The organism is Verrucomicrobiota bacterium JB022 (assembly GCA_030673845.1).
GTDB lineage: Bacteria > Verrucomicrobiota > Verrucomicrobiia > Opitutales > Oceanipulchritudinaceae > WOUP01.
In genome coordinates this window covers 342178-522651 of record JAUTCQ010000017.1, presented here as the reverse complement: position 1 = coordinate 522651, position 180474 = coordinate 342178, and the positions used below count along the sequence as shown (strand labels likewise).

Here is a 180474-nt window from a genome sequence, read left to right as displayed (position 1 = left end):
CAGGAGGTTTTTCCCCTGCCAGGAACGCCGGTAGAGGATGTCCAGCGCCTGGTAAAAGTCGCGGCAGGCCTGCCCGATCAGTTCGATCTCCTTGAGCTGGGCAGGCGTGAGCGGCCAGGCCTCGGGCGAGAGGCGCCAAGTCTTGTCCTCGAACAGGGGTTGCGCCTCAAGCGAGGCCTTAACGGTCTGGTAATCAAGCGTGGCCATGGCAATGTCGGGCTTCATCCATAACGGTTGAAACTTCCAAGGGGAAACCTTTTCCGCGCCGGAGCAAGCCGCAGATGCATTTTCCGGATGTGCCCGCTCCTTAGCCCCCTTCGCCCTCAGGCAGAGCCGTTCCATGATCATCAGCACTTGATTTTTCCCCAGGAATAGCCACCTGTACCCAATAAGCTGTCCACACTGTAGTGAGCACTTCGGTTAACTGTATGATAAGTGTGACTTTCAGGATAATGCCAGTAACGTAATATTCCTCCGTTACGGACATAAACGTCAAACCGATGAACATGCCCAACACTCCAGAGTATTCACTAGAGCCCTTTTTTGAATCGTTGCCCGAGCTGTTGTGTATTGCCGGTTTTGACGGGTATTTTAAAAAAATAAATCCCGCCCTTTGCAAGTTGTTGAAGTACACGGAAGCCGAGCTCTATGCCCGTCCCATCAACACCTTCGTCCACCCCGAGGACCAGGCCCTGACTGAAACCCACCGGCGTAACCTGTACGCGGGCAAGCCCCTGATAAACTATGAAAACCGCTACCTGACCAAGGACGGCGAGACTGTGTGGCTCTCCTGGAACTCGATTCCCCAGCAGGAAGAGGGGCTGGTCTACGCCATTGCCAAAAACATCACTTCCAATAAAGAGCACGAGGTTGCGCGAAACGCGATGCTGGCCGAGATGACCCGAGCGAACGAACGCCTGAAGCAAATGAACTATGCCACCTCACATGATTTACGCTCCCCGGTGGCAAACCTGATCTCGCTCTTCAGCATCCTGGACCACAGCAAAATCACCGACGCTCAGACCCAGGAGTTTATCCAAATGATGACCGAGGCCGCCAACGAGCTGGAGCAGATGCTTAACCGCTACCTGGATCAAATCGAGAAAAGCCAAGCTCAGGACGCTCAGCTCGAAATCCTCTCGATCCATACAACCGTCGAAAAAGTCAAAAAGCCGCTCTTCTACCTGATCGCAGGTTCGCAGGCCCGGATCACGATGGACCTGGAAGCATTCGACACCCTTACTTTCAAACAATCATATCTGGAAGGCATTTTTCTGAACCTGATCACAAACTCGATCAAGTACGCACACCCTGACCGCCCCCCGATGATCAGCATCGAGACCCGCCTGTGCGACGGAAACAAGCAAATCCGCTATACGGACAACGGAATCGGCTTCGACAGCAAATCCCTGAAAGACCGCATCTTCAGGCTACATGAGAAATTCCATAACAACAAAGATGGCAAGGGAATCGGTCTCTACCTGATCGCCTGCCATATGCGTGAGCTCGGCGGCCACATAGAAGTCAGCAGCCAAGTCAATGTTGGCACGACTTTCACGCTGCACTTCGCCCGGGAAAGCGACTAGAGCGTGTGCCGCTCTCCGATCGGCACGCGATCCCGCTGGATTGGGGCAGAAGTCCCAAAGCCTGAGGAATAAAGGGCTGTCTCCCCTCAGTCCTCCATCTTGATATCCTTATTGCGGGAGGTGGGGCAGCCAGCGCGCAGCCAGGCGTGGATGAAGTTGTCGAGGTCGCCGTCCTGGACGGCCTGGATGTTGCCGGTTTCGACGCCGGTGCGCAGATCCTTGACCATCTGGTAGGGCTGGAAGACGTAGGAGCGGATCTGGTTGCCCCAGCCGATTTCGCCTTTTTCGCCGTAGTAGCGTTCCATTTCCGCGCGCTTCTCGTCCTGCTGCTTTTCGTAGAGGCGGCTTTTGAGCACCTTCATGGCCGTCGCGCGGTTCTTGATCTGCGAGCGGTCGTCCTGGCACTGCACGACGATGTTGGTAGGAATGTGCGTGATGCGCACGGCCGATTCCGTCCGGTTGACGTGCTGGCCGCCCTTGCCGCTGGCGCGGTAGACGTCGATGCGCAGGTCTTCTTCCTTGATCGGGATGTCGATGTCGTCCTCGATTTCGGCGATCACGTCGACGGCGGTAAAGGAGGTATGGCGGCGCGCGTTGCTGTCGAACGGGCTGATGCGCACGAGACGGTGGACCCCACGCTCGGCCTTGGCGTAGCCGTAAGCGTTGTCGCCCACGATGCGGATGGTGGCGGAGCTGATCCCGGCTTCTTCACCGTCGATCATGTCTTCGATCGTCACCTGATAGCCGTTGCGCTCGGCCCAGCGGGTATACATGCGCAGGAGCATGCTGGCCCAGTCGCAGCTCTCGGTACCGCCCGCGCCGGCGTTGATACTGAGAATCGCGTTATTGCGGTCGAATTTGCCGCCGAGGAAGCTCTGGATCTCCAGCTCGTCGAGGCGCGCCTTTAGCTTGGCGGTGTTGGTGACGACTTCGCGCTCGAGGTCGGCGTCTTCGCCCATCTCGTCGAGCAACTCCACGGTGGCCTTCAGGTCCTCGACCTGGCTGCGGAATGCGACGAGCGGGTTGATCAGGCCCTTGATGCGCGCACTTTCCTGCACGACCACCTGCGCCTTGTCCTGCTTGTCCCAAAAGTCCGCGGCGGCCATCTGGTTGTCGAGCTCATCCAGGCGGTTCTGCTTGCCGGGTACGTCGACGAACTTCCAGAGGTAGCCGGCGCGCTTGGCAATCTCTTCAACTTGGGTGCGGACTTCAGGTTCCAGGGCCATGGGAAAACGGATACTGTCTCAGGTCTCGCCCAGTTGGTCAAGGCAGACGGGAAGCTGGCGCGGGGGAGAAATGGAGAAGTTGCACCACCGCGCTTGAAAGGCGGCGCCCCTTTTGCCAAATTGCCCGTATGCACACCACCGTCAGCAAATTCCTGCAGGACTTCCCCCGGATGCAGCGGGCTGCGTTGGCGGGAGAGCCTGTAATTGTCCACTCGCCCCAAGGGGATCTGGAGGTCCGGGCACTTGCGTCTGCGCAAACCGAGCCGCTTCCCCGTGGAGAGTCTCTTTTCGGGATGCTCAAAGATGAGATTCTGTGGTCTGCTGACGACATCGACCAACCTACCACCTCCGATGACGAGTGGAAGGGCTCTTTGTGAGGCTCTTGCTCGATACGCATGCGGTAGTCTGGCTGTTGCAAGGGAGATGAGCGACTGGGCAAGCAGGCAGCCCAACTGATTCGCGATGCTGGTAGTGGCGAGATTGCAATCTCGGCGATTACTTTGATCGAACTGGTCCAAATTGCCAAGAAAGGCCGGATTACCCTCTTGGGTCGCGAGTTCCGGGGGCTGCACCGAATCGCGGAGACCTTTGCAATCATCCCGATTGACGCCCATGTCGCGATCGACTCGATCCAGGTGCCGTTACCGCATGCCGATCCGTTTGACCGCATTATCGTCGCTACCGCTCGACGCCACGGCCTCACCCTTCTGACTCGCGACAGTAACATTACCGACAGCGGTTGCGTGGAAACCGTCTGGTAGTGTGCAGGATTACCATTCATCCGGGCAGTTTCACGCCCCAGCCACAAAAAGGACGCTCCATCCGGGCGCAGCGTTGCGGCGTGTGCCAGGCGCGATTAACTTGGCCGCTATGTGTTTCGATGCGCCGGTTGTGCTGGAGACGATCGACCTGTGCCACCGCTATGAACAGCGGGTGGTGCTCGATCATGTTAGCCTGCAGGTGAGGGCGGGCGAGCGCGTGGCCATCATGGGGCCATCGGGCGCGGGCAAGTCTACCCTGCTCAACTGCCTGGGCGGGATCGAGCAGCCGCAGTCGGGCGAGGTGATCGTGGCCGGGCAGTCGCTGCAGGGGCTGGGGGAAGACGGGCGGGCGGCTCTGCGGCGGCAGGACATCGGCAGCATCTTTCAGCTCTTTTACCTCCTGCCGACCTTGAGCGCGTTTGAAAACGTGGAGCTGCCGCTGCTCTTGCTCGGACGGCCCAAGGCGGAACGGCGCGAGCGGGTGCGGGCGTTGCTCGACGAGGTGGGCGTGAGTCATCGTGCCGACGCCATGCCGCGGCAACTGAGCGGCGGCGAGATGCAGCGGGTGGCGATTGCGCGCGCATTGGCCCCCCACCCCAAGGTGCTGCTGGCCGACGAGCCGACCGGCAATCTCGACAGTCAGGCGGGCGAGCGCGTGCTCGACCTGTTGGCGCGCGTGTCCGAGACCCATCAGACGGCGCTCGCCATGGTGACGCACGCGCCCGAAGCCACCCGCATCTGCCACCGCACGCTTTGGCTGCGCGATGGCGTGCTGAGCGAAGAGAATGCGCCCGCCCATGCGTAGCGTTACCTGGCGAACCCTCGCCACGGTGTGGCGGCAGACTGCGGCGCGGCACTGGCGGCAGGAGTGGTGGCAGAGCTTTACGCTCGTCTGCATTCTGGGACTCGGTGTGGCGGCCTTTCTCTCGATCCGACTGGCCAACCGGGCCGCGCTGGCGGGCTTTGGCGGGCTCGACGCCGCCGTCAGCGGCCAGAGCGACTGGACGGTGCAGGCGCCCGCCGGGGCGTTGCCCGAAGACGCCTTGCCGGAGTTGCGCGCGGCGATCGAGGGCCTGCCGGTCGAGCTGGTGCCGTTGCTCGAAGGCTCCGCCATTGATCCGCAATCGCGTCAGGAGCTGCGCCTGCTGGGCACGGACCTGATGGCGGTGCAGAACCTCGGCAGTGCAGACGACGCCGGGCTGGTGGGCGAAACCACGGGCAACTGGTGGGATTTGTTGCGCCACCCGCGCGCGGTGGTAATCGCACCGGGCTTGGCGCAGGCGCATGGGCTGGCGGTGGGAGACACGTTTCCGGTGTTGCTGCAGGGGCGTGCGGTCGAGCTGAAGGTGTTTGGCCTGCTACCGCCCAACCGCTTCGGCGTGGAGGTGCCCGACAACTTGCTGGTGCTCGACCTCCCCCGCCTGCAAACGCTGCTGGAGCGGCCCGACTCGGTCGCGCGGGTGGAGGTGATCGTGACGGCCACCGAGCGACGCGAGCACTGGGTGGAGACCGTGCGGACCCGGCTGGAGCAGCCTGCGGCCGGGCGCTGGGAGGTGCAGGGGCCACGCAGTCAGGAGGTAACGGGGGCCCAAATGACGGCGGCGCTACGCATGAACCTCAACATCCTTTCGCTGATCTCGCTGCTGGTGGGCTTGTTTCTGATCGCGCAAGCCATCGACGCGGCGGTGGTGAGGAGGCGGCGCGAAATCGGCATCCTGCGCAGCCTGGGGCTGACGCCGCGTCACATCCGGCACCTCTGGCGGCTCGACCTCGCCATGCTGGGGCTGGCGGGCAGCCTGCTCGGCATTTTCCTTGGCTGGGGCCTGGCCCAAGTGGCGGTGCGAGCGGTATCGCGCACCGTCAACGCGCTTTATCTACAGACGACCGCCCACAGCGCCGCCCTCACCTTGCCAGACGCGGCCCTCGCGCTGGCGCTGGGCCTCGGCGCGACTTGGCTGGCCGGGCAATTCCCGCTGCGCGACGCCGCCAGCACGCCCCCGGCGCAGGTGATGCGTGGCGGGCGCTTCGGCAACGGGTTTGCGCTCTGGCAGCGTCCGGTCTGGGGCTTTCTGATGGTGGCCGCGGGCGTTGGGACAGCCGCTTTGCCGCCGTATGTGCTGGCCGACCAGACGCGGCTGCCGGTCGGTGGATTTGCGGCGGCGTTTCTCTGGCTGATCGGCGGGACGATCCTTGCGGGCGGGGTACTGCGCCCGCTCGCGGCCCTACTGCTGCGCCTGCCCGTCGACCGCCTGCCGTGGAAGGTGGCGCTGGTGCAACTGCGCGAGGCCACGAGCCGGCACCGGCTGGCGCTCGCGGGGCTGTTCGTGGCGGTGGGCATGGCGGCCTCGATCAGCATCCTCGTGGGCAGCTTTTCGCGCACGATGGAGGAGTGGATCGAGGTGCGCTTCCAGGCCGATCTTTACGTGAGCCTGCCGGGTGATGGCGGCGTGACCCGCGAGGCGCGCATCCCGGAATCGATCTGGCGGCCCATCGCGGCGCGACCGGAAGTAGCGGCCACCAACGCCTTCGACCTGCGCCCGGTGGACCTCGACGGCTCGCGCACCTACCTCGGCGGGGCCCATACGGAGCTGCTGGGCGGCTACGAAAAGGTACTTTGGCTGCGGGAACCCCTGCCCGCTTCGCAGCAACCAACCGGCACCACGGAGGGCTACGCCAACGAGTCGTTTATCCGGCGCTTCGAAGTCGGCGCAGGCGACGTAATCGAGATGCCGACCCCGAGCGGGCCGCAGCAAATCTGGCTGCGCGGCGTGGTGAGCGAATACGGCAACGACCGGGGCTCGGTGGTGGTGCCGCGTGCGACCTTCGAGCAATGGTTTGGCACGGCGCAGGTCTTCAACCTGTCGCTGCACCTGCACGATCCAGCCACGGCAGCGGAGTTCGCCGAAGAGCTGCGCCTCGCGTATCCGGGGCTTGAAATCCGCAGCAATGCTGCCCTGCGCCAGACGGTGCTGCGCGTGTTTCGCCAGACATTTGCCGCCACGGAGGCGCTGCAGATCCTTGGGGTCAGCCTCGCTTTGGTGGGGCTCGCTTTGGGGCTCGTCAGCATCCTGCGCGAAAACCAAGGCACGCTCCGCACCCTGCACGTGCTCGGCGCGAGCCGGCGTCAACTGGCGCTGATCACCGCGCTGGAAGGGGCGGGCCTGACGCTGGGCGGGCTGGTCAGCGGCTTGTTGCTGAGCTTTGCCCTCGGCTGGCTGCTGATGTACGTCATCAACCGGCAATCGTTTGGGTGGACGCTGCTCTACGCCTGGCCGTGGGTGGCGCTACTGCGTTTTTCGCTGCTCGTGCTGGTCGCGGGCGGCGTGATCGGCTATCTGGTGGGCCGCCAAAGCACCCGCCTTGCCCTGGAGGACGAATCGCGATGAAAAAGACGCTGCTGACGCTTTCCCTGCTGGCCGCCGCCGTGCTGCGGGCCGAAATACCGGCCACGACCGACGATGGCTTTGCCGTGCCACAGCCGGGCCATACCTTCTCCTTTCCGCGCGACCACGGGAGCCATCCCGAGTTCAAGATCGAGTGGTGGTATCTCACCGGGCACCTGCGGGCGGGCGACGACTGGCGCTTTGGGTATCAGGCAACGTTTTTCCGCTTTGCGGGTCCGAAGGACGACGCGGCGGGCGAGAGCGATCCGCTCTTCGGCACCGACCAGCTTTTCCTCGCCCAGTTTGCGCTGGCGGACTTGGAGACGGGCACCTTTTACCAACAGTCGCGACTCGACCGGGAGGGCTGGAACGCCAGTGCCGCGACCGAACGCCTCAACGTGCGCCAGGGGCCGTGGCGGCTGGAATGGCCGGAGGGTGCGGAAGCGTTTGAGCTGGTGGCCTCCGCCCCGCCGGATGTGCAGTTTTCCCTGCAACTGGAGCCCGTGAAGCCGTTGATCGTTTTCGGACAGGACGGCACTTCGCGTAAGGGTGCCGACCCGGCAGCGCGGAGCTATTACCTGACATTCACCCGTCTGCAGACCACTGGCACCGTCTCGGTCGGCGGTGAGGAACTTGCGGTGACGGGCCAGAGCTGGATGGACCACGAGATCGCCAGCAAGCAGCTCGGCAACGAACTGGAGGGCTGGGACTGGACCGCAATCCAACTGGACGATGGGCGCGAGGTGAAGGCCTACATCCTGCGCGAAGAAGGCGGCAGCAAGGGCCCGTTCTCGGCGCTGATGTGGATCGACCCGGCGGGCAAAGTGACTTACTACGGGGCGGACGATTTCCAATGGGAGGCCGTGCGCTGGTGGGAGAGCCCGGAGACCGGCAACCGCTACCCGATCGAGGTAAAGATCACCGCCCCCACCCCTTCTGGAGTCGAGCAGGTGCTGCACTTGCGTCCTGCCCTCGATGGTCAGGAGGTGGTGGACATCCGGGGCGACAATACCTACTGGGAAGGCGCCTGCGAAGTCGTGGATGAATCGGACAAGGTCATCGGTCGCGCGTATCTGGAACTAGTCGGCTACGGCACGTCGACGGCGGAGCGGCTGCAGTAGATACGGAGGGCGATTTGTTTTTAGCCGCAGATGAACGTAGATTTACGCGGATAAAGGCAGAAAGATTGGCCTCACGCAAAGACGCAGAGCCACCAAGAGTTTAAAGAAGAGCAGAAACGAGATATACAGGTATTTCTTTGCGCCTTCGCGGCTTAGCGTGAGGCAAAATCCTCGCCCGTTTAAGAATCACTCCTTCTTTACCCGTGAGAATCTGCAGCTAAATAATCTTTCCCTATACGTCGATGACGTCTTCGGATTCGCCGCGACGGCGGTTGTGGCGGAGGCGCTTGACGCCCCGGGTGCCGTCGGGGGCGTGTCCGGGGCCGCGCTGCACGTGCACCTGGATGTGCTTACGCGCCGTAAAAAGGTTCACGACCATCGAAACGATGCCGATGATGATGGCTCCCCAGAGGGCCGACCAGAAGCTGTCGACGTGAAAGCCCGGCACAATGCCGCCGGCGAAGAGCAGCATCACGGCATTGATCAGCCACACGGCAAGGCCGAGGGTGAAGATGACCAGCGGCAGGGTGAAAAAGATCAGCAACGGACGCACGAAGGCGTTGAGCACGGCCAGCACGACGGCAACAAGCGCGAGGGAGCCGAGACCGTCGGCGTGGATGCCATCGACGAGTTGATCTGCCAGCCACGTGCCGAGAAACAGCACGATGAGGCGTAGGAAGAGGCCCTGGGATTCTTTTTGCTCTGCCATCCCCTAATGTTTAACCGCATCGGCGTTGAAGCCAAATTCCCCGATCACTTCGTAGGCATTGTCGCCCGTCTGGCCGGGGCGCGGGATGACCACCTGCAGGCGCAGATCGTGCGGCGGCACGACCACACGCGGGCTGTGCAGGTAGGCCCGGCTTTGCGAGGGCGACATGGCGAGAAAGATCTCGCGGTCGCGCTGATTGAGATAAAAGCCGCGCACCGTCACGGAGTCGACCGGCGGCTGCATCAGGTTACCCTCGTCGTCGAGGAAGTAGAGGCTGAAGGTGTTGTCCTTGAGCGCGAGCAGCATTTGCTGGCCGGGCTTGAGCACCTGCGATTGCAGGGGCATGCGCGCCTCCGCCGGGTCGGCCTGCAAGGGCTCGCCTAGCGTTTGCGCGCACAGGGGCGCGGCGGCACCCAGCAGGCTCAGCATCATCCACATACGCCACCATCCACGACGCTTCATGCGGTCAACCTACCCGACGCCACCACCCGCCACAACCGAAAAAGCACTGCAGCTTCGAGAGAATCAGTCTCATTTTCGCCTTGCCAACCTGAGCCGAAGCCACTCTATATGAGACCGAATCGCATTGATAGCATCCTGCGCGGACCAACTTACTTTTGCCTGAAATCGTCCGCATACGTTGCCCCGGAGCTCTAGGGAAAGCCTGAACCGCTCCGGGGCCTTCGTGTTAGCCACTTTTTGACTGCACCGCTTCGTGAAACTCAAGACCATCTGGAAGATCCACTCCCTCCTGGGCCTGTTCTGCGGCCTCGGCCTGCTCGTGATCGGCCTGACGGGAAGCGTGCTCGTGTTCCACCAGGAGATCGCCAACCTGCTGTGGCCGGAAAAGCGTCTGGTGGCCGAAGTGAAGCCAGCGGAGGAGCGCATCCCGCTGCAGCAACTGGTCCCCCAGGTGGAGGCGGCCTTCCCCGACTTTTTCATCCAAGGCTGGCGACCACGCTACGATTCGGCCACCCGCGACGACGTCTACCTGACCCGACGGGGCACCGACGACTGGTATATCCTCTACCTCGACCCTTACACGGGTGAGACCGCCCCCGCGCCGGTCCTCAGCGACCAAACGCTCCAGGGCTGGCTGGTGAAGCTGCACTACGAGTTTTTCGCGCACCAGTGGGGCATGATCGCAACGGCTCTGCTGGCGCTGGGCTTCATCGGGCTAGGCGTCACGGGGGTCTATATCTACCGGGGCTTCTGGAAGGCCTTCTTTCGCCTGCGCTGGCGCAAAAGTGCCCGTATCTTTTTCTCGGATGTGCACAAGATGGTGGGCATCAGCACGGTGCCGCTCAACCTGATCCTGGGCCTCACCGGCGTGTGGCTCAACTGGGGCCACCTCAGCCATGAGCTTGAGCACCACCACCACGAAGAGGAGCATCTTGTAAATCCTTACGAGGGCGACATGACCGCGCGCCTCGACGAGATGAACGCGAAGGCGCAGGAGCTGATGCCGGGCTATGTCGTCAACTTCATCAACTTCCCGGACAGCGAAGACCCCCAAATCTATTTCTTCGGCACGGTGCCCGAGCGCCACCCCTTCCGCAATGCCTACGGCAGCCACCTGTGGATGAACAACGATACCGGCGAGGTCACTTACCACCTCGATCTGAGCAAGGCGAGTGCGTGGCAGCGGATCGAAAACGCCTTCGAGCCCCTGCATTTCGGCGACTTTGGCGGCCTCTTCAGCAAGGTGATCTGGTGCCTGGCGGGCCTTTCCCCGGCCGTGCTCGCCGGCTCCGGCACGTGGATCTGGTGGCACCGCCGCCGCATGCAGAAGAAGCGCCCGCAGCGCACCCAAATCCTCGCCGAGCCCAAGGCCGCTTCCCAGCAGGCCACCGAACCGGTGACGACGGAAGTGTAACCAGACCTATCGCTTTTCCAAATGAAACAGCCGAGCCCCGCGAGGAGCCCGGCTGTTTGCTGAGGGTATGGGTCGTACAGAGAAAGTCTCTCGCCTTACGCGGCCGGAACGGCGGCGGGATCGGGCCAGAGCCACCACAGGTAGCCCGCGTAGACCGCCAGCAGCAGCGCACCTTCCCAGCGGCGGATGAGGAAACCCGTCCGCATCAGCGGCAGCAGGAGGAGCGTACTGCCCGCCATCACCGCGAGGTCGACCGGCTGCAGACCGGGCCCGCGCAAAGGGATGATCGCGCCCGAGACGCCGACGATGCCGAGCAGGTTGTAGATGTTGGAGCCGACGACATTGCCGATCGCGATGTCGGCCTGCCGCCGCAAGGCCGCCACGACGGAGGTCGCCAGCTCAGGCATACTGGTGCCGGCGGCCACAATCGTCAGGCCGATCACGGCTTCACTCAGGCCAAGGTGGCGCGCAATGGTAACGGATGAGTCGACCAGCAGATGCGAGCCCACCACCAGCACGAGCAGACCGCCGATCAGGTAGGCGATTTCGAGCGGCACGGAGCCTTTTTTCAGCGGCACCTCCATCGCTTCGGTCTGCACGGTGGCAGACTCCTTGCGTGCGAGGTAAATGTTGATGCCGGTATAGGCGACCAGGCCCACGAGGAAGACCCCCGCCTCGAAGCGGGTGATCACGCCATCCCAGAACAGTGGGATGAAGAGGAACGAGGCGGCGAGCATCACCGGCACGTCGAGCTTCATCAGCTGGCGTTGTACCTTCAGCGGCTGGATCACGGCAGCAAGGCCCAGGATGATGCAGATGTTGAAGATATTGGAGCCCACGACGTTGCCGAGGGCGATATCGCCCTGCCCTGCCAACGAGGCCCGCGTGCTGACCAGGAGCTCGGGCATGCTCGTGCCGTAGGCGACGACGGTCAGGCCCACCACCAGCGGCGTCAGCCCCAGACGCACGACCAGGGCAGCGCCGCCGCGCACAAGACCTTCGGCCCCAAACCACAGGAGGGCCAGGGAGGCGATGAGAATCAAAATCGGAACCAGTAGCGTATCCATGGGTTAAGCGGTAAGTAGTCGAAGTCGTGTCAATCAGCTAAAACGGGCGGAGGACAGGCTGCAGCTGCCCTCCGCCGAAAAGAGCGGGCCGTGGCTTACACCGCCTTGCGGGCAAGATTGCGCGCGCGCATCTCGGCCTGCCAGACGGGCAGAGCCTCGGCGGTGAGGTGAGCGGGATTGATCTCAAGCAGCGTTTGGTCGCTCATTGAGCGGTAGAGGGTCGCGAGCGCGGTCGGGCTCGTGTCCCGGGTCGAAACTTTAAAGGCCGCACAAAAGGCCTTGAGCTGATTCAACATGGTAAGAAATGCGTTCGAATTCGTCCATCCGCTGAGGGCACGCGAACCCCTCGTTTTGCCATAGATGCAGGATTCGCGTGCCCCTTTTCGGTTACACACACTTGGCAGGCGCAACGGTTCGTTGAGCGGACGCAACGAAGGCACCGGCCATGACGTTCGGCCCCGCAGGGCGCGAATAAAATGGGCCAGGGACAACCAACGCCATGAAGCGTTGGCCACAGAGGCACATGGCCTCAAGCCCAGCCGTTTTTAGAGCAGTTCCGTCTACAGGCGGAAATGCTTCAGGGACGTTTTACGCAACGCAGGGGGGCGCGGTGGGCGGATGGCTCCCGGCCTGAATCCAGCTCGTACGAACTTGGGCGGGCGCTAGATCAGGTGCCCGAGCCCAAAAGGAAACCACGCGCGGAGGCAACTTTGCCGTATCATCGAGCGCCGTCGAAAGATCCAGCTCTTCCAGCAGGCGCCAAGTGGTCGGCGGCAGGCGGTCCATCGCCGCCGCAGGCAGCAATGCCTCCAAGCCGGAGGAGGTCGAGAAGGCGCTGAATTGCGCGCTTGCATCGCCAGCCCACTGCACATGCGGTCTTTCAGCCTGTGCCAACAAGGTAAAGGCGCCGCAGAAAACCAGGAAAAATAGCAGCAGGTGCTTTATGCCTTATATGCTGCAGAAGCTGCTGCTCCAGTCAATGGGAATGGAACGCGTGACCGTTACTTACCCGCGTACCAATTGCCCTTCAGCCAAATATGGCGACGCAGCTTTTCCAACACGGGCTCCGGCAGATCGGGCAAGTCACTCACGCTCACGTTGGCCTCTGCCTGCGCCACGTTGCGCATCCCCGGGATGACCGTGCTGATGGCGGGGTGCGCGAGGGCAAACTTGAGGGCGGCCTGCGCCATCGTGTAGCCGGTATCGCGCAGGTCTTCGCGCACGCGCTCTACCCGCTCGACGGTCCGCACGAGGCGATCGCCCGCAAAGTAGCGGTTACGAAACTCGCCTTCGCCAAAGCGCGTGCGGCTGGTGAACTTGCCCGTGAGGCTGCCTTCGTCGAAGGCCACCCGGCCCATCACCGCGACGCCGTTCTCCTGCGCCAGCGGCAGCGCCTCGGCCGCCGGCAGCTGCTCAAAGATGTTGTAGACGATCTGAATCACGTCGATCTGGCCGCGCAACATCAGGGTGTTGAGCTGGTCCTGATCGTTGTCGGGCGTAGAGATGCCGAAGGCCCGGATCTTGCCCTCCTGCTTCAGTTGCGCGAGCACCTCCAGCGGGCGCGGGTCGGCATTCCAGCTACGCGACCACACATGCAGCAGCAGCACGTCGAGGCAGTCCGTTTGCAGGTTGCGCAGCCGCTCTTCCACATTTTCGCGCAGGTAGGCTGCCGGGTAGCGGTCGTCGACGCTCTCATAGGGGTGCGGCGGCCAGTTGCCGGGCACGGGCGGCGTCTTCGTGACCAGGTAAGCCTTCTCGCGCCGCCCCTGCAGCGCCTCGGCAATCACGCGCTCGCTCCGGCCATTGCCATAGCGCGCGGCGGTGTCGATCAGGTTAACGCCCGCCTCCAGCGCGCATTGCAGCGCCGCCACCGATTCGCGGTCGTCCTGCGAGCCCCAGGCGTCACCGCCCAACGCCCAACCGCCAAAACCGATCTCCGAAACCTCCCAGCCGAGTTTGCCAAACGCGCGGTATTTCATGCCGATGAGCATAGCACCGCGCGGGTGGCGGATGTCTAGTTTTTAACGGCAGCAGCGGGAGTGCCTTCATCCAAGAGTCCACGCATAGTCAGTTCCTCAACGACATCTATATACGCTTCGTAATCGTCGCTTTGCTTCGGGATGGTCCGGTCTCCGTATTCACGGATGTTCCAATCAAGCCGATATCCCCATTTGTCTTCAATCTCTGGATCTGCTCCCGCATCGAGCAGCAAGCGGACGATCCAAAACTTATCCACCGCAGCCGCCGTCATCATGGGGGTCTGCCCATTCCCGTCCTGATTGTTCAAATTCGCACCAGCTTCGGCGAGCAAGCGCACATTCTCGCGCCTCCCGTGCATGATAGCGTCGTAAATCAGAGTCCTGCCAATAGACCCCGTTTTCTGGTCAGGATTGGCTCCATGCTCCAGAAGCAGGCGCAAGTAGTCGCTGTCCTCTGCAATCGCCGCCACCTCGGTCAGAATAAGACTTCCGTTCTCATCGCGCGCAACCGTGTTGGGGTCCGCGCCATGTTCGAGCAGAAATTGGAAGCCCACCTTGTTTCTTTTGGCCAAGGCCCAAAAGAGCGGGCTCATACCCGCGCGCCCTACTGCATTCACATCAGCACCCTGTTCAAGCAGATCCTGCATCCGCGCTTCGTCCCCTCGCTCTACGGCACGGGCAAAGTCGATCTGGACTTGCTGATCAAAGTACCTGCTGGCCCTCATGCCTTGCAATGCGGCCAATGCACTGGAAGGGCCGGCGCAAGAGAGTTGAAGCCCTGCCAAAGCAGTCGCGAATAAAAGCAGACGGAATTTCATGTGAACCGAAACTTCGTTGCTCATCATGCGACCTGCTCCAAGTGCTGCAACACTCGTTTGGACGATTCGCAGCTCAATCGCCCGCCTACACCCCCTCTGCGTCCCGCCCTTCGGCGAAGCGCTCGTCGTAGTCGGCCATGGAGGCCTGCACGATTTCGAGGGCACGCTTGCGGTCGTAGCGGCCGAGGATGCGCACGGGGTTTTCGTCGGTCGTCGGGTCGAGCTTGTAGGTGCTGAAGTAGTGGTGCAGGCGGTCGACCAGGCGCTCCGGCAGGTCTTCCAACTCGTTGACGTCGCCCCACACGGGGTCCTTTTCCAGCACCGCGACCAGCTTGTCGTCGGCGCGGCCCGAGTCCAACGTGCTAAGCCCGCCGATGATACGCGCCGTCAGGAGCACCTCGGAACGGTTGATCCGGGGTTCGCTGACCACGCAAATGTCGATCGGGTCGCCGTCGGCCTCATCCGTCTCAGGGCACATGGCGGCCACGCGCCGACCCGCCAGCGTCTGCGGCACGATCCCGTAGAGCGCGGGCGGCAGGGAGGAACTCGCCTGCGGGCGATCGACCCGGATGTAACCCGTTCGACGGTCGATCTCGTATTTGATCACATCGAAGGGAGTGATCTCGATATACGCGTGCACCGTGGCGGGCGGCTGCGGCCCTCGGGAGATGCCGTGCCAGGGGTGCGGGCGGTAGGGCGTAAATTTGTAGTCGTGCAGGTCGGCCATGCCTGGGTGCAGCAGTTACGATACCGCCACCTATTTCGCGGTTTTCCCCTCGAACGGTCGGACAATCCGCAAGCTCTCGCCGGTGTCTTCCATTTCAAAAAGGCGGATGCGCTCGGTCTGGCTGTTGGGCTGGTGCAGGGCCATCATCAGTTGGCCGTCGAAGCGGTGAAACAGAAACGCGTGGCCGCCGTCTTCGGCAAAGACGGGCTCGGCCTGTTGACGCCACGGGCCCGCAAGCTTGCCGCTATCGGAGATCGCCAGGCCGACGGTGTAGCCGCCCTCCCCCACGCCCGACCAGAGCATGAACAGCTTGCCCGACTTGGAATGGTGAAACGTCGGGCCGTCCGTGACCCACGCGCCGTAGGGGTCGATCCGCTTGGCCCACGGCCCGTCGTTGCCGAAGAACAGGCGTTGCGGCTCCCCCACGGTGCCCGAAAGGTCGTCCTTGAGACGGATCATCTCCACCGTGCCGTTCACGATCTGCACCCATTCGTGGCAGTAGACCATATAGGGCACGCCGTCTTCGACGAAGAGCGTGCCGTCGAGCGTCATCATGTCGGCGGGCGGCGTCGGCTCGCGCGAAAAAGGCTCGAACGGCCCCAGCGGCGAATCGCCGACCAGCACTTGCGAGCCGCGCCGGACTCGCGGCAGCCACTCGCGCCACTGTTCGCACAGCTCCGTGGAGGTGTTGAAGGTGATGAAGAGGTAGTATTTGCCCTTGTAGGCGTGCATCTCCGGCGCCCAGATCCCGCGCATCGTCGCGCCAGGCCAGAATTCCTCCGGCGTGTCGAAAAGCTTGTGCGGCCCCTCCCACTCCACGAGGTCTTTGCTCGTATAGGCCATCACCACGCCCCGCCGGTGCCCCGCATTGTGGAACATCGACGACACTAGGTAATACGTCTGGCTCTCGGGGTCGGCCAACACGCTGGCGTCGCGCATATGCAGCTCGTCCAGGCGGTAGTTGCGGGGCTTTTCGGCCCGAAGGCTCGACAGGCAGCCACAGACGGCCAGTACAAGCAGGGAAACGAAGAGGCGAAGTTGGGGCATGTTAATACCATCTACGCCAGCTACCACAGGGGCAAGCGACCCGCGCTCCAACAGTCCGATCCGAACCCGTAAATGGCCCTCCGCTTTTCCTTGCACGCCACGCATAGATCGTCTTTAGTGCATGGTTTCCCGATGGCGGAGTGGCGGAATGGCAGACGCATCCGACTCAAAATCGGACGCCGTGAGGCGTGTGGGTTCAAGTCCCACCTCCGCTACCAGTTCCGGGAAAGTTGTAGCAGACAGCATTTTGGCTGTTCTCAATTGGTTGGCATTTCAACCTGACGCCGGAAGGGTCGCAAAGTCCTTTCCTCGTCACCCTGCCGATGTTGGGCAATCGGCTGAAAGGGTATTCACGGCCCTCACTTTGCTGGCAGAAGTCACCTGAAAGCTCACAAAGCGCGCGGGCCACTGGTCGCCACTTCCCGGCGAGGCTGCGAATTCACGTCGTTCCCCATCGGGATCAGGCTGGATGAGCCAAGAGGCGAGTAGCTGAGGCCTTAAGTCAGGCCAAGATGGATGCGATTCAGGCAAGTGGGGCCAGGCAGGATGACTCTTACCCCCTCCTCAAGATTTGGAAGTAGACAACGGCATGCCTGCACTTTAGTCGGTTGGCACATGCAGGAGAGCACGTGGTATTACCTCAATGGGAGCGATAGACAGGGCCCGGTATCAAGCGACGATATGCGCGCGAAAATTCTAGCGGGAGATATTCGCGCCGACACGATGGTCTGGGCAAGCGGGATGGCCGACTGGGCACCGCTGAACCGCAGCGCCCTGGCCGAGTGGCTGCCGGCAGGCAGCAATCCTCCCCCGCCCCCAACGCCAGCGACACCGGAGGAAACGTTCTGGCGCGATGACAAATATCTCGTGGTGCGGCGAGACTTCACGGAATTGCCGCCCCGCTGCATCCGCACCAACGCCGAGCTGCCCCGCGAGGCCATGCGTACCAAGACGTTTTACTACACCTCTCCGTGGGTGCTGCTGACGTTTTTCCTGAGCATCATCGTCTTGATCATCGTCGCACTGGCGACACGCAAGGCCGTCAAGCTGTCGCTCGGGCTTTGCTCAGCCGAACGGAAAAAGCGCCGGCTCTGGTTGCTGGGGGCTTGGATTGGGTTCTTCGCCTGCGCCAGCCTCTTTGTCTACGGGATCGCCACTGAAGATGCCTCACCTGCCGGTGCGTGGGCAATCCTCGTCTCGATGCCTGCGGCGCTGGTTTGCCTGGGGATAGCGTCTCGCTTTTCAGCCGACTTGCATGTGCGTAAAGTCCGCGGCGACTATGCCTGGCTCACGGGAGCCGGAGAGCCATTTCTTGCCAGCTTGCCCGATGCGGGCAGCCGCTTCGAAGAGTATTAAGCGTCTCACCTGCTCCAGACAAAATGCTCCCGCCCACCTCCTACGCCATGAAACGTGCCCTCCTCCTTTTACTCCCCTTCACACCTCCATGGGCTGGAGAGGACCCTATCGACCAACCATCGGAACATCACGGAAAGGTGGAGGTGAAGGCACCGGGGCAGGTTGGCCGAGGATGGCAGGAGGATACTTGAGCACTCCCCCGCCCTCTCGCGCCGGGTGCGGCTAGAGTGCACCCGGGCAAACGATATCAGCAGAGCTTCTTCCTTACGCCACCAGACCGAGGCGCTTGAGGAGGGCCTGCGGGTCGGGGTCGCGGCCCATGAACTGGCGGAAGAGCGATCAGAATTGACGCCTCAACGTCGTATTCGAAAAATGGTCATCTAGCAGGCTCTGGAATATCACCAAGCGTCCTTCCTTTGACTCATTTCAATCTAAATCTTCTGCTATTACATACCGGAAGAGCCTGCAGACCTCACAGGGCAAACGCCAAAGGGAGTGATTGCTTATCAGAACGGAATATAAATCAACGATGAAATCTAATCCTATCTATGGCATGGTTCAACTCACAGAGGACCCAAATACCGGCAAGTTACAAGGATACTACACAAATATAACAATCAATAGCTTCTTGAACGAGGAAGCTACACCTCTTGAATCGGACAACCCCAAGGTCAGGCGCTACGAGAGCCGGTGGGAGGAACGTAAAGACGTATGGGTACATGGAATTCTAACCATTGAAGAAGATCCCCAAAGCAGTGGAAGATATTTGCTTGCATGGACAGTTCAGGGGAAAACATCTCCAGCCCACAGGGGAATAGCGAAAAAAGACGGTAACACCTACTGGGGCGGCTACATTCCCGTAAAAGGATAACGGAACTTCTCCAAGACACCTTAAAGAATAGGGAATGTGGGTGCGCCGTTTGTATGCGGCGCATCCCGTTGGCCTATCTGGTCTCTACGCCACCAGACCGAGGCGCTTGAGCAGGGCTTGGGGGTCGGGGTCGCGGCCCATGAACTGGCGGAAGAGCACGGCGGGGTCTTCGCTGTTGCCCTTGGAGAGCACGTGCTCGCGGAAGGCGCGACCGACGGCGGGGCTCATGAGGCCCTCGGTCTGGAAGCGGGTGAAGGCGTCGGCATCGAGCACTTCGGCCCACTTGTAGCTGTAGTAGCCCGCAGCGTAGCCGGTGGGGCTGCTGAAGAGGTGGCTGAACTGGCGGATGATGTGGGCCGAGCGGGGCTCGGTGGGCACCAGGTAGTCGCGCAACACGTCGTCGAGCTGGGCATCGAGGTCGCCTTCGAGGAAGCGCTCGGCGTGCAGGTGCATCTCGAGGTCCATCTTGCCAAGGCAGAGCTGGCGCATCTGGAATCGGGCGGCGAAGAAGTTGCGGGCGGCCTTGGTCTTGGCAAAGAGCTCGGCAGGGATAGGCTCGCCGGTCTCGTAGTGGCGGGCGAAGAGGTCGAGGCTCTCGCGCTCCCAGCACCAGTTTTCCATGATCTGCGAGGGCAGCTCCACAAAGTCCCAGGCGACGTTGGTGCCGTTGAGGGCCTTGACTTCGACTTCGCCGAGCAGGTGGTGCAAGAGGTGACCGAATTCATGGAAGACCGTCTCCACGTCGCGGTGGGTCAACAGGGCGGGTTTCCCACCGCTGGGGGGCGTGAGGTTGCCCGCCATCAGGCCAAGGTGAGGCGTCCACTTGCCGTCGCCGCGTGGGCGTTCTCCGGTGCGGAGGTGGTTCATCCAGGCGCCGCTGCGCTTGTCTTCGCGCGGGAACCAGTCGGCGTAAAACGAGCCCAGATGCTGGCCGGTCTGCCCGTCGTGCAGGTCGTAAAATTCCACGTCTTCGTGCCACACTTCGGGCTTGTCGACGCCGGTGCGCTCGGTGATGCGCACGCCGAAGACCTTCTCGACCAGGCTGTAGAGCCCTTCGACCACACGCGTGATCGGGAAGTAGGGGCGCAGCTCTTCTTCGTCGAAGTCGTAGCGCTCGCGGCGGAGTTTTTCGGCCCAGTAGGCGCCTTCCCAAGGCTTCACGTGCCGCTTGTCGGTGCCCGTCTGTTCGGCGCGGTAGATCTCCAGCTCGTCGTTTTCCTGATCGAAGGCGGGTTTGGTCTTGCGGTGCAGGTCTTCGACAAATGCGAGGGCGGCTTCGCCCTGGCGGGCCATGCGGCGCTCGAGCACCACATCGGCAAAGTGGGCCTTACCGAGCAGGGCGGCCTTTTCCTGGCGCAGCTTCAGGATGGAGCGGAGAATGGGCGTATTGTCGTGCTCGCCCTCGCTGGCGACGCGCGCGAAAGCTTCATACAGCTCCTGCCGGAGGGCCTCGCTGTCGATGTATTTCATGGCGGGCATGAACGACGGGGCTTGCAGGGTGAAGCGCCATTGCGGGGCCTCTTCGGTGCCGTGGCCCTTGCGCAGTGCGCTTTCGCGGGCGGCTTCCTTGGCCGAGGCGGGCAGCCCGGCGAGCAGGCTTTCGTCGGTCACGATCTTTTCGTAAGCGTTGGTGGAATCGAGATCGTTTTCGCTGAACTTCTGCGTGAGGCTCGAAAGCTCGTTCTCGATCTGCTCCAGGCGCTCCTTCTTTTCGGGGGGCAGCTCGGCCCCGCTCTCGCGAAAGTCGGCCAGCGTCTCGTTGACGTAGCGGCGCTGCACGTCGTTGAGACCAGCGGCGGCCCTGCTCTCGGCATAGGCCTTCAGCGTCTGGTAGAGCGCGTCGTTGAGGGGGATGCGGGCGTAAAAGGCGGTGACGGCCGGCAGCATCGCGTTGTAGGCCTTGCGCAGCTCCGGCGAGTTGCGGACCGAATCGAGGTGGCTGACGAGGCCCCAGGCGTGCGACAGCTGTTCGGTGCCGGCTTCGAGGGCGAGGTAGGTGTTCTCGAAGGTAAGGGTGAGGGGGTCGCGCGCTGCCACATTGTCCACAGCGGCCTGCGCCTGTTTCAGGGCCAGCTCGATATCGGGCTGCACGCGCTCGGGCGTCAGCTGGCTCCAACGGATTTCAAGGCGGTCGTCGAGAAAGGGGTGCTCCATGTTGTCTGTATCTGGGTTGCTGCAAGCTTGCGGCAGGCGGGAACAACCGCAAACGCAAAGGGGTGGAAATTATCGCAAAAACCTCTGGCGAACTCTGGCTGGTGATGACACTTTAGAGTTCGTGGAAAGCTCCCTCGCCATTACGTATCACGAGCACGGCAAGCCGCTCGACGTCCTCCGCCTGGAGGAAATCACGCTGCCGCGCGTCGGTCCGCAAGACGTCAAGGTCAAGTTGTTGAAGGCGGTGATCAACCCCAGCGACTTCGGCATGATCCTTGGTAACTACGGTCGCCTCGCCGAGCTGCCAGCGGTGGCCGGGCGCGAGGGCGTAGGCGAGATCATCGAAGTGGGCAGCGAGGTGACGCACCTGCGCGTGGGAGACCGCGTGCGCTTCCCCGAGGAGTTTGGCGCGTGGCGCACGGCCACCGTCGTGCAGGCCAAGAACCTCTGGAAGGTGCCACAGGATGTGGATGTGAGCCTCGCCGCGATGGCGTGGGTCAACCCGCCCACCTCCTGGCGCATCCTGCGCGACGCGAACATCCACGAGGGCTCCTGGATCGTCCAGAACGCCGCCAACTCGGCCGTGGGCATCTTCACCATCCAGATGGCGAAGTATCTGGGCCTGAAGACCCTCAACGTGGTGCGCCGCGAAGAGCTGATCGAGCCGCTGACCAAAATGGGGGCAGACGTAGTCGTGACCGAAGACAGCGGCTACGAAAAGAACATCAAGGAGCTGACGAACGGCGGGCAAATCTCGCTCGCGCTCAATTCCGTGGGGGGCGAGAGCGCCATCCGCCTGGTCAAGGCCCTTTCGCGCGGCGGCATGCACGTGACGTTTGGCGCCATGACTTTCGAAGATGTGCGCTGGCCCACCCGCTTCCTCATCTTCAACGATATCACGATCAAGGGCTTCTGGCTCGACCGCTGGTATCGCGACAATTCGCCCGAGCGCATCCAGGTGATGTTCGACAACCTGTTCAACCTCATGCGCACGGGCGTCATCTCGGCCCCGATCTCCGCCAGCTACAAGCTGGAAGACTTCAAGCAAGCCCTCGAAGCCAGCACCCAGCCCAAGCTCGGCAAGGTGCTGCTGGAGCCGTAAAAGGCCCCTCCGGTCAGGATTTGTGTGCTGGCGCGCCCAGAAGGCCGCCAGCCAGTTCGAGCGCTTCCTTAAACGGCTCCGCCGATCCCATAGCTTGCGATACGACGAGGCCGCCTTCGAGCAGCATGACGGCTTGCCGGGCACGCGCTGCCGCATCTTCCGGGCTTGAGTCGCCACGCAAAGGGATCTGCGCCACCAGATCGAGCAGCACCTGAAGCAGACTGCGCACTTCGTCCGCAAAAAGCGCCTCACCTCCGTGTGGATACGTGAGGGTATTGAGGAGGCAGGCGGTCTGGCCTTGGCTGTAATACGCGCCGAGAAAGCCTTTCAGCCCGGCGACCTGCTCGGCAATGGGCGCAGCAGCAGGGACGGCCTGCTCAAAGCTCTCCCGCAATTGCGCCTCCGTCACGCGCAGGACTTCCCGCGCCATCTCATCTTTGCCGCCCGGAAAGCGGTGATAGAGGCTGGCTTTCTTCAGGCCCGTGGCGCGCTCCAGCTCGCTGAGCGCAGCGCCTTCGTAGCCGAACTTCCGAAAGGTGGTACGTAGCTCTCGAATCAGCGTTTCCTGGTCTACCGTGTGTTTGCGTCCCATAACAGCAATTTACCGAATGATCGGTAAAGATCACTTGACGTGCAAACATCCTTGGCAATTATTTTATTTACCGATCATTCGGTAAAATATGAATGCGATTCAATACCAGACCAAACAAGTAGACGACGTGGAGGTCTTTTACCGCGAAGCGGGCGACCGTAACACACCCACCCTGCTCCTGCTGCACGGCTTCCCGACCTCCAGCCACATGTACCGGCAGGTGATCCCGCTACTGGCGGAGCACTTTCACGTAGTGGCGCCCGACTTGCCGGGCTTTGGCTACACCAAAGCACCCCCGCGCGGGCAGTTCGCCTACACCTTCGACAACCTCTACCGCACCCTCCACCGCTTTACGGAGGCGCTGCAACTCCAGCGCTACGCGCTCTACGTCTTCGACTACGGCGCGCCGGTGGGCTTCCGCCTGGCGGCCGCTGCACCGGAGAAGATTACGGCGATCATCAGCCAGAACGGCAATGCCTACGAGGAGGGCTTGCTCGGCGCCTGGGACCCCATCCGCGCCTATTGGGAGCAACCGACGCAGGCGAATCGCGACGCATTGCGCGCCTTCCTCACGGCAGAGGCCACGGCCAAATACCAATACTTTTACGGTGTGCCGGAGCATTTGAAGAGCCGGATCAGCCCCGACGCCCTCGCTCACGATCAGGCGATTCTGGACCGCAATCCGGAAATCCAGCTCGACCTCTTCGGCGATTACCAGACCAACGTCGCTCTCTACCCCGAGTGGCAGGCGTATTTCCGCCAGCACCAACCCCCGCTGCTCGCGGTGTGGGGGCAGAACGATGTCTTCTTTGGGCCAGACGGCGCGCGCGGCTATCAACGGGATATCCCGGCAGCCTCGATCAACTTCTTCGACACCGGCCACTTTGCGCTGGAGACCCATAGCGCGGAGATTGCCGACAAGATGATCGAATTCCTGCAGCAGCACCTGCGTTGATCCTTCCCCTGCCCTGAAATTGGCCTCAAGCCAGACCGGCACGAGCCGACTTTCGCAGCAGGACTTTCTTCGTGATTGGTGCACTCAACAGCTCCTCCGCCTATTTCGCCTCGGCCTACCAGCGCGCCGAGGCAGGCGGAGCGAAAGCAGACCCCGGCGACGAAGCGGCCCAAAAGCAAGCCGACGACAAGCAGGCCGCGCAGGAGCAGCGCCAGATCGACCGCGAAGTGGAGCAGTTGAAAAAGCGCGACACGGAGGTGCGCGTGCACGAGCAGGCACACCTCGCTGCCGCCGCAGGCATCTCCGTCAGCGGGCCGAATTACGAGACGACGCAGGGGCCCGACGGCAAGACCTACGTTACCGGAGGCAACGTCCAGATCGACACCTCGCCAGCCGCAACGGCGGAGGGCACGATCGACAAGGCGCGGCGCATCCGTGCGGCCGCCCTCGCCCCAGCCCAACCTTCGGGGGCCGACCTGAGCGTAGCCGCCTCCGCCACTCGGATGGAAGCCGAGGCACGGGCCGAAGTCCGTGCGGCCGAACAGGAGGCGCTCAGCGAAGGCAAGGACGGCAAGCCAACGGACACAAAGGTCAGCGGCGAAGCACCCGGGTTGGAAACGGAACAGAACAGCCGTAGCGGCGTCGCACATACCAAGGAGCCGGCGCACCTCGCCCAATGTCCTGACTGCCAGCGCAAGGCGTTCGGGCTGGAGCCCACTCAGGAAAGTCGCCTGCTGGGCGTCGGATAGGCCATTATCGCTTCCGGTTCCACTGGGGATCGCCAAAATGGGTCTTCCACCGGTCCAAAGCCTGCGGATCGGTCTGGGCAGGCACCGCAGTCGGGAACGGCAGCTCCAGCCGCGAAGCGATCAACTCGATAAAGGAACGCTCGAAGAGGTCCAGCGGTGCACCTTCCGGTAGCGTGATGGAGCCCTGCACGAGCAAGCCGTCGCGGTGACGCTTCATCGCCGCACCCGCCAGCTTTTGCCGCGTCTCGGCGTGCACGACGTCGAAAGGCTCCGCACTCTGGAAACACTGCCCCGCCACCCGGGCCGGCGTGTGGGGTTGCCCTTCGCGGCAAGCGCATGATTGCAGCTCGGCCGGGCAATCGAAGGCCAAGAGGCAGGCAGCCACCGCCTCGTGGACCTGCCGGTAAAGCTCGCCGGCGCGCACTTGATAGAGCGGATGAGCGGGCGGCAGCGCCAGTGCATAGGTAAAATCGGCGCCATGCGGCACCATTCCACCCCCCGTAAGGCGGCGAACGATCGGCAGCGCCTGGTCGGCAAGAAAGGCCGACACCTCGGCCCAACGTTGGCTATAGCCAAACGTGGCCCCCGGCTCCGACCAACCATAACAGCGGATACGCGCCTGGACCGGGTGGGAGTAGTCGTGGAGCAAAATGGCATCGTAGGCCATGTTTTCCACGATGCCTACCCGGCGGAACGGACTGACGTAAAATGCGCTGTTCATCCTGCTATACCATATGGTCTATCCCTCCAATCCCCGTTGTCGCAAGGGTAAAGGCGATTTAATCTGCCCCCATCATCTGTAAATACCCTTACGTGATCGTGCGTTTGGCATGAATCAGAACGCTAGCCTTCCTTTTTGGCAATCCAGCCATGCAATAAGCAATAAACATGCACTTAAGTGGGTTATTTCAGGCAAGATGCCGGGGCACAATCGAGGCGGCATCTCAGGTTGAAACACAGGCTGGGAGCTACGCACCAACCCCTGCATCGACGCCGGATCTCCCTCATATCAAACGCACAAAGTGTAAGGTATAAACGGTTGGGTTTTCCTTTGCATCGGCTAGAAGTAGCCCCCACGCTGGCCAAACTGACTCCCATGCCTCATGCAAAAGCACCTCTTCCTTCTCTCTGTATTGGCCTTACCACTATGGCCTGCTTACTCCCACGCGGAGGTGGTCAAATCGCGTAGCAGCGCTTTTGTCCTCAGCCGCTCCTCGACTTATACCGCCGCAGCCAGCGCCGGCTCCTCCGTCCGCAGCTTCCAGGCCGTCGTCGGCAGCAGCACGGGGACGGGCACGCCCCAACTGGTGCCCATCACCTTCAGTTCCAACCCACTTGCCACCACGGTTTACGATCCCGCGGACCACCACCAGCTGCACAGCTTGAACGCCAATGCGTCGGTGGCGGTAATGGGCAACAAGGTTTACGATTACAACGCCTACACGGGCGACAACCTCTATGACGACGGCTTTTTCCTCGTGCCCGATGTGGACACCGGGGTAGGTTACGACTTGCGCCTGCCTCCCGGGGAAAGCTGGACCTGGAACAGCCGTGTGCGCCTCAACGCGGCCGGCGACCGCCTCTTTGTCCTGCACGATGACGATGCAGATGATGATCTGGAGCTGCATATCGCGCCCGTGCCACGCGATGGGCAACTCACTGATCTCGACCCGGTGACGCAAGTGTCGGACCTCCTGCCGGAAAACCACGACTTCCGCGAGCTGTGGGCGACGCATCGCGAGGGCCAAACCACGCTCTTCTTCTCCTACTCGCTGGAAGATACCGAGGGCGACAACCTGCGCGACCAGCTTCTCGTGTGGACCGAAGGCGACGCCAGCGCCACCTTTTACGACCTCAGCGTCTTGGTCGCCGAAGGCTTGGGGGGCGGCTTGGCGGCGGAAGGCGTATCGGTGGATTTTATCGTCTCCGCCGATGGCTCCACCTTGGTGGGCGACTACTATCTTGCCGGGACCGATCGTCCCAAGCCGTTCTGCTACTCCTTTGCCGAGGGGCTCGCGACGCTGCCCAGCCTGCCTCCCGCCTCGCAGATCTCCGCGATCTACCCCAGCACCGACGGGCAACAGATTGTGCTTTGGGTGCAGTCCAACGGCCTGCCCGACCGGTGGATCCACTGGCAACCTTTTGACGCCGCGACGCCTAACACACACGATCTGCCGTATGCCGACTCCGAAGAAGCGGCCCTCGGGCTGATGGCGCTGCTCGGCGGCGAACCCCAGCCGGGGGGCTTTCTCCGCCTCCGTCAGCCAGCCTCCGACCCGTCTCCCGATACCCTGCGCTACCTCGTCCCCGGCACGGGAGAGCTGCGCACCCTCTACCCCAGCCTGTTCGAGCGCTATAACGTGCCTTGGACGGAAGCGCGCCAGGAGCATACCGATTCAGTCTATCTGACGCCCGACCAGCGCTATCTGGTGGCCGACGTGTTGACCACGCAATGGCCGTGGCGCCTCAAGCTGCACGCTGCGCGCACGGAGGTGTTGGCGGCCTTCCCCACCCTGCCAGCGCAGCAGGCCGATGGCTGGAACAAAAGCCCGTGGCTCGGCTGGTTCTTTGCCGACCGCTTCCCCTGGGTCTGGGCACCCCCGCACGGCTGGCTGTGGAGTGGAGGCAGCGGCCCCAACCACTGGTTCCTCGACTCCGGCCTCGGCTGGATCTACACCGGCGAGACTTTTTACCCGTGGATCTGGCAGGACGAAACAAGCCGCTGGATCTTCAACGACAAGGGCCGCCGCTGGTACTTCGACCCCCAGCGCCTGGCCGGCGAGCAATGGTATCATGTGCCAGCCCGATAGTGGCACCGCCGCCCGCCGAATATAATCCGGCGGGCTTTTTTCAAGGTCACTGAGGCTACTCCACGTTCTGAACCTGCTCCCGGATACGCTCGATCTCGTTCTTGGCCTCGATCACCTGCTTGGTCACGGCGAGGTTGTTGGCCTTGGAGCCGATGGTGTTGAACTCGCGGTGGATCTCCTGGACGATGAACTCGAGCTTGCGGCCGATCACGCCGTCCTTTTCCGCGGAATAAAGCGTCTCGCGGATCTGGTCGAGGTGGGAGTCCAGACGGGTCAGCTCTTCGGTCACGTCGATGCGGTCGGCAAAAATGGCTACTTCCTTCAGCACGCGCTCGTCCTGCAGGTCCAGCTCCAGCCCGGCCTGGCGCAGGCGGTCGAGCAAGGCCTGGCGGTAGTTGGGCAGCGTGTCGGCGCAGACGGTCTGGATCTCGCTCCAGCAGGCACGCAGGCGGTCGACCCGCTCGGCCAGATCTCGCTGCAGGGCCTCACCCTCCGTCGCACGCATGGCGTTGATCGCCTCCAGCGCGCGGTCGAGGGCCTGCATGGCGCAGGGCTCCACCTCGTCGGCCTTGGGCAGGTCGGCATCGACACGGTGCTGCTGCACGAGGCGGAAAAGCGTGTCCACATCCGGCGGCCACTTGGAACCGACCTTGAAGGCGAGCTTGTTCAGCTTTTGCAGCGTGGCCTCAACCGCGTCGGCATCCCAGGCCAGCGCGCCCTGTCCTTCCGCCGCATCGACGGTCAGCACGGTGTGGATCTTGCCCCGCTGCATGCGCTCCCGGATCACGGCGGCCAGCGGACGCTCGAGCGCCTGCCACTCCTTCGGCAGGTTGAACGAAGTCTCCAGGTTCCGCCGGTTGACGGAGCTGAGTTCGATGTTGATCACAAGCCCCTCCCAGGTGGCGGAGCCCCGCCCAAATCCGGTCATCGATTGCATGTGCGCAATGCAGGCGGTTTTGGGCCCCGCTGGCAACGGGAAAGGTGGGGGAGCGTGCTCCAATAAAGATTCGCCGCAGCCAGCCAGAACGTTAAGCTGACGCTCATGAAGTTATCCTTGGTCGCGGTGGTTGGCTTGCTCATGGTTTCGGGCGCTCCTTTGCACGCCGAAGAAACGACACCTGCGGACCTGGAGGCGTTCCTCGCCCCGATCATCGCGATCATTCAGGCCGAAGGGAATGACGAGCTGAGCGCGGAGGAAAAGGCACTGGTGGAGCGGGTCGAAACTCATCGTTATCCACATGTTGCCGCGCACCACCTCATCGCACACGAAGACCCTCAGGTGCAGATCTTCGCGGCCTACGCTATGCTCAGCCTAGACCCGGACCCGTTGTGGGAACCGTGGTTCACGTTACGTGACATTGCGGAGAGAGGTGCCTCGATGAAACCGCTCGGGGCTAGTGTCGCCGCGTTTCTGGAGAGCGAAGATCCCCGAGCCCGCGCCGCGGCTGCCGCGACCATCGGATTCATTGGCTACGATTCGGCAGTTCCAGAACTAAAAGCCTGCCTCACGGAGGAGCATAACTGGTGCCTCGTCTTCGCAGCAGCGGAAGCCTTGGGACGCTTGAACGCACGGTCCGCCCTGCCCGAACTGAAGAGGGTAGCAAAATGCTTTTGGTATCCTCCGGTACGAGAGGCCTCCCGAAATGCCGTGTCTGCAATCGAGGGAGAGGCTAAATACGACGTGGTGGAAATAGGCGGCAGGATGGAATTAATCGTAGCCTTCAATAAACATGAACATGCGTCGCTAAGGTCGGCACATGAACAAGACGAGCAGTCCACGCTTCCGATCACGATCTATACCGAAGAGCCTAGTCAGCTCAGTCCTGACCAACTCAAGACGTTCACCTACAAATTTGAGCGTGTCGGCTCAGGAGCTGAAGGCGAGGAGACTTGGTGGGAAGAGGAACTGCCCGTATGTGGCCTGCAACTCGACGAAGGCTACCTTCTGGGGTACGATGGCGGAGAATGGGGCGGCGGGCTGCTCTACTTCCGCTTTCGACAAGAAAAGGATCCGCAGGTAGTACTGCCCCTGAACATCGGTAGCATCCATCGAATGACAACCGGCGTTGTTGCTATCCAACAGCCTGCGATGGTGCCGCCGAACAGCGTGATCTACAAAATCGAATTTCCGATCGGAAAGCCGCCCACTGCCCAGTATCTACTGACGCTACCGGGCGTGATGCGCAGCTCCCATCTCCTCGCCAACGGCAGCCTATTCGTCGACTGCTTCGGCGGTGCGGTGGTGGTGTCGCCCGAGGGTGAAATAGCGATGGCGACGCCGGAGAATGTGGGGATGCCGCCAGAGTAGAGCCGCCCGGCAATAGACTGGATTTTGCAAATCGCAATAAACAGATTGATGCCCAAAGGGGAGTCGGTTATACGAAATTGTGATGTTTCATTCGCTGAAATCGACTCTGCTTCTTGCACTCCTTCCGCTGGCTTCGCTGTCCGCGTCTGTATCTTTTGAATACAGCTTTCTCGCTAATTCAGACACCGACAATCTCGGCCTGAATGGCTCCACTTTTACCTTCACCATGGTGTCGGTTGGCGACACCTGGGAAACGATCAACGATAGCAACGGGGTCGGCTTTGAGCTGGCCTCCGTTCAGTTGACGATTGCCAATTCGAGCACCCTCGACGGCACCTACAATCTGATCCAGACGCGCCCCACGGGTCAGGTAGATGATAAGGCCACGGGATATCTGCTTGGTGGTGGCTTTCTCTATCTTGGCCTCGGGCGGGACGGCGGGTTTCCGATCTTCGAGGCGGAAGGTGCGGACCTGACCCTTACCAGTAGTTATGCTTTTACCTTCGACACCTATAGCCCATCCGTCGGCGACCCGATCGATGATGAAGCGATCGCAGGCGTGACGCTATTCGTGAACGAGTTCACCGCCACCTCAGGTGGGCTCAGCAATACCCTGGGGAATCTCATCACCACATTGAACGCCACGCCCTACACGCCTCCTGCGGTGCCTGAACCCGCCCACGCAGCGGCCTTGTTCGGCCTCGGTGCCCTCGGTTTCATCGCCTGGCGCCGCCGCCGCGCCTAAGGGGAAGCCACTTTTGCAAAAGTAAAAAGCCACCCCTGCCGAGCAGAGGTGGCTTTTTTTGTCGGTAAAGGATGGGAAACGCCCCTACCCCTTCACCTCGGCCTGCTTGGCGAGGATTTGGGCGATTTGCTGCACGTCCTTGTCGCCGCGGCCGGAGAGGTTGATGACGAGGATTTCGTCGGGGCTCATCTGCGGGGCGCGCTTGAGGGCGTACGCGACAGCGTGGGTGCTTTCGAGAGCGGGCAGGATGCCTTCGCAGCGGCAGAGCAGTTGGAAGGCTTCCATCACCTCGGCGTCGGTCGCGTAGGCAAAGTCGATGCGGCCGAGGTCGCGGTAATAGGCGTGCTCGGGGCCCACTGCCGCGTAGTCGAGGCCGGCGGAGACGCTGTGCGTCAACTCGATCTGGCCATCGTCGTCGCAGAGGAGGAAAGTCTTGCTGCCTTGAAGCACGCCCACGCGACCACCGGAGAAGCGGGCGGCGTGCTTGCCGCGCTCGATGCCGTGGCCACCGGCTTCGACGCCCACGAGGCGCACGTCGGGCTGGTCGAGAAATTCGTAGAACATGCCGATGGCGTTGGAGCCGCCGCCGACGCAAGCGACGACTTCCGCAGGCAAGCGGCCTTCCAGCTCCATGATCTGGCGGCGGGTTTCTTCGCCGATGATCTTGTGGAAGTCGCGCACCATCATGGGGAAAGGGTGTGCGCCGAGGGCCGATCCGAGGATGTAGTGCGTATGGCGCGAGGTGGCCACCCAGTCGCGCATGGCTTCATTGACGGCGTCCTTGAGCGTGCGCTGGCCTGTCTCCACGCCTCGGACTTCCGCGCCGCAGAGGCGCATGCGGAAGACGTTGAGGGCCTGGCGGGCCATGTCGACCGCGCCCATGTAGATGACGCATTCGAGGCCGAATTTGGCGCAAACGGTAGCCGTAGCCACGCCGTGCTGACCGGCTCCGGTTTCCGCAATGATGCGTTTCTTGCCAAGGCGGCGGGCGAGCAGCGCCTGCCCGAGCACGTTGTTGATCTTGTGCGCGCCGGTATGGAGCAGGTCTTCGCGCTTGAGGTAGATCTTGGCCCCGCCGAGGTGCTTGGTCAGCTGCTCGGCGTAATAGAGCGTGGTGGGGCGGCCCGCATACTCCTTGAGGTACCACTGCAGTTCGCGGTTGAACTCGGGATCCGCCTTGGCCTCCAGGTAAGCTTGCTCCAGCTCCTGCAGGCAGGTGAAAAGCGTTTCCGGCACGTATCTACCGCCGTAGACCCCAAAGTGGCCGGAAGCATCCGGCATTGCGGTCTTATCAATCTGCGCCACCGATTCAGAAATCATGGGAAACAAACATCGCCTTTCCGGGGAGCGAAAGCAAGCCGCAACGGCCAACGCTTTACGCCGCACGTGGGCCGGTCGTTAAAACGGTTTGGTGCGCTGGCAGAACTGGAAGGGCACGCCCCAGGGGTCGCGCATCGTGACGACCGTCGAGCCGTCGCTGGTGGTGTCTTCGACCACGAGGGTGGCGCCGGCCTGCAGCACGCGGTCGCGCTCGGCCTGGGCGTTTTCAGCGACAAAGGCGAAGTGGAAGATGAGGTGGTGCTGCGCAGCGTAGTCGGGGTAAGGCGCTGCCGGGTTGCTGTAGACTTCGCAGATGCAGCGGCCCGTGCTGTCGGCCAAAAAGGCGACGTAGGGCGGGCTGTCCTTGCGACGGAGCACCTGGAGGCCGAGGTGCTGGACATACCAGTCGGTAAAGGCACTGGCGTCGGGCACGTTGAGGGCAAAGTGTTCGAACTTCATGAAAGGATCGGGGCAGGTCTAGCAGTGCTTGACCGTGATGATCGTCACGTCGTCGGACTGGCGGTCGGGCCCGGCGAAGTGGACCATGCTGTCGAGGATACCGTCGTTGAGTTCCACGGCCTTCTGGGTCGAATAGCGGCGGATGGTCTCGGTGAGGCGGTGGTTGGAGTATTCCGCGCCGGCATCGTTGGCCATCTCCGTCACGCCATCGGTATAGAGCAGGAAGATGTCGCCTTGGCCAAACGGCACCTTGCGGTCGGAAACGGTGAGCGCAAATATCTCGTTGGGCACCATGCCGATGGCCATGCCTTCGGAGTCGAGCAGCTCGGTCGAAATCTCACCCGAAGCGCTGCGGTGGAGCAGCACGGGCAGCTCGTGACCGGCGCGGCAAAGCGTGATGCTGCTGTCGCCGGTGTCGATCACCGCATAGATGATGGTGACAAACATATCGGCCCGCATTTCCTCGTTCATCACCGCATTCAGCTCCGTCAGCACGCGTGCGGGTGAAGCATATTGGCGGGCGAGGTGGCGGAGGTTGCTCTGGCAGACGGCCATGACGAGCGAGGCGGGGATGCCTTTGCCGGAAACGTCGGCAATGGCCACACCGTAGCGATGGTCGTCGAGCTGGAAGACGTCGTAGAGGTCGCCGCCGACGGTTTGGGCGGGGCGGTAGACGGCTGCGATGTCGAGCAGGGCCGTCTCGGGGTAACGGCGGGGCAGCAGCTTGTCCTGGATTTCCTTGGCGAGGCCGAGGTCCATATCCATGCGGCTTTTCTCGATCTGCATTTCCATCAGGTCGAGGTTATGGACCGCGAGGCCGGCCTGGTCGGCCAATGAGCGGGCGAGCGAAAAGTCCGTCTCGGTAAAGGTGCTGCCGTCGGCCGGGTTGGCGAGGGCGAGGATCGCGAGGGTATTGTCGCGGAAGCAGACGGGCACGACGATGATCGAGTAGATCTGTAGCGAGGGGTCTTCGTACTGGATCACGCGCGGATCTTGCCGGGCGTCGGAGATGAAGACGCCGCTGCCGGTGCGCGCGACCTGGCCGATGAGGCCTTCGCCCACGCGAAACACTTCGGAGCGCATCACCTTCTCGATCTGCTTGGTGCGGCTGCCGGATTTTTCGCGGCTGAGGCTGGCACCGGGGCGCTGGGGTGGGAAGAGGCCTTCCACGGCCACGCCGTGCAGCTCTTCGTCGCGCCGCTCGTAGACGACGGCACAGAGGGCGCCAGTCGATAGGATGCTGGCGTGCATCATGCGCTTGAGCAGCTCTTGCCGCGTCACGCCATGGCCGATGGGTTCAACCATGTTGTGCATGAAGTCGAGCACGATCAGCTTTTCCTGGCTGAGGAACTGTTTGTCCTCATCGAGGCGGGTGATTTCCCGACGGGCGCGCCACCAGAAATAGGCTCCGACCGAGCCACCGGAAACGAGTCCGAGGAAGAAATACCACCAGTTCCACATCCCAACAAATCAGCTTTCGTCGGACCGCCTTCCGCCGAACGTCACTCTGTCTGACTTTTCAGAAAAGCGATCACGTCCTGGAACTTGGCCCGGTTGGATGCGTCGATCTCAACCAGATTCTCATGAGCCTGCAAGATCATTCGCGCGCCCTCGCGTTCGGAGAGCTTTTCGGCTGGCAGGGCCTCGCTCTTGGCATCGCCCGAACCGGAGCCGTCGAGCTCCACCACCTTGATGGTCGGGAGCTTGTGAAGGCCGAGATTGCGGACGAGTTCCCCCACCCGATCGCTCATGCGGGCGAGGGTGATCGTGCCTTGCGGCTTGGCCTGCAACAGCTGGATAGAGGTGCCGGCGAGGATCCCGAGGAAGGTCGAGTCCACGCCGGTGCAGTCCTGAAAATCCAGCAGGTAGCGGCGGCGCCCCTGGTCGATCATCCGCTGAAAGAAGCGCTTCAGCGGGGCCGAGTTGTGCAGCGTAGCCCGTCCAGCGATGCGCACCACCACGGGCTCGTGGTGGGCGTTGACCAAAAAGACGGGGGCTTCGCTGGGCATACTCGGGATAGACGCAGGGGTGGCGAACAGGCGGCTTAGGCCTGCTTGGCGCGCTGGAGGATCTGTCGCAGCACGTAGGTAAGAATGCCGCCGTGGCGGTAGTATTCCACTTCGATGCCGGTATCGAGGCGGGCCTTGAGCTTGGTCTCCTTCACGCTGCCGTCGGCCTTGGTGATCTTGAGGGTCACGAGGGCGCCGGGCTTGATGTCGTCGGAGAGGCCCACGAGGTCGTAGGTCTCGGTGCCGTCGAGGCCGAGGGCCTTGGCATCTTCACCGTTGGTGAACTCCAGCGGGAGCACGCCCATGCCGATGAGGTTGCTGCGGTGGATGCGCTCGAAGCTCTTGGCCACCACGGCCTTGACGCCGAGGAGGTTAGTGCCCTTCGCGGCCCAGTCGCGGCTGGAGCCCATGCCGTAGTCGACGCCGCCGAAGACCATCAGCGGGGTCTTCTCCTTGCGGTAGTCGTTGCAGGCGTCGAAGATGAACTTGATCTCGCCCTCGGGCTGCTTCTTGGTGAAGCCGCCTTCGCGCCCGTCGGCCATCAGGTTCTTGATGCGGACGTTGGCGAAGGTGCCGCGGGTCATCACGCGGTCATTACCGCGACGCGAGCCGTAGCTGTTGAAGTCCTTCTTCTCCACGCCGTTTTCCTTCAGGTAACGGCCAGCGGGGCTGTTCTCGGTGATGCTGCCGGCAGGCGAAATGTGGTCGGTCGTCACGGAGTCGCCGAAGATGCCGAGCGCGCGGGCGCCCTTGATTTCGGTGATCGAGCCGGCTTCCATGCCGAAGCCTTCGAAGAAGGGCGGCAGTTGGATGTAGGTGCTGTCGTCCTTCCACTGATACAGCGCGCCGGTGCTCGACTTGATTTCCTTCCACTCCGGGTTGGCTTCGAGAATGTCGCTGTACTGGTTGACGAACATCGAGGGCTTGAGGCCAGTGGCCAGGGCTTGCTCGACTTCGTCGCGGGAGGGCCAAATGTCCTTCAGGTAGACGGGCTGGCCGTCTTTGCCGGTGCCGAGGGGCTCGGTCGCGAGGTCGATGTCGACGCGGCCGGCGAGGGCGTAGGCGACGACGAGCGGAGGCGACATGAGGAAATTCGACTTGATGGCGCCGTGAATGCGGGCTTCGAAATTACGGTTGCCGGAGAGCACGCTGGCGACGACGAGTTCGCCTTCTTCGATCGCCTTCTCCACCGCAGGGTCGAGCGGGCCGGAGTTGCCGATACAGGTGGTGCAGCCGTAGCCGACGAGGTTGAAGCCCAGCTGGTCGAGGTAGGTCTGCAGGCCGGTCTCGTTGAGGTATTCCGTCACCACGCGGGAACCGGGGGCGAGGGAGGTCTTCACGATCGGGTTGACGTCGAGGCCCTTCTCCACCGCTTTCTTCGCCACCAGGCCCGCGCCGAGCATGACGGAGGGGTTGCTGGTGTTGGTGCAGGAGGTGATGGCGGCGATGACGACGGAGCCGTGGCGCAGCTTGTTGCCTTCGGAAGCCTTGTTGTGGACTTCTTCGGTGGCGGTCGCGGGGCGGTTGGTCACCATCTCGCGCTCGCTCCAGATTTCCTTCGACGGATCTTCGCTGAACTCGTTGATGCCGCCGCTCATGGTCACGCGGTCACCGGCGAAGCCCTTGACTTCGGCTTCGCGGCCCCGCTTGTCGGCGCTGATGCCAAAGCCGCCTTCGGCGACGGGCATGGAGAGCAGTTGCTCGAAGCGGCTCTTGAGGCCGTCCACGTCAATGCGGTCTTGCGGGCGCTTGGGGCCGGAGACGCTGGGGGTGATGCTGCCGAGGTCGAGCTCGATTTCCTTGGTGTAGTCGCACTCGCCCTTGAGCGGCACGCCGTACATGCCCTGCTGGGTAAAGTAGTCGCGCACGAGCTGGATCTGCGCTTCGGAGCGGCCCGTCATGCGCAGGTAGTCGAGCGTCTTGTCGTCGATGGGGAAGAAGCCCATCGTGGCGCCGTATTCCGGGGCCATGTTGGCGATGGTGGCGCGGTCGGCCAGCGTGAGGCTGGCGGCGCCTTCGCCAAAGAATTCCACGAACTTGCCGACGACCTTGTGCTCGCGCAGCAGCTGGGTGATGCGGAGGGTCAAGTCGGTCGCGGTCACGCCCTCGGTCAACGCGCCGCTGAGGTGCACGCCGATGACTTCGGGCGTCTGGAAGGCGATGGGCTGGCCGAGCATGCCGGCTTCGGCCTCGATGCCGCCCACGCCCCAGCCCACGATGCCGAGGCCGTTGATCATGGTGGTGTGCGAGTCGGTGCCGACAAGGGTGTCGGGGTAGAAGACGCCATCTTTCTCGAACACGACCTTGGCGAGGTATTCGAGGTTGACCTGGTGCACGATGCCGATGGCAGGCGGCACGACGGCGAAGGTTTCAAAGGCTTGCTGGCCCCACTTGAGGAACTCGTAGCGCTCGCGGTTACGCTCGAATTCGATTTCGAGGTTTTGGGCGAACGACTTGGCGGTGCCGGAGCGGTCGACCTGCACGGAGTGGTCGACCACGAGGTCGACCGGCACGAGCGGCTCGATCACGGCCGGGTCGCCGCCGATGGCTTTCACCGCGTCGCGCATGGCGGCGAGGTCGACGAGCAGCGGCACGCCGGTAAAGTCTTGCAGCACGATCCGGCTCACGACGAAAGGAATTTCGGCGGAATCGGGCTTGGTGGCATTGTAGGCCGCCAGGCGGCGGACGTCTTCCTCGGTGACGCGCTGGCCGTCGCAGTTACGCAGAACGGACTCGAGCACCACCCGGATACTGACGGGAAGTCGGGAAATCTGGCCGAGACCTTGTTCCTCAAGGGCAGGGAGACTGAAAATCTGCCCATCGCGGAAAGGGCGCGCCGCCTTAAACGGATCGTGAAGCGAACTCATAAACCATTCAACTATGAGTGGGGCCGGGGGTAAATCAAGCCCGACCTACCATCGGATCCAAAAATCCTGAACTAAATATCGTTTAGCGTAAAAATGTTCAAAAATGACCGGCCTAAGCCAGTAATTGGCATTGGCTTGCAAAAAAGCCCGGGCGCACAGGGCAACCCGGGCTTTCATGAAAATAGATCGACCAAAAACCCTACGCCTTGAGCGCGGTCTTGATCTGGTCGAAGGGCGGGAGGACTTTGGGGTCGTCGCTGGAGGAGGCGAACTTGATTACGCCGTCTTTGCCGATGACGAAGGCGGCGCGCTTGGAGACGCCGTGGAAGTCGAGCACGCCGGGGACGAAGGTGTCGTAGATCACGTCGTAAGCCTTGCTGACTTCCTTGTTGAAGTCGGACAGCAGCGGGAAGGTAATGCCGGAGCGTTGGGCAAAGACTTCTTGAGTGAAGGGGCTGTCGACGCTGATGCCGTAGACGGCGGCGTCGAGCTGGTCATACTCGTCGAGGCCGCCGGAAACGGTGCAGAGCTCGTCGGTGCAGACGCTGGTGAAAGCGAAGGGGAAGAAGAGCAGCACGGTCTGCTTCTTGCCGAAATTGTCGGAGAGCTTCACGGCTTGCATGCCGTCGGCCGTCTTGTGCTTGAGCGTGAAGTCGGGGGCTTTGGTGCCAGTAGAGAGAGCCATAAGGCCTTCAGCTTCAAGGATGGGGCAGCAGGTCGCAAGGCGGAAGTTTTGCACGAATCCACCCCATGGCCGCAAAAACTCCTTTCCACTGCTGGGAAGTCCTGTTCAAGTCGTAGCCTTCCATGAAGCCGATTGATATTCTGTGTCAGAACGTGGCAGATCTCCACAGCCGCGAGGAACTGGAAAAGCGCCTGGCCGAAGGCCGCCCGCTGCGCGTGAAGCTGGGCGTCGACCCGACCCGCCCCGACCTGACCTTCGGCCACATGGTCGTGTTCAACAAGCTGCGCCAGTTTCAGGACCTCGGGCACGAGGCCGTGCTCATCATTGGCGACTTCACGACCTTGATCGGCGACCCCTCGGGCCGTTCGTCCACCCGCCCGGTGTTGACGAAGGAGGAGATCACCGAAAACGCGAAGACCTACGTCGATCAGGCTTACCAGATCCTCGACCCCGCCAAGACCACCGTGCGCTTCAACAGCGAGTGGTTTGGCAAGATGGGCTTCGAAGACTGCCTCGGCCTCGCCCGCAAGATGACGGTGGCCCGCATGCTGGAGCGCGACGACTTCCACAAGCGCTTTAACAGCAACACGCCGATCAGCATCATCGAGTTTCTCTACCCGCTCGTACAGGGCTACGACAGCGTGATGGTGAAGTCCGACGTGGAGCTGGGCGGCACCGACCAGCTTTTCAACAACCTCGTGGGCCGCACGCTGCAGCGCGACGCCGGTCAACCGGAGCAGATCGTGATGACCCTGCCCCTGCTCGTCGGCACCGACGGCGTGAAGAAGATGTCCAAGAGCCAGGATAACTACATCGCCTTCAACGACACGTCGAAGGACATGTTTGGCAAGATCATGAGCATCGGCGACGAAGTGATGTGGGACTACTACCGCCTGTTGCTGCTGAAGACACCCGAGGAGATCAAGGAGCTGCAGGCCGGGCACCCGATGGCGGCCAAGAAGCTGCTCGCCAAGACCCTGACCGACAAGATCCACGGCGAGGGCAAGGGCCAGCACGAGCTGGAGCAGTTCGAGAAGGTGTTTTCCCAAAACCAGCGTCCGGACGAGATGCCGGAGTTCCAATGGAGCCAACTGGCCGAGGGCGAATCGCAGACCCTCGTCAACCTGCTCGCCAACTCGGGCCTCTTCGACAGCAAGAAGGAAGCGCGTCGCCTGATCGAGCAAGGCTCGGTGAAGATCGACGACGTGAAGCAGGACCAGCCGATGCTCGAAATCGCCCGCCCCAGCGCCCCCATCGTGCTCCAGGCCGGCAAGCGCAAGTTCTTCCGGGTGCTGGCGTAACGCAGGAAGTGGCACCCCTACTGGGGTGCGCGGTCGTAAATCGCTCTAACGTAATCTGGAGTGCTGCGCTTTGCGCAGATCTGGTTTAGGAGTAGGCGGCCAAAGCGAAGGGCGACATCGCAAGCAACTTACCCGTGCTTGAGCCCTGGGGCCTCCTGTATCCGTTTCTAAGACATCATCCAGATCTGCGCGGAGCGCAGCACTCCATAACGCGTTTGGCGGAAATGAAGGCCATTGGAGGCTGCCTCTGTCTGCTTCCCTGTGATTTCGCATATGGGTGGCGTGCCAGCCTACCTTTTTTGCCCCCCGCGTGACATCTCCCGCAGATTGTTACACCGCGTGCGGTGTGCGGTCTTGCGCCGCAGGTGTGGGTGGGGGTATTGAGTGGGGAGCCTCACGTTTACCGTTGTCTCCCCTCCCCCGCCTCAGTCTGTGAATCGAGAATACCACCGTTGGTTCAGCCCGCACTTGCAGCGGGAGATGGAACTGCTCGTCTTCGGCCATGCCGGGGCCAAAGTGCTGATCTTCCCGACCCGCGGGGGGCGCTTTTACGAGTATGAGCACCTGCGCATGGTCGATGTGCTCAAGGACAAGATCGACGCGGGCATCTTCCAGCTCTACTGCGTCGATTCGATCGATGCGGAGTCGTTTTACTGCTTCTGGGCGCACCCTCGGGGCCGCATCGAGCGTCACCAGCAATACGAGGACTACATCGTAAACGAGGTGATGCCGTTCATGGACCGCAAGAACGCCAACCGTTGCACGATCTCGCACGGTTGCAGCTTTGGCGCCTACCACGCGTGCAACCTCGCCTTCCGCTACCCCTGGAAGTTCCAGAAGCTGCTCGCGCTCAGTGGCCGCTACGACTTGACCCAGCCGGTGGAATACTTCGCCGACCTGCTCGATGGCTATTACGACAACGCGGTGTATTACCACATGCCGAGCCACTACCTGCCCAACCTGACGGACGAAAATTACCTCGCCCCGTTGCGCGCGATGGACATTCACTTTGTGATTGGCGCCGAAGACCCGTTTCTCGACAACAATCGCCGCCTCAGCGACGAGCTCTGGCGCAAGGGCATCGCCAACCACCTCCACGTCTGGGGCGACCGCGCCCACCGCGGCTACTACTGGCGCAAGATGGTGCCGCTCTATTTGTAGGGGGCAGAAGACGGTTCAGCCGCAGATCAGCGCGGATTTACGCGGATGAAGAAAAAAAACCAACGTATTTATTCTCTTTATCTGTGCTGATCCGTGTCCATCCGTGGCCCTTCCCCCTCCCCTAGGCGCAACTCCGTTTGCCGCCAGTATCTTCCACTGGGCTTTGACTCTAGGCCGTAGACGGGCAATGGTTCGCCCTCGTCGCGGAAAGCGCGATGAATTAGCAATATGCGTAAAGTCGCCATCGTCGGAACCGGGATCTCGGGCCTCGCCTGTGCCCATCGCTTGCATCCACAGTGCGAGCTGACGCTCTATGAGCGGGAGGATTACGTCGGCGGGCACACCAATACGGTGACGGTGCGCGAGATCGACCGCGAGGTGCCGATCGACACGGGATTCATGGTCTACAACGAGGTGACGTATCCTCGCCTGACGGCCTTGTTTGAGGAATTGCAGGTGCCGACCCAGGAGGCCGACATGTCGTTTGGCATGAATCACCTGCCTGCCCGGTTGACGTGGTGCAGTCACCAGTTGCAGGGGATCTTCGCCCAAAAGCGCAACGTTGCGCGCCCGCAGTTCTGGCTGATGATCCGCGACTTCTACAAGTTCAACCGCATCATCAACCGGCTGGCGCGACTGGATGCCCTGCCCGACCAGACCTTGGGTGAATTCCTGGAACAGCACTGCTTCAGCGAACCGTTTGCGCGCCTCTACCTGCTGCCGATGTGCGGCGCCATCTGGTCGACCCCGCAGGATCACATCCGCGCCTTCCCCCTGCCCTCGCTCGCCCGCTTTCTCTACAACCACGGCCTGCTCGGGCGCGTAACGCACCACACCTGGCGCACGGTGACGGGTGGCAGCCGGGTCTATCGCGAGCGCTTGATCGAGCCGTTCCGCGAGCGGATCCACACGGCGCTGCCGGCGGTGGAAGTCCAGCGGCGTGCTAGCGGGGCCGTAGTCGTCGATGCGAAAGGTGAAAAGCAGGCCTTTGATTCGGTGATCATCGCCACCCATGCCGATGAGGCTTTGCAGCTGCTGGCCAACCCAACCCGCGACGAACATCAGGTGTTGGGCGCGTTTGCCTACAACCGCAGCCACGTGCAACTCCACACCGATGCCCGCGTGATGCCGGGGCCACGCTCGGCCTGGGCCGCCTGGAACTACCGGGTGGAAGCGGTGGGGCACGACGCCGTCACTGCCTCGACGCACTATTGGATGAATCGGCTGCAAGGGGTGTCCGACCGGCAGCAGTATTTTGTGAGCCTCGATGCACAGCATGTGGTGGATCCTCAAACGGTGCTCTGGGAGAAGGAATACACGCACCCGCGCTTCGACTTGCCCGCGGTGAAGGCGCAAGCACACCTGCCCCGGCTCAATGAAACGGGCCCGATCTACTTTGCTGGGGCCTACTTCCGATATGGCTTCCACGAAGACGGCCTCATGAGCGGCGAAAACGTTGCCCAAGCGTTGAACGCGATGGAAAAAGCCAGTATCGTGGCGTGACTCCCTACTCCTCCCCACCTCTATTGGACATGGCTAGCGAATCTCCCCTCCGCTCGGCCCTGTACGCCTGTCGTGCCTCCCACGACCGCTACGAGCCTCGGCGCTACGGCTTCAAGTCGCGCCTCTTCATGTTTTATCTCGATCTGGACGAGCTGTCGGAGCTTTCCCGGCGCATCCCGATCTTCAGCCGCAACCGCCCCAACGTCTATTCGTTTTACGACCGCGACCACCTCTTCATGGGGCATCGCGACCTCCGGGACAACGTGCGGGCGTTTCTACGGGAGCGCGGCGTCACGGAGACGGTCTGGCGCATCGAGCTGCTGACCAGCGTGCGCGTGTTCGGCTACGTCTTCAACCCGCTCAGCGTCTTTGTCTGCTACGACGAAAGCGACGCGCCGCTCGCGATGATCGCGGAGGTGCACAACACCTTCGGCGAGCTGAAGCCCTACCTGATCACGCGCGAGCAGATGCAGCGCAACGTGTTTACGGATGAGGTGCCGAAGCACTTCTACATCTCCCCGTTCAGCGACCTCGACCACCACCTGTCGCTAAAGCTGCACGTGCCCGGTCAACGTCTCGCCCTGGCGGTGGGTGGGCGCTACGAAGGCCGGTCTCAACCCTTTTTCCACGCCACGCTCACCGGGGCGCGCCAGCCGCTGACGACACAGCGCTTACTGGCCTTCAGCGCCCAGTTCCCCCTCGTCACCGCGCGGGTCATGGGGCTGATCCATTGGCATGCGCTCAAGCTGTGGCTGAAGGGCGTGCCCTTCCGGATGAAGGAAAAGGAGCCGGAGCTGCAACAGGGCATCTACCCAAAATTGGGGCAGAAGGATGCGCCGACGGTGAAATCTTCGTAAAGCTTGTCGAGAAGCCTGATTGAGCCTACAATTTGACCTTGGTATGAGTCGTTTACTGGCAGCACCCTTCTGGTCCATCCTGAAGCAATTCCGGCACGGGCACCTCAAAGTCGTGCTCCCGGATGGCAAGGAGCGTCACTTCGGCCAGCCGCCGCAAGAATGCGCCCCTTACGACGATCCCAAATCGCCGGTCGCGGAGTTGCAGATCCGCGACGACCGCTTTTTCCGCTACATCGTGTGGGGCGGCGAGATCGGCTTTGGCGAGGCCTACATGGCCGGCTTGTGGGACAGCCCCGACGTCACTCACCTGCTGCGCTTCTTCCTCGCCAATATCGACACCGTACCTGGCTTCGGAGACGCCGGGCGCAAGCCGATGCTGTTCAACCTCGCCAAGGGGGCCAACTGGCTGAAGCACCTCGGCCGCCGCAACTCCAGGGAAAACAGCAAGCGCAACATCGAGGAGCATTACGACCTCAGCAACGAATTTTACCACCTTTGGCTCGACGAGACGTGGTCTTACTCCAGCGCCTATTTCCCTCACCCGGAGATGGACCTCGCCGAGGCCCAGCGTGAGAAATACCGCCGCCTGTGCCGCAAGCTGCAGCTCAAGCCTGGGATGAAGGTGTTGGAGATCGGCTGCGGCTGGGGCGGCTTTGCCCTTACGGCGGCGCGCGAATTCGGCTGCCATGTTAAGGGCATCACCATCTCCGAGGCGCAGTTCGAAGTCGCCGTCAAGCGGGTCAACGAAGCGGGCCTCAACGACCGCATCCACCTCGACTTGATCGACTACCGCGACGTGCAGGGGCAGTTCGACGCGATCGTCTCGATCGAAATGCTCGAAGCGGTCGGACACGAATACCTGAAGACGTTTTTCACGCAATGCCACCGCTTGCTAGCCCCGCATGGCGTGCTGGGCCTACAGGTGATCCTCGCGCCCGACAGCCGCTACGAAGAAGGTCGCAAACAGGCCGACTTTATCAAGAAACATGTCTTCCCCGGCGGGCAGTTGCCGAGCCTCACTGCGATGCAGCAGGCCATGCTCTCTTCCGGCGAGCTGTTTTTGCAGCATTTGGAGACGTTTGGGCAGCACTATGCCCGCACCCTGCGCTGCTGGCGCGACCAGTTTGAGCATCGCCTGCACGATGTGAAGGAGTTGGGCTTCGACCAGCCCTTTATCCGCAAGTGGCGCTACTACCTGTGCTACTGCGAGGCCGCCTTTGCCATGCGCAGCATCAACGTCGGCCAGATGGTCTACACGCGGCCCAACAACCCCTATTACTTCACGCCTGAGGAGTTGGACGGGCTGCACGCTGTGCCGGAGCTGCCGCTGGTGACGCACCACCCCGAGGGTTGCTAGAGCAGGCCGCGCAGGTCAACAATGCGCACGCGGGCTGGGTCGACGAAGCCCCCGAAGGTTAGGATGCTGCGGGCACCCCACCCCCATTATGATGCCCTTGCGATCCCTCTCCCTCCTGGGCCTGCTGGCCGCGTTACCCCTTTCGCCCGCCCACGCCGCCGAGCCCTGCTGCGCGCCCGTCGTGCATGTCCACGGCAGCGCCCACTACGTAAAGCCCGATGGCCTGCCTGCGCAGATGCAAGGCCAGCGCTTCATCGCCTCCGTCTCCAACCTCGAGCCGGGCCCTTACCTCGTGGAGGTAGATCTGGCCGAAACCGAATTTCGCGAACCCGGCCAACGCCAGATCCAGGTCGAGATCGCCCGTCAGAAGGTGGCCGAGCATCTCGACCCGTTCGCCGAAGCCGGCTTTGGCCAGATCGTCACCGTGCAGGGCGAAGTCGATCACTTGGGTGACGCCCAACGGGGGCCGCTGGAGGTCCGCTTTACCGGCCGCAAGGGCGAGGCTGTCTTTGCCGAGATCCGCGTCTTCAACGATCAGGGCGAACTGGCCGCACGCCTTACGGCAGAAGACCTCAGCGCCATGGTCGCCACCGCCGACACCCCGCCGGAGATCAAGGGGCCCGTGCTTTTCCGCGACCCATCGCAGCCGAGGGATGCCCGCGTCGACGACCTCATCCGCCGCATGACCTTGAGCGAAAAAGCCGCCCAGCTCGTCAACGGCGCCAACGCGGTCGAACGCCTCGGCGTGCCCGAATACGATTACTGGAACGAGTGCCTGCACGGGGTGGCCCGCGCGGGCGTCGCGACTGTCTTCCCGCAGGCCATCGGCATGGCGGCGACCTGGGACCCCGCCCTGCTCCAGGAGACGGCGGACATCATCGCGACCGAAGCGCGAGCGAAGCACCACGAATCGGCCCGCAACGGCGAACGGGGCCGCTACCACGGGCTCACCTTCTGGACGCCCAACATCAATATCTTCCGCGATCCGCGCTGGGGCCGGGGCCAGGAAACCTACGGCGAAGATCCTTACCTGACGGGCGTGCTTGGCGTCTCCTTTATCCGCGGCCTGCAGGGCGACGACCCGAACTACCTCAAGGTGATGGCCTGCGCCAAACACTTTGCCGTGCACAGCGGGCCGGAGCCGGAGCGCCACTGGTTTGACGCCACCGCGCCGGAGACGGATTTTTACGATACCTACCTGCCGCATTTCGAGATGGCGGTAAAGGAGGGGAGCGTCGGCTCGGTCATGAGCGCCTACAATCGCGTGGATGGCGAATCGGCCACCTCCAGCCATTTCCTGCTCACGGAGATCCTGCGCGACCAGTGGGGCTTCGACGGCCATGTCGTCTCCGACTGCGGCGCCGTTTTCGACATCTGGGCGCGCCACAAGATCGTCGACACCCCGGCAGCCGCCGTCGCCCGCTCGATCCAGGCCGGTTGCGACCTGAATTGTGGCAGCCAGTATTTCTCCATCCCGCAGGCCGTGCAGACCGGCCTGCTGAGCGAAGCCGAGGTCGACCGCGCGCTCCACCGGGTGTTGCTCGCCCGCTTCCAGCTCGGCATGTTCGACCCGCCGGAAGACGTGCCCTACGCAAGCATCCCCTTTGACGTGGTGGACTCGCCGGAACACGCGCAACAGGCACTCGACGTGGCCCGCGAGTCCCTCGTGCTGCTGAGCAACCACAACACCTTGCCGCTCGACCTCGATCGGCTCCAAACGATCGCCGTGATCGGGGCCAACGCCGACTCCGTGCCCATGCTGCTCGGCAACTACAACGGCACGCCCTCCGCCCCCGTAACGATCCTGCAAGGGATCCGCGACGCAGTAGGCGACGACGTGGAGGTGCTGCACGCCACCGGAGCTCCCCTCGTGGCTGGAGCCGAAGACGCCGACGAGCAATTGACCGCACAGCGCGCTGAAGCGGTGCAGATGGCTTCCCGGGCCGACGTCGTGATCTACGTCGGTGGCATCAGCCCCCAACTGGAGGGCGAGGAAATGCGCGTCGATCTGCCAGGCTTCCGCGGCGGCGACCGCACCTCCATCGAGCTGCCCGAGAGCCAGACGGAGCTGCTGCACGCCCTCCATGCCACGGGCAAGCCAGTCGTATTCGTCAACTGCAGCGGCAGCGCCATCGCCCTGCCGTGGGAGGCCGAACACCTCGGTGCGATCCTGCAGGCCTGGTATCCGGGGCAGGCGGGCGGCACCGCAGTCGCCGATGTGCTCTTTGGGCGCTATAACCCCTCGGGGCGACTCCCGGTGACGTTCAACCGCTCCACCGACGACTTGCCGCCCTTCGAGGACTACGCCATGGCCGGGCGCACTTATCGTTACTTCGAGGGTGAGCCGCTCTTTGCCTTTGGCCACGGCCTCAGCTACACGACTTTTGCCTACGGCAAGCCACGGCTCATCCCTGCTTCCGCCCGGCCGGACGGCACCGTACGCCTCAAGGTCGAAGTCCGCAACGAAGGCAAACGCGATGGCGACGAAGTCGTCCAGATCTATGCGCTGGAGACGCCGTCGGCAACGGCCCCTCTCCGCCGCCTGATCGCCTTTGCCCGCGTGCCCCTCAAGGCCGGTGAAAAGCGCACGGTGGAGCTGGAGATCCCGCTGCACCACCTGCGCCTGTGGAATCCGGATACCGACGCCTACGAAGTCGCCCCCGGCAGCTACACCTTGGGCGTCGGCCGCTCCTCCGCCGACATCCGCCAGCAGGTGAAGCTGAAAGTCGCCCAAAGCCGCTAGGCGACTCTGCCTCCAAGCTCAGGCTGGCTGGCCTCGTCCACCCGTGGGATGAAGTGCCAGCGGCGGTTGGCGGCGCAAATGCCGTTGAAGATCGCATAGCGCCAGCGCAGCCGCCACGGGAGCCGCGTGCAGCCCGCCACCACGGAGTTGACCGCATCGAACAGCTTCAGGACGTTGGACGGGTGCATGAAAACGGCGGCTCCGTCGTCGTCGTAAAAGTTTTCGATCAACTGCCGCATCACCTGCACCCGGGCCTTGATCTGGTGGGTGTAGCGAGTCGTCTCAGCGGCCCGCAGCGGGCGCTTGGCTTGCAGCGCGCGGTCGACCAACTGAGCGGCAGCGTAGGCCGATTCGCTGGCCAGGTAGACCCCGGAGGAGAAAATCGGATCGATAAAACAGGCGGCATCGCCCACCAGCAGGTGGCGCGGTCCGCCAAAATCCGTGTGGCTGTAAGAGTAATCGGCCGTCACATGGAGTTCGCTCGTAGCTTCGGCCTGCGCCAGACGTTCGGCCAACTGGGGAGACTGCCGGAGGGCCTGCCAGAAGAAGTCGAGGCGGTCCTGCCCACTGGCCTTCAGGCGCTCGGGCGTGGTCACAACCCCGAGCGACACACGGTCGCCGTCGACCGGGATGAACCACGACCAGCCGTCGGGCAGGCGCGTGATGATGATGTTGCCGCCACGGGCGCCCTCGTCGCGCCGCACGTGGCGTGCGTGGAGGTAGAGCGCGAGCCGCTTGGGGTAAGGTAGCGTGTCGCGCGCCAGCTTCAGGTGATGGCCCAGCACGGCGGTGCGGCCCGAGGCATCGAGCACAAAGGCGGCGCGCAGAGTCTCGCCCGTATCGGTGTTGAGCGTCCAGCCATCGGCGCTTTGGGCGAGCGCGGCAACCTTCGCAGGCTGGCGGATCTCCACGCCCTGCTCGCGCGCATGCTCCAGCAGGAGGTGGTCGAAGCGGGAACGCTCGACCTGATAAGTGTAATCGCGCCCGGGCATCAACCCGCGAGCAAAGACGTTATGGACCGCGCACGAGCCGTTTGCACTGAGGAACTCCGCCCCCTCTTTCTTGACGAAGCCGGCGCGCTCGATCTTGTCCCACACGCCGATGGCGCGCCAGACGGCATTTCCGTTGGGCAGCAGGCTCTCGCCGATCTTGAAGCGCGGAAAGGCGCTGGCTTCGAGCAGGGTGACGCGGTGCCCGCGTTGGGCGAGGGCGGCGGCGGCTACACTGCCGGCCGGCCCCCCGCCGATGATGGCCACATCGGTAGATGCGTTCATGGTGTCTTCTCAACTGGCTTGGGCTCCACCAGAGGGGTCTCGGGCAGGATCTCGCGCCACAATTCGCGCCACACCGGCCAACGGTGGGCACCAGGGGCGCGGTAGACCCGCTCGGGCGGCAGCGATTCGGCAAAAAGGTCGATCGGGCGGCGGAAGCGGTCGTCGGCCCCCACTCCCAGCCATACGGGCGGGCGCTGGTCGGCTTCGCGACGGTAGCTGCCCAGCCAGCCCCAAAGGCGAAACTGGAACTGATCCCACGACGTCTCCTCGGGCGGAGTCCATTGCTCCGGCCCCCCGGCGGCTTCGATCTGGGCAAACAGGCGGGGGTCTTCGCCCAGGTAGGGCGCGAGCAGGATGATGCCGTCCCACGTGCGCCCGTGGTCCACCTCGTACATCAGTGCGCCAAGGCCGCCGAGCGAGATGCCCACCACATAGATGCGCTCGTAGCCCAGCTCGCGAGCGGGGGCCAGCACGTCTTCGCGCAGGCGGTCGCCAATCGTGCGGCGGTAGTAGTAATTGAGGTGGGCATCGACGGCCCAGACGTCGACCGGGGCATTGGCGGCACGCAACTCCTCCAGCAGGCCCTCATCGGCAAATTGCTCCGGGCGATCACCGCGCCCGGGCAGGAAAACGAGCAGGGTCGATTGGCGCTCGTGGGCGGCGAAGGGGTATTCGTGGTGCGGCATGGGCACCTTGGGCTCGCGCAAGAGCAGGCGGCAGCCCGTCAGCGGCACAAAGGCAAGGCTGAGCACCCAACCGACATTCCACCGGCAGTGACTGGCGAGGCGACTCAGGATGCGGCGGCTTCGCGACCGTTGACCGTGCATCCTCGACCAAGAAAAAGAAAACCTTGGCCACGGCGAGGGTGATTTCGTAAGAACGGTCGAAAATCTCGCTATCTATGACTTCAACTTCGCCTATGGCCGGTGACTACGACGTCATCATCTTCGGAGGTGCCCTCTCCGGGGCTGCCACCGGCTTCCTTTTGCGCCGCCACCACCCGGGCCTGCGGGTGCTCATCGTGGAGCGCGCGGAGGCCTTCGACCGCAAGGTAGGCGAGAGCACGGTCGAGCTGAGCAGCTATTACCTAGGCAAAGTCCTCGGCCTGACGCCTCACCTCCTGCAGCATCATCTGGTCAAGCAGGGACTGCGCTTCTGGTTCAGCAACGACCAGTGCCAGAGCTTCGACGATTGCAGCGAAATCGGGCCGGGCTACCACGTGCGCCTACCGGGCTTCCAGATCGACCGCGCCATCCTCGATACCTTCCAACTGGAGCGAGCGGTCGAGGCGGGTTGTGAGCTGTGGCGACCGGCTGAAGTCAAGGACGTGCAACTGAGCCCCGGCGGCCTGCAGCAGGTAACGGTGCAGCGCGGCAACGAGCGCCAGACGGTCAGCGCCCGCTGGGTCGTGGACGCGACCGGCTTTGCCCGTCTGCTCGCCCGCAAGAACAGCTGGGTAGAGCGCAACGAGGCCCACCCCATTTCCTCCATGTGGGCACGGTGGAAAAACGTGACCCATTGGGAAGACCTCGACCTGCTCGACGCCCACCCCTGCTACGCCAAGCGTTGCAAAGGCACGCGGCAGACCGCCACCAACCACCTCCTTGGCGACGGCTGGTGGGCCTGGTGGATCCCCCTGCAGGGCGGCGAAACCAGCATCGGCATCGTCTACGACGAGCGCCTGAGCCAGCCGCCGGAAGGTGCCAACGTGGCCGAGCGCCTGCGTCGCCACCTGGAGCAACACCCGGTGGGCCGAGAGCTCCTGAAAAACGCCGAGCCCGACCTCGACGACGTGCACTACCGCAAGCACTTGCCGTGGCTCTCCCGCGAGGTGTGCGGCGACGGCTTTTGCCTGGTGGGCGACGCGGCGGGCTTCATCGACCCCTTTTACAGCCCCGGCCTCGACTGGATCGCCTTCACCACCATGAACGCGCTCAAGCTGATCGGCCACGAGCGGCAGGGTATGGACGTCGCCGAACTGGCGGCAGAGCGTAACCGCGCGCTACGACTCTCCTACTGGCGCTGGTTCAAGGCGATCTATCAAGACCGCTACTATTACATGGGCGATTTCGAACTGCTGCGGCTGGGCTTCCGCATGGACCTTTCGACCTACTATTTCGGCGTGGCTTCGCAGCCCTTCAAGTATGGCAGCATCAAAGGCTTCGAAAACCCTCCGCTCACCGGGCCGCATACCGAGGTGCCATACGCGACCTTGCGCCGCTTCAACCGCCGAATGGTCGCGATCGGCTGCCAGCGCCGCGCCAACGGCAGCTTTGGTCAGGCCAACAAGGGGCACAACGACGCCTTCCGCAGCTATGAATTTGACCACACACTGCTGCAGCGCATCGGCTGGAACCTGCTGTGGTGGGGTGCGCTGGAGCTGAAGGAAGGCTGGCGCGCTCGCCAGGAGCCCGAACCCGCCGGTATGGTGCCGGGCCTCGCCCCCGCCTGATGGAGCCCGGCCCATTCAGAAAGCTCCCGTCCCCCGTCTGGTGGGCGGCGATCTGGCTGTTGCTGCTCGTGCTGTGCGGGGTGGTGCTGTATCTGGTGCGCGAGCCGGTGCTGGCGTTGGTCGAGACGTGGTTCCAGCGGCCCGACCCGGTCTGGTTTGTCGTGCTGGCGAGCCTCCTGCCCATCGTGGGTTTCCCGATTTCGCTCGTCTACCTGGCGGCGGGTGCGACGTTCCCGTGGTGGATGGGTTGGCTGCTCTGCAGTCTGTCGCTGGCGATCAACCTATCGCTCAGCTGGCTGCTCGGGCGGCTGGTCTTGCGGCGGCCGATCACCGCGCTGATGCAGCATACCGGCTACCGCCTGCCCGACATCTCCACCACCAACCGATTCCGCCTCGCCTTTTTGCTGCGCACGGTACCGGGTATCCCCTTCTGGGCGCAAAATTTCCTGCTCGCGCTGACGGACCTGCCGTTTTTCCACTACTGGCTGATCTCGTGGTCGACCCAGAGCGTGCTGGCTGCCGGGATGTGCTGGCTGGGCCATTTCGGGCGCGAGGCTGCCGGGCCGGTGACGATGGTGGTCGTGATCGCGCTGCTCCTGCTACTGCCGCTGGCCAAACGTTTTTTGACCAAGCCCAAGCCTGCCGGAGCTGCGTCCTGACGGTGGACAAGCTGAGCTAATGCCGTGCCCCACGGGCGGTTTTAGCCTTGCGGCAGCACCGTGGGCGGGCGTAATCAACCCTTTACTCCGTGGAAAATCCTGCTCGTCTCAACAGGATTGCCCCGCCCGTAGAAATTCATTCGCTGTAGAAGATGTCTGATCCATTGAAGCAGGAGCTGAAGGAACTCGTGGTGAACTCCCTCCACCTCGAGGATGTGCAACCCGCCGATATCCCCGACGACGAAAAGCTGTTCGGCGGCGGGCTCGATCTCGACTCCATCGACGCCCTGGAGCTGGTCGTGCAGCTCGAAAAGACCTATGGCATCAAGCTCGGCAGCAGCGAGGAATCGATGAAGGCACTCAGCTCGATCAACGTGCTCGCGGACTACATCCGCACCCATTCGCCCCAAGCCTAAGGCCGCATGGCCCTCCCACCCGTATACGTCCACCGGCACGCCGCGTTGACCGCGTTTGGCGACGCCTCGGCTACCGTGCGGCAGTTGCTCGCGGGCAAGGTGGCCCTGCAGCTGGAGCCCGTGCATGGCAGCGACGGGGGGGATCTCGTGCCTTTGGCCCTACGGGGCAAGACGCTCGACGCCACCCTGCCCCCGCGCTGGTGGAGCGATCTGCTCGTGTTTGGCCAGCCTTTTGCCGGCCAAGGCTGGGGCACGCCGCGCCGCCCCGTGATCCTGACCAGCAGCAACTACAGCGTCGACCAGCTTTACGGGCTGAGCAAGGTGCGGGAGACGGCCGAAACCGGCCAGTGGCAGGACGTATTGCCCCACCGCATTGCCCGCAGCCTGCGCAAGGCCCTCGGCTGGGGCCCCCGCGTCAGCATCCTCTCCCACGCCTGCGTGACCGCCCAGCTCGGCCTCGCCCAAGGGATGCGCTGGCTCCAGCATGGCCTCGCCGACAGCGTGCTCGTATTTTCCTTCGACTACCTGAGCGCATTTGTGGCGGGCGGCTTCCATGCGCTGAAGATCCTCAACGGCCAACTGCCGCAACCCTACGTAGAGCGCGAAGAGGGCTCCATCGGCCTAGGCGACGGCGTGGCGGCGATCGAGCTGCGGCGCGAGGAAAGCCGCTGGAAGCTGAGCGGTGCCAGCCTACACAACGAGATGCATCACTTTACCGCCAACCGCGAAGACGGCGACGGCTTTCGCCAGGTATTGGAGCCCCTGCTGCCGCAGATCGACCCGGCACGCGTCTGGGTAAAGGGCCACGGCACGGGAACCCGCCACGCCGCGCAGCTCGAAGTATCCGCCTTGGCGACCGCGCTGCCGCAAGCCCCGCTGGTGGGCTGGAAGGGCAGCCTTGGGCACACCTTGGGGAGCTGCGGCGCGGTCGAGCTGGCAGTGGCCTTGGCCGCCATCGAGGCCGGGCAGATCCCCGGCACGGTGGGCAGCCACGGGCAAACGATGGGCCCACGGGTTCAGCTTGAGCCTTTTGCAGCCGATAGATACCGTCAGGCCTTGTTGCTCAGCAACGCGTTCGGCGGCGCACACGCCGCCCATCTGCTCGAATATGCAGTATAGCCGCTACATCACGCAGGTTGCGACCCGCGCCCTCGACCCGGCCCAGGAAGACGCCGGGCTGGCTGCGTTGCGCCTGGAGGTGGGCAAGCGGGAGGCGCGCCGCATGAGCGGGCTGGGTATGTTGCTGCACCGCGTGATGGAGGGAATCGACATCGGCCAGCACCCCCGCGTGATCTACACGACGACTTACACCGAGAGCCGCTTCATCGAGCGCTTTCTGGAGAGTTTTCCTCAGCCCAGCCCGATGATGTTCCAGTCGTCGATCCACCCGGGCGGCGTCGAGCAGGTGCTGATCCAGCGGCAGCAGGCCGTGCGCGACTTTATCCCCCTTGCCGGGCAGGAGGGCTTGATCGCCTCCGCGCTCGACCACGCGCTTTTGCCCGACGGCGTGCCCGTGCTCTGGCTGGGAGGCGAGGAACGTGCGACCTGGCTGACCGAGCTGGAGCTGGCAAGCGACCACTCTTTTGCCTACGCCCTTGCCTTGAGCGACAAGCCGGAGGGCGCGCTGGGCGAGATCCGCTGGGAGCGCGAATCGGAAACGACCGACACGCAACTGCTGCTTCACCCGGCCTGGTTCCAAGCGCTCGCCGCGCGGGAATCGGGCGTCTGGAACCTGCCCGAAGGAGGCACCCTGCATCTGCAATGGCACACGCGGTAGCCCACACCCGGCGCAACCCCGGGCCGTCCTGGGGCTACGCCTTCCTCACCCAAGCCGAGCGCCTGCTGCCGCGCCCGGCCCTGGAAGCCTGCCTCGATCTGGGGGCGCAGACGGCGGTGCGCTTCATGGCCGCCCAACGCAACGCCTCCGCCGAATACCTCGCCGCATTATGGGGCCGCCCTGCCACGCGCGACGAGATCGACGCCCACTTCCGCGCCTTTGTCGACAGCCTGATGGCCAAGCTGCGCCTCGGCCGGGGCCTGCGTCCGCACTTCGCGGTGGCCGATGTGCCCGAAAAGGAAGGTTTCCTGCGCCTGTGCCGGACCGACCGCCCTGCCCTCTTCGGCACGATGCACGTGGGCCATTGCGACCTCATGGGCGCGTCATTGAGCGAATTCGGCCGCCAGATCCATATGCTGCGCCTGCGGGTGGGCAACTCGCTGGATACGGACTTGATCGAGCGCCACTTCGGCCAGGACGTCCGCTTTATCTGGGTCAACGAGCCGAGCCAATATTTGTGGGAGCTGAAGCAGACGATGGAGGCCGGGCACACCGTGGCCCTGCAGGCAGATCGCCTCGAATTCGGCTCCAAGCGTGCCGCGTTCGACTTCCTCGGCGCGCGCCGGTGGTTCCCGTTTACGCTCTACTACCTCGCTCACCTCTACCAGCGCCCGGTAGCCTTCGCCTTCGCCGTGCCCCTCGGGCCCGACCGCGTGCAGGTGGTGCCGTCTGCCGTGCTGGAACCGCAGGCGAGCCGCGCCGCAGCCCTGGAAGCCGGTCGCGAGCATTTTCAAAGCGTGTTGCGCCTGCTGGAGTCTATCCTGCGTGGTCACCCCTACATCTGGTTCAACTTCCTGCCGCTCAACGAGCAGGCCGTGGCCACCGCGCCACTCCCCGCCATCGCCACATGAGTGCCGCCGCTCAACCCAGAGCGCCGAAGCTGCTGCAAGCGTGGTGGGCAGCGTGCTACTACCTTTTTCTCGTGCTGTTCGGGCTCACCTCCAGCCTGTTCAACCTCTGGTGCGGGCTGTTGAGGCAGCTGCCGTGGCGCCCCCGCCCGACCACCGTGCGCACCTGGATCCACCTCTTGATGCGCAGCTATGTGGGCCTGCTGGAGCTGACCGGCATCGCGCAGGTGACGTATCAGGGCTTTGAGCGCCTTTCACCGGAGCGGGGGCTGATCCTCGCCGCCAACCACCCGAGCATCCTCGACGCCACGCTCTTCCTCGCCCGCTACCCACACATCGTCTGCCTCTACAAGGCGGCACTCAACCAGAGCCTGCTCCGGCCCGCCGCCGCCGAGCTGGCCGGATACCTGAGCAACGAGGGGGGAGTCGATGCCATCCGCCATGCCGCCGCCCAGCTGCAGGAGGGCGCGTGGCTGCTCGTCTTCCCCGAAGGCACCCGCACCGAGAATGCACCGCTGAACCCGTTGCAGCCCGGCTTTGCCTTTATCGCCCAACGCGCGGCCACTCCCGTGCAGACGGTCCTCGTGCACAGCGACTCCAACGTGCTGAGCAAGCGCTGTCGCTTCCCCCAACTGCCGGAGCTGCCCGCCCGGATCGAGCTGCAGGTGGGCGAGTGTTTCTACCCGCAGGAGGGCGAAACGATCCGCAATTTCACGCGCCGCATTGAGGTATATCTGCGCGCCCAACTGCAGAAAGACCTTGCGAGCCCTGAGCTTACCGCCCGTAATCCCGCCGGTGAAGCCTTCGCGCACGCATCTGGTCCTCATCCCCAGCTATAACACCGGGCGGCGCTTGCCCCAGACGGTGGAGGCGGCGCTGCAGCATTGGAACCCCGTGTGGGTCGTGATCGACGGCAGCACCGACGGCAGCCCGGAGCTGCTCCAGCCGTTGCAGGAGCGATACGGCGAGCGCCTGCACGTGATCGTGCGCCCCATCAACGGTGGCAAGGGCGCAGCCGTGCGTGAAGGGACGCGGCGGGCCGTGGAGGCCGGCTTTACTCACGTGCTGACGATGGATGCCGACGGCCAGCACCCTGCCATTCTGATCCCCGAAATGATGCAGCTTTCGCAGGCCCACCCTGCCGACTTGATCATGGGCAAGCCTGTCTTTGGCAAGGATGTGCCGCTGGCCCGCCTGCTGGGCCGCCAGTTGACGATCTTCTGGACGAGCCTGGAAACGCTTTTCGCCGGGCTGGGCGACACCCTCTTCGGCATGCGCGTCTACCCCGCCAAGCCTTTGCTCAAGGGCTTCGAGCAGGCCACGGGCGGAAAAGGCTACGATTTCGACCCGGAGCTGGCCGTACGCCTTGCGTGGATGGGCTGCCGCCCCCGCCAACAACGGGTGCCCGTCCGCTACTTCACGGAAGAAGAAGGCGGCGTCTCGCATTTTCACTACCTGCGTGATAATGTGCGGCTGACGATTTTACACTTCCGGCTGATCCCGGAATGGCTACTTTTTCGACTGTGGTTCTATCTTCCTCATCGGCTGCGCTGGCGCGGTTCGGCCGCACCTTCGCGTTGACTTGCGCGGTATGCCTCGGCGGCGCCTTGCCGCTGCCGGCGGCTTCGCTCGACCTCGCCGACTTGCCGGGAGACTGGCAGCGGCTACTGACCGGCCTGCGCGAGCAGAGCGGCGAATGCGCAGCTTTCGAGGAGGCGCGCTACCGCCCCTTCAAGCGGCTGCCGTCGAACTTCGCCGGCGAGGCACACTTTGCCCCCGAGCTGGGGCTGACGCTGCACTATACCCAGCCGGTCGACGTCACCTACCGCTTGCACGCCGAAGGGCTCACCCGGATCAATGCCGATGGCGACCGACGGGAGTTCCAGCAGGCGGAGGTGCAGGCCCTCGCCGCCGTAATGCGGCAGGCGCTCGCCTTCGACTGGGCCGCCTTGGCCGAGCAATACACCGCCGACGGCCAACTGGGCGACGGCGACTGGCAACTGGCCCTCTCCCCGCGCTCCGAGGCCGAGAGCGAGGCCCTTGGCTATCGCACGGTGAAGCTTGCCGGCAATGCGCGGGAATTGACGCGGCTGGAGCTGGAGCGCTCCAACCGGGAACGTGTCGTGATCACCTTTACGCCCTGTGAGTAAGCCGCCCGCCCGTCTCCCCGCCCTGTTCGCCCTCCTTGCCTGGTGCGCGCTGGTGGGGGTGTTTCTCGGCACGCGCGACTGGCAGGAAACCATTTCGACCCGCCTGCTCGACCTCTTGCCCGGCGATGAGGGGGGGCCAGACCCGGCGCTGAACGTGGCCCGCGACTGGGCGACCGACCAGCAGGCGCGCACGACCCTCGTCTTGCTGGAGCGTATCGACCAGGCCCCGGTGCGCACCGAGGTGGCGCAGGCTTTCGTGGACCGGCTCCGCGCTTCGGAGCTTTTCGATGCGGCCTACCTCTTGAGCGACGGAAATTTCGTGCGGCCCTTTGCGGCGGAGATGTTTGCCCAGCGCCTGCCCTTTTTGTGGCCGCAATGGCAGGCCGATCATGGCGACGACCCGCGCTCTGCCGCCGAGGCTGCCGTGCGCGAGCTGGACGCGATGCTGGCCTCCCCCGATTCCTTTGCGCTGGAGCGCATCGTGCCCCAAGACCCGCTGCTGCTGATGTATCAGTGGCAGGAGGGTCTACAGACGGCCATGCCCGCCCCTCGCCAAGGCACCACGCTGATCTGGCTCGAAAACGCGGGCGACAACCCCTTGGGCGTCGCCGCCGAACAGGCCCGACAGGCCGCGCTGGAGGAGGCCGCCGCCACGTTGCCCGGAGTCGCCGCCGACTGGCGAGTCCTCGACACGGGCTTCCCCAAGTTTTCCGCCGAGAACGAGCGCCGCATCCGCCGCGAGATCAACTGGCTCAACCTCGCGAGCCTCGGAGGCGTAGTGCTGATCGCCTGGGTTTTTACCCGCCGGCTGCAACTGGTGCTGGAGGTGAGCCTGCTGCTCGGCCTCACGCTGGCCAGCGCCCTCGCCTTCACCATCCTCCTGATGGGCCAGGTCCACGCGCTGACGCTCGTCACCGGCTCGATCCTGGCGGGGTTGGCGATCGACTACACCCTGCATGTGCGGCTCTACCATTATGGGCCCGAGCAAGAGCGTGAGCTGCTTTGGCGTCCACTGCTGATGGGCGCGGCCAGCACTTTGGCTGCGTTCGCCCTGCTCCTCTGGTCGGAGCTGCCGATGCTGCGCCAGCTTGGTTGGTTCATGCTCGGGGGGCTCATCTCGGCGGTGGCCCTGGTGGCGCTGTATCGCCTGGTGGCGCGCCCGATCCGGCAGACTCGCCTGCCTACCCTGCATATTATGGGCGGGGCCTGGCGCTGGGCCGTGCTGGTGCTGCTCGTGCTGCTGCTGGTCCCTGCGATGCGCAACCTGCATTGGGCCCACGACTTGCGAGACCTCCAGTATCCGCTGCCCCAACTGGAGGCGGAACAAACCGAGATCCTCGAAGCCGCCGGGCCGGGCATGGGCTCGCAGCAACTCCTGATCGGCAGCTCCCCGAATGCGCTGATCGAGGCCGTACACGCGATGGCCGCCGAAGGCGCCGAGCCCGCCACGACCGACCACTGGTTCCTCAGCCTGCCCACCGCACAGGACGCACGCGAGGCGCAAGCCTTGGCCGCCGGCGGCTGGGGCGCGACTTTTGCCGAGACGCTGCGGCAAGAGCTGGAAGAGGCGGGCTACGAGGTGGAGGCCTTCGAGCCGTTTTTCTCGGCTTGGGAAGCATACCGGCTGGATGAGCTGCCCCTGGAGGCTTACAACCGCCGCCTGATCGCGCTGGAAGAGCAGATGCAGGGCCCGCTTTCACTTTTGACGCATTTCCAGAGCCGCGATGGCCGCGTGTGGCTGACGCTCAACGGCACCTGGCCCGAAAATGCTCCAGAGGGCACCGAACTGCTGCCGGTGAGCCAGATCGAGCACCTCAACGGGCTGCTGGCGCACTACACCACGCACCTGGGCCGCTACGGCTACATCATGCTAGGCATGATCGCAGTGGTGCTGCTGGCCTTGCAGGGGCCCCGGCGCACGGGCCATCTGCTCCTGCGGCTGTCGCTGGCGATCGGGCTCGGCCTGGGCATGCTGGCCTGGGGAGGCGGCTCGCTCAACCTCTTCCACCTGCTCGCGGTGTTCCTCGGGGTGGGCATCCTGCTCGACTACGGGCTCTTCAGCATTGCGGCTCAACGGCGTCAACAGCCGCTGCCGCCCTCGATCCTGATGTCCGCGGCGACGACGGGGTATTCGTTTGCGGTGCTCAGCTTCAGCCGTATCCCAGCGGCACAGGCTTTGGGCAGCGTGGTTGCATTTTTGGTTTTTGCCGGCCTGCTGGTTGTGCTTCTATTGCATCCTCAGCCTCAAACGCTGCCGACGACCGATGAAGGACATTGACGCGCCCACTACGCTCCACGACGCCTGGAATATCCGCCTGGCCCACGAGGCAGACAAGGTGGCGGTGATCGAAGCCGCCACCGGCCGGACCGTGACGATGCGCGAGCTGGAGAGCCTTAGCTCGAAATGGCTCCGCCAGCTGCCGCCCAGCCGCACCCTGCTCTACCGCCGGGTTTTGCTGGCCTTGCCCAGCAGCGTCGACTGGCTGAGCGCTTTCCTCGCCCTGCAGGCCCTGGGCGCCTGTGCCGTGCTGGTGGATGCCGAAACGCCTCCCGCACGCATCACCCAACTGGCCGACGACTTGAAGGTGGCCGCCGTCATCACCAAGGAGGGCGTAGAGGCACGGGACGATAGCCCCCGCCTGCGCCAGCCTTACGCGCTGATGAAGCTGACCAGCGGCAGCACCGGCCAGCCCAAGCCGCTCGCCTTTTCCTCCGCCCAAATGGTGGCTGATTACCGCCACATCAAGGCTGCGATGGGCCTCACACCGCAGGACCGCCACTACGCGGCCTTGCCGCTGGGCCACTCCTACGCGCTGGGTAATCTCGTGCTGCCCCTGCTCGTCGATGGGGCGACGTTGGTGCTCGCCAGCCAGATCTTCCCGCAGGCAATGCGCGAAGACTTCCGCCGCTTCGAGCCCACGGTGTTCCCGGCCGTGCCCACCATGTTGCGCGCGCTGGGCCAGACGGAGGGCGAACGAGCCGATTTTGCCAGCCTGCGCCTGATCATCACTGCCGGTGCGCCCCTTGCCCCTGCCGATGCCGACGCCTTTCACGCCGTCAGCGGGCTCTGGCCCCACACCTTTTACGGCTCCAGCGAGACGGGCGGCATCACCTACGATGCGGAGGGCGAAGGTACCCGCACCGGCACGCACCTGGGTCAGCCGCTGCCGGGCGTAAAAGTCGGGCTCAACCGGCAAGGGCGCGTGCGCGTAACCAGCCCCGCCGTGGGCTGCTTCACCGGCTCCCGGCAGGTCGACGACACCACCCGCGCCTATACCTTGCCCGACCTCGGCCAATGGGATGACGAGGGCCATTTGCGGCTGCTGGGCCGTGAGGCCGACTGGGTCAAGATCGGTGGACGTCGCGTGAGCACCGTTGCCGTGGCCCGCATCGTGCGCGACCACCCGGGGGTGACGGAAGCCGTCTGCCTCGTGCGCGAAGGGCGCCGCGCCGAGCTGGAGTTGATCCTCGTCTACGAAGGAGGCGCAAGCCCGGAAGACTTGCGCCCCTGGTTGGAAGCTCACTTGCCCCGTTGGCAACGCCCCCGCCGGCTCCACCAGCTCGCCCAGTTCCCCGTCAACGCGCGAGGCAAGGTCGACCGGCAGGCACTGGAGGAGCTGCTGGAGGCGTAGAGGTGCTGTAAAGGCCTGCTCCTTCGCGCTATGATGAGGGGCTACTGCCAACAGATCAGCACTACCCTATCGACTTTTTTTCGGCGGCGACGATCGCATTTCGCCAGCTCGCTGGGGCTTGCTTGATGAAGCAGCCTTCGTAGTGATGGTCAGATCGCCTCCCTTGAGCAGGTCTTCGCGGACCAATGCACACATATAGGCCGAAAAAGACATATCCAGGTCAGCGGCTCTTTTGTAGGCCGCTGCGGCTAGCTCAGGGTCCATAGACACTGCCTTGGGCAGGTTTTTGCGTGGCATCTCTCGCACGCTCAAAAAATACCGGGCGGTTAACAACGGTTAAAAACCAGATTATCATATATTTATAACTGTTATAAATGTAAACTTGACATAATTACACGCAGTTTATAACCGATATAAACACAAGGTGATGATTTGGCTAACAAGCCAATTACATAACATGAAACACGTAATTCAAATGAGCAAACGCGCCACCAGGCGAACGCTTCACCAGCAAAAATGGCCCCTGAAGGGAAAAGGTCCGCGATGACGCTCTTGTTGGCGCTGACACATCAACTGGAGCGCTTTGGCCTTGTCTGGTTCTACGACGGCACAGGGGTGCAGTTTGTAGCGACATGGGCCCATCTGGAGGTGCTTTCGAGAGACACCGAAATCATCTATGCAGGCTCAGGTTGGCAGCTCTCCCTGAGTCCCCCTACCCTTCAACAACTGGCTTTCACGCCGTGCTGGCGCGCTTGTTCAGCGGAATATACGCGAGAGCAATTGCACGTGTATGTAGGCGACCTTCCGCCCGTACCGCCTGCCGATTTCTTCCGCTGAACGCATTAACGATCCATCCTTAGCCTGCCATGTTCGGCCGACCCCGCCAGCCTTTGGTCTGCATCCTGCGTGACTCCCTAAGCTACGCCATCCTCTTCATGGCGACACTTAATCTGTCCGCTTATGCGATCATGGGAACACGATCCACCACCACCGAAGACCTGCAAGGACACTCAGTCTCAGGAAAACTGATGTGGTATACGAATTTCGACGTTACGTTTCAGCCTGTCAGCGACCCTCACAAAGTAAAAGTATCGATTACAGTGAAGCAGGGCGAACAGATCACGACGTTTCCCGCACCTCATACGGAGCACGGCCCCCTGATCGAGGGGCCGATGAGCCTGACTTTTCAACTGCGCGACCACCATGACCATATTCTCCTGACAGGGGTGGACAATAACACCGTAGAGGTAGCCAGACCCTCGACCCAGGTTACATGGACGCTCCTCGTATCCGCAGACAATGTGCAGGAGGAATTTATCTTCAGCGTCGGCCCAACCCTTCCACATTCCCCGGATCAGCCCAGTGCCCAATAGGCCACCTCTTTGCCGGCGATCGTCAAATTATTGAAATGTAGCCGCCATTCCCCACCACCTAAACCCCCGCCAGCACGCCTTCGATCTCGATCAGGAGTTCGGCGCGGCAGACTTCGGCCTGAGTGACGCTGCGCACGGGCCAGATTTGCGGCCAGCGGCGGCCCCAGGCGGCGGTGCCTTCGGGCGAGCGCAGATAGCAGCGGAACGCACGCAGGCCGTCGGGGTCGACGATTTCGCGCCCAAAGCCGGCCGTATGGGCGACCAGCTCCAGATTTTGCGCCGTGATCCAGGCCTGACGCTCGAGATCGTCGAGGAAAAGGGATTCGCTGCCCCGGATGCTGGCCGTGCCGGAGATAAAGAGGCGGCGACCAAAGGGCGTTTGGACCGAAGTGGCGCGAGAAAAACTGGGCGCGCGGGGGCCGTATTGCTCGGGGTAGTGGAAGGCGGGCGTCTGCTCCGGGTTCTCCCAGTAGCGGCAAGGCCATTGCCCCGCGAGGAAGACGACGACCAGTTGATCGCCCGGCACGCCGACGGCGGACGCGGCGGGCATGCGCGCTTCGGCTTCTTCCGCAAAGGCCGCCAGAAACGCCTCCGAGCGCCCCCGGGAAAAGAGCCGGTAGCACTCGATACTCCCGGCAGGGACTTCGTTGATGCGCGGCACCCAGTTCCAGCAACGATAAAGGCTCTGCCCTTGCAGCAGGCCAAAGATGGCCGCGTAGGCTTGCTGCGTGCGCGCCTCCAGATCGGCAGCGGTCACCGGCAGCGTGGCCGCCCCCAGCGTCCAGCCCTCGCCTTGCAACAGGGTATAGCCGGCCACGCGGTGCAGTTGCCGCTCGGGCGGCAAGCCCCAGGCTTCGACCGCCTCCCCTGCGAGGTGCGTCGAAGGCAGGTCGATCATCAGGCTCTGGCCTTGGGCGTGGACGGCAGCGCGCTCCTGCCCCCAACGGAAGGTCAACCCGGCGGTTTCGGGCGTGGTGCCCGGGAAAAAGCAGACAGACCCCGTGGAGCCGGGGTCTGCCGAAAATCCGAAATTGGAGGCGGGCGGCGCCATTAATCCAGATACACGGCGCTCTGGAGGCGGACGCTAAAGTCCTTCTCGAGGTTTTCGATCCAGCCGGTGGGCTGTTGACGGCCCAGCTTTTCGCCCGACTTGTTCACGCGGTAAGAATCGGACAGGATCTCGATCGCGCTGCCATTCCAGGAGATCGTGAGCGTAGAATCGTAGCGCCGGTGGTTGAGGTGGGCCTTCACCGAGTTGTTGGACTGCTCCAAAATGGCCCATCCGCGCTTCACCAGCGACTCGATCACCACCTTCTTGACCTCATCCGACTGGACGCCGCTCGGGATGGAGACCGTGGAGACAAGCGTTGGCTCGGCGCTAAAACTATCGGCGACCGTTGCAGGGGACGCACTGGCAGATTCGGACGACGATGCCGTGCTGCAGCCGGCGAGAGAAAGCGCAGCGATCAACAGGACGAGAGGAAGAGACGTGACGCGAAGGTTCATCGCCTTTCTGAGCTAAGCGGTAAGCAGGATTAGGCAAGTGGAAAACCCGAAGTGGAAAGAAGGCTGGCCCCGGCGGCAGGAACCGCTATGGTGTCTCGAGTTCCCGGAAAACCGTTGACACAGAATAACGAGGGGACAACTAAGACAGACTTGCGCCATGAGTTCTTCGCCCGCCGATAAAGCTGCCGACCGCCTGCGCGGACATCCCCCCGAGACGTTGGCGGCTTACCGCGCCTACCAGGCCTCGCACGACCCCAGCCACCTCGACGAGCTGGTGCTGCGCCTGCTCGTGTTTCTGCTGCCAGAGCAGCCCGCCCAAGGCCCGATGGAGCTGCCCGACTCCACCCGGCTGCGCGAAGATCTGGGCGTGGACTCGATCACCATTGCCGAGCTCGTCTTCATGCTGGAAGACCTTTTCGACCTCACCATCCAGAACGAAGAACTCGTGGGCCTTGAGACGGTAGCCGACCTCCGGCGCTTTATCCGGCAGAAAATCAAAGCAGCCTCCTCGCAGTGACATCCTTTCAGTGGCCGCACCGTCCCGTCATCACGGGGCTCGGGTTCATCAGTAGTATTGGCAACGACGCACCCACGGTGCTGGAGGCCTTGCGCACGCAACGTAGCGGGGTCGAGCGCTTCCAGTTCCTGCCCGAAGACACCGCACCGGTCAAGGTCGTGGGCACGGTCAAGGAGTTCGACCTCTACAGCGATACCTGGACGCTCTGGAAGGTGCCGGAGCGTTTTGCCGTGCGGCGCGAGTTCCTGCGCAGCCTGCCGCCCCACGGGGTCTATGCCGTCTGCGCGCTCAACGAAGCCCTCGCGGATGCCGGCCTGCAGCCGGAAGACCTGGCGGATGACCAGACGGCGCTCTTTGCCGCCTCCGCCGGCTCTCCCTTCCTGATGCATCAGAACCTGAACCTGATGTACCAGACCAAAGGCCGCCGAGGCAACCCGCTCGGCGTCGTCAGCTCCGTTTCCGGCACGCTCAATTTCAACCTCGGGGCCTACTTCGGGTTCCGGGGGTCCAACCTCGGCTTCGTCTCTGCCTGCACCTCGTCGACCCACGCCATCGGTTATGCGATCGACGCCATCCGCATGGGGCGCTCCAAACGCGTCGTGGTAGTCGGCGCGGAAGACTGCACGGCGGACTCGATCCTACCCTTTGCCGCCATGCGCGCACTCTCGCAAAAGCTCGATTCGACGGCCTCCCGCCCATGGGACAAGTCGCGCGACGGCTTTGTCGGCACCGGCGGCGCAGCGGTTGTAATCATCGAAGCGGCAGACGAGGCCCAAGCCCGTGGGGCCAAACCTTATGCCGAGCTGCTGGGCTGGGGCCAAACGGCGGACGGCTACAGCCTGGCTGCCCCGGCCCCGGACGGGCTGCACCTCGCCCGCGCCATGCAACTGGCCCTCGACGACGCGAAGACGAGCTTGGCCGACGTCTCCTGGATCCATGCCCACGCCACCTCCACCCCCACGGGCGACATCGCCGAGGCTAAGGCCATCGAGCGCCTGCTGGCGGATGGCCCACCCTGCCCGCCTGTCGTCAGCACCAAGGGCCTGACGGGGCACGGGCTCTCCATGGCGGGCGCGTTTGAGGTGGGGATGTGCGCGTTGACGATGCGGCACCGCCTGCGCCCGGGCAACGCCCACCTCAACGAGGTCGACCCCGATTGCGCAGCGCTGAACCTGCCCCGCGAACCGGAAGAGGCCGAAAGCCGCGTGATCCTGAAAAACAACTGCGGCTTTGGCGGCAGCAACGTCAGCATCGTGCTCGGCGCTCCCGTTCTATAGTGTGAACGGGTGGTAAATTGCGAACTGCGCTGCTTTGCGGCATCTCGGTAGGATGCGTCTCCTTCGTGCCCTACCCCTTCTGACTTTTGCCTTCGCAGTAGCGTTACCGCTCCATGCCCAACCCTCGATGGGCCATTACGGCCCCACCGCCCAAAACTACGAACTGCCTCAGGTCAAAGGCACCATCTACTACGTCGCGCCCGACGGGCAGGCGAAAGCCGATGGCCGCTCGCTGGAAAAGCCGTCCACGCTGGAGGCCGTCATCGCACGAGTGAAAACAGGTGACGCTATCGTCTTGCGCGGCGGCACTTACCGCACCGGTGGGCTCGTGCTCAACCAGGGCATCACGCTCCAGCCTTACCAAAACGAACGCCCGATTCTGAAGGGCACACAGATCGCCACCGAATGGACGAAGCAGGACAACGGCCTCTGGCGCACCTCGTGGGATCGCCTCTTCCCCGAAAAGGCCCCCGACTGGTGGCGTCGACACCGCCACGGGCAAACCATCCCGCCCTACCTCTTCAATTACGACATGGTCTTCGTCGACGGCCAGCCGCTGAAGGTCGTGGGCTGGGAAGGCGAAGTCGAAACGGGCACCTACAGCATCGACTACGAGACCGGCCACGTCTACATCGGCGTCGACCCGGCCCAGCACACCATCGAGATCACCGCCCACGACAGCGCGCTCGTCCGCACCATGGGCGAGGCCCACGGCAAGCGGTCGGACAAGATCGGGCCAAAGATCCACGGCCTCACCTTCACCCAATACGCCTACCGCGCGTTGGAGATCGAGGGCAGCGAAGGCGAGGGCGTGACGCCGGAGGCCGAGATGGGCAAGGACGTCGTCGGCACCGTCCTCGAAAACGTCACCATCAGCCACTGCTCGCGCGTGGCGGGGTATTTTCGCGGCGACGACCTCGTGATCCGCAACTGCCTGATCACCGACACGGGCTTCGAGGGCCTCTACATCATCAGCTCGGCCGATGCGCTGCTGGAGGGCAACATCGTCACCAGGACCAACGTCGAGGAGTTCCTGGGCGTATTCCCGACTGCGATCAAGATCTTCAACCAGACGCACCGCGTGATCGTCCGCGACAATCTCATCATCGACAACCCGCACAGCAGCGGCGTGTGGTACGACGTGGGCAACCGCGAAGGCCAGTTTTACAACAATTGGGTCGAGGGCACCGACAACGGCTTTTTCTTCGAGATTTCGCAGGGCGCGATCTGTGCGGGCAACGTCTTTATCGACTGCGGCACCGGCATCTACGTGCTCAACAGCGCCGATGTGGAGATCTACCAGAACACGCTGCTCGACAGCTCGATCAAGATCGAACGCACCTCCCGCAGCGCCCTCAACGACCACTTTGGCTGGCACCCCGCCACCGGGCCCGACGTGCCGGAGCGCGACGGCCACATTGTGAAAAACAATCTGATGGTGGGCACCGCAGCATTCGGTAACCCGCTCGTGCAGGTGCTGCAGGAAGCTTCGCTGTGTGGTCAACTGACGGCCCCGCAGCTCCAGACGCTTGCCCACAACGCCTATGTGCAACAGGGCCACACGCAGCCGCTCGTGCGCCTGAGCCCGGCGGAGGGCGATGAATGCACGCTCGACCTGCCGACACTCGACCGCCTGCAGGCCCGCAGCCTCGGCCAGGGCAGCGCCGCATATGTCGACTACTTCGGCCCGCTCTTCCAAAGTGCCCGCCTTCACCGCCTCGCTCCGCTGGCGGAGTTCCCGGGCCTCAACGTGGCCGACCCGCTGCCCGAGCAGGTCGCGGCATGGCTCCCATGGACGCAGGACCATGCCGGCGTGCCGGGTGCGTTCGCCCCGGTGGAGTGAGAGATAGCGCGTTCAGGCTTTTCAACAAACCGGCAAAAGATCATACTGCCCGAATGATCGACCGAAGGGTGCTGCCGGATCCATATCTTCAGAAGACTCTCGATGGGCATGTCTTCAAGCGCTTGCGAAACGAATCGGTTGAGCAAGTGCGTGAGGAATTGGCTGCAGGGGCCTACGACGGAATCGCGTTCAGCCCATATGGGCCAGATTTCCAAACTGTGAACGAAGGTTGGAAAGGAGACATTAACGCTTTCCTTTCCGCTGGCCTTAAGGCGAAGATCGTTCGGATCGCATATGCGGACCGCATGGGCTTTCGCCTGGAAAGCCTGGCCCATGTCGAAGGCATTGAGCAGCTGATGCTGGGCGATTTTTCAGGCAGGTGTACCCTTTCGCTCCCTTTGATAAAGGATATGAGTGTTGGCCTCAGCGACGGCCTTGATTTGGGAGAGCTGCCAAACCTCAAAAACGCCCAGCTTTATCAGCCACGCGCAAAGCACCTCAAGCAGCTGGCGTTGTCTGCTCCCGGCCTGCAGCAACTGGCCATTTTTGACAGCCCCGTAGCAGATATTGCTGAAATTGCGAACCTCACCCGCCTCTCCTCCATCGAACTTGGCTCTCTCAAGAAGCTCAAGCGCATCGCTGCATTGGCCCAGATTGCCGCGCTGAAAGAAATCGTAATCGACACAGCCCGATCTATCAGTGACCTGAACCAGACGTTACACGCCTGCCGAGGGCTGGAAAAGGTCACGCTCGTCAAGACACCGCCCTTGCGCAGTTGGGAGTGGATCGAGACTCAGAACCTGAAATCGTTGATCTGCCTGGAGATGAGCTTCCCGCATTCCAGACACCCTCGGATGGCAGACATTTCCCATGTCGATCTCACCAGAAGCGTCATCAAAGAGATGGTGCGCACATTAGTGGAATAGACGGCTGCCATTTTCTCCGCCGCTGGCCCAATTTGCGCAAAGTCGGCCAGTTGCAGGGCGGGGTGCAAAAGCTGCTGGGGTGGGTTCTGCTCACTCAACAGTAGATGTCCCCCTCCATGAATCGTCGTAACTGGATCAAAATGGCCACCGTCGCGGGGGCCGCCGCGTATGTTTCTCGTCCGCTGCTCGCGCAGGGGACGCCGTCGAAGCCGGACTATCCCCAGAGCTCGCACGGCTTTATCAATCTGGGCTGGAACGAAAACCAGTTTGGCCCGTCGCCCAAGGCCAAGCAGGCCATGATGGACGCCCAGCCCTACGCGGCCGAATACCCCGTGGAGGGGCAGAAGCGCCTGCAGGAAGTGATTGCCCGCCGCGAGCGTGTCGCGCCCGAGCAGGTGATCCTTGGCGCCGGCTCGGCCGATTTGCTCTGCGGCCTCGCCAACAGCCTATGGCAGGAAAAAGGGGACAATATCGTCAGCTCGGAGCCTACCTTTGCCATCCTGACCGGGATGACACGCAAGTTCGGTCTGGAACACATCCAGGTGCCGTGGACAAAGGACTATGGCGTCGACCTCGCAGGTCTCGAAGCCGCCATCACGCCCCAGACGAAGGTCGTCTACATCTGCAATCCCGAGAACCCGACCGCCGTGGCCCTCGATCCGGCCAGGCTGCGCGATTTCTGTAAGCGGGTCTCCAAACGCTGTATGGTGCTGATCGACGAGGCGTATCTCGACTTTGCAGGCAACGCGGACGAGCTGGGCATGACTTCGTGCGTGCGCGACGGGCTCGACGTGGTCGTGCTGCGGACCTTTTCCAAGGCTTACGGGCTGGCGGGGATGCGCGTCGGCTACGCCGTGGGCCCGGCAGAGCGACTGAAGACGATCAGCGACTTTTACATGACCGGGATCGGCCTCGGCTGCAGTTATCTCTCGATCGAAGCCGCCCTGGCCGCGTATCAGGACCGCAAATACATCGACTTTATCCGCGAGCAAAACACCAGCGCCCGCGCCGCCCTCTGCGCCTATCTGGACCAGAAAGGCCTGCGCTACGCCTCATCGTCCGCCAGCTTTGTCTTCATCCCGGTCGACCGCGACGCCAAGCAGCTCTCGGACGCGATCCTCGGCGCCTTCAACGTCCAGATCAGCCCCCGCTTCTACTACGATCAGCACTTCATCCGCATCAGCATGGGCCGGCCCGACCAAATGGAACAGCTCATCAAGGCGCTGGATTACGTGTTGTAGGGGCGGTGGGGAGTTGCGCCCTGCTTCAATAGCACTCGAAGATCATCCAGCAGCGCTCGAAGCGGCGGCGGGCGAGATCGTCCTTGCGGATCCAGAAGAAGAGCTTGCCCACGTCGCCCCACATCATCTGGGTGGCGTCGTCGGAGTCGATCTGCGCGAGCAGGATCCACTTGTCGAGCTCTTCCGCGAGCTGCGGCTGAAGCTCGGCCCCTCGGCGCTGCCAGTCTTCGTGACTGAGGCCCCAGGCCATCTTGACGCAGTGCAGCGCTTGTTGCCCGTCCTGAATTTCCAGCGGGCAGCCCAGTAGCTGGTGCTGAGGTTCGCCGCCGTAAGCCGCTTCCCGGATCGCCAGAAAGGCGTTCTCCGGCGAGCCATGGAGGGCGGGCGGCGCAGCGGGATAGGTGACCCCGGCACGCGCGGCGAGATGCTTGCGGGGGTAAATATATTCCGGGTTGAGGTCGTCCGGCTCTTCGATGGGCAAGACCAGATCGGCTTCGACAAGCTGCACAAACCAGGCCCGCGCTGCGCCGTCGGTCGGTTGGCCACCCCACACGCTGCTGCCGAGGTCGTAATAGAACTGCAGCAGCCCCTTGTCTGGCAGCGCTTCCACCGGGCCATGCTGCGCCTGCAGCTGCGTCAGGTCTACCTGAAGCACGAAGGGCAGCGGCCCCCGGGCCGAACGGGGCCATTCAAACGACTCGCCGCCCATCGGCATCCCGCCGAGGTAGGTCCGCGAATCGCGGGGCCCTGCGCCGAGGAAATACGTAGGCTCAGCCAGCTCACGCAGCCAGCCCTCCAGCTCTTCGACTCGCGCCAAAGGGAGAACCTCCGTCTTTTTTTGACGGTCGCCTTGCCCGAAGATGCGGTCGAACCAGCCCATGACCACCAGAGCATGCAGGCGCAAGCTCTCTTGGCAAGCGCAGGACACACCCCATCCATTAAGTATTTAGGTCGAGCCGCATAAGGCAAACCCCTTGCGACCACAAAAAGCTCCCGGCGGTAACCGGGAGCGGAAGGTGGATCGTAGACTACACCGCGTTTTCGGCCCCGGCGTGTGCCGTCGGCTCCCCTATGGGCACGGAGCGGATCATCTGCGAGTTGGCGCCGCCAGGGGGCACCATCGGGAAAACGTGCTGCATACGGTCGATCGGGGCGTTGATCAGGGCCGGGCCCGGGCGCTTCAGCACATGCTGCAGCGTCTGCGCCGGGTCGGGATCGTCCGCCAGGTCGTAGCCCTTGATGCCAAACGCAGCCGCCATCATCACAAAGTCGGGCGCGCACTGGAAGCGGGAGGCCATCAGGCGCTGACCGTAGAAGAGCGTCTGCTGCTGGTGCACCAGGCCGAGGGTCTGGTTGTTCATCAGCACGATCTTCACGTTCAGGTTTTCTTCCGCCACGACGGCCATTTCCTGATTGTTCATGAGGAAGCTGCCGTCGCCCGTGATGCAGACGACCGTCGCCTCCGGCTCCGCCAGGGCGGCACCGATGGCGGCAGGCAGGCCAAAGCCCATCGTGCCCAGGCCGCCGCTGGTCAGCCACTGGCGCGGGCGCTGGAAGGGGTAGACTTGCGCCGTCCACATCTGGTGCTGGCCCACGTCGGTCGTGACGATCGCGTCCGGAATGGCAGTGGCGACCGCATTGAGCAGGCCGTAGTGGGTGCGCGGGTCTTCCCAGCCGGGGAGGTCGAGCGGGTGCTCGCGGCGCAGCTCGTCGACATGGGCCTTCCAGGTCGGGCGCTCGAGCGTCGGCACATGCTGGTAAATCTCTTCCAGCGAGCGGCGGACGTCGGCTTGAATGGCGAGGGTCGGCTGCTTGATCTTGCCCAGCTCGCTCGGGTCGATGTCGATATGGATGATCTTGGCGTTCGGGCAGAACTGCGCGACCTTACCCGTGGCGCGGTCGTCGAAGCGGGCACCGCAGGCGATCAGCAAGTCGCTCTCTTCCAACGCGAGGTTGGTGAAGGGCGCGGCGTGCATGCCCAGCATCCCGAGGTCGAGATCGTGCCCGCGCGGCATCGCACCGAGGGCCATCAAAGTCGAAACGGTCGGCAACTGCGCACGCTCGGCCAGCTTGAGGGCGATGGCGCTGGCCTCGGCATGGATGATGCCGCCGCCGAGGTAGAGCACCGGGCGCTGCGCCTTGACGATCATGTCGACCGCCTGGGCAATCGCTTCGGCCTCCGGCTCGTGCGGGGCGTCGGCAGTGCCCGGCTCCGGCCATTCGTCGATCTCGATCTGCGCCAGCTGGACATCCTTGGGCACGTCGATCCACACGGGGCCGGGGCGGCCGCTCTGCGCGAGGCGGAAAGCTTCGGGGATGATCGTCAGCAGCTCCTTCACGTCCTTCACCAGGTAATTGTGCTTGGTGATGGGCAGGCTCAGGCCAAAAACGTCGACCTCCTGAAACGCGTCGGTACCGATCAGCGTCTGCGGCACTTGACCGGTAATGCAGACCACCGGGATGGAGTCGAGCTTGGCATCCGCAATCGCGGTGAGGAGGTTGGTCGCGCCGGGGCCGCTGGTGCCAAAGCACACGGCGGGCTGACCGGAAACACGGGCGAGGCCCTGCGCGATGAAGCCCCCACCCTGCTCGTGGCGGGCGAGGATGTGGCGGATGACGGGGCGACGCGCGAGGGCGTCATACATCGGCAGGTTGGCGCCACCGGGGATCCCGGCGATCAGGCGTGTGCCCTGCCGCTCGAGCAGGCGAATAATGAGGTCGGCTCCATTCAGTTTCATGGTGGAAAGTGTCGTTTGAGATGTTGGGCGAGAAATTCGTTTTTTGGGCTCCGGGGCTTCCGGCTCGCGGGGATCTCGTTCAGGCACTTTCGGCCGCCAACAAAAACCCCCGCTGGGTCGATCCGGCGGGGGCTTTCAGGAAATTTTCTTTGGCTTCCTCTTTTACCGCGCACGCTCGACCGGGCTGATACCTACTACAAGTACCAGGACTACGGTTACGAGCGCTACTACAGCGCGATGGGCGAAGGAAATCATGTTCGAGGCTCAGCAGTGGCGGCTTCGGCCGGAAGTGTCAAGCGCGGAAAATGCGTTTCGCGTCTCTGTTGGCACCCAAAGGGTGCTTGTTTCAGGGCTTCCCCACCGGAAGTCGCCTGCTGCATCATCCGCAAGCCTTGGCTTGCCAGCAACTAGCCGGATTTCGAGCGTAGCGAAGACTTCCGGCTTCCGGTTAACGACGAGCTGCACCCTTTGGGTGCCAGACAATTCCCCTTCGTTATCTAAAATTTCTCATTAAGATTCCCCACCCCTGCCGCGTTTACCCTTTGAAGACCGGCGACATCGGCCGGCCAAACCTCTTAATCCCATCGACATGATTTCATTTCTTCGCCCGCTGACCACTTGCGCCCTGCTCTGCCTCGCCCTGCCCGCCGCCGCCCGCGCGGAGGTGACCTACACCGGCACGCCGGAAGAGCTGCGCAACATCCTGCTCGCCGACCAGCAGCACCCCGAGATCAGCTTCAGCTCGACCGCCACCAAGCTGCTCGAAGCCCAACAGGCAGAGGTGCAACTGAAGCTGGAAGTCGAGGAACGCACGCTCAACGACGCGCTCAGCGCCCTGCAGCGGGAAGAGAATCGCATCCGCCAGGCCCTCAAGGCCAAGGGTTTTGCCGACGACGCGATCCACACCCAGAGCTTCACCAGCAACGCCAACCAAGGCTGGTTTTCGGACAAGGTGAAGAGCTACCAGCTCAACAGCCGCGTGAGCGTCACGATCCGCAACAACGCGGAGTTCATCGCTCTCGCCAGCCTCGTCGACGGCTCCAATCGGGTCACCTTCGACGGCATCCAGCCGCAGCGTGAATTTGACCAGACCCTCTGGGCCGATCTGGAAACCCAGGCCTTTGCCGAGCTGAAAGCCCGCGCCGCCAGCTATGGCAACATGAGCGGCATGAAGCTGGAGCTGGTCTCCTTTTCGCTTCAACGCTACACCGATGCACGCGTGACGGACGCAGTAGCCGAGGTATTTGAAACTGAGGTTAACTACCTCTCCCGCAACGTTAAGTCCCTACCCGGCCTCTCTACCGGCGATACCGAGCTGAAGGTGGAGGTGACAGGCCGCTACCGGCTGGTGCCGGCGGGGAATTAAGGGCTACCAGCGCCCGGCGCGGCGCAGGAGCCAGACGCCTACCGCCTGGCAGACGAAATTGGGGAGCCAGACGAGCCATTCCGGGTGCAGGTGCGGGCTCTTGTCGGCCCAGTCCACGATCAACATCCCCAGGTAATAGGCCATCGCCAGAGCGAGCGCGAGGGCGATATTGGCGTGCGTCTCGCGGCGCGCGGCCTTAATGCCCAGCGGGATGCCGATCAAGGCCAGCGAAAGGATGCTGAAGGCCATCGCGACCGAGCGGTTGGCGAGGTAAATGGCCGTCCCGGCCTGGATGCGGGCCTCTTCGGCCACCGTGGGGTCGTCTGCCGTGGCGGCGACCTCCTGTAGCTCACGACGCCGCTCCAACAGTTGGGGGATCGACATTTGCGATAGGCCCACCTGCCCTTCCGGCTCGTCGAAGGCCTGCGACATGGGCAAGCGGAAGCTGGTCGAGGCAATGCTCACGACGGGCTGCAGGCGGCGCAGGTTGTCCGGGTCGTCCTGATCGCGCAGCTCCACGTAGCCGCCCACGATGTCGAGGATCAGCGAGTCGCGCTCGGCCTCGTAGTAGACTTCGGCCGTATCGGCCCGGAGCAGGCGCACCACCCGGCGCTGGTCGTCGAGCTGCCACACCCAGAGCTGCTGAAGCCGCGCGCCGTCCTTGTCGCCGATGTAGATGACGAGGTCCTGGAAATCGTGGATGAACTTGCGGGGCACGATCACGCGTTCGGGGTCTTCGCGCAAGACGTTGCGCAAAAGGTCTTTGTAGACGGCACGCGTAGTCGGGGCCTGCCAGCCGTTGACGTAGATGCCGAGGCCGACGCCGAGCAGCGCAATGACCATCAGCGGCGCAGAAATGTGCCAGAGCGAGAGCCCGGCGGCGCGCATGGCCGTAAGCTCCCGGTTGGCGGAGAGGCGGCCCATGACCAGCAGGATGCCGATCAGCATCCCCAACGGGAGCGAAAGGCTGGCGGCAAAGGGCACGAGCAAAGCAAAGAGCTGCCCCACGAGACCGGGCGAAAGCTGCTCCAGCGGCACCTTGGAGGTGATGTCGCGCACGGCGTTGCTCGTCATCAGCACGAAGACGAAGAGCCCCACCCCGCCGAGGCAGGCCGCACCGACCGATTTGAAAATGTAGCGTTGGAGCAGTCCCATGCTTGGTGGGAATGATTGGAACAGGAGTTAAAAGGAGTGAAAAGGAGTTTTTCAGAGAATGAGGTCGATCCTGATAATCACCGGCCTCAAGATTGCCGCAGGGAGCAGACGATGCAAACGCCGTTTCTTGGGGGCGGTGTGCGCCGCCGATATTCTTTTAACGCCTTTTCACTCCGGTTCAAATTTCTACCCGACCCGCTCGACATGCTCCCGGCTTCGGCGCAAGTTGCGGTATGAAGCCCATCGTATACATCAAACCCGGTTGCCCGTGGTGCGTGGACGCTCTTAACTACTTCAAGCGCAACGGGCTGGAAGTCGAAACCCGCAACGTGCTGGCCGACCGCGAGGCGATGGAGCGCCTGCTCAAGATCAGCGGCAAGAACAAGACGCCGACCCTCGAATACGGCGACTTCGTCTGTGCCGACTTCGCGGTCGATGAGCTGCTCGCCGCGCTCGACGATGCCCCCGAGGTGAAGGAGCAGCTCGGGCTGAGGGACTGAATAATGGCTGGCACCCAAAGGGTGCACTAAAAATACGGCCGCAACCGGAAGTCGTTCGCTGGCGCTCCGACATCCGGCTAGCCGCTTGCACCCTGCGGGTGCAACTCAAGTGTGGCTCACCTGAATAACACAGGGTCACAGCGCAACAGAGCCGAGGCAATGGACAACGCCCTACCGGATTATTTGGGCGGATTGGCATCCGCAGGATGCAAGCGATTAGCCGTGATGTCGCCGCAGGCGACTTCCGGTGACAATTCCAATAATGTGAATGCACCCTTGAGGTGCCAGACAAGCGCCACCCCCTACTTCCAGGCGCTCAGGTCGAGGCCGGTGAGGCGTTCGGTTTTGTCGACTTGCGGGCGGTAGTAGGCGCGCAGCTCGGCGGCAACGTCGCTGGGGCAAGGCGGCATGGGAGTCAGGTTGCGCTGGCTGATCCAGCCTTTGATCTTTCGACCGAGGCTGAGCGGCAAGACCTTCTTCAGCGCGTCCTTCAACGGGTGCGGCGCGCCGAGAAAGTCATTCAGCCCCTGATTTTTGGCCAGCCCGGAGACGTTCATCGTGATGTCGTAGTCGGGCTGGAAGGCGGGATCGACGCCGAGGAATTCGTAACACTGGCGCACCACTGCCGGCAGGTCCTTCAGCATCTCGGTCGTGAAGAGCAGCAGTTGCTCGCGCGGGAAGTATTGGAGGAAGCGCTCGATCTGGTCGCCATAGTGGCCCGTCTCGCGGTAACGCCACAGTTGCTCCCAGTTGGCTCCCGTTCGGGCCGTTTCCTGGGCGAGCGCGGTGCGGAAATCCGCCTCCGGCTCGCGAGCGTCGCGGCGCAGGTGGCTGTAGGCCGAGTAGGCGCGCTTCACCGGGTCGCGCAAGACGGCGATCAGCTTCATGCCGGGGTTGTGCGCATGGATGGCGGCGGGCGCGTGCTCGCTGTAAAGATACAGCACCGACGATTCTCCCAGCTTCTGCCCCGCTTGCGCCCCTCGGAAGTGGGCGGCATACTGGTCGTCGCGGTAGGCGCTGAGGGCATTGGCGGCCCGGTCGTCGCCCGGCCCCTGCCAATTGGGGGCCTTGCCGCCAAGGGCGAAGTAGTTCAACTCCTTCACTTGCGCGAGAAAGAGCGCCGGGTGCTGTTCGAGCATGCTGTCGAGCGTGGTCGTGCCCCCCTTTTGGGTGCCGATGACGAGAAAGTCGATCTTGGGTAGCGACATGAGACGAGGTGTAAGAGCCAGACGACTTCAGCAAACGCCGCCGCCTGCCGCTCGACAAGCCCGAAGGCGGCTAAAATCCGGTAAGAATCCCATTTGCGGGGTTGATCTGCGCCCCTCGTCGCCTCTATTACCGGGCATGGCCGATTTGCGTACCCTGCCACTTCGAGAGTTTCACGTCGCCCACGGCGCCCGCCTGGTGCCCTTCGCCGGTTGGGAAATGCCGGTGCAATACACGGGGATCAAGGCCGAGCACAAGGCCGTGCGCGAAGCCGCCGGGTTGTTTGACGTCAGCCACATGGGCGAGGTGATCGTGCGCGGCAGCCAGGCCCGCGAATACCTCGATCACCTCGTGACCAACCGGATGCCCACCGAGCCGGGCCGGGCCGTCTACGCCATCATGTGCCAGCCCGACGGTGGCGCGATCGACGACTTGATCGTCTACTGCCGCAGCGAGCAGGATTATTTTGTGGTCGTCAACGCCAGCAACCGGGAGCGCGACGTCAAGTGGATGCAGGAGCAGGCCGAGGGCTACGAGGTCGAGGTGACCGACGTGTCCGACGATTACGTGCTGCTGGCCCTGCAAGGCCCCAAAGCGCAGGAGATCCTGCAGGCCGTGACGCCCGCTCAGCTCTCTCAGTTCAAGCGCTTCCGCTTTGAGGTGAGCCAGATTGTGCACGAGACGGCCATCATCGCGCGCACCGGCTACACCGGCGAAGACGGCTTCGAGATCTTTGTGAGCCCCGCCGCGGCCAACAAGGTGGTGGATGCGATCATGACGGCTGGCCAGCCGCACGGGCTGCTGCTGGCGGGCCTCGGTTGCCGCGACAGCCTGCGCCTGGAGGCCGGCTACCCGCTCTACGGCTTTGAGCTGATGGAGTCGATCAACCCGATCGAGGCCGGGCTGGGCTGGACGGTGAAGTGGAACAAGCCGGGCAAGTTCGTCGGCCAGGATGCGCTGGAACTGCACCACCCGGCCCCCACGCGCCGCGTCGTCTACTTCCGCCTCGACGGCCCGCGCATCGCCCGGCACGACACCCCGATCCTCGCCGGCGAGACGCAAGTGGGTCGCGTGCTCTCGGGCACCATGAGCCCCATCCTGAACCAGCCGATCGGCTCCGCCCTGATCGAAGATTACCCGGCCACCGTCGGCCAAGGCGTGAAACTGGAGGTCGACTTGCGGGGCAACCGTGAGCCGCTGGAGGTCGTCAACCCGCCGCTGCACGTGAAAGCGTAGGAATTCCGCAATTTCCCGTTGCCCCCAGGCTTTCTCTTCTTACTTTGCCAGCGTATGAGCGATATCCCCGCCGAGCTGAAATACACCAAGGAACACGAGTGGCTCCAGCTGCTCGATGACGGTACCGCCCGCATCGGCATCACCGATTATGCCCAGCAAAGCCTGGGCGACGTGACTTTCGTCGAACTGCCCAACGTGGGCGACACTTTTGCCAAGGGCGAAACCTTCGGCGTGGTGGAGTCCGTCAAGGCCGCTTCCGACCTCTACATGCCCATCGCGGGCGAAATCGTGGCCGTGAACGAAGATCTGGCCGACGCGCCGGAGCGCCTCAACGACACGCCCTACGAAGACGGCTGGATCATTCAGGTGAAGCTCGAAGACCCGAACGAGGTCGAAGACTTGCTCGACGCAGGCGCTTACGGCGAAATCGCAGGGTAACGCCCCTCAACCGCTCTTTCTGAGGCACTCCGGCATGGGGTGCCTTTTTTGTGCCATCTGCCCGGAAGCCCTCGCGTGGGGGGCCTGAGGGATAGCCGGGAAAGGCTTGCGTTTCCGGCGCTGTGCTCCAGAGTGAGCAGTTTTCGCATCCCAAGCCCACGTTAACCTCGTTCTCTTTTTATGACGCACCTGATTTGGCTGGCCCAAGAAACGGCTCCCGAAGGCGCAAATGCGCCGAGCCCAATGATCATGATCCTTGGGTTCATCTTCCTCTTCCTCGCGATGAATCTCCTCATCGGCGGGCCCCAGCGCAAGCGCCAGAAGCAGATGCAGCAAATGCAGCAAGACCTGAAGGCGGGTGACAAAGTAATCACCACCGGCGGCATCTGCGGCGTCGTGACCAACGTGCGCAAAGACCGCGTGCAGATCAAGACCAGCGGCGCCACCTTCATCGACGTGCTGCGCACCTCCATCCAAGGCCTCGACGAGCCCGAAAAGAAGCCCGAGGACAAGAAGGCGGACGCCAAGAAGGCCGAAGCCAAGAAGTAGGCCGCTTTGGCCTCGCCCCCGCCCCAGCATTCCCGACCCTTTCTTCTCGCCATCATGAACGGAGCCAACGTCTTCCGCCTGATCCTGACCCTCATCGTGCTCGTCTGGGCCGGCCTCGAGCTGACCCCGATGCAGGACACGCCGCTCGACCAATACATGCTGCAGCGGGTGACGGCTGAAGTCGACACCTCCGGCCAGCAGGTGCAGAGCAAAGAGGAAAACCGCCAGGAGCTGGCCGACCTCATCGAGCGCGCCAAGCAACGCGTCGAGGAATACCAGGGCGGCACCTACACCGTCGACAACCCGAACCCCTACCCGTCGTTCTCCGCCGCCATCCGCCGGATTGCCGACGATGAGGGGATCGACCTCGCCCAGTTTTACGCCGATCTGGCCCCGCGCCTGACGAGCAAGAACACCGAGCGCCGCAACGACGCGATCGTGCGCGAGATGATCAACGCCTCGCAGGGCGCGCTCGACCTGGGCCTCGACCTCGCGGGCGGCGTTTCGCTCACCTACTCGGTCGATCCGAACGAGCTTGATCAGGACAACTCAACCGTCCGCGCCGAGCAGATGGCCAACGTGCGCAACATCATCGCCGAACGCGTCGACAGCCTCGGCGTGGCCGAGCCGGTGGTGCGCGTCAAGGGCGACAACCTGATCGAAGTCCAGATGCCGGGCCTCGACACCTCTTCGGCCAGCAACATCAGCAAGACGGCCAAGCTGGAGTTCTTCCTCGTGCACCCCACGATCCGCAACTACCAGCCGGGCATGGAAATCCCGCTGGGCTACAAGGTGTTGCCCTACGAGCAGGAAGACCCCCGCACGGGTGAGCTGATCGAAGAGCCCATCCTCGTGGAGCGCATCCCCGTGATGAAGGGCGACGCCGTGAGCGCCGCCCGCCCCTCGCTCAACGAAAGTGGCTCTTACCTCGTGCAGCTCCAGTTCACGGATGCCGGCCAGGAGCAATTTGCCAACACCACCCAGCGCATGGCGCAGGAGCAGCGCCTGATGGCGATCGTGCTCGACAACGAGATCGTCTCGACCGTCAGCGCCCGGGCTCGTATCGACAGCCCTTCGGCCGTGATCGAGCGTGGTGCCGGTGGCTTCCCCCAAGCCGAGGCCTTCGACCTTTCCAACAGCCTCAGCAATCCCCTTTCGACCGAACTCCGCCAGGAGCAAGTCTACGAAATCGGTGCCTCGCTGGCCGAAGACGCCAAGGTAGCCTCGCTGCGTGCGGGCGCCATCGGTGGTGCGCTGGTGGTGGTCTTCATGATCGCCTACTACGGCATCCCCGGCATCGTCGCGATGGTTACGGTGTGCCTCAACCTCCTGTTTGTGGCCGCCGCCCTCGCCGCGTTCGGTGCCACCATCACCCTCCCGGGCGTGGCCGCGCTGGTGCTGACCATCGGTATGGCGGTCGACGCCAACATCCTGATTTTCGAGCGTATCCGCGAAGAACTCAACGTGGGCAAGAGCGTCGCGCTCGCCTTCCAGGAAGGCTTCTCCAAGTCGGTCTCGACGATTCTGGACGCCAACGTCACCACGTTGATCACCGCGCTGATCCTCTTCCAGCTGGGCGAAGGCCCGGTCAAGGGCTTCGGTGTGACGCTCGCCACCGGTATCGTCTTCACGGTCTTCTGCTCGCTCGTCGTGAGCCGTTGGGTGCTCGACCTGCTGGTAAGCACCAAGATCGTGCAAAAGCCCTTCCGCCTGCAGTTTTTCTCCAACCTCAATTTCCAGTTCCTCAACTACACCAAGCGTGCCGCCATGGCGACCGCCGTGGTGTTGGCCATCGGTGCCGTCTCGCTGGTGATGCACCGCGAATCGATGTGGGGCATCGACTTTACCGGGGGTGACCAGGTCAGCATCGGTTATCAGGGCGACCTGACCGCCGGTATGATCGAAGACTGGGCTCACGAGGCCGGCTTCGAGCAAGCCAACGCCTTCGCGATCAACCCGGTGGGTGCCGAAGTGCAGCAAATGGCGGTGCAGACGGCCCCCGACCAAGGCCGCGCCCTGTTCGACGCCCTGGATGCCGCCCACCCGGAGGTGGACCTCGAGCTGGTCGGCCTCACGCAGATCGCCGGCTCGGTGGGCAACACCGTGATCAAGGGTGCGATCATCGCCATGACGGGCTCCCTGCTGGCCATGCTGCTCTACATCGCGATCCGCTTTGAGTTCGGCTACGCGCTGGGTGCCGTGGTGGCCTCGCTGCACGACATCTTGCTGACGATCGGCATCTACGTGTTCCTCGGCGAATTCCTGGGCCTCGGCAGCGGCCAGTTCAGCGCACCAATGATCGCGGCCATCCTCATGACCATCGGTTACTCGATCAACGACACCATCGTCGTGTTCGACCGTATCCGCGAAGAGCTGGACCTCAACCCCGGCCTCACGCTGCGCCAGGTCGTCACGATCTCGATCAACCGCGTGTTGAACCGCACGGTGTGGACGTCGGTCACGACCTTCTTCGCCGCGTTCATGCTCTTCATCTTCGGCGCCGGGGTGGTGCAAGACTTCTCCCTCATCTTCCTGCTTGGGGTGCTGACCGGTACGTTCTCCTCGATGTTCGTGGCGACCCCGGTCTTCTATGCCTACCACAAGGGCAGCCGCAAGCACGTGGAAGAGAGCAACTTCGTCCCCAACTACGCGTGGCAGGAAGATGGCGCGCGTCCGGAAGAAACCACCGAAGAGCAACCTTCCAAGTCGTAAGATTTACCGCATGCGTTGGACTACACCTCGGCACGACCCAGCCGCCCTGCGCGGTCTGAGCCAGTCCCTTGGGGTGTCCATGCCCACGGCCGCCCTGCTTTGGCAGCGCGGCCTTGTTCATGCCGATTCGGCCCGCTATTTCCTCGACCCGAAGCTCAAGCGGCTCGACGACCCCTTCCGCCTCACCAACCTGCCCGCCGCCGTCGCCCGGATCCGCCAGGCAATCCAGCGGGCCGAGACGGTGCTGATCTTTGGCGATTACGACGTCGACGGCGTCACCTCCACCACCCTGCTGGTTTCGATCCTCCAGCGCTTTGGGCTGAAGCCCTGCTTCGTGGTGCCGCGCCGACTGGAGGAGGGCTACGGCCTGAGTATCGAAGCTCTCCAGCGCGCGATGGAGGAGTGCCACGACAAGCCCGACCTCGTGGTCGCGCTCGACTGCGGCACCAGCAGCCGCCACGAGGTGCGCTGGCTGCGCGAGCAGGACATCGAGGTGATCATCGTCGACCACCACCAGAGCAAGGAAGACCTGCCCGAAGATTGCCTGCTGGTAAACCCGCATGTGCACGACGACCCGGGCGAACCGTGGTGCCAGCTCTGCACCGTCGGCCTCGTCTTCAAGCTCGTGCACGGGCTGCTCAAGCTGCTGCGCGAGGAGAAAGACCCGCTGGCCTACGAGATCGACCTGCGCGAACAGCTCGACCTTGTGGCGCTCGGCACCTTGGCCGACCTCGTGCCGCTGGTGGGCGAAAACCGCATCCTTGCGCACCACGGGCTCAACCTCATCCGCGGCACCCGCCGGGTGGGCCTCGCGGCGCTGATGGAAGTCGGCGGCATGGCCCTCGGCGAAGAAGTGACGCCCTTCGACGTATCCTTCCGCCTCGGGCCGCGCATCAACGCCAGCGGCCGCCTGGCCGACGCGCGCGACCCCATCGAGCTGCTGCTGAGTAACGACTACCACCGTTGCCGCGACACCGCCCGCTCGCTCGACGAGTTCAACCGCCAGCGCCAGGAGATCGAGCGCGCCATTTCCGCCGAAGCCGAAGCCCAGCTGCTCGATCTCGGCTCCGAAGCCGCCGGGCTCGTCGCCTTTCACCCCGAGTGGCACAAAGGCGTCGTGGGCATCGTCGCCAGCCGCCTCGTGCAGCGCTTCCACCGCCCGGTGCTCGTGCTCGGCAGCGATGGCGAAAAGGCTTCCGGCTCGGGCCGCAGTGTGCAGGGCGTCGACCTCGTGCAGGCTCTCCTGCCCTGCGCCGACTTGCTGGAGCGCTGGGGCGGCCACCCGATGGCGGTCGGCCTGACCCTCGAACCGGACCAAGTCCCGGAGCTGCGCGAAGCCTTTCACCGCAGCATCATGGAGCAGACCAAGGGACAACTGCCGGAGCCGGAGCTGGAGATCGCCTGCGAATTGACACCGCAGGACCTCAACGAGTTGCTACTCGACGAGCTGGACCGCCTCGGGCCTTTCGGCCAGGGCAACCCGGAGCCGATCTTTGCCATCCGCCAGGTGCGCCTCAAGGACTTGCGCCAATTTGGCCGTAACCACCTCAGCTTTACGCTCGAACGCTACGCCGGGAATCCCCTCCGCGGCGTTTTCTGGAACAGCGCCGACAACCCTCCGCCCGTCGGCAGCACGCTCGACCTCGCCGCCCGCTTCAACTGGAACCGCTGGCAAGGCCGTCAGTCCCCCCGCCTGACGCTCGTCGACTGGAAGCGGGCAGGATAGTTTCTTGATCCGCGAAAATCCGCGTTTCATCTGCGGCTAAAGTGAAAACCTCCCTCGGCGCAACAAAAGCACGCTTTGTGAGGTTGCAAGGGTAGTAAGGCGAGCGGCCGGAAGCGCACCCCAGGGCTTTTACCCAGTCTGGAACGCCCACCGCAGGCAGTAGCGCGACCCGGTTTTGCTTGGCTGCATCAAAAGTTCAATCTATGCATCATTTGTCGGGTCGCCAGTCGGCTCCACGCCGCCAAAATTGACACCACAACCCTGTGCCTTGCGGCCCCTACGGCAGTGTGCCCTCCGCAATCTGAGCCCCCCACCCCTTTGACCCCCGCCATGAAGATCACGCCCTCCTACCTCGCAGCGCTTCCGCTCGCGTTGGCCACCTCGTGCTTTGCCGCCCTGGATGTGCCTGTCGCGACGCTGGAAGTGTCGAACCCTTCCGACTTCGCCCGCCCGGACGCCCTCGTCACCTACTCGATCGAGGGCCTCGGCATCTCGCCGACCGAAGAGCGTGCGTCCTGGCTTTACGTCTACCGCGACGGCCTGGCCATCCCTTCCCAAGTCATCGACAAGGATGCCGACGGCAAGCTCGACACGCTGATCGCCAACACCAGCTTTGAGCCGGGCGAAAGCGCCACCTTTACCGTCGTGGCCGATGCCGACTTGGCGCGCGCCCAGCCCTTCCCCAAGCGCACGCAGGCCGATCTCTCGATCAAGGTGGGCGGCGAGTGGCAAGGCCGCAAATACGTGGGCGGCAAGTTCCAGAACGTGGCCGAGCTGGTTGCCCCGCCGCAACATACCGACCACTCCTTCTACATCCGCTACGAAGGCCCCGGCCTCGAGTCCGACAAGGTGGGCTACCGCTTCTACCTCGACTGGCGCAACGGCTTCGACATCTTCGGCAAGACAACCGAGACGATGGTGCTCCAGCAGGTGGGCCTCGACGGCTTCGACTCTTACCACGAGTTCACCCCAGAGTGGGGCATGGACATCATGAAGGTGGGCGACGCGCTCGGCATCGGCGGCCCGGCCTACTGGGACGGCGAGAAAATCATCCGCGTGAGCGACACCGAAGGCCTCGCCACCCGCATCGTCGAAAACGGCCCGATCTATTCCGCGATCAACACGCACTACCAGGGCTGGAACGTCGACAACCAGCGCGTCGACCTCTCCACCGTCTCCTCGATGGAAGCCGGCAGCCGCCTCGTGCACATGCAGGCCGACGACGAGGGCAAGCTCGACGGCTTCGCCACCGGTATCATCAAGATGCCCGGCGCCAAGGTCCTCAAGAGCTCGACCGACCGCACCGGCCGCGCCTGGGCCTACTTCGCCACCTGGGGCCAACAAAGCCTGCATGGCGACGACACCCTCGGCCTCGCGATCTTCTTCCGCATCCGCGACGTCAAGGAAGTCAAGGACGGCCCGCTGAACCACGCCGTGATCTTCCGCAAGGCCGACGGCTACGAATACTACTTTGGCTCGGCCTGGCAGCATGAGCCCAACGGCATCACCACCGAGGCGCAGTTTGTCGAATGGCTCGACCAGACGGTAGAATCGCTGGAGCGCCCACTGCGCACGAGCGTCAAGACTTCCGCCGGCCAAGCCGCCAAGGCTGGCGAGCTGACCCCTGAGAAGGCCCTGCACTGGAGCAAGCGCCTCGCCGATTCCGAGATCAAGCGCCTGGGCCGACGCCTCGCCTACCCCAACGGCGGCTGGGGCTACACCACGGGCCTGCTTTCCGACTCGATCTACCAGTTTGGCGAAGCGGTCAACGACCCGCGCTACATGGGCTGGGCTACCGACACCATCTCCTCTTTCATCACCCCGGAGGGCGACATCCACACCTACGACATCGAGGACTACAACGTCGATCAGGTGAACTCCGGCAAGCTGATCCTGCGCCTCGCGGAGAAGACGGGCGAAGAGCGTTACCAGAAGGCCGCCGACCTGCTCTTCAAGCAGCTGGAAAACCACCCCCGCACCAGCGAAGGCGCGTTCTGGCACAAGAAAGTCTACCCCTGGCAGGTGTGGCTCGACGGCGTCTACATGGCTACACCCTTTTACGTGCGCCACATGGTCGAGAGCGGCAACACGGCCGACCTCGACGAAGCGATCCATGAATTTGTGGTGGTCGAAAAGCACCTCAAGGATCCGAAGACGGGCCTCTATTACCACGCGTGGGACGAGAAGCGCCAGCAGCGTTGGGCGAACAAGCAGACCGGCCTCTCCCCCGAGTTCTGGGGTCGCGGCCTCGGCTGGTTCTCGATGGCCCTAGTCGACACGCTCGACTACCTGCCGGAAAACCACGCGGGCCGCGAAGACATCCTGCGCATCCTGCGCAACCTCGCCCCGGCCCTCGTGCGCGTGCAAGACCCGGATACCGGCGTATGGTACCAGATCCTCGACAAGCCCGACGCCACCGGCAACTACCGCGAAGCGACCGCCAGCTCCATGTTTGTCTACACGCTGGCCAAGGCGGCGCGCATGGGCTACATCGACGCTGCGGAATACGACGAGGCCATCCGGCAGGGCTACAAGGGCATTGTCGATGAGTTCATCCGCCTCGACGCCAACGGCACCGTCACCTTGACGAACAACTGCCAGGTCGCCGGCTATGGCCGCATGGAAGACTATGCCTACTACATGACCGAGCAGGTGATCGACAACGACCCGAAGGGCACCGGCCCGTTCATCCTCGCTGGCATCGAAGTGGCCAAATACCTCGAAGGCCAACAGTAATCGCCCCCGTTAGATTCTTTCTTCCCCCTTCCCCGTTACATGGATAGCAAATCCGGTTTATTTCTGCTGGTGGGTGTGATCGCCGGCTTCGTGGCCGCAGGCGGCGCGCTCTACAACATGGCAGGCTTTGGCCAGGAGGCCTCTGCCGCCAACCCCAAGGTGCTGAAGCTCGCCCACACGCTCGACCAGGCTCACCCCGTGCACGTCGCGATGGAGTTCATGGCCGAGAAGGTGGCCGAAAAGTCGCACGGCGCGCTCCAGGTGCAGGTGTTCCCCAACGGGCAGCTTGGCACCGAGCCGGAGTGCATCGCGCAGGTCCAGCGGGGCGCGATCGCGATGGTCAAGACCTCCGCCGCCACGATGGAAGGCTTTGTGCCGGAGATGGCCGTCTTCACCGTGCCCTACCTCTTCCGCACCGAGGAGCATTACTGGAATGTGCTTTACGGAGAAATCGGGGAAGAATTCCTGCAGATGGGTGCCGGGCAAGGCTTGCGCGGCCTCACTTACTACGACTCGGGCGCGCGCAGCTTTTACACCAGCAAGCGCCCAGTCGAAACCCCCGCCGATCTCCGGGGCCTGAAGGTGCGCGTGATGCAGAGCGACGGGGCCATCGCCGCCCTCAACGCGCTCGGCGCATCCCCCACCCCCGTGCCGTGGGGCGACCTCTACACTGCGCTCCAGCAAGGCATGGTCGACGGGGCCGAAAACAACGTGCCCAGCTACTTCACCAGCCGCCACTACGAGGTGGCCCCGCACTTCTCGCTCGACGAGCACATGCGCATCCCCGACTTGCTGCTCGTCAGCGAAAGCATCTGGACGCACCTCAGCGAGCAGGAGCGCAAGTGGCTGCACGATGCCGCCATGGAATCGCTGGAGTTTCAGCGCGAGCTATGGGCCGAGCAGACCGAGGCCAACCTGGAAGAGCTGGAATCGCTGGGCGTAAAGATCTACCGCCCCGACCAATCGGCCTTTGCCGAGGCCGTGCAGCCCTACCACGAGCGCCTGAAGCAGGGCCGCCTGGGCGAATACATGCGCCGCATCTCCGAAGTCGAATAAGCGACGCGCGAGACTCATTTACGACCAAGGCCGGGAGCACAGAATGCGGCCGGCCTTTTTTGTAAAACGATACGCCTCACTGTCAGGCGCTCGTCTCCTCTTACCCTACTCCTCCGTGCTGGTGGCGCCTTGGCCTTCGAGAGCGGCACGGAGCGCGTGCCAGGCGAGGGTAGCGCACTTGATGCGGGCGGGGAACTTGCGCACGCCCGTGAGCGCGGCGATGTCGCCATCGCGGGCAAGGTCGGGCTCGATACCCTTTTCCTTGAGCAGCTGCATCACGCGGTCGATCTCGGCGTAGGCCTCCTGCACGCTGCGGCCGGTCAATGCCTCCGTCATGAGCGAGGCGGACGCCTTGGAGATGGCGCAGCCCTCACCCTGGAAGGTGAGCGCGGCGATGTGGTCGCCTTCGGTCTTGAGGAACACTTCGATCTCGTCGCCGCACATCGGGTTGTTGCCCTCGGCGTGGGCCGTATGATCGTCCAGCACCCGGAAATTGCGGGGGCGCTTGTTGTGCTCGAGGATGATCTCCTGGTAAAGCTCTTCGAGTTCGTACATGGCTGCTAGCGGAAAAATTTGACGATTCGACGAACGCCCCGCACGAGCGCATCGGCCTCTTCCAGCGTGTTGTAAAAGCAGAAGCTGGCGCGAGCGGTGCCGGGCAGGCCAAGGTGCTTCATCAGCGGCTGGGTGCAGTGGTGGCCGGCGCGGATGGCGATGCCCTCCTGGTCGAGGAAGGTCCCGATGTCGTGCGGGTGCACGTCGTCGACCACAAAGGATACGACGCTGGTCTTGTGGCGGGCCTGGCCGATGAGGCGGAGGCCGTCGATCTCGCGCAGGCCCTCTTCCGCCCGCAGGCGCAGCGCCTGTTCGTGGGCGAGCAGGGCCGCGTGGTCGAGCCCGAGGAAGTATTCGAGCGCGGTGGCGAGGCCGATCACCCCCGCGATGTGCGGTGTGCCTGCCTCGAAGCGCTCCGGCGGCTCCTTGAAGGTCGTTTTCTCGAACGACACCTTGAGGATCATGTCGCCCCCGCCTTGGTAAGGCGGCATCTCCTTGAGGTGCTGCCACTTGCCGTAGAGCACGCCGATGCCGGTGGGCCCAAAGGTCTTGTGACCGCTGAAGACAAGGAAGTCCGGGTCGAGCGCGGGCACATCCAGCGGCTGGTGCGGGGTCGCCTGGGCAGCATCGAGCAACACGGGCACCCCGGCCTCGCGCGCGGCGGCGATGATCTCGCGCGCCGGATTGATCGTGCCGAGCGAGTTGGAAGTGTGCACAAACGCCAGCAGCTTCACCGGATGGGCGCGTAACAGCTGGCGCAGCGCGTCGAGATCCAGTTCGCCCTCGGGCGTTACCGGCACGACTTCGATGCGCGCACCCTTTTCCTCCGCCACGAGCTGCCACGGCACGATGTTGGCGTGGTGTTCCATGCCGGTCAGCAAGATCACGTCGCCCTTTTGCAGGCGTGGGCGCAAGTAGCTGTGGGCCACGAGGTTGATGCCCTCCGTCGCGCCGCGCACGAAGGCGCAGCAGCGCGACTCTACCCCCCCAAGGAAGCGGGCCACGACTTCGCGCGCCTCTTCATAATCTTCCGTCGCCCGCTGGCTGAGCGCATGCACACCCCGGTGGATGTTGGCGTTTTCCAGCGCGTAGTAACGCTGCAGGCGGTCGATCACGACCTGGGGCTTTTGGGTCGTAGCGGCATTGTCGAGGTAGACCAGCGGTTGGCCGTTGACCAACTGGTTGAGCAGCGGAAAGTCGGCCCGCCATTGCTGGACTTGCTCATATTGCGACGCAGTCTCGATTCCCATGGTTTAAACTAAGCCGTAGAAAACAGAGCATAGCAAGCGTGAAGGCGGGCCGGAGACGACGGGCTTGCCCCGCGCAGGGCCGTTTGCCATATACGACCGTATGCTGGTTCCAAGGTATTGGGCAGAGGCGCGGGTGCAGCACCGCGACAGTCAAAGGCAGGTCACAATCCGCCGCTTCGGATGGTCGCAAACGAGCGAGGCCGACGCCCAGCAACTGGCCGAAGCCCGTGCGCAGGAGGCCCTACAGCGGGTGCTTGCCGGCGAAGACCTGAAGCGCCGCGAGCGTCTCGATGAGTATGGCACCGAACAGGGCGCGCCCATCCGGGAAGAGATCCTGGAGGAAGTGGGCCGCTGTGTCATCACCCGTAACTCCTACGGCGCCCACTGCCTCAACGTGCCCGACGTGCTTTTTGCCGACGTCGATTTCGTGCTGCCCCGGCCCAAGCCTTCGGGCGTCGGCGTGCTGCTGACCACCGGGATCGCGCTCGTGGCAACCGGCTTTGCCACAGGAAACGCGGGCATCCTCTACGCCGGGATCGGCCTGCTGGTCGCCTCGGCTGTGCGGGGTTTCGTCTCGCACAAAGCCAACCGCCGGGCCGCCGAGCAGCAGCGGGAGCAGGAAGAAAAGCGCACGCTGGCCCGCATTGAGGCCTTCAGCCAAAAGCACCCCGACTGGCACCTCCGGGTCTATCGCACGCCCAACGGCTACCGGCTGATGGCCCTGCACCGCCTCTTCGCGCCCGGGGCGCCAGAGACGCAAGCCGCCTTGAAGGAGCTGCAGGCCGATCTGCGCTTCGTCTTCCTCTGCGCACTGCAGCAGTGCTTCCGCGCCCGCCTCACGGGCAAGCCGTGGCGCATGGATGTCAAAGGCAGGCTGCCGAGCCGCGCCTGGCCTGTAACCGGCAAGGCATGGGAGCGGCGGAAAGCTTGGTGCGCCCAATACGATGCCCGCACCCGCGAGTTCGCCGCCTGCCGCTACCTTGGCAGCTACGGCTCGCGCGAGGCCCATCCGCTGGCCCTCCAGGCGATGGACCTGCACGACGCCCGTTGTCAGGCCTTGAGTGACCTACCGTTGGCGTAATAGGGCTATTCCTCGGGGTAGGCGAAGTAGAAGCGGAAGTAGGTGGGTTGGCTCGGGTTGGCCACCGGCACGGTGTAGTAGGTGTAGCCACCGGAGGTCTCGCCCTTGGTGGGGACAGGCCCGGCTGACCAGTTGACCATGTCGGTGCTGGTTTGTGAGGTGATATCGAGCTCGAAGCGGCTGGCAGGCACGTGAAGCCGCAATGAGCCATCGGCCGCGATCGACGTTTCCAGCGACTCCGTGAGTTGCGCGAAAATGTCGTCCAATGTTTCGCCGTCGACCACATAGGCCTCTTCGCCCCGATTGGTCACGGAAATCTTGGTGGCAGACAGTGCGGCGTAACTGACATCGCTCGTCTCGACCGTGAAGGTGAGGTCGTAAGTCGAATCACCATCGGGGAAGGCATCGTCGATCCCTGTCACGATCAACGTCTGCAGTTGGTTATAGTTGGCCGGGGTAAAGGTAAATTCCTGGGCCGAGAGGGTGCCTTCGGTTGCGTCGAGCCCGGAGACGTGGACCGTTACGTCGGTCGTCGGCTTGCGCTCGAGGACAAACTCGATGGCGACGCTGCCACCCGCCTCCGTCGTGTAGAGGTCGGTCACGTCTTCAAAGAGCAGGCCGGCCATGGTACGCTGCTCGTCGTCGAGGATCGCAATCGGCGTCTCGATCGTGCCGACAAACGCGTCGGAGGTCTCGAAGGCAAGCTGCAGGTGCAACTGGCGCACCGGGTCGGGCGTCTGATTGTCCAACGCCTGCACGGTAACGGGCTTCGGCTCGAAGTCGTTGGCGGCCCAGCTCAGCTTGCCCCCAGCGGCGACAAAGTCGATCCCGGCACGGGCGGTATCCTGCCGCAACACGTAAGACGCCTCGATGGCGCCGTCGGCATCGGGGCGCTCGATCATGAGAGCCTCTGTGCGGCCCTCGCCCACCGTGAGGACGGGCACACTGGCGGCAAGGGGCGGCTCCGGGTCGCTCGTGAAGACCGCGCCATTGTCGCCCGCGATGATCAGGCGTCCGTCTTCGGTCGCCGCCAGGTGATAGAGGAAGGTGCTGGGCATCCGGGTCTCAAACGGGCGCTGGCCCCAGGTGGCCCCATCGTCGTCGCTGATGAGGAGGAAAAACTTGTTGCGGCTCTGCGGGTAAGGCGTGCGGTAATGACCGATGGCGACCCAGCGCGCGCCCACTTCGATGATGTCGCGGATCTCGTAGGCGAGAAAGGGGCCGGGGTTGTCGTAGTCGAAGTTGAACCGCACCTTCCAGGTCGCGCCGTGGTCGTCACTGGTCAGGATCTCGTCGTCGCCCAGCGCGACCACGCGACCGGAAGAGCCCGCAACCAGCTTCTGGATCTCGATCACCTTGGTGGAGGGGTCGCCAGACACGGTATCGAGCCCTTCGAGGCTGCGCAGGTAGGTGCTTTCCGTCCAGGTGGCTCCATTATCGGCACTCAGGTAGAGCGTGGGGTTGAAGCTCGCAAAGGAGTTGCTGGTGACGATCCAGTGCCCCGAACCGGCAAACACAGCCGCGCCCGGAGATTCGCCCCAAGGGAGGCCGACCGTGGTCTCGCTCCAGGTGTTCCCGTCGTCGTCGCTGTAGTAAAATTTGCCATTGCCGGAGATGTCTCGCCCGGTGGCCGGCAACAGGATACGGCCGGAATCGGCGCGGCGCATCAGGTAACCGGAAAAGCCGGTGGCCACATTGACCGCCCGGGTCGACCAGGTGCGCCCGTTGTCGCTACTCACCAGCAGGTTGCCACCCCCGTTCTGGGCGATGAGCAGAGTGCCGTCGCCCAGCCTCACGATCTCGCCATAGCCGTTGAAGCTGGCCAGCACCTCTTGCCAGGAGTCGCCTTGGTCGTAACTGGCCCAGAGGCAACCCCCGCCGCGCGCAAAGAGCACGCTGGCGCTCGCCCCAAGGAAATCCAGATCGGGTAAAGGCTCGAGGTCGAGGATCTTGGACCAGGAGCCGCCGCCGTTGGTCGTCTTCCACACCCGTTCGCTGGACTCGACCCCAAACGCGGTCGCGCCACTGTCGAAAGCCACCGTGCGGCCGCCCGCCGTCATCTCGTTATTAGCCAACGAAAAGCTGGTGCCCGTTTCGGTGACATAGGCCGCGCCGGTGCCCACCGCCGCGATGCTCGACCCAATCTTGGTAAAGCGGCCCCGGTAAGGCTCTTCCGATCCCATCCACACCCGGGAGCCGGCAAAGGGCGCATCGGCCGTAAAGAGGAAGGTCTCATCAAAGATGTTGGTATCGATCAGGCCGCTGTTACCAACGGTTACAAAGGTAGCGCCCTGGGCGATGTAAGTCCCCTCCAATACCTCAATATCGATCAGGCGCAGACGGTAGCGCTTCTCCAGATCCATCAATGATCCTTCGACGGTCACCTGGGCTTCACCCATAATGTAGCCGTTCCAGCCCGCACCATCGGCACTGTCGAGGACAGCGTTGTGGCTCACCGCCACCGCCCGGCCACCCGCCTGCGCGATCTTGCCCACCGGCCCATAACCAAAGTGAGCTTGCACCCATTGAGCGCCGCTCCGCCGGAAAATGGCCCCGCCAATGCTCCAGTAGACAAAGCCGGGGTTATTCGTCCCCGTCGTGGTGCCATAGGCCAGCAGTTCGCCGCCAGGGCCTTGCATCAACCCCGTGATGTCGACGCCGTGATACTCGCGCCCGCTCAACTGGTGCCGCGCAGAGCGGACCGGGAACGCATCCAGCGACCACGTGTTGCCGTTGTCGTTGCTGGTGACGAAATAGGTGCGCACGTAGTAGTCGAAGTAGCCTTCGCTCGACTCCTCCAGCCGACGCATGACGGCGATGAGGCTGCCGCCCGGCACTTGGTAAAGCTCTGAAAAACTGCCCCGGACCGGCACTCCATCGACTTCGATCCGGTCGTAGCGCCAGCTCGCGCCATTGTTGTCGCTGAGCATGAGGCTGCCGTGGTCGTTGATCGCGATGATGCGGCCGGAGGTGGTGACCTCCGCGAGCGAGTAGCGAAGCTGCGGCGTGCTGTCGCCGCGCGTAGTGAGCCAGTTGTCTCCCACTTTGGCCGTCACCTGAGAGAACGTTAGGCCTAGAATCGAGAGAAGGAGTAGAGCAGATCGAGACATAACGCCCATTATGAGAGCTAATAAAACCCCTGTAAAGCATCGGGCCTAAAATGAGGGTATATACATCATATCAACCTCCAGAAAACCCTCGCACTATGCCGACCAAACGGTAGCATCAGACCGTTAAATTACATTTTATTTATGCTGCGTCATTTACCGCTGATCCTCCTGGGGCTGGCCACGGCCTCCCTCACCGCCACCCCTGAATCCGACCGCGCCCTCTTCCAGCGTGTCACCGCCGAGCTCGACCTGGAAGGCCAGGCCCTGCAGTTCCAGAATATCGAAGGCTTTGTGTTGACCGGTGCCGATGTCGCCAACGAGTTGTGGCAGAGCGTGGCCATGCAGCAGAACATCCCCGTGCCGCTCGACTTCCGCTTCATCGCCACGACTTTCGGCGCCGACCGTATGGACGCCTACGGCACTTCGGTGGTGAAAATCGAAGACGGGCTCTACCGGCACCGTAGTTTCCTCCACTGGCAGGGCGAAAATGTGCCGCAATTCCTGCAGATTCTGGGAGCGGAGAATCGTGCATTCGACTCGCTGGAATGGCTGCCCGCCGGGACTGACATCGTCTTCGAAGGTCAACTGGACTACGAACCGCTGTTGCAAGGGGTCTACGCCATCGCCAACCAGATTATGGGTGAAAATGGCCCCGTGCTGCTCGATCTGCAGCTGGATCGCGAGCTGAACGAACAGGGGCTGACGGCGCGAGATGTGCTCAAAGTCCTCCAGTATCCCGTCATCTATGCACTCGATTACGATTTGGAAGCGGAGCCGTGGCAGCTTGCGCCCGACGCACCCGCGATCCCCCGTGCCTACCTCGTCCTCCGCCTGAAAGGCGGGGCAGCAGCGATGGTAAATCTTCTACCTACCTTGGCCAATCAGGCCAGCCAGGTGGAAGAGGCCGATGGCTGGGAGATTTACCACTTTGCCCCGCAGGAAGGAGGCGCGCCGATCAACCCGGCAGTCCTGGTTTCTCAGCAACCGGGCGGCGATGTCCTCTTCTCCAGCGAAGGGCTGGACGGTCTCAAGCACTGGGCACAAGGGCCGCGCCTCAAGGACGACCCTCAGTTCCGCGCCATGTTTGAAGGCGAGGTGCCCGCAGGAGTGTTATTGCGCTACATGAGCCCTGTACATGCAGACATCGCTCAAAATTTGGCGGATCAAATATTTACGCAATTGGCCGCCATGAATCCCAGTACCGCCGCCGGGGCGAACGTGGCCAAAATGTTGTATGCCCCACTCATGCAGTCGTCGGCACATGTCGCCTGGCTGACAGAAGACGGTCTGCTAGGCCGCGGCGTAAATGAGAGTGCCATCAGCCCGCAACTCGGGACGTCGACCCCCATTGTAGCGGGCATGTTCGCGGCCATGGCGATCCCGGCCTTTCAATCGGTTCGGGTATCATCCCAGCAGGGCGCAATCGAAAACAACCTGAAGCAGATCGCGCAAACCGGCCAACGCTACATCATCGAGAACGACGTGGAATCGGTCGACTACCCCACCCTCCTGCGTGAAACCTACCTGCGCGAGATCGCGCCGGTGGCGGGCGAAGACTATTCCGGGCTGATCATCTACGCAGAAGGCGGCGTGCTCGACGTCGTCGGCCCGGGCGGCGAAAGCGTCATCTGGGAGTATTAAAGGTCCAAGAAACCGAACAGGCCCCCTCTGGTGAAAGAGGGAGCCTGCAGGCGAGAGACAGGAGACAGGTGACCGGAATCGAAGAGACTAACTCAAGGCAGATTCGTGGAGCGAAGCGGTGACGGGCACCCGCTTGAGGTAGGGACGGTCGCGCTGGGCGACCTCCTTCTGCTTGGTCTCCACGTAAATTTCGCTGAGGCGGCCATAGGTCTGCTCCACGTTGTTTTGCGTATGGCGTGCGCCCTCCATCACCTCTTGCAGCACTTGCATCAGCTCGCTGGTCGCCTCGTGCAGGGAGGTGCAGGCGCCGGCCGACTCGCGGCTTTGGCTGGCCTGGCCGAGCAACCCGTCAAGCAACTGACGGTTTAGATCGCCCATCGCGTCCATGCGCTCGTCGATCTCGGCCACGGCTTGTTGGGCCTTGCGGGCGAGGCGGCGCACTTCATCGGCCACCACCGCAAACCCGGCCCCGGCTTCCCCGGCCCGGGCGGCCTCGATGGAGGCATTGAGCGCCAGCAGGTTGGTCGAGTCGGCGATGGTGCGGATGGTCGAAAGGATTTCCTCAGCCTGCCCGGAGAGGGTTTGCGCGTTGGCGCGGATGTCTTCGGTCGAGCTTTCGAGGTTGCGCTTGTTGTCGACGAGGTTGCGGCTCATCACGGCCAGCTTTTCGTTCATGCCGTTGGCATGGCTATGGGCGGCGCCGAGGCGTTCGCTCGTCTGACGCGTATCGGCCTCCAGCTGCTGGAGATTCTCCTCCAGGTGGGCTTGCGAGCGCTGCACGATCTGTGCGTTGCGTTCGAGCGCGCTGTCGACGGCGGCAAGGAGGCGGTTGAAGCTGCGGGCAAGGTCGCCCACTTCGGTCCCGATTTCGACGGACACGCGACGCTCGTAGTTACCCGAGCGGGAGATGTCTTCCATCGACGCCGCCAAGTCGAGCAAACTGGAGCTGCTTCCGTGCTCGGCCAGGTTGAGCCCGAGGGCTTCGTCTTCGGGGTCGACCCGCAGCGGCATCACACGGTTCAGGAGGCTGAAGACTACGAAGGCACCGCCGAAGGCCCAGCCAAAGGCCACCAGCGCACCCAGCGCCTGCACGCCGATCATGGCGATGCGGGTCGTATCTTCGGGCAATTCGACCGCAAAGAGGCCAACCGCGAGCGTGCCCCACACGCCGCACATGGCGTGGGCCGGCACCGCGCCCACCACGTCGTCGACGCGCATGGCTTCGAGCAGTTTGCCGCCCAGCTCGAGCAATACCCCGGCCACGATGCCGATGATGATCGCCCCACCCGCCGACACTGCGTCGCAACCGGCCGTGATCCCCACGAGGCCCGCGATGGTGCCATTGGCGAGGCTGACGGCCTGGACTTTCTTGCTCGGGTCGAAAATCGCACTGGTAATACCCGCGAAGAGCGAGCCTGCGCAACCGGCCAGCATGGTGTTCACCGCGATGCTCGCAATGGCGCCCGACACTTCGAGCGTGCTGCCGGCGTTGAAGCCGAACCAGCCAAAGAACAGCAGCAAGACGCCGATGTAGACCAGGATCACGCTGTGCGGCTGGATCTGCCGCGCGTTGCCCTTCTCATCGAAGCGCTCGCGACGCGGGCCGACCACGACAGCAGCGGCGAGGGCCACCCAGCCCCCAATGCTGTGCACGACCGTCGAGCCCGCAAAGTCGTGAAAGCCGCGTGCCTCCAGCCAGCCGCCCGCCGCGTCGCCATAGAAAAGGCTGCCCCAGGCCCAGTGGCCGAAAACTGGGTAGATGATCGCGATGGTGAAACCGGCAATACAAAGGTAGGCCCAGAAGCGCGTGCGCTCGGCAATAGCGCCGCTCACAATGGTGGCGCTGGTGCCGGCAAACATCGTCTGGAAGAAAAAGAACGCGGCCAGCTCGGCATTGCTGCCAAAGTGCGGCATCCAATCCGTCGTGCCGAAGAGGTGGCCGAAGCCTTGGTTGTGGCCAAACATGAGGCCAAAGCCGAAGAGCCAGAAAAGAAGCGCGCCGAGAATGAAGTCGCCCAGGTTTTTCACCGCGACGTTGATCGAGCTTTTCGCGCGCGACATGCCGCTCTCCAGACAAAGAAAGCCCGCCTGCATCAGAAACACCAGCGCGCTGGCGATCATGATCCACGCCAGGTCGAGGTGGTGCTGGACGAGCGAAATCCCCTCGGCCATGTCTTGCGCACTCAAAAGGGAGGGCAGTAGCAGCAGGGCGCCCCCCGTCACCCCTCTCCGCCATCCACGCGGGGCGGAGCAATCATAGATGTGTCTCGCAGTGATCATCGCACCCCTCATAGGGCATACGCCATGCCTCCGGGAGCGACTGAGGAAAATTGCCTAAAGATTACCACCGTTGGTTGGCATCACCGCCTTTTTACATTTGGGGCAGGCAATTTTTGGGCAGATTCCTTCGTGAGGCTCAAGTCGTGCGGCTGCGGGTCGACCTAAGATGGGTCCGAAGTTTGCGGGCCTGTCGAAAAACAGTCTGGGGGCGCGGCCAAGCCTCCGCGTCGCCATAGCGGATCAGCAAAAGCTGTTCGCACACGGCCCTGGAAGCCTCCGGATCGGCCCCCGCAGGCAGGCCCTCCAGGCGCCGCAGCCACATGCCCGCCCGCTTGCGTGCCGGCTCCAGCCCGCCGGGCCGCGCGGCTCGATGCTTCGCCCAAGCCACCCACAGCATACGCAGGCCCAGCCACGCCATCAGGGTGATGAGGATCTGCAAGGCGAGGTGCCCCAGTTTGCCCCAGCTGAGCCCTTCGGCCCACCAGGTGCGCAGCCCTTGCCACCACTCCGCCAAACGCTCGCGCAACGACGGGCCCATCTTTTTAAAGGAGTCGCGCAGCCCTTCGAGCATCGCCTGTTGCTGGTTCTGGTCAAAGCTGACGACGCGGCGGTACCACATCACGCGCAGGCTGTCGATGTAGGCCCCCAGCGTGTCGTCGATCTGGCTCTCGCGCCGCCCCTGGTCCTGCTGCTGGCTCTGCTCACCCAGCAGGCCGCGGCTGGGCGTCGGGTCGGCCCGCACCCACCCCAGCTCGGGATCGAAAAACTCTACCCAGGCATGCGCGTGGCGGTTGCGCACCATGATGTAGTGCTCGTAAGGGTTCCAGTCGCCGCCCGCAAAGCCCGTGACCATGCGGGCGGGGATGCCGGCCTCGCGCGCCAGCAGGATCAGCGCCCCGGCATACAGCTCGCAGTGGCCCGGCAGACCGGCCTCGATCCAGCGGCAGATCCGGTTGTCCGTCCAACCTTCGTCGGGCATGGTCACACTCGTCGAATAGCCCCGATCGCGTTGGAGAAAGGCGGTGGCGTGCGTGATGAAGGTGTTCGGCCCCAGATCTTCGCCCTTTTCAATCTCGGCTACCCAGCGGGCCAAGGCCGCGCGAGCCGCAGCCTCTTGCGGCCCGGCCAGCGTCGTGGCGGGATAGCCCAGGCGGTCCGCCTCCGGGGCCTCTTCCTCCAGTGGCTCCGGGTCCAGCCGCGCAAACCAGTTCAACTCTCGGGTAAAGGCCGGGATGTAGCGGGAGTTGGGGGCTAAGTTTTCCAGCCGGTAAAAGAGCACGTTGTTTTGCGCCTCCTGCAGCCGGATCGTCCGGGCAGGATAGCTGTAGCCGACCGACATCTCACTTTGCAGGCGGAGCTGGCCAAAGGGGCCGGGCAACGGCAGGTAACGGCTCAAGCCACCCTCGAAGTAGAAAGTCCACGTCTGCCCGGTATCGCCTTCGCTACGAAAAGGGCCCTCGCCGGAGAAGCTGTTCAGGTCGCGAAAACGGCTGGTGGCCTGGAGCGAGCGGGAGGCCCGAAAGCCCTCGCCTGTAAACTCGTCGAGCACGAGCATGCGCCAGTAAGGGTTGGACGGCGGGGTATCTCCACCCACATCCACGCGCAAGGCAATCGTCTCGTCGTCGAGCAGGTCGACCACGTCGCCATACTCCACCTCTTCGCTCAACCCCGGCAGCCCCGCCGTCGTGCTGAGCCTGGCAAACGGAAGCTGCTGGCCCAGGTCGAAGCGCGGCAGCGAGATGAAGATCAGCGAAGCAAAGCCCGTCAGCCCGAAGAAGAGCAGCGTGCTGAGACCAAGCAGGCGGGGATGCAGCACCTGCCGCAGGTAGCGCAGCAGCTCCACCCACCGAAAATGCTTCCAGCGATCGGGATCGACCTCCTGCTCGTCCACGTAGTTCTCGGACAGGTTGATCGTAAAGAGCTGGAACAGCGCTACCGGCGTGAAAAGCAGCACCTGGAGCGCGAAACTCAGCTCCATACTCAGCACCCCTGTCGCGATGACTAAAAATAGACAGAGCAGGAGCAGTTGCAGATCTTCCCGCCGCTGGCGCTCCTGCACCGCCCGCAAGATCGTGAGGAAAAGGATCATGCGCACCAGCGGGGCGAGGACGTCGCCTGCCGCCAGCACAAAATCCGTCACGATGATGATGATCAGCACCGGGGTGACGCTCTTCCATGCCCATGCCGGGACCCGTCGCGAGAGCTGGGGCCACAACATGACGCCGCCCACCGCCAGCATCCCAAGCGTCACCCACAGCTCGGCACCCAGCCCGAGGCTGAAGACCCCCGCCATCGCGATCAGGGCCATCAGACCACCCAGCAGCCATTTCAGCTGCTGCAGGTAGCGGAATTCAAGCTTCGCCTGCAGGTTGGCCATGGATATAGGCGCGGACTTGCTCCCCGGCACCGGGGCCGAAAGTCACGCGTGGTTGGTGAGGGTAATCGCGAGGTGCGGGTGGCTCCGTCGGCTCCAGCCGCGAGAGGGCGCTGAGCACCTGCTGAAGCTCGGGCAGGTGCTGCACAGGCTGCGGCGGTTGATCGTTAAGGATCACACCCGCCAGCCGCCCTTGCTGGAAAAGGTCTTCCGCGAGGGTCGCGACAAAGCTGCAATAGCGCTCGAATTGTGGGCCGGGCTCCCACACGCGCGACGAGCTGCCGACCTCCAGCCAATAGCGCGCCTGGCTCTCCTCAGCGGTCTCGCGCACCATCAGGCGCCCCTGCCGCGCGGTAGCCTTCCAGCTCACCTGCCGCAGGGCATCGCCGGGGCGGTAAAGGCGCAGGTTCATCAGCTCTGCACCGCCCCCCGCCCGAGTCTGGCGCTCCCCCACCCGCAGGTGTCGAGAGCTCGCGGCGGGCGTCCAGGAGTAGCGGCACCGAGCGGGCCACACCTCGACCTCTTCGCGCTGCGTCCATTCGATACTCTTGCGCAAAAAGCCGAAGGGGAACTTGGAAATGATGCTGTGCAGCCCCAGCGTTTCGAGCCCGCGCTGCGTGGGCGTCAGTTGCCAAGTGAGCTGCCGCGTCTCTTGCGGGCCGAGGGGGCGCAGGAGTGGCAGAGTCGTGCCGGCATCCTGCTTTTGCGCGAGCAGGTAAAACCAGAGGCTGTAGATGGGTAAGTAACGGTTGCGGTTGAAGACCTCCACCTGCACCGGCGCGGTCTCGCCGACCCGGAAGTGACCTTCGACCCGCATCCGCCAGCGCGCCCCTTTGAAGTTGAGCCACGAGAGCACCCCGCTGAGCAACAGGCACGACAGCAGCAGCGCCAGCGCCAGATAGAGCATGTTGTGGCTGGTATTGAAGGCAGCCGAGCCCAGCCCAACCGAGATGAAAACCAGCAGCAGGCCGATCCGCGTCATGCGCGTGCGGTGGCCGCGCGGCGGCTTGACCATGTGCCAGAGCACCCGAGCGCCGTTGCGCAGGGGCGAGCGGCCAACGAAGTAGCCCGGGTCGGCCCACTCGCGCCCGGTACGCGTCCACCAGTTTGGCGCTGCGGCGGGGTCAGGGGGCATCGGGGCGGGCATGGCTGCGCGCGGCCAAGTCGAGCAGAGCCTGACCCGTCACGCGCTGGGTCGTCCATTCTTCGAGCGGCATGGCGCCATTGGCACGGTAGAAGGCCAGTGCGGGCTCGTTCCAATCCAGCACCGCCCATTCGAGGCGGCCGCATTGCCGCTCGACGGCGACGGCGGCCACAAAACGCAGCAGCGCACTGCCGATGCCGTGCCCCCGCAAGGTAGGCAAGACGAAGATATCCTCGATGTAGATGCCGGGCCGCCCCAGGAAAGTCGAATAGGTGTGGAAATACAGGCTGAAGCCCGCCGGCTGCCCCTGCCACTCCGCGATTACCGCCTCGGCGTAGCGTCGCTCACCAAACAAGGTGGCGCGCAGCTGCTCGGGCGTCGCCTCCACCTCGTGCTCGAGATGCTCGTAGATAGCAAGCCCCCGGATCAACTCCAGCAGAGTCTCAGCATCCGCCGGCTGGGCGGCTCGCAAAACGAGATCGGGATGGTCGGTAACGTAGCGCATGAGAAGAAGTGGCTTAAACCGGCTGCGGCAGGTGGTCGAGGATGCGGTGCAGCGCCGCTTCGACCAAGCGGTGCGCCTCCAGGCTGTCGGTGGCCGGTCGGTGCAAAGTCAGGCGGTGGGCCAGCACCGGCGGCACCATGTCGGCCACGTCCTGCGGGGTGATGAAGGAGCGGCCGCGCAGGAGGGCACAGGCTTGGGCGGCAGTCTTGAGCGCGATGCTGCCACGGGTCGATACCCCGGCACGAAATTCGGACTCGGTGCGGGTGGCACTGACGATCTTCAGCAGGTAATCCAACACCGTAGGCTCGCAAAAGACATGTTGCACGTAGCCTTGCAGCTCCAGCACCTCCTCGCGGGTGATTACCGGCTCAGTCGGGATCGCGTCGTAGTGCTGGAAGCCGCGCTGGAGGATCCGCAGCTCGTCCTCGAATTGCGGGTAGCCCATTTCGAGGCGCAGGAGAAAACGGTCCATCTGGCTCTCGGGCAAGGGAAAGGTGCCTTCGTAGTCGACGGGATTTTGGGTCGCAAAGACCATAAATGGCTCGCCCACCGCGTGGGTCTGGCCGTCGACAGATACCTTGCCCCGGTCCATGGCCTCAAGCAGCGCCGACTGGGTCTTCGGCGTCGTCCGGTTGATTTCGTCGGCCAGGAGGATGTTGGTAAAGAGGGGGCCGCGCTTGAAGACGAACTCCCGCTGGCGCTCGTCGTAAACCGAGACGCCAATTACGTCGCTCGGCAACAGATCGCTGGTAAACTGCACGCGGGCAAAATCACAGTCGATGGAGCGGGCCAGCGAATAGGCCAAGGTCGTTTTGCCGAGCCCGGGCAAGTCTTCCATCAACAGGTGGCCGCCCGCCAGCAGGCCGATGAGCACGCGCTCCACCACCTGGTCTTTGCCTTTGATGACTTGCGTGATGTTGGTGCGAACGCGGTCGAGTGCCGCTTTGACGCGTGGTGTCGGTATGACGCTAGCTTTCATGCCCTTGCGCCAGAATACGCCGAGGTGGTGGCATGTCCACGCCGGATCGCGTTTTTCTCCTCGCGTCGGCGCTGGAGGCTTTCCACCAAGGCGGGTACTTCTTCCAGCCAGCCATCGGGCAAGGCCGATAGCAGCTCGCCAATACGCTCGCGGTAGAGCCCGAAGTCGTAGTTCGCAGAACCGGCCAGGTAGAGCAGCAAACTGTCGCGGCGAATGGAGATGCGCCGCCGCTGTTCCTTGCCCCGACCCGATCTGCCGTTGTGGCGGTGCCCCAGGAGCTTGCGCTGCTCAAAGGCGTCACGCACATACTGGGGGCTCACTTCCAGGATTTCCGCCACCTCCTGCACACTAAACCACACCTGCCCCACCGGCAGTAGCGACCGGTAGTCGTCCAACTTGGAGATATCTGCACCGGACTGATTCATGTGAACATAAAAACACTTCTCATGTTTACTGGCAAGGCAAATGACCTCCATGGACGCCGGTGAGAAAACAGAAAAGCCCGACCAAAAGTGGTCGGGCTTTTTGAAAAATAAGCTTCGAAAAAACGAGTGCTTAAAGGGCCGGACGGGAGATCAGGCCGGTCGAAGCATCCGGGTTGGCATTGCGCCAGGAACCGTTTTGCTGCTGTTCGAAGGCATAGAAGAACTTCGCTTCACCTTGGTTACGAGTGGTCTTGGTGTAGACCCAGGTGCTCAACTCGTCGATCCAGAGGTAAGCGGCAGCGGATTGGGGAGCCGCTTCACCGAAGAGCACCCAGCCCCATTCGGGCGAGTAGATCCACGGGAAGGAAGCGGTGTAGAACCAGCTCATGCCGTCGGTGAAGGTCCAGTCGTCGCCGTTGTTATAGAACCAGCGGAAGAGGTTCGGGTTGAACACCCACTCTTCGTCGTCAGGCGTCAACGTCGGTTGTTCGCCCACATTGCTGTCCATGAAGTCAGGCACCATGTCGGTGTCCTTGTCCACGAAGTAGTTCAGGACGAACTTCGTCACGGCCATGTCAGCCGAAGCCGAGGCGTCGCTCAGGCTGGCGAAGCCGGTCAAAGTCGCGTAGGAACGCTCGAAGGTCGTCGCTTCGAACTGCCAGGTCGAGGTGCCGTCGGTCAGGGCGAAAGCGGAGAGTTCGATCTCGCTTTGGCTCTTAACCGTGTAAGTGGCATTACCGGTATACGTGCTGCCGCCCGCGCTGAACGAGAGAGCAATCGTATCGGTGTCGGTGTTAACGGTGCTTTCGCCTTCACCCGCGTCGAGGGGGTTCAGGGAAGCAGCTTCAGGGAACGCACCGGCGCGGGGGATGATGCCCACGATCGGGGAGGACACGCTGCCGCTCGGAACCGGCACAGCGGCGTCGAGCTTGAGCACGACCTTACCGGTATCGGCGGTGGCGCCGCTGGAAAGAGTCACACCCGTGTATTCGCCTTCGTAGACGGTATCGGAGTCACCCACCGGCATCAGGTCAGTGACCAGGATGTGGGTGGATGCGGAAGCGTCCGCGGCGGTCGAAACGAGGAAATCGAGGGAGGCGCCGGAAAGGACTTGGTCCAGGGTAGTTGCCGGCTTGAAACCAGTGGTCGTGGCGGTGAAGGAGGTGGTTTCTGCGTGCGCGAGCAGAGGCAGACCGGCCATCACTGCTACAGCCAATGCCTTTTGGGGAGTTTGCAATCGAGAGATGAACATGTTGGAACGTGAAGGTATGATGGTGACTTAGTACGGCCAGTCAGGGTGAGATAAATCATTAAGTCTCCATCGCTAGGATGCAAGCCCTAAAGTGAAGATCATTGCAGGCGATCGTTTTGTTCGCCCATTCCAATAGCGGCAGCACTGAGGGCTTCCTTAAGGCGGGAGATGACAATGGGTTTGGTCAAGTAATCGTCGACCCCGGCCGCGAGGCAGCGTTCGCGATCTTCCTTCAGGGCCAGGGCCGTGAGGGCGATAATGTGGATGCCGCGTTGAGATTCGCCCGCATCTCCGCGTCGCAAGCGGCGGGTCACTTCAATGCCGTCGAGGTAGGCCATCTGGACGTCGAGCAGCACGGCATCGTAGGGGCGGGCGGCAATGGCGGAAAGCAGTTCGCGCCCATCCTGCACCAGGTCGGGAGAGTAGCCGAGCTTGAGCAGCACCTCTCGGGCGAGCCTGCTGTTTACGGCGTCGTCTTCAGCCAGGAGCAGGCGCAGCGGGTAGCGCTCGGCAAAGCTGCGATCCAGCTCACGGGTTTCGGAAGTCGCCAACGTGTTGGAAGAGCGTGAACCGCCATGTTCCATCATTACGGTGACATGGAAGACGCTGCCCTGCCCCACCTCGCTGTTGACCCAGACGCGCCCGCCCATGCGCTCCGCCAGGCGGCGGCAGATCGTCAACCCGAGGCCGGTGCCGCCGTATTCGCGGGTGGTGGAAGAATCGACCTGAGTAAAGGCTTCGAAGAGGTCGCCCAGTTTGTTTTCGGGGATGCCGATCCCGGTGTCGCGCACCTGCAGGTAGATCTCGGACTGCCGGTCGTCGACGGGGATCACCTTGACGCGCACGTGCACGGAGCCCTTGGGGGTAAACTTGACCGCGTTGCTTACCAGATTGAGCACGATTTGGCGAAAACGCAGGGGATCGCCAATGTAGAGGCCGTCGGAGTCGTCCTCGATATCGTAATCCAGCTTCAGGCCCTTCTCCTTCGCCTTGGCGAGGAAGATTTCGAGCACCTCCATGATGCAGGTTTCGAGGCGGAAGGTGGTGAACTCGAGATCGACCTGCGTGCTTTCGAGCTTGGAAAAGTCGAGGATGTTGTTGATCAGCTCCAACAGGTCGCGGCCGCTACGATTGACGATGTTGAGGTATTCCTCCTGCTCGGGCTTCAACTCGGTCTGCGCCAACAAGTCCGTAAAGCCAAGGATGGCGTTCATGGGCGTACGGATCTCGTGGCTCATCATCGCCAGGAACATGCTCTTGGCCTGATTGGCGCTGTCGGCCGCTTCTTTCGCCGTCTTGAGCGCGTCTTCGATTCGTTTCGTTTCGAGGTAGCCGCCGATACTGCCGGCGAGGCTGCTGAGAGCGCGGCGAGTCTGCGTGTCCCAATCGCGATCATCGCGGCAGCTGCCAAGGTTGAGGAAGCCCCACAGATCGCCCGCGACAAAGACGGGCACCGCGAGCGCGCTACGCGTGCGAGTGCGGGCCAGCCAATCTCGCAAGCCGGCGGGGCATTGCTCGCGCCCGTAGACTTGAGGGGCGCCGCTTTGCAGGGTGGGGTACCAGGCAGGGAGGTGCGAATCGTAAAGCAATGTGCGGGCCGGGTCGTGCTCTTGGGTGGCAAAAGCGGGTTCGCTGGCCCACTCGTAGCGCAGAGAGCTCAGGCGGTCCTGTGTTTCGGAGTCGCGCCCGTTTTCGTAGAGGCCCACGCGGTCGAGCTCCAGGCCTTGGCCGATCAGGCGCAAGGTGGTCGCAATGCCCGTTTCGAAATTCTTGACCTTCAGCAGGTTTTCCTCCGCCTCGGTTACGGCTTGCAGCAGTTGGTCGCGTGCGCGCAGCTGGCTCGTGATAAATTGCGTCTGCGTGATGTCGTAGGCCACCCAGATGACGCATGGCAGCTGCCCCTCGCTCTGCGCCATGGCAGCAATGCGCCCTTCAAACCACAGGCGGCGCCCGTTGAACTCCATGCTGTAGCGGTAGATCTGCAGCTCGCGGCTTTCCAGCGCCCGGTGGACGACGCGCATAAACTGGTCGCAAGTGTCCTGGGGGTAGATGTCGTACATCCGCAGGCCCTTGAGACGTGCCGCGCGCTCACGGAAGAAGCCGGTGCGGGGCACGAACACCTCCTGATACACGCCGCGTTCGTCGACCACAAAAGCGAGATCGGGCATGGCCTCAATAAAGCCGCGCAGACGCTCTTCGTTGATGCGCACGTGATCTTCGCGGTTTTTGACTTCGGTGAGCACGGCGGCAAGGAACAGTGCAGTGGTGCTGAGCACGCCCACGAAGACCCATAGATAACCGGGAGGCTGCGTGATCGTTTTGGTCGCCTCCGGCCCGATGACCTCCCGCAGCTCCCAGACCGCCATCATCGCCACGATAAAGATGCCGACTGTCGCCCCACGTTGGCCAAAGCGGATGGCCGCCCACGCCATGAGGGGGAACATCGTCAGCTCCAGCGGGTAGCGGAGGGTGTCGCTGGGGGCCCAGTTGCGGAAAATGAGCGCGCCGAGGAAAATGAGCAGGGCCAGCCATACCAATACCTCCAGCGTCTGAGCGTTGCGCCAGTTGATCCGCGTGCGCGCATGCCAGACGAGCAGCACCGGCGTCACCACGAGCACCCCGAGTGCGTCGCTGAGCCAGCGCACCGCCCACATCTGCTCGAAGCTGCGGTGCATATCGAGGTGCAGGTATTTTAAACTGTAGATGGAGAGGTAGGAGCTGATGATGGGGGCTGCAATCACCGCCGCCAGCAGGAACCAGATCACGTCCTGCAACCGCTCCATCGCTGCATCGAAGCGCGCGATCTCCTTCAAGACAAACGCGCTGACCCCCGCAGTGAGCACGTAGCCGATGGACGACACGAGGGCCGAGGGCACGCTGCCCGCCCCTTCGAGGAAGCGCACGCAAAAGGCACCGGCTGCCACCGCCCAGAGGTAGCGGTAGCCACCACGCAGGACGATGAGCAGGCCCAAACCGGCTGGCGGCCAGATCAGTGGGGCGAATTGCTCCCACAACGCCACTTCCAGCCCCATCCCGCCCGCACCCAGATACAGCGCGACACAGAGGATGAACTTCAGGAGATACTCTAGCCCGGCACGAGCATTCCTGGGGGTCAACCTGGGTTGGCGAAGAGCAAAAAATCGAGACATAACTTCATATCCACCCAAATGGAACGTAAGGGTGTGCGCAAAAGGATTATCAACGACAATGCCTTCGTAAGCCGCATCCGAAGGCTTGGCAATGCTTGTCACCCCGGGAGAATCGCCTAGTAATATGGGTATGCCAATTTACGTGTACGAAGTGGTCTTGCCCGATGGCAGCGGTGGCGACCGTTTTGAGCTGCAGCAGTCGATGAAAGAGGCCGCGTTGACGGAGCATCCGCTGACCGGCGAGCCGGTGCGCCGCGTCATCCTCTCCCCCAACCTCTCGACCAAACACACGCCGGGCAAAGAAAAATCCCGCCTCGACAACAAGAACGTCGAAAAGGCGGGCTTTACCAAATACGAGCGCGACAAGCTCACCGGCACCTACCACCGCGTCGCCGGCAAGCAAGGCCCGCAGACCTTCAAGCCCAATTGAGGCATCATGAACGGTCTACTCATTAACCAGAAAATTCAGAAAAAAGGAGAGGTTGAGAAGCTGACGGTCAGCATAACCCTTTCCTGAAGCCCTTTCTGTCTTTTCTGTTTTTTCTGGTTAATCCCCACGTCCAGCCTACCTTTCGGCCACGGCTTGCAGGATGCGTTCGCTGACGCCGATGCCGCGTTCGAACATCTGCAGGTCGAAGCTCTCGTTGGGCGCGTGGAGGTTGTCGACCGGCGTGAACATGCCAAACATGAGCGAGTCGACGCCCAGCACGCGCTTCAGGTCGCCAATGATCGGCACGCTGCCGCCTTCGCGCAGGTAGAGCGGCGGCTTGGGGAAGATCTCGCGGATCGCGGCGTCTGCCCCGTCGAAGGCGCGGGCGAGCGAGGGGTGCTGGTCCTCCGGGGTATCCGGGCGATGGGGCGGCACCACGCGGTAGGGGTTGCCGTTGTGGCCGCGCACGACCTTCAGCTTCACTTGCGGCGGGCAACGCTCTTCAAGGGCTTTCGCCACTTTCGAGGCGATGTCGTCGGCGGTCTGGCTGGCCACGAGGCGGCAGCTGATCTTCACGAATGCCTTGGAGGGCACGATCGTCTTGCTGCCTTCGCCCTGGTAGCCGCCGCCGATGCCGTTGAACTCCAGCGTGGGCCAGAGGCGGGTCGCTTCAGCCGGGGGCACACCCTTGACGGTGTAAAAATCGTTCACGCCGAGGCGCTGCTGGTAGGCTTCCTGATCCGCGGAGAGGCGGCCGATCTCGTCACGCTCCCACTGGTGCGTCTCGACCACGTCGTCATAGAAGCCGGGGACGTTGACGCTGCCGTCTTCGTTGTGCAGCGAAGCGCAGAGGCGGGAGAGCGCCACGATGGGGTTCATGACCGCGCCGCCGTGAATGCCGCTGTGCAAGTCGCTGTTCGGACCGGTCACTTCGACTTCGAGCGTCACGATGCCGCGCAGCGCCGTGGTGATCGCGATCTGCTCCGTGCTGGGGCTGAGGGTATCGGTCAGCAGCACGAAATCGGCCTGCAGGCGGTCCTTGTAGTCTTCGAGGATCTTCGGGAACGACGGGCTGCCGATCTCTTCCTCGCCCTCGATCAGGAACGAGATGCGCAAGGGCAAGTCGGGTTGGCGCTCGAGCAGGCGGGCGACCGCTGCCACGTGGACCATCAGCGGGCCCTTGTTGTCGGCCGCACCGCGCCCATAGAGGCGCCCGTCCTTGATCACCGGGTCGAAGGGCTTCGTGTGCCAGAGGTTGAAGGGGTCGGCCGGCTGCACGTCGTAGTGGCCGTAAATGATAACGTGCGGCCACTCCTTCGGACCGTCGCGGTGAGCGAGCACGACTGGGTGCAGCGGCGTCGCGAGGATATCGACCTCAAAGCCGATATCGCGCAGCAGCCCGGCGATGAAATCGCGGGCTCCCGCCATGCCGTCGTTGTAAGACGGGTCGGTGGAGACGCTGGGGTGGCGGATAAATTCCTGGATGGCCGCGACGGGATCGAACATGGCTCTACCCATAGGCGAAACCCGGGCCGCTTGGCGAGTGCCAAGCATAAAAAACCCGCCGCCCTTCTTCGGGATGCAGCGGGTGAAAAAGCTCTGGGCGTCTTCCCCTACTGCACGCGCAGCGTGTCGCTGCCGAAGCGGTCGCGCAGGACTTCGGGGATCGTGACGCTGCCGTCTTCGTTGAGGAAGTTTTCGAGGATCGAGCCGAGCACGCGCGGGATGGCGAGGCCGGAGCCGTTAAGCGTGTGCACGACGCGGGGCTTGTCCTGACCTTCGCGGAAGCGGATGTTGGCGCGGCGGGCCTGGAAGTCCGTAAAGTTGCTGATGCTGGAGACTTCGAGCCAACGCTTTTGCCCGGCAGCCCAGACTTCGAGGTCGTACTGCTTCGAGTGGGGGAAGCCGATGTCGCCGCTGCAGATCGAGAGCACGCGGTAGGGCAGGCCCAGCTTTTGCAGGAGCGTCTCGGCATGGGCGCGCAGGTGCTCCAGCTCGTCGAAGCTCTTGTCGGGGTGGACCCACTTGACCAGCTCCACCTTGTCGAACTGGTGCACGCGGTTGAGGCCGCGCACGTCCTTGCCGTAGCTGCCGGCTTCGCGGCGGAAGCAGGGGGTGTAGGCGCAGGCGTAGACGGGCAGTTGGGCGGCGTCGAGAATCTCGTCGCGGTAGAGATTCGTCACCGGCACCTCAGCCGTCGGGATGAGGTAGAGGTCGTCGCCGGTGGCGTGGTACATCTGGCCCTCCTTGTCCGGCAGCTGGCCGGTGGCGAGGGCGCTGGCGGGGTTGACCACGATGGGCGGCATGACTTCGGTGAAGCCGGCGGCCGTGTTTTCATCGAGGAAGAAATTGAGCAGCGAGCGCACGAGGCGCGCGACGGGGCCGACGAAGAACGGGAAACCGCTGCCGGTGACCTTGGTGCCGCGCTCGAGGTCGACATACTTCGAGAACCACTCGATGTCGTAGTGCGGGCGGGCGTGGGCGCTGAGGCTCGCGATGTCGCCCCAGGTGCTGTGGACGACGTTGTCGCTCTCGTTGTGGCCCACCGGCACACTGGGGTGCGGGATGTTGGGCACCTGCAGGTAAGCGGCCTGGAAAGCCTTTTCGGCCTCATCCTGCTTGGCTTCGAGCTCTTTGACCTGGCCCGAAATCGCCTTCATCTCCTGGACCTTGGCGAGGAACTCCGGGGAGCCCTTCTTGAGTTGCGCCATCTCCTGGTTGGCCGCCTTTTGCTGCGCGCGCAGGGTTTCAAACTCGGTCACCATCTCGCGGCGCTGCCGGTCCAGCTCCACCACGCGGTCGAGGTCGACCTCGAACTTCTTGGTGGCCAGCGCGGCCCGGATCGACTCCACGTTATCCCGGAAATACTTCAGGTCCAGCATGAGAAGCGTCAGACTGCCACGCGCGCGGAGAGGCGCAAGGGTTTTTCGCGGGCGGGCGGTGGGTCGATCGCAAAATGCGTTATCCCTATCCTTCTGCGCCCAGGCATGAAAAGACCGCTTCTCCTCAGGAAAAGCGGTCGGGGCAAGAGCACTGTAAACGCGATTAACGCTGCTGACGGCGGCGCCAGGCGACGAGGCCCAGCGCGGCAAGCCCACCCAAGGCGGCATAGGTCGCGGGCTCGGGCACAGCAGCCGAGTAAGGCGCGGCGCTGAGCGTCGCCGACGAGGCATCGTAGCTGACCGCGCCACTGTCGTTGGCCTCAAAAGTAAAGGGCCATGTAAAGACACCCAGGCCATCGAAATCGCTGGCCACGGCTATATCTCCAGGAAGCACGGTCTTCCCCAGACTATCGAGCAACCCAAGGCCTGAGGTGATGGTGATGCCCTCCTCGGTGGTCCAGGTGGGAAATGCGGAGGGTGCCTGGATCGGCAGGTAACCGCCCCCCGCAAAAACTACGATCACCGGAAACGATTCAGCTAGCTGGAGATCGTAAGTCCCATCAAGACCGCCCGAAGAATTTTCGATCGTCAACTGCACCGAGGCGAGGGCCAGGCTCGGATCGCCATTCGCGTTCTCGAAATAGACGTCGGAGGCGGTGATCATCGTATAGGTGAACGTGGAGCCCACCAGGCCGTAAGAATCTTCCGTCGTGCTGGGCTGGAAGCTGAAGCTGAGCTCAATGGACGCTGAAGCGGAAGCCACCGGCAAGAGGAAGAGGGCGAGAAGAGAAGATAGTCGCATACGCCAACAGATATCGAAGGCAAAATGCAACTGCGTCTAGCCTAAAGGGTGGTAAGAACTTGTAAAACGTACCACGCTACGCCTAACGCACAAACACACAGAAATCTCACTATGTATTGGCTATTACCCGTTACCTTTGCGGTTGCTGCGCTTCCGCCAGGTTTTCGGTGCGGTTGCGGGTGAGGAAGTCGTAGACCGCTTCGTTGGGTGGGTTGGCGAGCAGTTCGCGAGGGTTGCCGACGGCCGTCAGCGTGCGCTCCTTCGCGTCGAGGAAGATCGCGCGGTCGACGATGGCGAAGATGCTGGAAAGCTCGTGCGTCACGATCACCACCGTGGCGCCGAGGCTGTCCCGCAGTTGCAGGATGGTGTCGTCGAGCCGGCGTGAGGTGATGGGATCGAGACCGGCAGAGGGCTCGTCGAAGAACAGGATGTCGGGGTCGAGGGCCATGGCGCGGGCGAGGCCGGCGCGCTTGCGCATGCCGCCGCTGAGGCCGCTGGGGTAGTAGTTTTCGAACCCTCGCAGGCCGACGAGCGCCAGCTTGTAGCTGACGATGTGGGCAATCTCGCGGGGGCCGAGCTGCGTGTATTCCTGCAGGGGCAGTGCGACATTTTCCGCCACCGTCATGGAGCTCCAGAGCGCGCCCTGCTGGTAGAGCACGCCAAAGCGGCGCTGCATGGCGTTGCGACCGTCCGGGCCGGCTTGGGTGAAGCTCTTGCCGTCGTAGAACACTTCGCCCTTGGCCGGCTCCTTGAGCCCGATGAGGTGCTTGAGCAGGGTGCTCTTGCCGCAGCCGGAGCCGCCCATGATGGCGAGAATTTCCCCTGCGCGGACGGAAAAGCCGACGTCGCGCTGCACGACAAAGCTGCCGTACGCCATCGTCAGATCCTTTACCTCAATGCGCGCGCCTCCGTCGTCCATGCAGCGCTAGGGTGAATCGACCCCGACGCAAGTGCAAGCCCAGGCCACATATTAGCACCGCAACTGAGACACATTCTTGAATTTATCCTTGCCTCAATACGAATGAGATTCAGTTTCATGTCCCCTCAGTCACTGATCCCTATCAGTGCGTCTCTTTTCAGCTTTGTCATGAAAGACACCTCGTCGGTCCCCGTCTCTTCCACGTCCACTTCGCTCCGCTCGACGGATGCCCTGCAGCCGAGCCTCGGCGCTTCGCTGCTCGCATCGCCGGACGGCCTCACGCACGCCTACCGCGCCCCCCGCAATGCGGCGCTGCTCGGCTCGCTCGTGATGGCCGGCGCGTCCCTGCATGGTCAGGCGACCAGCAACGAAGCCACCAATGGCGACAATCCGATCGACCTGCCGCCCGAGCGCGTGCAGGACGACCAGGTCCAGCTCAAGTCGCCGAAGTTCACCCTGCCGCTGCGCGACGTGCCGCAGATGGTCAACGTGATCCCGGCGGAAGTCTTCGAGCAGCAACAGGCCACCAGCCTGCGCGACGTGCTGCGCAACAGCCCCGGCATTACCTTCCAGGCCGGTGAAGGTGGCAGCGCCCCGGGAGACAACCTCTTCATCCGCGGCTTCTCTGCCAGCAACGACATTTTCGTCAACGGCTTCCGCAACAGCGCCCAATATTCGCGCGACTCCTATAATCTGGAGCAGGTGGAAGTGGCCAAGGGCCCGTCGTCGGCCATCGGCGGTCGCGGCACCACGGGCGGCTCCGTCAACCTCGTGACGAAGAGCCCTTACCAGCGCGACGGCTACAACGGCTCCGCCAGCTTTGGCAGCGCCGACCAGAAGCGTTTCACCTTTGACGCCAACCAGGTGGTCGACGCCGAAAAGGGCATTGCCGTACGCCTCAACACCATGTGGCACGAGGGCGGCGTCCCCGGTCGCGATGCCGTCCAGAACGAAGGTTGGGGCATTGCTCCCTCCATCGCTTTCGGCCTGGGCGAGCGCACCGAAGCAGTCGTCAGCTACGAGCACGCCGAGCAGGACAACATCCCCGACTTCGGCCAGCCCGGTGCCCTCGCTTCTGGCAGCGATGTACCGCGCTCGAACTTCTACGGTCTCGTCAACCGCGACTACGAGAAGATCGAGTCCGACGTCGTATCTGGGGAAATCCGCCACAACTTCGGCGAAGGCCTGACGCTGCGCAACCTCTCGCAATACAGCAAGACTAGCCGTGACGCGGTAGTCACGTCGCCGCGATTCGTGGACAATGATGCCAGCACAGGCCTTGTTCGCCGCAACGACGTCAAGCAGCAGGATCGCGAATTCGAAATGCTGGGTAATCAGACGAACGTGACTTGGGACTTCGCCACCGGCTCTGTGGTGCATACCCTGGTGAGCGGACTGGAGCTGACGCGGGAAGAATACACCAACTATGGCCGTAGCCACGATGCCACCCTGCAGCCAACCGACGTTTATAATCCCGATCCTTACGAGCCGTGGGAAGGCACCACCGGGCGCAATGGAAGTGTCGTAAAAGGTACCGGCGATACGATTGCACTCTATGCCTTCGATACCCTCAAACTGACGGATCACTGGTCCGTCACCGGCGGCCTGCGCTGGGAAAACTTTGACGCAGAAGTCGAAAACAGTGATCCTACCGTCGACGACCTTCAGCGCGAAGACGACATGGTGAGCTGGCGCGCCGCCTTGCTCTACAAGCCGGTCACTTCAGTGACGCTCTACGGCGGCGCTTCGACCTCTTTCAACCCGGCTGGCGAAAGCCTCACGCTGAGCACCGGCGGTGGCCGAGGGGGCACGGCGGCGAACAACCCGAACATCGAGCCGGAAGAAACCCGCACCTACGAAGTGGGCGCAAAATGGGAACCCGCAGGCAAGGGCTTCATGACCGGCGTCTCGCTCTTCCGCACCGAGAAGACCAACGCCCGAACCCGCCTCGACAACGACGAGCCCTATACCCTCTCTGGCGAACAGATCGTGCAGGGCATCGAGTTGAGCGTATCTGGTAGTCTGACCGAAAAGTGGAGCGTCTATGGCGGCTATGCCTTCATGGACACGGACGTCAAGGAGTCCCGGAACACCGAGGAAGAGGGCCACGAGCTGGCCTATGCTCCGGAGCATTCCTTCAGCCTCTGGACGACCTACCAGATCGACCCGAAGCTGCAAGTGGGCCTCGGCGCGCAATATTCGGGTAACTACTACTACTCGACCACTGCAGGCGACGACACGGTGCCGGACAACACCGAATACTGGCTCTTCAACGCCATGGTGTCTTACAGCGTAACGGAAAACATCGCCCTGCGCTTCAACATCGAGAACCTCGGCAACGAGGAATACATCGAGCGCGGCTACGGCGGCCACTTCACCCCGGGCGAAACCCGCAACTACACGCTCACGGCCTCCTTCAGCTACTAGTCGATTTATGCTCATCCGCATCCCAGACGTTCTGAGTCCTGAACAGGTGGCCCAAGCCCGGGCGGCGCTCGAAAGTGCCGATTGGGTCGACGGCAACGTGACCTCCGGCCACCAGGCCCGTCGCGCCAAGGACAACATGCAGATCCCGCAGGATCACCCCGTGGCCCAGCAGGTGGGCGACATGATCCTGCGCGCGCTGGGCCGCAATGCGCTCTTCATGTCGGCCGCGCTGCCGCTGCACGTGTTGCCCCCGCTGTTCAACCGCTACTCCGGTGGCCAGCAGTTCCACACCCACGTGGACAATGCCATCCGCCAGTTCCCGGACAGCTCGCGCCGGATCCGCACCGACCTCTCCGCCACGCTCTTCTTCTACGAACCGGATGAATACGACGGCGGCGAACTGTGCGTGGAAGACACCTACGGCGTGCAACAGGTCAAGCTGCCCGCCGGTCACATGGTGCTCTACCCGGCCACCAGCCTGCACCACGTAACGCCCGTCACCCGCGGCACGCGACTCTGCTCCTTTTTCTGGATCCAGAGCATGATCCGCGACGACGGCAAGCGCTCCCTGATGTTCGATCTCGACCTGGGCTTGCAGCGCCTCAATCAGGACCACCCCGATCACCCGTCGGCCGTCCAGATCACAGGCGTTTACCATAACCTGCTGCGCCAGTGGGCGGAAATGTGAGCTGCTTTATTAATAGTTAGCGCTAGACAAGACCTACGGGGACGCTTTTGCTCGGCGTCTCCGTTTTTTGCATCCAGAATTCACCTGTCCCATGCAAGCCATCCTCGCCAACTGTCGCACCGCCGAGGACCTGCTGAAACAAGGCGGCCCGGCCGACCTCGAAAATGCAGTCAGCTTGCTGGTGGGCGCGATCGACGCCCTGCAGCCTCATCTCGACGCCGGAGAAGCCGCCACGCGCTTTGAGCTGGCCTGCGCCTGGATCAACTACGGCAACGGCCTGCTGCGGCTCGATAACCGGCTGAACCTGCAAGCCGCCAGCGAAGCCTATCGGCAGGCAATTGCCCATTTCGACTTGCTGCCCGAACCGCTGATCGATGACTACGCGGTCGAGCGCTCTGCCGCCTGGGCCAATCTTGCCCACACCTTCCAGCTGCCGGATAATCCCAGCTCGTGGCAGGCTGCCCGGGGCTGCTATCAGGTGGCGCTCCAACACCTCAAGGGCCTGCCCGACGTCCCTCGTTACCTCCACCGCGTCGCCGGCACCTGGCTCAACCTCGCCAACTGCGAGCAACTGCTGGAGCGCCATGCCGAAGCCGTCGCCGCCTACGATGAGGCGGAGGCGGTACTTACCGGCAGGGAGCACCATACGCAGGGCCAGTCCTTCGACGCCTTGCGCATCCGCATCTGGCTCAACCGCGCCAATACGCTCACCCAACTGGGCGAGACGGGCCGTGCGCTGGCCGATCTGGACCGTGTGATTGGCGATTTGCAGACGAGCGACCCCTCGCTGGAACTCGCAGCCGCCTTCGCCAACCGCGCCAATCTGCTGACGACCTACGAAGACGAGAGCCACCTCGGCAAGGCCCGGCGCTGTGCGCGCGAAGGCTGGGAGCTGGCCCGCCCCTTGGCTCACGACAACGCGGGTTGGGCCGAAGTGGCCCTGCAGGCCGCCCGCGCCGAGCTGCAGGCGCTCACCTTGCTCGTGCCCCTGCTCGGCCAGAAGGTGGATACCGACGACCTTTATTTTGCCGCCAGCGACCTCGCCGACGAGGCCATGGCGCTTTACCGCGCCTGGCAGACTCAGTATCAGCCAGCCTTGCAGCCATTGGGCCGCCGTATCTTCCACCTCGGCGCGCAGCTCTATGCCCACGCGCAGCCGCAGTTCCTCTCCGCCTTTCTCTGCGAATCGCTGGATGAGTCCGCCGCACCCGATGCCGTATGCCACGACGAGTCCCTGCGCGCCTCCGCCCAAGCGGCCCTCGAAGTGGCGCTGTACCAGTTGCGTTATGAGCGCCAGGTATCGCTCGACCACGCCGAAATCATCTTTCACCTCATCGAGCAACTGGTCCGCACCCGGGAGCATCTGAGCCTTGCGTAAACCGGAAAACCTGGGCCGCAGACCGGAAAAATGACGTAGCGGCTTTTTGGGTCGCAACGATCTGCGATATTCGGTTATAGAATGGATGGTATGATGCGAGGCATCTGGATGTGGGGGCTCAGTCTGGTCTTTTTCCTGTCGGGCGTGCGAGCGGAGGAAATCTTTCCGCTCAGCGAAGTCCGCCCGGGCATGAAGGCGACTTGGCGTACGGTCGTGCGCGGCACGGAATTGAAGGAATACCAGCTCGAGATCCTCGGCACCGTGCCGGAGGGCCTCGGGCCGGGCTGGTCGACCATCGTCGGCCTGGGGACCGACCCGGAGATGATCCGCACGGGCGGCGTCGCCGGCATGAGCGGCAGCCCGGTGTATATCGACGGCAAACTGCTTGGCGCGTATTCCTACACCTATACCTGGTCGAAGGATCAGGCCTTCGTCGGCATCACGCCCATCGAGCAGATGTTCAAGCTCGTGAACGGTTTCGACCTGGGTGAGCAGAAGGGCTTCCAGACGCTTTCGCCCTTTGCCGCACCGGTCGCCCAGAGCACGCCCGCCCCAGCCTCGGCGGGCAGCATCGTGGAATTTTCGCCGCAACCGGTCCCCACCCCACTGGCCTTTGGCGGCATCTCCGCCCGGACGCTGGAGGCGCTGCGCCCGGAGTTTGAAAAGATCGGCTGGCACCTGCCCATCGCGACCGGCATGGGCGCGGCCGACGGCGCCGTCGAGACGTCCGAATTGCAACCCGGGCAGGCCATGGCCGCCGTGTTGATGAAGGGCGACTTCAATGCCGCCGCCACGGGCACGGTCACGTGGCGCGAGGGCGACCGCATGCTGGGCTTTGGCCACAGCTTCCTCGGCGCAGGCAACGTCTCCGTACCGCTGGCGGGCGCCGAAGTGCTGACGATCGTCAACAACCAGCGCCTGTCGTTCAAGCTGAGCAAATTTGGCGACATTGTGGGCACGATTTTCCAGGACCGCGCGCCGGGAATTGCGGGCCGCATCGGGCCGATCCCGCCCATGACCGCGCTGGAGTTGAAGGTGAGCAACGGCCACGGCTGGCGCGAAACCTACGAGGCCGACCTCGTCCAGCACCCTCAATGGACGGCCATGCTCGCCGCCACGACGGTGCTCGAAACCGCCAGCAGCGCCATGACCGCCGGCGAGCGCCAGACCTTCCACCTCTACGGCCACATCTACCCCAAGGGCATGAACAGCATCGCCTTTGAACGCGTGGCCACCGGGCCGATGGCGGGCCAGATGCTCGCCCAGCAACTCTTTGGACAGCTCTACGACTTGCTCGACAACCCGTTCGAACCCGTGACGCTCGACCGGATCGAGCTGGACCTCGAAGTGGTCGACGCTTGGCAGCTCAGCACCCTGCGCGGCGTCAGCATCTACCCCGAGCAGCCCCGCCCGGGCGACGAGGTGCAGGTGGAGCTGAAACTGCTCAACTACCGGGGCGACGAGCGCACGCTGAAGCTGAACTTGATGATCCCGCCCTACGCGACGGAGGGCGAGAGCTACTCGCTCGTCATTGCCGATGGGCAGGCTTTCGACCGCCACTTCCAGCGCGCCGCCGGGGTGCCGGGCAGCCTCGAAGACATCGCCCAAAGCTGGCGCCTCGAACGCGTGCCGGGTCGCCTTTACGCCGCCCTCGTGCAGCCGACCGACGGCCTCGGCGTAGAGGGCGCTTCCCTGCCCAACCTGCCGCCCAGCGTGCTCCAGCAGCTCGCCGAGCGCAACCCCGCACGCCTCAGCCGTCCCATCACCGAAATGGTGGTCGACGAAAAAGCCTTTTCCCTCCCCGGTATCTTTCAGGGCTCGTATTCCGCTCTCCTTACCATTCGTTAACGCATGTTTGCTCGTTCCTTGCTTTTGGGCTGCCTTGCCGGCGGCCTCGCGCTCCCTTCCTTCCTCCAAGCCAGCACCACCCAGGCGGTGGTCGATGAAGGCTACGCCGCGTTTTATCTCAGCGAGCTGGAAAACTTCGCCCTGAGCAACTTCGGCACTCTGGAGACCGCCCCCGCCTTGACCAAAGTAGCCGAATTGCCGGGCGGCCGCGTGTGGGATGCCGTGCGCGCGCCCGATGGCAGCTTCTACGCCGCAGTGGGCAGCGAGGGACAGGTCTTCCATATCACCCCCGAGGGCGAGGCGAAGGAGATTTTCAAGGCCCCGCAGCCGCTGATCCGTGCGCTGGCGCTGGACGACGAGGGCGGGCTCTTTATCGGCGTGAACCCGGGTGGCTCGATCTATCGCCTGCCCCCGGGTGGCGAACGTGCGGAGCTGTGGACCAAAACCGACGCGACTTATGTCTGGGACCTGCGGTGGGATGAAGATGGCCTCTGGATCGCCACCGGCAGCCCGGCAGCTCTGCTCCACTTGCCCGCCGACGCCGAAGTGGGCGCCGAGCCCGAGAGCTGGGGCAAGCTCGACAACCCCAACGCCAGCTTTACCACCCTTTCACGCGATGAAGAAGGCGACTTCTGGCTCGGCAGCACGCCCGACGGTGTCGTCTATTACCTGCACGACCCGCAGGCCGGCTACGCGCTCTATGCCACCGACAGCGCGGAAGTAAATCATGTGCTGGCCCTCGGCGACGGCGGAGGCCTCTTCACGACCTACCGCTCCGGCAAAAAGAGCGACAGCAGCAGCTCCGGCAGCGACGCCAACAGCCTGCCGCCCATCGTGGTGACCGCCGACGACAGCCTTGGCGAGAGCAACGCTGGCACGGGCGACCTCTACCGCATCACGCCCAGCGGCTTTGCCCAGCCAATCTGGCGCAGCGGGCGCTCCGGCATCAACGCCCTCAGCCAGATCGACGACAGCCTCGTGCTGCTCGGCCTCAGCGACGGCGCACGCCTCGTGGCCCTGCAGGACGGCAATAACTGGTCGCTACTCCACCAGGTGCCCGGCGCCTCCGAGATCTCCGTGATCCTGCCCGGCAACAAGGCGAGCGAGAATTTCCTCTTCACCAGCCGCCCCGCCGGCCTCTGGAAGATCGGCGGCAAGAGCGACGCGGCGGCCAAGCTGACCTCGAAGGTCAAGGATGTGCGCCAAATCGCCCAATGGTCGCGCGTCGAGGTGCTCCGCAGCCAAGGCCTGCCGCTGAAGGTGGAAGTGCGTATCGGCGACACCGCCAAGCCCGACTCTACCTGGGGTGCGTGGCTGGAGCTGGAGCAAGAATCCAACGACCCGACCAAAGCCGTCTACACATTGCTGGAGTCCCATTTTGGCCGCTTCTTCCAATACCGCATCGAAGTGACCGACGGCACGGCCAAGGGCGAAATCTTCCGCGTGCGCGCCTTTTATACGCTGGAAAATGTGGGCCCGATGCTCAGCGGCGTCGAAGTGCTGCCCTTCCCCATCGAGCTGCAGGAAAATGTGAATCGCGCTAACGCGAATACCGATTTCGATGCCCTCTTTACCGCGCGCGGCCTGCAGACCTTCGTCGAGGGTGAAACCCAGACCCGCTACAAGGTCAATCGCCTCGAAGCCGCCGGCTGGTATTCCGTGATCTGGAAAGCCTACGACCCCAATGGCGACCCGCTACTGCACAACGTATCCCTCCGGCGCACGGGAGAAAACGAATGGCAGCCGCTCGCCCAAGGCCTGCCCGACCCATATTGGAGCTTCCCGGTCAAGGGTCTCGAATCGGGCTACTATCAGGTGAAGATCGAGAGCCGAGACGGCATCAACGACGACGCCGAGCCCGACCCTTACCGCCTCGCCCAAGCCCGCAGCCGCCAGTTCCTGATCGACAACGAGCCGCCGCAGCTGAAAGAAGTCGAGCGCGAGCAGGAGGGTAACAACGTGGTCATCGTGGTGCAGGCAATCGACGACTGGAGCCCGATCGCAGATGCCTTCTACAACCTCGACGGCTCGCCCTACCAGCCCTTGATGCCCGAAGACGGCAGCTTCGACAGCACGAAAGAGCGCTTCACCCTGCGCTTCTACGACTACGCCCCCGGCGTCTACCACACGCGGGTCGAAGTCCGCGACGAAGCCGGTCAAATGGCCGTGCTGCCCCTGCGCTTCGAGATCGAAGAGGAAGAATAAATTGAACAGGAGTTAAAAGGAGGAAAAGGAGTTTTAAACAGAAGAACACGAAGAACGCAAAGTGCGGCAGGCCGAACGGTAATAAAATTGGGCAAAACTCTTTTTAACTCCTTTTCACTCCTGTTCTCATCCCCCTGTTTGTTCTTGCCTGTCTGGCGTGAGGCGACTTGCTTGGCGGGATGACTGAGACGCGTGTCCGTTTTGCGCCGAGCCCCACCGGTTTCTTCCACATTGGCAGTGCCCGCACGGCCTTGTTCAATTGGCTGTATGCCCGCCACACCGGCGGCACGTTTATCCTGCGCATCGAGGACACCGACCACGAGCGGAACCGCCCCGAATACCTCGACATCATTTACAACAGCATGCGTTGGCTGGGCATGGACTGGGACGAAGGCCCCGAAGTCGGCGGCCCCTACGGCCCGTATTTCCAGAGCCAGCGTAACGACATCTACGCCCGCTACCTCCAGCAGCTCAAGGATGCAGGGCGCACCTACGAGCAAGACGGTGCCATCTTCTTCCGCCTCGAAGGCGAACGCTACACCGAATACGACGAATACCTGAAGGCCGAAGTCGAAAAAGTGAAGGCCGCGCCGGTCGAGATCGACGACGCGATCCGCGGCAAGGTGGTGCGTGCCGAAACCCGCGACTTCGTGATCTGCCGCGCCGACGGCAGCCCCACCTTCCACTTCGTGAACGTGGTGGACGATATCGAGATGAAGATCACCCACGTGGTGCGCGGCGAAGACCACCTCTCCAACACGAGCAAGCACATCGAGATCTTCAATGCCTTTGGTGCCCCCGTGCCCCAATACGCCCACTTGCCCCTGATCCTGAAAGACCCGCAGGACGGCAAGGGCAAGATGAGCAAGCGCGACCGTGGTGCCTTGATCGAGGAATACCAGCAGCGCCACTTCCTCCCCGCCGCCGTGCGCAACTTCCTCGCCCTGCTCGGTTGGTCGCCCAAGGACGACCGCGAGAAGCTGGACATCGCCGAGATCATCGAAAAATTTGAGCTGAAGGACATCCAGAAAGGTGCCGCCCGCTTCGACGAAAAGAAGATGGCCCACCTCAATCAGGAATACCTGAAAACCCTGCCGGTCGAGACCTACGCCTGGCAGGCCCGTCCCGTCCTGACCGAGGCCGGCCTCCTCGCCGAAGACGCCGACGAGGATTACCTGCAGCGCGTGCTTGCGCTCTGCCAGGAAAAAGTCGACGCGCTCGAAAACCTGCCCTCGTTTACCCGCTACTTCTTCAGCGAAGAATACACGGAAGACGAAAAGGGCCGTGAAAAGCTGCTCAAGAAGGGCGACCCCAAGGCACGCCTGCAGGAAGTCCACGCCGCCCTTGCCAAGCTGAGCGACGAGCAGTGGGAAGATTCGAACATCGCCGAAGCCTTCCAGCAGCTCGCCCTGGCCCACCAGCAAGACAAGCCCTTCGGCTGGTGGCCGATCACGCGCTTTGCCCTCAGCGGCACCACCAGCGGCCCCGACTTTATCCCCATGATTGCCGTGCTTGGCCGCGACCGCGTGCTCGCCCGCCTGGAGCGCTTCACCGCAGGGCTGTAACGGGAAGCCCTCAAACGGGGTTTTATATAGATTGACTATCGATGCGAGGTAGCCCCTAGTTTGGCTATGCTCTCACGCTTCGCTTTTCTATTTCTCTTAAGCTCCGTTCAGGCCGCCGATTGGGTGGAACTGACGAATAACCGTATCCTTGATTGGGACTGGGATAGCTACCCCCAATTCATCAGTGCCGATGGCCAGCAAGTCATCCGCAAATTCCAATATACCGGTCCCGCATATTACATTGCACGCGGACTGACCGGGGCGGATTCCAAAGACCTTGGAGTCGCTTCGATCCAGCAATACGGTAATGCCGATACCTTCCTCGTCAGCACCGACTTCCAGCTGGAGATCCACAAATCAGCGCAGATCGTGTATCCGGACGGCCAGAGCCCTTCTGCGGTTGGCCTGGAAATGGATGCGGTGGGCAACTATCTCGTCGGCTACGAATACGACGGGATCGATCAGCCTCTGCCTCAACTCACCGACGCGGCCCGGCCGTTTTATTACGCCCTTGGCACCAAAATAACCATTCCAGTCTCCGGAGAGCCCCGGCTCTATGCCAGCGACATCGCTATTACGGAGACCCCTACGGTCTACGGAGCCGCCGTGGACCGTAGCAGTGCGGAGGCTCAGCATCGCCACCAGATCTGGAAATGGAGCGAAGGCGAGAACTCGGTCACCTGGGTTTCCATCCTACCCGACGAGACATACCAGCTGCGGGATTACGAAGTCTCCAATGACGGCAACCTCGTCATCGGCTACTTCAGCAACGCTCTGGCCCCCAATACTGTGCGTCTCTTCCGCTGGACCCCGACGGACGGCTTTAGCGTGCTCAATGCGGAAGTCCCAACTGTGCCCGGGATCCCCCTCGCCCCCATTACGATTGCCGCAAACAACCAACTGGCCTTGATCGGCAATCGCGTCTGGCTGGGCGGCGCTGGCCTGCAGACGCTGGAACAACTCGTCCCGGACTGGGAAGACCAGCTCGACTTTAACGGCGTGCCCGCAACCGAAGTAGACGTGGGCGATATCGAACTGGTGTCCATGAGTAGCGGCGGCACGGTGCTTGGCTGGTATACCTTCACCACATCGATTACGGATCCGCAGCCCTACAACCGCACCAGCCAACACGCCTTCTTGTTGCAGGACCTGGAAGGCGCCGGCGAACTCGTGACGCTTAGCGGCGAAGCGAGCCCGGCCAGCCAAGGGACCATCTACGGCCTCGGGGAATATGCAGCCGGAAGCGAAATCTCCCTTTCTGCGCTCCCTCAACCGGGTTACGTATTTGCCCAATGGGAATACCCATACAATAACCAGCCCAGCAGCTTTACCATCACCGTAGCACAAGACACCAACGTCATTGCCTACTTTGCCCAGGACGAAGCAGACGACGATGCCGACGGGCTGACAAACTACCAGGAAATCGTCGTCTACGGTACCAATCCCAACGACTCCGACACCGACGGCGACGGCTTCAACGACTTCGAAGAAACCCAACACGCCTTTTTGTCCCCCACCGTGGCCGACACGGCCTTGGCTGCCTATATTCAGGCCCGCGTCGAGCAAGGCCAGCAACAGGTGATCGACAATTCGGCCGATTACGGGCTCTACCCGGAAGAGGCGATCGCTGAGCTCGTGCTCGATCAGGGCTTTGTCCTCCAGCCGGAAAGCGGCACGGCGAGCTTGAGTCTGCAGGCACAGCTATGGGACCCTTCTACCGAGACCTGGACGACGCCGGACGAAGCCTTCACCTACCAGGTGCCGGTATCTCAACAGGTGCAACTGTTGCGGGTCTGGGTGAGCCCCGAAGCCGAGTAGGAGCTACCCACCGGGACAGGCTGGCGCGGGGTTGTCACACTGCGCCGGCTCTAATACCGCACAAAGCAGCATTTATCAACGAGTTGCAGACACCCAAGCTGGCACGTCTCCTGCATGTATTGGGGCATGCGACGTTCCGACTTTCAAAGCCAGTATGATGCCCGCTTCCGCTATGGTGCTCCCGGCCAGGAAGTGAGCCAACCTCAAACCTTCGTCAGCTCGACCCGAGGGGTAGGAGCAATCGGGCAGCGTCTACAGACCGTGGCCAATGGCGTGCTGCGTCGGGGCGAACTCTTCCACCCGGACGCCTTGCATGCCTTGCTGGAAGAGCTGGCGGTGATTGCCGTGCTGGCGGAAGCCGAGACGGTTAACTGGCCCCTGCTCTACCTGCGAGTGGCCCGCTTGATCCAGCAGGCGACGCCTTTTGAAGAGCGCCTGCCAGACGTGCTGGACGCCTTGCGCACGTTGGAGGTGGAGATCGTTTCCTGGGCCCCGCGGCGGGCGCTAGCCGGTGAAGAACCGGAGGCGCAGGCCGAGGAAGACGGTGAGGATTACGATTTCCGTTAAAAATTTTCCTTTCGAACCGATTTCTTCAGGTGAGTGAAACCTTTCATCACCGGATTGGTTTGAATGAGATGAGAGAGACAGAGAGAAAGCAGTAGTTTGAGGTTTTCATAGCTGAAACGCCCGGGCGTGAGACACCCGGGCGTTCTTGCGTACGCGAATCGCCGCTTTTTGGCCCCAGAGCCTTTTCCTTTCTTGCGCCGCGCCCTCACATGCCGCAAGGTCACGAGCTTTGCCTGCAACCGCAGTTACCGCCCCATGAAGCGCACGCATACCTGCAACGCCCTCCGCCGCGACAACGTCGGCCAGGAAGTCACCCTCATTGGTTGGGTCGACGTCCGGCGCGACCACGGCGGCATCCAGTTCGTCGACCTTCGCGACCGCGAAGGCATCACGCAAATCCTCTTCACCAATGACGATGCCGAGCTGACCGCGCAAGCGGACCGCATCCGCCCGGAATCGGTGATCGAGGTGACCGGCACCGTGCGGGCCCGCGGCGAGAACGAGATCAACGCCAAGCTGCCCACCGGCCAGATCGAAGTCGTGGCGGCCAAGCTCGTGATCCACAACATCGCCGAGACCCCGCCCTTCCCGCTCGACGACGACAAGGCCAACAAGGTTAACGAAGACCTGCGCCTGCAGTACCGCTACCTCGACCTGCGCCGCCCGGGCATGTACCGCAACCTGCGCATCCGCAGCAAGGCGGCCAAGGCCATGCGTGACTACCTCGACAGCCAGGAGTTCCTGGAAATCGAGACGCCCAGCCTCTTCAAGAGCACGCCCGAAGGCGCGCGCGAGTTCCTCGTGCCCAGCCGCCTCAACCCCGGGAAGTTTTACGCGCTCAACCAGAGCCCGCAGCAGTACAAGCAAATGCTGATGGTGGCCGGGATCGAGCGCTACTACCAGCTCGCCCGCTGCTTCCGCGACGAAGACCTGCGTGCGGACCGCCAGCCCGAGTTTACCCAGATCGACATCGAAATGTCGTTCATCGACCGCGAAGACATGTACGCGACGATGGAGGGCCTGATGAAGGCAATCTGGAAGGACGTGCTGGGCATCGACCTGCAGACGCCGTTCCCGCGCATGTCGTACTTCGAAGCGATGAACCGCTACGGCATCGACAAGCCGGACACGCGTTTCGGCCTCACCTTCGAGGACTTCACCGAAGACTTCAAGAGCAGCTCGTTCAAGGTCTTCAACAGCGTGGCCAACAGCGAAGGCGGTGCGATCAAGGCCATGAAGGTGCCGGACCTCGCCGACCTGACCCAGGGCGAACACCGCGACCTCGAAAACACGGCCAAGAACTTCGGCGCCAAGGGCCTTGCCTTTATCCGCATCGACGAGACCGGCGAGTGGAAGAGCCCCATCCTCAAGTTCTTCAGCGAAGAGGAGAAGGCAGCCCTGCAGAGCCGCCTCGACATCCAGCCGGGCGACCTCGTGCTGTTCGCCGCCGCCGAGTGGGAGCGTGCCTGCACCATCCTCGGCCGCGTGCGCCTCGAGTGCGCCAAGCTGCTCGTGAAGCGCGGCAAGCTGGAGATCTCCGCCTCGCAATACAACTTCCTTTGGGTGCTCGAATTCCCGCTGATGTTGTATGATGAAGACGCGGGCCGCTACGTGGCCGCCCACCACCCCTTTACCGCCCCCGTGCCGGAAGACCTGGAGCTGCTCGATTCCAACCCGCGCGCCGTGCGCGGCCAGCACTACGACTTGGTGCTCAATGGTTGGGAAATCGGCGGCGGCTCCATTCGTATCCACCAGCCCGAGGTGCAGAAGAAGGTGTTCGAAGACGTGCTGCAGATCCCGAAAGACGTAGTGCAGGAACGCTTTGGCTACATGCTCAATGCCTTCCGCTACGGCGCCCCGCCCCACGGCGGCATCGCCTTCGGCTTCGACCGCATGATCACCCTCATGACGGGCGCCACCTCGATCCGCGAAGTCATCGCCTTCCCCAAGACCCAAAAGGGTCAGGACCTGATGGCCGACTCGCCCACCCCGGTGACGGCCAAGCAACTGCGCGATCTCTGCATCGAAACGGTCGACCTCGAGGAAGACGCAGCGGAATAACTGCTGCTCAAAAATTGCCAGCCCTCTATTTCAGGCCTCTCCACTCGTAGGAGAGGTCTTTTTTGTGTCCGGGTGCCTATTTCGGGGTGTACAAAATTGACCACATACATCCTATATCACGCTAGGCTGGGCACTTATGATCGTGAGCGCATAAAGGGTGTCCCTCAAAAACGTACAGGCACTTTAGCGATTGCCTATCAGCGCTTTAAATCGGTCTCGCGGTAAAATTTAGCCATCCACCCCCAGTGCTGGCACATCGGGTGCTCAAATAGAGGTGTTCCAAGCCTCGTCTGTTCATATCTATTTGATCAACATAACTTAACACAAGATGATGCAGCACCTCAAACACCCTCGAGTCTGGTGGATGCTTCCCCTCCTGATGGCCTCAGGAGCCCTTACCAGCTCGCTCTCGGCGCAAGACACCGATACCGCTTCGGCCATTGCTGACGCCGCGTTCCGTACCGACAACCTCTGGATCCTGATTGCAGCAGGCCTCGTGTTTATCATGCACTTGGGCTTCTCGACGGTCGAATCCGGCCTCGCCCAAAGCAAGAACACGGTCAACATCCTGTTCAAGAATGCCTTCATCATTTGCATGGGCATCGTCGTTTACGCTGCCTGGGGCTTCAACGCGATGTATCCTGGCGACGGCGCCACCAATGCCTTCATTGCCTTCGGCAGCCCGATCCCGAACGCTCTGGATGCAACCGGCGCCGATTCGATGACGCGCGACTACGCCGACTACACCTACTGGGCCGACTTTATCTTCCAGGCCATGTTTGCCGCCACCGCCGCGACGATCGTCTCCGGTGCCGTGGCTGAGCGTATCAAGCTCGGCAGCTTCATGGTGGGCGCGACCCTCCTCGTGACCTTCATCTACCCGATCTCCGGCTTCTGGAAGTGGGGCGGCGGCTGGCTCGACGCGATGGGCTTCTACGACTTTGCGGGCTCCACGCTCGTGCACGCCTTCGGTGGTTTCGCCGCTCTCGCCGCAGTGCTCGTCCTCGGGCCGCGCAAGGGCAAGTATCTGCCCGGTGGCAAGATCAAGCCGGTGCTCGGCCACTCGATGCCGCTGGTGACGATTGGTGTGTTCCTCCTCGTGCTCGGCTGGTTCGGGTTCAATGGTGGCTCCGTGCTCAGCGCCGATCCTGCCCTCACCTCGCTGGTGTTCACCACCACGATGATCGCAGCTTGCGGTGGCGGCCTCGCCTCGATGTTCACCTCGTGGGTGGTGCTGAAGAAGCCCGACCTCTCGATGTCCCTCAACGGCATCCTCGCCGGCCTCGTGGGCATCACCGCCGGTGCGGACCAAATGGGCCCCTGGTCGGCTCTCGTCGTCGGCTTCATCGCCGGTGTCATCGTGGTCTTCTCCGTCCTGTTCTTCGACAAGATCAAGATCGACGACCCGGTGGGTGCCATCTCCGTGCACGGCGTGTGCGGCCTCTGGGGCACCTGGGCGGTTGCGCTCTTCGGCGTGGGTGGCGATTACAGCATCGTGACCCAGCTCGTCGGCTCCCTCTCCGTCGGTGCTCTTGCCTTCGTCACCTCTTTCGCAATCTTCTTCGTGATCAAGATGGCCATGGGCCTGCGCGTCAGCGAGGAAGAAGAAGTGGGCGGCCTGGACGTGGGCGAACACGGCCAAGAAGCCTACCCCGACTTCCAAAGCGCTCACTAAGCTTTGCTTGCGAGCTTGAATCCAACGCGTATCACCTCTATAAAAACGCGAACTCTAGGATCTGACACATGAAACTGGTTAAAGCTATCATCAAGCCGTTCAAGCTGGAGGAAGTGAAAGAAGCGCTCTCCGAAATCGGCGTCGAAGGCATGACGGTGACCGAAGTCAAGGGCTTCGGCCGCCAGAAGGGCCACACTGAAATCTACCGTGGCAGCGAATACACGGTCGATTTCCTCCCCAAGGTCATGCTCGACGTGGCCGTGCCGGACGAGCTCGTGGCCAAGACCATCGACGCGATCAAGAATGCCGCCAAGACCGGCAAGATCGGCGACGGCAAGATCTTTGTCCTCCCCATCGACGAAGCGGTACGCATCCGCACCGACGAAATGGGCGACAGCGCGATCTAAGGCCACTGCTTCCAGCGCGATTCCTTCTCAAACCTTCCCTCCGGTCACCATGCCGGGGGGATTTTTTTGTAAGCAAACGTGCGCTTTCGCCTTCTCATGGCAGGACTGCCACAGACACACAGGCGCAAAAAAACCTCCCGGAAACACCCGGGAGGCAATTCATAAAGGCAAAAGCCGCCCCTACCCTAAGCGAGGGTTACGTGGATCTTGGTGACGGCACCGGGGTTGGCCGACCAGGCGGCGAGGGCTTCACCGGCGCCATCGAGCGAGACGGTGCGGGTGATGACTTCATCGTAGGGGAAACCGGGCTGTTGCAGGTAGGCGCAGACGGCGCGGAAGTCGTCGGCGGAGGCATTGCGCGAGCCCATGATGTCGATCTCCTTTTGCACAAAGAGCTTGGTGGCGAAGCTGACTTCGTCTTTCGCGTAGCCGATGCAGACGACGCGGCCCGTGAAGGCCACCTCATCGACGGCGGCGCGGTAGGTCGCGGGGTGGCCGACGGCTTCGATGATGAGGTCGGGGCCATGGCCGCCAGTCAGCTCCTGCAGGCGTGCATGGAGGTCTTGGGTGCGGGAATTGATACCGTGGGTGGCGCCGAGCTTCTTGGCCAGGGCCAGCTTCTGGTCGTCGATGTCGATCGCGATGACGGTGGCACCTGCGGCGGCGGCGCCGGCAATCGCCCCGAGGCCGATCATGCCGCAGCCAAACACGGCGGCGATGTCACCCTTTTCGGCGCGGCCGCGGGCCGCCGCGTGGAAGCCGACAGTGAGGGGCTCGACGAGGGCCAGCTCGCGCACGCCGAGGCCGGGCACCGCGATAATCTTCTCCCACGGGGCGACGATCCACTCGGTCATGGCCCCATCGCGCTGCACGCCGAGGGTCTGGTTGTGCTTGCAGGCATAGGCGCGGCCGCGACGGCACGAAGCGCACTCGCCGCAGTTGGAATACGGCACCACGGTCACAGCCTGGCCGGGGCGCAGCTCGGCGGGCACGCCGTCGCCCACTTCCACGATCTCGGCGCCGATTTCGTGGCCCGGGATGCGGGGGTAGGTGACCATGGGGTTGCGCCCCTGGAAGGTGCTGAGGTCGGAGCCGCAGAAGCCGACTTGGCGGACGCGGAGCAGCACTTGGCCCGCGCTCACGGTGGGCTCAGGGACATCGGTGATCCGGCTTTCGCCGGGGGCCGTGATTTGGAAGGCTTTCATCTGCAAAAAAAAGAAATCGTTTAGCGGTCGAGGCGGTAGGCGCGTGTGGCGTTACTTGCCCAAAAGGCGGTTTGCTCGTCTGGGGAGAGGCGGGAGACGAGGTCCTCCACCAGCGCGACCCAACGGGCATACTCCATACCGACGAGACACACGGGCCAGTCGCTGCCAAACATCAGGCGCTGGGGCCCGAAGCATTCAAGGGCGGTCTCCATGTAGGGCCTCAGTTGCTCGGGGGTCCAGGCGCTCGGGTCGGCTTCAGTCACCACCCCGGAGAGCTTGCACCACACGTTGGGGCGACGGGCGAGGTCGCGCATGCGGTCGGCCCAAGGCTGGAGTTCACCGTCGCGGATGCGGGGCTTGGCGATATGGTCGACGATGAAGCGCTGCTGCGGGTGGCGGTCGACCAGCTCGATCGCCTGTGGCAGTTGATGCTCCAGGATCAGGATGTCATAGGCCAAGTCGCGCTTGGTCAGCTCGGCGATGCCCCGGTTGAAGTCCGCGCCCAGCATGTAGGCCGGGTCGGGCTCACCCTGCAGGACGTGGCGCAGGCCCACGAGCTTGGGGGCGGCGTAGCTGTCCAGCAAGGCGGGCAGCTCCGGCGAAATCAGCGGCAACCAGCCGACGACGCCCCGGATGAGGCTCGAATCGGCGGCCAGCTCCAGCAGCCAGCGCGTTTCTTCCTCCATCTGGCGGGCCTGGACGGAGATGACGCCGTCGATGCCCGCGGCTGTCGTGGTCTCGGCGAGGTCGTTCGGCAGAAAGTCGCGGCGGATGACCGCCATGCTGTCGTCGATCCAGTCGTAGGCGACGGGGTCGTAATGCCAGAGGTGGTGGTGGGCGTCGATGCGCATGAGGAGCGGGCGCTTAAAGTTGGATCTGGATCAGGCCGGCGGCGAGCATCTCGTCCCAGAACGGTTGCGGCAGCTCATGCAGGGTCATCTCGACGTTTTCCTGGATGCGGGCCGGGTTGCCGGTATTGAGGGCGACTGCCTTGATCGCCGGGCCGCGCAGGCCGAACTGCACGGCGGCGGCGGCGGGCGATACCTGATGGCGCGCACAGATGGCCTGGAAGCGCTCGCGCCAGGTAAAGAGCGCAGCGTCTTCCGGCTTGGAGGGGTCTGGCAGGCGGTAGTCGAAAAACTTGCCCCCCGTGAGGAAGCCGGCGTGGAAGACGGCCGAGTTGATGATCGTGACGCCCCGGGCCTCCAGCTCGCGCATGAATTCGAGCAGCTCGGCGGGGTGGTGCATAATCGTATAGCTGCAGGCGAGCATCACCCAGTCGAACGGCACTTCCTGCGCAAGGTCGCGGATCACGCGCCAGTCCTTGGAGCCCACGCCGATGGCTTGCGCCTGCCCCTTGGCCTTGAGGTCGAAGAGGCTTTGGTAGGCGCCGAGCACGTCTTCGTGGCGGCGTGCCCGCTCGGCTTCGTTCGAGGCGGCGGCGAGGTATTCATCCGGGTCGTGCACGGAGAGCAGCGAAGGCTGGTAATCACCTAGCAGTTCGCAGCCCTGCTCCCAGCACTCGAGGATGCCCTTGGCGGAAATGCGCTGCTCGGCGTCGTTCTCCAGGCCTTCCCAGACGCCCTTCTCAAAAGTCGGTTCGGCACCCTGTAATGGCACGCGGTACCAGCCCAGCTTGTTGCTGATCTGCACCTGACCGGGTGCGATGCCCAGGCGGCGCAGGTTTTCGCCAATCTTCTCCAGCGCGAGGCCGGCCCCATATTTGCCAGCCGAATCCAGCGTCACGGGCGCGGGCGAGTGCGCAAACCACTCTTGCGCGATGCGGGTTTTCGTTTCTTCGGGCACGACGGCGTAGAGGTTGCCGAGGCAGCTCGTGCCGAAAACAATGGGGGGAAGCGTCACCGAAGCGGGCGTGGGGAAAGTCATGGCAAAACGGATCGCAAACAAAGGGGGAAGCGGCGGAAACCCCGCGATCTGAACGTACCCGCACAGGACCGTCGAGCCTAAAACGTGTTAGGTAAACGACCCTCAAACCACCTCTGCAGCAAAGGTGGGGGCGGAGGCGAAGAGTCTTCGAACTCGACCCGAATCGCGTTATGGGTTCCATTTTTAGAGTGTTTCATCTTCTCCTCTGTGTAAAACTGATCTAATAGCATTCATTAACGAATTCGCATTGATTTCAACCGCCGTTCGGCTAGGAAGAATAGCCTATGTCCACCCGCCTTACGTCTCCCGTTTCTTCCTCTCCCGCCAATGCTGCCGGTATCGCGGCCGCGATGGCTCTTTTGGCCAGCGAGGCTTCCGCTGCCGTCCAGATTTTCGTGCCCAACCCCGCCCCTTACGAGGGTGCTTATGCCGGCGTCTACGTCCACCATATCGATGTGGCAGGGGCAACAATTGGGCCGGGCTTTGAAAGCGGCCTGTTGCTCTGCCTCAGCAGCAGCCTGCAAGGCACCTCAGGGATCATTACTTCGATGGATAGCGCTCGTGAGTATATCTTTGACGCCTATTCCGTCAATCGGGGCTGCTACACGTCCAATCACCCCACTTTCCTCAGCGAAGGCGATCTCGTAAGCGCGGACACAGCGTCCTTCGTTGGCGGCCTGTCATTTGACTTTGTGGGCAACAGCTACACCGCTGGCGACGTTTTCTACCTCGGCTACGGCTTCCGCGATAAAGGCTCGTCCGACCTCTACAACTACGGCTGGATGGAGCTTTCCTTTGCCGAAAACGGCAATGTTTCCGTCTATCGCTGGGCCTACGAAGACGTGGCTGGCGCCTCGACGGTTATCCCGGGCGCGGCCGTGCCGGAGCCCGCGCACGCCGCGCTGGTGCTCGGCGGCATTGGCCTCTTAGTTGCTGCCCGCAAGCGCCTGCGCCAACCGCGCCGTAGCTAACGCACACCCTTCATTTTGACGCACTTCAGTTCAGACCAATTGCACATTTTCAGCCCCGTTTTTGCGGAACGGATGCAAATCCTCTGCCGAAACGGGCAAGGGGAAAGTGCGCTGGAGGAAATTGAAGCCGCGCTGGAGCAGTTCCCCGGCAACCCGGATCTCCATGTGATCCAGGCTGGGGTCTTGCGCAGCCTGCGCCAATACGGAGCCGCCGCCGGTGCCTACGCCCAGGCGGCCCAGCTCGACCGCGACAACGCCGCCATCTGGTTTGGCATGGGCGTATGCCTCGAAAGTGCGGGCGAGCAAAAGGGCGCCTTTCAGGCTTACGCCAAGGCCGTGAGTCTGGAGCCGAGCCATGGGCCTGCCTTTTTCAACCTGATCGGACGGCTGCGCAAAGGTCGACACCACGGCAAGGTGATTGAGCGATTGGAGGCCGCGCCCAACAGCGTCCGCTCGCACCCTGCCTGGTTCCCGCTCTACGCCGCCACCAAATTCGAGTCGGGCGACTACCGGACGATTCAGCAGGCCCCGCTCGATCAAGGTTCGCTGTTCAACCGCAACCACGAAGTGGCAGCCTTGCGGATCCGGGCGATGGTCTACGACCCGGCGGTGACGGGGGCCGACCTGCTCGCCGCCGCGCGCGTATGGGATCGCTCCTTCGGTCCGGCCAAGGTAGACGACTTGCCCTTGCGCGATCCTCTGCCCGACCGCCCCCTGCGCATCGGCTTGGTCAATACCCGCATGCGGCGGCAAAACGTGGGCCTGCAACAGTTGGCGTTGATGCAAAATCGCCCCTCCGCCGACGAGTGCACGCTGCACCTCTACGCCGCTAACGACGTGAACGACGAGGTGACGGAGGAGATGAAGCGGCTGTCCGACTCGTTCACGGATATTTCCAAGCTCACCGACCAAGCCGCCTGCGAGCGGATCCGCGCCGACCAGATCGACATCCTCGTCGATTTCAACGAATACGCGAACGACGGGCGGTTGGGAGTCTTTGCCCGCCGCGCCGCACCCATCCAGGTGCACTATTACGGTAACGCCGTCACCACCGGCTTGCGCGCGATGGATTACCGGATCTCGGACGTCATCTCCGAGCCGCCGGGCGAAGCGGATGCCGCCAGCGCGGAAAAGATCATTCGGCTGGAGGGCGGTTACCACATGTATACTCCGCCGCCCAAGCCGGCCCGGCTCATCTTCGAGACGCCCGCGCTGTCCGCCGGCCACGTCACTTTTGGGGCCATCCACCACCTCGCCAAATACAACGACGGGGTACTGGCCGCCTTTCGCCAGATTCTGGAAGCTCTGCCGAACGCCCACCTCGTGCTCGCACGCGATAATTTCCAGGATCCGCCCACCTGCGCCGACTTTGCCGAAAAACTGAAGCGGCATTGCCTCCCGCAGGGGCGTGTGCACCTGCTGCCCGACCACGGCGCCATTGCCACCCTCGCCATCTGGCAACGGATCGATTGCGTGCTCGACAGTTTCCCTTTCAGCGGGGATGCCACGACGATGGACAGCCTTTATGCCGGGGTGCCCATGATCACGCTGGCTGGCCGCCGCCTCGCCAGTCGCCGTGCCGCCTCCATGCTGCACTTGCTGGGTTGCCCGGAGCTGGTGGCCGAGAACGAAGAGGCCTACGTGGCCAAAGCCATCGAGTTGGGCCGCGACGTCGAGCGCCTCAACGCTTACCGCCAGACACTGCATCAAAAGGTCGAAGCCTCGCCCCTGCGGCAGCATGCTCTCCCGTCGCGGGCCTTCTACACCGCCATCCGCCGCGTCTGGCAGGATGAGGTTACGCAGCAGGCTTAAAGCGCGTCGTCGCCCGGCTTGCCCGGCTCGGGGGCGGCGCCCTGGAGGTTCATGCCGTAGGTGTAGTTGGGGCGCAGGAAGACGTCGTTGCTGTCGAAGTGCTTGATACGGCCATCTTCCTTCAAAGCGACCACCCAGCAGGAGTTGACGCTCATCCCGTAGTCGATGATGAGCAGCGCCAGGCCGGTGCCCAGGGGCGTAGAGACGGGGATGTAGGGGTTGAGCTGGACCATGGATGCCATGAGCGACCTGTTGCAGGCGGCATACCAGAGGCTCCAAACGCGGCGAAACCCGGAGCTGCAGCGGGTGCACCTGCTGCCCGCCCGGGCAAAACGCCCTCCTGCCACTGCCGGCCGGGATTTTCGCATGGCGACACCCGAGCATAAAAAACGCGCCGGGGAACTGACCCCGGCGCGTCGAAAAACAATCTGCCCGAGGGCTCTACGCAATGGAGGCCACCAACTCGTTGTAGGTCTTGTAGCTGGCGAGTTCCTGGCTGACCTTGGCGGCCTTTTCCGCCGTCACGATGCCGGTGCATTCGGTGAGGAAGATCAGGTATTCGGCCACGCGCTGGGCATACTTGAGGCGGGCTTCGTCGCTGATGGAGTAGAAGCGGGCGCGCTGGTTGTAGCCGGCAGCGGTGTGGTCGCCGAGGGCCGCCTTCTCCGCCTTGCCATTGGCGGCAAGCACGTAGAGGAAGTTATACTCGAAGAAGAGCATGTGGTCGGCCGAGGGCTCGAGGCCTTCGAGCACCTTGCGGCAGGCTTCCGGGCTGGCAAAGAGCGCCTTCTCGTCGGTGCCCTTGGGCAGGCTGGCGACGATGAACGAGCGGGCGGCCTTTTGCTCCACCGGGTCGGCGGCGAAAGCGCCGAGCAGCGACAGCTCGACGGTGAAGGCATACCAGTCGGCCCACAGCTTCTTGTCTTCCGGGTTTTCGGAGGCGGAGAGGGCCACACCCATTTCGTAGGTGTAGCGGCCACTGGTCTTGATCTCGAGGTTCGAGCCCGTGATCTCGCCCATCAGGCGGTAGTTCTCAGCCGACTTGCCGGAGCCGGAGTGGAAGCCAATGGAGACGCCGAAGCGCTCGCACACGGCCCATTGGGCTTCGATCAGGCGGCGCAGCTCGGCCTGGTCGTCGTAGGGCGTGTTCTTCTGGAAGCCGAAGGCGGGGGCCACGAAGTTGACCGGCATGTCCATCGCTTCGCAGAAGGCGAGCATGACGGCGGTCGTTTCCGGCGTGGTGAGGCCGGGCAGCTCGTCGATGGAAAGCTCGCGCAGGTAAGCGCGGCCCACATCGGTGGTAAAGTGCTGGTTGCGGATGGCGGCGTACTTCTCGTCGCGGCGCTTCATCTTGAGCATCGAGGGCCACACGCGGCAGAGAAGCTCGGCAAAGGCGGCTTCGTCGACCTTCAGGCCCACGGCGGCCACGCGGTCGCGCACGGTCTTGACGATCTCGGCGGGCACGTTGGCGGCAATGTAGGCCTGGCGGGCTTCAAGGCCCTCCGGCAGCTTGGTGATCGCCAGCTCGGGCGAGAGGTCGAACGTGATGTAGCTGGCCAGGAGGCAGCCGGCCACGAGCTGGTCTTCGCGCACGTCGAACTTGCCGCCAATGGGCTGGTGGTCCGCGTTGAAGCTCCAGGCGATCTTGCGCTGATGGAAGCCGGTCTTGAGCTTGGAGATGATGCTACCGTGGCTCATGCCTTCCACGCTCTGGCCCTGGTGGCCTTCCGGCACGTTGGTGCCGATGAAGGGGAACGGGACAGACTCGAGCGTGCCGGCGAGCATAGCGTTGACGTCGTAGACGAGCTCGCGCGGGATGCTGTTCTGGTTGGCCGTCATGCCTACGCCGAGGTGCGCCATGGCCCACTCGACCGCCGGCCAGTGCAGCGTGGTGAAGCGCGCGCCCACGCCGATGGTCTTTTGGCCGAGTTGGCCGCCAGCCGTCGGGAACACCGTGCAACCGGCGTCGGCTTCCTGCAGCACGTTCTTGAGCTTGAGCAGGTTAGCAAAGGAGGCCGGGAAGAACCAGGCGCCGGAGATTTCAGCGCCTTCGTCGAGCAGGCCCGCACCGTTGCCCGCCAGCTTCCACGCGTGGTCGCCCTGGTCGTCTTCGACGAGGGTCAGCGTGCCTTGCGGCAGCTTGATGGCGCTGGCCGGGTATTCCTGGAACGCGCCGGCGCTCAGGCGGCCCTGGCAGCGAGCCCAGTCGAGGCAGAAGTCGGGGCTGACGCAGGGATTGCTGCGCAGGTCCAGTCCATTGGAAAGAAGGAAGGTATTAATGGGTGCGGACATAACAAATACGGTCTGATAAGGGGAGATTGTGGCCAGCATGGTACCCGCATCCTCGAAAAACGAGCCTAAAGTCGCGACGACGGGGTCGAGCGAACGCGCCCCTTCGGGCATTTTGCCCAGAAGGAGGAGCAGCTGCCCCCGGGGCTGCAAGAAAGCACCCCCAATTGGTCAGGGATCGGTCTGGCGGTTTGACGTGAGGGCATTTTCGCCCCCCGGTGGTAGCGACCATGGACGCATCCGCTTCCACTCTCTCTGCCTCCCGACCTGCCGATACCTCCCGACCAGCACCGGCTCTCGCCCGGCGCTATTGGGACTTGGACTTTCTGCGGATCGCGGGCGCGCTCGGGGTGATCCTCGTGCATGTGTGCTCGCGGTTTCAGGTGGATTACACGGCGGCCAACGCGGAGGAATTCTGGCTGTTGAACGCCCTGAACGCCTTGGTGCGCACGGCCCCTGCCCTCTTCGTAATGGTGAGCGGGGCCTTGCTCCTGCGCCCGCGCAAGCAGGAGCTGCCCGACTTTTATCGCCGTCGGCTGCACCGGGTGGGCATCCCGCTGGCCTTCTGGACGGTCCTCTACCTGGGGTTGCGCTGGGTCGCCGGGCAGGTGAAGGAGAGCAACCCGCTGGTCTTCGCACTGCACGAAGTCGGCGTAGGCGAGCCGTTCTGGCATTTGTATTTTCTCTACATCCTCGCCGGCTTGTATCTGGTGACTCCGTTTCTACAGCGCTTTATCGCGGCGGCGGGCCAGCGGTGGGCGCTCTACCTAGGGTGCCTCTGCCTGGGGCTGGCTTCGCTCGACATCGTGCTGCAATGGGCACTCGGCGCAGAGATCCAGATGACGGCGCTGAACCGCTTTGCCCCCTATCTCGGTTTTTACGTGCTCGGCTATGTGCTCTACCGCCATCAGGACCTGAAGCGGCATCAAGGGCTGGCCTGGGCTCTGGCGGCAGGGGGCTGGGCCTTGACGGCCTTCGGCAACGGCTGGATGGAAGCGGAGACGGGGCGTGAATCGATCTTCTTCAACTATCTGTTCCCCGGCATGGCGATGGAGGCGGTCGGGCTGTTCATGCTCATTCGCATGCAGTTTGGGCACAAGCGCTACCCCTCTGCCACCACGGGCCGGGTCCTGAACTTTGTCGCCTCGGCCTCGCTCGGGATCTACCTGATCCACCCGATCTTCCTCGAAGGGCTGGCCCGCCTCGGCTACAACAGCGCGCAGCTCTCCACGGCGGTAGGCGTGCCGGCCTTGACGCTCGTGACGCTGCTACTGAGCCTGGTAGCGACGGCCGTGATGCAGCGCGTGCCGGTGCTCAACCACGCGGTGGGCAACTGAGGCCCGTGCGGCCTTGCGAGAAACTGCGGCAAGGGTTATCGGTAGAGCCATGCCCCGACCTGTTACGCTCTTCACCGGCCAATGGGCCGACCTCCCTCTCGCCAAGCTCGCCCCGCTCGCGGCAGCCATGGGTTACGACGGCCTCGAACTGGCCTGCTGGGGCGACCACTTCGATGTCTCCAAGGCCGAGGACGAGGCCTATCTTCGCCGCCGCTGGGAGTTGCTGGAGCAGCACGGGCTGACCTGCTACGCCATTTCCAACCACCTCGTGGGCCAAGCGGTGTGCGACCGGATCGACGAGCGACATCAGGCCATTCTCCCAGCCCGAGTTTTTGGCGACGGGGAGCCGGAGGGCGTGCGCCAGCGTGCGGCGGAGGAGATGAAGCAGACGGCCCGGGCCGCGCGGCGCTTTTTCGATCTCCGCCCCGACGACCACGAGGGCGACTTTGCCGCCACGGTCAACGGCTTCACCGGCTCGGCCATCTGGCACCTGCTCTACAGCTTCCCGCCTACCCCGCCGGGCCTGATCCAGAAGGGTTTCGACGACTTCGCCGCCCGCTGGACGCCGATCCTCGACGTGTTTGAGGAAGTCGACGTCAACTTCGCCCTCGAAGTGCACCCGACGGAAATCGCGTTCGACATTGCGAGCGCTCAGCGGGCGCTGGAAGCCGTCGACCACCATAAGCGTTTCGGCTTCAACTACGACCCGAGCCATCTGGGCTATCAGGGGGTGGACTACGTGCAGTTTATCCGCACGTTTTACGACCGCATCTTCCACGTGCACCTCAAGGATGTCTGGTGGGGGCGTGGCGACGGCACGGTAGGCGTCTTCGGCGGCCACACAGAGTTTGGCGACCCGCGCCGCTACTGGGAGTTCCGCTCGGTCGGCCGAGGGCATATCGATTTTGAAGACATCATCGTGGCGCTTAACGACATCGCCTACCAAGGGCCGCTCTCCATCGAGTGGGAGGACGGGCGGATGGACCGCGAGTTCGGTGCGCGCGAATCGTGCGACTTTGCCCGCGCCATCGACTTCCCCCGCAACCAGGTGGCTTTCGACGCCGCCTTCAACCGCGACAACCAATAGACATGACCGCCCCCCGCAAACTCCGTATGGGCATGGTCGGTGGAGGCCGTGGCGCCTTCATCGGTGAAGTCCACCGCATGGCCTCCCGGCTCGATGGCCAGATCGAACTCGTCGCGGGCGCCTTTTCTTCGGATCCCGAACGCGCCCGCCAGTCGGGCGAAGACCTGTTTGTCGACCCGGGCCGCGTCTACACCTCTTACGAGGAGATGGCCGCAAAGGAAGCCGCCTTGCCCGAAGGCCAGCGCATCGACTTTGTCAGCATCGTGACGCCCAACCACCTTCATTACCCGGTGGCGCGATGCTTCCTGCAGCACGGCTTCCATGTGGTGTGCGACAAGCCGGTGACACACCGGATGGAAGATGCCGTAGCCCTGCGCGACCTCGTGCGCCAGAGCGGTCGGCTCTTTGCCCTCACCCACAATTACACCGGTTACCCCATGGTGCGAGAGGCACGCGAGCGCGTGAGCCGGGGCGAACTGGGCGAGCTGGTGAAAGTCGTAGTCGAATACACGCAGGGCTGGCTGCTCGGCAACGTGGAAGCCGAGGGGAATAAACAGGCAGCCTGGCGCACCGACCCTAAGCTGGCGGGTGCAGCGGGCTGCCTCGGCGACATCGGCACCCACGCCGAAAACCTCGTGCACTACGTCACGGGTCAGAAAATCGCTCAGGTAAGCGCGGACTTTACGACACTCGTGCCGGGGCGCCAACTGGAGGACGATGCCCAGCTCTTTTTACGCTACGAAAACGGCATGAAGGGCCTGCTATTTGCCTCCCAAGTCTCCGCCGGGGAAGAAAACGCCCTGCGCCTGCGCGTCTACGGGACCAAGGCCTCGCTGGAATGGCGGCAGGAAGACCCCAACGAGCTGATCCTGAAGTTCCCCGACCAGCCGCGCCAGATCCTGAAAACAGGCAACGGCTACCTGAGCCCGCATGCGCAGGCCGGCTCGCGCATCCCGCCGGGCCACCCGGAAGCCTTTCTGGAAGCCTTCGCCAACCTCTACCGCGAGTTTGCCCGCGCCGTGCGCGACCGGCAGGCGGACCGCGACGATGGGCCTTACGACTTCCCCACCGTCGAAGACGGCCTGGAGGGCCTGCGCTTCATCGCCACCGCAGTCGAAAGCGCCGCCCACGACAGCCGCTGGACCAAGATGGTTGAGGTCTAAGCTTCCGTCTCCGGCGCGGCTTCGGTGTTAAAGGCGTTGCGAAGGCGGCGCCAGTTGGGCTTGCCGGTGCCCGTGCGCGGCAGGCGCCAAGGCCAGAGACGTAGCTCTTTGGGCACCTCGCAGCGGCGCTCGGTCGAATACAGGGCCTGCCACACGCGCTCCTGGGTCACGCTCAGCTCGCCGGCCACTGCGATGACGAGGCGCTGCCCCCAATCCGGATCGTCGAGGCCAAAGGCAATCGCCTCCGTCACGCCCGGCAGCGCCTGCACGCGCCGCTCGACCACGCCCGGGTCGACCTTTTCGCCCCCGGTGTTCACCACGCGATCGAGGCGACCCTGCACGCGCAGGTGCCCACCCGGCAACCACATGCCCTGATCACCCGTGTAAAACGGATCGCGTAAAAAGTCGGCACGAGGCGGCCAATAGCCGTGGCAGAGCATGTCGCCCATCACCACGATACGCTGCTCCGGCGGCAGCAGGGTGACGCGCGCATGCGGCATCGGGAGCCCCACCGATTCATCGCCCGCCAGGAAGGCCTCCGGCGGCGTCACCGTGATCATCGCCGCCGTCTCCGTCATACCATAGCAAGGGGCCAGCCGCAGGCCCAGGCTACGCGCACGCTGGCGATCGGCCGCTTCGAGCGCCGCCCCACCGATCAGGATACACTGGAAACGCTGGAGCCACGCTCGCCCCTGCGCGTCGTCCATCAGGCGGTGCAACTGGGTGGGTACCAGCGAGACCACCGCCGGCGACAGCACTTCGGGAGGCGGCCCTTCCATCCAGTCCTTGTACTGGGCAAAGCGCACCTCCCCATTAGCCGCCAAAGCGCGAAAGACCGGCATGAGCCCGCCCACGTGCTCCATCGGCAGCGGCGAAATATGATTGGCCGGCCAGTGCGGGAACTGCGCCGCATAGCCTTCCGCCGCCGTCAACAACGTGTCCAGCGTGTGGATGGCAAAGCGCATCTGCCCGCTCGTCCCCCCGGTGCCGATGAGGATGCACGGCCCCAGCCCATCGGGCGGCACGAAATCGCGCAACACCTCCACCGCGGGATCTTCGGCGTAGGCCAGCCCCTGCGGGCGCAGCACGACCGATTGCCCGAGCGAAATGCTGCCTACGATCTGCTCGAAGTAGTTTTGCGGAGAAGTTACCGCCACCCGCCTCAGGTGTCGGTTAATGCACTCGGAGTCCTCCGGCACATCCGGGGTCCAGCCCCAGGCGGCCAGTTTCAGGACCAGCGATGACATGCGCGATTCCATAACTCGGTAAAAAGTTCGTCACAAACTTCCGCCGAGGTCAAACGTGGGGTGTTCTCAAATCCATTCCAACCGTCATCAAAGTAGGCGATTGTGCCATACCCCACACGCCGATTCACGCCCAGCTCCGCCGCGATGCGCAGCGTCTGATACAGACCGATGCCCGTCTCGAAGACCGAAGATGCCATCAGCGGAGCCCTTGCCCCTGCCAGCTGCGACCGCAAGGCCTGTAAATCGCCCAACAGCGAGAGCTTGAGCACGAGCGGCCCAGGCCAGCCCGTCTGCAAAGCCCGCTTCAACCCGCCGTGCAGGGCCAGCGATTCATCCAGGGCCAGCGGCACGCCCCAGCGCAGCATGGCCGCCCGCATGTCTTGCTCCTGCCCCGGCGGCAAGGGCTGCTCCAGAAAGCCGATGCGGTCCAGCCCTTGCAGGTGCTCGCCCCACCAGTCCAGCTCTGTGCCCATAAAGCTGGCATTGGCATCCAGCCGCAGCTCCCCGTCGTCGGGCAAGGCATCCCACAACGATTCGACCAGTGCCAACTCTTCCGCCGCCGACTGCACCCCCAGCTTCACCTTGAAGCAACGAAAGCCCTCCGCCCGTAGCTGGCGCAAAGTCTCCAGCGCCGTATCGCCACCCGGCAACAAGGCCGTATTCTCGAAATCGAACTGTGCGGGCGGGGCATCGAGGCTCCAGCGAGCGACATCCAGCGCAAAACGGGTCGCCGGCAGCGCAGCCGGCACGAGCGTGGGATCCCCCGCCACCTGAGAGGCCGATTGCTCCAGAAACGCCACCACCTGCGTCCAATTTTCGCTGCCAAACTCCGGCACTGGTGCCACCTCGCCGTACCCCGTCCGCCCCTCCGGGTCGCGCAGGCGCAGCAGCACGCCCCGCCGCTCAAACCACGGCCCATGCGCGGTGTTCAGGGGGACGACAAACGATCGCTCGTAAGGCACCCAGTCCAGTTGCCAATTTGCCACCTGCCGACACAAGGCCTCCGATTCGTATTTCGCAAGCACTCGGTGTCGCGATCCGTCGCCGTGTGCATGGAACCTGCGTACCTCATGGCATGTCCCACCCCGTTTTACTCTTCGATGGCGATTGCAACTTCTGCCGCGCCGCCGTCCACTGGCTCGTGCAACACGACCCGGCCGGGCACCTCCACTACGCTCCACTCCAGAGCGAGCCCGGCAGACAACTGCTGCGCGAGCACGATATCGACGAAGATTACATCAAATCCGTCGTGCTGATCGAACCGCAACACGCTCATTTCAAGTCCGACGCCGTGCTGCGCGCCCTCAGCTACTGCAAACAGCCCTGGCGCACCCTCCGCCGCCTGCGCTTCGTGCCCAAAGCCCTGCGCGACATCCCCTACGAAGGCGTCTCCCAAAACCGCCCCACCCTCTCCCGCGCCGTCGGCACCATCGACCACACCTACGTGCCCGCCCCTGAAGTCCGCAACCGCTTCCTCGCCTATTGACACTGCCTCGCGGGCGGAAACGCAAAAAAAGTACCCACCCGCGTAAATTTATCTTTGACACACCTCCATCTCCCTGACTTCATTCAGGGCTTTTCCTCGACAGGAAAATCCGCAGTTGCTCGGTAGCTCAGCGGTAGAGCAGGTGGCTGTTAACCACTTGGTCGCTGGTTCGATCCCAGCCCGAGCAGCCATGGTTTTGAAAGCGATGTCTTGCTACGTTTACATCCTGCAAAACCCAGCCGGACGCTTCTATATCGGGCAGAGCACCGATCTTGTTGCACGCCTAGAGAGTCATAACTCCACCGATCGTAGCGCAGGCAAATACACCCGCAAAAACGGACCGTGGGAACTCGTTTGGCAAGAAGCGCATCCAGACCGCTCCAGCGCCATGCGCCGAGAACGCGAGATCAAGGCATGGAAGTCTGCCGCACGCATACGACGCGCATTGCTCAGCGGTAGAGTCCCGCCAAGGCGGGATTAACCACTTGGTCGCTGGTTCGATCCCAGCCCGAGCAGCCATGGTTTTGGAAGCGATGGATTGTTACGTTTACATCCTGCAAAACCCAGCCGGACGCTTCTATATCGGCCAGAGCACCGATCTTGTTGCACGCCTAGAGAGTCATAACTCCACCGATTGTAGCGCAGGCAAATACACCCGTAAAAACGGACCGTGGGAACTCGTCTGGCAAGAAGCGCATCCAGACCGCTCCAGCGCCGTACGCCGAGAACGCGAGATCAAGGCATGGAAGTCAGCCGCACGCATCCGACGCGAACTCCTCAGCGGTAGAGTCCCGCCAAGGCGGGATTAACCACTTGGTCGCTGGTTCGATCTCGTGTCCTGAGGTTTTTTTGCAATGACAACACCCTTGCCCTCCAGTGGAACGGCCAACGCCTACCCGCAATAGTAGGCTCCACCAAAGACGGATATTGCTGCAATACAGGCTAATAAGGAATAAGCATCCTTAGATCTAATCATCACGCCCTTAACTTAAGGAAAATCCTGCTTGTAAAGCAAGACAACGAAGTTCATTATCAAACTGCACTCACGTAATATAACTCTGTTAAAAATCCCTTTACCTAATGAAACAAATCCTTCCCCTCTTCTTGGCTTTGGGTTCTTCCCTTTGCGCCCAACCCGTTGACTTGGTGATTACAAACCTTTCAGACTATACCCCACGGGTTGGTCAGTCCGTGGAGGTCAATTATCAGCTCATCACCGACCTTAGCGCTAGCGGGGGAGGAGAAAATTGGACTGTCCGCTTCAGCTTTTTATCGACGCCTCGCCTTCCTGGCAGCAGCTACAACATATACGCCTCGTACCGGGAAACTCTTGATCAAAGCTACACCTTCACCTGCGACACCGAAGGGCCAGTATCGCTTATAATTGACGGTTTTTTCGCAGGCTATTACCCTGACGCTCGGGTGGACTTTTACGTTGGAGGTAACGATTCAGGACTGCAAGTGGTGGAGTCGGAAGTTTACCCTTGGTCGGTCATTGAAGGCGACATGCCTGAAGTTGAGATCAGCTTCAGAAACTGGAACAACATAGCCTATTCCGGGTGGACCTTTCTGAATGTCTGGAATGAAGATGACCAAACGTGGGTAGGAGGCGAGTGGCAACAAGTGACCACACCTGCCAAGGGATATACTTGGCTAACCTACCAGATGACAGAGCCCCTTCGAAGCGGCTGGAATTGGTTTGCCATATGGGATGATGTTTCTCAGGAATGGGCGGGCGGTAGCTGGATTTGGGTCTACCCTAACTAACCCGCGCCACCTCCTCTACTCCCGCTCCAGCGCGCAGCTGTGGGCGGAGAAGCCGGCGCCGAAACTGCTGAGCCAAAGACGTTGTGCGTCTTTGGCTTTTTTGTCGGTTAGAAAACGTTCCAAGGCAAAGAGCACGCTGGGGCTGCTCATATTGCCGCACTGGCGCAAGACTTCGCGCGACCACGGGCTGGTGTAGCCGGGGACTGTCTGCTCGATCGCGTCCAGCACATCCCGACCGCCTGCGTGGAGGATCAGGGCATCCGGACGCGCATGGCCACGGGCCTGATCCCTTTCGAACAACTGGCGCACGGCGTTGCCTGCTTCGCGAGGCACGGAGCGGTGAAGCAGGTTGCGCAGCTTGCCCTCGCGATTCTCGAAGCGCAGGATGTCGCGTTTTTCGGGAATCACCACGGTATCGAAGGCACCGCAGCGCCAGGACGGGCCAGCAGCGGGCGGGGTGCCGGTCCAGATGGTGGCGGCGGCACCGTCGCCAAAGAGGCAGGCACTGATGATCACCCCCGGATCGTCGTCGAGGTAAAAGGCCGCACTGCAGATCTCGACCGCTACGACTGCCACCTTGGCCTCTGGGTGGGCGGCCACGTGATGGGCAGCCGAGCGCAAAGTCGGGATGGCAGCACCACACCCCAGGCCCACCAAGTCCTGCAGATAGGCGTCGGCCCGCAGACCAAGGCGTTCGCTGAGGTAGCTCGTGAGCCCCGGGCAGAGGTAGCCTGTGCAGGTACAGACGTAAAGGGCGTCCAGCTCTCCGGGAGGCACCCCCGCGTTCTCCAATGCCGGGCGCAGCGCCTGCTCGGCCAGCGGTGGGGCGGCAGCCTCGAAGGTGCGGTTGAGCGCCTGGGCGTCGAGGTCGAAGATCTCGCCTACTCGCTCGGCCGCAAGGTAACGCGTCTCGATCCCATTGTCGCCAAGCAGGATCTTGCCCAGCAGCTCGGTTGAACGGGGGCGTAATCGATCACGCAACGCAGAGTGTTCGTAGACATGCCAGAGGTCCTCTTGACGGTAGCAACGTGAAGGCAGGGCCGTGGCAATGCCGGTAAGATACATGATGTCCTAATGGAGAGCGTGGTAAAGCTGGTCGAAAGGCAGCCAGTTGCGGCGTGCCAGAAAGGCGACGCCTCCCTGCCCCAGCGAGCTAAGCAACAGATGATGCAGGATCTGGGCCCGTCGCAGCCGTCCGCCAAAGGTCTTTTGGCTGTCGGAGGTCAGCCCTTTCAGCGCTTCCTTCCAGCTCATTTGCTGGGTGGCATAGTAGGTCAAGAGTGGTGTAGCGACGGCGGCGTGCTCAAGGGCGCGCGTCATACCGTTGCCAGTAAAGGGCGGCATCAGGCTCCAGCAGTCGCCCACGCAAAAGTAGCCCGGCGGGGGGCGATGGCGACTGTAGTCCATCGCGGTGACGGACTGGAAGGTAGCGGGGTCGAGCGACTCGTAGCGCAGGCGGTGGCTGAGCTTCTTGAGCCCGACGTGCTGCAGGTAGGCGAGGATCAGATCGGCATCGCGCCCTTGCAACGAGCTTTGCAGCTCGAAGAGCCCACAGATGTTGACCCGGTGCTTGGGTAGGCGAGAGAGCCCGATGTAGCCGCCTCGCCCAAAATGTAGCTCGAGATCGCTCGTCAGTTCCAGCTCTACGGCGTGGATCTTCAGGCCCAGCCAGCGCTTACGGGCCTGGTTGGTTGCCCTCCGACGCCCGGTAGCCCAGATGACGCCTTCCTGGTTTTCGCTCAAGTTGACGCGCGAACGCTGCATCAAGTCGCCACCCAGTTGGTGAAAGCGGCGGCTGAGGCGCGCATCCAGTTCGTAGCGCGAAATCGCCAGCGCAGGTTCGGGCAACTGGCGCTCGTAAATCAGGTTGTCGCCACGGTACCAGCGGGTGGTCTCCAGGCGCAGGGCATCCTGAAACAAGTCGCTGATGCCGAAGTATTGCAGCGTCTCCGGGCGGATCCCGGCCAGGAACTCGCCGCACACGCGGTGGCGTGGGTAATCGCCGGCCTCGCGAATCTGCACTGGGATGTCGTGCCGACGCAGGCCGATGCCTAGGGCCAGCCCCGCGAGCCCCCCTCCCATGACGTGGAGAGGCCGCATCAAGCGCTCGGCTCCTCCTTCCGGATCGCCTTCAGCCGATAGCTGCCCATGGGCGTCGTCCACGCATGGATGCTCCACGTCTCGTCGTCCAACCCCAAAAGGTCGGCCAATTCCCTGCCTTGAAATCCCGCTCGCACGCTCACGGGCGCATCGTGGCGGGAAACCCGGTTGAAGCCAAGGACATAACCAAGGTAGGCCAGACAAAGTGCGGAGCGGCAGCGCGCCGTCTCGTTGAAGAGCAGGACGCGGGCGCAGCGCAGTTTTTCACCCAGCGATCGCAGCTCTTCATCGGTGAGCTGATGCAGGATGAAGTTGCCGATTACCACCGGGCAACCGCCACTTTCGCACCAGTTCGCCAAATCCGTCTCCAGCCACTCCCAGTCTTCGGGCCAACGCTGGGGGCGCGGGATGCGGTCCAGCCCCGCATAGCCGCCACGGTAGCCGAAGGGCGCGATGATGTGCCGCTCCAGATAGCGCCCGAGCGCGCCGTCTCCCGCCGCCAGCTCGATAATGTGCTCATCGGGCCGCAGGTGCATCCGCAGCTCTTGCCCAAACCACGAGAAGTTGCCCATCAGTGCGTTGATAGTGCGTAGATCGCGGCGGTTGCCTAAAGCAGCCGGATCGTCCCAGGCCAGACCATCTAATATCTCAGGCTCAACGACCCTTTGCATCGCTGTAGCCTAGGCGGGAGGGTAGCCTTTGGCAAATCGCGAGCCACAAGAGAGTTGCAGGCTCGACATTCGCGAATGAGATTTGTTCTCACAATGCACTTGCCATGGGGTCGCCTCATGCCATAGCAACAGACGCTTCGCGCTCACCTTCGCTTTCTCCTTCTGATCATGAGCTTTCGTAAAGTGCTCTTCTGGCTTCACCTGATTGCTGGTATCGTCTGCGGCGTCATCGTGGCCATCATGTCCTTCACGGGTGCGGTGCTCGTTTTCGAGCACGACGTGATCGAGTGGTCGCAACACGCGCAGACCCACTTCACCCCGCCCGCTGGGGAAGAGCCGCTGAGCGTGGACGAACTGGTGGCGCGCGCCAACGCAACGGAGCAGCCCGCCCAGAGCCTGACCTTTTACCGCGACGAAGACCGCCTACTGCGCGTCAATTTCGGCCGCCGCGACTACCAGTATCTCAACCCCTACACGGGGGAGCTGACCGCGCCGGAAGAAACCGCTGCCAGTGGCTTTATGCGCACCATGATGGTGTGGCACCGCTGGCTGGCGATGGGCGGCGAGCAACGCGAGGTGGGCAAGGCCATCACGGGTGCCTCCAACCTCGCCTTCGTCGTGCTGATCGTAACGGGCATCTACCTCTGGTGGCCCCGGCGCTGGACCTCCAAGGTGCTGCGCGGCCAGCTGTGGTTCCGCAGCGTGAAGGGCAAGGCGCGCGACTTCAACTGGCACAATGTGCTGGGCTTTTGGGCCGCGTTGCCCCTCCTGATCTTTACCCTCACGGCCATCAACTGGTCGTATAGCTGGGGGCGCGACTTCTTTACCTGGCTGGGTGGGCCGCAACCGGAGGCACCCGCCTTCCAACTGGAGTTGACGCCCGAACAACTGCACCAACGCCCCTCCCCCTCGGCCATCGTTGCCGCCGCTTCGACCGAAGTGCCGACCTGGTCGGAAATCCAGCTGACCCTGCGCGAAGGCGGCGGTCGTGGCCCTGGAGGCGGTCAAGGCCCCCGCGATGGTAGCGGCTCCGGCCGTGCCGAAGGCGGGCCTCGCCCGGAAGGCCAGCCGCGACAGGCTCCAAGCGGCGAAGGGCGCCGGGCCGAAGCGCCCAGTGGCCCCCAACCGATCGTGGTCAATGTGAAGGACAGCAAGATCTCCTTCCCGGCCAGCCCTTCCAAACTTTACCTGCACCCGGTCACCGCAGAGGTCCTCCAGCTGGAGTCGGCCAAAGACCTGCCGCTGCGCCTCAAGCTGCGCCAGTCGATCCGCGCGATCCATACCTCCACCGTGGCGGGCCCCATCGGCCAAGTCATCGGCTTCCTCGCCTGCGTCGCCGCGCTGGTGCTCGTGTGGACCGGGTTCGCGCTCGCATGGCGCCGCTTCTTCGGCAAGAGCAAGAAGAAGAAAGCCGCCGCGCCGAAACAAGAAGCGCCCGCCGCGAGTTAGTCCGCCGGCTTGGTTTGCCAGGCGGGGCTCCAACACGTGGTGCGGCCGCCGATTTGCTCACGCTCCAGCGGCTTACCCGTCTGCGGGCAAGTGCCGCCGTCGCGCCAGCGGTGATTGAAGAGCCAACTCTCGGGGATGCGCTCGTTCATGTAATGCGGCAGGTCGTCTTCGTCGCGTCCGGCAATCACCTCGAGGGCATCGCGCGCCACCTCCTGCACCTTTTCATGCAGCGTGTGGACCTCCGGGGCACTCAGTGAACCGGCGGGGGCATGTGGCTTGAGGCGAGCGCGCCAGAGGATCTCATCGGCCATCCAGTTGCCGATGCCCGGGAAGCGTTCCTGCATCAGCAGCACGGCCTTGAGCGGGCTCTTGCGGCGGCGCTGCAGAAAGGCCTCCACCACCTCCACCGTAAAGCGCCCGTCCGTGATCGCAAAGGGGATCGTCTGCCAGTAAGCGGGGGGCTCAGGGCCTTCGTCGTATTGCACCCGACCGAAGAGCCGGGGGTCGCGAAACACCAGCGCGCGCTCTGCTTGGTACAGCACAAGGTGGTCGTGCTTGCCCGGCTGGAAGTCGACGGCCTCGACGAGCATCCGCCCCGTCATACCCAGGTGGATACCGAGGTGGGCGGGCGTTGAAAAGGTGAAAAGCATTTGCTTGGCCTTTGCCTCCGAGCGCTCCAGCACGGCCCCGGTCAAGCCAGCGACGAGGGCGCTCGTATCCACACCACGCAACAGCCGCTTGCCGTGGTGCAGGTGGACGCGCTCGATGCGGTGCCCGAGCCCGGGGTTCCAGACTTTGCGGAAAAACTCGACTTCAGCCAATTCGGGCATGGCAGTAATGTAATCCAGTTCTACTCGAGGCCCAACTCCGTCTGCTCGGTCCGAACCTCCCGACGCACCTGGATCTCACCATCGCGGAATCGGAGGTTGAAGGACTGCTCCGGGCGGATCCTGGCAGAATCGGTGATGGGGCGGCCCTTCAGGTCGGTCGCAAGGATGTAGCCGCGCTGGAGGATCTGCTCGGGGCTGCTCGCGCGCAGGCGCAAGGCCAGTTGGCGCAGGCGCTCGCGGCCCAGTCGCACGGCCACCTCGGGGTGCAGCTCACGGAAGCGTCGCTCCAGGCGGTAAAGGGTCTGCTCCAGTCGCGAAAGGTGGCGCTGCCCTGCTCCGCCGAGCCGGTTCGTCAAATCGTCGAGGCGCAGCCAGCCCTGCTCCAGCCGGTGGCGTGGAGCCTGTTGCTGCCAGCGGTGGCGCAGACGCTCGAAGCGCACGCTCCGGCGCTCCAGCCCGAGGTCGACCGTCTGGTCGAGGCGCTCAGCGAGCGCCAGCATCCGCTCGCGCTGCTCCAGGAAGGCGCTGCTGATCAGCTCGGCGGCAGCGGAAGGCGTCTCCGCACGGCGGTCAGCCGCGAAGTCGCTCAAGGCATAGTCGATCTCGTGGCCGACCGCAGAGATGACCGGCAGCGAGCACTCCGCCACCGCGCGCACCACGATCTCTTCGTTAAAGGGCCAGAGGTCTTCAAGGCTGCCCCCACCCCGTCCGATCACCAACAGGTCGCACAAGCTTCCTTGATCGGCCCGGTGGATCTGACGGGCGATTTCCTCGGCTGCCCCCTGCCCTTGCACCCGAGCGGGGAAGACCCGCAGCGTGCCTGCCCAGCCTCGGCGCTGCAGAATGCTGACAAAGTCGCGCAGGGCTGCACCGGTGGGAGAGGTGACAAAGCCCACGGTGCGCGGCAGCGGTGGGATCGGCTGCTTGCGCTCAGGGTCGAACAGGCCTTCATCGGCGAGCTTGCGCTTGAGCGCCTCGAACTTGGCCTGCAGACGCCCCAGGCCTTCCTCGACGACGAGTTGCACCACGAGCTGGTAGCCGCCCCGGGGAGGGAAGACCGAGAGACGACCGAATGCCACCACCTGCTGCCCGTCCTTGAGCTGGAAGGGCAACCGCGCAGCGACTTGGCGAAAGGCCACCGCACTGATCTGCGCGCCGGCATCTTTCAGCGAAAAATAGACGTGCCCGCTGCTCTGGTTGCGCAGGTTGCTGACCTCGCCGCGCACCCAGATCTCGCCAAAGCCGGTCTCCAGGGTCTCGCGGATCTTTTCAGTCAGCTCCGAAACGCTCAGGGCCTGCTGCACCGTGCTGATCAGCGCGTCACGCATTGCGAGGCTCTGCCTTGGCCTTGAGGTAACGGCGCAGGTAACGCAGGGCGATGCTCAAGAGCAGAAACAGGAAAATCCCGAGAATCAGCAGCCCGAAGTTGCCCTTCAATATGCTGTCGCCCATCAGCATGACCAGCGTGCCGATAAGCATTTGCGGCGGAAAGGAATACGTAAGATAGCGGCGCAAACCACACTCGCTCAGCCCGAGCAGGTAGTTTTGCATCGCGTAGGGCATGGGCGAAAGACGGATCGTCAGGATCGTCTGCACCATCTCGCTCGGCGGCAGGCGCGGGATGCTCCAGCCCCGGCTCTCCAGCAGGCGTTGCAGATGCGGGCGCAAGGCGCTATCTGTCAGCACGTAGCTCAGCCACATATTGGCAAACACGGCCCCTCCGGCCGCCACAATCGCCCAAGCAGGCCCGTATGCCCCCATCACCGGGATCGCGGTGAGGTAAAAGAAGGTCAGCGGCACCCCCAGCGCGGGGAGGAGTGCAAAGCACAGCCAATACGCCCACGGCGGGATCACCTGCAGCCAGTCTTGCACCCCTCGGCTGGCCGTGCCCACCCAGGCGATCAAACGATCCGTGCCGAGGCCAATCCAGAGCGCGCCGACCACCAGCGCGCCAATCCCGCCCACAATAATGAGCGGCAACAGCGACTGCAGCAGCGAACGGGGCTGATCCGATGAAGATGACATGGGCCTAGACGTTGGCAACCTGCCGTCTGCTTGGCAAGGGCCGTACAAAGAAGAAGCCCGCCAAAACGGCGGGCTCCAAAAGCATCTATAAAAACTGCTTCAGGGCTGGGACTAGTATTCCCAGATGATGACGGAACTGTCGGTCGAAGGTGTCGTTGTGCCGGAAAGAGACTCTGTCGTCGAACCGTCCAACGAAACCTTAAGCCAACCGCCTTCTTCGAAAACGGTCAGACCAGTATAGTCTTCGCGGGAAGCAGGTTGGATAGTCTTGAGGTAAGGAAGATCCCACTCAGCAGTACCTGCAGCATTACCGGTGCTGATGAGCTCATCATAGGTCACGGAGGCGAGGCCGTTTTCGATGATGGCGCGCTGACCGGTCTGGGCGATCTGCTTCAGGTTGTTTTCAGCGGCACCGGCCTGGGAGGAGACGCGGACGCTTTGGAAAGCGGGGATGGCCATGGCGGCGAGGAGGCCGATGATGACCACGACGATCATGATTTCAACGAGGGTGAAACCGGACTTCTTCTTCATAATAATAACAATCTTGCGGTTAGCGTATGGATCGTAGCCAACAGACTTGACTACGACGAAAATGAATACGCAAGAACCCCGCAAAGCCAAGTAAATAGTGGGGTATTGGGTCCACTGCAGGGGTTTTCACGGGCCCTTTACGTGTTCTGCGGTAAACGCTTACCACCGATCCTAAAGATATGCCACCAACAATTGTAAATTAAACCTTGTCGGCAAAAAGGATGACGCCCGCATTGGATGGCACCACGCTCTGGACCTCCACCGCGATCTCCTGACCGATCAGGCTGCGCGCGTGGCTGACGACGACCATCGAGCCGTCGGACATATAACCCACCGCCTGGTCGCTCTCCTTGCCGGGCTTGACGAGCTTGATCTCGAAGCGCTCCCCCACGACGGGGCGCGGCACCAAGGCCTTGCCCAAGGCGTTGAGGTTGAGCCACTCGACGTTGTGGAACTCTGCGATCTGGGCGAGGTTGAAGTCGGTCGTCACGATCCGGGCCTTGAGGCTTTGGGCGAGGAAGATCAGCTTGGCGTCGACATTCTGGCGGTTCTCGACCTCGCTCTCGTTGATGCGCAGGTCGAGGTGCGGCAGATCGCGCAGGCGGCGTAGCGTCTCCAGCCCACGACGGCCCTTAGCCTGACGCACCGGGTCCGACGAATCGGCCACGCGGTGGAGCTCGTCGATTACAAAGCGGGGGATCACGAGCCCGTAGCCCATGAACTTGCTCTCGCAAATGCCCGCGATCCGGGAGTCGATCAGCGCACTGGTGTCGACGACCGCCAGCGGCACGTCTACCTGGTGCGGCACGAAGCGCACGTAAGGGATCACCAGATTGAACTCATCCCGGCCACGCAGGGCGAGCACCGCCCCCAGATACATCAGCACAACAAACAGCCCGAGGCGGATCAGGTACATGTTTTGCCGCAGGGGGCTGGAAAGGCTTTCGTAGGGGATGTCGAAAAACGGCGAACTGGAGATCAGCGTCGCCATCACCCAGCCGATGAAAAGGCCAAACGTCAGAGCGGAGAGACCGCGCAGGGAAAAGCCCTTGAGCATGATGTCGACCAGCACGACGAGAGCCCCCAGCCCACCGCCGATGGCGACCGCCCGTAGCCACAAGCCTTCCCACTCGGGCACCGCGACCGTCACGAGCACGGCAGCGGTAATACACAGCAGGAGGAAAAAGATACGTATAGTGCGGATAGTCTCTCTCATGACGCAGCCGGTGGCGCCGGTACCACTGAAGATATGTTTTGCCCTAGCGGTATGGCCGACGCAAACCTTATTGAAGCTATGTGGATCGAACGCGAAAATCTCAACTCACCGGCTCACTATCGTTGGATGACCCATCTGATCGTGCCCCGACCGATCGCATGGATTTTAACCCGCAATGCAAATGGCAGTTGCAACCTCGCGCCTTTCTCCTTCTTCAACGCGGTGACGAGCAACCCGCCGATCGTCTCCGTCTCGATCGGACGCAGGCCCAACGGCGATAAAAAGGATACCTGGCGCAACCTTGAGCGCACGGGCATGGCGATGATCCACCTGCCCTCGATGCAGGAACTGGACGAGGTCAACCAATCGGCCAAACCGCTGGCCCCGGAAGCCTCCGAGATCGACGCGCAACAGTTGCCGCTGGTCGAAGAGCCGGACATCCCCCTGCCCCGCTTGGCATCCGCCCACGCCGCCCTCTTTTGCCGCCTGCATGCGGTGCACGAAGTCGGCCACGGCCGGCAGGGCCTCATCTTGTGCGAGGTGGAGCGGCTGTTTCTCCACCCGAAGCTGGGCATCGACCATTAGGACGAACGCAGCGAGCTGCCGGTGGAGCGGCTGGACCCGCTGGCGCGCCTCGGTGGGCCGAACTTCGCGCGCCTCGGCGAGTCGATTGCCCGGGCTCGGCCGGAGTAGAGCTGGCCTAAAACCAGCCGAACCAGTGACGCCCCGCCCAGAGCACGCCGGGAAGCAGCATCAGCACGATGGTCAATACGATGAGCCAGAACTTGGCCTGCTCGCCCTGCTCATTCTCCGGCTCCATCGTCTTCCTCCAGATTTTCGGTTGAGGTGCCGAGCGGCTCGATGATCACGCGGAAGCCAGTAAAAGGGTTGCGCTCGTTTACGTTGCGGGGCTCCACCGGCACCGAGCGCAGGCGGATTGGATTGTCGCGCAAGGTGCCCCCAGCGACGGCCTGCGCGCCGGGTTCGGGCACCGTGGCCACGATCCATTCCGAGACATTACCGAGCAGGTCGTAGAAGCCCAGTTCGTTGGGCTGGAGTGCGGCGGGCTGCTGCGGCAGCGCACGCTGGGGGTCTTCGTACTGGCTCGCACTGCTCCAGGCTTCGCGGCGGACTTCGTCGGTCCCCGTCTGGCCTACCGCAGCGGTAAATTCGTCCTGACGCGGCAAGCGGCCCTGCTGGCCCACGATCCAGCCGAGGCGGCGGGCAAAGCTGGCGGCCTCGGCAAAGCTGACCGACTCGACCGGCAGGCCCATGCCTTTCTGGCCGGAGGGGTTGCGCTGCATCACTTGCTCGTAAAGAGCTTGGTGGACTTCGCGGTCAAGCAAGCGGGAAGGGCTCTCGGGCAGGGGGCGTAAACGGGCTTCGACCCAGCCCTGAATCGAGTCGAGGTCTTGTCGCAGGCGGTAGAGCAGGTTCACTTCTTCGGCCAATTCTTCCGCGACATAGCGCGAGCCTTCGGGCAGCTCCTGTGCCTTCTGCAGCTGGCGGAAAGTCGTCACGACGGCCTGGGACGCCGCTCGCGTCTCGCCATTGGCGAGTTGGCGGCGAATCTGGGCCAGATCACGCTCCAGCTGCGCCACCACCGGGCGCACCTGGGCACCATAGGCGGCGTCTTCCAGCTCATGCACGCGGTCGAAGCTGGCGTAGGTGCTGTCGCGGTAGCCCTCGGTGATCATTTTTTGCAAGGCGGCCGCCTCACGGTAGAGCGCCAAACCGCGAGCGCCATTGCCTTCGGCCACGGCCTGCTCGGCATCGGCCACCAACTGGTCGAGCTGCAGCTTGGTTTCGCGCACCTTCAGGTCGGCGATTTGCTTCTCCAGCTCGCGCTCACGGCGCACGCTGTCTTGCGGCAGGCGATTGAGCTGCCGGTTGATACGCTGCTGATAGCTGAGCGCGTTTTCAAAGAGGGTGAGGGCCTCGTCGTAATTTCCCTCGGCCAAGGCGTCTTCCGCCTGCGCGCTCAGCTCGGCAAGGCGCTCCATTTGGGGGGCGAGTTGCCAACGCTGCAACAGCATGCGCAGCTGCTCGGCGCGCGGTTCATCGACCTTCGGGCTGTGAGGATACAGCGAGTTGAGCTCGGCCTGCAGACGGCGGGCCTCCTCGATCTTGCGATAGGCGGCATCCTGCTCGCCGGCTTCGAAAAGCGTGCGCCCCTCGGCCTCAGCCACATGGGAGCGTTCGGACAGCTCGCGCCCACGCCCAAGGTCGCGCACTTTTTCCAGCGCGCGCAGGCGGTCGCGATCGGGCCGCAGCACGAGTTGGCCCGACGACCAGCTTTCGGGCGTTTCGGCGTAGGCGGCATTGCGCAGGGCGAGGATCAAACCGCGCTGTTGTTGGAGCGCGTCGTCGATCCGCTCCAACTGAGCCTTGGAAAGCTTGCCTTCGCGTTCCCACGCGGCCTCGGCTTCGGAGAGGGTGGCGTCCAGCTCGCCACGTAGCTGGGCAAGCTGCTCGGGCTTCAACTCGATCGAAAGCTGCTCGATCTCATGCTCATCCCAGCGGACGCCGGGGAGGCCATAGAGAAAGCCGAGCACCACGGCACTCACGATCGCAAGGGCAATGACCCAGCGTTGCCACTTCTGGCGACGCATGCGACGGCGTTCTTCTCGGCGAATCAAAGGCTTGCGGCCACGAACCATATCCAGCAAAGGAAGATTTTCAGGCTTGTCAGCGCCTCCGCGGTCGGGAACCTAAGCGGCAGGCGAAAAGCGCCATTACCGACCAGCAACCCCGGTTGCGCAAGCATAGAAACCCGAACCCCCGCCTCAAACTTGCAACAACTGACGATCATCGCCCCCGGCCTTTTAGGTGCCTCCCTCGGGATGGCCGCCAAGCGCGTGAGCCTGGTGGAGCGCGTGCATGTGTGGGCCCGCCGCGCCGAAACCCGCCTGGAGTGCGAGGCGCAGCCGTGGTGCGACGCCGTCTTTGCCGAGCCGGAGGCCGCCGCCCAAGGGGCGGACCTGGTCGTGATCTGCACCCCGGTCAACGAGATCGCCCGTTATGCTGCGTTGCTGGCCCCGGTGTTGCAGCCGGGCGCGCTGGTGACGGACGTCGGCAGCACCAAAGGTCAGCTCTGCCGCGATGCACAAGCCGCGATGCCCGAAGGGGTGGCCTTTGTGGGCTCGCACCCGATGGCTGGCTCGGAAAAGACGGGCCTCGCGCACGCCCAGGCCGATCTTTTTCGCGACCGCGCCTGCCTCGTCACCCCGCTGCCCGACACTCCGCGCGAAGCGGTCGAAAAGATCTGCCGCTTTTGGCGCGAGCTGGACATGGAGGTGACGACGATGGACCCCGACCGCCACGACGAGATCGTCGCCAACATCAGCCACTTGCCACACCTCCTCGCCAGTGCCCTCTGCAGCCTGCTGGCCCAGAAAGACCACGCGTGGCAGGCCTTCGCAGGCAACGGCTTGCGCGACACCACACGCATCGCCGCCGGCAGCCCGACGCTGTGGCGCGACATCGTGGAGCAGAATCGCGACGAGGTGCTGCGCTCTCTCACGGCCTTCGAAGACGAGCTCGCGCGCCTGCGCTCCACCGTAGCCAACCGTGACTGGCCGCAGCTGCGCCACATCCTCGAACGGGGCAAGCATTATCGCGACGAGCTGGCCTGAACGCGCTTTTTTGGATCGGCGAGCCCTGCCCAAACACTTTAAGATTTCCCTCGCCCTCTTCCCCTGTTTTTACTGAGCCTGCTGTCAATCCGTCCGACCATGCAAGATCCGCTGCCTATCGTTCCCTTTTCTCAGCCGGTGCGCGCCCGTGTGCGCGTCCCCGGTTCGAAGAGCCTGACCAACCGCATCCTGATTCTCGCCGCTCTCAGCAATCAGCGGGTCACGCTCCGCAACGCCCTTTTCAGCCGCGATACCCGTATCATGGCCACGGCGCTCGACCAGGTGGGCATCAAGGTGGAGGCCGATGAAAACACTGAAACCATCGTGGTCGAAGGCACCGGCGGCTGGATCCCGGGCGAAGAGGCCCACATTCACGTGGGCAACGCCGGCACGGTCGCACGCTTCCTCACGGCCTTCCTCGCGTTGCGCGAAGATGGCAAATTCCACCTCGACGGCGATGAAGCGATGCGCAAGCGCCCGATGGGCGGGCTGATCGAGGCCCTGCAGGCCCAAGGCTGCGAGTTCACCTTCCACGACGAGCCGGGTTGCTTCCCCTTTACGATGGAGACGCACGGCCTCAAGGGCGGCCTCGTGCAAGTCGATGCCAGCGCGAGCAGCCAGATCCTTTCCGCGCTGCTGATGGTGGCCCCCTATGCGCTCAGCGAGTGCAGCTTTGAGCTTTCGGCCGCCAACGTGCGCCGCCCCTTCGTCCACATGACCCTCGGGCTGATGAAGGAGCTGGGGCAGGAAATCGAGGAAAGCATCCGGGGCGAGCTCCTCTGCTTCCAGGTTTCGCGTGGCCGCAGCTACAAGTTCAACCCCGACGAGTACATCGTGGGGGCCGACATGACGGCAGCGTCTTACTTCCTCGCCGTGCCGCTGGTCAACCGGGGCGGGCCCACCTGGTCGGTCGCGATTGCCGACCTGCAGCGCGGGCTTACCTGGCAGGGCGACCGCCAGTTTATCCCGGTGGCGGAGCAGTGTGGCCTGCAGGTCTACTACCGCCCCAATGGCGACGTAATCGCGGAATTCACCCCCGACACCACCGGGCCGACTCATCAGCCGAGCGTCGCCCAAAGCCCCGGCACGGTCGATTTCCGCGAGTTTTCGGACACCTTCCTCACGCTGGCCGCGATTGCCCCGCTCTTCGACGAGCCGACCAAGATCACTGGCATCGCCCACACGCGCCATCAGGAGACCGACCGCGTGGCCGCCATGGCGACCGAGCTACGCAAGCTCCTGGGGCCGGACAACGTGATCGAGACCGAGGATTCCCTCGAAATCATCCCCGACCCGGAATCGCTGCGCGCCGCAGCCGAGCGTGGGGTGGAGATCGACACCTACGACGATCACCGCGTCGCGATGAGCTTTGCCGTGCTGGGCTGCGCCAATGTGCGCGGCGACAACCAACCGTGGCTGAAAATCCGCAACCCCGCCTGCTGCGGCAAGACCTTCCCCAACTTCTTCGAGATCCTGCGCCTCATCCGCGAAGACTCGGACTACCAATACCAAACGCGCACGCCTTGGGGTGCCCGCGCGTAAGTGGCGAGGGCAGCGCCGTTTGCCGTTGCCCTGCCCTCCCAATCGCCCAAGCTTTTCGGACATGGCGCAAGAGCAATTCCTGATCATCGCGTTGGACGGCGGCGCGGCGACCGGCAAATCGTCGACTTCACGCGGCCTCGCCCGGCTGCACAACCTGCTGCACGTCGACACCGGCACGCACTACCGCGCCTTGACGCTCGCCTGCCTGGAGGCCGCCGTCGCCCCCATTGCCAGCCCGGACTTGATTACGCTGCTGGAGCAACTGGCCCTGGGCTGCCGTATCGACGACCGCGAGGCCAACGTGACCGTTAACGGTCGCCAGCCGACGATGGAGGAGTTGCGGGCCGACGAAGTGAACAGCCTCGTCTCCCGCTACGCCGCCCTGCCCGAGGTGCGCGAAGCGGTGAAGGCCTATCAGCGCGGACTGGCCGAAGAGGCCCGCCGCAGTGGCTTCGACGGCCTGATCATGGATGGCCGCGACATCGGCACCGTGATTTTCCCGGATGCAGACCTCAAGGTCTTCCTTTTTGCCGACGAATCCACCCGTGCCCAGCGCCGCGCCGCCGAGGGCCAGGTGGACGCCATTGGCGACCGAGACAAGGCCGACCAGCAGCGCAAGACGGCCCCGCTCGTCCCCGCCGCCGACGCCCAGCGTATCGACACCGGCTCTTTTACGCTCAACGAGGTGATCGCGCAAATCTCGGGCCTGATCGAAGACGCCCGCGCCGCGAAGCTGGGTTAGTTCTATTCAAGCCACGGATTTACAGGATGAAACACGGATTCTCTGAGTTATCCGTGGAAATTCGTGTAGCTCCGTGGCCAGATAAGATTACTGCTTGCCGCCTGCCACCGTCTGGGCGACGGAGTGGGAGCGGCCGCGCCGGAGCAGAGCCCGGTGGACGGGTTGCGCCTTCTCGTTCTTGAAGAGGAAGGAGCCGTCCATGTTGGTGATGACCCGCGCGCCACGCTTGTCTCGAATGTAGGCGTAGGCCCACTGCAGGAGCACGGCCAGCTTGTTGCGGAAGCCGATCAGGAACATCAGGTGGATAAACAGCCAACCGAGCCAGGCGAAAAAGCCGCCAAACTCCAGCTTGCCCACCTGCGCCACGGCCCGCTTTTTGCCGATCGTGGCCATGTTGCCCTTGTCCCAGTAGGTAAAGGGCTTGCGCTCGGGCAGCTTCTGGTGGGCGGCCTGTGCCTTCAGCTCTTCGCCGATCAGCTTGGCCACGTATTCGCCCGTCTGCATGGCACCGGGAGCAATGCCGGGCACCTGACGGCCTTTGGTGTCCTTTAGGTTGATGATGTCGCCGAGCGCAAAGACGTGGTCGAAGCCGGGCAGTGAGCAGTCGGGCTTGACCATGATACGGCCGCCACGGTCTTTTTCCACGGGCAATTGATCGAGCAGCGCGCTCGCCTTCACCCCGGCGGTCCAGATGATGTTTTCGGCCTTGATCGTGCGGCTGGGCAGCTCGATCTCCCCCTTGCGGATGTCTTTGGCCAATTCGCCGGTAATGACTTCGACGCCCATTTCCTCCAGTTGACGGCGGGCGCTTTCGGAAAGCTTTTGCGGGAAGGGCGGCAGCACGCGGTCCATGCCCTCCACGAGGATCACCTTGGCCGCCTTGAGGTCCACGCGCTTGAAGTCGCGGTCGAGCACGTGGCGGGCAAGCTCGGCAATCGCCCCCGCCATCTCGACTCCGGTCGGGCCGCCACCCACGACCACGAAGGTCAGCAGGCGCTCGCGCAGCTCGGGATCGTCGGTATTTTCCGCCTCCTCGAAGGCGAGCAGCAGGTTGTGACGCAGGCGGGTGGCATCGTCGAGGCTCTTGAGGCCGGGCGCGAACTGCTCCCACTGGTCGTTGCCAAAATAGTTGGTGCGCGCGCCGACGGCCAGCACGAGGTAATCGTAGGGCAGCGGCTGCGGGCGGTCGCGCAACTGGATCTCGCGGCGCGTCAGGTCGAGGTCGACCGCTTCATCCATCAGCACAGTGGTGTGGCGCTTTTGCCGGAGGATCTGGCGGATGGGCTTGGCGATCTCGGGCGCGGAGAGCCCAGCCGTGGCAACCTGGTAGAGCAGCGGCTGGAAGAGGTGGTGGTTTTGGCGGTCTACCACGACCACGTCCGCTTGAGAGTCGTCAAAATTCTGGGCGAAAGTGAGCCCGCCGAAGCCGGCTCCGAGGACCACGATGCGTGGCCGGTGAGTCTCCGCCTGATGCATGTTATCAGCCATGGTAAAGGTACCATGCTTGGATCGGGCGTAAATGCAACGCTGTCTCAAATTCTCTGGAGGGCCCAGATCAAAGGCAAGCTGCGGCCTTGCCTCGACGCCCCGGGTAGTCCAGATTGTCTACCATGTCCGAAGGCCCTACCCTCCCTGGCTACCGACTGACCCACCGCCCGCGCCGCCTCCGCCGCACCCCCGCCATCCGTGCGATGGTGCAGGAAACGCGCGTGACCGCCGACGACCTGATCATGCCATTGTTCGTGATCGAGGGAGACGGCGCGCCGGAGCCGATCCAGTCGATGCCCGGGCAGCAGCGTTGGCCCATCCGCCAGTTGGTGCGCGAGTGCCTGCAGCTGGCCCAGCTCGGCATCCGCGGGGTGGCCCTCTTTCCCAAGCTCGACAGCTCGCTCAAGAACCCGACGGGCGATGAGGCCCTGAACCGGGAAACGCTCGTGCTGCGGGCCGTCCGCGCGATCAAGCAGGCCGTGCCGGAGCTGTGCGTGATCACCGACGTCGCGCTCGACCCCTACACCACCCACGGCCACGACGGCGTGCTGACCGCCGACGGCAGCGATGTCGACAACGACCTGACGCTTGAGCGCCTCGCGCGCATGGCCGTGCTGCAAGCCGAGGCCGGTGTGGATTTTGTCGCCCCCAGCGACATGATGGACGGCCGGATCGCCGTGATCCGCGAAGCCCTCGACGAGGCGGGCTACACCAACACGGGTATCATCGCCTACAGCGCCAAGTTTAACAGCGCCTACTACGGGCCCTTCCGCGATGCGGTGGGCAGTGCGCAGGCCGCCGGCACGACCTTGCTCGGCAAGCACACCTACCAGCTCGACCCCGCCAACGCCCGCGAAGCCGCCCTCGAAGTGGAGCTGGACGTGATGGAAGGGGCCGACGCGGTGATGGTGAAGCCCGCGGGTGCCTACCTCGACATCATCCGCCAGACACGCGACGCCGTGGACCTGCCGGTGGCCGCCTATCAGGTGAGCGGCGAATATGCCCAGATCATGGCCGCCTCTCAGCTCGGCTGGCTCGATCTCAAGCGCACCCGCGACGAAAGCCTGCTGGCGATCAAGCGCGCCGGCGCCGACATGATCCTCACTTACTTCGCCCGCGACGTCGCCCACAGCCTCAAGCACGGCGACGAACGCAACGTCGCCCCTATCTTCGAGCAAAGCGGCGGGATTTGAGGAGGGGGGGATGAACAAACACCTGCTTTTTGTTCTGATCTCCCTTGGGTTCTTTCATTTTACCAGTTCGCAAGATTTGGGAATAGAAGAGGGGGATTTACCGCCGACACCTATCTCAGCAGTCGAAGCTCGCAACATCGCCACGAAAGCGTATCTCACCAAAGCAAACATAGGCCCTAAGACCTTAGGATCAGAGGCTCAGATTTTCATATTGGGCTTCGACGTTGACGGGTTTGCCAAGAAAGGGGACCCAATATGGACCATTACTTTTGGCCGGTCTTTAGGAGATTACCTTGGAATGATCTGGGTCCATACGGAGACTGGAGAAATTTACTTTGTTCACGGGCCGTGGGTAGACCTGAACAAAGGCTCGGAGGCGAGCAGATGAAGCGTGCAGGTATTCGAAGGCTTTCGCTGCTTCTGTTTTCTCTGGTCCTGCTTCATTTACTGAATAGCCAAGACTTGAGAATGCGCCCTCGGCCTGAAGAGGTATTCTCAATTTCCGAAGAGGAGGCTGGTCAGGCAGCGCTGGAGGTCTACAAGACAAGGCTGGCCGATAATTTTGACCCGGAAGTAAAGGTCGCCCGAGTAAACTATTTTAGGCTGGGATACGACGTACAAGACTTTGGAGATAGGCGAGATCCGGTCTGGTCGGTAATATTGGCGCGTCCACCATTCGACTACATGGGTTTGGTTTGGGTCCACGCTCAGACCAAGCAGGTGTATTTCATCAACGGACCATGGCCTGAAGCGGAGCTTCCCCCGCTTCAGTGAGTTGAAGGAATCAGAAAAGCGACGGCCAGCGACAGGTTGTCTCGATGGAGAAGAAGCGGCCCTGACCGCACAATCGGCTTGCTCCGGGGCGGCAAGTTGTGAGTCTTGTTGGCGATGAAAATCGCGTTGGGCACAGACCACGCCGGCTACCGGTTCAAGGAAATCGTCAAGGCTCACCTCCAGAGCCGTGGCATCGAAGTGATCGACTTCGGCACCAACAGCGAGGAGTCCGTGGATTATGCGGACTTCGTGGTGCCGGCGGCCGAGACGGTCGTGAAGGGCGAGAGCGACGGCGCGGTCGTCTTTGGCGGCAGCGGAAACGGTGAGGCCATCGCCGCCAACAAAGTCAAGGGCGTGCGTTGCGGCGTCTGCTGGAACGTCGAAAGCGCCCGGCTGACGAAGCTGCACAACAACGCCAATGTCATCGCCCTTGGTGGCCGCATGATGCCTGCGGAGATCGTGCCGCAGATCATCGACACCTGGCTCGATACCGAGTTCGAAGGTGGCCGCCACGTTACCCGGATCAACAAGGTCCACCAAGTCGAGCAACGCTAGGCTTTTTGAGGTTCGCCGCGTTCCTGCGCGGCGAACCATTCCACAATCGCCGGCATCATGGGCTCGAAAGCCCCCGGCAGGTAGACATTGAAGAGCGTAGCGGGCATATCGCTACGGTTTTCAAAATCGTGCACCGTTCCGGCAGGGATGCGGATAAACGAGCCGCGCGGGGCGTCGATCCAATCCTCCCCCACCAGGATGGCAAGCGTGCCTTCGGTGACGAGGAACAGCTCCTCATTTTCGTCGTGCGTATGGGGGCCCGGCCCGGGGCTGTGCGGGGCCACCGTCCATTCGGAGACGCTGTAACGCCCGTCTGTCTCGTCGCCATCGGCTTTGAAAACGGCGGTCATCGGGCCGCAGGCATAACGGCGGCCTTCCTGAGGGCCAAGGATCAGCGGTTTCTGGTCAGGCTTCATAGGCGGAGGCGGGCGAAAAACTTTGTCTACCAAAACTTCGCATTATAAGCAACCTACGCCTGCCCTCGTAAATGAGCCGTCTTTATCCTTGCCGTTCTTGTAGTGGGAAAACAAACCAAGGAAATGTCCTTACGTTGGTTGAGTCTATTTGCGCTGCTGGGTTTGAGCCTCACGGGCTGCGAAACCGTGCCTGGCGGCGGCAATCCGCCTACGGCCGAAATGGTGTTCCAAGAGATCGTACCCGTCCCGGCCGACGTCATTCCCGCTGGCAAGCTCGATGTGATCCCGCAGCCCATCAATGCGGAGCAGGCCCGCCAAAGCGAAGAGTGGGACCGCTTTGGCCGCACCATCGGGCGCCTCTTCTTTGGCGAATACACCTACGACTACAAGGTCGTGATCTTTGTCGACGAAAGCGGGCACGTCTACGATGCGCAAATCCAGGAGGCCAACTCCGGCTTTGGGCACAAGGAGCTGATCGATGCCTGCAAGCAGTTCCAGTTCACCCCGGGCACGCTCAACGGCCAGCCGACCAAGTTTTTCTACAACGATCGTATTTCGATGACGGTCAGCTTCCGGCCCAACTACCAGCCGCCCGTCCCCGAATCGTTCGACTAAGCCACCGATGCGCGCCACCCTCCACGCCTTGCTCCTTGCCTTGTTGACCGGCCTTGGCCTTGCCGGTTGTGGGACCACCCCCGCACACGCACCGGGGGAAGAGATGGTCTTCCAGCAGGAGATTGCCGTGCCGAATACGGTGATGCCTTATGAGGAGCTGGACAACCAGCCGGCCTTGCTGAACGAGGACGAGGTGCGGCACAGCACGGCGTGGAAACAGTTCAGCCGCGCCATCTGGTCGAAGTATTTTGGCGAAAACACCTTCGTCTACCACGTATTGCTCTACGTGGACGAAGAGGGCAACGTGATCAACGCACAAGTTGTGCAGGCCAACTCCAATCAAGCCCACGGGATGTTGTTGAAGGCCTGCCGCCAATACCGCTTCGAGCCCGGCCTGAAAAACGGCCAGCCGGTGAAATACTACACGCTGAAGCCCGTCAGCATGTTGGTCAGCAACTACTAGCAAAACTACGAAACGGCCCGACGGCGGCCCCACTCCGACCGGGCGAGCAGGATATTGAGCAGGTAGCGCCCGCCGCGCAGACCAGCCTGCCGCAGGTAAGCCGCGCCGTAGCGGGCAAACCCGTAGTCGAGACGGCAATACTTATAGCGGCTCAAAACCGTGTGCAGTACAAAGTGGCGGCGCACGCGGGGCGGCATCTGCGCCCGGAAGTCTCGCAACAGGCAGCGCCACGTGCGCACCAGCCCCCGCTGCTTGGCCACCAGATGCGGGCTCGGCTGTGGGTAGACGTCGACCAGCGGCACATTTACGACCGGCACCTTGGCGGGCTGCCAACAGGCCAGCATGGACGCATAGAAGTAGTTGTCTTCCCCGCCGCGAAATTCTTCCGGGAAGACGGGCGCACCTTCTCGCCGATGGCAAAAGGTGAGCGTGGAGGGGAAGGCGACCGTCCACCGCTCGTCACCCGTCAGCACCTCTCGATCGCACTGGACCAGCCGCCGCCGCTCCCGTAGGTGATAACACAGCCCTGCCAGCAAGAGCGGGCAATCAGGCTCACGCTCGATCCGCTCAACCAGACGCGCCAGACGGTCGGGGCGAGCCGCATCGTCGTCGTCCTGGTATACGATCCACTCGCCCCGGGCCACCCGCAGCGCGGCATTGCGCGAGACTCCGGAAGGCGAGGCGACGGGCATCTCGATCACCCGCAGCCGGGGGTCGGCCAGCAACGGCTGAAGCGCGGGCACTTGCCGCACCCGCTCGTCAGGATCGTTCGCATCCACCAGGATGACCTCAAAATCCGGATACGTCTGCGCCCACAGGCTGGCCAAGGCCCGGCCCAACGTGCCGTGACGGGCGCGAGTGGGCAGGATGATACTGAAGCGAGGCGAGGCCGACACCGCCGCTAATTGAGGTTGAATCGCCTGCCCCCCGCAACAAAATGCGTGGCCAGATGGTCGCCGCTTTCTCCATGCACCCTGTGCCCGCCCGCCTGCAACCGTGAGCGCCGAACCTGCCCAGAGCAACCGGCAGGCAATGGCGGCCGCCGTGGTCGGGCAGGCCCTGCGCGCGCTGACCACCATTGCGGGCATCATGGTCCTCGCCCGCCTCGTCGAGCCGGCGGTGTTCGGCCACTTCGCGCTGCTCTGGAGCGTGGTCATCTTTCTGGATAACCTGCGCAGCTTTGGCTGGCTGGAGGCGGTGGTGCAGGTGCCCGAAGTAGCCGCCGAGACCTTTCGCAGCCTTTTTTGGCGCACGGCGGCGCTCGGGCTCGGGTTTGCGGGCCTGATGGCACTGACCGGGCCGTTGCTGGAGCTGCTCTACGGGGAGCCGGGCTTCGTCGCACCCGCCCTGGGGCTGTCGCTCCTCTTTCTGGTCGGCGGCCTCAATCTCCAGCCACAGGCCCGCTGGCGCCGCCAGATGCGCTTTACAGAGCTGAACGTGGCCTTGACTGTCGCCATGGCCTTTGGGGTGGGTATGTCGGTTTTGGTCGCGTGGCGGGGCTATGGCATGGCGGCGCTGATCGTAATGCATGTGGCGCGCGAGGCCTTCCTGACCATATGGCTGCTGGCCTGCCAACGGCGCGACCCCTTCCGCTGGAGCTGGGCCCCGCTGCCGGAGGTGTTTGGCCGCTATACGCGCGACTTGCTCGTGCAGCGGCTGGTGAGCGTGCATACCTTGCGGCTCGATCAGTTTTTGCTCGGCGCCATCGCTCCTGCCGCGCTACTCGGTATCTACAACCGCATGTTTACGCTGGTGGAGATGCCGACTCGCAACCTGCGCATCGCAGTCGGTGAGGTTTCGCACGCCTCGCTCAGTCGCCTGCAGAGCTACCCGCCTCGGCAGGCCCGTTACTTTTTGCGCCTGCTGCAGGTGCTCGCCTGGCTATGGCTGCCGGTCGTGGCTGTGGTGCTGGCGGCGGGCGAAAGCGTGATCCGCGTGGCGCTCGGGCCCGGTTGGTCGGTCGGCTTGCCCTATCTGCAACTGCTGACCCTCGCGGCGACGGGCTTCCTCTTCTGGTATGCCTGCATGTGGCTCGACCTCGCCCAAGGAGCGACCCGCCGCACACGTAACTGGGCGCTCGTCCAGGCGGCAGTCGTTTTTGCGCTGATCGGGCTCGGTGCGCTGCACTCGCCGCTGGCGCTGGTCGCAGGCTACAGCGCGGGTTGTTTTGCGCTGATGCTGGCCCGGCTGCACCGCATGCTGGCGCGGTTACGCCCTCACGCGCCCGAGGCGGGCTGGAAGCGCATGATCGCTCCAACCTTGTGCGCGGCGGTGGTGGGCGCGGTTTTTGCCTTGGTCGAGCAGGCCACGGATTTCCCCGACCTTTACCAACTGGTTTTGAGCACCTTACTCGCGGGTGGGTTACTTGCAGCCTGGCTCTTGCGCAGCCCTCGGGCGCGGGCCGAGCTGAAAGCGTGGCGTGAGCTGCTGGCCCGAAAAGGAGCCACGCCGTGATCGACGGGCGTTGGCGACGGATCTGGGCGAGCGTGGGGTTGTTGCTCGGCGGCGGCTTCCTCGGCGTGCAGGTAGCGAGCGGCGGCTGGCTGTGGGCGCTTGCCCTGCCCTTCGGCCTCGCCCTCTACACCTTGCAGCGCGCCCGCCCGGTGTCGTTCGAGGGCCTGATCCTCGCGGTGCTCGTCTTTGGCTACATCGCGGGCAACCGCGGCTTTGCGCAGCTCAACCTCGGCGGGGTCTTCGTCGGCGAAATGGCGCTGGTCGTCATGGCGCTGCTTGGCCTGCGCTTCCTCGCACAACGGCAATCCCTGCCCTACCGCTTCGACACCGTCGGCATGGGAATCCTGCTGCTGATGATCATCGGCGTGGCGCGGCTGGCCTTGGGCGACCTCCGCCAATACGGGGTGCTGGCGTTGCGAGACTTTGCGCTCGTCTACTACGCGGGCTTTTTCTTCCTCTGCCAGCCGGTGGCGCGCCACCCGGAGAGTCGTCGCCTGGTCGAGCTGTCGCTGCTGCTGGGCTGCGTGGCGCTGGTGCCCGGCTACCTCCTCTTTACCCAGTTCCGCGAGTTTTTCGTCAACGAAGTGCGCGTGGCGGGCATCCCGTTCATCTTCTACAAGGGCGACCTCGTGGCCTGCTACTTTGGCGGCGCGTTCGTGTTCTTTTACCACGCTTTCCGCCAGTCGCGACAACACCTGTGGCTGCTGCTGGCCCTGCTCTCGTGCCTGCTGATGCTTCATACGACTAACCGCGCGGCCATCCCGGGCTTTGTCTTCTGCCTGTGGCTGCTGTATCTGGCGGGCGAGCGCCGGGCCCCGTGGATCACGGCCAGCGGTGCCTTGTTGCTGGCCCTGCCGGTGGTATGGCTGAGCTTTGCGGCGGCGGACGACTTTCGCCAGACGCGCGTCTGGAGCGTCTACGAGCACACGCTGTCGCTCGTCGATGTGGGGGGCGACTTCCACTACACCAACCGCGACGCCCGCTCCAGCGGCGACAACAATCGCTTTCGCCTCGTGTGGTGGGAAACGGTGTTGCGCGAGACGACCCAGCACGCGCCAATTACGGGGCTAGGCTTTGGCTACAGCCTCTCCTCGGCCTTCGTGGAAGCCTACTACCACAGCGAGCTGGACAACTTTACCGCGCGCAGCCCGCACAGCGTCATCCTGACGATCTACGGGCGCATGGGCCTGCTGGGGCTGGCCGCGTTTGGCGTGATCTGCTGGGGCATGTTGCGCGGCACCTGGCGCAGCGTCCGCCTGAGCCGGGCGCAAGGCAGCCTGCACCCCACACTGCGCTACTGGTGCTGGTGCTGGATGCTGCTCAGCGGCGCGGCCTTTGGCGTCGTGCTCGAAGGCCCCATGGGGGCCGTGCTCTTCTGGTCGATCCTCGCCTTCGCGACGGAAGGCACCCGGGAGGCGGAGGCGATGGCTCTCGAATCTACCAACGGCTCAAGCTAGGCCAACCCACCCGCCAACTCGCGCAAGCGGGCGGCGACGAGTTGGAGGCCGCGGCGGCGGTTGGGCGAGAGGTGGGCGTCGATGCGGGTCTGCGCAAGCAGTTGGGACTCGTGAGCGGCGGCTTCCTGCGGGGTGCCGACCGAGTAGATGTCGCCCAGCAGGCAGGCGATGCCTTTGACGATGCTCGAATCTGCATCCACGGCAAAGCGCGCCCCTTCGGCCTGCGGCACGATCCAGACGGCCGATTGGCAACCGCGCACGCGGAAGGCATCTTGCCGCAGGGCTTCGGGCAACGGTGCGTAGGCGGTACCCAGCTCCACCACATAGCTCAGGCGCTCCTGGGCGTCAGGGATCAGGTTCAGCTCTTCGATCAGCTGGTTTTCCTTTTCGCGGATCGTCATGCCCTCACCGTAGAGGCGGAGTCGGCGGTGGCAAGGCTCAGCAACAGGGCACGACACTCATGCCCGGAGTCGCGCCAGCGTTGCTCGACCTGAAAGCCGGCTTCGGTCGCAATCTGCTCGGTCGGCGGAAGCTCCTGCGGGTAGAGGTCGACCGCCCAGCGGAAAAAGCGGTAACTGGCGCCGCGTCGCCAGCGCGAGCCCCAGGGCGCAGAGGGGTCGAAATCGACCTCCAGCCACTGCCCGCCGGGCTTGAGCGCGCGGGAGAGCCGGGCGACGATCTGGCGCACTTCCTCAGGCGTAAACAGGTCGAGGAAAAAGGTGGTGACGACGAGGTCGTAAGCCTGCTCGGGGAAGTCCCATTCCCGGGCGTCGGCGAGATGCCAATGCAGGTCTACCGTCTGGTCCACTTCGGCCTGCTCGGCCCGGACGATGGCCCGGGCGAGCATACCTTCGCTGAACTCCACGCCGGTGGCCTCGCGCAGGGCAAAGCGCCGGTGCAACGCGCGCAGCATCCGCGCCTCCGTGTCGCCCAACAACAGGACGCGTCGAGGTCGCTTGACCTTCCCGAGTAATGCGATGCGCGCCAAACGTAGTTTGCGGCCAAAAACAAAGGTTTCCAGCCAGGGGTAGATCCCGGCCAGGCGGCTGTAGCGCTCCGGCTTCCCGCTCATAAGCAGGTTCTGACAGTTGGAGCAGAGGGTTACAAACCCTTCTTTTAAGGGGATTTCATGAGGCCGCCTCGGTGACGCTTGCCGAGCCCGCGCCGGTGGTCCAGACTCGCCTCGTCCTATTCGTCACCATGCGCTCCAAAATCTACCTCGTGCTGTGCCTGTTCGGGTTGATCGTGCCGATGCTGCCCTTCGTACATTGGCTGGGCTCGAATGGCCTCAATGTAGAACAGTTCTGGCACGAGATCGTAATTTCCCGCGTTGCCTCGTTTGCGTGGCTCGATGTGGTGTTCACCGCCCTCGCCTTGCTGGCCTGGATCGCCTTCGGCCCGGAGAAAGACACCGTGCGCGGCTCTGGGCTGGCGGTCGTCGCCACTCTGCTGGTCGGACCCTCGTGCGGCCTGCCCTTCTACCTCTACCTACGCGAGCGCAGCAAGATCGGGCTGCCGACGGAGAGCTAATCCAGCTCTACCCCAGCCAGGCGAGCAGACCGCCCAGGAAGAGGCAAACGTCGGGCAATAGGCGGTCGAGTTCTTCGCGGGGGCGCTTCCAGAGTTGCAACAACAGCATGGCGACAGCGGACGCGAGCAGGCCGATCCGCATCCCCCCGGTCCAGGTGGGCATGACAAGCAGCATCAACCCAGCGGCACAGGCAAACTGGAGCGCGAACCAGCCCAAGCGGCGCGAACCTGCCTGCCAACTCGTCAACTGCAGCAGGTTGATCAACGCCAGCAGAGACAGGCAAAGCCAGGCATGCCCCGCCTCCTCGCCCCAAGGCAAAAAGACGAGCACGCCGCCCGCAAAAAGGAGCGAGACGGCCACGCGCTTGTAGAGGATACGCGGCCAGCCCCGCCACCACGCCAGGCTAAGCGCGTAGCCCAGGGAGAGACCCGCCAGCACGACACCCCGCAGCCATTGCGCCCCGTCGAGCCAGAGCAGCGACAGCCCAAACTCGACCGCCAGCGCCACGAGCCAAATGACCAGCCAGGTGCGCTGGTAACGGCGGTAAAAGGCGTGGCGCTCGGTATCGAGGTGCCCGCCCGGACTGCGGCGCACGTCGAGCAGGCGGTCGGCCACGTATCCGAGCCAGATCGCCAGCGGCACGAGCACGTTGGCCGCGTGAAACGCGCTACCCGTCAACTGGCGGCTCCAGGCCAGCGTCCACACCAGCGCCACGAGAGGTGCGTCGAGCGAAAGCCAGACGAGCCAGCGCCAGGAGGAGAGCCGCGACTGCATGCAGACAGGTTTACGCCCTTTCGCCGCACGCTTCACGGAAAAAAGTCGCACCTCTTTGCATCGACGCGCCGGTTCCAGGGGTTTATGTGGATTGAGATGAAAGTCTGGGTTGCGTTATCCACAGGATTGCTGGTCGGGGCCGTCGTAGGCGGCACCGTCGCGTATTCGCTGCATGAAACCGAAGCCCCCGACCCCGTGGAAGCTTCGACCGCCCCCGCCGAAGGGCGCAACCTGAACAAGCTGCTGACCGCGTTGGAAGACGCCAACGTCAACCTTGGCCAGGCCAACCGCCGCATCACCGAGCTGGAAGGCGAAGTCGAGTATTGGCAAGACCTCGCGCACAATACCCCCGCCGTCGCTCTAGAAGAAGAGGAGGCGGTGAATGAAAACGGCCTGACGCCCGACCAACAGCGCCGCTTCGAGCGCTACAACCGGGGCATCGACCGCCGGATCGAAGGGCGTCGCCGCGAGCTGAATCAGGTGACCAAGCTGGAGCCGTGGCAGGAAGAGCGGCTCGACTTTGTGATGACCCAGATCCGCGACCAGATGGAAGCGCGTATGCTCGCCCGGGCCCGAGGCGAAGACTCCCCCGACGCCGATCCGTGGGATACCTACAATCAGGAGCTGCGCAACATCCTGACGCCGGAGCAGATGGGCACTTATCAGGATTACCAGGCCGACTTGCGCCAAGGCCGCCTCGAAACCATGTCGAACGCGACCATGAGCCGGCTTTCCGCCGGGCTGGGGCTCGACGAAGGCCAGAAAGACCAGCTCTACAGCGCCGTCTACCGCGCCGCCGAAGCCTCGTTCTCACAAGACGAAGGACCGAATTTCGAAGCCTTTGGGCAAGCGCTCAACCAGCAGCTGGAGCAATCCCTGCCGCCCGACCAGGTGGCCGTGATCCGGGAACGCCTCGAAAACGGATTCCCGGGCGGCCCACGGCGCTAAATGCCAGTTCTTACACCCGGTAGGGCGCTCGGACATCAGGCCAAGCTGGGTCAAAGTCTTTCGTGTTGCGAGAGACCAAGAGGCATTCTTCCGCCCGCGCAGTGGCATAAACAATGGCGTCGGGCACCTTGAGGCGATGATCGCGACGCAACCGAACGGCAATCTCGGCAATGGTGGCGGAGACGTCTCGCACCGTAAAAGTCGCGAGGAAACCCCGCACCGCCTTTTCCTCCTGCATGCTGCGCACGCCAACCAAGACCTCGATCAAGGTGATGGCGCTGATAATCCGTGTGTCGTAAAGCGCAAGTTCCTGGGCGGCTGATTCAATGCCGTTGAGGTAGTCGATCAGGATGTTGGTGTCGAAGACGGCCTTCATTCAGCGTCCCATTCACCCCGCAAACGCTCTTGATACGACAGCCCGTCTTCCTGACGGTTTTTCCAGATGCCAAAGGCGTCGGCAGCTTCTGAAGCCTGCTTTTGCCGCAGGTAGGCCTGAATCGCTTCGCGGATAAGGGCCGCCCGCGACCGCTGCTCGCGCTCCCCGATCCGATCCAGCGAAGCAATGACGTCCTCGGGCACTTCGATGATGGTGCGCATGAACGTCATCATAGGGCGTCATCATCATCCGTCAATCGCCTCCGAAAGTTGGCAATAAAAAATCCCCGGCCTTGTGAGGACCGGGGATGAGCAAAGAAGAACCCGGGGTATCGGCCCGCTGGTGCGGACCTCAACCCCGCGCTAAGAGCTGGCAAGCCTCTGGATTGCTGTAAGTTACAGCATCCCGAAGGGATGCCATCACTTAGCCTGCGTTGAGGTTCGCAAAGCGAACCGACACTGCAGGTAACCGTTCGAAACATAAAGCACCCTGGAGGGGTGCCAATGCGGAAAGGTTCGCTCAACGTAACACTAGTGCTGGACGGAGACCTTCGCGCCCTTGGGCTGGCCGATCTCTTCGAGCAGGTCTTCGAACCATTCGGTGTCGATGTCGAAGGGCTTGCCGCCCTTGATGCGGGAGAACTCGATCGCACGCAGCACGTTGTTCTGGTCTTCGTCGTGGCCGATGACCCCACCCTCGCGCACCATCGCGCACTCCACGGCCTTGTCGACGCAGCTCTTGATCAGGCGCAGGTCTTCGGCGTTCGGGGCGGCGGCGCGGGAGTAGTAACCGCTCTTCTGCACGAGCACCTTCTCGGCGCCCAGCTTCTTCGAGAGTTCTTCGGCGAAGTACTTGCCGGGGTTGACGGCGTCGAGCTTCACGTGGCCGAAGGCGTCGCGGGGCACGTCCTTGCCGGCGGCTTCCATTTGGCGCACGATGTCTTCCACGCCCGCACCTTCGGAGATGAAGATGTTCACGTTGTCGAACTCGTCCATGATCTCCTTCAGGCGCTCGGCTTCGGCGTCGAGGTCGATCGCCATTTCGGGCACGTAGACCCCGTGCACGGCGTAGCGTTCCTTCAGCAGGCCCAGCTCCGGCAGGTAGTCGTCGTGGTCAATCATGTCCATGTACTCAATCGCGGTGTAGGCGGTGAGCCAGCCGCAGTTGCGGCCCATGACTTCGTGGACGATGAGCATGCGCGGGTTGGCGTTGTGCTCGGCTACCACGTTGAGGAAATACTCGGCACCGTTTTCCGCCGCCGTCCAGGCCCCGAGGCTCTGGCGGATGGGGAACACGTCGTTGTCGATCGTCTTGGGCAAGCCGATCACCGTCAGCTCGTAGTCGTTTTCCTTGAGGAACTTGGCGAGGTCGGCCGCAGCGGTGTTGGTGTCGTCGCCCCCGATGGTGTGGAGCACGTCCACGCCGTCCTTGACCAGCTGGTCGGCCGCCTTCTTCTGCGGGTTTTCGCCTTCCTTCACGAGGCCGCGCTTCACGCAGTCCTTCACGTTGGTGAGCTTGACGCGGCTGTTGCCGATCGCGCTACCGCCGTGGCGGGTGAGCACGGCGGCGTCTTGCCGGATGATGTCGGTCACCTCGATGAAGTCGCCCAGCAGCAGGCCCTTGTAGCCGCCACGGTAGCAGATGATCTCGATGGAGGGGTCGATCTCGGTGTAGCGCTCGATCAGCATGCCGATGGCGCTATTGAGGCAAGGGGCCAGGCCGCCCGCAGTAAGGATGGCAACTTTCTTGGGTTTCATGGTCGATCCGGGGAAGGAGATAAGGTTGTCGTTCATGCTTGGATCAGGCACTCGCCGGTCATGGCGGCAGGTTGCGGCAGGTCCATCAGCTTGAGCACCGTCGGCGCGATGTCGGCAAGGCGGCCGCCCTGCTTCAGCTTCAGGCCGTCGCAGCCCTGGCCGTAGACGACGACTTCCACCGGGTTGAGCGTGTGGGAGGTGTGCGCGCCGGAGCCGTCTTCGAACTGCATCTGGTCGCTGTTGCCGTGGTCGGCGGTGATCACGGCCTTGCCGCCCACCTGGTCGATGGCTTCCAGCAGCTCGCCCACGCATTCGTCCACCGTTTCGCAGGCCTTGACGGCGGCACCGAGCACGCCGGTGTGGCCCACCATGTCGGCATTGGCAAAGTTGACCACGATGAGGCCGTATTTGCCGGAGAGGATCGCCTTCTTGGTGGCGTCCTTCACCTGGTAGGCGCTCATTTCGGGCTTCTGGTCGTAGGTGGAGACTTCCTTCGGGCTTTGGATCAGCTCGCGGTCTTCACCGTCGAAAGGTTCTTCGCGGTAGTCGTTGAAGAAGAACGTCACGTGCGGGAACTTTTCCGTCTCGGCGCAGCGGAACTGCGGGATGCCCAGCTCGGCCACATAAGAGCCCAGGATGCTCGGCATCTTCGCCGGCTTGCGGAACACCACGTGGTCGCAAAGGCCCTTTTGATACTCCGTCATGGTGGCGTAGTAGAGGTCGAGCTGCTTGCCGCGGTCGAAACCGTCGAAACCGGACTCGATGAAGGCGCGGGTCAGCTCGCGCGGGCGGTCGCCGCGGAAGTTGAAGAACACCACAGCGTCGCCGCTGGAGATCGGGCCCACCGGGTTGCCCTGGTGGTCGACGATGGCGGTCGGCACCACAAACTCGTCGCCCTTGCGGTTGTCGTCGAGCGGCTTGTCGTAGTAGCCCTGAATGGCGTCGATGGCGCTGGCGGCAGTGCGCTCGACCTTGTTGCCGGTCAGGCAGTTGTAGGCCTTTTCGACGCGGTCCCAGCGCAAGTCGCGGTCCATCGCCCAGAAGCGGCCAGAGACGCTGGCGATGCGGCCGAGGCCGATCTGCAGCAGCTTCTTTTCGAGCTGCTCGACATAGCCCTTGCCGGAAAACGGCGGGGTGTCGCGGCCATCGGTGAAGCAGTGGATGAAGAGCTTTTCCACGCCCTTGCTCTTGGCAAACTCCACGAGGCCGTAGAGGTGCTCGAGCATCGCGTGCACCCCGGCGTCGGACACGAGGCCCATCAGGTGCAGCGCGCCGCCGCTGTTGGCGGTGTGTGCGACGGCAGCGTTGAGCACGGCATTGTCGGCCACGGTGCCTTCCTCGAAGGCCTTGTCGATGCGCGTGATCTCCTGGTCGACGATGCGACCGGCCCCGATGTTCTGGTGGCCGACTTCGCTGTTGCCCATCACGCCACGGGGGAGACCCACGTCGCGACCGCACGCCATGATCTCCGTGCGGGGCCAGTTGGCGCTCAGCTTGTGCGCCACCGGCGTCTTGGCCTGCTTGACGGCGTTAAAGGAATCGTGGGCGGAGTTATGGTTTTCACCCCAGCCATCTCGGATGATGAGCACTACCGGTTGGCGCGACATAATGGTTTCTTAATTCAGGTTAAATTTCGATTAGCCCGACTAAACGGACCGAGTGCGACTTTTGCAGCCTCCAGCGCCCGATGACAAGCCAAAGCATGCGCACCGTCGCCATCTGCGCCGCATATGGTGGGGCTACACGCCACAAAGGCAAGGCGGGAGGTGGGAAAGGGGGTGAAAGAGGGCTTGCGACAGTAAAACCTCTGCCCCAACGAACAAAAACCTTCCCCTGTAAAGTTACGTTCTTACCATAGAGCACTTACCCCTTCAAAACTGCCTCTTATGCGCCCCTTACTGCCTCGATTTCTCCTGCCGGCTCTGCTGGCGCTCGCCCTGACTGCGGTTGTCGCCTGCGCCCGCAAACCCTCCCCTACCCTTACGATCAACTGGGGAGGCGCCTCGACCATGACGTTGACTCAGGGCAGCCTTCTCGCCGCCACCGACGACAGTTCAAACCCGTGGCTGGAGCTGTTCGAGCAGTATTGGTCGGTGCCCAGCCTGGAGACGTATCAACAGCTTTTTCGGGAAGGTGAAGCGCCTGAATTGTCGCAGGAGGCGTTTGCACAGTGGAAGGAGCACGTTGCTTCCAATCCACCCGAGGTGCTCGCTGCGTTTCCCTATCTCGATCGTGAGGGACGCGAAGCCGCGGCCATTCACTACCGGGCAGGCGACGCGCTGGGCAACGTCTTCCTCGCCAAGCAGCGGGCCGGGAAGTGGTATCCCTTTGACCAGGAAGAAAACGTGCAGCATCGCGAACTTCAGCGATTGGTCGCCACCTTTAAACCCGCCGCCTATTTCCTCGTCTCGGATTTTCCAGATGCGAGCGACGAAGCCCGCGAGATTCGAGAGCAACATGGAGAGCTGGCCGCGCAATTCCGCGAAACAGTAAGCGCGACTTCAAGCGATTCCTTGATCGACGGCAAAGCCATGTCGGCCAACCTCCAAGAGCTGTTCGAGCACGGCGATGCCGCCGCTCTGGAATTCGCCCAAGCCATCGGCTACGACCAGAACCGTACCCGCGTCCTCAAACATAGCCGCCCCCTGACCGAGGAGGACCGCCACGCCCATCAGGAGCTGCTGGCCCTGCTGCGCGCGCGAAGCTATCCGACCGCGTTGGCCGACATGATCCTGCACGACATTCTGGTCGGGGCGCCGCTATCTGCCGCCAAACGCATGCAGGAATTTGAAGGCACCCCATCGGTTCACGAGCACGTCATGATTATTCGAGAGATCTACGGCGACGATGCGGTCCGCGTGTGGGATTCGCGGGCACAGGAGTAGGAGTAAGCAAGCCTCCCGACCTCCCAGTTGGGTGAGTTGTATCAGCGAGATCTACCGCTGATTCTTCTTCAACTGCTCACGGATAAATAGCAGGTCGAGCTTATCCTTCTCTCGAACGGTCTGCTTCATCCTCCACAACAGCTCCAGGCTGGCGAAAGGGATTTCGACTTCGTCGATAGTGACTTTCTTGATGAAAGGAGCAGCTTCCTGAAAATCGATCCCACAGGCTTGGTGCATGAGGTCCACGACAAATTCGTCCGCCACGCGGATGACGTTGTATTTCTCGATGTCGCCTGGCTCCAGCTCTGCAGCCGCTTTGTCGGGCAAGCATAGAAGAGCGTCAATCACGTTACGCTCGTTTTCCAGCGTCGTCCGGACCAAAAGGTCGATGTCTTCGGTTGCCCGTAGGTAGCCGTGCTGAATGATAGCCATTCCCCCTACAACCATATAGTCGACGTTGCGGGCGTTAAGTTCGCGACACAGATCGAGTAAATCCTCCCGCGTCGGTGGTCGTGCTTCTAGCGGCCCATCATCTTGAGGTCCCATGCGGCTTTCTCCTCCCAAGTCTTGAAGCGGAAGACGCCGCGCGGGTGGAACGGCTTGTTGCCCCGTAGCGATATGGCGAGCTTTTGCAGGGCATCCCAATTTTCGAGATTGCCTGGCGCTGGCTGCCGTTTACCGACGACTTTCATAGCTCCACCATGATCGCACGCCCATTTCGCGTCAAGGCCGTCGCTTTTACCTCTACGGCTTCCAGCGCACGGCTTTGTGGACCTCCGGCAGTGTGCGCGTGAGGAGGGCGTCGAGCTGCTGGCCGACACGGCGCTTCCACTCCGGCATGGCGGCGATGTAGGCCTGCACGGGCGCGTCGCCGTCGGCCTTGGCGATCTGGGGATTGCCGCCCGAGAGCAGAACCGGCTGGCCGGACTCGGCTACGAGCTTCTTTTTTGCGGTCTTTTTCGAGGCGGGCATGGGCGTCGGAGGCTGAGAGATTACCCTTCCAGCTCTTCGCGGAGCTCTTCGAGCTCCTGCCAGCGGGCGTATTTGGTGGCGAGTTCGGCTTCGATCACCTTCATGCGCTCCTGGATCTCGGGCAGGCGGGCGGGATTGGTAGTGTAAAGGGAGGCGTCGCCCAGCTCGTCGGTCAACTGGGCCTGCTCGTCTTCGAGGGCTTCGATCTCGGCGGGCAAGCGCTCCAGCTCCCAACGCTCACGGTTGAGGAACTTGCGGGCCTTCTCGGGCTTGCCCGTTGGCTTGGGCTTGGCGGCCTGTGCCTTCTGCTCTTCCCAACGGCGGGCCTGCGCCTTTTGCTCGAGGTAGTCCTGATAACCGCCCACGTAGGTCTGCACGCGGCCGTCGCCTTCGAGCACGAGCAGCTCCGTCACCACGTTGTCGAGGAACGCACGGTCGTGGCTGACCAGCAACAGCGTACCGGCGTAGGTCGAGAGCAGATCTTCGAGCAGTTCGAGCGTCTCAAGGTCGAGGTCGTTCGTCGGCTCGTCCATCACCAGCACGTTGCAGGGGCGGGTGAAGATGCGGGCGAGCAACAGGCGGTTGCGCTCGCCGCCGGAAAGCATGCTGACGGGGCTTTGCGCGCGGTCCGGCGGGAAGAGGAAGTCGGCAAGGTAGCGCATCACGTGGATGCGGCGGCCGTTGATCTCGACCCATTCCTGGCCGTCGCCGATGGTATCGCGCACGGTGGCGGTTTCATCCAGCTCCGCGCGGGTCTGGTCGAAATAGGCGACTTGCAGCGCGGTGCCGTGCTCGACCGTGCCCGAATCGGGCTGAAGCTTGCCGAGCAACAGCTTGAGCAGCGTGGATTTGCCCGCGCCGTTGGGGCCGACGATGCCGATGCGATCGCCCCGGCTGATCGAGACGCTGAAGTCCATGATCACGGGCAGCCCGTCGTAGGCGTAGGTGACTTCTTCGGCAGCGATCACCTTCATGCCCGAACGCTGAGCCTGCTCGATCTCGAGGTGCACGCTACCGGCCTTTTGGCGGCGCTCGCGGTGCTCGACACGCATCTTTTTGAGCGCGCGCACACGGCCCTCGTTGCGGGTGCGGCGGGCCTGAATGCCCTGGCGGATCCATGCCTCTTCCTGCGCCAGCTTCTTGTCAAAATTCTCCTGTTGCTTGGCCTCGCCCGCGAGCAACTCCTCCTTGCGCAAGAGGTAGGTCTTGTAATCGCAATCCCAGCGCGTGAGGCGGCCCCGGTCGAGGTCAAGGATGCTGGTGGCGACGTTTTGCAGGAAGACACGGTCGTGCGTGATGAAAAGCACCGCACCCGCGAAGTCCTGCAGGAAGCGCTCGATCCAGGCGATCGACTCGATGTCCAGGTGGTTCGTCGGCTCGTCGAGCAGCAGCACATCGGGCTCGGTCACGACGCCGCGCGCGAGCAGCACCCGACGCTTGAGGCCGGCGGAGAGGTTTTCGTAGCGCACCGCACCGTCCAGCTCCATGCGCTCCAGCGTGCGCTCGACCTTGGTCTGCATCTCCCACTCGGGCAGGTGAAAAGGCTCAAGCCCGGCGGTGACGATCTCCGTGATGGTGCCGTGGTGGTCGGGGATTTCCTGCGAGAGGAAGGCCATGCGCCGCCCGGCGGGCAGGTAGGCTTCGCCGCCGTCGGCTGGGAGCACGCCCGCCACGATCTTGAGCAAGGTCGACTTGCCCGCGCCGTTGCGGCCCACAATGCATACGCGCTCCTGCTTCCCCAGCTCAAACGACACCTCGTCGAGCAACGGCGGGCCGCCAAAGGCCATCTTCACTTTCCGGACTGACAGCATAAACGGCCACTATGAGGCAGGTGCGGCCAGCTTTGCAGCATCAAATTATATAGCTGCGCCTCAATCCTCGTTGGCCAATCCCGGGCGGACTTGAGGAGACGTTTCGGCAAATAAGGTCCAAAAATTCCTAAAGCGTTTCAAAAAAGACCGTTATACCAAGACTTGCGCGTTTACCGCTCAACTTAGCGCCTCTCTTACTAATTTCATGAAACATCTCCTCACCTTCGCCGCACTGTCAGCGGGCATCCTGCCCCAGTCGTTTGCTGCCCTCACGATCGAATTGTCGTTCGATTCTACCGATTTCGCGATGGGCACCACGGGCACCTTCGCCATCAGTGGCACCCACACCCCAACTGGATCCGCCCAAGGCAGCGGATATTACACTCTCGATCTAGCGCATGGCATGTCGGCGGGAAGTGCCTCCAGTTCTGGTTTCGATCTTTCGCTCCAATCGACTTCACTTACCGGCACCGCAAGCTACGACTCCACGCCCTTCACCTTCAACGGCGCAAAGTTCTACTTTATGGTGGATGAGATGATGACCGGCGAGCAGGTATATCTCTCGGTAAATTTGCTCAGTGATTCTTCAGTCGCCGGCTTGGTCGGCCAGCCCCTCACCATTGATCTGGAAGGGACCTTTGAGATCGACAGCTCCTATGGGAGCATAAATCTGGAGGACCTTTATAACTCCTACGGCGACGGCGGTGTAACCGTCGGCGCAGCCAGCCCTGTCGTCCCCGAGCCTTCGACCTACGCCGCTCTGGCGGGCCTGGCCACGCTCGCTTTCGCGGCCTTCCGCCGTCGCAAGGCATAAGCGTCCCTCTAACTTTCCTTTCGCCTAGCCCTGCCGTTTAACGCGGCGGGGCTTTTTTGTGCCCGCGCGCCAGAAAAAAGCCCAGAAACGTTTTGTAATATTCCTCAAAACATCCTTTAACCAACTGAACTCACTCATCATCAGGTACATCAAACCCTATATCATGCGTTCTCTAAGTCTTCTGGCCTGCCTTTGCGCCTTCACCTCAGTTGCCTCCGCCGCTCTTTCGCTGGGGATCACCTTCGATAGCGATACGATCGCCACCAGCACCACCGGCACGTTCTCGCTCACGGGCACGATTGAAGACCCGGGCCTCGGTATTGGCGGCAGCAGCTACTACATCAACCTCCCCGAGGCGCTAATGCCGGCGGAGCTGGGTGAATTCGACCTGCAGCTAAGCACCACCTCGATCAGTGGCACGACGAGCCTCGACGGCTCGCCCTACCCGATCACCTCGGCGAACCTGATGTTCAGCTACTTCCCGATGCTCTACAATGAGAACCTCGCGTTCTACGGCTTCCTGTATGGCCCGGAAGATCACGAGTTTACGGGCGAAACGGTGACGATCAACCTCACGGGCACCTTCATCGTCTCCCAACTCTACGGGGCGACGCCGGAGATTTCCGACCTCTATGGCTCTTTCGGCAACGGCGCGCTGACGATCAGCAACACCGTTGTGCCCGAGCCCTCCACCTACGCCGCTCTGGCGGGCCTGGCCACGCTTGCTTTCGCGGCCCTTCGCCGTCGCAAGGCGTAAGCGTCACCCATCTTTACTTTCGCTTGGCCCTGTCGTTTAACGCGGCAGGGCTTTTTTGTGTCTTCAGCAAAGGTTCGACTGGAGAGCATGGCCGACCTGCCTGCGGCGAGCCACCATCTCTACCTAACTGGCAGCATAAACCGCCACCACAGGGCAAGAGCGACCAGCCTTGTCCCATAAATGGAAATCCTCTCGGGGATAAGTGAAGTTAATTTTCACGAATTTAAACCTATTCAAAAAAAGCAATTCCTATCGATTGTTACTTTGACACGAAAGAAGCCAAACATAGGATATAAACCCTACTCAATCCGTTAGAAAACATCATGAAACGTCTCATCACCTTCGCCGCACTGACCGCTGGCATCCTCTCCCAGTCGTTCGCAGCTCTCTCCATCGATTTGTCATTTGACTCGACGGAGATCAGCCAGGCCACCACGGGTACTTATACGATC

Annotated in this window: 162 protein-coding genes, 2 tRNA genes and 1 pseudogene (1 of these 165 only partly in view); 92 read left to right on the top strand and 73 right to left on the bottom strand. The window is 63.1% G+C overall.

Annotated elements, in window-relative coordinates; all coding sequences use genetic code 11:
* The coding region (locus Q7P63_15035; protein MDP0501406.1) for a hypothetical protein at positions 1-225 on the bottom strand (225 nt) is incomplete at its 3' end.
* Positions 226-500: 275 nt separating this feature from the next.
* On the opposite strand from Q7P63_15035, the gene Q7P63_15030 reads away from it, so the two are divergent.
* A complete protein-coding gene (locus tag Q7P63_15030; protein ID MDP0501405.1) occupies positions 501-1586 on the top strand; it encodes a PAS domain-containing sensor histidine kinase in 1086 nt (361 codons plus the stop codon).
* Between the two features lie 86 nt (positions 1587-1672).
* On the opposite strand, the gene prfB is transcribed toward Q7P63_15030, so the two are convergent.
* Complete coding sequence (gene prfB / locus Q7P63_15025; protein ID MDP0501404.1) at positions 1673-2812, bottom strand: peptide chain release factor 2; 1140 nt, start codon at positions 2810-2812, stop codon at positions 1673-1675.
* A gap of 128 nt (positions 2813-2940) precedes the next feature.
* Between prfB and Q7P63_15020 the strand changes: the two genes are divergently transcribed.
* The 5 genes from Q7P63_15020 to Q7P63_15000 all read left to right on the top strand — a co-directional run bounded on the left by Q7P63_15020 (position 2941) and on the right by Q7P63_15000 (position 8077).
* The gene (locus Q7P63_15020) at positions 2941-3189 is read left to right on the top strand and encodes a hypothetical protein (protein ID MDP0501403.1); all 249 of its coding nucleotides are present in this window, start codon (positions 2941-2943) and stop codon (positions 3187-3189) included.
* 54 nt (positions 3190-3243) lie between these two features.
* The gene (locus Q7P63_15015; GenBank protein ID MDP0501402.1) at positions 3244-3573 is read left to right on the top strand and encodes a type II toxin-antitoxin system VapC family toxin; all 330 of its coding nucleotides are present in this window, start codon (positions 3244-3246) and stop codon (positions 3571-3573) included.
* Between the two features lie 109 nt (positions 3574-3682).
* Positions 3683-4378 (top strand): ABC transporter ATP-binding protein, encoded by a 696-nt coding sequence (locus tag Q7P63_15010; GenBank protein ID MDP0501401.1) that lies wholly within the window; start codon positions 3683-3685, stop codon positions 4376-4378.
* Entirely contained in the window at positions 4371-6959 is a 2589-nt protein-coding gene (locus Q7P63_15005) for an FtsX-like permease family protein (GenBank protein ID MDP0501400.1), read from the top strand. Before Q7P63_15010 ends, Q7P63_15005 begins: the two co-directional genes overlap by 8 nt.
* The gene (locus Q7P63_15000) at positions 6956-8077 is read left to right on the top strand and encodes a lipocalin-like domain-containing protein (GenBank protein ID MDP0501399.1); all 1122 of its coding nucleotides are present in this window, start codon (positions 6956-6958) and stop codon (positions 8075-8077) included. The genes Q7P63_15005 and Q7P63_15000 overlap by 4 nt, the downstream gene beginning before the upstream one ends.
* A 232-nt stretch (positions 8078-8309) precedes the next feature.
* On the opposite strand, the gene Q7P63_14995 is transcribed toward Q7P63_15000, so the two are convergent.
* Both Q7P63_14995 and Q7P63_14990 read right to left on the bottom strand, forming a co-directional pair.
* Positions 8310-8786 (bottom strand): phage holin family protein, encoded by a 477-nt coding sequence (locus Q7P63_14995; GenBank protein ID MDP0501398.1) that lies wholly within the window; start codon positions 8784-8786, stop codon positions 8310-8312.
* Between the two features lie 3 nt (positions 8787-8789).
* Positions 8790-9248: a hypothetical protein gene (locus Q7P63_14990; GenBank protein ID MDP0501397.1), complete on the bottom strand. Its 459-nt coding sequence runs from the start codon at positions 9246-9248 to the stop codon at positions 8790-8792.
* 253 nt (positions 9249-9501) lie between these two features.
* On the opposite strand from Q7P63_14990, the gene Q7P63_14985 reads away from it, so the two are divergent.
* On the top strand, positions 9502-10662 hold the full coding sequence (locus tag Q7P63_14985; protein ID MDP0501396.1) for a PepSY-associated TM helix domain-containing protein: 1161 nt from the start codon (positions 9502-9504) through the stop codon (positions 10660-10662).
* Positions 10663-10757: 95 nt separating this feature from the next.
* Here the strand turns inward: Q7P63_14985 and Q7P63_14980 are convergent, their stop codons facing one another.
* The 6 genes from Q7P63_14980 to Q7P63_14955 form a co-directional block, all read right to left on the bottom strand.
* On the bottom strand, positions 10758-11729 hold the full coding sequence (locus Q7P63_14980) for a calcium/sodium antiporter (protein ID MDP0501395.1): 972 nt from the start codon (positions 11727-11729) through the stop codon (positions 10758-10760).
* A 95-nt stretch (positions 11730-11824) separates the two neighbouring features.
* Positions 11825-12025, bottom strand: a complete 201-nt coding sequence (locus Q7P63_14975) for a hypothetical protein (GenBank protein MDP0501394.1) — start codon at positions 12023-12025, stop codon at positions 11825-11827.
* Positions 12026-12730: 705 nt separating this feature from the next.
* The gene (locus Q7P63_14970; GenBank protein MDP0501393.1) at positions 12731-13708 is read right to left on the bottom strand and encodes an aldo/keto reductase; all 978 of its coding nucleotides are present in this window, start codon (positions 13706-13708) and stop codon (positions 12731-12733) included.
* Between the two features lie 35 nt (positions 13709-13743).
* On the bottom strand, positions 13744-14550 hold the full coding sequence (locus tag Q7P63_14965) for an ankyrin repeat domain-containing protein (protein ID MDP0501392.1): 807 nt from the start codon (positions 14548-14550) through the stop codon (positions 13744-13746).
* A 61-nt stretch (positions 14551-14611) separates the two neighbouring features.
* Positions 14612-15253 (bottom strand): inorganic pyrophosphatase, encoded by a 642-nt coding sequence (locus Q7P63_14960; protein MDP0501391.1) that lies wholly within the window; start codon positions 15251-15253, stop codon positions 14612-14614.
* Positions 15254-15283: 30 nt separating this feature from the next.
* Positions 15284-16300, bottom strand: a complete 1017-nt coding sequence (locus Q7P63_14955) for a glycoside hydrolase family 43 protein (protein MDP0501390.1) — start codon at positions 16298-16300, stop codon at positions 15284-15286.
* Between the two features lie 134 nt (positions 16301-16434).
* Between Q7P63_14955 and Q7P63_14950 the strand changes: the two genes are divergently transcribed.
* From Q7P63_14950 to Q7P63_14940, 3 genes are all read left to right on the top strand, one after another.
* A tRNA-Leu gene (locus Q7P63_14950) sits at positions 16435-16518 on the top strand.
* Between the two features lie 397 nt (positions 16519-16915).
* Entirely contained in the window at positions 16916-17656 is a 741-nt protein-coding gene (locus Q7P63_14945; protein MDP0501389.1) for a DUF4339 domain-containing protein, read from the top strand.
* Between the two features lie 553 nt (positions 17657-18209).
* Positions 18210-18527, top strand: a complete 318-nt coding sequence (locus Q7P63_14940) for a hypothetical protein (protein MDP0501388.1) — start codon at positions 18210-18212, stop codon at positions 18525-18527.
* 84 nt (positions 18528-18611) lie between these two features.
* Here Q7P63_14940 and Q7P63_14935 read toward each other — a convergent pair whose 3' ends face one another.
* Positions 18612-20681 (bottom strand): M3 family metallopeptidase, encoded by a 2070-nt coding sequence (locus tag Q7P63_14935; GenBank protein MDP0501387.1) that lies wholly within the window; start codon positions 20679-20681, stop codon positions 18612-18614.
* Between the two features lie 121 nt (positions 20682-20802).
* On the opposite strand from Q7P63_14935, the gene Q7P63_14930 reads away from it, so the two are divergent.
* Positions 20803-21783: a 2-enoyl thioester reductase domain-containing protein gene (locus tag Q7P63_14930; protein ID MDP0501386.1), complete on the top strand. Its 981-nt coding sequence runs from the start codon at positions 20803-20805 to the stop codon at positions 21781-21783.
* A 13-nt stretch (positions 21784-21796) separates the two neighbouring features.
* Here the strand turns inward: Q7P63_14930 and Q7P63_14925 are convergent, their stop codons facing one another.
* Positions 21797-22375 carry a TetR/AcrR family transcriptional regulator gene (locus Q7P63_14925; protein MDP0501385.1) on the bottom strand — a complete coding sequence of 193 codons (579 nt, stop codon included), beginning with the start codon at positions 22373-22375 and terminating at the stop codon, positions 21797-21799.
* 88 nt (positions 22376-22463) lie between these two features.
* Here Q7P63_14925 and Q7P63_14920 point away from each other — a divergent pair, with 88 nt between their 5' ends.
* Both Q7P63_14920 and Q7P63_14915 read left to right on the top strand, forming a co-directional pair.
* The gene (locus tag Q7P63_14920; GenBank protein ID MDP0501384.1) at positions 22464-23330 is read left to right on the top strand and encodes an alpha/beta hydrolase; all 867 of its coding nucleotides are present in this window, start codon (positions 22464-22466) and stop codon (positions 23328-23330) included.
* A gap of 71 nt (positions 23331-23401) precedes the next feature.
* A complete protein-coding gene (locus tag Q7P63_14915; GenBank protein ID MDP0501383.1) occupies positions 23402-24079 on the top strand; it encodes a putative metalloprotease CJM1_0395 family protein in 678 nt (225 codons plus the stop codon).
* 4 nt (positions 24080-24083) lie between these two features.
* On the opposite strand, the gene Q7P63_14910 is transcribed toward Q7P63_14915, so the two are convergent.
* Positions 24084-24800 (bottom strand): hypothetical protein, encoded by a 717-nt coding sequence (locus tag Q7P63_14910; protein ID MDP0501382.1) that lies wholly within the window; start codon positions 24798-24800, stop codon positions 24084-24086.
* 451 nt (positions 24801-25251) lie between these two features.
* On the opposite strand from Q7P63_14910, the gene Q7P63_14905 reads away from it, so the two are divergent.
* Entirely contained in the window at positions 25252-26889 is a 1638-nt protein-coding gene (locus Q7P63_14905) for a hypothetical protein (GenBank protein MDP0501381.1), read from the top strand.
* A gap of 55 nt (positions 26890-26944) precedes the next feature.
* On the opposite strand, the gene Q7P63_14900 is transcribed toward Q7P63_14905, so the two are convergent.
* Positions 26945-27826 carry a YicC/YloC family endoribonuclease gene (locus tag Q7P63_14900; protein ID MDP0501380.1) on the bottom strand — a complete coding sequence of 294 codons (882 nt, stop codon included), beginning with the start codon at positions 27824-27826 and terminating at the stop codon, positions 26945-26947.
* A 105-nt stretch (positions 27827-27931) separates the two neighbouring features.
* Here Q7P63_14900 and Q7P63_14895 point away from each other — a divergent pair, with 105 nt between their 5' ends.
* Positions 27932-29197 carry a HEAT repeat domain-containing protein gene (locus Q7P63_14895; GenBank protein MDP0501379.1) on the top strand — a complete coding sequence of 422 codons (1266 nt, stop codon included), beginning with the start codon at positions 27932-27934 and terminating at the stop codon, positions 29195-29197.
* Positions 29198-29279: 82 nt separating this feature from the next.
* Positions 29280-29942, top strand: coding sequence for a PEP-CTERM sorting domain-containing protein (locus Q7P63_14890; GenBank protein MDP0501378.1), 663 nt, complete (start codon positions 29280-29282; stop codon positions 29940-29942).
* A gap of 84 nt (positions 29943-30026) precedes the next feature.
* Here the strand turns inward: Q7P63_14890 and trpB are convergent, their stop codons facing one another.
* From trpB to Q7P63_14860, 6 genes are all read right to left on the bottom strand, one after another.
* Positions 30027-31262: a tryptophan synthase subunit beta gene (gene trpB, locus Q7P63_14885; GenBank protein MDP0501377.1), complete on the bottom strand. Its 1236-nt coding sequence runs from the start codon at positions 31260-31262 to the stop codon at positions 30027-30029.
* A 78-nt stretch (positions 31263-31340) separates the two neighbouring features.
* Positions 31341-31721, bottom strand: a complete 381-nt coding sequence (locus Q7P63_14880) for a VOC family protein (GenBank protein ID MDP0501376.1) — start codon at positions 31719-31721, stop codon at positions 31341-31343.
* An 18-nt stretch (positions 31722-31739) separates the two neighbouring features.
* Positions 31740-33182 (bottom strand): SpoIIE family protein phosphatase, encoded by a 1443-nt coding sequence (locus tag Q7P63_14875; GenBank protein MDP0501375.1) that lies wholly within the window; start codon positions 33180-33182, stop codon positions 31740-31742.
* 41 nt (positions 33183-33223) lie between these two features.
* Positions 33224-33730, bottom strand: a complete 507-nt coding sequence (locus Q7P63_14870; protein ID MDP0501374.1) for an STAS domain-containing protein — start codon at positions 33728-33730, stop codon at positions 33224-33226.
* Between the two features lie 35 nt (positions 33731-33765).
* On the bottom strand, positions 33766-36597 hold the full coding sequence (locus tag Q7P63_14865) for an aconitate hydratase (protein MDP0501373.1): 2832 nt from the start codon (positions 36595-36597) through the stop codon (positions 33766-33768).
* Positions 36598-36796: 199 nt separating this feature from the next.
* Entirely contained in the window at positions 36797-37282 is a 486-nt protein-coding gene (locus tag Q7P63_14860) for a redoxin domain-containing protein (GenBank protein ID MDP0501372.1), read from the bottom strand.
* Between the two features lie 122 nt (positions 37283-37404).
* Here Q7P63_14860 and tyrS point away from each other — a divergent pair, with 122 nt between their 5' ends.
* From tyrS to Q7P63_14830, 6 genes are all read left to right on the top strand, one after another.
* Positions 37405-38583, top strand: a complete 1179-nt coding sequence (tyrS, locus tag Q7P63_14855; GenBank protein ID MDP0501371.1) for a tyrosine--tRNA ligase — start codon at positions 37405-37407, stop codon at positions 38581-38583.
* A gap of 432 nt (positions 38584-39015) precedes the next feature.
* Positions 39016-39744 carry an alpha/beta hydrolase-fold protein gene (locus Q7P63_14850; GenBank protein MDP0501370.1) on the top strand — a complete coding sequence of 243 codons (729 nt, stop codon included), beginning with the start codon at positions 39016-39018 and terminating at the stop codon, positions 39742-39744.
* A gap of 228 nt (positions 39745-39972) precedes the next feature.
* On the top strand, positions 39973-41247 hold the full coding sequence (locus Q7P63_14845; protein MDP0501369.1) for an FAD-dependent oxidoreductase: 1275 nt from the start codon (positions 39973-39975) through the stop codon (positions 41245-41247).
* A gap of 29 nt (positions 41248-41276) precedes the next feature.
* Positions 41277-42104, top strand: a complete 828-nt coding sequence (locus Q7P63_14840; protein ID MDP0501368.1) for a DUF1365 domain-containing protein — start codon at positions 41277-41279, stop codon at positions 42102-42104.
* A 43-nt stretch (positions 42105-42147) separates the two neighbouring features.
* Positions 42148-43461, top strand: coding sequence for a cyclopropane-fatty-acyl-phospholipid synthase family protein (locus Q7P63_14835; GenBank protein ID MDP0501367.1), 1314 nt, complete (start codon positions 42148-42150; stop codon positions 43459-43461).
* A 91-nt stretch (positions 43462-43552) separates the two neighbouring features.
* Positions 43553-46204: a glycoside hydrolase family 3 C-terminal domain-containing protein gene (locus tag Q7P63_14830; protein ID MDP0501366.1), complete on the top strand. Its 2652-nt coding sequence runs from the start codon at positions 43553-43555 to the stop codon at positions 46202-46204.
* On the opposite strand, the gene Q7P63_14825 is transcribed toward Q7P63_14830, so the two are convergent.
* Together Q7P63_14825 and Q7P63_14820 are read right to left on the bottom strand one after the other, a co-directional pair.
* Positions 46201-47478: an NAD(P)/FAD-dependent oxidoreductase gene (locus tag Q7P63_14825; GenBank protein MDP0501365.1), complete on the bottom strand. Its 1278-nt coding sequence runs from the start codon at positions 47476-47478 to the stop codon at positions 46201-46203. The two genes, Q7P63_14830 and Q7P63_14825, sit on opposite strands and share 4 nt — an antisense overlap.
* Positions 47475-48305, bottom strand: a complete 831-nt coding sequence (locus Q7P63_14820) for an alpha/beta hydrolase (GenBank protein ID MDP0501364.1) — start codon at positions 48303-48305, stop codon at positions 47475-47477. The genes Q7P63_14825 and Q7P63_14820 overlap by 4 nt, the downstream gene beginning before the upstream one ends.
* Positions 48306-48397: 92 nt before the next feature.
* Between Q7P63_14820 and Q7P63_14815 the strand changes: the two genes are divergently transcribed.
* The 13 genes from Q7P63_14815 (at position 48398) to Q7P63_14755 (ending at position 60845) form a co-directional block, all read left to right on the top strand.
* On the top strand, positions 48398-49930 hold the full coding sequence (locus Q7P63_14815; GenBank protein MDP0501363.1) for an NAD(P)/FAD-dependent oxidoreductase: 1533 nt from the start codon (positions 48398-48400) through the stop codon (positions 49928-49930).
* Positions 49930-50589 carry a VTT domain-containing protein gene (locus Q7P63_14810; GenBank protein MDP0501362.1) on the top strand — a complete coding sequence of 220 codons (660 nt, stop codon included), beginning with the start codon at positions 49930-49932 and terminating at the stop codon, positions 50587-50589. Before Q7P63_14815 ends, Q7P63_14810 begins: the two co-directional genes overlap by 1 nt.
* A gap of 152 nt (positions 50590-50741) precedes the next feature.
* Positions 50742-51005, top strand: a complete 264-nt coding sequence (locus Q7P63_14805) for a phosphopantetheine-binding protein (GenBank protein MDP0501361.1) — start codon at positions 50742-50744, stop codon at positions 51003-51005.
* A 6-nt stretch (positions 51006-51011) separates the two neighbouring features.
* The gene (locus Q7P63_14800; GenBank protein MDP0501360.1) at positions 51012-52124 is read left to right on the top strand and encodes a hypothetical protein; all 1113 of its coding nucleotides are present in this window, start codon (positions 51012-51014) and stop codon (positions 52122-52124) included.
* Complete coding sequence (locus tag Q7P63_14795; protein MDP0501359.1) at positions 52114-52782, top strand: hypothetical protein; 669 nt, start codon at positions 52114-52116, stop codon at positions 52780-52782. The genes Q7P63_14800 and Q7P63_14795 overlap by 11 nt, the downstream gene beginning before the upstream one ends.
* Positions 52767-53693 carry a hypothetical protein gene (locus tag Q7P63_14790; protein MDP0501358.1) on the top strand — a complete coding sequence of 309 codons (927 nt, stop codon included), beginning with the start codon at positions 52767-52769 and terminating at the stop codon, positions 53691-53693. Before Q7P63_14795 ends, Q7P63_14790 begins: the two co-directional genes overlap by 16 nt.
* Complete coding sequence (locus tag Q7P63_14785; GenBank protein MDP0501357.1) at positions 53690-54529, top strand: lysophospholipid acyltransferase family protein; 840 nt, start codon at positions 53690-53692, stop codon at positions 54527-54529. The genes Q7P63_14790 and Q7P63_14785 overlap by 4 nt, the downstream gene beginning before the upstream one ends.
* The gene (locus tag Q7P63_14780; protein MDP0501356.1) at positions 54477-55271 is read left to right on the top strand and encodes a glycosyltransferase family 2 protein; all 795 of its coding nucleotides are present in this window, start codon (positions 54477-54479) and stop codon (positions 55269-55271) included. The genes Q7P63_14785 and Q7P63_14780 overlap by 53 nt, the downstream gene beginning before the upstream one ends.
* A complete protein-coding gene (locus tag Q7P63_14775; protein ID MDP0501355.1) occupies positions 55214-55840 on the top strand; it encodes a hypothetical protein in 627 nt (208 codons plus the stop codon). Before Q7P63_14780 ends, Q7P63_14775 begins: the two co-directional genes overlap by 58 nt.
* Entirely contained in the window at positions 55833-58118 is a 2286-nt protein-coding gene (locus Q7P63_14770; GenBank protein MDP0501354.1) for a hypothetical protein, read from the top strand. Before Q7P63_14775 ends, Q7P63_14770 begins: the two co-directional genes overlap by 8 nt.
* Complete coding sequence (locus tag Q7P63_14765; GenBank protein ID MDP0501353.1) at positions 58105-59472, top strand: class I adenylate-forming enzyme family protein; 1368 nt, start codon at positions 58105-58107, stop codon at positions 59470-59472. The genes Q7P63_14770 and Q7P63_14765 overlap by 14 nt, the downstream gene beginning before the upstream one ends.
* A gap of 543 nt (positions 59473-60015) precedes the next feature.
* Complete coding sequence (locus Q7P63_14760; protein ID MDP0501352.1) at positions 60016-60309, top strand: hypothetical protein; 294 nt, start codon at positions 60016-60018, stop codon at positions 60307-60309.
* 29 nt (positions 60310-60338) lie between these two features.
* Complete coding sequence (locus Q7P63_14755; GenBank protein MDP0501351.1) at positions 60339-60845, top strand: hypothetical protein; 507 nt, start codon at positions 60339-60341, stop codon at positions 60843-60845.
* A gap of 58 nt (positions 60846-60903) precedes the next feature.
* Here Q7P63_14755 and Q7P63_14750 read toward each other — a convergent pair whose 3' ends face one another.
* Complete coding sequence (locus tag Q7P63_14750; protein MDP0501350.1) at positions 60904-61896, bottom strand: hypothetical protein; 993 nt, start codon at positions 61894-61896, stop codon at positions 60904-60906.
* Positions 61896-62351 (bottom strand): hypothetical protein, encoded by a 456-nt coding sequence (locus Q7P63_14745; GenBank protein ID MDP0501349.1) that lies wholly within the window; start codon positions 62349-62351, stop codon positions 61896-61898. The genes Q7P63_14750 and Q7P63_14745 overlap by 1 nt, the downstream gene beginning before the upstream one ends.
* A gap of 157 nt (positions 62352-62508) precedes the next feature.
* Here Q7P63_14745 and Q7P63_14740 point away from each other — a divergent pair, with 157 nt between their 5' ends.
* From Q7P63_14740 to Q7P63_14720, 5 genes are all read left to right on the top strand, one after another.
* On the top strand, positions 62509-62868 hold the full coding sequence (locus Q7P63_14740) for an acyl carrier protein (protein MDP0501348.1): 360 nt from the start codon (positions 62509-62511) through the stop codon (positions 62866-62868).
* On the top strand, positions 62865-64145 hold the full coding sequence (locus tag Q7P63_14735) for a beta-ketoacyl-[acyl-carrier-protein] synthase family protein (GenBank protein ID MDP0501347.1): 1281 nt from the start codon (positions 62865-62867) through the stop codon (positions 64143-64145). Before Q7P63_14740 ends, Q7P63_14735 begins: the two co-directional genes overlap by 4 nt.
* 52 nt (positions 64146-64197) lie before the next feature.
* Positions 64198-65988, top strand: a complete 1791-nt coding sequence (locus Q7P63_14730; GenBank protein MDP0501346.1) for a right-handed parallel beta-helix repeat-containing protein — start codon at positions 64198-64200, stop codon at positions 65986-65988.
* Positions 65989-66041: 53 nt separating this feature from the next.
* Entirely contained in the window at positions 66042-66914 is an 873-nt protein-coding gene (locus Q7P63_14725) for a hypothetical protein (protein MDP0501345.1), read from the top strand.
* 116 nt (positions 66915-67030) lie between these two features.
* Positions 67031-68155, top strand: a complete 1125-nt coding sequence (locus tag Q7P63_14720) for an aminotransferase class I/II-fold pyridoxal phosphate-dependent enzyme (protein ID MDP0501344.1) — start codon at positions 67031-67033, stop codon at positions 68153-68155.
* 25 nt (positions 68156-68180) lie between these two features.
* Here Q7P63_14720 and Q7P63_14715 read toward each other — a convergent pair whose 3' ends face one another.
* Both Q7P63_14715 and ilvB read right to left on the bottom strand, forming a co-directional pair.
* On the bottom strand, positions 68181-69059 hold the full coding sequence (locus Q7P63_14715) for a YwqG family protein (GenBank protein MDP0501343.1): 879 nt from the start codon (positions 69057-69059) through the stop codon (positions 68181-68183).
* A 124-nt stretch (positions 69060-69183) separates the two neighbouring features.
* On the bottom strand, positions 69184-70893 hold the full coding sequence (gene ilvB / locus Q7P63_14710) for an acetolactate synthase large subunit (GenBank protein MDP0501342.1): 1710 nt from the start codon (positions 70891-70893) through the stop codon (positions 69184-69186).
* 589 nt (positions 70894-71482) lie between these two features.
* Here ilvB and Q7P63_14705 point away from each other — a divergent pair.
* Positions 71483-72259 (top strand): SIMPL domain-containing protein, encoded by a 777-nt coding sequence (locus Q7P63_14705; protein MDP0501341.1) that lies wholly within the window; start codon positions 71483-71485, stop codon positions 72257-72259.
* A 3-nt stretch (positions 72260-72262) separates the two neighbouring features.
* Here Q7P63_14705 and Q7P63_14700 read toward each other — a convergent pair whose 3' ends face one another.
* Positions 72263-73414 carry an LptF/LptG family permease gene (locus Q7P63_14700; protein MDP0501340.1) on the bottom strand — a complete coding sequence of 384 codons (1152 nt, stop codon included), beginning with the start codon at positions 73412-73414 and terminating at the stop codon, positions 72263-72265.
* A gap of 233 nt (positions 73415-73647) precedes the next feature.
* Here Q7P63_14700 and Q7P63_14695 point away from each other — a divergent pair, with 233 nt between their 5' ends.
* On the top strand, positions 73648-73914 hold the full coding sequence (locus tag Q7P63_14695) for a glutaredoxin family protein (protein MDP0501339.1): 267 nt from the start codon (positions 73648-73650) through the stop codon (positions 73912-73914).
* Between the two features lie 302 nt (positions 73915-74216).
* Here Q7P63_14695 and Q7P63_14690 read toward each other — a convergent pair whose 3' ends face one another.
* A complete protein-coding gene (locus Q7P63_14690; GenBank protein MDP0501338.1) occupies positions 74217-75122 on the bottom strand; it encodes a sulfotransferase domain-containing protein in 906 nt (301 codons plus the stop codon).
* 136 nt (positions 75123-75258) lie between these two features.
* Here Q7P63_14690 and gcvT point away from each other — a divergent pair, with 136 nt between their 5' ends.
* From gcvT to Q7P63_14655, 7 genes are all read left to right on the top strand, one after another.
* Entirely contained in the window at positions 75259-76356 is a 1098-nt protein-coding gene (gene gcvT, locus Q7P63_14685) for a glycine cleavage system aminomethyltransferase GcvT (GenBank protein MDP0501337.1), read from the top strand.
* Positions 76357-76410: 54 nt separating this feature from the next.
* Complete coding sequence (gcvH, locus tag Q7P63_14680; GenBank protein MDP0501336.1) at positions 76411-76794, top strand: glycine cleavage system protein GcvH; 384 nt, start codon at positions 76411-76413, stop codon at positions 76792-76794.
* Positions 76795-76974: 180 nt separating this feature from the next.
* Entirely contained in the window at positions 76975-77343 is a 369-nt protein-coding gene (yajC, locus tag Q7P63_14675) for a preprotein translocase subunit YajC (GenBank protein MDP0501335.1), read from the top strand.
* A gap of 54 nt (positions 77344-77397) precedes the next feature.
* Positions 77398-80055 carry a protein translocase subunit SecD gene (secD, locus tag Q7P63_14670; GenBank protein MDP0501334.1) on the top strand — a complete coding sequence of 886 codons (2658 nt, stop codon included), beginning with the start codon at positions 77398-77400 and terminating at the stop codon, positions 80053-80055.
* Positions 80056-80065: 10 nt separating this feature from the next.
* The gene (gene recJ / locus Q7P63_14665; protein ID MDP0501333.1) at positions 80066-81781 is read left to right on the top strand and encodes a single-stranded-DNA-specific exonuclease RecJ; all 1716 of its coding nucleotides are present in this window, start codon (positions 80066-80068) and stop codon (positions 81779-81781) included.
* Between the two features lie 330 nt (positions 81782-82111).
* On the top strand, positions 82112-84517 hold the full coding sequence (locus Q7P63_14660) for a glycoside hydrolase family 88 protein (GenBank protein ID MDP0501332.1): 2406 nt from the start codon (positions 82112-82114) through the stop codon (positions 84515-84517).
* Positions 84518-84556: 39 nt separating this feature from the next.
* Entirely contained in the window at positions 84557-85573 is a 1017-nt protein-coding gene (locus Q7P63_14655; GenBank protein MDP0501331.1) for a TRAP transporter substrate-binding protein, read from the top strand.
* A 105-nt stretch (positions 85574-85678) separates the two neighbouring features.
* Here the strand turns inward: Q7P63_14655 and Q7P63_14650 are convergent, their stop codons facing one another.
* Both Q7P63_14650 and Q7P63_14645 read right to left on the bottom strand, forming a co-directional pair.
* Complete coding sequence (locus Q7P63_14650; GenBank protein MDP0501330.1) at positions 85679-86128, bottom strand: SUF system NifU family Fe-S cluster assembly protein; 450 nt, start codon at positions 86126-86128, stop codon at positions 85679-85681.
* Positions 86129-86133: 5 nt separating this feature from the next.
* Positions 86134-87378, bottom strand: a complete 1245-nt coding sequence (locus Q7P63_14645) for a SufS family cysteine desulfurase (GenBank protein ID MDP0501329.1) — start codon at positions 87376-87378, stop codon at positions 86134-86136.
* A 100-nt stretch (positions 87379-87478) separates the two neighbouring features.
* Here Q7P63_14645 and Q7P63_14640 point away from each other — a divergent pair, with 100 nt between their 5' ends.
* Positions 87479-88459 carry a hypothetical protein gene (locus Q7P63_14640; protein MDP0501328.1) on the top strand — a complete coding sequence of 327 codons (981 nt, stop codon included), beginning with the start codon at positions 87479-87481 and terminating at the stop codon, positions 88457-88459.
* Positions 88460-88464: 5 nt separating this feature from the next.
* Here Q7P63_14640 and Q7P63_14635 read toward each other — a convergent pair whose 3' ends face one another.
* Positions 88465-91515 carry a hypothetical protein gene (locus Q7P63_14635; protein MDP0501327.1) on the bottom strand — a complete coding sequence of 1017 codons (3051 nt, stop codon included), beginning with the start codon at positions 91513-91515 and terminating at the stop codon, positions 88465-88467.
* A gap of 195 nt (positions 91516-91710) precedes the next feature.
* On the opposite strand from Q7P63_14635, the gene Q7P63_14630 reads away from it, so the two are divergent.
* On the top strand, positions 91711-93210 hold the full coding sequence (locus Q7P63_14630; protein ID MDP0501326.1) for a hypothetical protein: 1500 nt from the start codon (positions 91711-91713) through the stop codon (positions 93208-93210).
* An 87-nt stretch (positions 93211-93297) separates the two neighbouring features.
* Here the strand turns inward: Q7P63_14630 and amt (Q7P63_14625) are convergent, their stop codons facing one another.
* The 8 genes from amt (Q7P63_14625) to Q7P63_14590 form a co-directional block, all read right to left on the bottom strand.
* The gene (gene amt, locus Q7P63_14625) at positions 93298-95397 is read right to left on the bottom strand and encodes an ammonium transporter (GenBank protein ID MDP0501325.1); all 2100 of its coding nucleotides are present in this window, start codon (positions 95395-95397) and stop codon (positions 93298-93300) included.
* 229 nt (positions 95398-95626) lie between these two features.
* Positions 95627-97867 carry a DUF3488 and transglutaminase-like domain-containing protein gene (locus Q7P63_14620; GenBank protein MDP0501324.1) on the bottom strand — a complete coding sequence of 747 codons (2241 nt, stop codon included), beginning with the start codon at positions 97865-97867 and terminating at the stop codon, positions 95627-95629.
* The gene (locus tag Q7P63_14615) at positions 97842-98999 is read right to left on the bottom strand and encodes a DUF58 domain-containing protein (protein ID MDP0501323.1); all 1158 of its coding nucleotides are present in this window, start codon (positions 98997-98999) and stop codon (positions 97842-97844) included. Before Q7P63_14615 ends, Q7P63_14620 begins: the two co-directional genes overlap by 26 nt.
* The gene (locus tag Q7P63_14610) at positions 98989-99513 is read right to left on the bottom strand and encodes a GNAT family N-acetyltransferase (GenBank protein MDP0501322.1); all 525 of its coding nucleotides are present in this window, start codon (positions 99511-99513) and stop codon (positions 98989-98991) included. The genes Q7P63_14615 and Q7P63_14610 overlap by 11 nt, the downstream gene beginning before the upstream one ends.
* Positions 99514-99526: 13 nt before the next feature.
* Positions 99527-100492 (bottom strand): MoxR family ATPase, encoded by a 966-nt coding sequence (locus tag Q7P63_14605; protein ID MDP0501321.1) that lies wholly within the window; start codon positions 100490-100492, stop codon positions 99527-99529.
* Positions 100489-100917, bottom strand: coding sequence for a hypothetical protein (locus tag Q7P63_14600; GenBank protein MDP0501320.1), 429 nt, complete (start codon positions 100915-100917; stop codon positions 100489-100491). The genes Q7P63_14605 and Q7P63_14600 overlap by 4 nt, the downstream gene beginning before the upstream one ends.
* A 130-nt stretch (positions 100918-101047) precedes the next feature.
* Complete coding sequence (locus tag Q7P63_14595; GenBank protein ID MDP0501319.1) at positions 101048-102118, bottom strand: hypothetical protein; 1071 nt, start codon at positions 102116-102118, stop codon at positions 101048-101050.
* Positions 102119-102267: 149 nt separating this feature from the next.
* Positions 102268-105285 carry an ATP-binding protein gene (locus Q7P63_14590; protein ID MDP0501318.1) on the bottom strand — a complete coding sequence of 1006 codons (3018 nt, stop codon included), beginning with the start codon at positions 105283-105285 and terminating at the stop codon, positions 102268-102270.
* Between the two features lie 163 nt (positions 105286-105448).
* On the opposite strand from Q7P63_14590, the gene Q7P63_14585 reads away from it, so the two are divergent.
* On the top strand, positions 105449-105748 hold the full coding sequence (locus Q7P63_14585; GenBank protein ID MDP0501317.1) for an FmdB family transcriptional regulator: 300 nt from the start codon (positions 105449-105451) through the stop codon (positions 105746-105748).
* A 135-nt stretch (positions 105749-105883) separates the two neighbouring features.
* On the opposite strand, the gene Q7P63_14580 is transcribed toward Q7P63_14585, so the two are convergent.
* The 4 genes from Q7P63_14580 to Q7P63_14565 all read right to left on the bottom strand — a co-directional run bounded on the left by Q7P63_14580 (position 105884) and on the right by Q7P63_14565 (position 110351).
* A complete protein-coding gene (locus Q7P63_14580; protein ID MDP0501316.1) occupies positions 105884-107254 on the bottom strand; it encodes a M20/M25/M40 family metallo-hydrolase in 1371 nt (456 codons plus the stop codon).
* Positions 107255-107361: 107 nt separating this feature from the next.
* A complete protein-coding gene (gene serS, locus Q7P63_14575) occupies positions 107362-108630 on the bottom strand; it encodes a serine--tRNA ligase (protein ID MDP0501315.1) in 1269 nt (422 codons plus the stop codon).
* A gap of 163 nt (positions 108631-108793) precedes the next feature.
* Positions 108794-109432 carry a PEP-CTERM sorting domain-containing protein gene (locus Q7P63_14570; GenBank protein MDP0501314.1) on the bottom strand — a complete coding sequence of 213 codons (639 nt, stop codon included), beginning with the start codon at positions 109430-109432 and terminating at the stop codon, positions 108794-108796.
* 130 nt (positions 109433-109562) lie between these two features.
* A complete protein-coding gene (locus Q7P63_14565; protein ID MDP0501313.1) occupies positions 109563-110351 on the bottom strand; it encodes an ATP-binding cassette domain-containing protein in 789 nt (262 codons plus the stop codon).
* A gap of 168 nt (positions 110352-110519) precedes the next feature.
* Here Q7P63_14565 and Q7P63_14560 point away from each other — a divergent pair, with 168 nt between their 5' ends.
* The 11 genes from Q7P63_14560 to Q7P63_14510 all read left to right on the top strand — a co-directional run bounded on the left by Q7P63_14560 (position 110520) and on the right by Q7P63_14510 (position 126990).
* Entirely contained in the window at positions 110520-112778 is a 2259-nt protein-coding gene (locus Q7P63_14560; protein MDP0501312.1) for a TonB-dependent siderophore receptor, read from the top strand.
* A gap of 7 nt (positions 112779-112785) precedes the next feature.
* Positions 112786-113466, top strand: a complete 681-nt coding sequence (locus Q7P63_14555) for a Fe2+-dependent dioxygenase (protein MDP0501311.1) — start codon at positions 112786-112788, stop codon at positions 113464-113466.
* Between the two features lie 91 nt (positions 113467-113557).
* The gene (locus tag Q7P63_14550; protein MDP0501310.1) at positions 113558-114844 is read left to right on the top strand and encodes a hypothetical protein; all 1287 of its coding nucleotides are present in this window, start codon (positions 113558-113560) and stop codon (positions 114842-114844) included.
* 90 nt (positions 114845-114934) lie between these two features.
* Positions 114935-116692 carry a SpoIVB peptidase S55 domain-containing protein gene (locus tag Q7P63_14545; GenBank protein MDP0501309.1) on the top strand — a complete coding sequence of 586 codons (1758 nt, stop codon included), beginning with the start codon at positions 114935-114937 and terminating at the stop codon, positions 116690-116692.
* A 3-nt stretch (positions 116693-116695) separates the two neighbouring features.
* The gene (locus Q7P63_14540) at positions 116696-118897 is read left to right on the top strand and encodes a hypothetical protein (protein ID MDP0501308.1); all 2202 of its coding nucleotides are present in this window, start codon (positions 116696-116698) and stop codon (positions 118895-118897) included.
* Between the two features lie 179 nt (positions 118898-119076).
* The gene (locus tag Q7P63_14535) at positions 119077-120462 is read left to right on the top strand and encodes a glutamate--tRNA ligase family protein (protein ID MDP0501307.1); all 1386 of its coding nucleotides are present in this window, start codon (positions 119077-119079) and stop codon (positions 120460-120462) included.
* A gap of 123 nt (positions 120463-120585) precedes the next feature.
* Complete coding sequence (locus Q7P63_14530) at positions 120586-122280, top strand: hypothetical protein (protein MDP0501306.1); 1695 nt, start codon at positions 120586-120588, stop codon at positions 122278-122280.
* A gap of 126 nt (positions 122281-122406) precedes the next feature.
* Positions 122407-122847, top strand: coding sequence for a hypothetical protein (locus Q7P63_14525; protein MDP0501305.1), 441 nt, complete (start codon positions 122407-122409; stop codon positions 122845-122847).
* 255 nt (positions 122848-123102) lie between these two features.
* A complete protein-coding gene (gene aspS, locus Q7P63_14520; protein MDP0501304.1) occupies positions 123103-124908 on the top strand; it encodes an aspartate--tRNA ligase in 1806 nt (601 codons plus the stop codon).
* 364 nt (positions 124909-125272) lie between these two features.
* On the top strand, positions 125273-126583 hold the full coding sequence (gene amt / locus Q7P63_14515; protein ID MDP0501303.1) for an ammonium transporter: 1311 nt from the start codon (positions 125273-125275) through the stop codon (positions 126581-126583).
* A gap of 68 nt (positions 126584-126651) precedes the next feature.
* Positions 126652-126990, top strand: coding sequence for a P-II family nitrogen regulator (locus Q7P63_14510; protein MDP0501302.1), 339 nt, complete (start codon positions 126652-126654; stop codon positions 126988-126990).
* 185 nt (positions 126991-127175) lie between these two features.
* On the opposite strand, the gene Q7P63_14505 is transcribed toward Q7P63_14510, so the two are convergent.
* Genes Q7P63_14505 through Q7P63_14495 form a run of 3 tightly spaced genes read right to left on the bottom strand, consistent with a single transcriptional unit; the run spans position 127176 to position 130082 of the window.
* A complete protein-coding gene (locus Q7P63_14505; GenBank protein ID MDP0501301.1) occupies positions 127176-128195 on the bottom strand; it encodes a zinc-binding alcohol dehydrogenase family protein in 1020 nt (339 codons plus the stop codon).
* A gap of 20 nt (positions 128196-128215) precedes the next feature.
* Positions 128216-129046 (bottom strand): amidohydrolase family protein, encoded by an 831-nt coding sequence (locus Q7P63_14500; protein MDP0501300.1) that lies wholly within the window; start codon positions 129044-129046, stop codon positions 128216-128218.
* 13 nt (positions 129047-129059) lie between these two features.
* Entirely contained in the window at positions 129060-130082 is a 1023-nt protein-coding gene (locus tag Q7P63_14495) for an aldo/keto reductase (GenBank protein ID MDP0501299.1), read from the bottom strand.
* Between the two features lie 284 nt (positions 130083-130366).
* Between Q7P63_14495 and Q7P63_14490 the strand changes: the two genes are divergently transcribed.
* Together Q7P63_14490 and Q7P63_14485 are read left to right on the top strand one after the other, a co-directional pair.
* Positions 130367-131053, top strand: a complete 687-nt coding sequence (locus Q7P63_14490; GenBank protein ID MDP0501298.1) for a PEP-CTERM sorting domain-containing protein — start codon at positions 130367-130369, stop codon at positions 131051-131053.
* Between the two features lie 72 nt (positions 131054-131125).
* Positions 131126-132865 (top strand): hypothetical protein, encoded by a 1740-nt coding sequence (locus Q7P63_14485; protein MDP0501297.1) that lies wholly within the window; start codon positions 131126-131128, stop codon positions 132863-132865.
* Here the strand turns inward: Q7P63_14485 and Q7P63_14480 are convergent.
* A complete protein-coding gene (locus tag Q7P63_14480; protein MDP0501296.1) occupies positions 132862-133107 on the bottom strand; it encodes a hypothetical protein in 246 nt (81 codons plus the stop codon). The two genes, Q7P63_14485 and Q7P63_14480, sit on opposite strands and share 4 nt — an antisense overlap.
* 199 nt (positions 133108-133306) lie before the next feature.
* Positions 133307-135157, bottom strand: a complete 1851-nt coding sequence (locus Q7P63_14475) for a tagaturonate epimerase family protein (GenBank protein MDP0501295.1) — start codon at positions 135155-135157, stop codon at positions 133307-133309.
* A gap of 227 nt (positions 135158-135384) precedes the next feature.
* Here Q7P63_14475 and Q7P63_14470 point away from each other — a divergent pair, with 227 nt between their 5' ends.
* The 3 genes from Q7P63_14470 to Q7P63_14460 are packed head-to-tail and all read left to right on the top strand — an operon-like array spanning position 135385 to position 138741.
* Positions 135385-136491, top strand: coding sequence for an acyltransferase (locus Q7P63_14470; GenBank protein MDP0501294.1), 1107 nt, complete (start codon positions 135385-135387; stop codon positions 136489-136491).
* 49 nt (positions 136492-136540) lie between these two features.
* On the top strand, positions 136541-137578 hold the full coding sequence (locus Q7P63_14465) for a sugar phosphate isomerase/epimerase family protein (GenBank protein ID MDP0501293.1): 1038 nt from the start codon (positions 136541-136543) through the stop codon (positions 137576-137578).
* Positions 137579-137580: 2 nt separating this feature from the next.
* On the top strand, positions 137581-138741 hold the full coding sequence (locus Q7P63_14460) for a Gfo/Idh/MocA family oxidoreductase (protein MDP0501292.1): 1161 nt from the start codon (positions 137581-137583) through the stop codon (positions 138739-138741).
* Here the strand turns inward: Q7P63_14460 and Q7P63_14455 are convergent.
* Both Q7P63_14455 and menC read right to left on the bottom strand, forming a co-directional pair.
* Positions 138738-139988 carry an AMP-binding protein gene (locus Q7P63_14455; protein ID MDP0501291.1) on the bottom strand — a complete coding sequence of 417 codons (1251 nt, stop codon included), beginning with the start codon at positions 139986-139988 and terminating at the stop codon, positions 138738-138740. The genes Q7P63_14460 and Q7P63_14455 overlap by 4 nt on opposite strands.
* Positions 139970-141013: an o-succinylbenzoate synthase gene (gene menC / locus Q7P63_14450; protein ID MDP0501290.1), complete on the bottom strand. Its 1044-nt coding sequence runs from the start codon at positions 141011-141013 to the stop codon at positions 139970-139972. Before menC ends, Q7P63_14455 begins: the two co-directional genes overlap by 19 nt.
* A 50-nt stretch (positions 141014-141063) precedes the next feature.
* Between menC and Q7P63_14445 the strand changes: the two genes are divergently transcribed.
* From Q7P63_14445 to Q7P63_14425, 5 genes are all read left to right on the top strand, one after another.
* Complete coding sequence (locus tag Q7P63_14445; GenBank protein MDP0501289.1) at positions 141064-141474, top strand: DCC1-like thiol-disulfide oxidoreductase family protein; 411 nt, start codon at positions 141064-141066, stop codon at positions 141472-141474.
* Positions 141475-141590: 116 nt separating this feature from the next.
* Positions 141591-141665, top strand: a tRNA-Asn gene (locus tag Q7P63_14440).
* A 14-nt stretch (positions 141666-141679) separates the two neighbouring features.
* Positions 141680-141955, top strand: a complete 276-nt coding sequence (locus Q7P63_14435) for a GIY-YIG nuclease family protein (GenBank protein ID MDP0501288.1) — start codon at positions 141680-141682, stop codon at positions 141953-141955.
* Positions 141956-142007: 52 nt separating this feature from the next.
* Positions 142008-142283: a GIY-YIG nuclease family protein gene (locus Q7P63_14430; protein ID MDP0501287.1), complete on the top strand. Its 276-nt coding sequence runs from the start codon at positions 142008-142010 to the stop codon at positions 142281-142283.
* 271 nt (positions 142284-142554) lie between these two features.
* Entirely contained in the window at positions 142555-143241 is a 687-nt protein-coding gene (locus Q7P63_14425; protein ID MDP0501286.1) for a hypothetical protein, read from the top strand.
* Between the two features lie 15 nt (positions 143242-143256).
* Here the strand turns inward: Q7P63_14425 and Q7P63_14420 are convergent, their stop codons facing one another.
* The 3 genes from Q7P63_14420 to Q7P63_14410 are packed head-to-tail and all read right to left on the bottom strand — an operon-like array spanning position 143257 to position 146012.
* Positions 143257-144306 (bottom strand): 3-oxoacyl-[acyl-carrier-protein] synthase III C-terminal domain-containing protein, encoded by a 1050-nt coding sequence (locus tag Q7P63_14420; protein ID MDP0501285.1) that lies wholly within the window; start codon positions 144304-144306, stop codon positions 143257-143259.
* A gap of 6 nt (positions 144307-144312) precedes the next feature.
* A complete protein-coding gene (locus tag Q7P63_14415) occupies positions 144313-145404 on the bottom strand; it encodes a hypothetical protein (protein ID MDP0501284.1) in 1092 nt (363 codons plus the stop codon).
* Complete coding sequence (locus Q7P63_14410) at positions 145341-146012, bottom strand: hypothetical protein (protein ID MDP0501283.1); 672 nt, start codon at positions 146010-146012, stop codon at positions 145341-145343. The genes Q7P63_14415 and Q7P63_14410 overlap by 64 nt, the downstream gene beginning before the upstream one ends.
* Positions 146013-146180: 168 nt before the next feature.
* On the opposite strand from Q7P63_14410, the gene Q7P63_14405 reads away from it, so the two are divergent.
* The gene (locus tag Q7P63_14405; protein ID MDP0501282.1) at positions 146181-147461 is read left to right on the top strand and encodes a PepSY-associated TM helix domain-containing protein; all 1281 of its coding nucleotides are present in this window, start codon (positions 146181-146183) and stop codon (positions 147459-147461) included.
* Here Q7P63_14405 and Q7P63_14400 read toward each other — a convergent pair.
* From Q7P63_14400 to Q7P63_14380, 5 genes are all read right to left on the bottom strand, one after another.
* Positions 147458-148291, bottom strand: coding sequence for a DNA-formamidopyrimidine glycosylase family protein (locus tag Q7P63_14400; GenBank protein MDP0501281.1), 834 nt, complete (start codon positions 148289-148291; stop codon positions 147458-147460). The two genes, Q7P63_14405 and Q7P63_14400, sit on opposite strands and share 4 nt — an antisense overlap.
* A gap of 20 nt (positions 148292-148311) precedes the next feature.
* A complete protein-coding gene (gene xseA / locus Q7P63_14395) occupies positions 148312-149619 on the bottom strand; it encodes an exodeoxyribonuclease VII large subunit (protein MDP0501280.1) in 1308 nt (435 codons plus the stop codon).
* Positions 149612-150316, bottom strand: coding sequence for a hypothetical protein (locus Q7P63_14390; protein MDP0501279.1), 705 nt, complete (start codon positions 150314-150316; stop codon positions 149612-149614). Before Q7P63_14390 ends, xseA begins: the two co-directional genes overlap by 8 nt.
* Positions 150317-150427: 111 nt before the next feature.
* Positions 150428-150847, bottom strand: coding sequence for a prepilin-type N-terminal cleavage/methylation domain-containing protein (locus tag Q7P63_14385; protein ID MDP0501278.1), 420 nt, complete (start codon positions 150845-150847; stop codon positions 150428-150430).
* A 199-nt stretch (positions 150848-151046) separates the two neighbouring features.
* Positions 151047-152063: a twitching motility protein PilT gene (locus Q7P63_14380; GenBank protein ID MDP0501277.1), complete on the bottom strand. Its 1017-nt coding sequence runs from the start codon at positions 152061-152063 to the stop codon at positions 151047-151049.
* Between the two features lie 78 nt (positions 152064-152141).
* Between Q7P63_14380 and Q7P63_14375 the strand changes: the two genes are divergently transcribed.
* A complete protein-coding gene (locus Q7P63_14375) occupies positions 152142-152648 on the top strand; it encodes a flavin reductase family protein (GenBank protein ID MDP0501276.1) in 507 nt (168 codons plus the stop codon).
* Positions 152649-152866: 218 nt separating this feature from the next.
* Here Q7P63_14375 and Q7P63_14370 read toward each other — a convergent pair whose 3' ends face one another.
* Positions 152867-154675 carry an SUMF1/EgtB/PvdO family nonheme iron enzyme gene (locus Q7P63_14370; protein MDP0501275.1) on the bottom strand — a complete coding sequence of 603 codons (1809 nt, stop codon included), beginning with the start codon at positions 154673-154675 and terminating at the stop codon, positions 152867-152869.
* 180 nt (positions 154676-154855) lie between these two features.
* On the opposite strand from Q7P63_14370, the gene Q7P63_14365 reads away from it, so the two are divergent.
* The 3 genes from Q7P63_14365 (at position 154856) to cmk (ending at position 157982) form a co-directional block, all read left to right on the top strand.
* Positions 154856-155698, top strand: a complete 843-nt coding sequence (locus Q7P63_14365; GenBank protein ID MDP0501274.1) for a prephenate dehydrogenase/arogenate dehydrogenase family protein — start codon at positions 154856-154858, stop codon at positions 155696-155698.
* 99 nt (positions 155699-155797) lie between these two features.
* Positions 155798-157240: a 3-phosphoshikimate 1-carboxyvinyltransferase gene (gene aroA / locus Q7P63_14360; GenBank protein MDP0501273.1), complete on the top strand. Its 1443-nt coding sequence runs from the start codon at positions 155798-155800 to the stop codon at positions 157238-157240.
* 61 nt (positions 157241-157301) lie between these two features.
* Positions 157302-157982: a (d)CMP kinase gene (cmk, locus tag Q7P63_14355; protein ID MDP0501272.1), complete on the top strand. Its 681-nt coding sequence runs from the start codon at positions 157302-157304 to the stop codon at positions 157980-157982.
* Positions 157983-158069: 87 nt separating this feature from the next.
* Here the strand turns inward: cmk and Q7P63_14350 are convergent, their stop codons facing one another.
* Entirely contained in the window at positions 158070-159470 is a 1401-nt protein-coding gene (locus tag Q7P63_14350) for an NAD(P)/FAD-dependent oxidoreductase (GenBank protein ID MDP0501271.1), read from the bottom strand.
* A 122-nt stretch (positions 159471-159592) separates the two neighbouring features.
* On the opposite strand from Q7P63_14350, the gene hemB reads away from it, so the two are divergent.
* The 4 genes from hemB (at position 159593) to rpiB (ending at position 161992) form a co-directional block, all read left to right on the top strand.
* The gene (hemB, locus tag Q7P63_14345; GenBank protein MDP0501270.1) at positions 159593-160663 is read left to right on the top strand and encodes a porphobilinogen synthase; all 1071 of its coding nucleotides are present in this window, start codon (positions 159593-159595) and stop codon (positions 160661-160663) included.
* A 10-nt stretch (positions 160664-160673) separates the two neighbouring features.
* Positions 160674-161051 (top strand): hypothetical protein, encoded by a 378-nt coding sequence (locus Q7P63_14340; GenBank protein MDP0501269.1) that lies wholly within the window; start codon positions 160674-160676, stop codon positions 161049-161051.
* On the top strand, positions 161048-161437 hold the full coding sequence (locus Q7P63_14335) for a hypothetical protein (protein MDP0501268.1): 390 nt from the start codon (positions 161048-161050) through the stop codon (positions 161435-161437). The genes Q7P63_14340 and Q7P63_14335 overlap by 4 nt, the downstream gene beginning before the upstream one ends.
* A 114-nt stretch (positions 161438-161551) precedes the next feature.
* Entirely contained in the window at positions 161552-161992 is a 441-nt protein-coding gene (gene rpiB / locus Q7P63_14330; GenBank protein ID MDP0501267.1) for a ribose 5-phosphate isomerase B, read from the top strand.
* On the opposite strand, the gene Q7P63_14325 is transcribed toward rpiB, so the two are convergent.
* Positions 161989-162408 (bottom strand): cupin domain-containing protein, encoded by a 420-nt coding sequence (locus tag Q7P63_14325; GenBank protein ID MDP0501266.1) that lies wholly within the window; start codon positions 162406-162408, stop codon positions 161989-161991. The two genes, rpiB and Q7P63_14325, sit on opposite strands and share 4 nt — an antisense overlap.
* Positions 162409-162531: 123 nt before the next feature.
* On the opposite strand from Q7P63_14325, the gene Q7P63_14320 reads away from it, so the two are divergent.
* Both Q7P63_14320 and Q7P63_14315 read left to right on the top strand, forming a co-directional pair.
* Positions 162532-163023: a hypothetical protein gene (locus tag Q7P63_14320; protein MDP0501265.1), complete on the top strand. Its 492-nt coding sequence runs from the start codon at positions 162532-162534 to the stop codon at positions 163021-163023.
* Between the two features lie 7 nt (positions 163024-163030).
* The gene (locus Q7P63_14315; GenBank protein ID MDP0501264.1) at positions 163031-163486 is read left to right on the top strand and encodes a hypothetical protein; all 456 of its coding nucleotides are present in this window, start codon (positions 163031-163033) and stop codon (positions 163484-163486) included.
* A 5-nt stretch (positions 163487-163491) separates the two neighbouring features.
* Here Q7P63_14315 and Q7P63_14310 read toward each other — a convergent pair whose 3' ends face one another.
* Positions 163492-164382 carry a glycosyltransferase family 2 protein gene (locus tag Q7P63_14310; protein ID MDP0501263.1) on the bottom strand — a complete coding sequence of 297 codons (891 nt, stop codon included), beginning with the start codon at positions 164380-164382 and terminating at the stop codon, positions 163492-163494.
* Between the two features lie 100 nt (positions 164383-164482).
* On the opposite strand from Q7P63_14310, the gene Q7P63_14305 reads away from it, so the two are divergent.
* Together Q7P63_14305 and Q7P63_14300 are read left to right on the top strand one after the other, a co-directional pair.
* Positions 164483-165940: an oligosaccharide flippase family protein gene (locus Q7P63_14305; GenBank protein MDP0501262.1), complete on the top strand. Its 1458-nt coding sequence runs from the start codon at positions 164483-164485 to the stop codon at positions 165938-165940.
* Positions 165937-167397 carry an O-antigen ligase family protein gene (locus Q7P63_14300; GenBank protein MDP0501261.1) on the top strand — a complete coding sequence of 487 codons (1461 nt, stop codon included), beginning with the start codon at positions 165937-165939 and terminating at the stop codon, positions 167395-167397. Before Q7P63_14305 ends, Q7P63_14300 begins: the two co-directional genes overlap by 4 nt.
* Here the strand turns inward: Q7P63_14300 and Q7P63_14295 are convergent.
* Together Q7P63_14295 and Q7P63_14290 are read right to left on the bottom strand one after the other, a co-directional pair.
* The gene (locus Q7P63_14295; GenBank protein ID MDP0501260.1) at positions 167394-167798 is read right to left on the bottom strand and encodes a SufE family protein; all 405 of its coding nucleotides are present in this window, start codon (positions 167796-167798) and stop codon (positions 167394-167396) included. The genes Q7P63_14300 and Q7P63_14295 overlap by 4 nt on opposite strands.
* Entirely contained in the window at positions 167795-168469 is a 675-nt protein-coding gene (locus tag Q7P63_14290) for a class I SAM-dependent methyltransferase (GenBank protein MDP0501259.1), read from the bottom strand. Before Q7P63_14290 ends, Q7P63_14295 begins: the two co-directional genes overlap by 4 nt.
* Positions 168470-168597: 128 nt before the next feature.
* On the opposite strand from Q7P63_14290, the gene Q7P63_14285 reads away from it, so the two are divergent.
* Entirely contained in the window at positions 168598-168927 is a 330-nt protein-coding gene (locus Q7P63_14285) for a DUF2834 domain-containing protein (protein MDP0501258.1), read from the top strand.
* A gap of 7 nt (positions 168928-168934) precedes the next feature.
* Here the strand turns inward: Q7P63_14285 and Q7P63_14280 are convergent, their stop codons facing one another.
* Positions 168935-169702 carry a hypothetical protein gene (locus Q7P63_14280; GenBank protein MDP0501257.1) on the bottom strand — a complete coding sequence of 256 codons (768 nt, stop codon included), beginning with the start codon at positions 169700-169702 and terminating at the stop codon, positions 168935-168937.
* Positions 169703-169798: 96 nt separating this feature from the next.
* On the opposite strand from Q7P63_14280, the gene Q7P63_14275 reads away from it, so the two are divergent.
* Entirely contained in the window at positions 169799-170650 is an 852-nt protein-coding gene (locus tag Q7P63_14275) for a hypothetical protein (protein ID MDP0501256.1), read from the top strand.
* 10 nt (positions 170651-170660) lie between these two features.
* Here the strand turns inward: Q7P63_14275 and Q7P63_14270 are convergent, their stop codons facing one another.
* The 4 genes from Q7P63_14270 to gpmI form a co-directional block, all read right to left on the bottom strand.
* Positions 170661-171026, bottom strand: a complete 366-nt coding sequence (locus tag Q7P63_14270; GenBank protein MDP0501255.1) for a type II toxin-antitoxin system VapC family toxin — start codon at positions 171024-171026, stop codon at positions 170661-170663.
* Positions 171023-171247, bottom strand: a complete 225-nt coding sequence (locus Q7P63_14265) for a ribbon-helix-helix protein, CopG family (GenBank protein MDP0501254.1) — start codon at positions 171245-171247, stop codon at positions 171023-171025. The genes Q7P63_14270 and Q7P63_14265 overlap by 4 nt, the downstream gene beginning before the upstream one ends.
* Before the next feature lie 309 nt (positions 171248-171556).
* Complete coding sequence (locus Q7P63_14260) at positions 171557-172783, bottom strand: pyrophosphate--fructose-6-phosphate 1-phosphotransferase (protein ID MDP0501253.1); 1227 nt, start codon at positions 172781-172783, stop codon at positions 171557-171559.
* 32 nt (positions 172784-172815) lie between these two features.
* Positions 172816-174390, bottom strand: coding sequence for a 2,3-bisphosphoglycerate-independent phosphoglycerate mutase (gene gpmI / locus Q7P63_14255; protein MDP0501252.1), 1575 nt, complete (start codon positions 174388-174390; stop codon positions 172816-172818).
* 279 nt (positions 174391-174669) lie between these two features.
* Here gpmI and Q7P63_14250 point away from each other — a divergent pair, with 279 nt between their 5' ends.
* Positions 174670-175668 (top strand): hypothetical protein, encoded by a 999-nt coding sequence (locus Q7P63_14250; GenBank protein MDP0501251.1) that lies wholly within the window; start codon positions 174670-174672, stop codon positions 175666-175668.
* Positions 175669-175719: 51 nt separating this feature from the next.
* On the opposite strand, the gene Q7P63_14245 is transcribed toward Q7P63_14250, so the two are convergent.
* The 4 genes and pseudogenes from Q7P63_14245 to Q7P63_14230 all read right to left on the bottom strand — a co-directional run bounded on the left by Q7P63_14245 (position 175720) and on the right by Q7P63_14230 (position 178451).
* Positions 175720-176214, bottom strand: coding sequence for a hypothetical protein (locus Q7P63_14245; protein ID MDP0501250.1), 495 nt, complete (start codon positions 176212-176214; stop codon positions 175720-175722).
* Positions 176187-176360: a hypothetical protein gene (locus Q7P63_14240; GenBank protein ID MDP0501249.1), complete on the bottom strand. Its 174-nt coding sequence runs from the start codon at positions 176358-176360 to the stop codon at positions 176187-176189. Before Q7P63_14240 ends, Q7P63_14245 begins: the two co-directional genes overlap by 28 nt.
* 61 nt (positions 176361-176421) lie before the next feature.
* A pseudogene (locus Q7P63_14235) lies at positions 176422-176640 on the bottom strand (DUF1801 domain-containing protein).
* 20 nt (positions 176641-176660) lie between these two features.
* Positions 176661-178451, bottom strand: a complete 1791-nt coding sequence (locus Q7P63_14230; protein MDP0501248.1) for an ATP-binding cassette domain-containing protein — start codon at positions 178449-178451, stop codon at positions 176661-176663.
* Positions 178452-178656: 205 nt separating this feature from the next.
* Here Q7P63_14230 and Q7P63_14225 point away from each other — a divergent pair, with 205 nt between their 5' ends.
* From Q7P63_14225 to Q7P63_14215, 3 genes are all read left to right on the top strand, one after another.
* Positions 178657-179265, top strand: coding sequence for a PEP-CTERM sorting domain-containing protein (locus Q7P63_14225; GenBank protein MDP0501247.1), 609 nt, complete (start codon positions 178657-178659; stop codon positions 179263-179265).
* A gap of 163 nt (positions 179266-179428) precedes the next feature.
* Positions 179429-180022, top strand: a complete 594-nt coding sequence (locus Q7P63_14220; GenBank protein ID MDP0501246.1) for a PEP-CTERM sorting domain-containing protein — start codon at positions 179429-179431, stop codon at positions 180020-180022.
* A gap of 323 nt (positions 180023-180345) precedes the next feature.
* Positions 180346-180474, top strand: the beginning of a protein-coding gene (locus Q7P63_14215) for a PEP-CTERM sorting domain-containing protein (protein MDP0501245.1). It continues 486 nt past the right edge of the window; 129 of the gene's 615 nt are visible here — the first part of the coding sequence; it begins with the start codon at positions 180346-180348; its stop codon lies off the right edge, out of view.

Coding starts and splice junctions, on each gene's coding strand:
- Q7P63_14385 (MDP0501278.1), bottom strand. CDS start 150,847: ATGAAGAAGAAGTCCGGTTTCACCCTCGTTGAAATCATGATCGTCGTG.
- Q7P63_14605 (MDP0501321.1), bottom strand. CDS start 100,492: ATGAAAGCTAGCGTCATACCGACACCACGCGTCAAAGCGGCACTCGAC.
- Q7P63_14580 (MDP0501316.1), bottom strand. CDS start 107,254: ATGTTCGATCCCGTCGCGGCCATCCAGGAATTTATCCGCCACCCCAGC.
- Q7P63_14725 (MDP0501345.1), top strand. CDS start 66,042: ATGATCGACCGAAGGGTGCTGCCGGATCCATATCTTCAGAAGACTCTC.
- yajC (MDP0501335.1), top strand. CDS start 76,975: ATGACGCACCTGATTTGGCTGGCCCAAGAAACGGCTCCCGAAGGCGCA.
- Q7P63_14835 (MDP0501367.1), top strand. CDS start 42,148: ATGAGTCGTTTACTGGCAGCACCCTTCTGGTCCATCCTGAAGCAATTC.
- Q7P63_14785 (MDP0501357.1), top strand. CDS start 53,690: ATGAGTGCCGCCGCTCAACCCAGAGCGCCGAAGCTGCTGCAAGCGTGG.
- Q7P63_14445 (MDP0501289.1), top strand. CDS start 141,064: ATGTCCCACCCCGTTTTACTCTTCGATGGCGATTGCAACTTCTGCCGC.
- Q7P63_14995 (MDP0501398.1), bottom strand. CDS start 8,786: ATGGCAGAGCAAAAAGAATCCCAGGGCCTCTTCCTACGCCTCATCGTG.
- Q7P63_14505 (MDP0501301.1), bottom strand. CDS start 128,195: ATGAAAGCCTTCCAAATCACGGCCCCCGGCGAAAGCCGGATCACCGAT.
- tyrS (MDP0501371.1), top strand. CDS start 37,405: ATGAAGCCGATTGATATTCTGTGTCAGAACGTGGCAGATCTCCACAGC.
- Q7P63_14585 (MDP0501317.1), top strand. CDS start 105,449: ATGCCAATTTACGTGTACGAAGTGGTCTTGCCCGATGGCAGCGGTGGC.
- ilvB (MDP0501342.1), bottom strand. CDS start 70,893: ATGAAACTGAATGGAGCCGACCTCATTATTCGCCTGCTCGAGCGGCAG.
- Q7P63_14380 (MDP0501277.1), bottom strand. CDS start 152,063: ATGAGAGAGACTATCCGCACTATACGTATCTTTTTCCTCCTGCTGTGT.
- Q7P63_14880 (MDP0501376.1), bottom strand. CDS start 31,721: ATGAAGTTCGAACACTTTGCCCTCAACGTGCCCGACGCCAGTGCCTTT.
- Q7P63_14730 (MDP0501346.1), top strand. CDS start 64,198: ATGCGTCTCCTTCGTGCCCTACCCCTTCTGACTTTTGCCTTCGCAGTA.
- Q7P63_14430 (MDP0501287.1), top strand. CDS start 142,008: ATGGATTGTTACGTTTACATCCTGCAAAACCCAGCCGGACGCTTCTAT.
- Q7P63_14750 (MDP0501350.1), bottom strand. CDS start 61,896: ATGGCGCCGCCCGCCTCCAATTTCGGATTTTCGGCAGACCCCGGCTCC.
- Q7P63_14320 (MDP0501265.1), top strand. CDS start 162,532: ATGTCCTTACGTTGGTTGAGTCTATTTGCGCTGCTGGGTTTGAGCCTC.
- Q7P63_14740 (MDP0501348.1), top strand. CDS start 62,509: ATGAGTTCTTCGCCCGCCGATAAAGCTGCCGACCGCCTGCGCGGACAT.
- Q7P63_14550 (MDP0501310.1), top strand. CDS start 113,558: ATGCAAGCCATCCTCGCCAACTGTCGCACCGCCGAGGACCTGCTGAAA.
- Q7P63_14805 (MDP0501361.1), top strand. CDS start 50,742: ATGTCTGATCCATTGAAGCAGGAGCTGAAGGAACTCGTGGTGAACTCC.
- Q7P63_14765 (MDP0501353.1), top strand. CDS start 58,105: ATGAAGGACATTGACGCGCCCACTACGCTCCACGACGCCTGGAATATC.
- Q7P63_14525 (MDP0501305.1), top strand. CDS start 122,407: ATGCGACGTTCCGACTTTCAAAGCCAGTATGATGCCCGCTTCCGCTAT.
- Q7P63_14600 (MDP0501320.1), bottom strand. CDS start 100,917: ATGAATCAGTCCGGTGCAGATATCTCCAAGTTGGACGACTACCGGTCG.
- Q7P63_14610 (MDP0501322.1), bottom strand. CDS start 99,513: ATGCGCTACGTTACCGACCATCCCGATCTCGTTTTGCGAGCCGCCCAG.
- serS (MDP0501315.1), bottom strand. CDS start 108,630: ATGCTGGACCTGAAGTATTTCCGGGATAACGTGGAGTCGATCCGGGCC.
- Q7P63_14220 (MDP0501246.1), top strand. CDS start 179,429: ATGCGTTCTCTAAGTCTTCTGGCCTGCCTTTGCGCCTTCACCTCAGTT.
- Q7P63_14570 (MDP0501314.1), bottom strand. CDS start 109,432: ATGCGACTATCTTCTCTTCTCGCCCTCTTCCTCTTGCCGGTGGCTTCC.
- Q7P63_14705 (MDP0501341.1), top strand. CDS start 71,483: ATGATTTCATTTCTTCGCCCGCTGACCACTTGCGCCCTGCTCTGCCTC.
- Q7P63_14295 (MDP0501260.1), bottom strand. CDS start 167,798: ATGACGATCCGCGAAAAGGAAAACCAGCTGATCGAAGAGCTGAACCTG.
- Q7P63_14495 (MDP0501299.1), bottom strand. CDS start 130,082: ATGACTTTCCCCACGCCCGCTTCGGTGACGCTTCCCCCCATTGTTTTC.
- Q7P63_14490 (MDP0501298.1), top strand. CDS start 130,367: ATGTCCACCCGCCTTACGTCTCCCGTTTCTTCCTCTCCCGCCAATGCT.
- Q7P63_14760 (MDP0501352.1), top strand. CDS start 60,016: ATGACGCTCTTGTTGGCGCTGACACATCAACTGGAGCGCTTTGGCCTT.
- Q7P63_14830 (MDP0501366.1), top strand. CDS start 43,553: ATGCCCTTGCGATCCCTCTCCCTCCTGGGCCTGCTGGCCGCGTTACCC.
- Q7P63_15005 (MDP0501400.1), top strand. CDS start 4,371: ATGCGTAGCGTTACCTGGCGAACCCTCGCCACGGTGTGGCGGCAGACT.
- Q7P63_14960 (MDP0501391.1), bottom strand. CDS start 15,253: ATGGCCGACCTGCACGACTACAAATTTACGCCCTACCGCCCGCACCCC.
- Q7P63_15020 (MDP0501403.1), top strand. CDS start 2,941: ATGCACACCACCGTCAGCAAATTCCTGCAGGACTTCCCCCGGATGCAG.
- gcvT (MDP0501337.1), top strand. CDS start 75,259: ATGGCCGATTTGCGTACCCTGCCACTTCGAGAGTTTCACGTCGCCCAC.
- Q7P63_14800 (MDP0501360.1), top strand. CDS start 51,012: ATGGCCCTCCCACCCGTATACGTCCACCGGCACGCCGCGTTGACCGCG.
- Q7P63_14470 (MDP0501294.1), top strand. CDS start 135,385: ATGGACGCATCCGCTTCCACTCTCTCTGCCTCCCGACCTGCCGATACC.
- Q7P63_14745 (MDP0501349.1), bottom strand. CDS start 62,351: ATGAACCTTCGCGTCACGTCTCTTCCTCTCGTCCTGTTGATCGCTGCG.
- Q7P63_14370 (MDP0501275.1), bottom strand. CDS start 154,675: ATGCGTCGCCAGAAGTGGCAACGCTGGGTCATTGCCCTTGCGATCGTG.
- Q7P63_14640 (MDP0501328.1), top strand. CDS start 87,479: ATGCTGGTTCCAAGGTATTGGGCAGAGGCGCGGGTGCAGCACCGCGAC.
- Q7P63_14700 (MDP0501340.1), bottom strand. CDS start 73,414: ATGGGACTGCTCCAACGCTACATTTTCAAATCGGTCGGTGCGGCCTGC.
- Q7P63_14565 (MDP0501313.1), bottom strand. CDS start 110,351: ATGGACGACGGAGGCGCGCGCATTGAGGTAAAGGATCTGACGATGGCG.
- Q7P63_14815 (MDP0501363.1), top strand. CDS start 48,398: ATGGCCGGTGACTACGACGTCATCATCTTCGGAGGTGCCCTCTCCGGG.
- Q7P63_14845 (MDP0501369.1), top strand. CDS start 39,973: ATGCGTAAAGTCGCCATCGTCGGAACCGGGATCTCGGGCCTCGCCTGT.
- rpiB (MDP0501267.1), top strand. CDS start 161,552: ATGAAAATCGCGTTGGGCACAGACCACGCCGGCTACCGGTTCAAGGAA.
- Q7P63_14615 (MDP0501323.1), bottom strand. CDS start 98,999: ATGCCCCCTGACCCCGCCGCAGCGCCAAACTGGTGGACGCGTACCGGG.
- gpmI (MDP0501252.1), bottom strand. CDS start 174,390: ATGTCGCGCCAACCGGTAGTGCTCATCATCCGAGATGGCTGGGGTGAA.
- Q7P63_14620 (MDP0501324.1), bottom strand. CDS start 97,867: ATGGCCAACCTGCAGGCGAAGCTTGAATTCCGCTACCTGCAGCAGCTG.
- aspS (MDP0501304.1), top strand. CDS start 123,103: ATGAAGCGCACGCATACCTGCAACGCCCTCCGCCGCGACAACGTCGGC.
- xseA (MDP0501280.1), bottom strand. CDS start 149,619: ATGCGTGACGCGCTGATCAGCACGGTGCAGCAGGCCCTGAGCGTTTCG.
- Q7P63_15000 (MDP0501399.1), top strand. CDS start 6,956: ATGAAAAAGACGCTGCTGACGCTTTCCCTGCTGGCCGCCGCCGTGCTG.
- Q7P63_14420 (MDP0501285.1), bottom strand. CDS start 144,306: ATGTATCTTACCGGCATTGCCACGGCCCTGCCTTCACGTTGCTACCGT.
- Q7P63_14270 (MDP0501255.1), bottom strand. CDS start 171,026: ATGAAGGCCGTCTTCGACACCAACATCCTGATCGACTACCTCAACGGC.
- Q7P63_14870 (MDP0501374.1), bottom strand. CDS start 33,730: ATGCCCAGCGAAGCCCCCGTCTTTTTGGTCAACGCCCACCACGAGCCC.
- Q7P63_14910 (MDP0501382.1), bottom strand. CDS start 24,800: ATGAACAGCGCATTTTACGTCAGTCCGTTCCGCCGGGTAGGCATCGTG.
- Q7P63_14840 (MDP0501368.1), top strand. CDS start 41,277: ATGGCTAGCGAATCTCCCCTCCGCTCGGCCCTGTACGCCTGTCGTGCC.
- gcvH (MDP0501336.1), top strand. CDS start 76,411: ATGAGCGATATCCCCGCCGAGCTGAAATACACCAAGGAACACGAGTGG.
- Q7P63_14500 (MDP0501300.1), bottom strand. CDS start 129,046: ATGCGCATCGACGCCCACCACCACCTCTGGCATTACGACCCCGTCGCC.
- Q7P63_14250 (MDP0501251.1), top strand. CDS start 174,670: ATGCGCCCCTTACTGCCTCGATTTCTCCTGCCGGCTCTGCTGGCGCTC.
- Q7P63_14970 (MDP0501393.1), bottom strand. CDS start 13,708: ATGAAATACCGCGCGTTTGGCAAACTCGGCTGGGAGGTTTCGGAGATC.
- Q7P63_14940 (MDP0501388.1), top strand. CDS start 18,210: ATGGTTCAACTCACAGAGGACCCAAATACCGGCAAGTTACAAGGATAC.
- Q7P63_14510 (MDP0501302.1), top strand. CDS start 126,652: ATGAAACTGGTTAAAGCTATCATCAAGCCGTTCAAGCTGGAGGAAGTG.
- Q7P63_14245 (MDP0501250.1), bottom strand. CDS start 176,214: ATGGGACCTCAAGATGATGGGCCGCTAGAAGCACGACCACCGACGCGG.
- Q7P63_14650 (MDP0501330.1), bottom strand. CDS start 86,128: ATGTACGAACTCGAAGAGCTTTACCAGGAGATCATCCTCGAGCACAAC.
- Q7P63_14465 (MDP0501293.1), top strand. CDS start 136,541: ATGCCCCGACCTGTTACGCTCTTCACCGGCCAATGGGCCGACCTCCCT.
- Q7P63_14230 (MDP0501248.1), bottom strand. CDS start 178,451: ATGCTGTCAGTCCGGAAAGTGAAGATGGCCTTTGGCGGCCCGCCGTTG.
- Q7P63_14920 (MDP0501384.1), top strand. CDS start 22,464: ATGAATGCGATTCAATACCAGACCAAACAAGTAGACGACGTGGAGGTC.
- Q7P63_14900 (MDP0501380.1), bottom strand. CDS start 27,826: ATGCAATCGATGACCGGATTTGGGCGGGGCTCCGCCACCTGGGAGGGG.
- Q7P63_14655 (MDP0501331.1), top strand. CDS start 84,557: ATGGATAGCAAATCCGGTTTATTTCTGCTGGTGGGTGTGATCGCCGGC.
- Q7P63_14645 (MDP0501329.1), bottom strand. CDS start 87,378: ATGGGAATCGAGACTGCGTCGCAATATGAGCAAGTCCAGCAATGGCGG.
- Q7P63_14400 (MDP0501281.1), bottom strand. CDS start 148,291: ATGCCCGAATTGGCTGAAGTCGAGTTTTTCCGCAAAGTCTGGAACCCC.
- Q7P63_14285 (MDP0501258.1), top strand. CDS start 168,598: ATGCGCTCCAAAATCTACCTCGTGCTGTGCCTGTTCGGGTTGATCGTG.
- Q7P63_14340 (MDP0501269.1), top strand. CDS start 160,674: ATGAACAAACACCTGCTTTTTGTTCTGATCTCCCTTGGGTTCTTTCAT.
- cmk (MDP0501272.1), top strand. CDS start 157,302: ATGGCGCAAGAGCAATTCCTGATCATCGCGTTGGACGGCGGCGCGGCG.
- Q7P63_14265 (MDP0501254.1), bottom strand. CDS start 171,247: ATGCGCACCATCATCGAAGTGCCCGAGGACGTCATTGCTTCGCTGGAT.
- Q7P63_14820 (MDP0501364.1), bottom strand. CDS start 48,305: ATGCACGGTCAACGGTCGCGAAGCCGCCGCATCCTGAGTCGCCTCGCC.
- Q7P63_14980 (MDP0501395.1), bottom strand. CDS start 11,729: ATGGATACGCTACTGGTTCCGATTTTGATTCTCATCGCCTCCCTGGCC.
- Q7P63_14990 (MDP0501397.1), bottom strand. CDS start 9,248: ATGAAGCGTCGTGGATGGTGGCGTATGTGGATGATGCTGAGCCTGCTG.
- hemB (MDP0501270.1), top strand. CDS start 159,593: ATGTCCGAAGGCCCTACCCTCCCTGGCTACCGACTGACCCACCGCCCG.
- Q7P63_14375 (MDP0501276.1), top strand. CDS start 152,142: ATGTGGATCGAACGCGAAAATCTCAACTCACCGGCTCACTATCGTTGG.
- Q7P63_14595 (MDP0501319.1), bottom strand. CDS start 102,118: ATGGCCGGTCTGCCTCTGCTCGCGCACGCAGAAACCACCTCCTTCACC.
- Q7P63_14280 (MDP0501257.1), bottom strand. CDS start 169,702: ATGCAGTCGCGGCTCTCCTCCTGGCGCTGGCTCGTCTGGCTTTCGCTC.
- Q7P63_14435 (MDP0501288.1), top strand. CDS start 141,680: ATGTCTTGCTACGTTTACATCCTGCAAAACCCAGCCGGACGCTTCTAT.
- Q7P63_14535 (MDP0501307.1), top strand. CDS start 119,077: ATGACTGAGACGCGTGTCCGTTTTGCGCCGAGCCCCACCGGTTTCTTC.
- Q7P63_14405 (MDP0501282.1), top strand. CDS start 146,181: ATGAGCTTTCGTAAAGTGCTCTTCTGGCTTCACCTGATTGCTGGTATC.
- amt (MDP0501303.1), top strand. CDS start 125,273: ATGCTTCCCCTCCTGATGGCCTCAGGAGCCCTTACCAGCTCGCTCTCG.
- Q7P63_14890 (MDP0501378.1), top strand. CDS start 29,280: ATGTTTCATTCGCTGAAATCGACTCTGCTTCTTGCACTCCTTCCGCTG.
- Q7P63_14875 (MDP0501375.1), bottom strand. CDS start 33,182: ATGTGGAACTGGTGGTATTTCTTCCTCGGACTCGTTTCCGGTGGCTCG.
- secD (MDP0501334.1), top strand. CDS start 77,398: ATGAACGGAGCCAACGTCTTCCGCCTGATCCTGACCCTCATCGTGCTC.
- Q7P63_14755 (MDP0501351.1), top strand. CDS start 60,339: ATGTTCGGCCGACCCCGCCAGCCTTTGGTCTGCATCCTGCGTGACTCC.
- Q7P63_14545 (MDP0501309.1), top strand. CDS start 114,935: ATGATGCGAGGCATCTGGATGTGGGGGCTCAGTCTGGTCTTTTTCCTG.
- Q7P63_14480 (MDP0501296.1), bottom strand. CDS start 133,107: ATGGCATCCATGGTCCAGCTCAACCCCTACATCCCCGTCTCTACGCCC.
- aroA (MDP0501273.1), top strand. CDS start 155,798: ATGCAAGATCCGCTGCCTATCGTTCCCTTTTCTCAGCCGGTGCGCGCC.
- Q7P63_14555 (MDP0501311.1), top strand. CDS start 112,786: ATGCTCATCCGCATCCCAGACGTTCTGAGTCCTGAACAGGTGGCCCAA.
- Q7P63_14410 (MDP0501283.1), bottom strand. CDS start 146,012: ATGCAAAGGGTCGTTGAGCCTGAGATATTAGATGGTCTGGCCTGGGAC.
- Q7P63_14965 (MDP0501392.1), bottom strand. CDS start 14,550: ATGAGCAACGAAGTTTCGGTTCACATGAAATTCCGTCTGCTTTTATTC.
- Q7P63_14925 (MDP0501385.1), bottom strand. CDS start 22,375: ATGGGACGCAAACACACGGTAGACCAGGAAACGCTGATTCGAGAGCTA.
- Q7P63_14335 (MDP0501268.1), top strand. CDS start 161,048: ATGAAGCGTGCAGGTATTCGAAGGCTTTCGCTGCTTCTGTTTTCTCTG.
- recJ (MDP0501333.1), top strand. CDS start 80,066: ATGCGTTGGACTACACCTCGGCACGACCCAGCCGCCCTGCGCGGTCTG.
- Q7P63_14955 (MDP0501390.1), bottom strand. CDS start 16,300: ATGCCCCAACTTCGCCTCTTCGTTTCCCTGCTTGTACTGGCCGTCTGT.
- Q7P63_14895 (MDP0501379.1), top strand. CDS start 27,932: ATGAAGTTATCCTTGGTCGCGGTGGTTGGCTTGCTCATGGTTTCGGGC.
- Q7P63_14935 (MDP0501387.1), bottom strand. CDS start 20,681: ATGGAGCACCCCTTTCTCGACGACCGCCTTGAAATCCGTTGGAGCCAG.
- Q7P63_14810 (MDP0501362.1), top strand. CDS start 49,930: ATGGAGCCCGGCCCATTCAGAAAGCTCCCGTCCCCCGTCTGGTGGGCG.
- Q7P63_14795 (MDP0501359.1), top strand. CDS start 52,114: ATGCAGTATAGCCGCTACATCACGCAGGTTGCGACCCGCGCCCTCGAC.
- Q7P63_14790 (MDP0501358.1), top strand. CDS start 52,767: ATGGCACACGCGGTAGCCCACACCCGGCGCAACCCCGGGCCGTCCTGG.
- Q7P63_14690 (MDP0501338.1), bottom strand. CDS start 75,122: ATGTCGCTACCCAAGATCGACTTTCTCGTCATCGGCACCCAAAAGGGG.
- Q7P63_14695 (MDP0501339.1), top strand. CDS start 73,648: ATGAAGCCCATCGTATACATCAAACCCGGTTGCCCGTGGTGCGTGGAC.
- Q7P63_14485 (MDP0501297.1), top strand. CDS start 131,126: ATGCAAATCCTCTGCCGAAACGGGCAAGGGGAAAGTGCGCTGGAGGAA.
- Q7P63_14455 (MDP0501291.1), bottom strand. CDS start 139,988: ATGTCATCGCTGGTCCTGAAACTGGCCGCCTGGGGCTGGACCCCGGAT.
- Q7P63_14475 (MDP0501295.1), bottom strand. CDS start 135,157: ATGTCCGCACCCATTAATACCTTCCTTCTTTCCAATGGACTGGACCTG.
- Q7P63_14425 (MDP0501286.1), top strand. CDS start 142,555: ATGAAACAAATCCTTCCCCTCTTCTTGGCTTTGGGTTCTTCCCTTTGC.
- Q7P63_14260 (MDP0501253.1), bottom strand. CDS start 172,783: ATGAAACCCAAGAAAGTTGCCATCCTTACTGCGGGCGGCCTGGCCCCT.
- Q7P63_14315 (MDP0501264.1), top strand. CDS start 163,031: ATGCGCGCCACCCTCCACGCCTTGCTCCTTGCCTTGTTGACCGGCCTT.
- Q7P63_15010 (MDP0501401.1), top strand. CDS start 3,683: ATGTGTTTCGATGCGCCGGTTGTGCTGGAGACGATCGACCTGTGCCAC.
- Q7P63_14325 (MDP0501266.1), bottom strand. CDS start 162,408: ATGAAGCCTGACCAGAAACCGCTGATCCTTGGCCCTCAGGAAGGCCGC.
- Q7P63_14540 (MDP0501308.1), top strand. CDS start 116,696: ATGTTTGCTCGTTCCTTGCTTTTGGGCTGCCTTGCCGGCGGCCTCGCG.
- Q7P63_14945 (MDP0501389.1), top strand. CDS start 16,916: ATGCAGGAGAGCACGTGGTATTACCTCAATGGGAGCGATAGACAGGGC.
- trpB (MDP0501377.1), bottom strand. CDS start 31,262: ATGATTTCTGAATCGGTGGCGCAGATTGATAAGACCGCAATGCCGGAT.
- Q7P63_14460 (MDP0501292.1), top strand. CDS start 137,581: ATGACCGCCCCCCGCAAACTCCGTATGGGCATGGTCGGTGGAGGCCGT.
- Q7P63_14560 (MDP0501312.1), top strand. CDS start 110,520: ATGAAAGACACCTCGTCGGTCCCCGTCTCTTCCACGTCCACTTCGCTC.
- Q7P63_14290 (MDP0501259.1), bottom strand. CDS start 168,469: ATGAGCGGGAAGCCGGAGCGCTACAGCCGCCTGGCCGGGATCTACCCC.
- Q7P63_14630 (MDP0501326.1), top strand. CDS start 91,711: ATGCTGCGTCATTTACCGCTGATCCTCCTGGGGCTGGCCACGGCCTCC.
- Q7P63_14275 (MDP0501256.1), top strand. CDS start 169,799: ATGAAAGTCTGGGTTGCGTTATCCACAGGATTGCTGGTCGGGGCCGTC.
- Q7P63_14860 (MDP0501372.1), bottom strand. CDS start 37,282: ATGGCTCTCTCTACTGGCACCAAAGCCCCCGACTTCACGCTCAAGCAC.
- Q7P63_15030 (MDP0501405.1), top strand. CDS start 501: ATGAACATGCCCAACACTCCAGAGTATTCACTAGAGCCCTTTTTTGAA.
- Q7P63_14865 (MDP0501373.1), bottom strand. CDS start 36,597: ATGAGTTCGCTTCACGATCCGTTTAAGGCGGCGCGCCCTTTCCGCGAT.
- Q7P63_14390 (MDP0501279.1), bottom strand. CDS start 150,316: ATGTCATCTTCATCGGATCAGCCCCGTTCGCTGCTGCAGTCGCTGTTG.
- Q7P63_14240 (MDP0501249.1), bottom strand. CDS start 176,360: ATGAAAGTCGTCGGTAAACGGCAGCCAGCGCCAGGCAATCTCGAAAAT.
- Q7P63_14660 (MDP0501332.1), top strand. CDS start 82,112: ATGAAGATCACGCCCTCCTACCTCGCAGCGCTTCCGCTCGCGTTGGCC.
- Q7P63_14975 (MDP0501394.1), bottom strand. CDS start 12,025: ATGTTGAATCAGCTCAAGGCCTTTTGTGCGGCCTTTAAAGTTTCGACC.
- Q7P63_14720 (MDP0501344.1), top strand. CDS start 67,031: ATGAATCGTCGTAACTGGATCAAAATGGCCACCGTCGCGGGGGCCGCC.
- Q7P63_14225 (MDP0501247.1), top strand. CDS start 178,657: ATGAAACATCTCCTCACCTTCGCCGCACTGTCAGCGGGCATCCTGCCC.
- prfB (MDP0501404.1), bottom strand. CDS start 2,812: ATGGCCCTGGAACCTGAAGTCCGCACCCAAGTTGAAGAGATTGCCAAG.
- Q7P63_14825 (MDP0501365.1), bottom strand. CDS start 47,478: ATGAACGCATCTACCGATGTGGCCATCATCGGCGGGGGGCCGGCCGGC.
- Q7P63_14350 (MDP0501271.1), bottom strand. CDS start 159,470: ATGGCTGATAACATGCATCAGGCGGAGACTCACCGGCCACGCATCGTG.